Origin of the sequence: Streptomyces sp. P9-2 (assembly GCF_051903975.1) — a bacterium.
Classification (GTDB): domain Bacteria; phylum Actinomycetota; class Actinomycetes; order Streptomycetales; family Streptomycetaceae; genus Streptomyces; species Streptomyces cellulosae.
Genome location: NZ_CP192633.1, coordinates 3,229,374 through 3,457,499, shown reverse-complemented (window position 1 = coordinate 3,457,499; position 228,126 = coordinate 3,229,374). Strand labels below are relative to the sequence as shown.

General features: G+C 72.3%; 201 protein-coding genes, 1 tRNA gene and 1 riboswitch (2 of these 203 running past the window's edge). Of the genes, 78 read left to right on the top strand and 124 right to left on the bottom strand.

Features of this window, described 5'->3' with window-relative positions:
* The 10 genes from ACQY0Z_RS15800 to ACQY0Z_RS15755 form a co-directional block, all read right to left on the bottom strand.
* A protein-coding gene (locus ACQY0Z_RS15800) for a TetR/AcrR family transcriptional regulator (protein WP_439812429.1) crosses the window boundary here: on the bottom strand, window positions 1-314 show its 5' portion. 301 nt of this gene lie to the left of the window's left edge; 314 of the gene's 615 nt are visible here — the first part of the coding sequence; its start codon is at window positions 312-314; its stop codon lies beyond the left edge, outside the window.
* Window positions 314-634: a DMT family transporter gene (locus ACQY0Z_RS15795; RefSeq protein WP_189899494.1), complete on the bottom strand. Its 321-nt coding sequence runs from the start codon at window positions 632-634 to the stop codon at window positions 314-316. Before ACQY0Z_RS15795 ends, ACQY0Z_RS15800 begins: the two co-directional genes overlap by 1 nt.
* Window positions 635-748: 114 nt before the next feature.
* Window positions 749-1,081 carry a metal-sulfur cluster assembly factor gene (locus tag ACQY0Z_RS15790; RefSeq protein ID WP_006131178.1) on the bottom strand — a complete coding sequence of 111 codons (333 nt, stop codon included), beginning with the start codon at window positions 1,079-1,081 and terminating at the stop codon, window positions 749-751.
* Window positions 1,078-1,542 carry a Fe-S cluster assembly sulfur transfer protein SufU gene (sufU, locus tag ACQY0Z_RS15785; protein WP_189899492.1) on the bottom strand — a complete coding sequence of 155 codons (465 nt, stop codon included), beginning with the start codon at window positions 1,540-1,542 and terminating at the stop codon, window positions 1,078-1,080. Before sufU ends, ACQY0Z_RS15790 begins: the two co-directional genes overlap by 4 nt.
* 11 nt (window positions 1,543-1,553) lie before the next feature.
* Window positions 1,554-2,810 (bottom strand): cysteine desulfurase, encoded by a 1,257-nt coding sequence (locus ACQY0Z_RS15780; RefSeq protein WP_254586244.1) that lies wholly within the window; start codon window positions 2,808-2,810, stop codon window positions 1,554-1,556.
* Window positions 2,807-3,571: a Fe-S cluster assembly ATPase SufC gene (gene sufC / locus ACQY0Z_RS15775; RefSeq protein WP_019522227.1), complete on the bottom strand. Its 765-nt coding sequence runs from the start codon at window positions 3,569-3,571 to the stop codon at window positions 2,807-2,809. The genes ACQY0Z_RS15780 and sufC overlap by 4 nt, the downstream gene beginning before the upstream one ends.
* A 7-nt stretch (window positions 3,572-3,578) precedes the next feature.
* Window positions 3,579-3,896, bottom strand: a complete 318-nt coding sequence (locus ACQY0Z_RS15770) for a non-heme iron oxygenase ferredoxin subunit (RefSeq protein ID WP_006131182.1) — start codon at window positions 3,894-3,896, stop codon at window positions 3,579-3,581.
* Window positions 3,893-5,077 (bottom strand): Fe-S cluster assembly protein SufD, encoded by a 1,185-nt coding sequence (gene sufD, locus ACQY0Z_RS15765; protein WP_189899491.1) that lies wholly within the window; start codon window positions 5,075-5,077, stop codon window positions 3,893-3,895. The genes ACQY0Z_RS15770 and sufD overlap by 4 nt, the downstream gene beginning before the upstream one ends.
* A gap of 60 nt (window positions 5,078-5,137) precedes the next feature.
* Window positions 5,138-6,559, bottom strand: a complete 1,422-nt coding sequence (gene sufB / locus ACQY0Z_RS15760; RefSeq protein WP_006131184.1) for a Fe-S cluster assembly protein SufB — start codon at window positions 6,557-6,559, stop codon at window positions 5,138-5,140.
* A complete protein-coding gene (locus tag ACQY0Z_RS15755) occupies window positions 6,556-7,269 on the bottom strand; it encodes an ArsR family transcriptional regulator (RefSeq protein ID WP_189899489.1) in 714 nt (237 codons plus the stop codon). Before ACQY0Z_RS15755 ends, sufB begins: the two co-directional genes overlap by 4 nt.
* Window positions 7,270-7,559: 290 nt before the next feature.
* Here ACQY0Z_RS15755 and ACQY0Z_RS15750 point away from each other — a divergent pair, with 290 nt between their 5' ends.
* Genes ACQY0Z_RS15750 through ACQY0Z_RS15740 form a run of 3 tightly spaced genes read left to right on the top strand, consistent with a single transcriptional unit; the run spans window position 7,560 to window position 10,331 of the window.
* Complete coding sequence (locus ACQY0Z_RS15750) at window positions 7,560-8,483, top strand: ABC transporter ATP-binding protein (RefSeq protein ID WP_254586246.1); 924 nt, start codon at window positions 7,560-7,562, stop codon at window positions 8,481-8,483.
* Entirely contained in the window at window positions 8,480-9,250 is a 771-nt protein-coding gene (locus tag ACQY0Z_RS15745; protein WP_189899487.1) for an ABC transporter permease, read from the top strand. Before ACQY0Z_RS15750 ends, ACQY0Z_RS15745 begins: the two co-directional genes overlap by 4 nt.
* A gap of 55 nt (window positions 9,251-9,305) precedes the next feature.
* Window positions 9,306-10,331: a COX15/CtaA family protein gene (locus tag ACQY0Z_RS15740; RefSeq protein ID WP_381726012.1), complete on the top strand. Its 1,026-nt coding sequence runs from the start codon at window positions 9,306-9,308 to the stop codon at window positions 10,329-10,331.
* Here the strand turns inward: ACQY0Z_RS15740 and ACQY0Z_RS15735 are convergent.
* The 4 genes from ACQY0Z_RS15735 to ACQY0Z_RS15720 all read right to left on the bottom strand — a co-directional run bounded on the left by ACQY0Z_RS15735 (window position 10,289) and on the right by ACQY0Z_RS15720 (window position 13,628).
* The gene (locus ACQY0Z_RS15735; RefSeq protein ID WP_189899485.1) at window positions 10,289-11,017 is read right to left on the bottom strand and encodes a nucleotidyltransferase domain-containing protein; all 729 of its coding nucleotides are present in this window, start codon (window positions 11,015-11,017) and stop codon (window positions 10,289-10,291) included. The genes ACQY0Z_RS15740 and ACQY0Z_RS15735 overlap by 43 nt on opposite strands.
* Before the next feature lie 45 nt (window positions 11,018-11,062).
* Complete coding sequence (locus tag ACQY0Z_RS15730) at window positions 11,063-12,169, bottom strand: amidohydrolase family protein (RefSeq protein ID WP_189899484.1); 1,107 nt, start codon at window positions 12,167-12,169, stop codon at window positions 11,063-11,065.
* A gap of 78 nt (window positions 12,170-12,247) precedes the next feature.
* A complete protein-coding gene (locus tag ACQY0Z_RS15725) occupies window positions 12,248-12,580 on the bottom strand; it encodes a hypothetical protein (RefSeq protein WP_439812428.1) in 333 nt (110 codons plus the stop codon).
* 94 nt (window positions 12,581-12,674) lie between these two features.
* Window positions 12,675-13,628 carry a heme o synthase gene (locus tag ACQY0Z_RS15720; protein WP_254586248.1) on the bottom strand — a complete coding sequence of 318 codons (954 nt, stop codon included), beginning with the start codon at window positions 13,626-13,628 and terminating at the stop codon, window positions 12,675-12,677.
* 341 nt (window positions 13,629-13,969) lie between these two features.
* Here ACQY0Z_RS15720 and tkt point away from each other — a divergent pair, with 341 nt between their 5' ends.
* Genes tkt through pgl form a run of 5 tightly spaced genes read left to right on the top strand, consistent with a single transcriptional unit; the run spans window position 13,970 to window position 20,584 of the window.
* Window positions 13,970-16,057, top strand: a complete 2,088-nt coding sequence (gene tkt / locus ACQY0Z_RS15715; protein ID WP_254586249.1) for a transketolase — start codon at window positions 13,970-13,972, stop codon at window positions 16,055-16,057.
* Window positions 16,058-16,091: 34 nt separating this feature from the next.
* Window positions 16,092-17,210, top strand: a complete 1,119-nt coding sequence (gene tal, locus ACQY0Z_RS15710) for a transaldolase (protein ID WP_189899478.1) — start codon at window positions 16,092-16,094, stop codon at window positions 17,208-17,210.
* A gap of 4 nt (window positions 17,211-17,214) precedes the next feature.
* A complete protein-coding gene (gene zwf / locus ACQY0Z_RS15705) occupies window positions 17,215-18,738 on the top strand; it encodes a glucose-6-phosphate dehydrogenase (RefSeq protein WP_439812427.1) in 1,524 nt (507 codons plus the stop codon).
* The gene (opcA, locus tag ACQY0Z_RS15700) at window positions 18,735-19,802 is read left to right on the top strand and encodes a glucose-6-phosphate dehydrogenase assembly protein OpcA (protein ID WP_189899474.1); all 1,068 of its coding nucleotides are present in this window, start codon (window positions 18,735-18,737) and stop codon (window positions 19,800-19,802) included. The genes zwf and opcA overlap by 4 nt, the downstream gene beginning before the upstream one ends.
* Window positions 19,799-20,584: a 6-phosphogluconolactonase gene (gene pgl, locus ACQY0Z_RS15695; RefSeq protein ID WP_439812426.1), complete on the top strand. Its 786-nt coding sequence runs from the start codon at window positions 19,799-19,801 to the stop codon at window positions 20,582-20,584. Before opcA ends, pgl begins: the two co-directional genes overlap by 4 nt.
* Before the next feature lie 141 nt (window positions 20,585-20,725).
* Here the strand turns inward: pgl and ACQY0Z_RS15690 are convergent, their stop codons facing one another.
* The 5 genes from ACQY0Z_RS15690 to ACQY0Z_RS15670 form a co-directional block, all read right to left on the bottom strand.
* The gene (locus ACQY0Z_RS15690) at window positions 20,726-21,565 is read right to left on the bottom strand and encodes a carbohydrate ABC transporter permease (RefSeq protein WP_189899471.1); all 840 of its coding nucleotides are present in this window, start codon (window positions 21,563-21,565) and stop codon (window positions 20,726-20,728) included.
* Window positions 21,562-22,926, bottom strand: a complete 1,365-nt coding sequence (locus ACQY0Z_RS15685; protein WP_189899469.1) for an ABC transporter permease — start codon at window positions 22,924-22,926, stop codon at window positions 21,562-21,564. The genes ACQY0Z_RS15690 and ACQY0Z_RS15685 overlap by 4 nt, the downstream gene beginning before the upstream one ends.
* A 5-nt stretch (window positions 22,927-22,931) precedes the next feature.
* A complete protein-coding gene (locus tag ACQY0Z_RS15680; RefSeq protein ID WP_189899467.1) occupies window positions 22,932-24,260 on the bottom strand; it encodes an extracellular solute-binding protein in 1,329 nt (442 codons plus the stop codon).
* Window positions 24,261-24,366: 106 nt separating this feature from the next.
* A complete protein-coding gene (locus ACQY0Z_RS15675; RefSeq protein WP_189899465.1) occupies window positions 24,367-25,986 on the bottom strand; it encodes a glycoside hydrolase family 13 protein in 1,620 nt (539 codons plus the stop codon).
* A gap of 184 nt (window positions 25,987-26,170) precedes the next feature.
* On the bottom strand, window positions 26,171-27,442 hold the full coding sequence (locus ACQY0Z_RS15670) for an ABC transporter substrate-binding protein (protein WP_439812425.1): 1,272 nt from the start codon (window positions 27,440-27,442) through the stop codon (window positions 26,171-26,173).
* 126 nt (window positions 27,443-27,568) lie between these two features.
* On the opposite strand from ACQY0Z_RS15670, the gene ACQY0Z_RS15665 reads away from it, so the two are divergent.
* The 3 genes from ACQY0Z_RS15665 (at window position 27,569) to ACQY0Z_RS15655 (ending at window position 31,225) form a co-directional block, all read left to right on the top strand.
* Window positions 27,569-28,084 carry a PadR family transcriptional regulator gene (locus ACQY0Z_RS15665; RefSeq protein ID WP_028960684.1) on the top strand — a complete coding sequence of 172 codons (516 nt, stop codon included), beginning with the start codon at window positions 27,569-27,571 and terminating at the stop codon, window positions 28,082-28,084.
* On the top strand, window positions 28,081-28,833 hold the full coding sequence (locus ACQY0Z_RS15660; RefSeq protein WP_254588416.1) for an ABC transporter ATP-binding protein: 753 nt from the start codon (window positions 28,081-28,083) through the stop codon (window positions 28,831-28,833). The genes ACQY0Z_RS15665 and ACQY0Z_RS15660 overlap by 4 nt, the downstream gene beginning before the upstream one ends.
* Before the next feature lie 109 nt (window positions 28,834-28,942).
* A complete protein-coding gene (locus tag ACQY0Z_RS15655; protein ID WP_381730484.1) occupies window positions 28,943-31,225 on the top strand; it encodes an ABC transporter permease in 2,283 nt (760 codons plus the stop codon).
* Between the two features lie 13 nt (window positions 31,226-31,238).
* Here ACQY0Z_RS15655 and ACQY0Z_RS15650 read toward each other — a convergent pair whose 3' ends face one another.
* The 12 genes from ACQY0Z_RS15650 to uvrC all read right to left on the bottom strand — a co-directional run bounded on the left by ACQY0Z_RS15650 (window position 31,239) and on the right by uvrC (window position 46,704).
* On the bottom strand, window positions 31,239-32,252 hold the full coding sequence (locus tag ACQY0Z_RS15650; protein ID WP_254588414.1) for a hypothetical protein: 1,014 nt from the start codon (window positions 32,250-32,252) through the stop codon (window positions 31,239-31,241).
* A 92-nt stretch (window positions 32,253-32,344) separates the two neighbouring features.
* The gene (gene pgi, locus ACQY0Z_RS15645) at window positions 32,345-33,997 is read right to left on the bottom strand and encodes a glucose-6-phosphate isomerase (protein ID WP_439812424.1); all 1,653 of its coding nucleotides are present in this window, start codon (window positions 33,995-33,997) and stop codon (window positions 32,345-32,347) included.
* A gap of 139 nt (window positions 33,998-34,136) precedes the next feature.
* Window positions 34,137-34,472, bottom strand: a complete 336-nt coding sequence (locus ACQY0Z_RS15640; RefSeq protein ID WP_078066843.1) for an RNA polymerase-binding protein RbpA — start codon at window positions 34,470-34,472, stop codon at window positions 34,137-34,139.
* Window positions 34,473-34,684: 212 nt separating this feature from the next.
* A complete protein-coding gene (gene secG / locus ACQY0Z_RS15635; protein WP_019525267.1) occupies window positions 34,685-34,921 on the bottom strand; it encodes a preprotein translocase subunit SecG in 237 nt (78 codons plus the stop codon).
* Window positions 34,922-35,060: 139 nt separating this feature from the next.
* Window positions 35,061-35,837 (bottom strand): triose-phosphate isomerase, encoded by a 777-nt coding sequence (gene tpiA / locus ACQY0Z_RS15630; protein WP_189899454.1) that lies wholly within the window; start codon window positions 35,835-35,837, stop codon window positions 35,061-35,063.
* 6 nt (window positions 35,838-35,843) lie between these two features.
* Window positions 35,844-37,055 (bottom strand): phosphoglycerate kinase, encoded by a 1,212-nt coding sequence (locus ACQY0Z_RS15625; RefSeq protein WP_189899452.1) that lies wholly within the window; start codon window positions 37,053-37,055, stop codon window positions 35,844-35,846.
* A 159-nt stretch (window positions 37,056-37,214) separates the two neighbouring features.
* Window positions 37,215-38,222: a type I glyceraldehyde-3-phosphate dehydrogenase gene (gap, locus tag ACQY0Z_RS15620; RefSeq protein WP_019525270.1), complete on the bottom strand. Its 1,008-nt coding sequence runs from the start codon at window positions 38,220-38,222 to the stop codon at window positions 37,215-37,217.
* A 225-nt stretch (window positions 38,223-38,447) separates the two neighbouring features.
* A complete protein-coding gene (locus ACQY0Z_RS15615) occupies window positions 38,448-41,402 on the bottom strand; it encodes a M14 family zinc carboxypeptidase (protein WP_439812423.1) in 2,955 nt (984 codons plus the stop codon).
* 166 nt (window positions 41,403-41,568) lie between these two features.
* The gene (whiA, locus tag ACQY0Z_RS15610; RefSeq protein ID WP_006135276.1) at window positions 41,569-42,558 is read right to left on the bottom strand and encodes a DNA-binding protein WhiA; all 990 of its coding nucleotides are present in this window, start codon (window positions 42,556-42,558) and stop codon (window positions 41,569-41,571) included.
* Window positions 42,549-43,616 carry a gluconeogenesis factor YvcK family protein gene (locus ACQY0Z_RS15605; protein WP_189899450.1) on the bottom strand — a complete coding sequence of 356 codons (1,068 nt, stop codon included), beginning with the start codon at window positions 43,614-43,616 and terminating at the stop codon, window positions 42,549-42,551. The genes whiA and ACQY0Z_RS15605 overlap by 10 nt, the downstream gene beginning before the upstream one ends.
* Window positions 43,613-44,608, bottom strand: coding sequence for an RNase adapter RapZ (gene rapZ, locus ACQY0Z_RS15600; RefSeq protein ID WP_254587971.1), 996 nt, complete (start codon window positions 44,606-44,608; stop codon window positions 43,613-43,615). The genes ACQY0Z_RS15605 and rapZ overlap by 4 nt, the downstream gene beginning before the upstream one ends.
* The gene (gene uvrC / locus ACQY0Z_RS15595) at window positions 44,605-46,704 is read right to left on the bottom strand and encodes an excinuclease ABC subunit UvrC (RefSeq protein ID WP_189899448.1); all 2,100 of its coding nucleotides are present in this window, start codon (window positions 46,702-46,704) and stop codon (window positions 44,605-44,607) included. The genes rapZ and uvrC overlap by 4 nt, the downstream gene beginning before the upstream one ends.
* A 364-nt stretch (window positions 46,705-47,068) precedes the next feature.
* On the opposite strand from uvrC, the gene ACQY0Z_RS15590 reads away from it, so the two are divergent.
* Both ACQY0Z_RS15590 and ACQY0Z_RS15585 read left to right on the top strand, forming a co-directional pair.
* Window positions 47,069-47,245, top strand: a complete 177-nt coding sequence (locus ACQY0Z_RS15590) for a hypothetical protein (protein ID WP_439812422.1) — start codon at window positions 47,069-47,071, stop codon at window positions 47,243-47,245.
* Window positions 47,246-47,500: 255 nt separating this feature from the next.
* Entirely contained in the window at window positions 47,501-48,448 is a 948-nt protein-coding gene (locus tag ACQY0Z_RS15585; protein WP_439812421.1) for a hypothetical protein, read from the top strand.
* A gap of 21 nt (window positions 48,449-48,469) precedes the next feature.
* Here the strand turns inward: ACQY0Z_RS15585 and ACQY0Z_RS15580 are convergent, their stop codons facing one another.
* Entirely contained in the window at window positions 48,470-48,892 is a 423-nt protein-coding gene (locus ACQY0Z_RS15580; protein ID WP_189899443.1) for a Rieske (2Fe-2S) protein, read from the bottom strand.
* Window positions 48,893-49,318: 426 nt separating this feature from the next.
* Between ACQY0Z_RS15580 and ACQY0Z_RS15575 the strand changes: the two genes are divergently transcribed.
* The gene (locus ACQY0Z_RS15575) at window positions 49,319-50,353 is read left to right on the top strand and encodes a LacI family DNA-binding transcriptional regulator (RefSeq protein ID WP_439812420.1); all 1,035 of its coding nucleotides are present in this window, start codon (window positions 49,319-49,321) and stop codon (window positions 50,351-50,353) included.
* Window positions 50,350-51,270 carry a carbohydrate kinase family protein gene (locus tag ACQY0Z_RS15570; RefSeq protein WP_439812419.1) on the top strand — a complete coding sequence of 307 codons (921 nt, stop codon included), beginning with the start codon at window positions 50,350-50,352 and terminating at the stop codon, window positions 51,268-51,270. The genes ACQY0Z_RS15575 and ACQY0Z_RS15570 overlap by 4 nt, the downstream gene beginning before the upstream one ends.
* 66 nt (window positions 51,271-51,336) lie before the next feature.
* On the opposite strand, the gene uvrA is transcribed toward ACQY0Z_RS15570, so the two are convergent.
* Complete coding sequence (uvrA, locus tag ACQY0Z_RS15565) at window positions 51,337-54,345, bottom strand: excinuclease ABC subunit UvrA (protein WP_189899438.1); 3,009 nt, start codon at window positions 54,343-54,345, stop codon at window positions 51,337-51,339.
* Window positions 54,346-54,568: 223 nt separating this feature from the next.
* On the opposite strand from uvrA, the gene ACQY0Z_RS15560 reads away from it, so the two are divergent.
* Window positions 54,569-55,258 (top strand): maleylpyruvate isomerase family mycothiol-dependent enzyme, encoded by a 690-nt coding sequence (locus tag ACQY0Z_RS15560; protein WP_189899436.1) that lies wholly within the window; start codon window positions 54,569-54,571, stop codon window positions 55,256-55,258.
* A 39-nt stretch (window positions 55,259-55,297) separates the two neighbouring features.
* Window positions 55,298-55,954: an MBL fold metallo-hydrolase gene (locus tag ACQY0Z_RS15555; RefSeq protein WP_189899434.1), complete on the top strand. Its 657-nt coding sequence runs from the start codon at window positions 55,298-55,300 to the stop codon at window positions 55,952-55,954.
* 18 nt (window positions 55,955-55,972) lie between these two features.
* Here the strand turns inward: ACQY0Z_RS15555 and aroQ are convergent, their stop codons facing one another.
* The 7 genes from aroQ to ACQY0Z_RS15520 all read right to left on the bottom strand — a co-directional run bounded on the left by aroQ (window position 55,973) and on the right by ACQY0Z_RS15520 (window position 65,148).
* A complete protein-coding gene (aroQ, locus tag ACQY0Z_RS15550; RefSeq protein WP_254588212.1) occupies window positions 55,973-56,446 on the bottom strand; it encodes a type II 3-dehydroquinate dehydratase in 474 nt (157 codons plus the stop codon).
* 179 nt (window positions 56,447-56,625) lie between these two features.
* Window positions 56,626-57,729: a calcium:proton antiporter gene (locus tag ACQY0Z_RS15545; RefSeq protein WP_254588211.1), complete on the bottom strand. Its 1,104-nt coding sequence runs from the start codon at window positions 57,727-57,729 to the stop codon at window positions 56,626-56,628.
* Between the two features lie 284 nt (window positions 57,730-58,013).
* The gene (locus ACQY0Z_RS15540; protein ID WP_347226077.1) at window positions 58,014-59,015 is read right to left on the bottom strand and encodes a TerC family protein; all 1,002 of its coding nucleotides are present in this window, start codon (window positions 59,013-59,015) and stop codon (window positions 58,014-58,016) included.
* A 285-nt stretch (window positions 59,016-59,300) separates the two neighbouring features.
* Window positions 59,301-61,298: a TerD family protein gene (locus tag ACQY0Z_RS15535; protein WP_439812418.1), complete on the bottom strand. Its 1,998-nt coding sequence runs from the start codon at window positions 61,296-61,298 to the stop codon at window positions 59,301-59,303.
* 80 nt (window positions 61,299-61,378) lie between these two features.
* Window positions 61,379-61,957, bottom strand: a complete 579-nt coding sequence (locus ACQY0Z_RS15530; protein WP_189899424.1) for a TerD family protein — start codon at window positions 61,955-61,957, stop codon at window positions 61,379-61,381.
* A 136-nt stretch (window positions 61,958-62,093) separates the two neighbouring features.
* On the bottom strand, window positions 62,094-64,244 hold the full coding sequence (gene uvrB / locus ACQY0Z_RS15525; protein WP_189899422.1) for an excinuclease ABC subunit UvrB: 2,151 nt from the start codon (window positions 64,242-64,244) through the stop codon (window positions 62,094-62,096).
* A 40-nt stretch (window positions 64,245-64,284) separates the two neighbouring features.
* Window positions 64,285-65,148: an MHYT domain-containing protein gene (locus ACQY0Z_RS15520; protein ID WP_189899420.1), complete on the bottom strand. Its 864-nt coding sequence runs from the start codon at window positions 65,146-65,148 to the stop codon at window positions 64,285-64,287.
* A 279-nt stretch (window positions 65,149-65,427) separates the two neighbouring features.
* On the opposite strand from ACQY0Z_RS15520, the gene ACQY0Z_RS15515 reads away from it, so the two are divergent.
* Window positions 65,428-66,303, top strand: a complete 876-nt coding sequence (locus tag ACQY0Z_RS15515) for a glycerophosphodiester phosphodiesterase (RefSeq protein WP_189899418.1) — start codon at window positions 65,428-65,430, stop codon at window positions 66,301-66,303.
* A gap of 86 nt (window positions 66,304-66,389) precedes the next feature.
* A complete protein-coding gene (locus tag ACQY0Z_RS15510) occupies window positions 66,390-66,944 on the top strand; it encodes a methylated-DNA--[protein]-cysteine S-methyltransferase (RefSeq protein ID WP_189899416.1) in 555 nt (184 codons plus the stop codon).
* A gap of 28 nt (window positions 66,945-66,972) precedes the next feature.
* Here ACQY0Z_RS15510 and ACQY0Z_RS15505 read toward each other — a convergent pair whose 3' ends face one another.
* Entirely contained in the window at window positions 66,973-67,401 is a 429-nt protein-coding gene (locus ACQY0Z_RS15505; protein WP_189899414.1) for a VOC family protein, read from the bottom strand.
* 99 nt (window positions 67,402-67,500) lie between these two features.
* On the opposite strand from ACQY0Z_RS15505, the gene ACQY0Z_RS15500 reads away from it, so the two are divergent.
* The 3 genes from ACQY0Z_RS15500 to ACQY0Z_RS15490 all read left to right on the top strand — a co-directional run bounded on the left by ACQY0Z_RS15500 (window position 67,501) and on the right by ACQY0Z_RS15490 (window position 70,619).
* Entirely contained in the window at window positions 67,501-68,412 is a 912-nt protein-coding gene (locus ACQY0Z_RS15500; RefSeq protein ID WP_439812417.1) for a pseudouridine-5'-phosphate glycosidase, read from the top strand.
* Window positions 68,409-69,320, top strand: coding sequence for a carbohydrate kinase family protein (locus ACQY0Z_RS15495; protein ID WP_381727503.1), 912 nt, complete (start codon window positions 68,409-68,411; stop codon window positions 69,318-69,320). The genes ACQY0Z_RS15500 and ACQY0Z_RS15495 overlap by 4 nt, the downstream gene beginning before the upstream one ends.
* 180 nt (window positions 69,321-69,500) lie before the next feature.
* Complete coding sequence (locus tag ACQY0Z_RS15490; protein WP_189899408.1) at window positions 69,501-70,619, top strand: magnesium and cobalt transport protein CorA; 1,119 nt, start codon at window positions 69,501-69,503, stop codon at window positions 70,617-70,619.
* 34 nt (window positions 70,620-70,653) lie between these two features.
* Here the strand turns inward: ACQY0Z_RS15490 and ACQY0Z_RS15485 are convergent, their stop codons facing one another.
* Together ACQY0Z_RS15485 and ACQY0Z_RS15480 are read right to left on the bottom strand one after the other, a co-directional pair.
* Window positions 70,654-71,082, bottom strand: a complete 429-nt coding sequence (locus ACQY0Z_RS15485) for a CBS domain-containing protein (RefSeq protein WP_254588135.1) — start codon at window positions 71,080-71,082, stop codon at window positions 70,654-70,656.
* Between the two features lie 180 nt (window positions 71,083-71,262).
* Complete coding sequence (locus tag ACQY0Z_RS15480; protein ID WP_254588134.1) at window positions 71,263-71,895, bottom strand: uridine kinase; 633 nt, start codon at window positions 71,893-71,895, stop codon at window positions 71,263-71,265.
* Between the two features lie 210 nt (window positions 71,896-72,105).
* Between ACQY0Z_RS15480 and ACQY0Z_RS15475 the strand changes: the two genes are divergently transcribed.
* Entirely contained in the window at window positions 72,106-72,588 is a 483-nt protein-coding gene (locus tag ACQY0Z_RS15475) for an anthrone oxygenase family protein (protein ID WP_189899402.1), read from the top strand.
* A gap of 155 nt (window positions 72,589-72,743) precedes the next feature.
* The gene (locus tag ACQY0Z_RS15470) at window positions 72,744-74,234 is read left to right on the top strand and encodes a glutamate synthase subunit beta (protein ID WP_381731251.1); all 1,491 of its coding nucleotides are present in this window, start codon (window positions 72,744-72,746) and stop codon (window positions 74,232-74,234) included.
* 126 nt (window positions 74,235-74,360) lie between these two features.
* Here ACQY0Z_RS15470 and ACQY0Z_RS15465 read toward each other — a convergent pair whose 3' ends face one another.
* From ACQY0Z_RS15465 to ACQY0Z_RS15455, 3 genes are all read right to left on the bottom strand, one after another.
* A complete protein-coding gene (locus ACQY0Z_RS15465) occupies window positions 74,361-75,164 on the bottom strand; it encodes an SAM-dependent methyltransferase (RefSeq protein WP_254588132.1) in 804 nt (267 codons plus the stop codon).
* A 103-nt stretch (window positions 75,165-75,267) separates the two neighbouring features.
* Window positions 75,268-75,552 carry a DUF397 domain-containing protein gene (locus ACQY0Z_RS15460; RefSeq protein WP_189899397.1) on the bottom strand — a complete coding sequence of 95 codons (285 nt, stop codon included), beginning with the start codon at window positions 75,550-75,552 and terminating at the stop codon, window positions 75,268-75,270.
* Window positions 75,553-76,413: a helix-turn-helix domain-containing protein gene (locus ACQY0Z_RS15455; RefSeq protein WP_189899395.1), complete on the bottom strand. Its 861-nt coding sequence runs from the start codon at window positions 76,411-76,413 to the stop codon at window positions 75,553-75,555.
* 229 nt (window positions 76,414-76,642) lie between these two features.
* On the opposite strand from ACQY0Z_RS15455, the gene ACQY0Z_RS15450 reads away from it, so the two are divergent.
* Both ACQY0Z_RS15450 and ACQY0Z_RS15445 read left to right on the top strand, forming a co-directional pair.
* Window positions 76,643-77,335 carry an ATP-binding protein gene (locus ACQY0Z_RS15450; RefSeq protein ID WP_275981571.1) on the top strand — a complete coding sequence of 231 codons (693 nt, stop codon included), beginning with the start codon at window positions 76,643-76,645 and terminating at the stop codon, window positions 77,333-77,335.
* Entirely contained in the window at window positions 77,332-77,784 is a 453-nt protein-coding gene (locus ACQY0Z_RS15445) for a hypothetical protein (protein ID WP_189899392.1), read from the top strand. Before ACQY0Z_RS15450 ends, ACQY0Z_RS15445 begins: the two co-directional genes overlap by 4 nt.
* A 29-nt stretch (window positions 77,785-77,813) precedes the next feature.
* On the opposite strand, the gene ACQY0Z_RS15440 is transcribed toward ACQY0Z_RS15445, so the two are convergent.
* The 3 genes from ACQY0Z_RS15440 to ACQY0Z_RS15430 all read right to left on the bottom strand — a co-directional run bounded on the left by ACQY0Z_RS15440 (window position 77,814) and on the right by ACQY0Z_RS15430 (window position 80,316).
* Window positions 77,814-77,999 (bottom strand): hypothetical protein, encoded by a 186-nt coding sequence (locus tag ACQY0Z_RS15440; RefSeq protein WP_189899390.1) that lies wholly within the window; start codon window positions 77,997-77,999, stop codon window positions 77,814-77,816.
* Between the two features lie 156 nt (window positions 78,000-78,155).
* The gene (locus tag ACQY0Z_RS15435) at window positions 78,156-78,848 is read right to left on the bottom strand and encodes a DUF899 domain-containing protein (RefSeq protein ID WP_189899388.1); all 693 of its coding nucleotides are present in this window, start codon (window positions 78,846-78,848) and stop codon (window positions 78,156-78,158) included.
* 103 nt (window positions 78,849-78,951) lie between these two features.
* The gene (locus ACQY0Z_RS15430) at window positions 78,952-80,316 is read right to left on the bottom strand and encodes an amidohydrolase (protein WP_347226081.1); all 1,365 of its coding nucleotides are present in this window, start codon (window positions 80,314-80,316) and stop codon (window positions 78,952-78,954) included.
* 134 nt (window positions 80,317-80,450) lie between these two features.
* Between ACQY0Z_RS15430 and ACQY0Z_RS15425 the strand changes: the two genes are divergently transcribed.
* The gene (locus tag ACQY0Z_RS15425; protein ID WP_381727499.1) at window positions 80,451-81,401 is read left to right on the top strand and encodes an endonuclease/exonuclease/phosphatase family protein; all 951 of its coding nucleotides are present in this window, start codon (window positions 80,451-80,453) and stop codon (window positions 81,399-81,401) included.
* A 260-nt stretch (window positions 81,402-81,661) separates the two neighbouring features.
* On the opposite strand, the gene ACQY0Z_RS15420 is transcribed toward ACQY0Z_RS15425, so the two are convergent.
* The gene (locus ACQY0Z_RS15420; protein WP_439812416.1) at window positions 81,662-83,521 is read right to left on the bottom strand and encodes an FUSC family protein; all 1,860 of its coding nucleotides are present in this window, start codon (window positions 83,519-83,521) and stop codon (window positions 81,662-81,664) included.
* A 345-nt stretch (window positions 83,522-83,866) separates the two neighbouring features.
* Here ACQY0Z_RS15420 and ACQY0Z_RS15415 point away from each other — a divergent pair, with 345 nt between their 5' ends.
* Together ACQY0Z_RS15415 and glpK are read left to right on the top strand one after the other, a co-directional pair.
* Complete coding sequence (locus ACQY0Z_RS15415) at window positions 83,867-84,769, top strand: MIP family channel protein (RefSeq protein WP_189899380.1); 903 nt, start codon at window positions 83,867-83,869, stop codon at window positions 84,767-84,769.
* A 42-nt stretch (window positions 84,770-84,811) separates the two neighbouring features.
* Window positions 84,812-86,329 (top strand): glycerol kinase GlpK, encoded by a 1,518-nt coding sequence (gene glpK / locus ACQY0Z_RS15410; protein ID WP_189899378.1) that lies wholly within the window; start codon window positions 84,812-84,814, stop codon window positions 86,327-86,329.
* 18 nt (window positions 86,330-86,347) lie between these two features.
* Here the strand turns inward: glpK and ACQY0Z_RS15405 are convergent, their stop codons facing one another.
* Window positions 86,348-86,539, bottom strand: a complete 192-nt coding sequence (locus ACQY0Z_RS15405) for a hypothetical protein (protein WP_031018510.1) — start codon at window positions 86,537-86,539, stop codon at window positions 86,348-86,350.
* A gap of 221 nt (window positions 86,540-86,760) precedes the next feature.
* Here ACQY0Z_RS15405 and ACQY0Z_RS15400 point away from each other — a divergent pair, with 221 nt between their 5' ends.
* On the top strand, window positions 86,761-87,897 hold the full coding sequence (locus ACQY0Z_RS15400) for a glutathione-independent formaldehyde dehydrogenase (RefSeq protein WP_189899376.1): 1,137 nt from the start codon (window positions 86,761-86,763) through the stop codon (window positions 87,895-87,897).
* A gap of 23 nt (window positions 87,898-87,920) precedes the next feature.
* Here ACQY0Z_RS15400 and pip read toward each other — a convergent pair whose 3' ends face one another.
* A complete protein-coding gene (gene pip, locus ACQY0Z_RS15395; protein WP_439812415.1) occupies window positions 87,921-88,898 on the bottom strand; it encodes a prolyl aminopeptidase in 978 nt (325 codons plus the stop codon).
* A 41-nt stretch (window positions 88,899-88,939) separates the two neighbouring features.
* Window positions 88,940-89,653: a uracil-DNA glycosylase gene (locus tag ACQY0Z_RS15390; protein WP_439812414.1), complete on the bottom strand. Its 714-nt coding sequence runs from the start codon at window positions 89,651-89,653 to the stop codon at window positions 88,940-88,942.
* A 98-nt stretch (window positions 89,654-89,751) separates the two neighbouring features.
* Here ACQY0Z_RS15390 and ACQY0Z_RS15385 point away from each other — a divergent pair, with 98 nt between their 5' ends.
* Window positions 89,752-90,438 carry an RNA-binding S4 domain-containing protein gene (locus ACQY0Z_RS15385; RefSeq protein WP_347226084.1) on the top strand — a complete coding sequence of 229 codons (687 nt, stop codon included), beginning with the start codon at window positions 89,752-89,754 and terminating at the stop codon, window positions 90,436-90,438.
* Between the two features lie 243 nt (window positions 90,439-90,681).
* Here the strand turns inward: ACQY0Z_RS15385 and ACQY0Z_RS15380 are convergent, their stop codons facing one another.
* Window positions 90,682-91,362 (bottom strand): class I SAM-dependent methyltransferase, encoded by a 681-nt coding sequence (locus tag ACQY0Z_RS15380; RefSeq protein WP_347226085.1) that lies wholly within the window; start codon window positions 91,360-91,362, stop codon window positions 90,682-90,684.
* A gap of 139 nt (window positions 91,363-91,501) precedes the next feature.
* On the opposite strand from ACQY0Z_RS15380, the gene ACQY0Z_RS15375 reads away from it, so the two are divergent.
* On the top strand, window positions 91,502-91,774 hold the full coding sequence (locus ACQY0Z_RS15375; RefSeq protein WP_439812413.1) for a DUF6343 family protein: 273 nt from the start codon (window positions 91,502-91,504) through the stop codon (window positions 91,772-91,774).
* Between the two features lie 19 nt (window positions 91,775-91,793).
* On the opposite strand, the gene ACQY0Z_RS15370 is transcribed toward ACQY0Z_RS15375, so the two are convergent.
* From ACQY0Z_RS15370 to rpsA, 4 genes are all read right to left on the bottom strand, one after another.
* Window positions 91,794-92,174 carry a tetratricopeptide repeat protein gene (locus ACQY0Z_RS15370; RefSeq protein WP_019525320.1) on the bottom strand — a complete coding sequence of 127 codons (381 nt, stop codon included), beginning with the start codon at window positions 92,172-92,174 and terminating at the stop codon, window positions 91,794-91,796.
* A 50-nt stretch (window positions 92,175-92,224) separates the two neighbouring features.
* Complete coding sequence (gene coaE / locus ACQY0Z_RS15365; protein ID WP_189899365.1) at window positions 92,225-92,836, bottom strand: dephospho-CoA kinase; 612 nt, start codon at window positions 92,834-92,836, stop codon at window positions 92,225-92,227.
* 45 nt (window positions 92,837-92,881) lie between these two features.
* Window positions 92,882-93,820 carry a PAC2 family protein gene (locus tag ACQY0Z_RS15360; protein ID WP_189899364.1) on the bottom strand — a complete coding sequence of 313 codons (939 nt, stop codon included), beginning with the start codon at window positions 93,818-93,820 and terminating at the stop codon, window positions 92,882-92,884.
* 235 nt (window positions 93,821-94,055) lie between these two features.
* On the bottom strand, window positions 94,056-95,549 hold the full coding sequence (rpsA, locus tag ACQY0Z_RS15355) for a 30S ribosomal protein S1 (protein WP_086700269.1): 1,494 nt from the start codon (window positions 95,547-95,549) through the stop codon (window positions 94,056-94,058).
* Between the two features lie 365 nt (window positions 95,550-95,914).
* On the opposite strand from rpsA, the gene ACQY0Z_RS15350 reads away from it, so the two are divergent.
* Both ACQY0Z_RS15350 and ACQY0Z_RS15345 read left to right on the top strand, forming a co-directional pair.
* Complete coding sequence (locus ACQY0Z_RS15350) at window positions 95,915-96,733, top strand: methyltransferase domain-containing protein (RefSeq protein ID WP_189899721.1); 819 nt, start codon at window positions 95,915-95,917, stop codon at window positions 96,731-96,733.
* Window positions 96,734-96,737: 4 nt separating this feature from the next.
* Window positions 96,738-99,521 carry an ATP-dependent helicase C-terminal domain-containing protein gene (locus ACQY0Z_RS15345; protein WP_439812412.1) on the top strand — a complete coding sequence of 928 codons (2,784 nt, stop codon included), beginning with the start codon at window positions 96,738-96,740 and terminating at the stop codon, window positions 99,519-99,521.
* Between the two features lie 16 nt (window positions 99,522-99,537).
* Here ACQY0Z_RS15345 and ACQY0Z_RS15340 read toward each other — a convergent pair whose 3' ends face one another.
* On the bottom strand, window positions 99,538-101,328 hold the full coding sequence (locus ACQY0Z_RS15340) for a lytic transglycosylase domain-containing protein (RefSeq protein ID WP_189899359.1): 1,791 nt from the start codon (window positions 101,326-101,328) through the stop codon (window positions 99,538-99,540).
* A gap of 302 nt (window positions 101,329-101,630) precedes the next feature.
* Here ACQY0Z_RS15340 and ACQY0Z_RS15335 point away from each other — a divergent pair, with 302 nt between their 5' ends.
* Window positions 101,631-102,491: a DUF4184 family protein gene (locus ACQY0Z_RS15335; protein WP_439812411.1), complete on the top strand. Its 861-nt coding sequence runs from the start codon at window positions 101,631-101,633 to the stop codon at window positions 102,489-102,491.
* On the opposite strand, the gene ACQY0Z_RS15330 is transcribed toward ACQY0Z_RS15335, so the two are convergent.
* Together ACQY0Z_RS15330 and polA are read right to left on the bottom strand one after the other, a co-directional pair.
* Complete coding sequence (locus ACQY0Z_RS15330; protein ID WP_439812410.1) at window positions 102,409-102,834, bottom strand: hypothetical protein; 426 nt, start codon at window positions 102,832-102,834, stop codon at window positions 102,409-102,411. The two genes, ACQY0Z_RS15335 and ACQY0Z_RS15330, sit on opposite strands and share 83 nt — an antisense overlap.
* A gap of 743 nt (window positions 102,835-103,577) precedes the next feature.
* Window positions 103,578-106,304, bottom strand: a complete 2,727-nt coding sequence (polA, locus tag ACQY0Z_RS15325) for a DNA polymerase I (RefSeq protein ID WP_254588470.1) — start codon at window positions 106,302-106,304, stop codon at window positions 103,578-103,580.
* Between the two features lie 850 nt (window positions 106,305-107,154).
* On the opposite strand from polA, the gene ACQY0Z_RS15320 reads away from it, so the two are divergent.
* The 8 genes from ACQY0Z_RS15320 to ACQY0Z_RS15285 all read left to right on the top strand — a co-directional run bounded on the left by ACQY0Z_RS15320 (window position 107,155) and on the right by ACQY0Z_RS15285 (window position 117,381).
* Window positions 107,155-109,434 (top strand): FdhF/YdeP family oxidoreductase, encoded by a 2,280-nt coding sequence (locus ACQY0Z_RS15320; RefSeq protein WP_189899352.1) that lies wholly within the window; start codon window positions 107,155-107,157, stop codon window positions 109,432-109,434.
* 57 nt (window positions 109,435-109,491) lie between these two features.
* Window positions 109,492-109,974: a PaaI family thioesterase gene (locus ACQY0Z_RS15315; protein WP_189899350.1), complete on the top strand. Its 483-nt coding sequence runs from the start codon at window positions 109,492-109,494 to the stop codon at window positions 109,972-109,974.
* Between the two features lie 178 nt (window positions 109,975-110,152).
* Entirely contained in the window at window positions 110,153-110,551 is a 399-nt protein-coding gene (locus ACQY0Z_RS15310; protein ID WP_347226090.1) for a hypothetical protein, read from the top strand.
* Between the two features lie 889 nt (window positions 110,552-111,440).
* Window positions 111,441-112,673: a branched-chain amino acid ABC transporter substrate-binding protein gene (locus ACQY0Z_RS15305; RefSeq protein ID WP_189899347.1), complete on the top strand. Its 1,233-nt coding sequence runs from the start codon at window positions 111,441-111,443 to the stop codon at window positions 112,671-112,673.
* 112 nt (window positions 112,674-112,785) lie between these two features.
* Entirely contained in the window at window positions 112,786-113,718 is a 933-nt protein-coding gene (locus tag ACQY0Z_RS15300; protein ID WP_189899345.1) for a branched-chain amino acid ABC transporter permease, read from the top strand.
* A gap of 5 nt (window positions 113,719-113,723) precedes the next feature.
* The gene (locus ACQY0Z_RS15295; RefSeq protein WP_254587208.1) at window positions 113,724-115,550 is read left to right on the top strand and encodes a branched-chain amino acid ABC transporter permease; all 1,827 of its coding nucleotides are present in this window, start codon (window positions 113,724-113,726) and stop codon (window positions 115,548-115,550) included.
* A 5-nt stretch (window positions 115,551-115,555) separates the two neighbouring features.
* Complete coding sequence (locus ACQY0Z_RS15290; RefSeq protein ID WP_254587207.1) at window positions 115,556-116,668, top strand: ABC transporter ATP-binding protein; 1,113 nt, start codon at window positions 115,556-115,558, stop codon at window positions 116,666-116,668.
* Window positions 116,665-117,381: an ABC transporter ATP-binding protein gene (locus tag ACQY0Z_RS15285; RefSeq protein WP_137207050.1), complete on the top strand. Its 717-nt coding sequence runs from the start codon at window positions 116,665-116,667 to the stop codon at window positions 117,379-117,381. The genes ACQY0Z_RS15290 and ACQY0Z_RS15285 overlap by 4 nt, the downstream gene beginning before the upstream one ends.
* Before the next feature lie 104 nt (window positions 117,382-117,485).
* Here the strand turns inward: ACQY0Z_RS15285 and ACQY0Z_RS15280 are convergent, their stop codons facing one another.
* On the bottom strand, window positions 117,486-118,145 hold the full coding sequence (locus tag ACQY0Z_RS15280) for an ANTAR domain-containing response regulator (protein ID WP_033273066.1): 660 nt from the start codon (window positions 118,143-118,145) through the stop codon (window positions 117,486-117,488).
* 101 nt (window positions 118,146-118,246) lie between these two features.
* On the opposite strand from ACQY0Z_RS15280, the gene ACQY0Z_RS15275 reads away from it, so the two are divergent.
* Both ACQY0Z_RS15275 and ACQY0Z_RS15270 read left to right on the top strand, forming a co-directional pair.
* A tRNA-Leu gene (locus ACQY0Z_RS15275) sits at window positions 118,247-118,329 on the top strand.
* Between the two features lie 81 nt (window positions 118,330-118,410).
* Window positions 118,411-119,190: a helix-turn-helix domain-containing protein gene (locus ACQY0Z_RS15270; RefSeq protein WP_189896928.1), complete on the top strand. Its 780-nt coding sequence runs from the start codon at window positions 118,411-118,413 to the stop codon at window positions 119,188-119,190.
* A 16-nt stretch (window positions 119,191-119,206) separates the two neighbouring features.
* On the opposite strand, the gene pyk is transcribed toward ACQY0Z_RS15270, so the two are convergent.
* Window positions 119,207-120,643, bottom strand: a complete 1,437-nt coding sequence (pyk, locus tag ACQY0Z_RS15265; RefSeq protein ID WP_439812409.1) for a pyruvate kinase — start codon at window positions 120,641-120,643, stop codon at window positions 119,207-119,209.
* Window positions 120,644-120,882: 239 nt separating this feature from the next.
* Between pyk and ACQY0Z_RS15260 the strand changes: the two genes are divergently transcribed.
* The gene (locus tag ACQY0Z_RS15260) at window positions 120,883-122,691 is read left to right on the top strand and encodes a bifunctional metallophosphatase/5'-nucleotidase (protein WP_189896924.1); all 1,809 of its coding nucleotides are present in this window, start codon (window positions 120,883-120,885) and stop codon (window positions 122,689-122,691) included.
* Between the two features lie 95 nt (window positions 122,692-122,786).
* On the opposite strand, the gene pepN is transcribed toward ACQY0Z_RS15260, so the two are convergent.
* The 3 genes from pepN to ACQY0Z_RS15245 form a co-directional block, all read right to left on the bottom strand.
* On the bottom strand, window positions 122,787-125,315 hold the full coding sequence (gene pepN / locus ACQY0Z_RS15255; protein WP_381726468.1) for an aminopeptidase N: 2,529 nt from the start codon (window positions 125,313-125,315) through the stop codon (window positions 122,787-122,789).
* A 48-nt stretch (window positions 125,316-125,363) separates the two neighbouring features.
* Window positions 125,364-125,906 carry a response regulator gene (locus ACQY0Z_RS15250; RefSeq protein ID WP_254587203.1) on the bottom strand — a complete coding sequence of 181 codons (543 nt, stop codon included), beginning with the start codon at window positions 125,904-125,906 and terminating at the stop codon, window positions 125,364-125,366.
* 147 nt (window positions 125,907-126,053) lie between these two features.
* Window positions 126,054-126,392 carry a chorismate mutase gene (locus ACQY0Z_RS15245; RefSeq protein WP_189896918.1) on the bottom strand — a complete coding sequence of 113 codons (339 nt, stop codon included), beginning with the start codon at window positions 126,390-126,392 and terminating at the stop codon, window positions 126,054-126,056.
* Window positions 126,393-126,477: 85 nt separating this feature from the next.
* Between ACQY0Z_RS15245 and ACQY0Z_RS15240 the strand changes: the two genes are divergently transcribed.
* From ACQY0Z_RS15240 to ACQY0Z_RS15230, 3 genes are all read left to right on the top strand, one after another.
* Window positions 126,478-127,377: a hypothetical protein gene (locus ACQY0Z_RS15240; RefSeq protein WP_347226095.1), complete on the top strand. Its 900-nt coding sequence runs from the start codon at window positions 126,478-126,480 to the stop codon at window positions 127,375-127,377.
* 200 nt (window positions 127,378-127,577) lie between these two features.
* On the top strand, window positions 127,578-128,504 hold the full coding sequence (locus ACQY0Z_RS15235; protein WP_189896914.1) for a rhomboid family intramembrane serine protease: 927 nt from the start codon (window positions 127,578-127,580) through the stop codon (window positions 128,502-128,504).
* The gene (locus ACQY0Z_RS15230) at window positions 128,501-129,415 is read left to right on the top strand and encodes a chitosanase (protein WP_439812408.1); all 915 of its coding nucleotides are present in this window, start codon (window positions 128,501-128,503) and stop codon (window positions 129,413-129,415) included. Before ACQY0Z_RS15235 ends, ACQY0Z_RS15230 begins: the two co-directional genes overlap by 4 nt.
* Before the next feature lie 96 nt (window positions 129,416-129,511).
* On the opposite strand, the gene ACQY0Z_RS15225 is transcribed toward ACQY0Z_RS15230, so the two are convergent.
* The 3 genes from ACQY0Z_RS15225 to ACQY0Z_RS15215 form a co-directional block, all read right to left on the bottom strand.
* Window positions 129,512-130,975 carry a glutamate synthase subunit beta gene (locus ACQY0Z_RS15225; RefSeq protein WP_439812407.1) on the bottom strand — a complete coding sequence of 488 codons (1,464 nt, stop codon included), beginning with the start codon at window positions 130,973-130,975 and terminating at the stop codon, window positions 129,512-129,514.
* The gene (gene gltB, locus ACQY0Z_RS15220; protein ID WP_439812406.1) at window positions 130,968-135,566 is read right to left on the bottom strand and encodes a glutamate synthase large subunit; all 4,599 of its coding nucleotides are present in this window, start codon (window positions 135,564-135,566) and stop codon (window positions 130,968-130,970) included. The genes ACQY0Z_RS15225 and gltB overlap by 8 nt, the downstream gene beginning before the upstream one ends.
* A 369-nt stretch (window positions 135,567-135,935) precedes the next feature.
* On the bottom strand, window positions 135,936-136,667 hold the full coding sequence (locus ACQY0Z_RS15215) for a VIT1/CCC1 transporter family protein (protein ID WP_189896907.1): 732 nt from the start codon (window positions 136,665-136,667) through the stop codon (window positions 135,936-135,938).
* 294 nt (window positions 136,668-136,961) lie between these two features.
* Between ACQY0Z_RS15215 and ACQY0Z_RS15210 the strand changes: the two genes are divergently transcribed.
* From ACQY0Z_RS15210 to ACQY0Z_RS15185, 6 genes are read left to right on the top strand one after another with little or no spacing between them, the layout of a single operon-like run.
* Entirely contained in the window at window positions 136,962-137,966 is a 1,005-nt protein-coding gene (locus ACQY0Z_RS15210; RefSeq protein ID WP_189896905.1) for an ADP-ribosylglycohydrolase family protein, read from the top strand.
* The gene (locus ACQY0Z_RS15205; protein WP_439812405.1) at window positions 137,963-139,195 is read left to right on the top strand and encodes an ADP-ribosylglycohydrolase family protein; all 1,233 of its coding nucleotides are present in this window, start codon (window positions 137,963-137,965) and stop codon (window positions 139,193-139,195) included. The genes ACQY0Z_RS15210 and ACQY0Z_RS15205 overlap by 4 nt, the downstream gene beginning before the upstream one ends.
* Before the next feature lie 7 nt (window positions 139,196-139,202).
* Window positions 139,203-140,375, top strand: coding sequence for an ADP-ribosylglycohydrolase family protein (locus tag ACQY0Z_RS15200; RefSeq protein ID WP_254586619.1), 1,173 nt, complete (start codon window positions 139,203-139,205; stop codon window positions 140,373-140,375).
* Window positions 140,363-141,739 carry an ADP-ribosylglycohydrolase family protein gene (locus tag ACQY0Z_RS15195; RefSeq protein WP_189896900.1) on the top strand — a complete coding sequence of 459 codons (1,377 nt, stop codon included), beginning with the start codon at window positions 140,363-140,365 and terminating at the stop codon, window positions 141,737-141,739. Before ACQY0Z_RS15200 ends, ACQY0Z_RS15195 begins: the two co-directional genes overlap by 13 nt.
* Window positions 141,736-142,968, top strand: a complete 1,233-nt coding sequence (locus ACQY0Z_RS15190) for a CaiB/BaiF CoA transferase family protein (protein WP_189896898.1) — start codon at window positions 141,736-141,738, stop codon at window positions 142,966-142,968. Before ACQY0Z_RS15195 ends, ACQY0Z_RS15190 begins: the two co-directional genes overlap by 4 nt.
* Complete coding sequence (locus tag ACQY0Z_RS15185) at window positions 142,965-143,795, top strand: HpcH/HpaI aldolase/citrate lyase family protein (protein WP_254586620.1); 831 nt, start codon at window positions 142,965-142,967, stop codon at window positions 143,793-143,795. The genes ACQY0Z_RS15190 and ACQY0Z_RS15185 overlap by 4 nt, the downstream gene beginning before the upstream one ends.
* Before the next feature lie 67 nt (window positions 143,796-143,862).
* Here the strand turns inward: ACQY0Z_RS15185 and lgt are convergent, their stop codons facing one another.
* The 11 genes from lgt to hisI all read right to left on the bottom strand — a co-directional run bounded on the left by lgt (window position 143,863) and on the right by hisI (window position 152,807).
* Window positions 143,863-144,954, bottom strand: a complete 1,092-nt coding sequence (lgt, locus tag ACQY0Z_RS15180; RefSeq protein WP_347225666.1) for a prolipoprotein diacylglyceryl transferase — start codon at window positions 144,952-144,954, stop codon at window positions 143,863-143,865.
* Between the two features lie 86 nt (window positions 144,955-145,040).
* Window positions 145,041-145,817 (bottom strand): thioredoxin domain-containing protein, encoded by a 777-nt coding sequence (locus ACQY0Z_RS15175; RefSeq protein WP_189896893.1) that lies wholly within the window; start codon window positions 145,815-145,817, stop codon window positions 145,041-145,043.
* Window positions 145,818-145,919: 102 nt separating this feature from the next.
* Window positions 145,920-146,735: a tryptophan synthase subunit alpha gene (gene trpA / locus ACQY0Z_RS15170; protein ID WP_189896892.1), complete on the bottom strand. Its 816-nt coding sequence runs from the start codon at window positions 146,733-146,735 to the stop codon at window positions 145,920-145,922.
* Complete coding sequence (gene trpB, locus ACQY0Z_RS15165; RefSeq protein ID WP_439812404.1) at window positions 146,732-148,015, bottom strand: tryptophan synthase subunit beta; 1,284 nt, start codon at window positions 148,013-148,015, stop codon at window positions 146,732-146,734. The genes trpA and trpB overlap by 4 nt, the downstream gene beginning before the upstream one ends.
* Window positions 148,016-148,163: 148 nt before the next feature.
* The gene (trpM, locus tag ACQY0Z_RS15160) at window positions 148,164-148,355 is read right to left on the bottom strand and encodes a tryptophan biosynthesis modulator TrpM (RefSeq protein ID WP_369281115.1); all 192 of its coding nucleotides are present in this window, start codon (window positions 148,353-148,355) and stop codon (window positions 148,164-148,166) included.
* A 22-nt stretch (window positions 148,356-148,377) separates the two neighbouring features.
* A complete protein-coding gene (trpC, locus tag ACQY0Z_RS15155; protein ID WP_254586623.1) occupies window positions 148,378-149,184 on the bottom strand; it encodes an indole-3-glycerol phosphate synthase TrpC in 807 nt (268 codons plus the stop codon).
* Between the two features lie 118 nt (window positions 149,185-149,302).
* A complete protein-coding gene (locus tag ACQY0Z_RS15150) occupies window positions 149,303-149,737 on the bottom strand; it encodes a DUF2752 domain-containing protein (RefSeq protein ID WP_254586624.1) in 435 nt (144 codons plus the stop codon).
* Between the two features lie 75 nt (window positions 149,738-149,812).
* Window positions 149,813-150,064 carry an HGxxPAAW family protein gene (locus tag ACQY0Z_RS15145; protein WP_189896885.1) on the bottom strand — a complete coding sequence of 84 codons (252 nt, stop codon included), beginning with the start codon at window positions 150,062-150,064 and terminating at the stop codon, window positions 149,813-149,815.
* A gap of 110 nt (window positions 150,065-150,174) precedes the next feature.
* Complete coding sequence (locus ACQY0Z_RS15140; RefSeq protein WP_189896884.1) at window positions 150,175-150,816, bottom strand: TIGR02234 family membrane protein; 642 nt, start codon at window positions 150,814-150,816, stop codon at window positions 150,175-150,177.
* 42 nt (window positions 150,817-150,858) lie between these two features.
* Entirely contained in the window at window positions 150,859-152,352 is a 1,494-nt protein-coding gene (locus ACQY0Z_RS15135; protein ID WP_439812403.1) for an anthranilate synthase component I, read from the bottom strand.
* Between the two features lie 11 nt (window positions 152,353-152,363).
* Entirely contained in the window at window positions 152,364-152,807 is a 444-nt protein-coding gene (gene hisI, locus ACQY0Z_RS15130; protein WP_189896881.1) for a phosphoribosyl-AMP cyclohydrolase, read from the bottom strand.
* Between the two features lie 84 nt (window positions 152,808-152,891).
* Here hisI and ACQY0Z_RS15125 point away from each other — a divergent pair, with 84 nt between their 5' ends.
* Window positions 152,892-153,527, top strand: a complete 636-nt coding sequence (locus ACQY0Z_RS15125; protein ID WP_189896879.1) for a TIGR03085 family metal-binding protein — start codon at window positions 152,892-152,894, stop codon at window positions 153,525-153,527.
* A gap of 21 nt (window positions 153,528-153,548) precedes the next feature.
* Window positions 153,549-153,947: a VOC family protein gene (locus ACQY0Z_RS15120; RefSeq protein WP_189896878.1), complete on the top strand. Its 399-nt coding sequence runs from the start codon at window positions 153,549-153,551 to the stop codon at window positions 153,945-153,947.
* 3 nt (window positions 153,948-153,950) lie between these two features.
* Here the strand turns inward: ACQY0Z_RS15120 and hisF are convergent, their stop codons facing one another.
* The 8 genes from hisF to hisD all read right to left on the bottom strand — a co-directional run bounded on the left by hisF (window position 153,951) and on the right by hisD (window position 159,751).
* The gene (hisF, locus tag ACQY0Z_RS15115; protein WP_048456856.1) at window positions 153,951-154,706 is read right to left on the bottom strand and encodes an imidazole glycerol phosphate synthase subunit HisF; all 756 of its coding nucleotides are present in this window, start codon (window positions 154,704-154,706) and stop codon (window positions 153,951-153,953) included.
* Complete coding sequence (locus ACQY0Z_RS15110; RefSeq protein WP_189896876.1) at window positions 154,703-155,107, bottom strand: RidA family protein; 405 nt, start codon at window positions 155,105-155,107, stop codon at window positions 154,703-154,705. Before ACQY0Z_RS15110 ends, hisF begins: the two co-directional genes overlap by 4 nt.
* Window positions 155,104-155,829 (bottom strand): bifunctional 1-(5-phosphoribosyl)-5-((5-phosphoribosylamino)methylideneamino)imidazole-4-carboxamide isomerase/phosphoribosylanthranilate isomerase PriA, encoded by a 726-nt coding sequence (priA, locus tag ACQY0Z_RS15105; protein ID WP_439812402.1) that lies wholly within the window; start codon window positions 155,827-155,829, stop codon window positions 155,104-155,106. Before priA ends, ACQY0Z_RS15110 begins: the two co-directional genes overlap by 4 nt.
* A gap of 4 nt (window positions 155,830-155,833) precedes the next feature.
* Window positions 155,834-156,475: an imidazole glycerol phosphate synthase subunit HisH gene (gene hisH, locus ACQY0Z_RS15100; RefSeq protein WP_439812401.1), complete on the bottom strand. Its 642-nt coding sequence runs from the start codon at window positions 156,473-156,475 to the stop codon at window positions 155,834-155,836.
* Window positions 156,476-156,479: 4 nt separating this feature from the next.
* On the bottom strand, window positions 156,480-156,638 hold the full coding sequence (locus ACQY0Z_RS15095) for a hypothetical protein (protein WP_033273033.1): 159 nt from the start codon (window positions 156,636-156,638) through the stop codon (window positions 156,480-156,482).
* 88 nt (window positions 156,639-156,726) lie between these two features.
* Complete coding sequence (gene hisB, locus ACQY0Z_RS15090; RefSeq protein WP_019525453.1) at window positions 156,727-157,320, bottom strand: imidazoleglycerol-phosphate dehydratase HisB; 594 nt, start codon at window positions 157,318-157,320, stop codon at window positions 156,727-156,729.
* Entirely contained in the window at window positions 157,317-158,429 is a 1,113-nt protein-coding gene (locus tag ACQY0Z_RS15085) for a histidinol-phosphate transaminase (protein ID WP_189896870.1), read from the bottom strand. Before ACQY0Z_RS15085 ends, hisB begins: the two co-directional genes overlap by 4 nt.
* Entirely contained in the window at window positions 158,426-159,751 is a 1,326-nt protein-coding gene (hisD, locus tag ACQY0Z_RS15080; protein WP_189896868.1) for a histidinol dehydrogenase, read from the bottom strand. The genes ACQY0Z_RS15085 and hisD overlap by 4 nt, the downstream gene beginning before the upstream one ends.
* 194 nt (window positions 159,752-159,945) lie before the next feature.
* Here hisD and ACQY0Z_RS15075 point away from each other — a divergent pair, with 194 nt between their 5' ends.
* From ACQY0Z_RS15075 to ybaK, 4 genes are all read left to right on the top strand, one after another.
* Window positions 159,946-161,523, top strand: a complete 1,578-nt coding sequence (locus tag ACQY0Z_RS15075) for an oxidoreductase (RefSeq protein WP_189896867.1) — start codon at window positions 159,946-159,948, stop codon at window positions 161,521-161,523.
* Between the two features lie 425 nt (window positions 161,524-161,948).
* Window positions 161,949-163,028 (top strand): hypothetical protein, encoded by a 1,080-nt coding sequence (locus ACQY0Z_RS15070; protein ID WP_439812400.1) that lies wholly within the window; start codon window positions 161,949-161,951, stop codon window positions 163,026-163,028.
* An 11-nt stretch (window positions 163,029-163,039) separates the two neighbouring features.
* Window positions 163,040-163,780, top strand: a complete 741-nt coding sequence (locus tag ACQY0Z_RS15065) for an LON peptidase substrate-binding domain-containing protein (protein ID WP_189896865.1) — start codon at window positions 163,040-163,042, stop codon at window positions 163,778-163,780.
* 42 nt (window positions 163,781-163,822) lie between these two features.
* Window positions 163,823-164,323, top strand: a complete 501-nt coding sequence (gene ybaK, locus ACQY0Z_RS15060; protein ID WP_189896863.1) for a Cys-tRNA(Pro) deacylase — start codon at window positions 163,823-163,825, stop codon at window positions 164,321-164,323.
* Window positions 164,324-164,762: 439 nt separating this feature from the next.
* On the opposite strand, the gene ACQY0Z_RS15055 is transcribed toward ybaK, so the two are convergent.
* The 3 genes from ACQY0Z_RS15055 to ACQY0Z_RS15045 all read right to left on the bottom strand — a co-directional run bounded on the left by ACQY0Z_RS15055 (window position 164,763) and on the right by ACQY0Z_RS15045 (window position 167,384).
* A complete protein-coding gene (locus tag ACQY0Z_RS15055; RefSeq protein ID WP_189896861.1) occupies window positions 164,763-165,464 on the bottom strand; it encodes an AAA family ATPase in 702 nt (233 codons plus the stop codon).
* A 34-nt stretch (window positions 165,465-165,498) separates the two neighbouring features.
* Complete coding sequence (locus ACQY0Z_RS15050) at window positions 165,499-166,323, bottom strand: ABC transporter permease (RefSeq protein ID WP_439812399.1); 825 nt, start codon at window positions 166,321-166,323, stop codon at window positions 165,499-165,501.
* Between the two features lie 86 nt (window positions 166,324-166,409).
* Complete coding sequence (locus tag ACQY0Z_RS15045) at window positions 166,410-167,384, bottom strand: ABC transporter ATP-binding protein (RefSeq protein ID WP_189896964.1); 975 nt, start codon at window positions 167,382-167,384, stop codon at window positions 166,410-166,412.
* A gap of 223 nt (window positions 167,385-167,607) precedes the next feature.
* Between ACQY0Z_RS15045 and ACQY0Z_RS15040 the strand changes: the two genes are divergently transcribed.
* Window positions 167,608-168,294, top strand: a complete 687-nt coding sequence (locus ACQY0Z_RS15040; protein WP_189896858.1) for a TetR/AcrR family transcriptional regulator — start codon at window positions 167,608-167,610, stop codon at window positions 168,292-168,294.
* 225 nt (window positions 168,295-168,519) lie between these two features.
* Here ACQY0Z_RS15040 and ACQY0Z_RS15035 read toward each other — a convergent pair whose 3' ends face one another.
* On the bottom strand, window positions 168,520-169,725 hold the full coding sequence (locus tag ACQY0Z_RS15035) for an NYN domain-containing protein (RefSeq protein WP_347225659.1): 1,206 nt from the start codon (window positions 169,723-169,725) through the stop codon (window positions 168,520-168,522).
* A gap of 220 nt (window positions 169,726-169,945) precedes the next feature.
* Between ACQY0Z_RS15035 and ACQY0Z_RS15030 the strand changes: the two genes are divergently transcribed.
* A complete protein-coding gene (locus tag ACQY0Z_RS15030; protein WP_189896854.1) occupies window positions 169,946-170,113 on the top strand; it encodes a hypothetical protein in 168 nt (55 codons plus the stop codon).
* A 91-nt stretch (window positions 170,114-170,204) separates the two neighbouring features.
* Here ACQY0Z_RS15030 and dnaE read toward each other — a convergent pair whose 3' ends face one another.
* Complete coding sequence (dnaE, locus tag ACQY0Z_RS15025; protein ID WP_189896853.1) at window positions 170,205-173,744, bottom strand: DNA polymerase III subunit alpha; 3,540 nt, start codon at window positions 173,742-173,744, stop codon at window positions 170,205-170,207.
* Window positions 173,745-173,948: 204 nt separating this feature from the next.
* Here dnaE and ACQY0Z_RS15020 point away from each other — a divergent pair, with 204 nt between their 5' ends.
* From ACQY0Z_RS15020 to ACQY0Z_RS15005, 4 genes are all read left to right on the top strand, one after another.
* Entirely contained in the window at window positions 173,949-175,295 is a 1,347-nt protein-coding gene (locus tag ACQY0Z_RS15020) for a DUF2252 domain-containing protein (protein WP_189896851.1), read from the top strand.
* A 68-nt stretch (window positions 175,296-175,363) separates the two neighbouring features.
* Window positions 175,364-176,071: a hypothetical protein gene (locus ACQY0Z_RS15015; protein ID WP_254586630.1), complete on the top strand. Its 708-nt coding sequence runs from the start codon at window positions 175,364-175,366 to the stop codon at window positions 176,069-176,071.
* A 96-nt stretch (window positions 176,072-176,167) separates the two neighbouring features.
* Window positions 176,168-176,980 (top strand): thioredoxin domain-containing protein, encoded by an 813-nt coding sequence (locus tag ACQY0Z_RS15010; protein ID WP_189896848.1) that lies wholly within the window; start codon window positions 176,168-176,170, stop codon window positions 176,978-176,980.
* A 111-nt stretch (window positions 176,981-177,091) separates the two neighbouring features.
* Complete coding sequence (locus ACQY0Z_RS15005) at window positions 177,092-178,774, top strand: alkaline phosphatase D family protein (RefSeq protein WP_189896847.1); 1,683 nt, start codon at window positions 177,092-177,094, stop codon at window positions 178,772-178,774.
* Here the strand turns inward: ACQY0Z_RS15005 and ACQY0Z_RS15000 are convergent, their stop codons facing one another.
* Window positions 178,775-179,374: a dienelactone hydrolase family protein gene (locus tag ACQY0Z_RS15000; protein ID WP_439812398.1), complete on the bottom strand. Its 600-nt coding sequence runs from the start codon at window positions 179,372-179,374 to the stop codon at window positions 178,775-178,777.
* Between the two features lie 107 nt (window positions 179,375-179,481).
* On the opposite strand from ACQY0Z_RS15000, the gene ACQY0Z_RS14995 reads away from it, so the two are divergent.
* Window positions 179,482-180,606 carry a mechanosensitive ion channel family protein gene (locus ACQY0Z_RS14995; protein ID WP_266472713.1) on the top strand — a complete coding sequence of 375 codons (1,125 nt, stop codon included), beginning with the start codon at window positions 179,482-179,484 and terminating at the stop codon, window positions 180,604-180,606.
* A gap of 7 nt (window positions 180,607-180,613) precedes the next feature.
* Here the strand turns inward: ACQY0Z_RS14995 and ACQY0Z_RS14990 are convergent, their stop codons facing one another.
* The 6 genes from ACQY0Z_RS14990 to ACQY0Z_RS14965 all read right to left on the bottom strand — a co-directional run bounded on the left by ACQY0Z_RS14990 (window position 180,614) and on the right by ACQY0Z_RS14965 (window position 186,081).
* On the bottom strand, window positions 180,614-181,357 hold the full coding sequence (locus ACQY0Z_RS14990; RefSeq protein WP_189896841.1) for an SDR family NAD(P)-dependent oxidoreductase: 744 nt from the start codon (window positions 181,355-181,357) through the stop codon (window positions 180,614-180,616).
* A gap of 51 nt (window positions 181,358-181,408) precedes the next feature.
* Window positions 181,409-183,001, bottom strand: coding sequence for a Na+/H+ antiporter (locus ACQY0Z_RS14985; protein ID WP_189896840.1), 1,593 nt, complete (start codon window positions 182,999-183,001; stop codon window positions 181,409-181,411).
* A gap of 79 nt (window positions 183,002-183,080) precedes the next feature.
* On the bottom strand, window positions 183,081-183,548 hold the full coding sequence (locus ACQY0Z_RS14980; protein WP_439812397.1) for a GNAT family N-acetyltransferase: 468 nt from the start codon (window positions 183,546-183,548) through the stop codon (window positions 183,081-183,083).
* Window positions 183,545-184,489, bottom strand: coding sequence for an RluA family pseudouridine synthase (locus tag ACQY0Z_RS14975; RefSeq protein ID WP_189896836.1), 945 nt, complete (start codon window positions 184,487-184,489; stop codon window positions 183,545-183,547). Before ACQY0Z_RS14975 ends, ACQY0Z_RS14980 begins: the two co-directional genes overlap by 4 nt.
* Window positions 184,490-184,564: 75 nt before the next feature.
* Window positions 184,565-185,206: a signal peptidase II gene (lspA, locus tag ACQY0Z_RS14970; RefSeq protein WP_189896834.1), complete on the bottom strand. Its 642-nt coding sequence runs from the start codon at window positions 185,204-185,206 to the stop codon at window positions 184,565-184,567.
* Window positions 185,207-185,271: 65 nt separating this feature from the next.
* On the bottom strand, window positions 185,272-186,081 hold the full coding sequence (locus ACQY0Z_RS14965) for a TraR/DksA family transcriptional regulator (RefSeq protein ID WP_189896833.1): 810 nt from the start codon (window positions 186,079-186,081) through the stop codon (window positions 185,272-185,274).
* 587 nt (window positions 186,082-186,668) lie between these two features.
* On the opposite strand from ACQY0Z_RS14965, the gene ileS reads away from it, so the two are divergent.
* Window positions 186,669-189,812 (top strand): isoleucine--tRNA ligase, encoded by a 3,144-nt coding sequence (gene ileS, locus ACQY0Z_RS14960; protein WP_439812396.1) that lies wholly within the window; start codon window positions 186,669-186,671, stop codon window positions 189,810-189,812.
* A 226-nt stretch (window positions 189,813-190,038) separates the two neighbouring features.
* On the opposite strand, the gene ACQY0Z_RS14955 is transcribed toward ileS, so the two are convergent.
* From ACQY0Z_RS14955 to rsmH, 16 genes are all read right to left on the bottom strand, one after another.
* Window positions 190,039-191,184: a DivIVA domain-containing protein gene (locus ACQY0Z_RS14955; RefSeq protein WP_019521940.1), complete on the bottom strand. Its 1,146-nt coding sequence runs from the start codon at window positions 191,182-191,184 to the stop codon at window positions 190,039-190,041.
* A gap of 55 nt (window positions 191,185-191,239) precedes the next feature.
* Complete coding sequence (locus ACQY0Z_RS14950) at window positions 191,240-191,527, bottom strand: YggT family protein (protein ID WP_019521941.1); 288 nt, start codon at window positions 191,525-191,527, stop codon at window positions 191,240-191,242.
* A 48-nt stretch (window positions 191,528-191,575) separates the two neighbouring features.
* Window positions 191,576-192,217, bottom strand: a complete 642-nt coding sequence (locus tag ACQY0Z_RS14945) for a cell division protein SepF (protein ID WP_028960771.1) — start codon at window positions 192,215-192,217, stop codon at window positions 191,576-191,578.
* Window positions 192,218-192,345: 128 nt separating this feature from the next.
* Window positions 192,346-193,065 (bottom strand): YggS family pyridoxal phosphate-dependent enzyme, encoded by a 720-nt coding sequence (locus ACQY0Z_RS14940; protein ID WP_189896829.1) that lies wholly within the window; start codon window positions 193,063-193,065, stop codon window positions 192,346-192,348.
* Window positions 193,062-193,799, bottom strand: a complete 738-nt coding sequence (gene pgeF, locus ACQY0Z_RS14935) for a peptidoglycan editing factor PgeF (protein ID WP_439812395.1) — start codon at window positions 193,797-193,799, stop codon at window positions 193,062-193,064. Before pgeF ends, ACQY0Z_RS14940 begins: the two co-directional genes overlap by 4 nt.
* On the bottom strand, window positions 193,796-194,992 hold the full coding sequence (gene ftsZ / locus ACQY0Z_RS14930) for a cell division protein FtsZ (protein WP_189896826.1): 1,197 nt from the start codon (window positions 194,990-194,992) through the stop codon (window positions 193,796-193,798). The genes pgeF and ftsZ overlap by 4 nt, the downstream gene beginning before the upstream one ends.
* Before the next feature lie 289 nt (window positions 194,993-195,281).
* Window positions 195,282-196,076 (bottom strand): cell division protein FtsQ/DivIB, encoded by a 795-nt coding sequence (locus tag ACQY0Z_RS14925; protein WP_347225655.1) that lies wholly within the window; start codon window positions 196,074-196,076, stop codon window positions 195,282-195,284.
* Between the two features lie 25 nt (window positions 196,077-196,101).
* Entirely contained in the window at window positions 196,102-197,196 is a 1,095-nt protein-coding gene (gene murG, locus ACQY0Z_RS14920; RefSeq protein WP_189896823.1) for an undecaprenyldiphospho-muramoylpentapeptide beta-N-acetylglucosaminyltransferase, read from the bottom strand.
* Between the two features lie 6 nt (window positions 197,197-197,202).
* Window positions 197,203-198,555 carry a putative lipid II flippase FtsW gene (gene ftsW / locus ACQY0Z_RS14915; protein WP_189896821.1) on the bottom strand — a complete coding sequence of 451 codons (1,353 nt, stop codon included), beginning with the start codon at window positions 198,553-198,555 and terminating at the stop codon, window positions 197,203-197,205.
* 86 nt (window positions 198,556-198,641) lie between these two features.
* Window positions 198,642-200,084 (bottom strand): UDP-N-acetylmuramoyl-L-alanine--D-glutamate ligase, encoded by a 1,443-nt coding sequence (gene murD / locus ACQY0Z_RS14910; protein ID WP_189896820.1) that lies wholly within the window; start codon window positions 200,082-200,084, stop codon window positions 198,642-198,644.
* Window positions 200,066-201,136: a phospho-N-acetylmuramoyl-pentapeptide-transferase gene (gene mraY, locus ACQY0Z_RS14905; RefSeq protein ID WP_006131287.1), complete on the bottom strand. Its 1,071-nt coding sequence runs from the start codon at window positions 201,134-201,136 to the stop codon at window positions 200,066-200,068. The genes murD and mraY overlap by 19 nt, the downstream gene beginning before the upstream one ends.
* The gene (locus tag ACQY0Z_RS14900; RefSeq protein WP_189896818.1) at window positions 201,136-202,551 is read right to left on the bottom strand and encodes a UDP-N-acetylmuramoyl-tripeptide--D-alanyl-D-alanine ligase; all 1,416 of its coding nucleotides are present in this window, start codon (window positions 202,549-202,551) and stop codon (window positions 201,136-201,138) included. Before ACQY0Z_RS14900 ends, mraY begins: the two co-directional genes overlap by 1 nt.
* Before the next feature lie 4 nt (window positions 202,552-202,555).
* Complete coding sequence (locus tag ACQY0Z_RS14895) at window positions 202,556-204,076, bottom strand: UDP-N-acetylmuramoyl-L-alanyl-D-glutamate--2,6-diaminopimelate ligase (protein WP_189896816.1); 1,521 nt, start codon at window positions 204,074-204,076, stop codon at window positions 202,556-202,558.
* 171 nt (window positions 204,077-204,247) lie between these two features.
* The gene (locus tag ACQY0Z_RS14890; RefSeq protein ID WP_381728081.1) at window positions 204,248-206,206 is read right to left on the bottom strand and encodes a peptidoglycan D,D-transpeptidase FtsI family protein; all 1,959 of its coding nucleotides are present in this window, start codon (window positions 206,204-206,206) and stop codon (window positions 204,248-204,250) included.
* A 5-nt stretch (window positions 206,207-206,211) separates the two neighbouring features.
* Window positions 206,212-206,706 carry a septum formation initiator family protein gene (locus ACQY0Z_RS14885; RefSeq protein WP_347225651.1) on the bottom strand — a complete coding sequence of 165 codons (495 nt, stop codon included), beginning with the start codon at window positions 206,704-206,706 and terminating at the stop codon, window positions 206,212-206,214.
* 84 nt (window positions 206,707-206,790) lie between these two features.
* Window positions 206,791-207,747, bottom strand: coding sequence for a 16S rRNA (cytosine(1402)-N(4))-methyltransferase RsmH (gene rsmH / locus ACQY0Z_RS14880; RefSeq protein WP_189896812.1), 957 nt, complete (start codon window positions 207,745-207,747; stop codon window positions 206,791-206,793).
* A gap of 412 nt (window positions 207,748-208,159) precedes the next feature.
* Between rsmH and ACQY0Z_RS14875 the strand changes: the two genes are divergently transcribed.
* From ACQY0Z_RS14875 to ACQY0Z_RS14860, 4 genes are all read left to right on the top strand, one after another.
* Window positions 208,160-208,708: a beta-class carbonic anhydrase gene (locus ACQY0Z_RS14875; RefSeq protein WP_189896810.1), complete on the top strand. Its 549-nt coding sequence runs from the start codon at window positions 208,160-208,162 to the stop codon at window positions 208,706-208,708.
* 260 nt (window positions 208,709-208,968) lie between these two features.
* Window positions 208,969-210,036: an AAA family ATPase gene (locus tag ACQY0Z_RS14870; RefSeq protein WP_254588303.1), complete on the top strand. Its 1,068-nt coding sequence runs from the start codon at window positions 208,969-208,971 to the stop codon at window positions 210,034-210,036.
* Window positions 210,036-211,400, top strand: coding sequence for a DUF58 domain-containing protein (locus ACQY0Z_RS14865; RefSeq protein WP_439812394.1), 1,365 nt, complete (start codon window positions 210,036-210,038; stop codon window positions 211,398-211,400). The genes ACQY0Z_RS14870 and ACQY0Z_RS14865 overlap by 1 nt, the downstream gene beginning before the upstream one ends.
* Entirely contained in the window at window positions 211,397-213,790 is a 2,394-nt protein-coding gene (locus tag ACQY0Z_RS14860; RefSeq protein ID WP_381730488.1) for a transglutaminase TgpA family protein, read from the top strand. The genes ACQY0Z_RS14865 and ACQY0Z_RS14860 overlap by 4 nt, the downstream gene beginning before the upstream one ends.
* A 371-nt stretch (window positions 213,791-214,161) precedes the next feature.
* Here ACQY0Z_RS14860 and ACQY0Z_RS14855 read toward each other — a convergent pair whose 3' ends face one another.
* The 3 genes from ACQY0Z_RS14855 to ACQY0Z_RS14845 form a co-directional block, all read right to left on the bottom strand.
* Entirely contained in the window at window positions 214,162-214,569 is a 408-nt protein-coding gene (locus ACQY0Z_RS14855; RefSeq protein ID WP_189896805.1) for a DUF3040 domain-containing protein, read from the bottom strand.
* Window positions 214,570-214,856: 287 nt separating this feature from the next.
* Entirely contained in the window at window positions 214,857-215,627 is a 771-nt protein-coding gene (locus tag ACQY0Z_RS14850) for a methyltransferase (RefSeq protein WP_189896803.1), read from the bottom strand.
* A 113-nt stretch (window positions 215,628-215,740) separates the two neighbouring features.
* On the bottom strand, window positions 215,741-216,307 hold the full coding sequence (locus ACQY0Z_RS14845; RefSeq protein ID WP_189896801.1) for an SAV_6107 family HEPN domain-containing protein: 567 nt from the start codon (window positions 216,305-216,307) through the stop codon (window positions 215,741-215,743).
* 181 nt (window positions 216,308-216,488) lie between these two features.
* Between ACQY0Z_RS14845 and ACQY0Z_RS14840 the strand changes: the two genes are divergently transcribed.
* The 4 genes from ACQY0Z_RS14840 (at window position 216,489) to ACQY0Z_RS14825 (ending at window position 222,143) form a co-directional block, all read left to right on the top strand.
* Window positions 216,489-217,484, top strand: coding sequence for an ATP-binding cassette domain-containing protein (locus tag ACQY0Z_RS14840; protein ID WP_439812393.1), 996 nt, complete (start codon window positions 216,489-216,491; stop codon window positions 217,482-217,484).
* Window positions 217,456-219,540, top strand: a complete 2,085-nt coding sequence (locus tag ACQY0Z_RS14835) for a YhgE/Pip family protein (protein ID WP_439812392.1) — start codon at window positions 217,456-217,458, stop codon at window positions 219,538-219,540. Before ACQY0Z_RS14840 ends, ACQY0Z_RS14835 begins: the two co-directional genes overlap by 29 nt.
* 35 nt (window positions 219,541-219,575) lie before the next feature.
* Window positions 219,576-220,205, top strand: a complete 630-nt coding sequence (locus ACQY0Z_RS14830; RefSeq protein WP_019521965.1) for a TetR/AcrR family transcriptional regulator — start codon at window positions 219,576-219,578, stop codon at window positions 220,203-220,205.
* Between the two features lie 453 nt (window positions 220,206-220,658).
* Entirely contained in the window at window positions 220,659-222,143 is a 1,485-nt protein-coding gene (locus tag ACQY0Z_RS14825; RefSeq protein ID WP_347225645.1) for a phytoene desaturase family protein, read from the top strand.
* 60 nt (window positions 222,144-222,203) lie between these two features.
* On the opposite strand, the gene ACQY0Z_RS14820 is transcribed toward ACQY0Z_RS14825, so the two are convergent.
* The 5 genes from ACQY0Z_RS14820 to ACQY0Z_RS14800 all read right to left on the bottom strand — a co-directional run bounded on the left by ACQY0Z_RS14820 (window position 222,204) and on the right by ACQY0Z_RS14800 (window position 226,931).
* Window positions 222,204-223,145, bottom strand: coding sequence for an SCO2102 family sporulation regulator (locus tag ACQY0Z_RS14820; RefSeq protein WP_254588520.1), 942 nt, complete (start codon window positions 223,143-223,145; stop codon window positions 222,204-222,206).
* Window positions 223,146-223,201: 56 nt separating this feature from the next.
* Window positions 223,202-224,125, bottom strand: coding sequence for a methylenetetrahydrofolate reductase [NAD(P)H] (gene metF, locus ACQY0Z_RS14815; RefSeq protein WP_189896792.1), 924 nt, complete (start codon window positions 224,123-224,125; stop codon window positions 223,202-223,204).
* Between the two features lie 126 nt (window positions 224,126-224,251).
* Window positions 224,252-224,911 (bottom strand): thiamine phosphate synthase, encoded by a 660-nt coding sequence (gene thiE / locus ACQY0Z_RS14810; protein ID WP_439812391.1) that lies wholly within the window; start codon window positions 224,909-224,911, stop codon window positions 224,252-224,254.
* Between the two features lie 351 nt (window positions 224,912-225,262).
* Window positions 225,263-225,628 carry an Rv2175c family DNA-binding protein gene (locus ACQY0Z_RS14805; protein ID WP_189896789.1) on the bottom strand — a complete coding sequence of 122 codons (366 nt, stop codon included), beginning with the start codon at window positions 225,626-225,628 and terminating at the stop codon, window positions 225,263-225,265.
* 67 nt (window positions 225,629-225,695) lie between these two features.
* Entirely contained in the window at window positions 225,696-226,931 is a 1,236-nt protein-coding gene (locus ACQY0Z_RS14800) for an FAD-dependent oxidoreductase (protein WP_189896787.1), read from the bottom strand.
* A 95-nt stretch (window positions 226,932-227,026) separates the two neighbouring features.
* A riboswitch (TPP riboswitch) is annotated at window positions 227,027-227,138 on the top strand.
* On the opposite strand from ACQY0Z_RS14800, the gene thiO reads away from it, so the two are divergent.
* Window positions 227,136-228,126, top strand: partial view of a glycine oxidase ThiO gene (thiO, locus tag ACQY0Z_RS14795; RefSeq protein WP_439812390.1) — the 5' portion only. 176 nt of this gene lie beyond the right edge of the window; 991 of the gene's 1,167 nt are visible here — the first part of the coding sequence; it begins with the start codon at window positions 227,136-227,138; the stop codon falls past the right edge of the window. Its footprint overlaps the riboswitch before it by 3 nt.

Genomic DNA, 228,126 nt, shown 5'->3' with positions numbered 1-228,126 from the left:
TCCACGCCCGTCCGCTCGCCGCCCAGCCACTCCCCCATCAGCGCCGACAGCTCGGCTGCCAGGTCGGTCCGCGGGTCCTCCAGGCCGCCGCGTGAGGCGATCACCTTGGCGAAGCCCTCGTTGGCCTGGCGCAGGGCGGCCACCATCAGCTCGTCGAGGGTCTTGAAGTGGTACGTGGTGGAGCCGAGCGGCACGTCCGCCTCCTGGGCGACGGTGCGGTGGGTGAGCCCCGCGATGCCGCTGCGGCCGACCACCCGGATCGCCGCGTCGATGATCCGCTGTCGCCGCTCGGGGTCGTACCGGCGCGCCGCCATCAGTGCGCACCGCCCAGGTTCAGCACGACCACGCCGACGATGATCAGCCCGATGCCGACGGCCTTGGCGACCGTCATCCCCTCACCGAGGAACACGATCCCGATGGTCGCGATGGCGGCCGTGCCCACGCCGGCCCAGATGGCGTAGGCGGTGCCGACGGCCACGGTGCGCAGGGTCTGCGCGAGGAGCGCGAAGGAGACGACGTAGCCCAGCACGGTCAGCAGGGAGGGCCAGAGCCTGCTGAAGCCGTCGCTGTACTTCATGGCGGTGGTGGCGCACACCTCGGCCGCGATGGCCCCGGCCAGCAGGAGGTATCCCATATGTACGAGCGTACACAACGGCGTCTGAGGAGAAGCACGGAAACGGCCGACAAGCACGAGAACGGCGACGCCCCCCGAAGGGGACGTCGCCGTCACGCCGTGTACGGCGAGGGCTCAGACGTTGAACCCCAGCGCCCGCAGCTGCTCACGGCCGTCGTCCGTGATCTTGTCCGGGCCCCACGGCGGCATCCAGACCCAGTTGATCCGCAGCTCGTTGACCAGGCCGTCCGTGGCGGACTTCGCCTGGTCCTCGATGACGTCGGTCAGCGGGCAGGCCGCCGAGGTCAGGGTCATGTCGACGGTCGCCACGTTGGAGTCGTCGATGTGGATGCCGTAGATGAGGCCGAGGTTGACGACGTCGATGCCCAGCTCGGGGTCGACGACGTCCATCAGGGCCTCGCGGAGCTCCTCCTCCGAGGCCGGCTTCATCTCCACGGTCTCGCTCATGCCGTAGTCCTTTCGGCGTCGGCGCCCAGCGCCTGGGCCGTCGCGTCCTTCCACGCCATCCAGCTCAGGAGGGCGCACTTGACCCGCGCGGGGTACTTGGAGACGCCGGCGAACGCGACCGCGTCCTCCAGCACCTCCTCCATCGCGTCGTCGGGCTCGATCTTCCCCTTGGACTGCATCAGCTCCAGGAACGTGCCCTGGATCTTCCGCGCCTCGGCGAGATCCTTGCCCACCAGCAGGTCGTTCAGCACGGACGCGGACGCCTGGCTGATGGAACAGCCCTGTCCCTCGTAGCTGACGTCGCTGATGGTCGTGCCGTCGTACTTCACGCGCAGCGTGATCTCGTCGCCGCACGTCGGGTTGACGTGGTGCACCTCGGCGTCGCCATCCCGAAGACCCCGGCCGTGCGGGTTCTTGTAGTGGTCCAGGATGACGTCCTGGTACATGGAGTCCAGCTTCACGCCTCAGCCCCTCATCCGAAGAAGTTCCGTACGTGCTCCAGACCGTCGACCAGCGCGTCGATGTCCGCCGGCGTGGAGTACAGATAGAACGACGCACGGGTGGTCGCAGGAATTCCGTACCGCAGGCAGACGGGGCGGGCGCAGTGGTGTCCGACCCGGACCGCGATGCCCTGCTCGTCGAGGACCTGGCCCACGTCGTGCGGGTGGATGTCCCCGAGGGTGAAGGAGATCGCGGCGCCGCGGTCCTCCGCGGTGGCCGGACCGATGATGCGCAGGTCCGGCACCTCGAGGAGCCGCTTGACGGCGTACTCGGTGATGGCGTGCTCGTGGGCGAGTACCTTGTCCATGCCGATGCCCGACAGGTAGTCGATCGCCGCGCCGAGCCCGACCGCCTGGGCGATCGGCGGGGTGCCCGCCTCGAACTTGTGCGGGGCGGGGGCGTACGTCGACGAGCTCATCGACACGGTCTCGATCATCTCGCCGCCGCCGAGGAACGGAGGCAGGTCCTCCAGCAGCTCCTGGCGGCCCCACAGGACGCCGATGCCGGTCGGGCCGCACATCTTGTGGCCGGTGAAGGCCACGAAGTCGGCCTGGAGGGCCTGCACGTCCAGCGGCATGTGCGGCGCGGCCTGGGAGGCGTCGATGCACACGAGGGCGCCGACCTCCTGGGCGCGGCGCACGATGGCCTCGACCGGGTTGACCGTGCCCAGGATGTTGGAGACCAGCACGAAGGAGACGATCTTCGTCTTCTCGGTGATGATCTCGTCGATGTTGGACAGGTCGAGCCGGCCGTCGTCGGTGAGGCCGAACCACTTCAGCTTCGCGCCCGTGCGCTGCGCGAGCAGCTGCCACGGCACGATGTTGGAGTGGTGCTCCATCTCCGTGATGACGATCTCGGTCTCGTGGTCCACCCGGTAGGGCTCGTCGGCCCAGCCGAGCATGTTGGCCACGAGGTTGAGCGACTCGGAGGCGTTCTTGGTGAAGATCACCTCGTCGCGCGAGGGCGCGTTGACGAATTCCGCGACCTTGTCGCGCGCACCCTCGTACAGCGCCGTGGCCTCCTCGGCGAGCACATGCACACCGCGGTGGACGTTGGCGTTGTAGCGCTCGTAGTACTCGCCGAGGGCGTCCAGCACCTGCCGCGGCTTCTGGCTGGTCGCCGCGTTGTCCAGGTACACGAGCTTGCGCCCGTCGTGGACCTGACGGTCCAGGATGGGGAAGTCCTTGCGGATCGCCTCGGTGTCGAGGAGGCCCGGCAGCTGTGTCACTCGGATGCGCCACCCTTCGTGTATGCCTCGTAGCCCTCGGCCTCCAGCTTGTCGGCGAGCTCGGGGCCGCCGGACTCGGCGATCCGTCCGGCCGCGAAGACGTGGACGTGGTCGGGCTTGATGTAGCGCAGGATGCGCGTGTAGTGCGTGATCAGCAGGGTGCCGACCTGGCCGGACTCGCGGACGCGGTTGACGCCCTCGGAGACGACGCGCAGGGCGTCGACGTCCAGGCCGGAGTCGGTCTCGTCGAGGATGGCGATCTTCGGCTTGAGCAGCTCCAGCTGAAGGATCTCGTGGCGCTTCTTCTCACCGCCGGAGAAGCCCTCGTTCACGTTCCGCTCGGCGAAGGCGGGGTCCATGTTGAGGCGCTCCATGGCCTCCTTGACCTCCTTCACCCAGGTGCGCAGCTTGGGGGCCTCGCCGCGGACGGCGGTGGCGGAGGTGCGCAGGAAGTTGGAGACGGAGACGCCGGGGACCTCGACCGGGTACTGCATGGCGAGGAACAGGCCGGCGCGGGCGCGCTCGTCGACGGACATCTCCAGGACGTCCTCGCCGTCGAGGGTGACGGTGCCCTGCGTGATCGTGTACTTGGGGTGACCCGCGAGCGAGTAGGCGAGGGTCGACTTGCCCGAGCCGTTGGGGCCCATGATGGCGTGCGTCTCGCCCTGCTTCACGGTGAGGTCGACGCCCTTGAGGATCTCCTTCGTGGCGTTGTCGGCCTCGACGGTGACGTGCAGGTCTCGGATTTCAAGCGTTGCCATGGGTGCCTCAGGACTCCTGGGTGAGGGAGACGAGCACGTCGTCCCCTTCGATCTTTACGGGGTATACGGGGACGGGGCGCGTCGCCGGGAGGGCGTCGGGCTTGCCGGAACGGAGGTCGAAACGCGAGCCGTGCAGCCAGCACTCGATGTGGCAGTCGTCCACCTCGCCCTCCGCGAGGGAGACGTTCGCGTGGGAGCAGATGTCGTGGATCGCGAACACCTCTCCCTCGGTGCGCACCACGGAGACCGGCGTGCCGTCGAGTTCCACCCGCTTCGGGGTGTCCTCCTCCAGCTCGCCCAGTCCACAGACGCGTACGAAGGTCATGCGACCGCGGCCTCCAGCTCCTCCTCGATCTTGGCGATCAGGCGCTCCTCGATGTCGGGGACGCCGATCTGCTGGACGAGCTCGGCGAAGAAGCCGCGGACCACCAGACGGCGGGCGTCCTTCTCGGCGATGCCGCGGGCCATCAGGTAGAAGAGCTGCTCGTCGTCGAAGCGGCCGGTCGCGGAGGCGTGGCCGGCGCCGACGATCTCGCCGGTCTCGATCTCCAGGTTCGGCACGGAGTCGACCCGCGCGCCGTCGGTGAGGACGAGGTTGCGGTTCATCTCGTAGGTGTCGGTGCCCTCGGCCTTGGCCTCGATGAGCACGTCGCCGATCCACACGGCGTGCGCGTCGTCGCCCTGCAGCGCGCCCTTGTAGACGACGTTGGACTTGCAGTGCGGGACGTTGTGGTCGACCAGGAGGCGGTGCTCCTGGTGCTGGCCTGCGTCCGTGAAGTACAGGCCGAACAGCTCGGCCTCGCCGCCGGTGCCCGCGTAGGTGACGCGCGGGTGGAGGCGGACGACGTCGCCGCCGAAGGTCACGACGACCGACTTGAAGGAGGCGTCGCGGCCGACGAGGGCGTTGTGCTGGGCGACGTGCACGGCCTTGTCGTCCCAGTCCTGGACGGACACGACGGTGAGCTTGGCGCCGTCGCCGAGGACGTACTCGACGTTGGCGGCGAGCACCGCGTCGCCGGTGTGGTCGATGACCACGAGGGCCTCGGCGAAGGCGCCGAGCTCGATCACCTGATGGCCGTAGGCGGTGCCGCCCTCGCCGTGCACCGCGATGCGGATCGGCTCGGTGAGGACGGTCTCCTTCGGCACGGTCACGACCGACGCCTGGGTGAAGGCCGAGTACGCCTGGGCGGCGACGCGGTCCACCGGGGCTCCGGTGCGGCCGAGCCGGGCGTCGTCACGGCCGACGGTCTCGACGGTGACGCCCTCGGGCGCCTCGACGGCGACCTTGACGCCCGCGTCGGTGGCGGCGGCGGTGCCGTCGTGCAGCCCGCGCAGCCGCTCCAGCGGGGTGAACCGCCACTCCTCCTCACGGCCATGGGGGACGGGGAAGTCCGCCACGTCGAAGGACGGGGGCGCGCTCATGCGCGTGGCGACGGTCGACTCGGCGGCGACCGCGATCGAACCGGCGGTCGTGGAACCGACCGGGATGTTCTGAGCCTCAGCCATGGCTGTCGTAGTGCTCGCTTTCCGTTGCGTAAGGGGCCTGACGGGAGACGGGGGCGGCGGTCAGCCGACCGCGCCTTCCATCTGGAGCTCGATCAGCCGGTTGAGCTCGAGCGCGTACTCCATCGGCAGTTCCTTGGCGATCGGCTCGACGAAGCCGCGCACGATCATCGCCATCGCCTCGTCCTCGGACAGGCCGCGGCTCATCAGGTAGAAGAGCTGGTCCTCGGAGACCTTGGAGACGGTCGCCTCGTGGCCCATGGACACGTCGTCCTCGCGGACGTCCACGTAGGGGTAGGTGTCCGAGCGGGAGATGGTGTCCACCAGCAGCGCGTCGCACAGCACGTTGGACTTGGAGCCCGGGGCGCCCTCGCCGATCTCGATGAGACCGCGGTAGGAGGTCCGGCCGCCGCCGCGCGCCACCGACTTGGAGACGATGTTCGACGACGTGTTCGGGGCCATGTGGACCATCTTGGCGCCGGCGTCCTGGTGCTGGCCCTCGCCCGCGAAGGCGATGGACAGGGTCTCGCCCTTGGCGTGCTCGCCCATCAGGTAGACGGCCGGGTACTTCATCGTCACCTTGGAGCCGATGTTGCCGTCGATCCACTCCATGGTGGCGCCCTCGTAGGCGACGGCGCGCTTGGTCACCAGGTTGTAGACGTTGTTCGACCAGTTCTGGATGGTCGTGTAGCGGCAGCGTGCGTTCTTCTTGACGATGATCTCGACGACCGCGGAGTGCAGCGAGTCCGACTTGTAGATCGGCGCGGTGCAGCCCTCGACGTAGTGCACGTAGGCGCCCTCGTCGACGATGATCAGGGTCCGCTCGAACTGGCCCATGTTCTCGGTGTTGATCCGGAAGTAGGCCTGGAGCGGGATCTCGACGTGCACGCCCGGGGGCACGTAGATGAAGGAGCCGCCGGACCACACGGCCGTGTTGAGCGCGGCGAACTTGTTGTCACCGGCGGGGATGACCGTGCCGAAGTACTCCTTGAAGAGCTCCGGGTGCTCCTTCAGGGCGGTGTCGGTGTCGAGGAAGATGACGCCCTGCTCCTCCAGGTCCTCGCGGATCTGGTGGTAGACGACCTCCGACTCGTACTGGGCGGCGACACCGGCGACGAGGCGCTTCTTCTCGGCCTCGGGGATGCCCAGCTTGTCGTAGGTGTTCTTGATGTCCTCGGGGAGGTCCTCCCAGGACTCCGCCTGCTTCTCCGTCGACCGCACGAAGTACTTGATGTTGTCGAAGTCGATGCCGGAGAGGTCCGAGCCCCAGTTCGGCATGGGCTTCTTCTCGAACAGGCGCAGACCCTTGAGGCGGAGCTTCGTCATCCACTCCGGCTCGTCCTTCTTCGAGGAGATGTCCCGGACGACGTCCTCGTTCAGGCCGCGTCGCGCCGACGCACCGGCCTCGTCACGGTCGGCCCAGCCGTATTCGTAGGTGCCCAGACCCTCCAGCTCGGGGTGGGCAGTCTCCGTGGGGAGAGTCATGCGGGGTTCCTCCCGGACGTGCTTGCAGATGCGTTGTGGGAAATCTTGGGGATGAACGTCGTGCAGACGCCGTCGCCGTGCGCGATCGTCGCCAGCCGCTGTACGTGAGTACCGAGGAGCTCGGCGAAAAATTCCGTCTCGGCCTCGCAGAGCTGCGGGAACTGTTCGGCGGCGTGGGCGACCGGGCAGTGGTGCTGGCAGAGCTGCTCGCCGACCGGTGCGCTGCGCGCGGTCGCAGCGTACCCGTCCGCGCTGAGCGCCTTGGCCAGGGCCTCGGTGCGCTGCTCGGGGGGTACGGACTCGACGGCCTTGCGGTAGGCGCCCGCCTGGGCGGCGATACGGGCCCGGGCGAACGCGGCGACGGCCTCGCTGCCGCCCTCCCGCTCGCCGATCCAGCGCAGCGCGTCCACCGCGAGCTTGTCGTAGGACTGGTCGAAGGCGTCCCGGCCGCAGTCGGTCAGGGCGAACACCTTGGCCGGACGTCCGCGCGAGCGCGTGCCGTAGACGCGCCGCTCACGGGCCTCCACGACGTTGTCCGCGGCCAGGGCGTCGAGGTGGCGGCGCACGGCCGCCTGGGTGAGCTTCAGCCGCCCGGCCAGTTCGGCGACGGTCGACGGGCCGTGGTCCAGGATGGAGCGGGCGACGCGGTTGCGGGTGGACCGCTCACCGGTTGCCAGCTCCTCGTGGGACGCCTCGCCAACGTTTTTCACAACGCCATTGTTGCGTAATTCCTCGGAGCCGGGCAAGCCGCGTCCCGTCGGCCCACAGTGCCTTGCATCACTTAGGTATACCTAATCTGACCTGCGGAAACGATCTTTGATCGATCGGACGGGGGCTGATCGCGCACACCGTGCCGACACCGCCCGCACCCCCTCCGACCGGCGCATTTACCGATCCGGAGCACATTCCGGGCAGCCCGCGCAGGACCGCCTCTCCCGTCCGGGCGGCCTCCCCCACCCGCGGGTCCGGACCCCCCGCGGGCTCCCTAGACTCATGACCCATGCGAAGTGAGCCCGTGGTCCAGGTGCAGGCCCTGGTGAAGCGGTACGGCACGAAGACCGCGGTGGACGGCCTCGACCTGGCGGCCCGGCAGGGCGTGACCGCCGTGCTCGGCCCCAACGGAGCGGGCAAGACGACCACGGTCGAGATCTGCGAGGGGTACCGGCGGCCGGATTCCGGCACGGTGCGCGTCCTGGGCCTCGACCCGGTCCGCGAGTCGGCGGCGCTGCGGCCCCGCATCGGCGTGATGCTCCAGTCCGGCGGCGTGTACGCGGGGGCGCGGGCGGACGAGATGCTGCGCCACGTGGCGAAGCTGCACGCGCGCCCGCTGGACGTGGACGCGCTGATCGAGCGCCTGGGCCTCGGCTCCTGCGGCCGTACGTCGTACCGGCGGCTGTCGGGCGGGCAGCAGCAGCGGCTCGCGCTGGCGATGGCCGTGGTCGGCCGCCCTGAACTGGTGTTCCTGGACGAGCCGACCGCGGGCCTCGACCCGCAGGCCCGCCACGCCACCTGGGGCCTGGTCCGGGACCTGCGCGACGACGGTGTCTCCGTCGTCCTCACCACGCACTACATGGACGAGGCCGAGCAGCTCGCCGACGACGTGGCGATCATCGACGCCGGCCGGGTCGTCGCCCAGGGCTCCCCCGAGGAGCTGTGCCGGGGCGGCGCCGAGAACACCCTGCGCTTCTCCGGGCGGCCCGGACTTGACGTGGCGTCCCTGCTGAAGGCGCTGCCCTCCGACGCGTCGGCCGCCGAGGTGACGCCGGGCTCGTACCGGGTCACCGGCAAGGTCGACCCGCAGCTGCTCGCCACGGTGACGTCCTGGTGCGCGCAGCACGGTGTCCTGCCGGACCGGATCTCGGTCGAACGGCACACCCTCGAAGACGTCTTTCTCGAGCTGACCGGCAAGGAGCTGCGTTCGTGACGGCCACCGGGACCTACTCGCCGCAGCCGGGCGCGGCGCCGCTCGCGCGCATGATCGCCGCCCAGGCGGTGCTCGAGACGAAGATGCTGCTGCGCAACGGCGAGCAGCTGCTGCTCACCGTGATCATCCCCACGCTCCTCCTCGTGCTGTTCAGCACCGTGGACGTGGTGGACACCGGCGACGGCGCGGCGGTGGACTTCCTCGCGCCCGGCATCCTGGCGCTCGCCGTGATGTCGACCGCGTTCACCGGGCAGGCCATCGCCACCGGCTTCGAGCGCCGCTACGGCGTGCTGAAGCGGCTCGCCGCCTCTCCCCTGCCGCGCTGGGGTCTGATGACCGCCAAGACGCTGTCGGTGCTGGTCACCGAGGTGCTTCAGGTGGTCCTGCTGACGGTGATCGCGCTGACGCTCGGCTGGGACCCGCAGGGCAGCGCGCTCGCGGTGATCGCCCTGCTGGCGCTGGGCACGGCCGCCTTCTCCGGGCTGGGGCTCCTCATGGCCGGCACGCTCAAGGCGGAGGCGACGCTCGCCGCCGCCAACCTGGTCTTCCTGCTGCTGCTCGTCGGCGGCGGTGTCGTCGTGCCGCTGGACAAGTTCCCGGAGGCCGCGCAGGACGTGCTCGGACTGCTGCCGATCGCCGCGCTGTCGGAGGGGCTGCGGGACGTGCTCCAGCACGGCGCCGGGATGCCCTGGGCCGGCCTGGGGATCCTCACCGCCTGGGCGGTCGCGGGGCTCGCCGCGGCCGGTGCGTTCTTCCGCTGGGAGTAGGTGCGGGATGACCGGGACCGACCCTCGTGAAAGCGTGCACAAGCGGACGCCTACGATGGGACGCGTGCCAAACGTGACCCGCGCCGACGCCCCGACGTCGCCGCGCAACCCGCTCGCCTTCATCGCCGCCCGCTGGACCCCGGACCCCCGGACCGTCCGGCGCGCGGCCCTCGCCGCACTCGTGATGTCGGTGGTCATCGTGGTCACCGGCGGCGCGGTCCGGCTGACCGGCTCGGGCCTCGGCTGCCCCACCTGGCCCAAGTGCACCGAGGACTCGCTCCACAACACCGCCGAGATGGGCATCCACGGCTACATCGAGTTCGGCAACCGCCTGCTGACGTACGTGCTGTGCGCGGCCGTCGGCTGGGCGATCGTCGCCGCGCGCTCCCAGAAGCCGTACCGGCGCAGCCTCACCCGGCTGGGCTGGGCGCAGTTCTGGGTGGTCATGGGCAACGCGGTGCTCGGCGGCATCGTGGTGCTGGTCGGTCTCAACCCGTACACGGTCGCGGCGCACTTCCTGCTGTCCTCGGCACTGATCGCGGTCGCCACGGTGATGTGGCAGCGCACCCGTGAGGGCGACGCCGGGCCGCGGCCGCTGGTCGGCAAGGCCGTCCAGCAACTGGTGTGGGTCCTGGTGGCCGCGTCCGTGCTGCTGATCGCGGCCGGCACGGTGGTCACCGGCGCGGGTCCGCACGCGGGCGACTCCAGCGAGGTCCCGCGGATGCCGCTGGACTGGGAGACGGTCACCAAGCTGCACGCCGTGCTCGCGTGGATCGTGGTGACGCTGACCTTCGCCCTGTGGTTCGTGCTGAAGGCCGTCGACGCCCCCGAGGGCCCGCTGGCCCGCACCCGTGAGCTGTTCCTGATCCTGCTGGCGCAGGGCGTGATCGGCTACGTCCAGTACTTCACCGACCTGCCCGAGGTCCTGGTCGGCGCGCACATGTTCGGTTCGTGCGTGATGTGGATCTGGGTGCTGCGCGTCCTGCTGTCGCTGCGCGAGCGCCCGGAGTCGGGCCCACAGCCGTCGGCCGTCCCGGCTCAGGAGCCGGCCACCAGCGCGTCGATCGCCGGCCCCAGGTAACCCCGCACCAGCGCGGCACGCCGGCTCACGTCGGCCGTGACCGCCCCGCCGTAACGGCGCGCGCGGATGTCCTCGACGACCTCCTCGGGCGCTCCGAGGCCGGGCAGCACGTCCAGCGCCTCCCGCTTGCTGATCAGCCGGCCCTCCCGGAGGGTGACGGTGGCCCGCGCGTGGGTCAGCAGACCGAGGTCGACCCAGACGTCCCGCGTCCACAGGTCCGCCCGGTCCACGTACGGCCGCCAGTAGTCACGCTGGTCGCGCAGCACGAACGCGGCGAGCTCGCCGTCCGGCACCGGAGGCAGCAGGTCCGCGGGCGGCGCGCCGTGCAGCACCCGGCCCGACGTGTGCAGTTCGGTGCGGGTGACCGGGGTGACGGGCCGCCGCAGCAGCCGCTCGTGCGCCCAGGTGAGGTGCCGCCGCTCGGCGTCGGCGGCCGTCTTCGGAGCCAGGTACGTGCAGTGGAGCCCGCCCGCGAGCGGTGCGGTGCGCAGCCGGTTGTGCAGGACGGCCACCCGCCACACGGCGCCCGCGCCCGGCGGGTTCGGCAGGACGGCGATCAGGTCGAGGTCGCTGCGGCCCTCCACGTAGTCCCCGGCGGCCAGGGAGCCGTGTGCCCACACGGCGAGCGGGGACAGGGGCGCGAGCCCGGCGAGGAAGCGGCCGAGCAGGGCGTCGGTCTGCTGCATCCGCCCAGTCTCCCCCGACCCGCTCCCCCGCACGGCGGCTTCCGGTCAGCTCAGCCCGTACACCCGGGCCGCGTTGCCGGAGGCGATCATCGTGGCGACGCGCCGGGCGTCGTCCAGGGACCAGGCGCCCTCGGAGACCCAGCCGCCGAGGACCCGGGCGAGGGCCTCCCGGAAGAGGTGGGCGCCGACGACGTGCAGCTCGGGCAGGCCGCGGGCGCCGCTGGAGAAGAGGATCTTGCCGAAGGGGGCCAGCTCCAGGACCTCCGCGAGGACGGTCGCCGCGCGGGCGCCGGTGCGGACCAGGGCGGCGCCGCAGTCGGCGTAGACGTGCGGGAAGACGCCCGCGAGGTGGGCGGCGTGCCGGTGGTACGGATAGCCGTGCAGCAGAACGAGGTCGGTGCCGAGTCCGGCGGTGGCCCGGACGAAGTCGGTGAGCAGCACCGGGTCGGTGCGGTCGACGCGCGCGCCGGGGGCGCCCAGCCCTGCGTGCAGCTGGAGCGGCAGTCCCGAGGCCACGGCGATCCACAGCAGATGGCGCAGCAGTACGGGGTCGGTCAGCCGGTCCCCCGCGACGCGCGCGGCCAGCCAGCGTCCGGCCGCGCCGCGCACCTCCCCCGCCTCCGGCGGCTCGGGGGCGAGGGCGAGCCCGTGGCGCAGTCCCGCGACAGAGGTGAAGGCGACGGCGTGCGCGGCGGCGCCGTGCACCGACTCGGCGAGGTTGGCGAGGAAGGACTCGACGGTGCCGGAGGTGTCGGCGACCTGTTCGGCGAGCTGCTCCAGGCGGACGATCTCGTGCGCCTCGGCCTGGCCTGCGCGGGCCAGCTCGTCGGGGTCGGTGAGGTCGTCGGGCAGGCCGGTGTCGACGAGGTAGGCGGTGATGCCGCTGCCGCGCAGCAGCCGGCGGCCCGCCTCGACCGTGCCGAGTTCCCGGCGGCGGGCGAGGTAGCGGGCGGGAGGGCAGTGCGGTTCCAGGCCCAGCAGGGGCGGGCACCAGCGGCGCACCGCGAACCCGGTCTGGGTGTCGAAGAGGGTGGTGCCGGGCGCCGGCGGTCCCTCGGTGCGGGCCAGCTGGGCCTCGAACGTGCCGAGGCCCAGCTCCGTGCGCAGTACGCCGTGGCAGTACTGGTCCACAAGGGACGGCGGGTCGATCATCTCCGGACTCTCCCCGTGTGGACGCTGTCTACAGGTCCTAACGGGTGAACCGGGGAAGAGGTGTTGCCCGTGGGGCGGTCAGTCGTTGGAGGGGCCGCCGACCTGGATGCCGGCCATGCGGCTCCACTCGTACGGGCCGGTCTTCACCTTCGCGGCGAAGTCGCCGTCGAACTGCTCGTGCACGGTGATGCCCGCCTTCTCGACGGCCAGCCGGGCGATCTCCATGGAGGGCGCGTGGACGTCCCCCCAGGCGCCGTCCTCGCCGACGAGGACGATCCGGGCGCCGCGCTCGCCGAGGTACTGCACATGTCCCTCGGCGCCGCCGTGCTCCTTGGCGTAGCCGCCGATCCGCTTGGCGAGCCGGGCCGCCTTCTGCCCGTCCTTCGGGTCCACCTGCTGCGTGTCTGCCATGAGCAGGATGCTACCGACGGGTAGATCGAACGGCGACGGGCGGGGTCCGTGGCCTTGGCCACGTGCCCCGCCCGTCGGCGCGCAGGCGTGCGTCTCAGCGCAGGAAGGGGTCCACCGCGATGGCGACGAAGAGCAGCGAGACATAGGTGATGGACCAGTGGAAGAGGCGCATCTCCCTGAGCTTGGCCCCCGTCACCTCGGCCTTGGCGCGGTTCAGCAGCGCGTGCGCCTCCCACAGCCACCAGCCGCCGGCCGCCAGGGCGACCGCGGTGTAGAACCAGCCGGTGTAGCCCATCGGGGTGAGGAGCAGCGACACGCCGACCATCACCCAGCTGTAGAGGACGATCTGCTTGGCGACCGCCTTGTTGCCGGCGACGACCGGCAGCATCGGCACGCCCACGCGCGCGTAGTCCTCCTTCACCTTCATGGACAGCGGCCAGTAGTGCGGCGGCGTCCAGAAGAAGATCACGAGGAAGAGGACGACCGGGGCCCAGGACATCGAGTTCGTGACGGCGGACCAGCCGATCAGCACCGGCATGCAGCCGGCGATGCCGCCCCACACGATGTTCTGCGCCGTGCGGCGCTTGAGGATCATCGTGTAGACGACGACGTAGAAGAGGAGCGCGCCGAGGGACAGCCAGGCGGACAGCCAGTTGACGGTCAGGCCGAACAGCAGCGTGGAGACGACCGCCAGGGTGATGCCGAAGACCAGGGCCTCGCGCGGGCTGACCATGCCGGTCACCAGCGGGCGCTGCGAGGTGCGGTCCATCAGCGCGTCGATGTCGCGGTCGATGTACATGTTGAGCGCGTTGGCGCCGCCGGCCGACAGATAGCCGCCGAGGCAGGTCAGCAGCACGAGCGTCAGGTCGGGCACGCCCTGCTGCGCCAGGAACATCACCGGGACGGTGGTGATGAGCAGCAGTTCGATGATCCGCGGCTTGGTGAGAGCCACGAATGCCGTCACACGGGCCCGGAACGGCCGATGCGCAGGGCTCTGACTCGTCCCCAAAACCCCCGCCGGGCGGGATTCAACGGCCGTCACGCACACCCCTACAGAGACATCCCAGCGAGCCTTTCCCTGTGAAGTGCCGGTAAAGGCTCGCGCGTACCACGCCACTCTAGACGTTGCCCAGACCCCGGCATTCGCGGGGGTCCGGTCGTGTTGGCGGACCCCTCTCCGAGGTGCGTCCCGAAGCTCGATTGAGCACGCGGATGAGCGGCTCCGTATTCATCTGCCGAATGCGGAAACTCACCGGTCAGGAGGCGCGTCCCGGGGAGTGCCCGCACTCTGGAACGACCCGGAAAAAGGCACGTCCTACGGGGGTAGGCTCGACCACGCCGGTGGGCAGTCACCGGCATCCGACATGTGGAGAGGAGCCCTGACTCAGGGTGAGCACCAAGCCGACCACCACAGACCTCGAGTGGACCGAACTGGACCAGCGGGCCGTCGACACCGCCCGCGTCCTGGCCGCCGATGCCGTACAGAAGGTCGGCAACGGCCATCCGGGTACGGCGATGAGCCTGGCGCCTGCCGCCTACACCCTCTTCCAGAAGGTGATGCGGCACGACCCGGCGGACGCCGACTGGGTCGGGCGAGACCGCTTCGTGCTGTCCGCCGGACATTCGTCCCTGACCCTCTACACCCAGCTCTACCTGGCCGGCTTCGGCCTGGAGCTGGACGACCTTAAGTCCTTCCGCACCTGGGGCTCGAAGACCCCGGGTCACCCGGAGTACGGGCACACCACCGGCGTGGAGACCACGACCGGCCCGCTCGGCCAGGGTGTCGCCAACGCGGTGGGCATGGCGATGGCCGCCCGCTACGAGCGCGGGCTGTTCGACCCGGAGGCCCCCGCCGGGGAGTCCCCGTTCGACCACTACATCTACTGCATCGCCGGTGACGGCTGCCTCCAGGAGGGCATCTCCGCCGAGGCGTCCTCGCTGGCCGGGCACCAGAAGCTCGGCAACCTGGTCCTGCTGTGGGACGACAACCACATCTCGATCGAGGGCGACACCGAGACGGCCGTCTCCGAGGACACGGTCAAGCGGTACGAGGCGTACGGCTGGCACGTGCAGCGCGTGGCGCCGAAGCCCGACGGTGACCTGGACCCGAACGCGATCTACGACGCGATCCAGGAGGCGAAGAAGGTCACCGACCGGCCGTCCTTCATCGCGATGCGCTCGATCATCGCCTGGCCCGCGCCGAACGCGCAGAACACCGAGGCCGCCCACGGCTCGGCGCTCGGCGACGACGAGGTCGCAGCCACCAAGCGCGTCCTCGGCTTCGACCCGGAGAAGACCTTCGAGGTCGCCGACGAGGTCATCGCGCACACCCGCAAGGCGCTGGAGCGCGGCCAGGCCGCGCGCGCCGTGTGGGAGAAGTCCTTCCAGCAGTGGCGGGACAACAACCCGGAGCGCGCCGCCGAGTACGACCGCATCGCCGCGGGCGAGCTGCCCAAGGGCTGGCAGGACGCCCTGCCGGTGTTCGAGCCGGGCAAGGGCGTCGCCACCCGCGCCGCCTCCGGCAAGGTGCTGCAGGCGCTCGGCGCGGTGATCCCGGAGCTGTGGGGCGGCTCGGCCGACCTCGCCGGCTCCAACAACACCACGATCGACAAGACGTCGTCGTTCCTCCCGGCGGACAACCCGCTGCCGGAGGCGAACCCGTACGGCCGCACGATCCACTTCGGCATCCGCGAGCACTCCATGGCCGCGGAGATGAACGGCATCGCGCTGCACGGCAACACCCGCATCTACGGCGGCACCTTCCTGGTGTTCTCCGACTACATGCGCAACGCCGTGCGTCTGTCGGCGCTGATGCACCTGCCGGTGACGTACGTGTGGACGCACGACTCCATCGGTCTCGGCGAGGACGGCCCGACCCACCAGCCGGTCGAGCACCTCGCGTCGCTGCGTGCCATCCCGGGCCTGAACGTGGTCCGCCCGGCCGACGCGAACGAGACCGCGATCGCCTGGCGCGAGATCCTCAAGCGCTGGACCAAGGAGTTCGGCAAGGGCGCCCCGCACGGTCTGGCGCTCACCCGCCAGGGCGTGCCGACGTACGAGCCCAACGAGGACGCGGCCCGCGGCGGTTACGTGCTGTTCGAGGCCGAGGGCGGCGAGCCCGAGGTCGTCCTGATCGCCACCGGTTCCGAGGTGCACGTCGCCGTCGAGGCGCGCGAGCGGCTCCAGGCCGACGGGGTGCCGACGCGCGTGGTGTCCATGCCGTCCGTGGAGTGGTTCGAGGAGCAGGACCAGGGGTACCGGGACAGCGTCCTGCCGCCGTCCGTGAAGGCGCGTGTGGCCGTCGAGGCGGGGATCGGCCTCACCTGGCACAAGTACGTGGGCGACGCCGGCCGCATCGTCTCGCTGGAACACTTCGGCGCCTCGGCCGACGGCAAGGTGCTGTTCGAGAAGTACGGCTTCACCGCCGACAACGTGGCCGCCGTCGCGCGGGAATCGATCGCCGCCGCCCGGCGCTGACGCTCACATACGACACGTAGGAGATGGAATTTCCATGACAGACGCACTGAAGCGCCTTTCCGACGAGGGCGTCGCGATCTGGCTGGACGACCTGTCGCGCAAGCGGATCACGTCCGGCAACCTGGCGGAGCTGATCGACCAGCAGCACGTCGTGGGCGTCACCACCAACCCGACGATCTTCCAGAAGGCGATCTCCGAGGGCGACGGCTACGACACGCAGCTCGCCGACCTCGCGGCCCGGAAGGTGACCGTCGAGGAGGCCATCCGGATGATCACGACGGCGGACGTCCGTGACGCCGCCGACATCCTGCGCCCGGTCTTCGACGCCACCGACGGCCGTGACGGCCGGGTGTCCATCGAGGTGGACCCGCGGCTGGCGCACGACACCCGCGCGACGGTCGCCGAGGCCAAGCAGCTCGCCTGGCTGGTGGACCGGCCGAACACCCTGATCAAGATCCCGGCGACCGAGGCGGGCATCCCGGCCATCGCCGAGGTCATCGGCCTGGGCATCAGCGTCAACGTCACGCTGATCTTCTCCCTGGAGCGCTACCGCAAGGTGATGGACGCCTTCCTCACCGGCCTGGAGAAGGCCAAGGCCCGCGGCCTGGACCTGTCGAAGATCCACTCCGTGGCGTCCTTCTTCGTGTCCCGCGTGGACACCGAGATCGACAAGCGGATCGACGCGCTCGGCACCGACGAGGCCAAGGCGCTGCGCGGCAAGGCCGCCATCGCCAACGCGCGACTGGCGTACCAGGCGTACGAGGAGGTCTTCTCCACGGACCGCTGGGCCGCGCTGGAGCGCGAGGGCGCCAACAAGCAGCGTCCGCTGTGGGCGTCGACCGGCGTGAAGGACAAGGCGTACAAGGCGACGATGTACGTCGACGAGCTGGTGGCGCCGAACACGGTGAACACCATGCCGGAGGCGACGCTGTTCGCCACCGAGGAGCAGGGCGACATCCGGGGCAACACCATCGCGGGCACGTACGAGCAGGCGCGCGCCGATCTCGACGCGATCGAGCGGCTCGGCATCTCGTACGACGAGGTGGTGCGGCTTCTGGAGGACGAGGGCGTCGACAAGTTCGAGGCGTCCTGGAACGACCTGCTGAAGTCGACCGAGGCGGAGCTCCAGCGCCTCGCCCCCTCGGAGGGCTGAGATCTTGTCGAGCAGCAATCCGCTGCGTGACCCCGCCGACCGACGGCTCCCGCGTATCGCGGGGCCGTCGGGCCTGGTCATCTTCGGCGTCACGGGTGACCTGTCGCGCAAGAAGCTGATGCCGGCCGTGTACGACCTCGCCAACCGGGGGCTGCTGCCGCCGGGCTTCTCGCTGGTGGGCTTCGCCCGCCGGGAGTGGGCGAACGAGGACTTCGCGCAGGAGGTCCACGACGCGGTCAAGGAACACGCGCGGACCCCCTTCCGTGAGGAGGTCTGGCAGCAGCTCATCCAGGGCATGCGCTTCGTGCAGGGCACCTTCGACGACGACGAGTCCTTCGAGCGGCTGCGCGGCACGATCGAGGAGCTGGACAAGGCGCAGGGCACGGGCGGCAACTTCGCCTTCTACCTGTCGGTGCCGCCGCGCTCCTTCCCGGTGGTCATCCAGCAGCTGAAGAAGCACGGGCTCGCGGACCAGACGGGCGGCTCCTGGCGGCGCGCGGTCATCGAGAAGCCCTTCGGGCACGACCTGAAGTCGGCCGAGGAACTGAACGCCCTCGTCCACGAGGTGTTCGCGCCGGAGCAGGTCTTCCGGATCGACCACTACCTGGGCAAGGAGACCGTCCAGAACATCCTGGCGCTGCGCTTCGCCAACACGATGTTCGAACCGATCTGGAACCGGTCCTTCGTGGACCATGTGCAGATCACCATGGCCGAGGACATCGGCATCGGCGGCCGGGCCGGCTACTACGACGGCATCGGCGCCGCCCGCGACGTCATCCAGAACCACCTGCTGCAGCTGCTCGCGCTGACCGCGATGGAGGAGCCCGCCTCCTTCGACGCGGACGCGCTCGCCGCGGAGAAGACCAAGGTGCTCGGCGCCGTGCGGCTGCCGAAGGACCTGGGCCGGGACACCGTGCGCGCGCAGTACGCGGCCGGCTGGCAGGGCGGCGCGAAGGTCATCGGCTATCTGGAGGAGGAGGGCATCGACCCGGCCTCCAAGACCGACACCTACGCGGCGATCAAGGTGGGCATCGACAACCGCCGCTGGGCGGGCGTCCCCTTCTACCTGCGCACCGGCAAGCGGCTGGGCCGCCGGGTGACGGAGATCGCGGTGGTCTTCCAGCGGGCGCCGCACTCCCCCTTCGACACCACGGCCACCGAGGAGCTCGGCCAGAACGCCATCGTGATCCGCGTCCAGCCGGACGAGGGCGTCACGGTGCGCTTCGGCTCGAAGGTGCCGGGCACGTCCATGGAGATCCGGGACGTGTCGATGGACTTCGCGTACGGCGAGTCGTTCACCGAGTCCAGCCCGGAGGCGTACGAGCGGCTGATCCTCGACGTCCTGCTCGGCGACTCCAACCTCTTCCCGCGCACGGAGGAGGTCGAGCTGTCCTGGAAGATCCTCGACCCGATCGAGGAGTACTGGGACGCGCAAGGCAAGCCGGCCCAGTACCAGGCCGGCACCTGGGGACCCGTCGAGGCGGACGAAATGCTCGAGCGAGACGGACGGAGCTGGCGCCGGCCATGAAGACAGACCTCACGGACACCACGGCCAGCAAGATCAACAAGGCGCTGGTGAAGGCGCGGCGGGCCATAGGCACGCCGGCCGTCGGCATGGTGCTGACCCTGGTCATCGTGACGGACGAGGAGAACGCCTACGACGCCCTGAAGGCGGCCGGCGACGCCTCGCGCGAGCACCCCTCGCGCACCCTGGTCGTCATCAAGCGCGTCTCCCGCTCCCCGCGCGACCGGACGCAGTCGCGGCTGGACGCCGAGGTGCGGGTCGGCGCGGACGCGGGCACCGGTGAGACGGTGGTGCTGCGGCTGTACGGCGAGGTCGTCGACCACGCCCAGTCGGTGGTGCTGCCGCTGCTGCTCCCGGACGCCCCGGTCGTGGTGTGGTGGCCGGTGAACGCGCCGCTGGACCCGGCGAACGACCCGCTGGGCGCGCTGGCCCAGCGCCGGGTGACCGACACCTACGCCTGCGAGCAGCCGGTGAAGGAGCTGGCCGCCCGCGCCGACGCCTACACCCCGGGCGACACGGACCTGTCGTGGACCCGCATCACGCCGTGGCGTTCGATGCTGGCCGCCGCGCTGGACCAGGTCGCCTGCCAGGTGCAGGGCGTCGAGGTGGAGGGCGAGGAGTTCAACCCGAGCTGCGAGCTGCTGGCGATGTGGCTCGCGGACCGGCTGGACGTGCCCGTGCGGCGCACCCGTTCCGCGGGTCCCGGTCTCACGGCGGTCCGGATGGACACCGACTGCGGCCCGATCGTGCTGGACCGCGCCGACGGCTCGCTGGCGACGCTGGCCATCCAGGGCCAGCCGAAGCGGGCGGTGGCGCTCAAGCGCCGGGACACCGCGGAGCTGATCGCGGAGGAGCTGCGCCGTCTGGACCCGGACGACACCTACGCGTCGGCCCTGCGCTACGGCGTGGAGCGGCTGAAGCAGGGGGACGGCGGTGACGCGCCGGCCAAAGGAGAAGGACGGGGCGGTGAACGCGAGGCCGTCCCCGCTCCCGTCGAGTCGGCTGCGAAAGGTCCTGCGGCCGAGGCGACGGAGGAGGCACCGGTGAAGAAGGCGGCGGCGAAGTGACGACGGCACCCCAGCTGGTCGTGCACCGGGACAAGGAGCTGATGGCACAGGCCGCGGCGGCTCGGCTGATCACCAGGATCGTGGACGCGCAGTCCTCGCGGGGCGAGGCGTCGGTCGTGCTGACCGGCGGCCGCAACGGCAACGGCCTGCTGGCCGCGCTGGCCGCCGCCCCGGCCCGGGACGCGATCGACTGGTCGCGCCTGGACCTGTGGTGGGGCGACGAACGGTTCCTGCCCGAGGGCGACCCGGACCGCAATGTCACCCAGGCCCGCGAGGCGCTGCTGGACGCGGTGCCGCTGGACCCGGAGCGCGTGCACGCCATGCCCGCGTCGGACGGCCCGCACGGCTCGGACGTGGAGGCGGCGGCCGCCGCCTACGCGGCGGAGCTGGCCGCGGCGGCGGGCCCGGAGGACCACGGCCCGGTGCCGTCCTTCGACGTCCTGATGCTGGGCCTGGGCCCGGACACCCATGTGGCGTCCCTGTTCCCCGAACTGCCCGCGGTCCGCGAGACGGAACGCACGGTGGTGGGCGTCCACGGCGCCCCCAAGCCCCCGCCCACCCGCATCACCCTCACTCTCCCCGCGATCCGCGCGGCCCGGGAGGTGTGGCTGCTCGCGGCGGGCGAGGACAAGGCCGAGGCAGCGGCGATCGCGCTCTCGGGCGCGGGCGAGATCCAGGGCCCGGCAGCGGGAGCGTACGGCCGCAGCCGCACGCTGTGGCTTCTGGACGCGGCGGCGGCGTCACAGCTCCCGAGGTCGCTGTACCCGCCGGCGACCCCGTGATCCTTCAAGTCCGCACGGCGCGATCCAGCCCGTCCGGCGCTTGAGGACGAGGCCCGAAGGGCCGATAGGGGGCTGGGGCGCAGCCCCAGGGACGGGAAGGGAAGGGGCGGAGGGGGCGACCAACCCTCCCCGCCCCACCCCCTACTTCACGGACCCCGCCATGACCCCCTGCACGAAGTGCCGCTGGAACGCGAAGAAGACCACCACCGGCACCACCAGCGACAGAAACGCCCCCGGCGCCAGCACGTCCACGTTGCTGCCGAACTGCCGGATCTGCGACTGCAGCTCCACCGTCAGCGGCTGCGACGAACTGTCCGCGAACAGCAGCGCCACCAGCATGTCGTTCCACACCCACAGGAACTGGAAGATGGCGAGGCTGGCGATGGCCGGCCGCCCCACCGGCAGCACGAGCCGGGTGAAGATCCGCCACTCGTTGCCGCCGTCCATCCGCGCGGCCTCCAGCATCTCCTTCGGCATCTCCGCGAAGTAGTTCCGCAGCAGGAACACCGCGAACGGCAGCCCGTAGGCGACGTGGAACAGCACGACCCCGGGGATGGTCCCGAACAGGCCGAGCTGGCCGAAGAGTTTGGCGACCGGCAGCAGACCGATCTGCACGGGCACCACCAGCAGCGCCACGACGACCAGGAACACCGTGTCCCGCCCGGGGAACTCCAGCCAGGCGAAGGCGTATCCGGCGAGCGCGGCGACGACCACGACGAGCACGGTGGTCGGCACCGAGATGAGCACGGTGTTCCAGAACGCCTGCGTGATGCCGGAGTTCTCCAGCAGCGCCGAGTAGTTGTCGAAGGACAGCTGCCCGGGGCTGGTGAACACGGTCCACCAGCCGCCCTTCGCGGTGTCCTCCGCGGACCGCAGCGAGGACAGGAACAGGCCGGCCAGCGGGGTCATCCAGATCAGCCCGATGACGACCAGGAAGGCCTGCACCACCGCGTTGCCCAGGCCGCGACGGATCACGTTCATCGCTGACTCCTCTTGAAGCGGCGGACGTTGAACACCATGGCCGGGATGACCAGGAGCAGCAGCAGGACGCCGAGCGCGCTGCCCAGCCCCTGGTTGTTGCCGCCGCCGAAGGACACCAGCCACATCTGGGTGGCGAGGACGGTCGCGTCCTCCTGCACGGGCCCGGGCGCGATGATGTAGACGAGGTCGAAGACCTTCATCACGTTGATCACCAGCGTCACGAACACCACGGTGAGGACGGGCGCGAGCAGCGGGACGGTGATCCGCCGGAAGATCTGCCACTCGTTCGCGCCGTCCATCCGGGCCGCCTCGAGCGCGTCCCGGGGCAGCGTGGACAGGCCGGCCCCGATCAGCACCATCGCGAACCCGGTCCAGATCCACAGGTACGCCCCGATGATCGCCGGGGTGACCAGCGCCGGACCGAGCCAGGAGACGCCCTCGTAGGGCGGGGCGAAGTTGTCCGAGGGCAGCTTCAGGGCGTACGCGCCGTCGTCGAGGCCGGTGAAGCGGAAGGAGCCGTCGGACGCGGTGGTGGCGCTCGCTACCGTCTTCCCGTCGCGCACCGCCTCGACGGTCACGCCGGGCAGGCCGCTCTCCTCGCGGTCGACCACGCCCTGCTTCCCTCCCCCGCCGGGCGTGAAGTCCAGGTACACCACGCCGCGTACCTCGTCCGCGGCGGCCGTGTCCGACGCCGCCTGTGACGCGGGTCGGGCCTCGCCGGGCAGGTCCTTGGGGGCGACGCCGACCAGGCCGAGCGCCTGCGTGTCGCCGGGTGAGACGTCCGCGGCGGTGACGTAGGAGCCGTCACGCTCCTTGGTCAGGCCCTCGCCGTCGCGGGCGCGGGCGGTCGGGTAGGAGGAGCTGCCGGCGAAGGCGTCGTGGACGGAGACGACGGCCGCGTTGAGGACGCCCTTGTCGGGGTCCTCGTCGTAGGCGAGCCGGAAGATGATGCCGGCGGCGAGGAAGGAGACCGCCATCGGCATGAACAGCAGCAGTTTGAAGGCGGTGGCCCAGCGGACCTTCTCCACCAGCACGGCGAGGATCAGGCCGAGGCCGGTGAGCAGGGTCGGGGCGACCACGACCCAGACGGCCGTGTTGCGGACGGCCGTGAGGGTCGCCGGGTCGCGGAACATCTCGGCGTAGTTCTCACCGCCGACGAACTCGGTGCCGGAGGCGTCGAAGAAGCTCCGGCCGACGGAGAACAGCACCGGGTAGACGACGAGCGCGCCGAGCAGCAGCAGCGCGGGGAGCGCGAACAGCAAGGCGACGATCCGGCCGCGCCGGCGCAGGCGCCGCCCGCGCGCGCCGTCGGGGCGCGCGGGGGCGGGCGGGGTCGCCTCTTTCACGACTGTGGCGGTCATGGCCGTCAGTTCCCGTAGGCCTTGGCGGCGGCCTTCTCGAGCTCGGCCGCGGTCTTCGCCGGGTCGGACGGGTCACGCAGGAAGTCCTGGAGGATCTTCCACTCGCCCGCGCCCTTGGTGCCGCCGAAGGCCGCGGGGGCCTGGTCGGACATGTCGAAGCGGACCGAATCGCCGGCCTTGACCAGGGACTCGGCGGTGGCGCGGGTGACGTCGTCGCCGTAGGAGGACAGGTCGAGCTTCTTGTTCGGGGAGAGGAAGCCGCCCGCCTCGGCCCAGACGGCCGCGGCCTCGGGGCTGGCCAGGTACTCGACGAGCGCCATGCCGGCCTCGCTGTTCTTGCCGTCCTTGAGGACGACGGCCGCGTCGCCGCCGCTGACCACGGGCGCCTCACCGCCGCCGACCGGCGGGAACGGGAAGAAGTCGGCGTCGGTGCCGATGGTCCGGCCGAACTGGTCCTTGGCGACGCCGGCCACGAAGTCGCCCTCGTACACCAGGGCGGCCTCGGCCTCGGGTCCGAAGACCTTCTCCACCGAGCCGGGGAAGTCGGTGTTCAGGGCGCCCTTCTGGCCGCCCGCGATGAGCTGCTTGTCCTTGAACAGCTTGCCGAGGGTGGTGAGCGCGTCCACCACGGTCGGGTCGGTCCACTTGATCTCGTGCGCGGCGAGGGCGTCGTACTTCTCGGGTCCGGCCTGGGAGAGATAGACGTTCTCGAACCAGTCGGTGAGGGTCCAGCCGTCCTGGCCGGCGACGGAGAAGGCGGCGAGCCCGGAGTCGGATATGGTCCGGCCGTTCTTCAGCATCTCGTCGTACGTCTTCGGCTCGGCGACGCCGGCCTGCTCGAGCGCCTCGGGGCTGTACCAGACGGTCGACTTGTGGGCGGCCTTGAAGTAGAGGCCGTACAGGGTGCCGTCGACGCTGCCGTAGTTCTGCCACACCTCGGCGAAGTTGGCGCCGACCGCGGACTGCACCTTCTTGTCCAGCGGCTTCAGCCAGCCCTGCCCGGCGAACTGCTTGAGCACGCCGACCTGCGGCACCATCACGACGTCGGGGGCGTTGCCGCCCTCGATCTTGCTGCCGACGACGGTGGAGACGTTGTCGCCGGTGGAGACGAACTGGGTCTTGGCGCCGGTCTTCTCGGTGAAGGCGTCGAGCACCTTCTGGAAGTTCTTCTGCTCGCTGCCGGACCAGACGCCCGCCACGGTGACGGTCTGCCCGTCGAGTGACTTGTCGCCGCCGCCGGCCGCGACGGGTTCGCCGCCTCCGCAGGCGGTCGCGCCGAGCGCGAGGACGAGGGCGGTGCATCCGGCGAGCAGGGTGGTACGTCGTCGCATCATCATCGATGTCCCTTCGGGAAAACGGGTGTTGACCGGGGCGTGCTTCTCGGACGGGTGGTGACCCGGGGCGTGCTTCTCGGACGGGTGGTGACCCGGGGCGTGCTTCTCAGGAGCCGTCGATCCACCAGGCGGCGGTGGAGCCGGGGAGCTCCCCGGACCGGCAGGGGCCGCTGGAGAGCAACGGGGTGCCGGGGACCGGGGCGGGTACGGGGGCGGTGCCGAAGTTGACGGCGCAGACCAGGTCGTCGCGGGCGAAGGCGAGGACGCCGGGCTGGGTGTCCAGCCAGCGCAGTGTGCCCTCGCCCAGCTGGTGCAGGGCGGACCGCAGTTGGAGACCGTCGCGGTACAGGTGCCAGGAGGAGCGGGTGTCGGCGAGGGCGCGGTGGGTGGCGTACTCGGCGAAGTAGTCGGGCTGCGGCAGCCAGGGCTTGGCGCCCTCGGCGCCGGAGGTGAAGCCGAACGGCGAGGCCTGTCCCGACCAGGGCAGCGGCACCCGGCAGCCGTCGCGGATACGGGCGCGGCTGCCGGTACGGCGGAAGATCGGGTCGGTGAGCACGTCGTCGGGCAGGTCGACGACCTCCGGCAGGCCCAGCTCCTCGCCCTGGTAGATGTACGCGGCGCCGGGCAGCGCCAGCATCAGCAGCGCGGCGGCGCGGGCGCGGGCGGCGCCGAGTCCGCTGCCCTCGGGGGCGGGTTCGCCGTAGCGGGTGACGGTGCGCACCTGGTCGTGGTTGTTGAGCACCCAGGTGACGGTGGAGCCGGTGCCTGCGATGTCCTGCATGGCCTCGGAGATGACCTTGCGGAAGGCGTCGGCGTCCCAGGGCGCGCCGAGCAGGTCGAAGAAGAACGCCTGGTGGAGCTCGTCCGGGCGGACGTACTTGGCGTGCTCGCGGGCGGAGGGCACGGAGACCTCGCCGACCAGGAGGCGTTCGCGGCCGTCGCGGGCGGTGTACTCCTCGCACACCGCGCGCCAGTGCCGCCACACGTCGTGCACCTCGGGCTGGTTCCAGGCAAGGGGGTTGACCGAGTCGCGGGTGCGGGCGTCGGCCTCGGGGTCGGGGGAGTCGGGCAGCTCAGGGTGCTTGAACAGGCCCGCGGCGACGTCGATGCGGAAGCCGTCGACGCCCCGGTCCAGCCAGAACCGCAGGACCTGGTCGAACTCGTCGGCGACCTCGGGGTTGCGCCAGTTCCAGTCGGGCTGCTCGGGCGTGAACATGTGCAGGTACCACTGGCCGGGGCGGCCGTCCGCCTCGGTGACGCGGGTCCAGGCGGGGCCGCCGAACATGGCGTGCCAGTTGTTGGGCGGCTCACCGCCGTCGGGGCCGCGGCCGTCGGCGAAGTGGAAGCGGGCCCGCTCGGGGCTGCCGGGGGCCGCGGCCAGGGCCGCGCGGAACCACGGGTGGGCGCTGGAGCAGTGGTTGGGCACGACGTCGAGCAGCACCCGGATGCCCAGGCGGTGGGCGGAGGCCACCAGCCGGTCGAACTCGTCGAGGTCGCCGTAGACCGGGTCGACGTCACGGTAGTCGGCCACGTCGTAGCCGTGGTCGTGCTGGGGCGACGGGTAGAACGGGCTGAGCCATATCCCGTCCACGCCGAGCTTCCTCAGGTACGGCAGTCCCGCCCTGACGCCGGCGAGATCGCCGATGCCGTCCCCGGTGCTGTCCAGAAAGCTGCGGACATACACCTGGTAGATCACCGCGTCACGCCACCAATGGTGCCTGTTCACCCCGATTGACCTGTCTGTGAGGAGCGCTGCTTGTTATGCATGCATGTTAGGTAGCGGTGAACGGCGGGTGTCAATGAACGTGCGCAAGCTACCGGGGGATTACGGGGCGCAGACCAGGGCGGATAAGGGCGATTCCGGCGCGAACGAGATACGCGCGTTACCTAACATGTAACTGGGGAGAGAGTCAGCGGGAGGAGACTGCGGCGAGTCCCGCCGCCAGCCGGCGCACCGCCGCCTCGGGCGTCTGCCGCCCGCTCATCGCGTCGTGCACCACCGCCTGCACCACCAGGCTCACCTGGTCGTAGCGCGGGCTCTTGGGACGCGGCGCGGCGGCCAGCACGCTCTCGCGCAGGGTCGGCAGGTAGGGGAAGCGGCGCACCAGCTCCGGGTCGTCGTACAGATCGGCCCGTACGGGCGGCAGCGCGCCGCGGGTGAGGACCTCGCGCTGCACCCGCTCGCTCGTGAGGTACGCGAGCAGCCGGGCGGCGGAGTCGGGGTGTTCGGCGTGGCTGCTGACGGCCAGGTTGGACCCGCCGAGCACGCTGGTCCCGGGACCGTCCGGTCCGGGCAGGGGCACGGCGCCGACCTTCCCGGCGACCTTCGAGTCCGGGGCGGAGGCGGCGACGTACGCGTAGGGCCAGTTGCGCAGGAAGAGCAGCCTGCCCTCCTGGAAGGCCCGCTTGGACTCCTCCTCCTTGTACGCCAGCGCCTCCTTCGGGATCCAGCCCTCGCGGACGCCGCGGGCCAGGAAGCCGATGCCCTTGCGGGCCGCCCGGGAGTCCACGGTGACGCGTTCGCCCTCGTCGCCGAGAATGGTGCCGCCCGCCGAGTAGACCGCCTCGGCCGCGTTCACGGTGAGCCCCTCGTAGGGCAGGAACTGGCCCGCATAGCCGTCGAGTCCGTGCGCGGGGCCGATCGTCTCCGCGGCCCGCTCCAGTTCGGCCCAGGTGCGCGGCGGCGGGACGCCGGCCTCGTCGAGGACGTCCTTGCGGTACAGCAGCAGCCCGGCGTTGGTCACGTACGGGACGGCGTACAGCCGGTCGTCGTAGGTGGCCGTGCCGACGACCGGGGGCAGGAAGGCGTCCAGCGGGAACCGGTCGCGGGGCAGCGGGCGGATCCAGCCCGCGGCGGCGAACTCCGAGGTCCAGCTGACGTCGATGTTCAGCACGTCGAAGCGGCCGCCCTCACCGGCCCGCAGATCGGTGATCATCTGCGCGCGGGTCTCGTCGGCGGAGTCGGGCAGTTCGACGAGGGTGACCTCCTCGCCGGGGTGCGTGCGGTTCCAGCCGTCGAGGACGGAGCCGAGGTACCCGGTGAGGTCCCCGGCCGTGGCGAGGGTGAGGGGTCCGCGCCCGTCCCCCGGACCTTCGTCGGCGCTCGCGCCGGAGGCGACATAACCGGTCATGACGACGATCAGGACGAGAAGGCCCCTACCCGCGGCATGGATCCACCGCATAGGTTCCTCCCTGTACACCGGCACCCGGGCACCCTTGCCGGGGTCAGAGGCCATGTATACCCGTTAGGTATGGGCGATACTAGGTCCTGCGGCACATTACCCAGGAGCGCGAGGAGGAGAGCACGAGTGCGGCTGCCCCTCCTGGCGCTGCTCGCCCGCGGCCCGGCGCACGGTTACGAGCTCAAGCAGGACCTTGAGCAACTGCTGGGCGCCGCGTACCCTCAGCCGAACGTCGGCCAGATCTACGTCACCCTCGGCCGCCTCGAGAAGACGGGGCTGATCGAGGGCGAGGCCATCGAGCAGTCGAGCCGGCCGAACAAGAAGGTCTACCACCTCACCGAGGCCGGGCACGAGGCGCTGCGCGCCTGGTTCGAGGAGACGGCGGACGAGCCGCGGGTGCGGGACGAGTTCTTCATGAAGCTGGCCCTGGCCCCGCAGACCGGTCTCGCCGACCAGATCTCGCTGATCAACCGGCAGCGCCGCCAGTATCTGAACACCATGCGGCAGCTGTCGAAGCTGGCCGCCGCCGAGGACCGGGACAACCGCATCTCCCATCTGCTGATCGAGGGCGCGATGCTGCACCTGCAGGCCGATCTCGACTGGCTGGAGCGGTGTCAGGAAGAGCTGGAGGAGCTTCAGTGAGCGAGAGCGACGCTCCCCTGCTGCGCGCCGAAGGCCTGGTCAAGACCCACCACGGCGAGGGCGCCCCGGCACGCGCCGTGCGCGGCGTGGACCTGCGGGTGACCCGCGGCGAGTTCGTGGCGGTCACCGGCCCCTCGGGCGCGGGCAAGTCGACGCTGCTGCATCTGCTCGGCGGGCTCCAGCGGCCGGACGAGGGCTCCATCTGGCTGGACGGCGAGCGCGCCGACGGCTGGAGCGAGGCGCGCTGGGCGGTGGAGCGGCGGCGGCGCATCGGGATCGTGTTCCAGTTCTTCAACCTGGTCTCCGACCTGTCGGTCGCGGACAACGTGGAGCTGCCCGCGCTGCTCGCCGGGGTCCCGCCGAAGAAGGCCCGCGCCGGACGGCGGGAGCTGCTGGCCGAGCTGGGCCTGGAGGGCAAGGAGCGGAGCATGCCGGGCGAGCTGTCCGGCGGTGAGCAGCAGCGGGTCGCCCTGGCCCGGGCGCTGGTCAACCACCCTCCGCTGCTGCTGGCCGACGAGCCCGCGGGCAGCCTGGACAGCAAGGGCACGCGTGAGGTGATGCGGCTGCTGTCCCGCTTCCACCAGCGCGGGCAGACGATCCTGCTGGTCACGCACGACGCGCGGCTGGCGAGCGCCGCGGACCGGGTGATCTCCTTCTTCGACGGCCGGATAGCCGACGACGCCACCCTCGACGCGGGCCCGCCCCCGCGCCGGGCCGGCGCCTCCGGCGTGCTGGAGCTCAGGGACTGACATGCGCGTCCACGACCGACCCGCGAGGCACTGACATGCGCGTCACCCACCGACCCGCCGCGAGCACGCGCATACGCGTCGCCGGCCGACCCGCGAAGGGCTGAGGCCGGTGCGAGCCACTCTGCGCTGGGCGCACTCCGATCTGCGCACGCACCGCGGCGAGGCCCTGTTCCTGGTGCTCGCCACCGCCGGCATCGTGGTGTCCCTGCTGCTGGCCACAGCCCTGTTCGGCTACGCCACCAATCCCTGGCAGCGCGTCTTCACCCAGGCGCACGGCGCCCACGTCACCCTGCACACCACCGCCTCCGCCGACGCGGACAGACTGACCGGCCTGGAGGGGGTGCGGTCGGTCGCCGGCCCCTACCCCACCTCCGCGCTGACCCTCGCCTCGCAGGGCGGCCGCGCCTCCGTCGAGGTGCGCGGGACGCCGGACCGGCCCGAGGTGGGCCGCCCGATCGTCACCTCCGGGCACTGGCTGGACCCGGCGACGCCCGACGGCGTGGTGCTGGAGAGCAACCTGGCCCGCGCCCTGCTCACCGCCCCCGGCGACACCCTCACCGTGCCCGGCACCGCGCGGCGGTTCACCGTGGTCGGCGTCGCGGACAGCGCCGAGCCGCGGTTCCGGCCCGGCGAGCGGGCGGGGCTGGTGTGGGCGCTGCCGTCGGCGGTGCCGGACCCGGACGGGCAGGTGATCGGGCTGCGGCTGGCCGACCCGGGCGACACCGGGTACGCCGTGCAGCGGGCGGTGACCGAACTGGGCGCCGGGGCGATCGGCGAGGTGGCGACCTGGCAGCAGGCGCGTGCGGAGGCGCAGGGCGACAACCGGCTGCTGGGGCAGGTGCTGGGCCTGTTCGGGCTGGGCGCGCTGGCCGCCGCCGGGTTCGCCGTGCACGGCGCGATCACCACCCGGATCCGGGGGCATCTGCGGGACATCTCCGTCCTCAAGGCGATCGGCTTCACCCCCGGCCAGGTGGTGCGCGTCTTCCTCATCCAGCACCTCGGCTACGCCCTGCTCGGGGCGGTGGCCGCCGCCGCGCTCACCGAGGCGCTGGGCGGCGCGGTCCCGGGGCGGCTCGGGGACGCGGTGGACGTGTGGCAGGGGCTGCCCGGGCATACGGCCGCGCTGGTCGTGGTGCCGGTCGGCGCGGTGCTGTTCATCGGCGCGACCACCGGGCTGGCCGCCTGGCGTGCGGGCCGGGTGCCGCCGGTGCCGGTGCCGCGTCCGGCGGCGGCTCCGGCGGGGCGGCTGAGCGGTGCGGCGCGCCGGGCGCTGGGCGCGCGGGTGCCTCCGGCGCTGGTGCTGGGCTGGCACAAGGCGTTCACCCGACGGCCGCGGTCGCTGGGCGCGGTGGCCAGACTGGCGCTGCCGCTGCTGCTGATCGTGGTGGCGCTGAGCGCGTGGACGACGATCGACCGCTTCCACGGCGCGCCCGAGCGGATCGGCCTGCCGGCGGCGCTCAGCGTGCGCGCCGACGCCTCGCTGGACGACGCCGAGGCGCGGGAGCTGCTGGAGAGCGATCCGCAGGTCGCCGCCGCCCACCCGGGCGTGGAGGTGGCCGCGCTGGTCCCCGGCCAGACCGCGACGATCGCCCTGCGCGGCTACGGCACGCACGAGGACCCGTACCCGTTCGCGCTGGCGGAGGGCAGGCCGGCGCACGGCCCGGACGAGGCGGTGGCCGGGCAGGGACTGCTCGACCTGCTGCACGTCCGGGTGGGCGACTGGGTGCGGATGACCGTCGGCGACCGCCCGCAGATCCTGCACATCGTGGGCCGCAGCATCGAGCCGGAGAACGCGGGACGGGTCATCTCCACCTCCCTCGACACCCTCCGCGCCAACCACCCGGAGATGCGCCCCGGCCTCTACCAGGTGCGTCTCGAACCGGGCGCGGACCCGGCGGAGGTGGCGGCCCGGCTCGCGGCGGAGGGCCGCGGCCATCTGGACGTGCACACCGTGGCGAACCCGGCGGACGGGCTGTCGCCGCTGCGCGCGGTGGTCCTGGGGCTGGTCGCGGTGCTGGCACTGATCGGCCTGGTGGAGCTGCTGACGGCGATCGGCGGCACCGTCCGCGAGGGCGAGCGGGACCTGCTGGCGCTGAAGGCCGTCGGCCTGTCGCCCCGGCAGATCACCGCGGTCACGGTCACCGCCACCGCCGGCACGGCCCTGGCGGCGGTGCTGCTCGCCACCGCGCTGGGGCTGCCGCTGGCGCACTGGCTGATCGACGCCCAGGGCAGGTCGAGCGGCATCGGCGCGGGCATCGCCCGGCTGCCCTCCCCCGCGCTGCTGGTGCTGCTCGGCACGGCCGCCGTGCTGGGCGCCGCCGCCCTGGCCGCCGTCCCGGCCGCCCGCGCGGCCCGCCGCCGCCTCGCGGACACCCTGAGCGCGGTGGCCTGAGCGACGAAGGTCCTTACGGACCGTAAGGGGGCTGCGGGGTGTACGGATTCCCGCCGGCGCCGGGCGCGTAGGGGCTGCCGCCACCCTGACCGGGGACGAATCCGCTCCCGGGGTGCGGCTGCGGCGGGACGTAGGGCGCGCCGGGCGGAGGGCCGTACGGATGCCCCTGAGGCGGGCCGTACGGATGCCCCTGGGACGGGACGTGCGGATGGCCCTGGGACGGGACGTGCGGATGGCCGGACGGCGGGACCGGGGGCATCGGCGGTACGGGCCCCGGGGCCGGCGTGTGCGCGGCCGGGTGCGCGCCGAGCCGGATGCCGTAGCGCCGCCTGAGCCGGCCCGTCTCCAGCAGGGCGATCCCCGTGACGGTCACCGGGGCGCCCAGGATGAAGACGACGCCGAAGGTGAGACCGAGTCCGTGCAGATCGCCGGTGACCAGGTCGGGGACCGCCACCAGCCAGCTGGTGACCGTGGCGAGCAGCGCGGGCAGACAGCGGTGCACGGCGCCGGTGCCGAAGAAGTTGCCGGTCACCCGGAAGGCTCCCCGGGCGACGAAGCCGAGCATCCACATCATCGTGATGCCCACCCCGATGATGACGAGGGGGTTGTGCGTGGCGTTGACGGTCTGCACGAAAAGCGCCAGCGCGACGACGGAGCCGACGAACAGCAGGAGCAGCGCGAGGGAGTTGAGGAGCGGTGTCCTCAACTGCCGCAGCGGACCGGTGCGCCGCCAGACGAGGAGCATCACGCCGACCGTGACCGGGGTGAGGAGCAGCAGCACCGCGGAGGCGGTGAGGGCGTTCTCCAGCAGTTCCGTGACGTCGAAACCGCCCGCCAGCACGGTGTAGACGCCGATGGAGGCCACGGCTCCGGCGATGACGCGGATGCGCTTGAGCCGGTCGATGGCCGGGTCCAGCGACGGCGGGATCCACGCCGGGTGGAACACCGCGTCCGCCACCTTGTGCGGTTTCAGGACGTCGCGTGCCGTGAGTGTGCCGCCGGTCCACCGGCCGGGCGTCCGTGCCACGTCGTGTTCCCCCGAGTGCTCGCCGTGCTCGTCGACCCGGGGATTGTACGGGAGCGGACGGCGGGCAGCCGTCCGCTCCCCGTGACGGTGGATCAGCCGCGTCCGCGCAGCTCGCGGTAGGCGGTGACCAGGGCCTTCGTCGACGGGTCGAGGCCGGGCACGTCGGCGCCCTCGGTGAGGGCGGGCTCCACACGCTTGGCGAGGACCTTGCCGAGTTCGACGCCCCACTGGTCGAAGGAGTCGATGTTCCAGATCGCGCCCTGCGTGAACACCTTGTGCTCGTAGAGGGCGACCAGCTGGCCCAGCACCGACGGGGTCAGCTCGGTGGCCAGGATCGTCGTGGTGGGGTGGTTGCCCTGGAAGGTCTTGTGCGGGACCAGCTCCTCGGGCACGCCCTCGGCGCGCACCTCGTCCGGCGTCTTGCCGAAGGCCAGCGCCTGCGTCTGGGCGAAGAAGTTGGCCATCAGCAGGTCGTGCTGGGCGGCGAGCCCGTCGCTCAGCTCCTCCACGGGCCGGGCGAAGCCGATGAAGTCGGCGGGGATGAGTTTGGTGCCCTGGTGGATCAACTGGTAGTAGGCGTGCTGGCCGTTGGTGCCGGGCGTGCCCCACACCACGGGACCGGTCTGCCAGTCGACCTCGCGCCCGTCCCGGCCGACGTACTTGCCGTTGGACTCCATGTCGAGCTGCTGGAGGTAGGCGGTGAACTTCGACAGGTAGTGCGAGTACGGCAGCACCGCGTGCGACTGCGCGTCGTGGAAGTTGTTGTACCAGACCCCCAACAGGCCCATGATCAGCGGCGCGTTGGCCTCCGGCGGGGCCGTGCGGAAATGGTCGTCGACGATACGGAAACCGTCCAGCATCTCCCGGAACCGGTCCGGACCGATCGCGATCATCAGCGACAGCCCGATCGCCGAGTCGTAGGAGTACCGCCCGCCGACCCAGTCCCAGAACTCGAACATGTTCGCCGTGTCGATCCCGAACGCCGACACCTTCTCCGCGTTCGTCGACAGCGCCACGAAGTGCCGCGCCACCGCCTTCTCGTCCCCGAGCTCTTCCAGCAGCCAGGCGCGGGCGGACGTGGCGTTGGTGACCGTCTCGATCGTGGTGAACGTCTTCGACGCCACGATGAACAGCGTCTCCGCCGGATCCAGGTCCCGGATCGCCTCGTGCAGATCCGCGCCGTCCACGTTGGACACGAACCGGAACGTCAAGTCCCGCGCGGTGTAGGCGCGCAGCGCCTCGTACGCCATCGCCGGGCCCAGGTCGGAGCCGCCGATGCCGATGTTGACGACGTTGCGGATCCGCCGGCCCGTGTGACCGGTCCACTCGCCGGAGCGGACGCGGTGGGCGAAATCGGCCATCCGGTCCAGGACCGCGTGCACGGCCGGGACGACGTTCTCCCCGTCGACCTCGACCACCGCGTCCCTCGGCGCGCGCAGCGCGGTGTGCAGCACCGCGCGGTCCTCGGTGGTGTTGATCCGCTCCCCGCGGAACATCGCGTCCCGCAGCCCGAACACGTCCGTGGCCGCGGCCAGTTCCCGCAGCAGCCGCAGCGTCTCGTCGGTCACCAGATGCTTGGAGTAGTCGACGTACAGGTCACCGACCCGGAGGGTGTAGCCGGTGCCGCGGTCCGGGGCGGCCTCGAACAGCTCGCGCAGCCGCACCTCTCCGAGCTCCTCACGGTGCTTGGCCAGTGCGGTCCACTCGGGCGTCTGATGGAGCCTGCTACGGCCGTCTGCGTTCATCTCGGACTTCAGCCTTCTTCCTTGGATGTCCCCGCTGTGCCGACTGGTCCCAACCTAATTGATCAGTCGTGAGGAGAACGGAAGAGTCCGGAGAGCGAACCGGCCGTGCGGCAGACGACTGCGCCCGGTGTGCCGGTGCTCAGATCTCGCCCCGCAGCTTGGCGAGCGCCTCGGCGAGGATCGCCTCGCCGTCCGCGTCGCTGCGCCGCTCGCGCACATAGGCGAGGTGCGTCTTGTAGGGCTCGGTGCGCGGCGGGTCCGGCGGGTTGTCGCGGTCCTGCCCGGCCGGGAAGCCGCAGCGTGGGCAGTCCCAGGTGTCGGGCACCTGCGCGTCGCTCGCGAAGCTCGGCTGTGTCTCGTGCCCGTTGGAGCACCAGAAGGAGACGCGCAGCCGCGGCGCGGACTCGCCGCGCTCGGCCTCGCCCATCGGCCCCGCCCCGACCCGGCTTCCCCGGATCGCGTTGCCACTTGCCACGGTCGTAACTCCCTGCGTAATGGTGCCGCGAAGCGAGTCGGCGTACCGCTTCGCTGCGAGCGCCTCAGTCTACGTAAGGCCCAACGCGCGTCCAGTGATAGGAGTTACCTGTCTCCGCATCCAGACGCAAGCCCCATGATAGGCCGCGCTCAGCTGCGCGTACCGAACATGGGGCGTTACGTGGGGAATGCGGGCGGATCGCGCCGCGTGGGTCAGTTGTTCATCTTCATCGTGATGCCGAGCACCACGATGCACGCGAACCAGAGCAGACCGATCACGACCGTGATCCGGTCGAGGTTGCGCTCGGCGACCGAGGAGCCGCCGACGGACGACTGCATGCCACCACCGAACATGTCGGAGAGGCCGCCGCCCTTCCCCTTGTGCATCAGCACCAGCAGCATCAGCAGCAGGCTGAAGACGATCAGGGCGATGGAGAACCCCAGAACCACGGCTGGACCAACTTCCTCGGAAACGGATGGACGACACGGGGTCCAGCACCGGACTGGACCCCGCAAGAGTACGACGGATCGGCCCTGCGGCCTACTCCCGATCCCGGGGTGCGCCCGCGGGCGGGCGCACCCCGGCCGCTCACTGGTCGCGGAAGCGGATGATCTTCACGAACTCGTCGGCGTCCAGCGAGGCGCCGCCGACCAGGGCGCCGTCGATGTCGGCCTGCGCCATGATCTCGGCGACGTTGCCGGACTTCACGGAGCCGCCGTACTGGATGCGGACCTTGTCGGCCAGCTCCTGGGAGTACAGCTCGGCGAGCTTGCCGCGGATCGCCGCGCAGACCTCCTGCGCGTCCTCGGCGCCGCAGACCTTGCCGGTGCCGATGGCCCACACGGGCTCGTAGGCGATCACGACGGACTCGGCCTGCTCGGCCGGGACGTCCTTCAGACCGCCCTCGACCTGGGCGAGGGTGTGGGAGACGTGGTTGCCCGCCTCGCGGACCTCCAACTCCTCGCCGACGCACAGGATGGGGGTGAGGCCGTGCTTGAAGGCGGCCTTCGTCTTGGCGTTGACGATCTCGTCGGTCTCGTGGTGGTACTGCCGGCGCTCGGAGTGGCCGACCGCGACATAGGTGCACTTCAGCTTGGCCAGCATGGGGCCGGAGATCTCGCCGGTGTAGGCGCCGCCGTCATGGGCCGAGACGTCCTGGGCGCCGTACTTGATCTTCAGCTTGTCGCCGTCGACCAGGGTCTGCACGGATCGCAGGTCGGTGAACGGCGGCAGGACGGCGACCTCGACGGCCTCGTAGTCCTTGTCGGCCAGGGCGAAGGCGAGCTTCTGGACGTGGGCGATGGCCTCGAGGTGGTTGAGGTTCATCTTCCAGTTGCCCGCCATCAGCGGCGTACGGGTGGTCATTGAGGGTCAGTCCTCCAGTGCTGCGAGGCCGGGGAGCGTCTTGCCCTCGAGGTATTCGAGGGAGGCGCCGCCGCCGGTCGAGATGTGGCCGAATGCCTGCTCGTCGAAGCCCAGGGTACGGACCGCGGCGGCGGAGTCCCCGCCGCCGACCACGGTGAAGCCCGGGGAGTCGAGGAGGGCCTGGGCGACCGCCTTGGTGCCCTCGGCGTAGTCGGGGTGCTCGAAGACGCCCATGGGGCCGTTCCAGAAGACGGTGGCGGCGTCGGCGAGCTTCGAGGCGTAGAGCTTGCGGGTCTCCGGGCCGATGTCCAGGCCCATCTTCCCGGCCGGGATGGCGTCCGCGGCGACGTTCTCGGGGTTGCCCGGCGCCTTGGCCTTCATGTCGGGGAACTCGTCGGCGACCAGGGTGTCGACCGGCAGCACCAGCTCGACGCCGCTCTTCTCGGCGCGCTCCAGGTACTCCTGGACGACCGGGACCTGGTCCTCCTGGACCAGGGACGAGCCGATCTCGTACCCCTTGGCCTTGAGGAAGGTGTACGCCATGCCGCCGCCGATGAGGATGCGGTCGGCCTTGCCGAGCAGCTGGTCGATGACGGCCAGCTTGTCCGAGACCTTGGCGCCGCCGAGGGCGACCACGTAGGGCCGCTTGACGTCGTCGGTGAGCTTCCTCAGCACGCCGACCTCGGTGGCGATGAGGTACCCGGCGTAGTGCGGCAGGCGGGCCGGGAGGTCGAAGACCGAGGCGTGCTTGCGGTGCACCGCGCCGAAGCCGTCGCCGACGTAGACGTCGGCGAGGGCGGCGAGCTGGTCGGCGAAGGCGCCGCGCTCGGCGTCGTCCTTGCTGGTCTCGCCCGCGTTGAAGCGCAGGTTCTCGACGACGGCGACCTGGCCGTCGGCGAGTCCGGCGACGGTCGAGGCGGCGGACTCGCCGACCGTGTCGGTGGCGAACGCGACGTCGGCGCCGAGGAGTTCACCGAGGCGCGCGGCGGCGGGGGCGAGGGAGAAGGCGGGGTCCGGGGCGCCCTTGGGGCGGCCCAGGTGCGAGGCGACGACCACGCGGGCGCCCGCGTCGGCGAGCGCCTTGACGGTGGGCAGCACGGCGCGGATGCGGCCGTCGTCGGTGATGGTGGTGCCGTCCAGCGGCACGTTGAGGTCGGCGCGGACGAAGACCCGCTTGCCCGCGACGCCTTCGGAGAGGAGTTCGTCGATCGTCTTCATAGGGGGCTCCCTGTCAGAGCAACGTGTTCAGCGACCTGTTCGCTCGTGATCGCTTGTGATCGAAAGAGGGCGACCGTTCCGATACGTGCGTCAGGGCTCGGACGGCGCGTCGCCGCACCGTCCGAGCCCTGCACTCATATCAGGCCGTCCGCTCCGTGATCAGAGCTGGTTGCCGATGAAGACCGTCAGGTCGACCAGGCGGTTGCTGTAGCCCCACTCGTTGTCGTACCAGCCGATGACCTTCACGTTCTTGCCCTCCTGGACCATGGTCAGGGAGGAGTCGAAGGTGCAGGACGCCGGGGCGTTGACGATGTCGGAGGAGACGATCGCGTCCTCCGTGTACTCCAGGTAGCCCTTCAGCTCGCCCTCGGCGGCCTTCTGGAAGGCGGCGTTGACCTCTTCCTTGGTGACCTCGCGGGAGAGCTCGACCACCAGGTCCGTGACGGAGCCGGTGGGGACCGGGACACGCATGGCCATGCCGTCCAGCTTGCCCTTGAGCTGCGGCAGCACCAGGGCGGTGGCCTTCGCGGCGCCCGTGGTGGTCGGGATGATGTTCTCGGCGGCGGCACGGGCGCGGCGCAGATCCTTGTGCGGGAAGTCGAGGATGCGCTGGTCGTTCGTGTACGCGTGGACCGTCGTCATCAGACCCTTGACGATGCCGAAGTTCTCGTCGAGGACCTTCGCCATCGGCGCCACACAGTTGGTGGTGCAGGAGGCGTTGGAGATGACGTGGTGGTTCGCCGCGTCGTACTGATCGTGGTTCACGCCCATGACGAGAGTGATGTCCTCGCCCTTCGCCGGGGCGGAGATGATGACCTTCTTGGCGCCGCCGGCGATGTGCTTCTCGGCGTCTTCCTTCTTGGTGAAGATGCCGGTCGACTCGATGACGATGTCGGCACCCAGCTCGCCCCACGGGATGTCGGCGGGGTTGCGCTCGGAGAGGACCTTGATCGTCTTGTCACCGACGGTGATGGTGTCCTCGGTGTGCGAGACCTCCTGCTTCAGACGGCCCAGGATGGTGTCGTACTTCAGCAGGTGCGCGGTGGTCGCCGTGTCGCCCAGGTCGTTGACGGCCACGATCTCGATGTCGGCGCCCTGCTCCAGGAGCGCGCGGAAGTAGTTCCGACCGATGCGGCCAAACCCGTTGATGCCTACGCGGATCGTCACGAACCGATCTCCTCGTTGGTACGCCGGCTCTGACGCCGGCGAGCTGTATTTGGGATGTCCCCGACCACTGTCGACCCTACCTCTCCGGGGCCCCGGCCGTGACATCGAGTTGTCCCATACCCGGCAGTGCGGTCCGTACCCGCCAGTAGGGTACGGACCGCCCCAGGGCGACGGTGTTCGGTCACCCTTTTTCGCCGTGCGTGTCCGCTTTTGCCGACGCCGGTGTCACCCCCGGACGGCGGCCAGCGCCTTCCTCATCAGGGCGGCCCGGCCGTCCGCCGAGGTGAGGTGCTCCAGGCCGAAGCCCAGCAGCACGGTGTCCTCGGTGGTGACCGCCGCGAACGTCCGGAACAGCTCCCCGGTGCGGGTCCAGTCCTTCAGCACGGCCGGGCTGCCCGGAGGCGGCCCGGAGGCCCGCCAGGCGCCCAGGGACTCCTCGAAGCCCTCGGTCTCGGTGACCGTTCCGCCCACGACCAGGGAGGCCTCGTCGGCGAGGACGCCCCGGCCGCCGCTGCCCGGGTCGGTCACATAGGCGACCGACACCTCGGCCGTCCGGCCCGCGTAGGCGCTCAGGTCGAACTCCACCTGCTGCCAGCCGCCGGAGGACCCGGTGAGGGCGTTCCACGCGCCGGTGGTGCCGGTGGCGGCGCAGCCGTCCTCGCCGAGCGTCAGATAGTGCTCCAGCCAGGGGTGCCCGGCGATGTAGAACCCGGCCGCGCACTCGGCGGGCACGGTGGCGCGGGTGGCGCCGCCCGCCTCGGGCAGGGTCGTCCAGTCGTCGCCGCCGGCCGTGCGCGCCTCGACGATCACGTTGTCGTACCCCGGCTCGGTGTCCCACAGCAGGCGGGTGCGCAGCGTGGGCCGCTCGGCGGCGGTGACACCGGTGAGGTCGACGGTGCGGGTGAGGCGCTTGTAGCCGTCGTCGGTGTGCACGGCGGCCGCCATGGAGGAGCCCGCGTAGGGCCCGTACGGGTTGACCGTGCCGGTGAAGGACCCGGCGCCGGCGCTCGTGAACCGCGGGTACGTCGTGGGCGGCAGCTCGTCGGAGGTGACGGCGAAGCTGCCGGGCCCGTCGAGCGGATTCCCGGGCGCGTCGCCGAGCGGCCCGCCCGTGCCGGTGAGGCGTCCGGCGCCCGTGAACGCGGTGGCGCCGGGGGTGGCGGTGCGGGAGTAGGCGCCCAGGTAGTACTGGCTGAAGTCGTCGGACAGGACGCCGTCGCCGAGGTCGACGCTGCCGCCGGCCCGTTCGCCCGCCTCGATCAGCCGGCCGCCCTCGTTGAGGTAGGCCCGCAGCTGGAGCTGGGTGGCGACGCCCGGGACGGCCGCCCCGGTGTGGTGGACGACGGTGCGGAAGTGGCTCAGCACGCCGAGCGCGTCGGGCGCGCCCTTCTCGGCGACGTCCCAGACGGCGGCGCTCCGGCCGTTCGCCCTCAGCGCGTCGAGGTACGTCTTGGTGCCCGTGGCCTTCGCGCCCTCCTCGGACACCACGAGGACGTCCGCGCGGGGCCGCTCCGCCACGGTGTAGGTGAAGGGCTTGCTCGACACCTTCGTGCCGCCGCGCGCCTTGCCGGTGAACCACACCTCGACCCGGTCACCGGGCCCTGCGTGCCGGACCTTCGCGCGGTACTCGTCGAAGTAGAGGTCGTCCTCGCCTCCGTAGCGCTCGCCGCCCCGCCAGGCCCTGAGGTCCGCGTCGTGGGTGCGGCCTCCGTTGACCCGGTACCGCAGTTCCTTGTCGCGCACCGACTTGCGGACGACGACGGAGACCTCCTGGTCCGCACCGCGCGCGTAGGACGTCGTGAACACCGCCGGGGTGAAGTCCGCGGCCTCCAGGCCGACCGCGGAGGACGGCCGGTCGGGGTGCGCGGCGGACTCGGCGACGGACAGCGCGAACGGGACGTTCTTGGCGAACTCCTGCTGGATCAGCGTCTCGTCGTCCGGGAACGTGAAGATCGAACGGCAGTCGCCGGGCTCCCAGGCGTCGTCCGGGTCGTACGCGGAGGCCGTCTGGCAGGTCGACATCTCCGGGGTGAACATCGCCATGCCGTTGACGTTGGCCGCGTGCCCGTCGGCCTCGCCGTTGGTGGTGTACAGCTCGGAGGAGAGCTGCGGGTGGTAGCCGGGGATCGCCGAGTTGTCCGGCGTGCCCGCGAGCGCCTTGTAGAGCACGTCGTCGGGGGTCGGCGTGGCCACCTGCCAGCCGACCCCGTAGAGGAGTAACTCGGCGGCGGAGTGGTAGTTGATGCCGTAGGTGAAGCCGATGCGCTTCTGGAAGGCGTCGATCGCCTGGGTCTCGGGCTCGGAGCCCGGGGAGGCGCCCCGGTAGGTCTGGCTGGAGGGGCTGGGCGAGGAGCCCTCGTCGTCGTAGCCCCACTTGTAGGGGAAGTTCCGGTTGAGGTCGACGCCGTCGCCGGAGCCGATCTGCCCGTCGCCGTTGACGTCCCGCAGGTTCTTGCGCCACAGGCGGTTGGCGTCGTCGGCGAAGGTGTGGTCGTAGCCGTCGGGGTTGGCGGAGAGGACGAACCACAGCTCGGTGGTGTCGACGATCCTCTTGATCCGCTTGTCGGTGCGGTAGCGGTCCAGGTAGTGGTGCATCAGCCGGCGCGTCATCTCCGGCGTGATCCACTCACGGGCGTGCTGGTTGGCCATGTAGAGGACGGCCGGCTTGGAGCCGTCCTTCTTCGCGCGGGCCTGCTTGGTGAGCTTCAGGGCGAGGATGTCCTTGCCCTGGATCGTCTTTCCGATGGAGACGACCTTGGTGAGGGAGGGGTTCTGCTGCGCGGTGCGCAGGATCTCCTCCCTGAGGCCGCCCTTGCCGCTGTACGGCCGGAACACGCCCTCGGCGGCGTCCGCCACGCGCTTCTCCGCCCGGGCGGGAAGCGTGTGCTCGGTGAGGTCGACGCCCTGTTTCTCCAGCTTCCGGGCCTGTCCCTCGGTGAGGTACACCTCGACGGCGGCCGTGCCCCGTTCGGGCACCCGTTCGCCGAGTTCGTGACCGTCCTGCCCCGCCGCCAGCAGCAGGGGTACCTGCTGCCGGGTGACGTCGGCGCGGTAGACCTTGACCTCGCCGGGGTCACCGGGCGAGGGCGGTGCGGGTTGTGCCTGGGCGACAGGTGCGAAGCCGGCTCCGCCCAGCAGGAGCGTGCCGACAGCGAGGATCGATCTCGCTCTTCGTCTCATGAGCCCCCCTGAAAGAGGTCCGCCACGGCAGCGAACAGATGCCAGGCTCATGACACAACATGATCGAGTCAAGGGTGCCGCCGACACACGGAACCGGCGCCGGTCACCCAACTGGGCGGCGGCGCCGGTGCTCTGATCAGGCGTCAGAAGTCGGTCACGCGTCGGGTCAGACGCCGATCTTGTCGTCCAGCTCCTCGCTGAGGTTGGCCTCCGTGCCCGGGATGCCGAGGTCCTGGGCGCGCTTGTCGGCCATGGCCAGCAGCCGGCGGATGCGTCCGGCCACCGCGTCCTTGGTGAGCGGCGGGTCGGCGAGCGCGCCCAGCTCCTCCAGGGATGCCTGCTTGTGCTCCATGCGCAGCCGGCCGGCCGCGGCGAGGTGCTCGGGCACGTCGTCGCCGAGGATCTCCAGCGCGCGCTGCACCCGGGCGCCGGCCGCGACGGCGGCGCGGGCGGAGCGGCGCAGGTTGGCGTCGTCGAAGTTGGCCAGCCGGTTGGCCGTGGCGCGCACCTCGCGGCGCATCCGGCGCTCCTCCCAGGCCAGCACCGACTCGTGCGCGCCGAGCCGGGTGAGCAGCGCGCCGATCGCGTCGCCGTCCCTGACGACCACGCGGTCCACGCCGCGCACCTCGCGCGCCTTGGCGGCGATGTGCAGCCGGCGGGCGGCGCCGACCAGGGCGAGCGCGGCCTCGGGACCGGGGCAGGTCACCTCGAGGGAGGAGGAGCGGCCGGGCTCGGTGAGGGAGCCGTGTGCGAGGAAGGCGCCCCGCCAGGCGGCCTCGGCGTCGCAGGTGGCCCCCGAGACCACCTGCGGGGGCAGGCCGCGGATCGGTCGGCCCCGGCCGTCCACCAGGCCCGTCTGGCGGGCGAGCTGGTCACCGCCCGCGACGACGCGCACCACGTAGCGCGACCCGCGGCGCAGTCCGCCCGGCGCCATCACGATCAGCTCGGAGCTGTGGCCGAAGATCTCCAGGATGTCCCGCTTGAGCCGCCGGGCGGCCATGGCGGTGTCCAGCTCCGCCTCGATCACGATGCGCCCGCTGACCAGGTGGAGGCCGCCGGCGAACCGCAGAATGGCGGAGACCTCCGCCTTCCTGCAGCAGGTACGGGTGACGGGGAGCCGGCTGATCTCGTCCTTCACCGCTGCCGTCATCGCCATGGGCCGATCCTTCCATGCATCCGAAAAATACGGTCGTACGCGGCGGCCAACAGCTCCGGGTCGTGCCGGGGGCTTCCGTCGGGCCGGGCCACGGGGGCCAGCTCGACCGCGGCGCCGAGCCGCTTGGCGGCATCGGTCAGCAAGTCGCGGTCGGGCACGGCGGCCTCGTCGGCCAGCACCACGTCCAGGGCGAGTTTAGGGGCGTGTCGCCCCAAAACCTCCAAATGACGCTGCGGGGAGAAGCCCTCGGTTTCTCCGGGCTGCGGGGCGAGGTTCAGCGAGAGCACCCGCCGGGCCTTCGTCTCGACGAGGGCGTCCAGCAGCTCCGGGACCAGCAGGTGCGGGATCACCGAGGAGAACCAGGAGCCGGGTCCCAGCACCACCCAGTCGGCGTCCAGCACCGCCGCGACCGCCTCGGGCACGGCCGGCGGGTCGTTCGGCACCAGGTGCACCGACTGCACCTCGCCCGGGGTGAGGGCCACGGTGGCCTGGCCGCGCACGGTGTCGATGTCGTCGGGGCGCTCCGGGTCGTGGCCCTTGACCAGCGCCTGGAGCTCCAGCGGCACGGCGGACATGGGCAGCACCCGGCCGTGCGCGCCGAGCAGCCGCCCCACCAGGTCCAGCGCCTTGACGTGGTCGCCGAGCTGCTCCCACAGGGCGACGATGAGCAGATTGCCGACCGCGTGCTCGTGCAGGTCGCCCTTGGACTGGAAGCGGTGCTGGATGACGCGCGCCCAGGTCTGCCCCCAGTCGTCGTCCCCGCACAGCGCCGCCAGTGCTTTGCGCAGGTCACCCGGGGGCAGCACACCCAGTTCGTCGCGCAGCCGGCCGCTGGAGCCGCCGTCGTCGGCGACGGTGACCACGGCCGTGAGGTCGCCGGTGATCCGGCGCAGGGCGGCGAGCGACGCGGACAGGCCCATGCCACCGCCGAGGGCGACGACCTTGGGCTGGGCGCCCCTGCGGCGCGGGCGCGCGCCACGCGTCTCGGCCGACCGGCCGGCGCGGCCCTCGGGGACCGCCCTGCGCAGCCGGCTCAGCCGCGGAGTACGTCGTGTCATTCCCGTCCCATGTCCCGGTGGACGACCACCGTCTCCACGCCCTCCGCGGCGAGCCGGGCGGCGAGCTTCTCCGACATGGCGACCGAGCGGTGCTTGCCGCCCGTACAGCCGACCGCGATGGTCACGTAGCGCTTGCCCTCACGACGGTAGCCCGCGGCGACCAGGCGCAGCAGCTCGGCGTACCGGTCGAGGAACTCCTTGGCGCCGGGCTGGTTGAAGACGTACGACGCCACCTCCTCGTTGAGGCCGGTGAAGGGGCGCAGCTCCGGGATCCAGTGCGGGTTGGGCAGGAACCGCATGTCCACGACCAGGTCGGCGTCGACCGGGAGGCCGTACTTGAAGCCGAAGGACATCACGGTGGCCCGCAGCTCGGGCTCCTCCTCGCCCGCGAACTGCGCGTGCATCTTCGCGCGCAGCTCGTGCACGTTGAGCCCGGAGGTGTCGATCACCAGGTCGGCGTCGCCGCGCAGCTCGCGCAGCAGCTCCCGCTCGGCGGCGATGCCGTCGACGATCCGGCCGTCGCCCTGGAGCGGGTGCGGACGGCGCACCGACTCGAAGCGGCGCACGAGGGCGTCGTCGGAGGACTCCAGGAAGACCGTGCGACGGGTGACCCCGCGCGCGTCGAGGTCGGCGAGGGACTCGCGCAGGTTGTCGAAGAAGCGCCGGCCGCGGACGTCGACGACGACCGCGATCCGCGCCACGTTCCCCTGGGAGCGCGCGCCCAGCTCCACCATGGTGGGGATCAGCGCGGGCGGCAGGTTGTCGACGACGAACCAGCCGAGGTCCTCCAGACACTTCGCGGCCGTCGACCTGCCCGCCCCGGACATCCCGGAGATGATCACCAGCTCGGGGATGCCCGCCTCGGGCACCCCGCCGTTGTCCTTGCCCGTCTTCACCTGTGCTCCGTTGTCCTGCCGGACGCCGGCGCGGGCCGTGGCCCCGCCCGCCTGCTGTTCCGCCCGGTCCCCGGGCCCTGTCTCGTGCTCGGTCATCGCTCCTGCCCCCGTCGTTCGTCCGGGGCGCCCGTGGACACGGGCTCCCCCGGAGAACCCGTCTGCTGCCCGGGTTCTTCCGTGTCATCCATGATCTCGCCCGTCGCCGTGTTCACGGCGGGACCGCCGGGTGTCGCCTGGGCGAGAGCCGCGACGATCGTCTCGGCCGTCTTACGGCCTATGCCCGGAACCTCACAGATCTGATCGATTGTCGCCGACCGCAGCCGCTTCAACGAACCGAAGTGCTTGATCAGCGCCTGCTTCCGGGTCTCGCCGAGGCCGGGGACGTCGTCCAGGGGGCTGGAGCGGAAGCGCTTGGCGCGCTTGGCGCGCTGATAGGTGATCGCGAAACGGTGCGCCTCGTCGCGGATGCGCTGCAGCAGGTACAGACCCTCACTCGTACGGGGCAGCACCACCGGGTCGTCCTCGCCGGGCAGCCACACCTCCTCCAGCCGCTTGGCGAGACCGCACACCGCGATGTCGTCGATGCCCAGCTCGTCCAGCGCCCGCTGGGCCGCCGCGACCTGCGGCGCGCCGCCGTCCACCACGACGAGCTGCGGCGGATACGCGAATCGCTTGGGACGCCCGTCGTCCTCGGTGAGGGTGTTCGCGGGCGGCTCGGCGAGACCCGCGGCGGCCGTTTCGGGGTCGGCGGCGGCACCCGGCTCGTCGCCGTCGGTCCACTCCCCCGTGCGCTCCTTCTCCGCCAGGTAGCGGCGGAAGCGGCGGGTGATCACCTCGTGCATGGACCGCACGTCGTCCTGGCCGGCGAAACCCTTGATCTGGAAGCGGCGGTACTCGCTCTTGCGGGCCAGCCCGTCCTCGAAGACGACCATGGACGCCACCACGTCGTCGCCCTGGAGGTGCGAGATGTCGTAGCACTCGATCCGCAGCGGGGCGCTGTCCAGGCCCAGGGCGTCGCTGATCTCCTCCAGCGCGCGCGAGCGCGTGGTGAGGTCGGAGGCGCGCTTGGTCTTGTGCAGCACGAGCGCCTGCTGCGCGTTGCGCTGCACCGTCTCCATCAGCGCCTTCTTGTCGCCACGCTGCGGGACGCGCAGCGAGACGTTCGACCCGCGCCGGCCGGTCAGCCACTCCTGCACCGGCTCCACCGGGTCCGGCAGGGCGGGGACGAGCACCTCGCGCGGGACGGCGTCGCCGGTCTCCTCGCCGTAGAGCTGCTGCAGGGCGTGCTCGACCAGGGCGCCGGTGGTGATCTCCTCGACCTTGTCCGTGACCCAGCCGCGCTGGCCGCGCACGCGCCCGCCGCGCACGTGGAAGATCTGGACGGCCGCCTCCAGCTCGTCCTCGGCGACCGCGATCAGGTCGGCGTCGGTGGCGTCCGCCAGCACCACCGCGTTCTTCTCCATGGCCTTCTTCAGCGCGCCGATGTCGTCCCGCAGGCGCGCGGCCCGCTCGTACTCCATCGCCTCGGCCGCCTCCGCCATCTGCTTCTCCAGACGGCGCAGATAGGTGCCGGTGCGGCCGGCCATGAAGTCGCAGAACTCCTCGGCTAGCTCCCGGTGGTCCTCGGCGGAGATCCGCTCCACGCAGGGCGCCGAGCACTTGCCGATGTACCCGAGCAGGCAGGGGCGGCCGGTCCGGGCGGCGTTCTTGAACACGCCCGCCGAGCACGTGCGCACCGGGAAGACGCGCAGCATCAGGTCCACGGTGTCGCGGATCGCCCACGCGTGCGCGTACGGGCCGAAGTAGCGCACGCCCTTCTTCTTGTGACCGCGCATCACCTGCACGCGCGGGTACTCCTCGTTCATCGTCACCGCGAGGTACGGGTAGCTCTTGTCGTCGCGGTACTTGACGTTGAACCGGGGGTCGAACTCCTTGATCCAGGAGTACTCCAGCTGCAGCGCCTCGACCTCGGTCGAGACCACCGTCCACTCCACGGACGCGGCCGTGGTGACCATGGACCGGGTACGGGGGTGCAGGTTCGCCAGGTCCTGGAAGTAGTTCGCCAGGCGCTGGCGCAGGCTCTTCGCCTTCCCGACGTAGATCACCCGGCGGTGCTCGTCACGGAACCGGTAGACCCCCGGCGAGTCGGGGATCTCACCCGGTCTGGGGCGGTAGCTGGAGGGGTCGGCCATGCAACACACCCTACTGGCGGACACCGACAGCACGGCGAGGGTGTGGACGGCGAAGGCGGGGGTCGGGGGTGGCTGTGGAGACCGTGGGAGAGGGTGGCTGCGGGGAGTGTGGGAGGGGCCGCTCACAGGGTCCGGGATGCGGTCGCGCGGGGTCCACGACGCGGTCCCGTCGGGCCGATGCGGGCCGGATGGGTTACGGCGGCCGGTAAGCGGGAATGTGGGGGGTCCGTGCCTCGGGCGATCACCGGGGCCGCCGGGCGGACCGCAGCGGCGGTCCGCCCGGCGGTCCGCACCGGCTCTCCTGCCGGTGGTCCGAGGCGGTCGTGACAGCGGTCACCCACGTGGCCGCGAGTCGGGAGGTCGTATGCGCCAGACGCGGATCGAGAAAACACGGCGGCCGGCCCGGCACCGCCGGTACACGGACGAGACCGCCGCCTTCCCCGAGTCCCTCGACCCGCGCGACCCCGACATCGTGCGCGCGAAGCGCCTCGCCGCCGCGGACGCGCGGCTTCGCGGCGGGGGCCGTACCGAGAGGGCCTGATCCCGGACGAAGACGTACACACCTGAAGGGGGCCGTACCGGCCGCACGGCCGGTACGGCCCCCTCGCCGTGCCGCTCTTGCCGCCAGACGGTTGTCGGGACTTGGTCAACACGCTTCAATGCGGGGGAACTCGGGGCGCTGAACGACGGCGTACGCATGTGAAGGCCGCGCCGTGCCGACGGGGGCGGGGCCCCCGGGGATGCTCCGTGCGAACGGTCTGACCAGCCGTTGTGACATTCACAGAAAGGCCCCTGCATGCCGCACGCCACACAGCACGCGGACGTCGTGACCGCAGAACTGGACTCGGCCCTGCGCGGCGGCCCGTTCCACGTCGCCCTGCGCGCCGCGATCGCCGCGCGGGGACTGCCGTTGCAGCGGGTGCAGCACCACCTGTCGCGCCACGGCGTGAAGGTGGGCGTCACCAGCCTGAGCTACTGGCAGCAGGGCGCCCGCCGCCCGCAGCGCCCGGAGTCGCTGCGCGCCGTACGGGCGCTGGAGGAGATACTGCAGCTGCCGGAGGAGTCACTGATCCGTCTGCTCGCCGAGACGGACGACCGCGCCGGCGACCGCCGCTCCGCCGGCCGCACCTACCGCTCCCTCGTCGAGGTCTCGGGCGTCCTGGACAAGCTCCTCGCCGAGTTCGGCGCCCCGCGCGACGGCGGGCTGCACACCCTCGGCCACCACGAGCGCGTCCGCATCGGCGCCCGCCGCGAGCTGGCGGAACGCGAGTCCCACCACATCGTGCGCGCCCACCGCGACGGCGTCGACCGCTACGTCGCCGTCCACCACGGCGACCCGGGCGCCGACCCCGGGCGCATGCATGTCCGCGCCCTGGAGAACTGCCGCATCGGCCGCTTACGCCGCCACCACGACACCGGCGTCCTCGCCGCCGAGCTGCTCTTCGACATCCGGCTGCGCGCCGGCGACACCTTCCTCTTCCGGTACACCGTGGAGGACGGCACGGCCGGCGTCTGCCGCGAGTACGTACGGGGCGCCGACTCCCCCGGCGGCCAGTACGCGCTCCAGGTCTGCTTCGACTCCTCCGCGCTCCCGGTGCGCTGCCACCGCTTCACCCAGCACTCGGCCGCCGCCCCGCGCGGGGGACGCCAGGAACTGCCCCTCAGCGCGCTGCACCGTTCGGTGCACCTGGTGGAACCGCGCCTGCGGGCGGGGTACGTGGGGATCGCCTGGGACTGGGAGTGAGCCGGGCGGTCACGTGTGCGGTCAGTCCTGGGGCCTGGCGACCAGAGTGCCGTTCTTCACCTCGACGGCCAGCGGCTTCAGGGGCGCCACGGCCGGCTCCCGCAGCACCTTGCCGGTGCCGGCGTCGAACTCGCTGCCGTGACACGGGCAGACCAGCCTGTTCCCGTCCAGCTTGTTGATGGGGCACCCCGCATGCGTGCACACCGTGTTGTACGCGGTGAGGGAGCCGTCCTCACCCCGGCTGACGACCACGTTGTGGTCCCGGTACAGCTTCGCGCCGCCCTCGGCCACCTCGCTCTCCGGGCCCAGCTCGACGGGCTCGGTCAGCGGCGCGCCCCTGTCGTCGCCACCCGCTCGGCAAGCCGTGAGGCCCAGTCCCGCCACGGGCGTGAGGGCCGCGCCTCGCAGGACGGTACGGCGGGTCGCGGCGGGTCGGGCGGACATAGGGGGCTCCTGCGGGTGGTGCGGGTGGACGGGTGTTCACCGGGACGATATCGGGGGCGGTGGGGACGGGGTGCGGGTGGGTGGGGTGGGGCCGGGGCTGTGGAGGGGCGGGCGCAAACGCTTTGGTCCGGGGTGTCCTGGACGACCCGGTGGCGCTGGCGGTGGCGGTGGCGGTGGCGGTGGCGGTGGCGGTGGCGGTGGCGGTGGCGGTGGCGGAACACGCAAGCGTGCGCGTAAGCGCTCGCGCAAGCGGTGACGTAAACGCTGACGTAAGCGATTGCGCGTGGGGGTGCGCAAACGCTCGCGTAAACGCTGACGTAAGCGTTCGCGTAAACGCTTACGCAAGCGTTTACGCCCCCCGCTCCCATGCGATACGGTCCATACGGTCCCCACCCGGACCCACTCGGCTAAGGAGAACGGACGACGATGGCCACCATGGCTGATGTGGCGCGCAGCGCCGGAGTCTCCATCGCGACCGTCTCGCACGTGCTGAACGGCACCCGCCCCGTCCTCCCCCACACCCGCCAGGCCGTCCTGGACGCCGTGGAAGAGCTCGGCTACACCCCCAACACCCTGGCCCGCTCCCTGGTCACGGCCCGGACCCGGTCGATCGGGCTGGCGGTGTCGGCGATCAGCAACCCGTACTTCACGGAGATCCTCCAGGGCGTGGAGGCGGAGGCCCTGGAGCAGGGGTACAGCCTCCTCATCGCAGATCCGCACGACGACCCGGCGCACGAGCGCAAGGTCGTCCAGCTGCTGCACGAGCGCCGGGTGGAGGGCATGATCGTGGCGCCCTCCGCCGAGCCCGGCGAGCTCCTCGCCTACCTGAGGCGGCACGAGGTGCCGGCCGTGTTCCTGGACCGGCTGGTCGGCCCTCCCGCCGACGACGCACCACCCCTCTTCGACCAGGTCTGCGCCGAGAGCACCGAGCCGACCGCCGGCCTGGTCACCCATCTCGCCGGTCTGGGCCACCGTCGTATCGGCCTGGTGGCGGGGCTGCCCGGGCTCAGTACGACCACGGAGCGGATCACCGGGTACCGGCACGGGCTGGCGGCCGCGGGGCTGCCGTTCGACGAGCGGATCCTGGTGCACGGCGACTCGGAGGCCGCGGGGGCCGAGCGTGCCACGGCCGAGCTGCTGAACCTCGGTTCGCGTCCCACCGCGCTCATCACCGCCAACAACGCCATGACCATCGGCGCCCTGCGCGCCCTTCAGGCCCACGGTCTCTCCGTGCCCGGGGACATCGCCCTGTGCTGCTTCGACGACTTCGCCTGGGCCGACCTGTTCTCCCCGCGTCTCACGGCCGTGTCCCAGCCGAGCCGGGACATCGGCGCGCGGGCCGTGCGGATGCTGCTGGACCGTCTCGCCGACCCGGGCCGGCCGACCCGCACCGAACGCCTCCCGTGCACCTTCGTGCACCGCACCTCCTGCGGCTGCCCGGAAGAAAGGAACCCCTCGTGATCGTCGTAGCCGGTGAGGCACTGATCGACCTGGTACCGCAGGGGGCGGGTGCCCTCGCCGCGCTGACGCCCGCGCTCGGCGGCGGTCCCTTCAACACCGCGGTGGCGCTGGGCCGCCTGGGCTCCCCCACGGCGTTCTGCTCGCGGGTGTCGCGGGACGCGTTCGGGGAGGCGCTGCTGGACCGGCTGCGGGACACGGGTGTGGACGTGGCGTCGGTGCAGCGCGGTGACGAGCCGACGACGCTCGCCGTCGCCACGGTCGGCGCCGACGGTTCGGCGGCCTACTCGTTCTACGTGGAGGGCACGGCGGACCGGCTGTTCGGCACGCCCGAGGCGCTGCCCGCCGGTACCCGGGCTGTGTCGTTCGGAACCTGCTCCCTGGTGCTGGAGCCGGGTGCGAGCGCGTACGAGGCGCTGATGCGTGAGGCATCGGCGCGAGGTGTGTTCACGGCGCTCGACCCGAACATCCGGGCGGGGCTGATCGCGGACACCGACGCCTACCGGGCCCGGTTCCGGAGCTGGCTGCCGTCGGTGTCGCTGCTGAAGCTGTCCGAGGAGGACGCCGAGTGGCTCGGCGGGTCGCCGCGGGAGTGGCTGGCGGCGGGTCCCGCGGCGGTCGTGGTGACCCAGGGCGGCGACGGTCTGACGGCGTACACCCGCGACGGCGGCGAGTACGCGGTCACGGGTGAGCGGGTCGAGGTGGTGGACACCATCGGCGCGGGCGACACGGTGAACGCGGCCCTGCTGCACGGGCTGTCCGAGCGGGACGCGCTGAGCGACGAGGGCGTGGCCGTGCTCGGCGCCGAGGGCTGGGAGAGCCTGCTGAGGTTCGCGGCGCGCGCGGCGGCGGTCACCTGTTCCCGCGCCGGTGCGGAGCCTCCGTACGCCCATGAGCTGGAGGCGCCGGAGACCGTCTGACGCACCTGCGCCGTGCCGCGGAAGCTGTCCTCCGGGGCACGGCACAGGTGTGAACGGGCGGGCCGGTCAGGCCTTGGTGCCGCGCGTCGTCTTCTTCGCGGCGGTCTTCCCGGCCGTCTTCTTGGCGGTGGCCCCGACCGTCTTGGTCGTGGTCTTCTTCGCCGTCGACCGGGCGGCGACCGTCTTCTTCGCCGCCTTGCGCGGGGCGCGGACCTGCTGGGCGTCGCTGATCCGCTCCGCGCCCAGGATCTCCCGCAGGAACTTGCCGGTGTGGCTGGCCGGCACTCCGGCGACCTGCTCGGGCGTGCCCTCCGCGACGACGAGGCCTCCGCCGGCGCCGCCCTCGGGGCCCATGTCGACGACCCAGTCGGCCGTCTTGATGACATCGAGGTTGTGCTCGATGACGATCACGGTGTTGCCCTTGTCGACCAGGCCGGACAGCACCGTCAGCAGCTTGCTGATGTCCTCGAAGTGCAGACCGGTCGTCGGCTCGTCGAGGACGTAGACCGTGCGGCCGGTGGAGCGCTTCTGCAGCTCGCTGGCGAGCTTGACGCGCTGCGCCTCGCCGCCGGACAGGGTGGTCGCGGACTGGCCGAGCCGGACGTAGCCGAGGCCGACGTCGTTGAGCGTCCGCAGGTGGCGGGAGATCGCCGGGACGGCCTCGAAGAAGTGCATGGCCTCTTCGATCGGCATGTTCAGCACGTCGGCGATGGACTTGCCCTTGTAGTGGACCTCCAGCGTCTCCCGGTTGTAGCGGGCGCCGTGGCAGACCTCGCAGGGGACGTAGACGTCCGGCAGGAAGTTCATCTCGATCTTGATCGTGCCGTCGCCGGAGCAGTTCTCGCAGCGGCCGCCCTTGACGTTGAAGGAGAAACGGCCCGGCATGTAGCCGCGGACCTTCGCCTCCGTCGTCTCCGCGAACAGCTTGCGAATGTGGTCGAACACGCCCGTGTACGTCGCCGGGTTGGACCGCGGGGTGCGGCCGATGGGCGACTGGTCGACGTGCACGACCTTGTCGACGAGGTCGTCGCCCTCGACGCGCGTGTGTCGGCCGGGGACGCTGCGCGCGCCGTTCAGCTCGCGGGCGAGGTGCGTGTACAGGATGTCGTTGACCAGCGTGGACTTGCCGGAGCCGGACACGCCGGTGACCGCGGTGAACACGCCCAGCGGGAAGGACACGTCGATGTCCCGCAGGTTGTTCTCCCGGGCGCCGCGCACCGTGATGCGGCGCGACGGGTCGTGCGGGCGCCGGATGTCGGGCAGCGGGATGGCCTTCTTGCCCGACAGGTACTGGCCGGTCTGCGACTCGGCGTTGGCGAGCAGTTCCTTGAGGGAGCCGCTGTGCACGACCTTGCCGCCGTGCTCTCCGGCGCCGGGGCCGATGTCGACGATCCAGTCGGCGACCTTGATGGTGTCCTCGTCGTGCTCCACGACGATGAGCGTGTTGCCCATGTCGCGCAGCCGGACCAGGGTCTCGATCAGCCGGTGGTTGTCGCGCTGGTGCAGGCCGATGGACGGCTCGTCGAGCACGTAGAGCACGCCGACGAGGCCGGAGCCGATCTGGGTGGCCAGGCGGATGCGCTGGGCCTCGCCGCCGGAAAGGGTGCCCGCCGCGCGGTTCAGCGAGAGGTAGTCCAGGCCGACGTCGACCAGGAAGCGCAGCCGCTCGTTGACCTCCTTGAGGACGCGCTCGGCGATCTTCTTGTCGCGCGCGGTCAGCTTCAGCTCGCCCAGGAAGTCCGCGCAGTCGCTGATGGACATCGCGGAGACCTCGGCGATGGACTTGCCCATGACCGTGACGGCGAGGACGACCGGCTTGAGGCGCGTGCCCTCGCAGGAGGGGCAGGGCACCTCGCGCATGTAGCCCTCGAAGCGCTCGCGGCTGGCGTCGCTCTCGGCCTCGCTGTGCCGCCGCTTGACGAACGGCACCGCGCCCTCGAAAGCCGTGGTGTAGCGCCGCTCGCGCCCGTAGCGGTTGCGGTAGCGGACCTCGACCTGGGTCTTGTGGCCGTACAGCAGGGCCTTCTTGGCGCGCTGCGGCAGGCCGGCCCACGGGATGTCCGTGCGGAAACCCAGCGCGTCCGCGAGGGCGCCGACGAGGCGGTCGAAGTAGTCCTTGGTGTGGCCGTGGGACCACGGGTGGATGGCGCCCTCGTCGAGGCTCTTGTCCGGGTCGGGGACGATCAGCTCGGGGTCGACCTCCATGCGCGTGCCGATGCCGGTGCACTCGGGGCAGGCGCCGAAGGGCGAGTTGAAGGAGAACGAGCGGGGCTCCAGCTCCTCGAACGACAGGTCGTCGTACGGGCAGTAGAGGTGCTCGGAGTACATGCGCTCGCGCTCGGGGTCGTCCTCGGGGAGGTCGACGAAGTCGAGCACGACCATGCCGCCGGACAGTCCGAGGGCGGTCTCCACGGAGTCGGTGAGACGGCGCTTGGCGGAGTCCTTCACGGTGAGGCGGTCGACGACCACCTCGATGGTGTGCTTCTCCTGCTTCTTCAGCGTCGGCGGGTTCGACAGCTGGACGGTCTCGCCGTCCACCCGCGCGCGGGAGTAGCCCTTGGTCTGGAGGTCGGAGAAGAGGTCGACGAACTCGCCCTTGCGCTCGCGCACCAGCGGGGAGAGCACCTGGAAGCGGCTGCCCTCGGGCAGCTCCAGGACCTTGTCGACGATGGCCTGCGGCGACTGGCGGGAGATGGGCCGGCCGCACTCGGGACAGTGGGGCTTGCCGATGCGCGCGAAGAGCAGGCGCAGGTAGTCGTAGACCTCGGTGATGGTGCCGACCGTGGAGCGCGGGTTGCGCGAGGTGGACTTCTGGTCGATGGAGACCGCCGGGGAGAGGCCTTCGATGAAGTCGACGTCCGGCTTGTCCATCTGGCCGAGGAACTGCCGGGCGTAGGAGGAGAGCGACTCGACGTAGCGTCGCTGCCCCTCGGCGAAGATGGTGTCGAAGGCCAGCGAGGACTTGCCCGACCCCGACAGGCCCGTGAACACGATGAGCGAGTCGCGCGGGAGGTCGAGCGAGACGTTCTTGAGGTTGTGCTCGCGCGCTCCACGGACGATGAGACGGTCGGCCACGCCGGTCCGCACCTTTCTTGAGGGTAGTGACAGGGGCGGGGCCCCCGTCTTTCTCAGACTAGGGGGAGCCACTGACAACGCCGGTTCGGATTCACGGTTAGTCAACAAACCCCGGCTCTCCAGCATGCCCGACGCCGCACCCGACCCTATAGCACGTGCATTCGATTTTGCTGTCCGGTTCACCTCCTTCACCCGAAGGTGTGACGCGGTTAGGGTCGGCGGCATGATTGATCACGCTGATGACCTGGCGTCTGTACAGGCCGCTACCGAGCGGCTGCTCCACGCGGTCGGCACCCTGGACAACGCGGCTGTGACCCAGTCGTCACGCCTGCCCGGCTGGACCCTCGGTCATGTGCTGACCCACCTGGCCCGCAACGCGGACGCCCTGGTGAACGTCCTCGAGGGCCGCCCCATGTACGCCTCCGCCGAGGCGCGGGACGCCGACATCGAGGCGGGTGCCGCGCGCCCCCTGGAGGAGCAGCTCGCCGACGTGCGGGAGAGCGCCGAGCGCTTCCGTGCGGCGTGTGCGGCTCCGGCGGACCCGTCCCGCACGGTCGCCCTGCGCAACGGCGTCACCGACCGCGCCGAGCGGGTGCCGTTCCGGCGCTGGATCGAGGTGGAGCTGCACCACGTCGACCTGGGGACCGGCTACGAGCTGGAGGACCTGCCGGCCGACTTCACCGAGCGCGAGACCGAGTTCCTCGCGGCCCGGTTCAGCGGCCACCCGGACGTGCCCGCCACCACCCTGTCGGACACCGGCGGCCGCACCTGGACGACCGGCGGCGGGGCGGACGGCGTCCCGGTCACGGTCGTGGGGACACCCGCCGATCTGCTCGGCTGGCTCGCCGGACGCCGGGACGGCGGCGCTTTGTCGGTGAAGGGCGGGGACCTCCCGAAGCTGCCGCCCCTGTGAGCGCTGTCCGGCGCCGGTTCCGGCGCTAGGCTGACGCCCATGACGTACAGCGGGCGGGTGACGGTCGGCGGACCGGCCGACGTGCACGAACTCAAGGACCTGATGATCACCAAGGTCGCGGTCGGCCCCATGGAGAACAACGCGTATCTGCTGCGCTGCCGGGCCACCGACGAGCAGTTGCTGATCGACGCGGCCGCCGAGGCGGAGACGCTGCTGGGCATGATCGGTGACGACGGCATCGCGTCCGTCGTCACCACCCACCGGCACCCCGACCACTGGCAGGCGCTCCCGGAGGTCGTGGCCGCCACCGGCGCCCGCACCTACGCGGGCCGCTACGACGCCGAGGGCATCCCGGTGCCGACCGACGTGCTCGTGGACGACGGCGACGTGATCCGCGTCGGCCAGGTCGAGCTCACCGCCCGCCACCTCGTCGGCCACACCCCCGGCTCGATCGCCCTCGTCTACGACGACCCGCACGGCCATCCCCATGTGTTCACCGGAGACTGTCTCTTCCCGGGCGGTGTGGGCAACACCCACAAGGACCCGAAGGCGTTCGCCAGCCTGCTGCACGACGTCGAGACCAAGATCTTCGACGTCCTCCCGGACGAGACCTGGGTCTACCCGGGCCACGGCGACGACACCACGCTCGGCGCCGAACGCCCTCACCTGCCGGAGTGGCGCGCCCGCGGCTGGTGAGCGGGCGGCGCGCCTGCGTCATGCCTCGGCCGCGCCCGGTCCCGCCAGCGCCGCGATCCGCTCCACCGCGAACACGTACCCCTGGACGCCGCACCCGGCGATGACGCCGTCGGCGCGCAGGGAGACGTAGGAGTGGTGCCGGAAGCTCTCCCGCCGGTGGATGTTGGAGATGTGGACCTCCATCACGGGCAGGCCGTCGCAGGCGTTGAGGGCGTCCAGGATGGCGACGGAGGTGTGTGAATAGGCGCCCGGGTTGATGACGATCCCGCAGTGGTTCAGCCTCGCCTCGTGGATCCAGTCGACCAGTTCGCCCTCGTGGTTGGACTGGCGGAGGTCCACCCTGCCGTTGTGCGCCGCGGCCGCGCGGGCGCACATCGCCTCGACGTCGGCGAGCGTGTCGCGTCCGTATATCTCCGGCTGCCGCTGCCCGAGCAGGTTCAGGTTGGGGCCGTTGAGGATCATGATCGGGGCGTCGGCCAGGTTGCGGGGCACGTTTCCTCCGGTCCGTCGGGAGTGCGGTCCCTCACCGGAACCGCTGGTCGCACCCGGTCTATCACGCCATGGCGACGGGCTCGTACGGCACTTCCGCGCCGCCCGCTCGCGGGGGCGAGCGCCCGGGGCCGCCTTGCGGTGCGGGCGGCCCCGGAGTCAGGCGGTCGGAGGATCGGCGGTCAGGGGTTGATCGCCAGTTCCAGGTAGGCGGCGAGCAGTACCAGGTGCACGCCTCCCTGGAGCGGTGTGGCGCGGCCCGGGACCACCGTCAGGGCGCTGACCACCACGGTCAGGGCGAGCAGCACCATGTGGGTGTTGCCGAGGCCGAGGACGAGCGCGCCGGGCAGCCAGAGCGACGCCAGCGCGACGGCGGGGATGGTCAGGCCGATGCTGGCCATCGCCGAGCCGAGGGCGAGGTTCATGCTGGTCTGCACGTGGTTGCGGCGCGCGGCGCGTACGGCGGCGATGGTCTCCGGGAGCAGCACCAGCAGGGCGATGATCACACCGACCACGCCGTGGCCGAGGCCGGCCGCCTCCACTCCCGACTCGATCGTCGGCGAGACGCCTTTGGCGAGGCCGACGACCCCGATCAGGGCGAGGAGCAGCAGTCCGGCGCTGATCAGCGCGGTGCGCGTGGACGGCGCCTCGGCGTGCTCCTCCTCCGGTTTCGACTGCTCGCCCTGCTTGGCGACGGGCAGGAAGTAGTCGCGGTGCCGCACGGTCTGGGTCGCGACGAACAGGCCGTAGAGGCTCAGCGAGGCGACCGCCGCGAAGGTGAGCTGGACGGTGGAGAATTCCGGGCCCGGCTTGCTGGTGGTGAACGTCGGCAGCACAAGGCTGAGGGTCGCCAGCGTGGTCACGGTGGCGAGGGCGGCCCCGGTGCCCTCCGAGTTGAAGACCGCCGTCTTGTGGCGCAGCGAGCCGACGAGCAGGCTGATGCCGACGATGCCGTTGCAGGTGATCATGACGGCGGCGAAGACGGTGTCGCGGGCGAGAGTCGCGCTCTTGTCCCCGCCGTCGAGCATCAGGGTCACGATCAGCGCGACCTCGATGACCGTGACGGCGACCGCCAGCACCAGGGAGCCGAACGGCTCACCGACCCGGTGGGCGACCACCTCGGCATGGTGCACGGCCGCGAGCACCGCTCCCGCCAGGACCAGGGTCACCACGACGACGATGCCGCCGGGCAACTCCCTCCCCCAGGTCAGGGCGAGCAGCACGACCGCGAGCACGGGAACGGCGACGGTCCATCGGGACGCCATGGACTGGATGCGCTCCGTCATGCGGCGATCGTCCCCGGCATGAGGGGGTGCCGCACCTCAGGGGCTGCCGGCCACCGGCTGACCGCCGAGGGCGCCGTAACTGCTGTCACCGCCGCGCGGCGACCCCTTCCGCTCCGCGATCCTGATCGTCTCGGGGTCGTCATGGTCACGCATGCCCTCCTCGTACTGGTCGGTTGCGGTGGGCGCCGCCCGGGGGTCGGCGCGACGGAACGCGCGGGATGGGAGCGGGGCCGGCGATGCGCCGCCCCCGCTCCCGGTGCCCGTGTTCCTGGTGTCGACGCGGGTCAGACGTCGATGTCGCTCTTCGCGGGGGTCTCGGCCGGCCCGGTGACCTCCTCGGCCTGCGCCTGCTTACGGGACGCGCGGAGGCTGGTGATCGTGGTGACGATCAGCACCGAGCAGATCACGCCCAGGGAGACCGGAATGCTGATCTCGGGGACATGCACCCCGGACTCGTGCAGGGCGTGCAGCACCAGCTTCACGCCGATGAAGCCCAGGATGATCGACAGGCCGTAGGACAGGTGGACCAGCTTCCTCAGCAGTCCGCCGATGAGGAAGTACAGCTGCCGCAGACCCATCAGCGCGAACGCGTTCGCCGTGAACACGATGTACGGGTCCTGGGTCAGGCCGAAGATCGCGGGGATCGAGTCCAGCGCGAACAGGATGTCGGTGGTGCCGATCGCGAGCATCACGACGAGCATCGGGGTCATGACCCGCTTGCCGTTCTGCTGGATCCACAGCTTGGTGCCGTGGTAGCGGTCGGCCACGCCGAAGCGGCGCTCGGCCGCCTTGAGCAGCTTGTTCTCCTCGTACTCCTCGTCCTCCTGGTCGGCCCGGGCCTCCTGGATGAGCTTCCAGGCGGTCCAGATCAGGAAGGCTCCGAAGATGTAGAACACCCAGGAGAAGCTGGCGATGATGGCCGCGCCCGCGGCGATGAATATCGCGCGCAGCACCAGGGCGATGAGCACTCCGACGAGGAGCACCCGCTGCTGGTACTTGGAGGGCACCGCGAACTTCGCCATGATCAGGACGAAGACGAAGAGGTTGTCGACGCTCAGCGACTTCTCGGTGATGTAGCCGGCGAAGAACTCGCCGGCCGGGCGGCCGCCTCCGAAGATCAGCAGGCCGAGCCCGAAGAGCGCGGCCAGGACGATCCAGACGACCGTCCAGATGCCCGCCTCCTTGACGGACACGTCATGCGGTTTGCGGCCGATGAAGAAATCGGCGGCGATCAGGGCACACAGGCCCACGATCGTCAGGACCCACAGGGTCAGGGAAACATCCACTGCGCCTCCGGCAGATACGTCACACGGCAAATGTCAGCGTCGTCGCTGCCGGAGGTCTCTTCCACCCGGACCTGGGGCGCGCGGTGCGCCCCGATGGTCCTCGGGCCGACGCCCCGGGATCTGGCCTGATCCGTATTGACGGGGTCGCCGCACAGACAGGGAGTACTCCCCTCCGTGCGGCCAAGACTACCCAACCACCAAGGATTGGTAAAGAGATCAGTAAAGAAAAGTGCAAAGCCCCAGGTGAAAGGTCTTTACGAGTCCTTGGTCAAAGGGCTCGGGCGGTCACCTGTTCCACCCGCGGCGGGCCTCGGCGACCTTGGTGAGGACCTGGCGGAGCACCTCGCTGCCGGGCGGCACCGCCGGCGGCTCGTACGTCCAGGCGTGCCCCACCCACGGGTCGGCGAGGTGGTCGTCGGGCACCGGGGTCAGGCGCAGCAGCGCGCGCCACAACGGGTCGAGCAGCGGGCCGTAGCCCGCGGACTCCTCGCGGTCCGCGACCATCATCAGGTGGACGCCGACGGAGGGACCCTCGTCGACGAGGTAGCGCAGCTGGTTCACGGCCCGGTCGTCGAAGCCGTGCGGGAAGTCGTTGACGATCAGCAGCTGCTGCGAGGTGTCGAAGCCGGGCGGCAGCGCGTCCGGGGCTCCGCCGCGCAGCGCCATCTGCACCAGGTCGACCCGCTGGGTGAGCCGGGCCAGCACCTCCGTCACACCCGCGGCGCCCTGCGCGGGCGGTCCTGAGAGGACGCCGGTCTGGGTGAGCGGGGCCAGGGCCTGCGCGCCGGAGCCGGCCGGGTCGACGACGTGCACCGTGAACTCGCCGGCCGGGTAGACGGCGAGCAGCCGCGCGGCGTGCGCCACCGCGGTGTCCATGGCCAGGCGCCGCATGTCGTGGGAGTCGGTGAACGACCCGTCCAGCGAGTCGGTGCGCCCGCTGTCGATCCACAGTCCGCGCTCCAGCGGCAGCCTGAGCAGCATCGGGATGCGGACCGCCTCGGCCTCGGGCAGCCGGAGGTCGCCCAGGCGCAGCGCCATGGGTATCTCCATCGGCACCCGGTAGGCGTGCCAGCAGGGGTTGTCCCAGCGGGCGAACGCCGGGGGCAGCGCGGGCTCGACGACCTCGGACTCGGCGACGAGCTGGGCGACGTCCCGGTCGAGGGACGCCCGCGCCTGGTCGACGAGCTGCGCGTACCGCGCGCGGGCGGCCTCGCGGGCGGCGTCGCCCTGGCCGCCGATGCGGCTGCGCGGATCGGACAGGGACTGCTCCAACTCCTTGTCCATCCGCGACTCGGCGAAGTCCACGGCGCTGCGGTACGCGGCGGTGGTGCGGGCCAGGTCCTCGAACATGCCCCAGACCTGGTTGTAGAGCCGCTCCTCCATGGACCAGCCGGTCGCGTCGCCGGCCACGGGCTGCGCGGGCTGTCCGGGCTGGGCCGGGGGCGCCGCGGGCGGGGGCGGCGGCGGGGCGGAGGTCTGGCGCCGGGGGTGGCTGTAGTTGACCGGGCCGCCCGAGGAGGCGTGCGGGTCCGTCGCGCCGCCGTAGGCGGGCTGCGGTCCGCCCTGCCCCTGACCGCCCGCCGGCTGTCCGCCGTACGCCGGCGGCACGGGGCCGGGGACGCCCTGCGGCGCGGCGCCCTGGTCGGGGCCGACCGCGGGGGCCGCGGCCTGGCGGGAGCGGTCGCCCTCGGACGTGCGGGGCGGGGGCGCCTGGACGGAGCGGGCGAGGCCGCGGGCGACGGCCTCGTCGATGCCTGAGGCGAGCTGCGCGGCCTCGGACAGGCCCTGGTCGGCGAAGAGTTCGGCCAGTCCGCCCGCGTAGCCCTGGCCGACGGCTCGCACCTTCCAGGCGCCCTGCCGCCGGTACAGCTCCAGCGCGATGACGGCCGACTCCAGGTCCAGGCCGGTGATGGTGTAGCTGGCGACCTCGGTGCCGTCGAGGCCGGTGACGGCGACGAAGGGGGCCGCCACGGAGCCGAAGCGGGACGGTCCCGCGCCGCCGTCCGGGGCGGGCAGGGCGAGCAGCACGCTGACCCGGTGGACGGCGTCGGTCATGGCGTCCAGGTCCACCGCGAGACGGTGGTCGGCGGCCGCCTGGCGCGACACCTCCAGACCGGGCTGCACGGGGGCGCCCGGGTGGGCCACCCACTCCGTGCCGTGGATGCGTCCGTTCTCGTCGCTGAGTGCGGCGGCGGCCGCGACCGGCGTGCCGGCCGAGATCCGGATCTCCAGACGGGACTGGGACAGCGGGTGGTTCTGCCCCCGCACCAGCTCGGCCGTCATCGCGTGGTCCCCCTGTGTCGCGTCGATGTCTTCGGGTGCGCCGAACCGGCCCCGCTCGGGGCCGGTTCGTCCGCGGCTGCCTAGAGGACCGGCAGGATGGCCGGCATCAGGTCCTGGAAAGTGCGGCCGTTGGCCGGGTTGCCCAGGGCCGTCAGCGTCCAGCCCGAGCCGGTGCGGTGCACCTTGGCCATGATCTGGGCGGTGTAGGGGCCGCCGCCGGCCAGCGTGTAGCGGGCGAGCTCCTGGCCGTTGGTCTCGTCGACCAGGCGGCAGAAGGCGTTCTGCACCTCCTGGAAGGTCTGGCCCGTGAAGGAGTTCACGGTGAAGACGATCTGGTCGATGTGGACCGGGACGCGCGAGAGGTCGACGAGGATGGCCTCGTCGTCGCCGCCCTGGCCGACGCCGCCGACGAGGTTGTCACCGGTGTGACGCACGGAGCCGTCGTCGCTCACCAGGTGACGGAAGAAGACGACGTCGACCGGCTGCTTGTCGGCGAAGAGGACGGCGGAGGCGTCCAGGTCGATCTCCCGCGTGCGGGTGCCGAACAGGCCACGCCGGGGGGCCGCCTGCCAGCCGAGACCCATGCGCACCGCGGTCAGGCTGCCGCCGTCGTTCTTCTGCAGACTGATGGCCTGACCCTTGGTCATGTTGACGGTCACGCGCTGATTCCCCTCTCGGACGTCCCCTGTTGCCGCGAAGACCGCGGTTGACCAGAACCCTACGCAGGTGCGCTGACAGCGACGTAGCCCGGTCCACACTTTGTGTCGGTCTTGCAACACATTCCGTGTGCGGAGGTCAGGACAGGCCCGCCTCCTGCATCTGCCTCAGTTCCTTCTTCATCTCGGACACCTCGTCGCGCAGCCGTGCCGCGATCTCGAACTGCAGGTCGGCGGCGGCGGCGCGCATGCGCGCGGTCAGCTCCTCGATCTGCTCGGCGAGTTCGGCCGCGGGGCGGTCGGTGGGCACGGTCTCGGCGGCCTTGCCCTTGGGCCCCTTGGCGTTCTTCGCGGCCTTCGCCGCCTTGCCGCCGAGGGCGGGCACGGGCGCCTTGGTGCCTCCGCCGTCCTTCTTGGCCTGGCGGTAGCCCGAGCCGAGCAGCTGCTCGGTGTCGATGTCCTCGCGGGCGATCTGCGCGACGATGTCGTTGATCTTCTTGCGCAGCGGCTGCGGGTCGATGCCGTTGGCCTGGTTGTACGCGATCTGCTTCTCGCGGCGGCGGTTGGTCTCCTCGATGGCCTTCTCCATCGCCGGCGTGATCTTGTCGGCGTACATGTGGACCTGACCGGAGACGTTGCGCGCCGCGCGGCCGATGGTCTGGATCAGGGAGGTGCCCGACCGCAGGAAGCCCTCCTTGTCGGCGTCGAGGATCGCCACCAGGGACACCTCGGGCAGGTCGAGACCCTCACGCAGCAGGTTGATGCCGACCAGGACGTCGTACTCGCCGCTGCGCAGCTCCCGCAGCAGCTCCACCCGGCGCAGGGTGTCGACGTCGCTGTGCAGATAGCGCACCTGGATGCCGAGCTCGAGGAAGTAGTCCGTGAGGTCCTCGGCCATCTTCTTGGTGAGCGTGGTGACCAGGACGCGCTCGTCCTTCTCCACACGTGTGCGGATCTCGTGCACCAGGTCGTCGATCTGGCCCTCGGTGGGCTTGACGACGACCTCGGGGTCGACGAGTCCGGTCGGGCGGATGATCTGCTCGACGAAGCCGTCCGAGCGGGAGAGCTCGTACTGCCCCGGGGTGGCCGACAGGTACACCGTCTGGCCGACGCGCTCCTGGAACTCCTCCCACTTCAGCGGCCGGTTGTCCAGGGCGGAGGGCAGCCGGAAGCCGTGGTCGACGAGCGTGCGCTTGCGGGAGGCGTCGCCCTCGTACATGGCGCCGATCTGCGGCACGGTGACGTGCGACTCGTCGATGACGAGGAGGAAGTCGTCCGGGAAGTAGTCCAGGAGCGTGTTGGGCGGCGAGCCCGGCGTGCGGCCGTCGAAGTGCATCGAGTAGTTCTCCACGCCGGAGCAGGTGCCGATCTGGCGGAGCATCTCGATGTCGTACGTGGTCCGCATGCGCAGCCGCTGGGCCTCCAGGAGCTTGCCCTGCTTCTCCAGCTCGGAGAGGCGCTCGCCGAGCTCCTTCTCGATGTCGTTGACCGCGCGCTCCAGCCGCTCGGGGCCGGCGACGTAGTGGGAGGCGGGGAAGACGTAGAGCTGCTGGTCGTCGCTGATGATCTCGCCGGTCAGCGGGTGCAGCGTGGACAGGGCCTCGATCTCGTCGCCGAACATCTCGATGCGGACGGCGAGCTCCTCGTAGACCGGGAAGATCTCGATGGTGTCGCCGCGCACGCGGAAGGTGCCGCGGGTGAAGGCCATGTCGTTGCGCGTGTACTGGATGTCGACGAAGCGGCGCAGCAGTTCGTCACGGTCGATCTCGTCGCCGACGCGCAGGGGCACCATGCGGTCCACGTACTCCTGCGGGGTGCCCAGGCCGTAGATGCAGGAGACGGAGGCGACCACGACGACGTCGCGGCGGGTGAGCAGCGAGTTGGTCGCGGAGTGGCGCAGCCGCTCGACCTCCTCGTTGATCGAGGAGTCCTTCTCGATGTAGGTGTCCGACTGCGGGACGTACGCCTCGGGCTGGTAGTAGTCGTAGTACGAGACGAAGTACTCGACCGCGTTGTTCGGCAGGAGCTCGCGGAACTCGTTGGCCAGCTGGGCGGCCAGGGTCTTGTTCGGCGCCATGACCAGGGTGGGGCGCTGGAGCTTTTCGATCATCCACGCGGTGGTGGCGGACTTGCCGGTGCCGGTGGCGCCGAGCAGCACGACGTCCCGCTCACCGGCCTCGATGCGCCGGGCGAGCTCGGCGATGGCCGCCGGCTGGTCGCCGCTGGGCTGGTAGGGGCTGACGACCTCGAAGGGCGCCACCGTGCGTTCGATCTGGGAAACGGGCCGCATGTCATCCACGGTACGACTCCCCACTGACAACGGGTCCGGGTCAGCGGCGCTGGGGGGTGCGGGAGCGGTGCTCGACGGGGCCGCGGGCGCGCAGCCGGGAGCGGACCGAGGGGTGGTGCGACGGGGAATGGGCGGGTATCCCCGGCAGACGGTCGGCGGAGGGCGCCGGGGAGCGGCCCATGACGACCAGCGGGTCGAAGATCACCACGATGCCGGCGAGGACGAGGACGGCGAGCGGTCCGACCATCATCGGGCCGAGCAGGGCCGCGGCGGACTCCCCCGTGGCGGGTTCGGCGGTGCCGTGCACATGCACCTCGACGGCGGCCATGCCGATGTAGTGCATGCCGGTGACCGCGAGACCCATGATCAGACTCGCGCCGACGCTCCACAGGAACCCTTTGCCCTGTCCCGCCGCCCACAGGGCCGCGCTGGCGGCGGCCATGGCGACGACGACCGAGGCGGCGACGGCGAGGACGTCGTACTCGATCAGCCCGTCCAGACTCATTCCGGCCATGCCGAGGTAGTGCATGGACGCCATGCCGAGACCGGTGACGGTTCCGCCGGTGAAGAGGGCCGTCCCGGTGGCGCCCCTGTAGCCGACGATGAAGATGCCTATGCCCACCATGACGACGGCGACGGCGAGGCTCGCGAGGGTCAAGGCGCGGTCGTAGCGGATCGGCGTCCCCTCGACGGTGAAACCCATCATCGCGATGAAGTGCATCGTCCAGACGCCGGCGCCTATGGAGGCCGCCCCGAGGGCGAGCCAGGCGGGTCGCCAGGAGCGCGGACCGTGGCCTGCCCGGGTGGTGCAGCGCAGCCCGAGCGCACCTCCGAGACAGGCCATGAGATAGGCCACCAGAGGTGTTACCAGCCCGTAACTGAATCCGTCGACCGTGCCGTGCATGCGCGGCTGCCCTTCCGCCCTCAACGTCCCGCGTTGCCCTGTTCTACGCCCCCTCCCAGGACCGCTGCGGCGGCCAGGGTTTCGCAGAGAGTATGACCCCCACCGGAATGGTCGAACGACTATCCGGCAAAGAAACACGTCCTTGCCGCAGGTGTGTGGCACCGGTGTGCGGCGTTCGGGGTCCGGCGTTCAATCCGTGGCCATCCTGCACCCGTCTTGCGTTGACCCTCTGCTGTCACAGTGGTTCCTGACCGTGACCGTTCGACGCGAGGAGTACACATGCACGTACGCGCTGTTGCCGCCTCGACCACCGCGCTTGCGGGAGCCGCCGTTCTCCTGCTGCCGCTCTCCCCGGCCCGGGCCGCCGAGGGCACCGCGCCGGCACCCGTGGTCGTCGCGCACCGGGGCGCCTCCGGGTACGCGCCGGAGAACACGCTGGCAGCCGTCGACAAGGCGGCCGCCCTGGGCACCGAGTGGGTGGAGAACGACGTCCAGCGCACCAAGGACGGCGAGCTCGTCGTCGTCCACGACGACAGTCTGCAGCGCACCACCGACGTCGAGGAGGTCTTCCCCGACCGTGCGCCGTGGAAGGTGAAGGACTTCACCGCCGCCGAGATAGCCCGCCTGGACGCGGGCAGCTGGTTCGACCCCGCGTACGCGGGCGCGCGCGTGCCGACGCTGGAGCAGTTCGTGCACCGGATCGACCAGCACCGGCAGAAGCTGCTGCTGGAGATCAAGAACCCGCAGCTGTATCCCGGCATAGAACGGGACATCCTCAAGGTCCTCGCCAACGAGGGCTGGCTCGACCGGGCGCATGTGCGGCAGCGGCTGGTCGTGCAGAGTTTCAGCGCGGACAGCGTGCGCACGGTCCACCAGCTGGCCCCCGCGGTGAAGACCGGGTTCCTCGGTACGCCGCCGGTCGCGGACCTGCCGGCGTACGCGGTCTTCACCGACCAGATCAATCCCTCGCACGCGTCGCTGACCGCCGACTACGTGACCGCGGTGCACGCCTTCAAGGGGGCGCACGGCAAGCGGCTGGAGACGTTCACCTGGACGGTGAACGACGCGGCCGCCGCCCGCCGGGTGGCCGGCTACGGGGTGGACGGGATCATCTCCAACAACCCCGACGTGGTGCGTGACGCGGTGGGCGGCTGATCCCTCGGCCGCGGCTGGCCTGCCCTTGGCCCCCTTTGCCGCCGTTCCGGCGGGCGTTGTCGGTGGCGGGTCGTACGGTGGGGCGCATGGACAGCGACGGGCGGTTCGGGCAGCGGGTCGTGTGGGCGGTCGTGGACACCGCCATCGGCCCGCTGCTGCTGGCCGCGACCCGGGAGGGCCTGGTCAACGTGGTGTTCCACGCCACCGACGAGGTGCGTGACAAGGCGCTGGAGCGGCTGGCGTCCCGGCTCGGCGGCGAGCCCGTGGAGGAGCCCGGCTCGCCTCTGCTGGCCGAGGCGATACGCCAGTTCGACGCCTACTTCGCGGGCGAGAGGCACTCCTTCGAGCTGCCGCTGGACTGGTCGCTGATCTCGGGCTTCAACCGCGAGGTGCTGCGCGAACTGGCCACCACCGTGCCGTTCGGCACGGTGGTGGGGTACGGCGATCTGGCGGGCCGGGTCGGTCAGCCGGGCGCCGCGCAGGCCGTGGGCATGGCCATGGGCGCCAACCCGCTGCCGGTGGTCGTGCCCTGCCACCGGGTCGTGGAGAGCGGCGGCGGCATCGGCGGCTTCGGGGGCGGGCTGGAGACGAAGCGGCGGCTGCTCGCCCTGGAGGGTGTGCTGCCGGAGCCGCTGTTCTGACAGCCCTGGCGGCTTGTGGAGCCGCCGTTCAGTCGTAGTGGCGCGCCTCGAAGATGTTGCCGTCGGGGTCGCGGAAGTAGAAGCTGCGCTTGGCCGGGCCGCGTGCCCCGAAGGAGTCGTGGGCGATGTCCGACACCGGGACCGACTGCTGCTGAAGGCGGTCGAGGAGGGCGTCGAAGGCGTCCGCGGACAGCGACAGGCAGACGTGATTGACGGGGTGGCCCGAGCTGTCGGCGGCCCCGGGCAGCATCGTCATGCGGTCCGCCTTGGAGCGCGGCATGAGGTCGAGGATGGTCTCGTCACTGACGCGCACCGAGGGGAAGGGCGCCTCGCCGACCGAGAAGTCGGCGAGCCTCACCGGCTCCAGGCCGACGGCCTTCTCGTAGAAGTGCGCGGCGGCGATCGGGTCGCTCACCCAGAGGACGATGTGGTCGAGCCGGGTCGCGTGGTCTGTCATGGCCCCAGCCTCCGTGAGCCGTGTGACGCACCGCAAGGGTTTGGCCCGGCGTGCCGCCCGCCAGAGATGGAGGGAGAGGCGGCAGACGGGAGGCAACGCGTGGTGCTGATGGTGTCGGAAGAGGTACGGGACGCGATCGCGACGGGCCGGCCGGTGGTGGCCCTGGAGTCCACGATCATCGCCCACGGCCTGCCCCGGCCGCGCAATCTCCAGGTGGCGCGCGAACTGGAGGCCGCGGTACGGCGGGAGGGCGCGGTCCCGGCGACGATCGCCGTGCTGGACGGCACGCCGCGGGTCGGCCTGGACAAGGAGCAGCTGGAGCGGGTCGCGAACGAGGACGGCATCCGCAAGCTGGGCCACCGTGACCTGCCGCTCGCGGTGGCCACGGGGGCGAGCGGCGCGACGACGGTCTCCGCGACCGCGCTGCTCGCGGCGCTCGCGGGCATCCGGGTGTTCGCCACCGGCGGGCTCGGCGGGGTGCACCGCGAGTGGACGGTCACCCAGGACGAGTCGGCCGACCTGGGGCTGCTGGCGCGCACCCGGATCACCGTGGTGTGCGCGGGCGTGAAGTCGATCCTGGACGTGCCGGCGACCCTGCAGCGGCTGGAGACGCTGGGCGTGGCGGTCGCCGGGTACGGCACCGACCGCTTCCCCGGCTTCTACCTGTCCGACTCGGGGCATCCCGTGGACTGGCGGCTGGACACCCCGGAGGAGGTGGCCGCGGTGATGCGGGCGCAGGACGCGCTCGGCTGCCCGGAGTCGGCGCTCGTCGTCGCCAACCCGGTATCTGAGGGGCAGCAGCTGGATCCCGGGCTGCACGCGCGGGTGCTCGACGAGGCGCTGCGGGCGTGCGAGGCGGCCGGGGTCACCGGTCAGGGGGTCACGCCGTTCCTGCTGGACCACCTGGTGAGGCATACCGACGGCGCCTCCCTCGAGGCCAATCTGGCGGCGGTGCGGGGCAACGTGGCGCTCGCGGCCCGGGTGGCGGCGGCCTGGGCCGCCGGGGCGTGACCGGGTCGGACGGGGCGCTGCTGGTCGTCGGCGACGTGATCACGGACGTGGTCGCGCGCCACGCGGGACCGCTCGCCCCGGGCACGGACACGGCGGCCGTGATCCGCACGGTGCCGGGCGGGGCGGGCGCGAACGTCGCCTGCTGGGCGGCGCGCCGGGGCGGGTGCGAGGTGCGGCTGCTGGGGCGGGTGGGCGCGGACGCGGCGGTCTGGCACGAACGGGAGCTGAACGCCTGCGGTGTGCGTCCGCGGCTGGTCGTGGACGCCGAGGTGCCGACGGGGACGGTCGTGTGCCTGGTCGACGAGGGCGCGGCGGCCGAGCGGACCTTCCTCACCGACAGCGGCGCGTCGCTGCGGCTCGGCCCCGAGGACTGGTCGGACGCCCTGCTGGACGGGGTGGGGCGGCTGCATCTGTCGGGCTATCTGCTGTTCGGCGGGAGCAGCCGGGCCCTGGTGGCGGTGGCGTTGAAGGCGTCGGAGGCGCGGGGGGTGCCGGTGAGCATGGATCCGGCGTCGGCCGGGTTCCTGGCCGAGCTGGGTCCGGACCGCTTCCTGTCGTTGGCCGAGGGCGTGGACGTGCTGCTGCCGAGCCGCGACGAGGCGTGTCTGCTGACGGGGTGTCCGGATGTGGCGGAGGCGGCGGAGACGCTGAGCCGGCGGGTGCCGCTGGTGGTGGTCAAGCTCGGCGCGGAGGGTGCGCTGCTGGCGCGGTCCGGCGAGGTGTGCGCCCGTGTTCCCGCTCTGCCGGTGACGCCTCGGGACACGACCGGGGCGGGCGACGCCTTCACCGGGGCCTTTCTCGCGGCGCTGCTGGCCGGTGCGGATGCCGGGCGGGCGGCGGAGGAGGGGTGCCGGGCGGGTGCCGCGGCGGTGGAGCGGGTGGGGGCACGGCCGCCGGCGCGGGGCTGACCGGGCCAACTTGCGCGGAAGGGCGTTCTCTTGCGTGGGCGCGCCCTTTTTCCACAGGCGGGAACCAAACGGAACTTCCCCTTTCCACAGGCCCGCACGCGGTCGGCCGGGTGCTGGCAGACTGGCGCGGCAGGCCGACGAGGAAGCGCGGCACGGGGGATCCACGCGAGGGGGAGCCGAATGTCCAGGGCAGTGAATCTGAGGAGGGTCACCGGTCTCGGCCGGGTGGGCAGGCTGCGCGGTCTGGCGCGCAGGCGTCCCCGGGTGGATCTGAGCCACCCCGCCCGGTCCCCGCTGGGGTCGTCGGTGGTCAACTGCGTGACGTACAGGGACGGTCACCGCCTCTCCGTGCCCGGGGACGCGGCCGAGGCCGTCAAGCGGGTCCGCGCGAGCGGGGAGGGGTTCGTGTGGCTGGGGCTGCACGAGCCGACGAGCCGGGAGTTCGCCGGCATCGCCGAGCTGTTCGACCTGCATCCGCTGGCGGTGGAGGACACCGTCGAGGCGCATCAGCGGCCGAAGCTGGAGCGGTACGGGGAGACGCTGTTCGCGGTGTTCAAGACCGTCTGCTACGTCGAGCACGAGGAACTCACCGCGACCAGCGAGGTGGTGGACACCGGCGAGATCATGGTGTTCGTCGGCGAGGACTTCGTGGTGACCGTGCGGCACGGCCGGCACGGGTCGCTCGGCCCGCTGCGCGAAGGTCTTGAGGCCGATCCGGCTCGGTTGGCGCAGGGTCCGTCCACGGTGCTGCACGCCGTCGCGGACCAGGTCGTCGACGACTATCTGCGCGTGGTCGACTCGGTCCAGGGGGACATGGACCAGGTCGAGACGGAGGTGTTCGCGGAGCACGGCGCCCGCGTCGACCCGGGCCGTATCTACCAGCTCAAGCGTGAACTGCTGGAGCTGAAGCGGGCGGTGGTGCCGCTGGGCCGGCCGCTGGAGGAGCTCGCCACCCGGCCGAACCGGGTGGTCGCCCCCGACATCCAGGCGTACTTCCGTGACGTCGCCGACCATCTGCAGCGGGCGACGGATCAGATAGCGGCGTTCGACGAGCTGATCAACTCGATCCTCCAGGCCCACCTGGCACGGGTCACCGTCGCCCAGAACGAGGACATGCGGAAGATCACCGCATGGGCGGCGATCGTCGCGGTGCCGACCATGGTGTGCGGGGTGTACGGCATGAACTTCGACCACATGCCGGAGCTGCACTGGCGGTACGGCTACGGCATGGTCGTCGGGGTGATATCCGTGGCGTGTCTGGTGCTGTACCGGGCGTTCCGGCGCAGCGGCTGGCTGTGACGCGCGCCCGTCCCGCCGGTCGCGGGCGGCGGGCTCAGCCGGAGGCGGACCGGGCGTAGACGCTCTCGGCGAAGGCGGCGATCTGTTCGTCCGTCAGATGCCGGGCCAGGTCGGCCTCGCTGATCATGCCGACGAGACGCTTGTCGTCGATGACGGGCAGCCGGCGGATCTGGTGGGTGCGCATCTCGGTGAGGACGTCGTCGACGTCGGCGTCGGACTCGATCCAGCGCGGTGTGCCCTGGGCCATGTCGCCCGCGGTGACCTTGGCGGGGTCGTGGCCCATGGCGACGCAGCCGACGACGATGTCGCGGTCGGTGAGGATGCCGCAGAGCCGTTCGTTCTCGTCGCTGATGGGCAGCGCGCCGACGTTCAGTTCGCGCATCAACTGCGCCGCCCGGTCGAGGGTTTCGTGCGCGGGGATCCACTGGGCGCCGCGGTGCATGATGTCTCCGGCGGTGGTCATGAGGTACCTCCCGGTGCCGGACGGCCGGCGCGGCGCGGGGCGCGCCGCGAGTCCCGACGCCCTTCATTGTCGCCGTGCCGCTCGCGGACGGCACCCGCAGGGGGCGGCGCCGCACCCTCGGCCGCGCCAGTCTCCCGACGGGGCCTCGACAGAGCCCTGACCACGCTCTTCGCCGTGTTCTCAGCCGCGCCAGGCCGGGTGGCGGGGGTCGTCGGCCCGTACGAGGACGTCGGCGGTGCCGGCCGGGTCGGTCTCCCGCTCGTAGCGCTCGAAGGCGGGGAGGGTCCAGTGCTCGGATTCGGGGGTGCGGCGGCGCAGCGCTCCGGGTGAGAGGAGGAGGTGGACGGTCAGGTCGAAGGGGAACCAGTGGTGCAGGAGGAGGGGTCCGTGCAGCAACAGCACGCCGCCGGGCGGCAATTCGGCGTACGGGCTGCGGGTGGCACGGTCGGTGACCGGGTCCCAGAGGTCGGGCAGGACCCGGCCGCTGCCGCCGGGGCCGAGCGGGTCGAACACCTCGCGCCACAGGGCGCCGGTGTCGTACCAGCCGCTGTAGTAGGACTCCAGGTCCTGGTGGCCGTACTCGAGCCGGACCGAGGCGGGGCGCAGGAAGCCCTCCGTGCCGACGACCAGGCTGGGGCGGCCGCGGACGCGCAGCGCCTCGGCGACCCGTTCGGCGAGGTCTCCCGGGCGGGCGGCCGGGGCGCCGTCGAGGGCGACGCGGGGCCAGGGGGAGCCGTCGGCCGTGTCGAGGTCCAGCAGGCGTTCGGCGAGCAGGTCGACGAGCCGGTCCCAGGTGATCGCTTCGAGTCGCACACGGCCATGATGCGGCACGTCCCGGGCGGCACGGGAAGCGCCGGGGAGGACAGGCGCCGTGGGCGGGAGCGGGCGGTGGACGCCCGCGTATGGGTGCGCGCCGTTCGGCCATGGTCCGGCGCGGCGGGGGCGCGTTCACTGGTGGTACGGGCGGCCGGGGAAGGGCCCGGCCGGAAGGACGAGGGTGAGAAGGATGACAGGGGTGAGGACATGGGTGAGGGGGCGAACGCCGTGCTGACGGCGCTGGGTGTGCTGGGGACCGGGCTGGTGGCCGGGGTGTTCTGCGCGTTCTCGACGTTCGTGATGCGAGGGCTGGCGGCGCTGCCGCCGGCGCGGGGCGTGGCGGCGATGCAGGCGGTCAACGTGGCGGCGCTGCGGCCACCGTTCATGACGGTGTTCCTCGGCACGACGGTGCTGAGCGCGGTGCTCACGGTGGTGACGCTCGTGACGTGGCCGGACGAGGGGGCGGTCGCGTCGGTGGTGGGCGGCGCGCTGTTCCTGTGCGGGTCGTTCGGACCGACCGTGGCGGCGAACATACCCCGCAACGAGCGGCTGGCCCGGCTCGACGCGGGCGGCGCGGAGGCTGCCGCGTACTGGCCGGAGTACGTGCGCGGGTGGACGCGGTGGAACCACGTCCGCGCCGTCGCCTCGGCCGGGGCGGCGCCGGCGTACCTCCTCGCCCTCACCGCCTGAGGGTGGCGGACGCCGCGCCCGGGCGCGCCCCGGCCGAGGCCCCGTACGCACGGTGTCCGGCACGCTGCGGGCCGGGATGAGCGGACGTATCGTGTGCGCAGGAGTGCCGCCCGACGACGCACGGCCTGTCACCCGCGCACGCAAGGAAGACGGCCATGGCAGATCCCAAGGGTTTCCTCACCACGCCCCGCGAGGAGTGGCCGCGCCGGCCCGTGGAGGAGCGGGCCCGCGACTGGGACGAGGTGTACGTCCCCGGGGGACTGCTGCCGATCATCAGTGAGCAGGCCGACCGGTGCATGGACTGCGGTGTGCCGTTCTGCCACGAGGCCTGTCCGCTGGGCAACCTCATCCCGGAGTGGAACGACCTGGTGTCCCGGGAGGACTGGCGGGCGGCGGCGGAGCGGCTGCACGCCACGAACAACTTCCCCGAGTTCACGGGGAGGCTGTGCCCGGCGCCGTGCGAGGCGGGCTGTGTGCTGGCCATCAACCAGCCGGCGGTGACCATCAAGAACGTCGAGTGCGCCATCGCCGACAAGGCGTGGGAGGAGGGGTTCGCCCAGCCGGCGCCGCCGGACCGGCTGTCCGGGCGGACGGTCGCGGTCATCGGCTCGGGTCCCACCGGGCTGGCGGCCGCGCAGCAGCTCACCCGGGCCGGGCACACGGTCGCGGTGTACGAGCGGGACGACCGGATCGGCGGGCTCATGCGGTACGGGATCCCGGAGTTCAAGATGGAGAAGCACCATCTGGAACGGCGCGTGGAGCAGATGCGGGCCGAGGGGACGCGGTTCCGCACGTCGACCACGGTCGGGCAGGACGTGGACGCGGCGGAGCTGCGGAGCCGTTACGACGCGGTGGTGATCGCGACGGGGGCGACGGCGTGGCGGGAGCTGCCGGTGCCGGGGCGTGAACTCGCGGGCATCCACCAGGCGATGGAGTACCTGCCGCTGGCCAACCGGGTGTGCGAGGGCGACCTGGGGAGGTCGCCGCTGTCGGCGGAGGGGCGGCACGTCGTCATCGTCGGGGGCGGTGACACGGGCGCCGACTGTCTGGGGACGGCGGTGCGGGAGCGGGCCGCGTCGGTCACCCAGTTGGACATCTACCGGAAGCCGGGCGCCGAGCGCGACGAGGAGAACGAGCCCTGGCCGACGTACCCGAAGCTGTACCGGCTGTCGGCGGCGCACGAGGAGGCGGGCGCGCTGCGGACGGCGCCGCAGGCGGACGCCGACGCGAGGCTGTTCGCCGCGTCGACGCTGCGTTTCGAGGGGGACGAGCACGGGCGGGTGCGCGGACTGCACCTGGTCGAGGTGGACGCGGGGCGCAGGCCCGTGCCGGGGACGGAGCGGACGCTGCCCGCCGACATGGTGCTGCTGGCGCTCGGCTTCTCGGGCCCTGACCAGGGCGACGGGATGATCGCGCAGCTCGGTCTCGAGCTGGAGCCGCGCGGGACGATCACGCGGGGGCCGGACTTCGCCACGCACATGCCGGACGTCTTCGCGGCGGGCGACGCAGCCCGGGGGCAGTCGCTGATCGTGTGGGCCATCGCGGAGGGGCGGGCGGTGGCGGCGGCCGTCGACCAGTACCTGACGGGCGGCACGAGCCGTCTGCCGGCGCCGATCGGCCCGTACGACCGGCCCATGACCGTCTGAGACGCACCCGGCCCGCGCACGCCTGCCGGCCGCCCTCATGGCCTGAATGTGCCCCCAGCACGCCGACGCCCTCGGGCCCCCGGCCGGAGCCGGGCGCCCGAGGGCGTCGGACAGGAGCGGACGGCCCTACGGCTTGCGCGCCACCGCGCCGTAGCCGGGGATGACCCCGTCGTCCTGGCCGGGGACCGGGTCGCCCAGTTCGGGGTGCCAGAGGTGCGGCACCTGGACGCCCGGTTCGACGAGGTCGAGGCCGTCGAAGAAGCGGGTGAACTCCTCGCGGCTGCGCAGCGCCAGGGTGACGCCCGCGCCCTTGAGCTTCGCCGTGGCCTCCTCCGACTCCTCGGGGGTGAAGTCGGCCGTGGCGTGGCTGATCACCAGGTGGCTGCCCGACGGCAGGGCGTCCACCAGCCGCGCCACCAGCTCGTGCGCGCCGTCCTCGTCGGGGACGAAGTGCAGCAGCGCGATGAGCGACAGGCCGATCGGCTCGTCGAAGTCGAGGACCTTGCGCGCTCCCTCCAGGATGGTGTCCGGGTCCCGGACGTCGGCCTGGAGGTAGTCGGTGACGCCCTCGTCCGTGCCGCGCAGCAGGGCCGCCGCGTGGGCCAGCACGATGGGATCGTTGTCGCAGTAGACGACGCGGGCGTCCGGCGTGATCTTCTGGGCGATCTGGTGCAGGTTGGGCTCGGTGGGGATGCCCGTGCCGACGTCGAGGAACTGGCGCACGCCCTGCCCGGCGAGCCAGCGCGTGGCGCGCTGCATGAACGCGCGGTTGACGCGCGCCATGACCGGCACCCTCGGCTCCAGGGTGAGCATCTGCCGGCCCATGGCCTCGTCGACCGGGTAGTTGTCCTTGCCTCCGAGGTACCAGTCGTACATCCGCGCCGGATGCGGTCTGGTGGTGTCGATCTCCACGGGGTTCTGCCCGGTCATGACGGACTCCGTAACTGTCTGCAAGTGTTAGTGATCAATTCAGTGCCAAATTCGGTGCCAAGGCGGTGCCAAGGGAAAGCAAAGGTAGTGCGGCAATCGGAGATCAGGACAGCAGGAAATCCGCCTCTCCGGCCTTGGCCCCCTCGATGAAGGCCGTCATCTCGGCGGAGGTGTAGATGAGCGCCGGACCGTCCGGGTCGGTGGACTGGCGCACGGCGATCCGGCCGTCGTCCAGCTTCATCGCCTCCAGGCAGTTGCCGCCGTTGCCGCCGCTCCAGGGCTTGTGCCAGCCCTCGCTGCCCAATTCCCGCGCGGGCATGCCGTTGTAGATCCTCCTGGCGTGCGCCCGTGCACGCGGCTGGGTCTTCGGGGGCTTGATGAGTTCCATTCACAGCTCCTTGCGGAGATCCCGGAGGATCTCCTTCGTGCGATGTGCCGTGGCGGCCTGCGCCGCCATGCGGTCCATGACCTCGAGGTGGGTCGCCACCTCGGTGCGCGCGTCCAGGTAGACGGCGCCGGTCAGGTACTCGCTGTAGACCATGTCCGGCAGTTCGGGCATGGCAAATCGGAACAGCACGAACGGCCCGTACGTGCCGGGGTGGGGCCCGCTGTCGAACATGGCGATCTGGAGCGTCACGTTGGGCAGCGCCGCCGCCTCGAGCAGCTTGTCGATCTGCGCGCGCATCACCTCCGGACCGCCGACCTGGCGGCGCAGCACCGTCTCGTCCATGACGGCCCACAGCCGGGGCGCGTCCTCGCGGGTGAGCAGCTTCTGCCGCCGCATGCGCAGGTCGACGTGGCGCTCGATGTCCTCGGGGCGGGTCTGCCCGATGGCGCCGGAGCGCAGCACGCCACGCGCGTAGTCCTCCGTCTGGAGCAGTCCGGGGACGAAGTGGGGTTCGTAGCTGCGGATGAGGGAGGCCGCGCCCTCCAGGCTGACGTACATGGAGAACCAGCCGGGCAGGATGTCGTGGAAGCGCTGCCACCAGCCGGGCCGGTTGGCGTCCTCCGCGAGCTGGACGAAGGCCTCGGCCTCCTCGTCGGAGACGCCGTAGGCCTTCAGCAGCAGCTGGAGGTAGGGGATCTTGAGCCCCACCTCGGCCATCTCCATGCGGCGCACGGTGGCAGGGGCGACACGCAGGATCCGGGCGGCCTCCTCCCGTTTGAGACCCGCGCGCTCGCGCAGGTCCAGCAGGCGGCGTCCGAGGACGACCTGCCCGACCGTCGGCGCGGACCGGGGTTCGCTCACGCTTCACCTCCCTCGAACAAATCCTGACAGCCCGGCGGCGCCGTCCGGAGATCCGGCACAGGGATCGGGTGATCCCCCGGGACGGGAACCAGCGATCCGAAGTGACGCGAACACACATTCGAATCAATGTCCGGCGATCCCAACTGGCGCCGCGCGAGGTGCTGTTGCGAGCAGTGTGCCACGCCCGTCCAGACCGTCACACAGCACTCTGCAATTTTCAGAGTGACACTTGCCAAGTGTTCACGGCGGGGCGATAGTGGCAAGCGTGATTCCGTCCGCGCCCTTAGGAACAGACGCCGCCGCGGCTTCCGTCGGCCTCGGCGCCACCCCGGCCACCGCTCCTTCGAGGGCCGGGGCCGGGCGCCGGTTCCGTTTCGAACTGGCCGCTCACCCTGGTTCCCCCGCGCAGGCGAGACGGCTGACACGGGCCCGGCTGACCGGCTGGTCGGTGTGCGAGGACACCTGTGACACGGCGGCCCTGGTCGTCTCCGAACTGGTCACCAACGCCATCGTGCACACCGCGAGCAGCCATGTCGTCTGCGAACTGCACGACGGCGACGACCTGCTGCGCATCGCCGTGCGGGACGAGGGCTGCGCGCCGGGCCGGCCGCGGGCGAACACCCGGCAGCAGCCGGAGGAGGAGCACGGGCGGGGACTGCTCCTCGTCGACTCCCTGTGCCACGCGTGGGGCGCCCTCGAACACGGCCCCGGCCTGCTGGTCTGGGCGGAACTCCCCCGCACCTCCGACGCCCCCGGCGACCCCGCCGACGCCCGGAACGACCTCGGCTGGGGCGCCCGCCCCAAGCCCGGTCCGGCCGGCGGCTCCGGGGACGGCGAGGACGACACCGGCGACAGCGGCGCGGCCCACCCCGCGGAGCAGCGCCTCGGCATCCCCGCCGACCGGGACGGAGGACTGGCGTGACGGGCCCCGGCGCCACACGCGTACTGAGCCTGGACTCCCTGGTCCGGATCCAGCGCGGACGGCTCACGCCGGACGCGCCCCGACGGCTCCCCGTGCCCGAGGGGATGACCGCCCCGATGGGCTGCGACGCGGTGGCCGTGCCGGCCCGCTTCGGCCCGCAGGTCCTGCCCCGGCTGCCCCGCGTGGGGTGCGTGTACGCCGACGACGCGCACTGGTGGTGGCTGGTCCCGTCCGACTCGGACTACGCCCTGGAGTGGCCCGCCCCCGCGCACTACGCCGCCGGCGCGGTCCTCCCCGACTCCCCCGCCGACACGGGTGCCGCCGGCCTCCCGGGGCTGATCCACCGCCCCGACGGCACGCTCCCCTACACGCCGCCGATACCGCTCTACCTGGCCCTGTGCCGGCTCACCGGGACGACCCCGGTCTGGTCACGCCCCGTCACCGCCTGACGGCCGCGCACCGCCCCGCGCGGCCGGGGTCACGCCACCGCCTCGCCGCCGGCGCTCTCGCCGCGCACGATCACCAGGAACATGTCGGTGGCGAGGTCCATGACGACCTCGGCGGGCAGGCCCTCCAGGCGCCGCGCGTGCGCGAACTCCTCCGCGGGCCAGGAGCCACGCGGTCCACCTGCGGGAAAGCGTTCGAGCACGGTTCGCCCGTTCACCCTGCCACCTCCATGTAGCGCTGTACTCGTAGAGTTAAACGCCAACCATGGGGCGAACGCCTCGTCCGGTGACGGTACTGAGACGTAGTTGACACCCGTTCACTGCCAAGTGTGAGCGCGCTCTCAGCTTTTCGGAGTAATCCGTCACCGTCCGTGTCAGTCGTCGTACTCGTCGTGGTACCGGAGACGCTCCCGCGCCACGGGCGCCCCGACGGCGTGCGCGCGTCCCCGGGGCTCCTCCCAGGGCTCCTGCCTGCCGAGCGCGGTCAGGTCCAGCAGGCTGGTGGTGGAGCCCAGCCCCTCCAGACCGCGGCCGTACGCCGAGTAGGTGTGGAAGACTCGGTCGCCCTCGCGCAGGAAGCAGCTCACGCCGGGGCGCTGCGCCGTCCCGCCGTCGCCCCCCGCCGTGAGCACCCCGAAGTCCGCGTCGAAGTCGCCGGGGTGCGAGGAGTACCAGGGCACCGTCCAGCCCATCCGGGCCTTGAACGGCAGGATGCGGGTGAACGGCGCGCGGGAGACGGCGGCGAACGTGGTGCGCCGCGCGTGCAGGTGGGCCAGGTGTCCGAGCTGGTCGAGGAAGGCGGAGCAGCAGCGGCACCCGGTCTCCCACTCCGGGTCGAACACGAAGTGGTGCACGACGAGCTGCTGCCGCCCCTGGAAGAGGTCGGACAGGGTGGCCTTGCCGTCGCCGCCCTCGAAGAGGTACTCGCGGTCGACGGGGACCATGGGCAGCCGGCGCCGTTCGGCACGGAGGGCGTCGAGCGCGCGGGTGACGGCCTTCTCCTTCTCGAGCAGTTCCTCGCGCGCCGCGCGCCACTCGGCGCGCGTGACGATCTCCGGAAGCGACATGGTTCCTCCTGTACGACGGTCCCGTTGCGAGGGGTGACCGGGGTGCCGCGCGGAACTCATCGGCCGCGTGCGAAGTTTTTTCCGCCACCGCGGCACGGGCCGCTCAGGTGTCGTACTCCTGGATGCGCCGGCCGTGGGAGCGGTCGACGAGGGCGGGCAGGCGCTCGTCCAGTTCGCGTACGACCTCGGGGACGTCGATGGTGAGCAGGCGCCGGTCGCGCATGAGGATCCGGCCGTCGACGACGGTCGTGCGGACGTCGGCGGCGCGGGCGCTGTGCACCAGGGTCGCGGCGAGGTCGTGCACGGGCCGGGTGTGCGGCCCGGTGAGGTCGACCAGGACGAGGTCGGCGCGATGCCCGGGCACGACACGGCCGACGCTGCCCTCCAGGCCGACCGCGCGGGCGCTCTGCAGCGTGGCGTGGTGCAGGGCCTGACGTGAGGTCAGCCAACGGGGTTCGCCCTCCGTTGACTTCTGGATCAGCGAGGTGAGCGCCATCGACTCCCACACGTCGAGGGAGTTGTTCGACGCGGCGCCGTCCGTGGCGAGCCCGACCGGGACGCCGATGTCGCGCAGCGCCCGTACGGGAGTCGTGGTGGGCCAGGCGAACTTGAGGTAGCCGCGGGGCGCGGTCGCCACCGCCGTGCGCCCCCGCGCGTGCTCCAGGAGCGGCAGGTCGCTCTCGACGATGCCGGTGCCGTGGGCGATGAGGACATCGGTGTCCAGGATGCCGGTGCGGTGCAGCACCTCCACGGGGGTGACGCCGCGCCGGGCGAGGGACGCCTCGGTCTGGTCGCGGTTCTCGGCGGCGTGCAGATGGACGGGGAGGCCGTGCGCGTGGGCCAGTTCGGCGGTGGCGGTGAGGTCGGCGTCGTTCACCGTGTAGGGGGCGTGCGGGGCGAGCGCGGTGGTGATGCGCCCGCCGGCCGCGCCCCGGTGGCGCAGCGCGAACTCCAGGGACTTCTCCCGCGCCTGAGGGCCCTGGGAGGAGAAGTACGCCTCCCCCAGCAGGGCGCGCATCCCGGAAGCGGCGACCACCTCGGCGACCGCGTCCATGGCGAAGTAGTGGTCGGCGAAGCAGGTGACGCCGGCCCGGATCATCTCCGCGCAGGCGAGCAGCGCGCCAAGGGTGACGTCCCGCTCGGTGAGGCTGGACTCCACCGGCCAGACGACGTCGTTGAACCACTCCTCGGTCGGCAGGTCCTCGGCGAGTCCGCGCAGGACGACCATGGGGGCGTGGGTGTGACAGTTGATCAGGCCGGGCAGGGCGACCTGCCCGCGGGCGTCGATCCACTCGTCGGCCGCGCGCCCGGCGACGGCCTCGGCGACGGTCACCTCCTCGATGATCCCGTCGCGGACGACGACCGCCGCGTTCTCCAGGAAGACGGCCTCTTCTTGATCGTCGTGCGTGAGGACGGTGCATCCGGTGATGATGAGGCCGGCGGGACTCTCCACGGCAGAAGGCGTCATCACGTCAACGTACGACGGGACTCCGACCCCGGGGGAGCCGAACCGCGACATCCCGTCGCGGCTCTGTCGCACGGCGGGCCGGGCGCGCACCCTGGCCTCACCACGAGCCCGCCCACGGCTGAAAGGGGCCCGCCTTGCTCCTCGGCACCTGGAACCTGGAGAACCTGTACCGGCCCGGCGGCCCCTACGGGCCCCACGACGAGGCCGCCTACGCGTCGAAACTGGCCGCGCTCGCCGCGGTGATCACCGAACTGGATCCGGGGCTGCTCGGCGTGCAGGAGGTGGGCGACCCCGGCGCGCTGGACGACCTGGTGGGGATGCTGGACGACGACTGGCACGTCGCGCTGTCCTCCCACACCGACAGCCGGGGCACGCGGGTGGGCTTCCTCAGCCGAACGGAGCTGACGGTGGTCGCCGACACGGCGGCGTTCCCGCCGCGGATGCTGCCCGTGCAGGCGGACGACACCGGCCTGACCGTCTCTCAGGCCGGGCGCGGCTTCCTCGCGGTGGAGGTCGCGGGCGAGCGGGGGCCGCTGCGGGTGGCGGTGTGCCATCTGAAGTCGAAGCTGCTGTCGTACCCGGACGGCCGCTTCCAGCCGCGCGACGAGGGCGAACGGGCCCGGTACGGGGCCTACGCGCTGTACCGGCGGGCGGCCGAGGCGGCGGCGCTGCGCGCGCTGGCCGACCGGCTGCTGGAGGGCGACGGACGGGAGCGGGACGTGGCGGTGCTGGGTGATCTCAACGACGAGGTGCAGGCGGCGACCACGCAGATGCTGCTGGGACCGCCCGGGTCGGAGATCGGCACGCCGGGGTACGAGCGGCCGGACCGGGGGGACGCGGTACGGCTGTGGGACGTGGCGCCGCTGATTCCGGCGTCGGAACGGTATTCGCGGGTGAACTCGGGGCGGCGGGAACTGATCGACCATGTGCTGCTGAGTCACCGGCTGGTGCGGAGGGTTTCGGCGGCGGGGACGGGGTTGCCGGACGAGGGGCCGCCTCGGTTGCCGTCCGTCGGAACGGATCCTGGGGAGCGGAGGGGGGTGGCGGGGTCGGATCATGCGCCGGTGTGGGTGCGGGTGGTTTGAACGCGGGGCGTTCTTCTTTGGGAGGCCCGTGGGAGGTGGTTGGCGCCGGGGCGGCGGGTGCGGGCGCGTGGGGGCTGGGCGCGCAGTTCCCCGCGCCCCTTGGGGGGGTCGGCGGCTGACGTCCGTCGAGCGCGTGCCGGTGCGTGGGGGCTGGGCGCGCAGTTCCCCGCGCCTCTTGGGGGGCGGCGGCTGACGTCCGTCGGGCGAGTACCGGTGCGTGAGGGTTGCGCGCGCAGTTCCCCGCGCCCCTTTCTGGGCGGTCAGGTGACGGTGCTGGCTGTGGGGCGGCGGTGTTGCGGTACCGGGATGTGCAGCTCTGTGGCCAGGGTGGTGAGGCGGTGGAGGTGGGTGGGGGCGAGGGTGCCTGTGTCGTCCAGGTGGACCGCGCAGGCGGTGGTGGTGTCGACGAGGCGTTCGAGGGTCTTGGCGATCTCGTCGGCGCCGTCCGCGTGCCGGGCCAGGGGCGGGAGTTCGGCGGAGGCGAGGGCGATGGCGGCGCGGGCCTCGGCGAGGGTGCGGTAGGCCTCGCGGCGCAGTGCCCAGCGGGCCTCACGGTCCTCCGACTCCCCCAGCACATGGGCGAGGTACTCGCGGGCGGCGCCACTCGCCTCGGTGAGCCGGGCGCGGATGGCGTCGCCGCGCCGGCCGAGGGTGGGCAGGTGTCCGACGACCAGCACGATCGCGCAGGCCAGGAGGGTCTCGCCGATGCGGGCGAGGGACGCCTGGGGTTCGCCGCCGGCCATCACCAGGGCCAGCACGAGCACGGTGACGACGGCGGTCTGCGCGGCGAAGTGCCGGGTGGCGAGCGGGATCAGCGCCCCGCAGACGGTGACGAGGACGACGAGTCCTTCGGGGCGGGGCAGCACCGCGGCGAGTCCGGCGAACAGCAGGGCGCCCAGGACGGTTCCGGCGGCGCGGGACAGCACACGGGAGGCGAGCGGCCCGAGGTCGGGCTTGACGAGGAAGACGGCGGTGGCGGGCAGCCAGTACCAGTGCTCGTGCTGCCCGTACCAGTGGGCGTGGTAGAGCGCCTGGGCGACGGCGGCGCTCGCGCCGAAGCAGAGGGCGACGCGCATCCCGTACTCGCGGCCGCGGGCGCCGAGGACGGTCCGCAGGACGGCGGCGCGGGAGCGCCTGCGGCCGTGCAGCCGCCTGCTGTCGGCCCGGTCGAACGCCTCGGCCGCGTAGAGCAGGGCGTCGTCCAGGGCGCGCAGGCCGGGCGCGGAACGGATGGGGGCGGGCAGCGGGCCGGTGGGGGCGCCGTTGCGCACGGCGGCGGCGAGGCGGCGGGGCGCCTCGGACGTACGGTCGGGCACCGGGTCCCCCGCCCAGGCCAGCGCGGTGGCGGCCTCGGCGAGCGGGAGGGCGGCGGCGTACTGGGCGTGCAGCCGGCGTTCGGCCGCGGAGGAGGGATGGCGGCGCAGCCGGGGTCCGGCGAGCGCGTCCTGCGCCTGGTCGAGGGCGGCGGTGAGAGCGGCCCGCCGTGCGGTGGCACTGTCCGAGCCGGCGGCGTCGAGCAGGGCGGCGATGGCGTCGTACACCCCGGCGACGGCGGCGCGCTCCCCGTCGAAGCGCAGCTCGAAGCGGCGGTCGCCGGCGAGGGTGTGGGAGGTGGGCAGCGCGAGCCGCAGCAGGAGCAGCCATCCGGCGCCCGCGACGAAGGCGACCGCCCGCAGCCAGCCCGGCTCGGGCAGCGGCATGCCCGCCCCGACGGCGGCGCCGACGAGCAGCTGCGTCCCGGCGGAGGACCCCACAGGGCCCAGCGCGCTGATCCCTCCGGCGGCCAGGCCGAGCACGGTCAGCAGCAGGGTGAGCAGCACGGCCGGGACGTGGTCCCCTGCGAGGGTGCCCGTCAGCAGTCCGGCCGCGCCGGCGAGGGCGGGCGTCCCGATCCGGGCCACGGAGGCGCGCCGGCTGCCGGGGCGGTCGTTGATCCCGGCGAACATGGCGCCGATCGCGGCGACCACCCCGAGGGTGGGCTGCCCGGCGAGCACGGCCACGAGCAGCAGCGGCCCGCCGCCCAGCGCACCGCGCAGCATCGCGCTCCGGGGGACCGGCCCCCGCTGGGACCGCAGGGCATGGGCGAGCCACGGGGGTACGGCGGGGGCGGTGCGGGTCACAGGGCTCCTGTCGTCCGGTCACTGCGGCTGCTCCTTCGGGCGACGCTGACCGGGGCGGAACTCTTACCCCCACGGTAGGCGGACTTCACTGACGGAAGGGAACGGGCGTGTTTCGACGGCGTGACAGCCGGGCGGACGCGCTCGTCCGTCCTCCGCGGACGACACGGTCACCCCGCCACTCGATCCCCCGAAAACCCCGCAGTATTGACCGCCTTCTCCCCCACCGCTCATCGAATTGCGCCGTTGGTGGGAAAGACCGCTCTCCGCGCGCCCGGGGTGGGCGGTGGACCTACGCTGCCGACATGGGGAGGCACAGTCCGCGCCATTTCCGTTCGAGGAGAGCTGATGGCTGATCGCGTTACAGCTCCGCGCCGACGCGGCTATCGCGAAGGCATAGGCGGCGAAATGCTCGCCGAATTCCTGGGGACGTTCGTCCTCATTCTGCTGGGCGTCGGATCCGTCGCCGTCGCCGTGGTGGGCCTGCCCGGTTCCGGGCGCCAGTTCGTCGATTTCGGGCCGGCCAACTGGCTCATCATCGCCTGGGGATGGGGCCTCGCCGTGGTCTTCGCGGTCTATGTGGCCGGCGGCATCAGCGGCGCCCACATCAACCCGGCGGTGACCCTGGCCTTCGCGGTGCGCAGGGACTTCCCGCTGAAGAAGGTGCCCGCCTACTGGCTGGCCCAGCTGCTCGGTGCCTTCGTCGGCGCCGCGCTCGTCTATGCCTGTTACCACTGGGCGATCGACGCCGCCGACGCGAAGGCGGGGCTGGCCCGTGACGAGTCACTGGCCACCTATTCCATCTTCGCGACCTTCCCCGCAGAATACTTCGGGGATTCCTGGTGGGGTCCGCTGCTCGACCAGATCGTGGGCACCGGAATTCTGCTTCTTCTGGTCTGCGCGCTCATCGACCTGAAGAATGTCGCGCCCCTGTCGAATCTCCACCCGTTCCTCATCGGCCTGGTGGTCGTCGCCATCGGCCTGACCTTCGGAACGAACGCCGGATACGCGATCAATCCCGCGCGAGATTTCGGTCCGCGGCTGTTCACGTACTTCGAGGGCTGGGGCGACATCGCCCTTCCGGGCACGTTCGGGTGGTTCAGCGGCTACTGGTGGATCCCCATCGTCGGCCCCCTGATCGGCGGCGTCGCCGGCGTGCTGGTCTACGACCTGATCATCAAGCCGGTGGTCACCGCCAGGACGGCGGCGATGGAGGCCCAGGAGGAAGGCCCGGCCACCGAGGAGGTGTAAGGCCGCCCCGGGACCCGTCGTCACTCAGGAAAGGTTTCAGCGATGCCCGAATTCGTCGGCGCGGTGGACCAGGGGACCACCAGCACCCGATTCATGATCTTCGATCATGCCGGTAACGAGGTGGCGAAGCACCAGCTGGAGCACCAGCAGATCCTGCCCCGTTCCGGCTGGGTCGAGCACGACCCGGTGGAGATCTGGGAGCGTACCAACACGGTGATCCAGAACGCCCTCCGCGACGGCGGCCTCACGGCCTCCGACCTGCGGGCCATCGGCATCACCAACCAGCGCGAGACGACCGTCGTGTGGGATCCGCGCAACGGCCGCCCGTACTACAACGCGATCGTCTGGCAGGACACGCGCACCGACAGCATCGCCGCGGCCCTCGAACGCGAGGGCCACGGCGACACGATCCGCCACAAGGCGGGACTGCCGCCGGCCACCTACTTCTCCGGCGGCAAGATCAAGTGGCTGCTGGACAACGTGGACGGCCTGCGTGAGGAGGCCGAGGCGGGCAACGCCCTGTTCGGCAACACGGACGCCTGGGTGCTGTGGAACCTCACCGGAGGTCCGAACGGCGGCATCCACGCCACGGACGTGACCAACGCCAGCCGCACCATGCTGATGAACCTGGAGACCCTCGACTGGGACGACGAGCTGCTCGGCATCTTCGGCATCCCGCGCTCGATGCTCCCGGCGATCAACCCCTCCTCCCACCCGGAGGCGTTCGGCCAGGCCCGTACGTCCCGTCCGCTGGGCGCCGCCGTGCCGATCACCGGCGTTCTCGGTGACCAGCACGCGGCCACCGTGGGGCAGGTCTGCTTCTCCCCCGGCGAGGCCAAGAACACGTACGGCACCGGCAACTTCCTGGTGCTGAACACCGGCACCGAGCTGGTGCGTTCGCAGAACGGCCTGCTGACGACGGTGGCGTACCAGTTCGCCGGGAGCCCGGCGGTGTACGCGCTGGAGGGTTCCATCGCCGTGACCGGCGCGGCCGTGCAGTGGCTGCGCGACCAGCTGAAGATCATCGGCACGGCCCCGGACAGCGAGGCGCTGGCGCGGTCGGTGGAGGACAACGGCGGCATCTACTTCGTGCCGGCCTTCTCCGGACTGTTCGCCCCGTACTGGCGTTCCGACGCCCGCGGTGCCATCGTCGGCCTGTCCCGGTACAACACGGGCGGCCACATCGCGCGGGCCACGCTGGAGGCGATCTGCTACCAGAGCCGTGACGTGGTCGAGGCGATGGAGCAGGACTCCGGGGTTCACCTGGACGTGCTCAAGGTCGACGGCGGTGTCACCGCGAACGACCTGTGCATGCAGATCCAGGCCGATGTGCTCGGGGTGCCGGTCAGCCGGCCCGTGGTCGCGGAGACCACCGCGCTGGGCGCCGCGTACGCCGCGGGTCTCGCCACGGGTTTCTGGAACGACGAGGCCGAGCTCCGCACGCACTGGCAGGAGTCCAGGCGCTGGGAACCGTCGTGGGACGAGGACCGGCGCCGCCAGGGCTACGAGGACTGGAAGCGGGCCGTCGAGCGCACCCTGGACTGGGTGAAGGTCGACTGAGCCCGTCGAGGTGGATCGTCAGCGGTCGGCGATGTCCTCACGCAGACCGTCGGAGAACTCCCACCAGGACAGCGGGAGCCAGTCGCCGTTGACGAACGCGTCCACGGTCGCGCCGCGGCCGCGGACCGTCACGGTCGTGCCCGGGGGGTATGTGGTGCCGGACAGCCCGGGCACGGCCACCAGCAGTGTTCCCAGCCTTTGAGCTGCCATTTTCCGCCCTTCCCCTCTCGTCGGGTGTCGTGTCGGGTGGCGTCCTGACCGCCGGCGTGCGGCGCCTCCGGGAGCGGGGCGGACGTCGCACGATATTCGTCGGATGTTACCGGCTTGCTCCGTCCACAAGACCGGAGAATCATGAGATATCGGTCACGCGGGCCATCGGGAGGGGCGTCACTGCGCACCACGCAGAACACCAACCGAACGGAGATCGCACCATGAAGGCCGTCGTGTACAAGGGACCGTTCGAGGTCGCCGTCGAGGACGTCGAGAACCCGACGATCCAGCATCCGAACGACGTGATCGTACGCATCACCTCGACCGCGATCTGCGGTTCCGACCTGCACATGTACGAGGGCCGCACGGCCGCCGAGCCGGGTATCACCTTCGGCCACGAGAACATGGGCATCGTCGCCGAGGTGGGCCCGGGCGTCACCTCGATCAAGGAGGGCGACCGCGTGGTCATGCCCTTCAACGTCGCCTGCGGCTTCTGCACCAACTGCGTCGAGGGCTTCACCGGCTACTGTCTCACCGTCAACCCCGGCTTCCCGGGCGGCGCGTACGGCTATGTGGCCATGGGCCCTTGGAAGGGCGGGCAGGCGGAGTATCTGCGCGTCCCCTACGCCGACTTCAACTGCCTGAAGCTGCCGGCGGGCACCGAGCACGAGAAGGACTTCGTGCTCCTCGCGGACATCTTCCCCACCGGGTATCACGGCTGCGAACTCGCCCAGGTGCGCCCGGGCGACAGCGTCACCGTGTACGGCGCCGGACCGGTCGGCCTGATGGCCGCCTACTCGGCGCTGCTGCGCGGCGCGCGGAAGGTGTTCGTGGTCGACCGCGTCGCCGAGCGGCTGCAGAAGGCCCAGGAGATCGGCGCAGTTCCGGTCAACTTCGCGGAGGGCGACCCGGTCGAGCAGATCCACGACCAGACCGAGGGCATGGGCACCGACAAGGGCATCGACGCCGTCGGCTACCAGGCCTCGGCGGGCGGCGGCACCGACCGCGAGGAGCCGGCGACCGTGCTGAACGCCCTGATCCGCACGGTCCGGGCCACCGGCATGCTCGGCATCCCCGGGCTGTACGTGCCGTCCGACCCGGGCGCCCCGGACGAGGCCGCCAAGCAGGGCATGCTGATGGTCGCCGTCGGCAAGCTCTTCGAGAAGGGCCTGAAGCTCGGCACCGGCCAGTGCAACGTCAAGCGGTACAACCGGCAGCTCCGCGACATGATCATCGAGGGGCGGGCCAAGCCCAGCTTCGTGGTCTCGCACGAACTGCCGCTGGACCAGGCGCCGTCGGCGTACGACAAGTTCGACAAGCGGATCGAGGGTTACACCAAGGTGGTGCTGCACCCGTAGGACCGCCGCAGGAACCGCTGTCCTCAGGGGCGGCGGCGGGCGTACCGGTCCGTCGCCGCCACCAGGGCGTCGTCCCCGACGGCGCCCGCGTCGTGTCCGGCGTCGTCGACGACCACCAGCTCGCTGCCCGGCCAGGCGTGGTGCAGCCGCCAGACGATGCCGAGGAGGTTGCCGAGGTCGAGGCTGCCCTGGACCAGGGTGCCGGGCACGTCCTTCAGGAGGTGTGCGTCGCGCAGGACGACGCCCTCCTCTCCCCCGTCGCCGGGGAAGTCGCCGAAGAAGTGGTCGTTGCCCCAGTAATGGGTGACGGTACGGGCGAAGCCGTAGCGGAACTCCGGGTCGCGGAACCGTTCGACGGAACCGGGCGGGGCGGGGATGATCGCCGTCTCCCAGTCCGTCCACGCCTGCGCCGCGCGGGCCCTGACCTCGGGGTCGGGTGATTCCAGCAGGCGGTTGTACGCGGCGGCCAGGTTGCCGTCGCGCTCGTCCTCGGCCAGTTCGGCGAGGAACCGCTCGTGGGCATCCGGGAAGATCCGGCCGAGGCCCCGCGTCAGCAGGTCGACCTCCCCGGGCGAGCCGGTGGCCACGCCCGTCAGCACCAGCTCGGCAACCACGCCGGGGTGCGTCTGGGCGTACCGCAGGCCCAGGGCCGAGCCGAAGGACACGCCCCACACGAGCCAGCGCTCGATGCCCAGGTGCGCGCGGAGCCGTTCCAGGTCGGCCATGAGGTGGGGCGCCGTGTTGACGCTCATGTCGGTGGCGGGGTCGGCGGCCGACGGCCGTGACCGTCCCGCGCCCCGCTGGTCGAACAGGACGATCCGGTACGCGTCCGGGTCGAAGTAGCGCCGCAGTCCGGCGCCCGCGCCGGAGCCGGGTCCGCCGTGCAGCACCACCGCGGGCTTGCCGTGCGGGTTGCCGCAGGTTTCCCAGTAGAGGTGATTGCCGTCCCCGACGTCGAGCATGCCGTGGTCGTACGGTTCGATCTCCGGATACCTGCCCATCGGGGCACCGTATCCCCGCCGGGCGGGCCCGCTCATCCCTATTACGGCGGCTGCAGTCCGGCTGCCGTGGCCGCCGTGCGCAGGACGTCCCGGAGCATCTCGGGGGTGAGCTTGCCGGTGAAGGTGTTGCGCTGGCTGACGTGGAAGCAGCCGTAGAGGCCGAGCGGCGGACCGTCGGCGGCGTCCATCTCGACATGGGCGCCGTGCCCGAAGACGGGCCGCGGGCGGGGCACGGTCCAGCCGGCCTCGGCGAACGCGGGCAGCGCCGCCTGCCAGCCGAACGCGCCGAGGACGACGGCCGCGCGGACCGTGGGCCGCAGCAGCCGCAGCTCCTGCACCAGCCAGGGCCGGCAGGCGTCCCGTTCGGCCGGGGTGGGCTTGTTGGCGGGCGGGGCGCAGTGCACGGGCGCGGTGACACGGACCCCGTACAGCTCCAGGCCGTCGTCGGCGTGCGTGGAGGTCGCCTGGGAGGCCAGGCCCACGTCGTACAGCGCCTGGTACAGCACGTCGCCGGAGCGGTCGCCGGTGAACATCCGGCCGGTGCGGTTGCCGCCGTGCGCGGCGGGCGCGAGACCGATGACCAGCAGCCGCGCGTCGGGCGGCCCGAACCCGGGCACCGGCCTCCCCCAGTACGTCCAGTCCGCGAACGCGGCCCGCTTGGTACGGGCGACCTCCTCGCGCCAGGCGACCAGGCGCGGGCAGGCACGGCAGCCGGCGATACGCCGGTCGAGCCGGGCGAGGCCTTGGGGATCCATGACTCCCACGGTAGGCGTCCGGTACGGCACCCGGGCGCGGATCGCGCCCGCCTGTATCCGCGTCCGGTCGGCGGGCCGGGCGGGCTAAGGTCGGGAGCATGGTTGCCGAGGGTGCGCAGAACGACAGGACGGCCGGGGCGGACGAAGGCGCCGAGGGCGCGGCGACCGCTCCCGCGGGGGCCACACCCGAGGCCGTGGACCCGAAGGTCGCCGCCGCGGTGGCCGCCGCCGAGGCGGCGGGCCCGCAGAACGGCGAGACCGTACGGATCGACAGCTGGATCTGGTCGGTACGGCTGGTCAAGACGCGGTCCATGGGCGCCGCCGCCTGCCGGGGCGGGCACGTCCGCGTGAACGGCGAGCGGGTGAAGCCGTCGCACTCCGTGCGGGTAGGCGACGAGGTACGGGTGCGTGTGGAGACGCGGGAGCGGGTCGTCGTCGTGAAGCGGCTGATCCGCAAGCGGGTGGGGGCGCCCGTAGCCGTCCAGTGCTACATCGACAACTCGCCGCCGCCCCCGCCGCGCGAGGCCGTCGCCCCCGCCGGCATCCGCGACCGCGGGGCGGGCCGCCCGACCAAGCGGGACCGCCGCGAACTGGAACGGCTGCGCGGACTGGGCGGCCTGGGCGGGCCGGGCCCGCTCGGCGGCTACGCGGGCCCGCCCGTCGCCGGCGACCCGAGTGCGACGCCGGGCGGACGCAGGGACACGGGTGGCGCGGGCGGCCGCGGGACCGGTGGGGGCGGACGCCGGGGCAGGAACAAGGGGGCGGGGGGCGCGCCTCGGCCGTGAGCAGCCGAGGCGGGACGCACCTCCCGACCGTTGACACCTGAGGCGGGAGGCACCCCTCGGCCGCGAGCATCCGGGGCGGGACGCTGCCCTCGGCCGCGAGCACCGAGGCCGGAGGTGCCCCTGAGCCATGAGCACCCGAGCCCCCGGGGCCCACCCCGACCCGTCAGCACCCGAGCGGGATACACGCCCCAGCCGCAAGCAGACGAGGCGTGAACACCGACGCCTTAGAGACCGCGACCAAGGTCACGCCATACGCACCGCCCTCGCCCACATCCCGTCCTCCGTCAGATACCGGTCCACCCTCAGCCCCGTCTCCGCCAGTACTCCCTCGAACTGCTCCGGGGTCAGCGGGCGGGAGCGGAACGTCTGGGTCCAGGTCGCGTCCGGGAAGACGTACTCCACGTGCACCGAGTCCACGCCGTCGCCCACCGGCTCCACGGAGGCGATCCGCACCGTGAAGCCCGACGGGTCGGTCCGCTCGCGCGGCACGTTCGTGTGGTAGTCGGCTCCCTCCCGCTGGATCAGCACGCACCCGCCCTCCGCGAGGTGCCGCACGCAGGTGCGCAGCATGCCCCGGCGTATCTCTTCGTCCCCCGCGTGCACCAGGAACGAGGCCAGCAGCACCACGTCGAACGTCTCACCGAGGTCCAGCCGCTCGATCGGGCCGCGTATCGTCCGCGCCCCGCGCACCCGCTCCAGCATCTCGGCGGACTCGTCCACCGCCGTCACCTCGAAGCCGCGCTCCAGCAGCGCGTGGGTCATCCGCCCCACCCCGCAGCCCAGCTCCAGGATCCGCGCCCCCGCCGGCACCGCAGCCGCGATCACGTCCGGCTCGTCCCCCACGGGAAGCCGCGCGTACAACTCCACCGCGCAGCCGTCCGGGGTGATCGCCCCGGGTCCCGTCCCCTCGTACCCTGCCCGCATCGTCTGCTCCATGCCCGTCGAACGGACCGCTCCCGCACGTCCGTTCCCCTCCCCGCCGATGCCACCCGAACGAGTGACAGGGGGTCGAGGCGGGCACCCGGACCGCGAGAGAGCTCGGCCGCCCCGGGGTGTGATCGCGATGCGTACCGGCAGTGAACCGACGACCGCGCGGAGTCCCCTGCGCGTGCGGTTCTGGCTGAGCATCTGGGGTGTGATCTGGACGGTCGCCGGAACGGTGGGGTTCGCGCTCGCCGGGTATCCGGGCTGGGCGCTGGCCTGCGGGATGCTGCTCCTGGTCGTCGTGGCGGACCTGGCGTTCGTGGTCCGGCACATCCGCCAGGGCCCGCACTACCAGCCGGGCCGCGACATCCCGCCGTACGAGCCCCCGCACGAGCCGTCGGACAGGCGTTGAGGACGTCCGCGCCCGCGGCTCAGCCGTCGAAGCGCGCGGCCTTCAGGTACTCCGGGTTCGGGTCCAGCGCCGCCGCGAGGCGGAAGTGGCGCTTGGCCGGGTGGGTGCGGCCCTGCCGCTCGTAGGTGCGGGCGAGGGCGTAGTGGGCGAAGGCGTTGTCCGGCTCCCGTTCCAGGACGAGCGAGAACTCCAGCTCGGCGGGGCGCAGCTGGGCCGCCGCGAAGAAGGCGCGCGCCCGGAGCAGCCGCGCGGCCGTGTTCTCGGGATGGACGTCGATCACGCCGTCGAGCAGCTTCACCGCACCCCGCGGGTCGCGGGAGGCGAGCAGATGCTCGGCGGCGCGGAAGTCGATGACGTGCGTCTCCGGCGTACGTCCGGACGGACCACTGGTCTGGGGCACGGCGGAATCCTTCCCTCACTCCGAGGCGTCAACGCCTCGCCCGGCGCCCCCTATTCCGGCCGGCGCTCCCGCGCGCGGCGGACCAGGTCGGCCCACACCTCCTTGACGCGGCGTTCCAGCTCGTCGAGGGGCACGTCGTTGTCGATGACGATGTCGGCGATCGCGCGGCGCTGCTCGCGGGTGGCCTGGGCGGCCATGCGGGCCCGGGCGTCCTCCTCGCTCATGCCGCGCAGCCGTACCAGCCGGTCGAGCTGGGTCTCGGGGCTGGCGTCGACGACGATCACGACGTCGTAGAGGGGGGCGAGGCCGTTCTCGGTGAGGAGCGGGACGTCGTGGACGACGACGGCGTCCTCGGGCGCGGCCTCCTCCAGCTCGCGCGACCGGGCGCCCACCAGGGGGTGCACGATCGAGTTGAGCGTGGCGAGCTTCTCCGGGTCGTTGAAGACGAGGGCGCCCAGGCGGGGCCGGTCCAGGCTGCCGTCCTCGGCGAGGATGTCCTCGCCGAAGGCCTCCACGACGGCGGCGAGCCCGGGCGTGCCCGGTGCCACGACCTCGCGTGCGATGCGGTCGGCGTCGATCAGCACGGCTCCGCGCTCCACGAGCAGCCGCGACACCTCGCTCTTGCCGGCTCCGATACCGCCGGTCAGGCCCACTGTCAGCATGGGCAGCAGCCTAGGCGTCCACGGTGACCGGCGGTCCGGCGGGCGTCAGTTGTCGCCCTCCCGCTCGGCCAGGAACTTCTCGAACTCGCGGCCGATCTCGTCCGCCGACGGGATGTCCACCGGCTCGGCCAGCATGTTGCCCCGGGTCGCGGCGCCCGCCGCGGCGTCGTACTGGTGCTCGAGGCCCTGGACGAGGGCGGTGAGCTCGTCGTCGCCCTCGCGGATCTGCCGGTCGATCTCGGTCTGGGTGCGCTGGGCGTCGGTGCGCAGGGAGTGCGCCACGCTCGGCAGGACGAGACCGGTGGCGGCCGTGATGGCCTCCAGCGCGGTCAGCGCCGCGTCCGGGTACGGCGAGCGGGCGATGTAGTGCGGCACGTGCGCCGCGACGCCCAGGACGTCGTGCCCGGCCTGCATCAGCCGGTGCTCGACCAGGGCCTCGGCGCTGCCCGGGACCTGCGCCTCGTCGAAGACGCTGGTGCTGACCGGGACGAGGTCGGTGCGGTTGCCGTGCGGGGTGAGGCCGACCGGGCGGGTGTGCGGGACGCCCATGGGGATGCCGTGGAAGTTCACCGACAGGCGCACCTGAAGGCGCTCCACGATCTGCTTCACGGCGGCGGCGAAGCGCTCCCACTCCACGTCCGGCTCCGGCCCCGACAGCAGCAGGAAGGGCGCTCCGGTGGCGTCCTGGACGAGCCGCACGGTGATGGCCGGGACCTCGTAGTCGGTCCACCGGTCGCGCGTGAAGGTGAGCAGGGGCCGGCGGGCGCGGTAGTCGACGAGCCGGTCGTGGTCGAACCGGGCGACGACCTGGTGGGGCAGCGAGTCGAGCAGCCGGTCGACGATCTGGTCGCCGGTCTCGCCCGCGTCGATGTATCCGTCGAAGTGGTAGAGCATGACAAGTCCGGCCGACTCCTGGGCCAGCGCCGTGTCGACGACGTTCAGACCCTTCGGCTCCCAGGCGTACAAATCCTGCGGATCAAGCACAGTGACCGCTCCTCCTCGTGTTTCACCCACCACAACGTGGCACGAAGCACAGGCATTCCCACCGCAGACGACACCCTCGGGACAACCCCCTCCGGGGCGCGGGGAACTGCGCGACAAGCCCTCCGGGCCCGCGGCCGACGACGCACCCGCCCAGGCGCCCAGGGGCACGCCTGAGGGGCCGCACCTCGCAAGGTGCGACCCCTCAGATCAACCACTAACCCTCAGTGGAGAGCGTTCAGCTCTGGCCACCCGCCAGCTTCTCGCGAAGCGCGGCCAGCGCCTCGTCCGAAGCCAGGGCGCCGGACTGGTCGCCACCCTCGGAGGAGTACGAACCGCCGCCGGACGCGGCCGGAGCGGCGGGCTCGCCACCCTCGGCAGCGGCCTGGGCGTCCGCCTCGCGGGACTTGATGACCTGCGCCTGGTGCTGCTCGAAGCGGGCCTGCGCCTCGGCGTACTGGCGCTCCCACTCCTCGCGCTGCTTCTCGTAGCCCTCGAGCCAGTCGTTGGTCTCGGGGTCGAAGCCCTCGGGGTAGATGTAGTTGCCCTGGTCGTCGTAGGACGCGGCCATGCCGTACAGGGTCGGGTCGAACTCGACCGCCGTCGGGTCGGCGCCGAAGGCCTCGTTGGCCTGCTTCAGCGAGAGGCTGATGCGACGGCGCTCGAGGTCGATGTCGATGACCTTGACGAAGATCTCGTCGTTGACCTGGACGACCTGCTCCGGGATCTCCACGTGGCGCTCGGCCAGCTCGGAGATGTGGACCAGACCCTCGATGCCCTCGTCCACGCGGACGAACGCACCGAACGGAACCAGCTTCGTGACCTTGCCGGGCACGACCTGGCCGATCTGGTGGGTGCGGGCGAACTGCTGCCACGGGTCTTCCTGGGTCGCCTTCAGCGACAGGGAGACGCGCTCGCGGTCCATGTCGACGTCGAGGACCTCGACCGTGACCTCCTGGCCGACCTCGACGACCTCGGAGGGGTGGTCGATGTGCTTCCAGGAGAGCTCGGAGACGTGGACGAGACCGTCCACGCCGCCCAGGTCCACGAAGGCGCCGAAGTTGACGATCGAGGAGACGACGCCGGAACGGACCTGACCCTTCTGGAGGGTCGTGAGGAACGTCTGGCGGACCTCGGACTGGGTCTGCTCCAGCCAGGCACGGCGGGACAGGACCACGTTGTTGCGGTTCTTGTCCAGCTCGATGATCTTCGCCTCGAGCTCCTTGCCCACGTAGGGCTGGAGGTCGCGGACGCGGCGCATCTCGACCAGGGAGGCCGGAAGGAAGCCGCGGAGGCCGATGTCGAGGATGAGACCACCCTTGACGACCTCGATGACGGTACCGGTGACGATGCCGTCCTCTTCCTTGATCTTCTCGATGGTGCCCCAGGCACGCTCGTACTGGGCGCGCTTCTTCGAGAGGATCAGGCGGCCTTCCTTGTCCTCCTTCTGGAGGACCAGGGCCTCGATCTCGTCGCCGACGGCGACGACCTCGTTCGGGTCGACGTCGTGCTTGATCGAGAGCTCTCGGCTCGGGATGACACCTTCGGTCTTGTAACCGATGTCGAGCAGGACCTCGTCCCGGTCGACCTTCACGATGACGCCGTCGACGATGTCGCCGTCGTTGAAGTACTTGATCGTCTCGTCGATCGCGGCGAGGAAAGCTTCCTCGTTACCGATGTCGTTGACCGCTACCTGCGGGGTGGTGGCGGTGGTCTCGGTGCTGCTCGTCATGTGGGAAAGGGCTCCGGTACGGACATTGAAGTCGTAGGTACTGCTACGCCGGAGCCCGTTTCGCTCTGCAGAAGCCGGACAGCCAAGGAAGCGCCACAAAAATCCGGTGGCGCCTCGACAACCGAGGGGACATACAACAGATGCGAGCGCAGCCTGCTACGTCTGAGGTGCGCAGGCCCGCAGCGCAACTTGTAGCATACGGGGGCTGCCGGGCAGGGTCAATGCGCGAAGCCGCCCACCCGGGGCGGATCGCCGCATAACCGGCACAACTGCCGTCTCCCGAGGCCATGCAGGGGTGAAGAAGGCCCCCTCGGCGACACACCGGGGACCCGGCTGGACGGAAGAGTACGACGAGGGAGCCGATCATCCAAGAGTCCGAAGTCCCCGAAGCCCCCGAACCCGAGGCCACCCGGCGGGAGGCCGGCGTCACGGAGAGCTCCCGGGCCAACCGGGGCTGGTGGGACCGCAACGCCGACGAGTACCAGAACGAGCACGGGACGTTTCTCGGCGACGACCGCTTCGTGTGGGGCCCGGAGGGCCTGGACGAGGTGGAGGCGGAGTTGCTCGGCCCGCCGGAGGAGCTGAAGGGGCGCGACGTCCTGGAGCTGGGCGCCGGCGCGGCGCAGTGCTCGCGCTGGCTGGCCGCGCAGGGCGCGCGTCCGGTGGCGCTGGACATCTCGCACCGCCAGCTCCAGCACGCGCTGCGCATCGGCGGGGCGTTCCCCCTCGTGTGCGCGGACGCGGGCGCGCTTCCTTTCGCCGACGCCTCCTTCGACCTGGCTTGCTCGGCGTACGGGGCGCTGCCCTTCGTCGCCGATCCGCGGCTGGTGCTGCGGGAGGTGCGCCGGGTGCTGCGTCCGGGAGGGCGGCTGGTGTTCTCCGTGACGCACCCGATCCGCTGGGCGTTCCCGGACGAACCCGGTCCGGAGGGGCTGAGCGTGTCCGGGTCGTACTTCGACCGCACGCCGTACGTGGAGCAGGACGAGACCGGTCACGCGGTGTACGTCGAGCACCACAGGACGCTCGGGGACCGGGTGCGCGACGTGGTCGCCTCCGGTTTCCGGCTGGTGGACCTGGTGGAGCCGGAGTGGCCGGCCTGGAACACCGCCGAGTGGGGCGGCTGGTCGCCGCTGCGCGGCAGTCTGATCCCCGGCACGGCGATCTTCGTGTGCGTACGGGACTGAGCGCGTGATCCGTCACCAGGCGCTGGAGTCGCTTCCGGTGCGCGAGGCGCTGCCCTCGCTCGCCGGGGCGCTGGAGGAGCACGGCACGTCGGTGCTGGTGGCGCCGCCCGGCACCGGCAAGACGACGCTGGTGCCGTTGGCGCTCGCCGGGCTGTGGGGGGCGGGTCCCGCGCGGCGGGTGCTGGTCGCCGAGCCCCGGCGGATCGCGGCCCGCGCGGCGGCGCGCCGGATGGCGTGGCTGCTGGGCGAGCGGGTGGGCGCCTCGGTCGGCTTCACCGTGCGCGGGGAGCGGGCCGTGGGGCGGGACACGCGCGTGGAGGTCGTCACGACGGGTGTGCTGCTGCAGCGGCTCCAGCGCGACCAGGAGCTGGCCGGGGTGGACGCGGTGGTGCTCGACGAGTGCCACGAGCGGCATCTGGACGCGGACACGGCGGCGGCGTTCCTGTGGGACGTGCGCGAGACGCTGCGGCCGGACCTGCGGCTGGTGGCCGCGTCGGCGACCACGGACGCGGAAGGCTGGGCTCGGCTGCTGGGCGGCGCGCCGATCGTCGAGGCGCGGGGCGCCGCTCACCCGGTCGACGTGGTGTGGGCGCCGCCCCCGCGCGCGGTGCGCCCGCCGCACGGCATGTGGGTGGACCCGGCGCTGCTCACGCATGTCGCGGCGGTGGTACGGCGGGCCCTGGCCGAGCGGGACGGCGACGTGCTGGTGTTCCTGCCGGGGGTCGGGGAGATCTCCCGGGTGGCCGGAATGCTGGGCGGCCTGTCCGGTGTGGACGTTCTCCAGGTGCACGGGCGTGCGCCGGCCGCCGTGCAGGACGCGGTGCTGTCGCCCGGGGAGCGGCGGCGCGTGGTGCTGGCGACCTCGGTCGCGGAGTCCTCGCTGACGGTGCCGGGTGTACGGGTGGTGGTGGACTCGGGCCTCGCCCGCGAGCCGCGCGTCGACCACGCGCGGGGCCTGAGCGCGCTCGCGACGGTACGGGCCTCACGTGCGGCGGGGCGGCAGCGGGCGGGGCGCGCCGGGCGTGAGGCGCCGGGCGCGGTGTACCGCTGCTGGGCGGAGGCGGAGGACGCGCGGCTGCCGTCGTACCCCTCCCCCGAGATCAAGGTGGCCGACCTGACGGCGTTCGCGCTCCAGGCGGCCTGCTGGGGCGACCCGGACGCCTCCGGCCTGGCGCTCCTCGACCCGCCACCGGGCGGCGCGATGGCGGCGGCCCGGGAGGTGCTCACGGCGATCGACGCGGTACGCCCGGACGGCCGCCCCACCGGGCGGGGCACCCGCCTGACCCGCCTCGGCCTCCACCCTCGCCTGGGCCGCGCCCTCCTGGACGCGTCCCCGCAGGTGGGCGCCGACCTTGCCGCCGAGGTGGTCGCCCTCCTCTCCGAGGAGCCACCGCGCGACTACGGCGACGACCTGCCCACGGCGCTCCGCACGGCCCGCAAGGGCGGCGACGGGTACGCGGCGCGCTGGCGCACGGAGGTACGACGGCTGCGGGGCGCCTTGTCCCAGGCAGAGGGGGCCGAGGGGCCGGGCGGAAACGCCGAGGGCGGGACCTCGGCTGCGGGCGGCCCGGGCGCCTCGGCACCGTCGGACGGCGGCACGGCGCCGACGCCCCGCAGCGGGAACCGGCCGGGCGGGCGAGAACCCGCACCCGGCGCACGCGCAGCCGGGGCCGAGGAGCACACAGCCGGTGGGCGCCACGCACCCGGCTCGGGCCGAGCCTCGGCACCGTCGGACGGCGGCACGGCGCCGACGCCCCGCAGCGGGAACCGGCCGGGCGGGCGAGAACCCGCACCCGGCGCACGCGCAGCCGGAGTGGACGAGCGGGCCGTCGGGCTTGTCGTGGCGCTCGCTTTTCCCGAGCGGGTGGCTCGGGTGGACGGGGGCTCGTATCTGATGGTGGGCGGGACGCGGGCCGAGGTGGGCGGCGGGTCCGCATTGCGGGGGGCCGAGTGGGTCGCCGTCGCTGTCGCCGACCGGCCCGTGGGGCGGGGGCACGCGCGCGTGCTGCTCGGGGCCGCCGTGGACGAGGACGTGGCGAGCCTGGCGGCGGGGACGCTGCTCGAGCGGTGTGAGGAGGTGCGCTGGGGCGACGGAGACGTCGTGGCGCGCCGGGTGGAACGGCTCGGGGCGGTCGAGCTGACCACGCGGCCGCTCACGGACGCCGACCCCGCCCTGGTGCGCGCCGCGCTGCTCGACGGTCTGCGCCGGGAGGGGTTCGGGCTGCTGCGGTGGACGGCCGGGGCGGAGGTTCTGCGGCAGCGGCTGGCGTTCCTGTACGCGCGGCTGGGGGAGCCGTGGCCGGACGTGTCCGACGAGGCCCTCCACGCGCGCGTGGGCGAGTGGCTGGAGCCTGAGCTGAGCCGGGCACGGCGCCGGGCCGACCTCGCGCGGATCGACGCCGGGCAGGCGCTCGCGCGGCTGCTGCCGTGGGCGTCCGGCGAGGCGGCGCGCCTCGACGAGCTGGCGCCCGAGCGGATCACCGTGCCCAGCGGTTCGGCCGTACGCGTCGACTGGTCCGACCCGGAGCGGCCGGTGCTCGCCGTGAAGCTGCAGGAGATGTTCGGGCTGCAGGAGTCGCCCACGGTGGCCGGGGTGCCGCTGCTGGTGCACCTGCTGTCCCCGGCCGGGCGGCCCGCCGCCGTCACCGCCGACCTCGCCTCGTTCTGGCGCGAGGGCTACCAGCAGGTGCGGGCGGAGCTGCGCGGCCGGTACCCGAAGCACCCCTGGCCGGAGGACCCGGCCGCCGCGCAGCCCACCCGCCACACCAACGCGCGACTGCACCGGTAGCGGGCAGGGCCTCGACTCAGGCGGCCGGGGTCTCCGACGGCTCGGTGGACGGGTCCGTGGACGGGTCCGTCGAGGGCTCCGGGTCCGGCGATGGGTCGGGACTCGGCGTGGCGGCCGGTTCCACCGTCAGCTTCACGTCGAGCGTGGCGCCCCCGGCCGTGGTGAGGCGGAGCAGGAACGTGCCGGCGGTGTCGTCCGCGTACAGCTTCGGCAGGGTCAGCTGTCCGTCCGCGCCGGTCTTCAGACCGGTCAGGGTGCGGACCGCCTTGCCGTCGGCGTCCTTGAAGTAGGGGCCGTTGTCGTTCTCGGCGGGGTCGTCGGCGGACGTCACGAGCTTCGCGGTGACGGCGACCTTCCCGGCGGCCTCACCGCCGTAGGTGGCCTTGATCTCGACCGGCTCGGCGAACTCGCCGCCCGCGACGCAGGCCAGTTCCTTGTCGCCGACGCGGGCGAGCGCGTCGGCGACGCGCTGGGTGACCGTCACCTTGTAGGGGACGCCCTTGACCGAGCGGCCGACGACGGCCGCCTGGACGGCGAACGCGCCGGTCCGCTCCCCCGCCTGCAGCGCGGGCGCGACCGCGACGCCGGACGCGTCGGTCGTCACGGTCGCCACGCTCTCGCCGCCGGCGAAGGCGGTGTCCGTGTCGCCGACGACCGTGAAGCGGATCCGCACCTTGGCGACCGCCTTGCCCGCCTCCGTCTCCGCGCGCGTGGAGATGCGCTCGGCGAAGGTGTGGCCCGCCATGGCGGTGAGGGTGCCGGTGCCGGCGTCCTCCAGGTGGTGCACCGTGTCGGTGGGCGTCGGCGGGGTGGACGGCGAGGGTGTGGTGGGGGGCGTGCTCGGGCTGCCGGTGCCGGGCGTGGTCGGGCTGGGCGACGGCCGGGAGCCAGCGGGCTTGCCCGGCCGGGTGCCGGGCCGCGCGGGCGGGGTGGTGCCGGGCGCGGACGGGGTGACGCCGGGGCGCACCGTCTCGTCGCTGCGGTCCTCGGGCAGGGCGCCGGTGCCGTCGGGGATCTCGTGCGTGCCCTTGCGGTAGAACTCCAGCCACGACAGGACGGTGTTCAGGTAGTCCGTCGAGTTGTTGTAGCTGAGGATCGCCTTGCGCAGGTCGCTCTGCTGGGACAGGTCCCAGTCGAAGCGGCACAGGTAGTGGCCGGCGGCGAGGGCGGCGTCGTAGATGTTGTTGGGGTCCTTGCGGCCGTCGCCGTTGCCGTCGCGGCCCGCCCACTCCCAGGTGGAGGGGATGAACTGCATCGGCCCGACGGCCTGGTCGTACATCCGGTTGCCGTCGTACGCGCCGTTGTCGGTGTCGCGGATGAGGGCGAAGCCGTTGCCGTCGAGCTGGGGGCCGAGGATGGGCGTGACCGTGGTGCCGTCGGCCTTCACCCGGCCGCCGCGCGCCTGACCCGACTCCACCTTGCCGATGGCTGCGAGGAGTTGCCAGGGCAGGTTGCAGCCGGGCTTCTTGGTGCGCAGCGTGGCCTCGGCCTGCTTGTAGGCGTCGAGGACGGTCGCGGGTATGCCGGCCTCGGCGGCGCTCTGGTCACCGGTGGCGCCGGAGCCCGCGGAGGGCGAGGGGTTGGGGCTGTTGAGGGGCGGCAGGTCCGTGTAGTACGGCGAGTTGCCGGTCGCGCTGTCGTCGGCGGCCGTGTCGGGCGCGGAGGTGGCGTCGCCGGTGCTCTGTCTGCCCTGGTCGTCGACCGTGACGCCGGGGGCCTGGGACGCGGACAGGGCCGCCACCGCTGCCGCGGCCACGGCGGTGGTTGCCGCTCCCTTGCGCAGCCTCCTGCCGATGTGCGCCGCCATAGAGTGAACCCCTCCCCGCGGGCGCTGTGGGCGCCCTTCACCGTGTACCGCGTTCGCCCTGTCGTGACGATCTGCGCGCCCCGCCGGTTGCCCTGGGATACGGGACCGGGTCGGCGACCCTCGCGACCCTACGACAACTTCCCTTGCACGGACACCCGTTGCTGCCCGATATTCACCGGTTGGCCATCTTCTCGGCCGACGGGTTCGTGGGGCGACGGACCGCCGCGCCCCTCGGCTGTCGAATACTGGGTGCGCCCGACGCCGGGCGCCTGTCCGGTCAATCCCCGCTGCGAGGAGTCTCGTTGCCGTTCACACTCAGCCACGCGGCGGCGGTGCTGCCGGCCGTCCGCACCGACGGGACGGGGCGCGGCCCGCTGGTCCCGGCGGTGCTGGTCGCGGGCACCTTCGCGCCCGACATGACCTATTACGCGGCCAGTGTCGTGTCCGGGGCGATGGAGTTCGGCGACGTGACGCACGCGGGGTGGGGCGTGTTCACCGTGGACGTGCTCATCGCCTGGGCGCTGGTGGGGCTGTGGCTGTCGGTGCGGGAGCCGTTGGTGGCGCTGCTGCCGCGGGCCCGTCAGGGGCGGGTGGCGGCGCTGACGCGCTGTGGTGCGCCCCGCGCGCGGGTGGGGGCGTCGCTGGCGCGGTGGTACGTGTCCGCCGTGCTGGGCGGTCTGACGCATGTGGTGTGGGACGCGTTCACCCATCACGACCGGTGGGGGACGCGGCTGATCCCGGTGCTGGGCGAGGAGATCGGCGGCTCGCCGGTGTTCTGGTACGCGCAGTACGGGAGTTCGCTGCTGGCCGCGGTCGTGCTCGTGATGTTCGTCGCGCGGGCGCTGCGGCGCGCGGTCCCCGGGGGCGCGGTGCCCCCGGGGGTGCCGGTGCTGTCGGCGCGCGACCGGTGGGGCGCCGTGCTGCTGCTCGGAGGGTGTGCGGTGGTGGCGGCGGCGCTGAGGGCCGTCCGCTGGTGGGACTACTGGAGTCACATCGCGAAGCCCTACGAGCTGATCCCGACCGTCTGTTTCGGCGCGGGCGCGGGTCTGGTGGCCGCGCTGCCGGTGTACGCCGTCGCCGTCAGGGCCTGGCGTCCGGCCCCGGCCACGGAGGGCCCTGCGGACGCCGGTACGCGGGAGCCGGACCGTACGGCCGCACACTGAGCGTCTCGCTCGCCGCGACGAACACGGTGACGGTGCGGACCGGGCGGGGCCGGGGCACCACGGTGAGCACGAGGGTGAGGTAGGCGCGGGCCAGCTCGGCCCACAGCCGCCACGGGGGCTGCTCGGTCCCGGCGCCCCGGGCGGCGGGGGTGCGGCCGGTTCTCCACCGGCCGTCGGTGACGCGCCGGCCGAGCCGGACGGCGGAGTCGCGGAACGCGGCCGTGAGGCCACCGGGGACGCGGGCGGTGCTTGCGGCGGCCGCGAAGACCGGGACCGGCGGAAACGCCTGGCTGGTGGGTCCGTCGGCGTCGGCCCGCGGGGGTGCCGCTCTGCGGTGAAGCATGCGTATACCCATGCCTGGCATGCTCGCCGCCCCCGCCGACTCGGGCCCCCCTGCGGGGGCCACGCGAGTGAAGAACAGAAGCCCGACGAACGCCGGGGCGCCTTCCCGGGTGTGCTTTGACCTGGGGTTACGCCCACAGCGGTGCGCCGCGCGGGCACGGGGCCCGGGGGGCGCCGACGGCCGCCGCCTCGGCGAGGGTGCGGCACGCCTGCCGGCAGCTGCCGGAGGGGTGTCGGTCGCTGCGGCGACTACAGGACGCCGGTGGCTGGGACGGCGACGGCTCGGCGAGGGCTCCGCACGCGTGCCGGCGAGCAGGAGGCGTGTCGCGCGCACGGCGGCGACCACGAAACGCCGGTGGACGGGACAGCGACAGTCGGCAACGGAGCCGCACGCCTGCCGGCGACCGCGGGACGCGTGCCGCGCGTACGACGGCGACCACGGGACGCGTCTGAGTGGAACGGCGGCGACCACGGGACGCGTCTGAGTGGGACGGCGGCGACCGCGGGACGCGTCTGGGTGGGACGGCGTCGGGCGGGGCAGACATCTGCCCGGACTCCGCGGCGGCAAGGGCGCCGCTCCTCGGCGATCACTGCCGAGGGGGCACTGGACGGCGACGGCAGAGGCTGGGCGGTCTCGGGCGGCGGCCGCGCAGGCGGGGTGCCACCACAGGCTCGTGGATGGCACACCCGTGGCGCGGATGCCGGGCGCGGCCGTAAGACCGCACCCGGCAGTCCCGGACCGGCTCAGTGTGCCGCCGACTCCCAGTCCGGGCCCACGCCCACCGAGACGCCTAGGGGGACCCGCAGCTCGACCGCGGAGGCCATCTCCCGCCGCACCAGGTCCTCGACCTGCTCCCGCTCCCCGGGAGCCAGTTCCAGGACGATTTCGTCGTGGACCTGGAGCAGCATCCGGGAGCGCAGATCCGCCTCGCGCAGGGCGCGGTCGACGTTCAGCATGGCGATCTTGACGATGTCGGCCGCCGTGCCCTGGATCGGCGCGTTCAGCGCCATCCGCTCCGCCGCCTCGCGCCGCTGGCGGTTGTCGCTGTTGAGGTCGGGCAGGTAGCGGCGGCGGCCGAAGAGGGTCGCCGTGTACCCCGTCGCCCGCGCCTCGTCCACGACGCGGCGCAGATAGTCCCGTACGCCGCCGAAGCGCTCGAAGTAGGCGTCCATCAGCTGGCGCGCCTCCGCCGCCTCGATGTTCAACTGCTGGGAGAGGCCGAAGGCGGACAGTCCGTAGGCGAGGCCGTAGGACATGGCCTTGATCTTGCGGCGCATCTCCGCGTCCACCGCGGACTGCTCGACGGAGAACACCTGGGCCGCGGCCGTGGTGTGCAGGTCCTCGCCGGAGGTGAACGCCTCGATGAGGCCGGCGTCCTCGGAGAGGTGCGCCATCACGCGCAGCTCGATCTGGCTGTAGTCGGCGGTGAGCAGCGACTCGAAACCCTCACCCACCACGAAGCCGCGGCGGATGGCGCGGCCCTCGTCCGTGCGGACCGGGATGTTCTGCAGGTTGGGGTCCGTGGAGGACAGCCGGCCGGTCGCGGCGACGGTCTGGTTGAACGTGGTGTGGATGCGGCCGTCCGCGGCGATCGTCTTGATCAGGCCCTCGACGGTGACGCGGAGCTTCGCCTGCTCGCGGTGGCGCAGCATGATGACCGGCAGTTCGTTGTCCGTCTGGTTGGCGAGCCAGGCCAGAGCGTCCGCGTCCGTGGTGTAACCGGTCTTGGTCTTCTTCGTCCTGGGCAGGGCCAGCTCGCCGAAGAGGACCTCCTGGAGCTGCTTGGGCGAGCCCAGGTTGAACTCGTGCCCGGCCGCCGCGTGCGCCTCCTTCACCGCCTGCTGGACCGCGCCGGCGAACATCTGTTCCATGGTCTCCAGGTGCGCCCGGTCGGCGGCGATGCCGTGCCGCTCCATGCGGGCGAGGAGGGCGGAGGTGGGCAGCTCCATGTCGCGCAGCAGGTCCGAGGCGCCGACGTCCGCGAGGCGGCTTTCGAAGGCCTCGCCCAGGTCGAGGACGGCACGCGCCTGCACCATGAGCGCGTCCGCCTGGGCGCTGTCGTCCGCGCCGAAAGCGAGCTGCCCGTCGGGTGCGGCGGCGGGCGCCAGTTCCCGGTGCAGGTACTCCAGGGACAGTGCGTCCAGGTCGAAGGAGCGGCGGCCGGGCTTGACCAGGTACGCGGCGAGCGCCGTGTCCATGGTGACGCCCTCGACCGTCCAGCCGTGCTCGGGGAAGACCCGCATCGCGCGCTTGGCGTTGTGGAACACCTTGGGGCGGGCCGGGTCGGCGAGCCAGGCGCGGAAGGCCTGCTCGTCGGCCTCGTCGAGCTCGGCCGGGTCGAACCAGGCGGCCGGTCCCTCCGCCGTGGCGAGCGCGATCTCGGCGACGGAGCCGGTGCCGAGCGCCCAGGTGTCGACGGCGGCGACGCCGACCGGGCCCGTGGCGTGCTCGGCGAGCCAGCCGGCCAGCTCGCCGGTGCCCAGCACCGTGCCGTCGATCTCCACGCCGTCGGCGACGACCGGGGTGGTCTCGGCCTCCTCGGCGCCCGGGTCGACGGCGAACAGCCGCTCCCGCAGCGACGGGTTCCTGATCTCCAGGGTGTCGAGGATCACCGCCACGGCCTTGCGGTCGTAGGCGGAGCGCTCCAGGTCGTGCACGCCCTTCGGCAGCTCGACCCCGCGCTCCAGCTCGGTGAGCCGGCGGTTGAGCTTGACGGACTCCAGGTGGTCGCGGAGGTTCTGCCCGGCCTTGCCCTTGACCTCGTCGACCCGCTCGACCAGCTCGGCGAAGGAGCCGAACTGGTTGATCCACTTCGCGGCGGTCTTCTCGCCGACGCCGGGGATGCCGGGCAGGTTGTCCGACGGGTCGCCGCGCAGGGCGGCGAAGTCCGGGTACTGCGCGGGCGTGAGGCCGTACTTCTCGAAGACCTTCTCCGGGGTGAAGCGGGTCAGCTCGGAGACGCCCTTGGTCGGGTAGAGCACCGTGGTGCGGTCGGAGACCAGCTGGAACGAGTCGCGGTCGCCGGTGACGATCAGCACGTCGAAGCCGGCGGCCTCGGCCTGGGTGGCGAGCGTGGCGATGACGTCGTCCGCCTCGTACCCCTCGACGGCGAAGCGGGGCACGCTCATCGCGTCGAGCAGCTCGCCGATCAGCTCGACCTGGCCCTTGAACTCGTCGGGGGTCTTGGAGCGGTTCGCCTTGTACTCGGTGAACTCCTCCGAGCGCCATGTCTTGCGGGACACGTCGAAGGCGACCGCGAAGTGCGTGGGCGCCTCGTCACGGAGGGTGTTGGCGAGCATCGACGCGAAGCCGTAGATCGCGTTCGTCGGCTGGCCCGTCGCGGTGGTGAAGTTCTCCGCGGGCAGCGCGAAGAACGCGCGGTAGGCCAGTGAGTGCCCGTCCATGAGCATGAGGCGCGGGCGGGTTTCGCCGGGGGTCTGGTCGGTCTTCTTCGATGCTGTGTCTGCCACGTGTCCGATCCTGCCACGCCTCACTGACACCGGGCTCCGCGCCCGGTGCGGGCCGCGTTTCCGCCCACGGGGCGAGAGGCACCGGTGCCGGTGCGGGCCGGGGGGTGTTCGGGCACCTGGCGCCAGCAGGGGGCCGCCGCGCCCGCCCTCCCCCGGTGGGGCCGGCCACCAGGCACCGGCGTCGGTGCGAGCCGGGGGGTGTAGGCGCACCTCGGCGCCAACGAGGCGCCGCCGCGCCCGCCCTCCCCCACTCTCGGCTTCGCTCGAGCGGGAGGTACCCCCATCGCCCTGGGGGCACCTCCCAGGCCCTTAAGGCACTGAGGGAGGCACGAATGCCCGCAGTGGGCGGCAGCTTGCGGCCGTCGGCTGGCCGCGCGCCCGCGGTTGGCGGTGGGCTGCGGCCGCCCGCGCAACCGGGTGTCCGTCTGGTCGCCCGCGGCGGGGAGGGGACGGGGTGGGGGTGGGCGCCCGCAGCGGCTGGCGCGTCCGCCCCGTTCACGTACAAACACGCACTCTCGCGCCAGACCGAGGACGACCACCCCACCGCGGCCCCGCACCACCCACCGCCCGCAGGCGCTACACCCGCCCCCACCGGACAGGACGATGCGCCGCAGGCGTCACACCGCAACCCCCACCAGGCATCGGGGGGCACCGGCCTCAACCCCACCGGGCAGAACCCCACGCCCCAGGCATCGCACCCCAACCCCCACCGAGCGTCACAGGCCCCCGGCCACACCCCCACCGGCAGGACCCCGCGCCCCAGGCATCCGACCTCCCCGTAGGCCCGCACCCTCCCCCATGCGAGGATCGAGAGATCCACCTCACATGTATGCGTGAACAGGAGTGCGCGATGGCAACGAAGCCGCCCCAAGGTGATCCCGTCCAGGACGCGCCGAAGGTGGCCGAGCGGAAGCGGGCCGCGGCCGGGCTGCCCGCGATCGGTCACACCCTGCGCATGGCCCACCAGCAGATGGGCGTGAAGCGCACGGCGCTCACGCTGCTCAGCGTCAACCAGAAGGACGGCTTCGACTGCCCGGGCTGCGCCTGGCCGGACCCGGAGCACCGGCACACCGCGGAGTTCTGCGAGAACGGGGCGAAGGCGGTGGCCGAGGAGGCCACACTCCGCCGCGTCACTCCGGAGTTCTTCGCCGCGCACCCCGTCTCCGACCTGGCCCGCCGCAGCGGCTACTGGCTGGGCCAGCAGGGCCGGCTGACCCACCCCATGTACCTCCCGGAGGGCGCCGACCACTACGAGCCGGTGAGCTGGGAGCGCGCCTTCGACATCGTCGCCGAGGAACTGACCGCGCTGTCGTCCCCCGACGAGGCCGTCTTCTACACCTCGGGCCGCACCAGCAACGAGGCCGCGTTCCTCTACCAGCTCTTCGCCCGCAAGCTCGGCACGAACAACCTGCCCGACTGCTCCAACATGTGCCACGAGTCGTCCGGCTCGGCCCTGTCGGAGACGATCGGCGTGGGCAAGGGCAGCGTGCTGCTGGAGGACCTCTACAAGGCGGACCTCATCGTGGTCGCCGGCCAGAACCCCGGCACGAACCACCCCCGCATGCTGTCGGCCCTGGAGAAGGCCAAGGGCAACGGCGCGCGCGTGGTGAGCGTCAACCCGCTCCCGGAGGCGGGCCTGGAGCGCTTCAAGAACCCGCAGACGCCCAAGGGTCTCACCACCGGCACCGCCCTGACCGACCTGTTCCTGCAGATCCGCCTCGGCGGCGACCAGGCCCTGTTCCGGCTCCTCAACAAGCTGATTCTGGACACCCCGGGCGCGGTCGACGAGGAGTTCGTCCGGGAACACACCCACGGCTACGAGGAGTTCGCCGAGGCCGCCCGCGCCGCCGACTGGGAGGAGACCCTCGCCGCGACCGGCCTGGCGCGTGAGGACGTCGAACGCTTCCTCCGCATGGTGCTGGAGTCCGACCGGATCGTCGTCTGCTGGGCGATGGGCCTCACCCAGCACAAGCACTCCGTGCCGATGATCCGGGAGGTCGTCAACTTCCTGCTGCTCCGCGGCAACATCGGCCGCCCGGGCGCGGGCGTGTGCCCGGTGCGCGGTCACTCCAACGTGCAGGGCGACCGCACGATGGGCATCTTCGAACGGCCCGCGCCGGCGTTCCTCGACGCGCTGCAGAAGGAGTTCGGCTTCGAGCCGCCCCGCGAGCACGGATACGACGTCGTCCGGGCGATCCGCGCGCTGCGCGACGGCGAGGCGAAGGTCTTCTTCGCGATGGGCGGCAACTTCGTCTCCGCCTCCCCCGACACCGAGGTCACCGAGGCGGCGATGCGCCGGGCGCGGCTGACCGTGCACGTGTCGACGAAGCTGAACCGCTCGCACGCGGTCACGGGCGCGCGCGCCCTGATCCTGCCGACGCTGGGCCGCACCGAGCGCGACCTCCAGGCGAGCGGCGAGCAGTTCGTGACGGTGGAGGACTCCATGGGCATGGTGCACGCCTCGCGCGGGCGCCTGGAGCCGGCGAGTCCGCACCTGCTCTCCGAGCCGGCCATCGTGTGCCGGCTGGCCCGCCGTGTCCTCGGCGCGGAGGACGACGTGCCGTGGGAGGAGTTCGAGAAGGACTACGCGACGGTCCGCGACCGCATCGCGCGCGTGGTGCCCGGCTTCGAGGAGTTCAACGCGCGCGTGGCGCACCCCGGCGGCTTCGCACTTCCCCACGCCCCGCGTGACGAGCGGCGCTTCCCCACCGCCACCGGCAAGGCCAATTTCACGGCGGCGCCCGTCGAGTACCCGGAACTGCCCGAGGGCCGGCTGCTGCTGCAGACGCTGCGCTCGCACGACCAGTACAACACCACGATCTACGGTCTGGACGACCGCTACCGGGGCATCAAGAACGGGCGCCGCGTGGTGCTCGTGAACCCGGACGACGCGCAAGAGCTGAAGCTCGCGGACGGCTCGTACGTCGACCTGGTCAGCGAGTGGAAGGACGGAGTGGAGCGAAGGGCGCCGGGCTTCCGCGTCGTGCACTACCCGACGGCACGGGGCTGTGCGGCCGCGTACTACCCGGAGACCAACGTGCTGGTGCCCCTGGACGCCACCGCGGACGTCTCCAACACCCCGGCCAGCAAGTCGGTCGTGGTGCGTCTGGAACAATCGGCGACCGACTGAGCGTTCGCTCAGGACATAGACGTACCGACGTACCGACGCACGATTGGAGCCGGGCCCATGGGAGAGCCGCAGCAGGTGAAGTTCCCGCAGGAGGTCATCGACGAGTACGCGGCGCTCGGTGTGGACCTCCGGGCGCTGTTCTCGGCGGGTCATCTCGGCACGCGGATGGGCGTGCAGATCACGGAGGCCTCGGCGGAGCGTGTCGTCGGGACGATGCCGGTGGAGGGCAACACCCAGCCCTACGGCCTGCTGCACGGCGGCGCGTCCGCGGTGCTGGCGGAGACGCTGGGCTCGGTCGGCTCGATGCTGCACGGCGGCGTGCACAAGATCGCGGTCGGGGTGGACCTCAACTGCACGCACCACCGCGGGGTCCGCTCCGGCCTGGTGACCGGTGTGGCCACTCCGGTGCACCGGGGCCGGTCCACGGCGACGTACGAGATCGTGATCACGGACGAGGCGGACAAGCGGGTGTGCACCGCCCGGCTGACCTGTCTGCTGCGGGACGTCCGCCCCGGCGACGCGGAGAAGGCGGCCGGCTGACGCCGGCGAGGGGGTGAGGGCCCCCAGGACGCCCGGGCCCGGATCCCAGATCCCCAGGCCAAGACTTCCCAGGAGCCCCTCACCCCCCGCCCCCACCGCACCGCGCCCGTCGCCCCCACCGCACCGCGCCCGTCGCCGCCATTGCCCGCGGCCGACGGGCGCTCTAGCGTTCGGTGCCATGGGACGGGGCGGCACCTCTCACAGCGCCGGGGCGTTCGGCGCGCCCCTTCTGGCCGCACTCGCGGCGGCATTGACCCTGACCGGGTGCACGGCGGACGACTCCCCCGCGGCCCGCACCCCCTCCCTCTCCCCCAGGCCCACGTCCGACGTCGACCTGTGCGTCGGCATCGTCCGCCACTGGTCGCGCGAGCTGCTCGACGGCCGCGGGTACGGCGACTACCAGTCGATGGGGATGTCCGGCGGGCAGTACGACATCCTGCGCGAAGTCGTGGACGCAGCGCGCGCCGCCCGCGCCCAAGGGGGCAGGGACGTCGACACACTGATAAAGCGTCAGGCGCGCGAAGGCTGCGCCGCCTGGTACCGCTCCGGCGGCCCCGGAGAGGGACCGTGGCGATGAGCGGGATCGGTCCGGTCGAACCGGACGGCGACACGCGCCCGTTGGACCCGCCTCCCGTCGCCCCGCGCCCCCGAGGCGGCCCCCGGGCCCGTATGACGAGACGTCACCGGGGGGCCGCGGCCGCCGCGTTCCTCACCGTCGCAGCGCTGACAGCCGGCACGCTCCTGTACGTCACCCGCCCCCGTCCCGGCCCCCCGCCCGAGCCCCGCTTCCCGAGCCAGACGACGTCCTTCCGCTACCTGTACATGCAGGTCAGAGACACAGACGCGAGGCCACGCGAATTTGAGTTCACGATACAAACATTTACGGAATCCGACGCTCCGGTGACCGTTCTGGGCATTTCCCAGCCCTACGCCGGCCTCTCCCTGATCTCCCGACCCGAAACTCCTTTACGGGTGAAAGGTGGCGGTTCCCGCAAGATCGCCGTGACCGTCCGGGTGGCGGATTGCGGAAAAGTGCCACGGAACGCCGGGCTCCCTTTCCTGGACGTAACACTGCGTAACACGCGCGCAAAGGAAGCCCACAGCTACATCCTCGGCGCCCGCTACGCAAGGGACCTGTCCAGGGCGCTGGAGGAGGCCTGCGGCAACGAAATTCGGTAATCAGCAAAACGCCTGATACACCTGAACCGCCCCTCCCGGTTCCTGCGGTTTCTCACCATGCGGACAGGGCAAAACGGCGGGAATTCTGCTCTTCCCCCCACTCAGTACCGCTCTGCAATACGTCGTGTCATAACAAGAGCGTCACAGCCTTGGCCAGAGTCTCCTCCGCATTCCCCACACACGCTTAGAGTCACGGCCAGTCACCGCGGAGCCTGATTCTCACTCGGCCCAGCGCTCGACTCGGCCGTTTCCACGGGGAAGCGGCTGTCAGGGGAAAGGACTGGATCGTGCGTCAACGTTCGCTCATCGCCATCACCGCCGCCCTGGCGGCGGGTGCACTCACCCTCACCGCCTGCGGCTCCCGCGACGACAACGGCGGCGGCTCGGACTCGGGCAACGGTGACACCACCGTCGTCATCGGCGTCGACGCGCCGCTGACCGGCGACCTCTCCGCGCTCGGCCTGGGCATCAAGAACTCCGTGGACCTCGCCACGAAGATCGCCAACAAGGAGAAGTACGTCGAGGGCGTCACCTTCAAGATCGAGGCGCTCGACGACCAGGGCCAGGCCTCCGTGGGCCAGCAGAACGCCACGAAGCTCGTCGCCAACAAGGACGTGCTCGGCGTCGTCGGCCCGCTGAACTCCTCCGTCGGCGAGTCGATGCAGAAGGTCTTCGACTCGGCCAAGCTGGTCGAGGTCTCCCCGGCGAACACCAACCCCGCCCTGACCCAGGGCGTGAACTGGCAGACCAAGAAGGAGCGGCCGTACAAGTCGTACTTCCGCACCGCGACCACGGACGCCATCCAGGGCCCGTTCGCCGCGCAGTACGTCTTCAACGAGGCCAAGAAGAAGAAGGTCTTCGTCATCGACGACAAGAAGACCTACGGCGCCGGTCTGGCCGCCACCTTCACCGCGGAGTTCAAGGAGCTCGGCGGCCAGGTCGTCGGCACCGAGCACATCAACCCGGAGAGCAAGGACTTCAGCGCGGTCGCCACCAAGGTGAAGAACTCCGGCGCCGACGTCGTCTACTACGGCGGTGAGTACCCGCAGGCCGGTCCGCTGAGCAAGCAGATCAAGGAAGCGGGCGCGAAGATCCCGCTGGTCGGCGGTGACGGCATCTACAGCGCCGACTTCATCAAGCTGTCCGGCGCGGCCGGCACCGGCGACCTCGCCACCTCCGTCGGCGCGCCCGTCGAGTCGCTGCCGTCGGCCAAGGAGTTCGTCGCGAACTACAAGGCCGAGGGCTACAAGGAGGCCTACGAGGCCTACGGCGGCTACTCCTACGACTCCGCCTGGGCGATCATCGAGGCCGTCAAGAAGGTCGTCGAGGACAACGACGGCAAGCTGCCGGACGACGCCCGCGCCAAGGTCGTCGACGCCATGCAGAACGTCTCCTTCGACGGTGTGACCGGCAAGGTCTCCTTCGACGAGTTCGGTGACGCCACCAACAAGCAGCTCACCGTCTACACCGTCAAGGGCGGCGACTGGGCCACCGTGAAGTCGGGCACCTTCACCGGCTGATCTCCGCCGCACCACTCACACGAGCCGCGCGGGGCGCTGTTCCACTGGCGCCCCGCGCGGACTCGGTTCCGGCCCATCCGTCGAACATTCCGAAAGTCTCGGAGGACATGCGGTGAACGAACTGCCGCAGCAGCTGGTCAACGGCCTGCTACTGGGATCCATGTACGGCCTGGTCGCCATCGGCTACACAATGGTCTACGGCATTGTCCAGCTCATCAACTTCGCCCACGGCGAGATCTTCATGGTCGGCGCCTTCGGCGCCATCACCGTGCATCTGTACGTCTTGCCGGACGGCACCTCCATGTGGATCGCGCTGCCGCTCATGCTGATCGGCGCCATGATCGCCTCGGTGCTGGTCGCCATCGGGGCGGAACGGTTCGCCTACCGCCCGCTGCGCGGCGCGCCCCGTCTGGCCCCGCTCATCACCGCCATCGGACTCTCCCTCGCGCTCCAGCAGGCCGTCTGGGCCTTCTACCCCGAGGCGAAGTCCAAGCTGGCCTTCCCGCAGATCGAGGGCGGCCCCTTCACCATCGGCGGCGCCACCGTCCAGACCGGCGACATCTTCCTGATCGTCGCCGCCCCCATCAGCATGGCGTTCCTCGCCTACTTCGTGATGCGGACCCGCACCGGCCGCGGCATGCAGGCCACCGCGCAGGACCCGGACACCGCGAAGCTGATGGGCGTCAACACCGACCGCATCATCGTGATCGCGTTCGCCCTCGGCGCCGTGTTCGCCGCCGTCGGCGGTGTCGCCAGCGGTCTGAAGTACGGCCAGATCGACTTCAAGATGGGCTTCATCCTCGGCCTCAAGGCCTTCACCGCGGCAGTGCTCGGTGGCATCGGCAACATCTACGGAGCCATGATCGGCGGTGTGGTCCTCGGCGTCGTCGAGACCCTGGCCACCGCCTACATCGCGGACATCCCCGGCCTGGACCAGTTCGGCAGCCAGTCCTGGGCCGAGGTCTGGGCCTTCATCCTCCTCATCCTCGTGCTCCTGTTCCGGCCCCAGGGCCTGCTCGGCGAGCGCGTCGCGGACAGGGCGTGACACCGATGACCACACAGACCGCAGCAGACAAGACCGTGGCCCGACCCGCCCCGAACACCCCCTCCGGGTTCATCGGCATCCCCGCGAACCTCGCGCGGGCCCTCGCCACCGGCGGCAGCGTCCTCGCCGTCGTCTCCACCTTCCTCGCCTGGACCTGGACGGCCGCCTTCCCCGGCGACCTGACGTTCTACGGCTACCCCGGCGGCCTCCAGGTGCTCGTCCTGGTCGGCGGCGCCCTCGCCACCCTGTTCTGCCTCGCCTCCTACGGCGTCAGGGGACTGGGCTGGCTCACTCCGGCCGGCGCCGACGCGGCCGTGAAGTACGCGGTGCTCGGCACCTTCGCCACCGCCTGGTACACCGTCGTCTCGATCAGCGCCGAACTCGGCGGGGTCGTCAATCTGGAGCCCGGCGGCTTCCTCGTCGCCGCCGCCACGCTGATCGCCCTCATAGGCGCCCTGGCCCTCCCCTTCGAGCGGCCCGAGCCCGACCCGATCGACCCCGAGGCGAGCGGCTGGGAGCAGTTCCGGCACGACGCCGCGCACTCCATGGCGGTGCTGCGGGCGGCGTTCGCCTCCGGCTCCCCGCGCCCCGTGCGCACCCTGCCGTCCTACGCCGAGATCCTGATCATCGTGGCCGTCCTGGCGGTCGCCCTGATCGTCTTCACCTACGGCATCGGCACCGAGTACGACGAGCTGTTCGTCGGCTTCCTGATCACCGCCGGCTTCGGCTTCGGCGCGCTGAACCGCTCCGGCCTGATCGCGCACGCCTCCCAGATCAGCGCCCGGCACCAGAACATCACCGTGTGCGGCGCGTTCGTCGCGGCGGCGCTGTTCCCCTTCACCCAGACCGACGACCAGTACGCGACCCTCGGCGTCTACATCCTGATCTTCGCCACCGTCGCGCTGGGCCTGAACATCGTCGTCGGCCTCGCCGGCCTGCTCGACCTCGGCTACGTCGCCTTCCTCGGCGTCGGCGCCTACGCGGCCGCGCTGGTCTCCGGCTCTCCCAGCTCGCCGTTCGGCGTGCACTTCCCCTTCTGGGCCGCCGTCCTGGTCGGCGCGCTCGCCTCGCTGGTCTTCGGTGTGCTGATCGGCGCGCCGACCCTGCGGCTGCGCGGCGACTACCTGGCCATCGTGACCCTCGGCTTCGGTGAGATCTTCCGTATCGCCGTGAACAACACCGACGGCACCTCGGGCCCGGACCTCACCAACGGCTCCAACGGCATCGCGTCCATCCCGGACCTGAACATCCTGGGCTTCGACCTGGGCGTCGCGCACGACATCGGCGGCTTCACCATCGGCCGGTTCGCGAACTACTTCTTCCTGATGCTGCTCATCACGGCCGTCGTCGTCCTCGTCTTCCGGCGCAGCGGCGACTCCCGCATCGGCCGTGCCTGGGTCGCCATCCGCGAGGACGAGACCGCCGCGCTCGCCATGGGCATCAACGGATTCCGGGTGAAGCTCATCGCGTTCGCCGTGGGCGCCACCCTGGCCGGTCTGGCCGGCACGGTGCAGGCGCACGTCACCTACACCGTGACCCCCGAGCAGTACCTGTTCGCCGGCACCACCCCGCCCAACTCCGCCTTCCTGCTGGCCGCGGTCGTGCTCGGCGGCATGGGCACCATCGCCGGACCCCTCCTCGGTGCGGCGCTGCTCTTCCTGATCCCCAACAAGCTCCAGTTCCTGGGCGACTACCAGCTCCTCGCGTTCGGCATCGCGCTCGTGCTGCTGATGCGCTTCCGTCCCGAGGGCCTCATCCCCAACCGGCGCCGCCAGCTGGAGTTCCACGAAGAGGCCGACGCGCCCACAGTCCTGAGCAAGACGGGGGCCTGACCACCATGACCACCGACACCACCACCAAGGACACCGCCGCGGGCGCGCCCGCCCCCGGCTCCGTCGTCCTCGACGCGCGCGGCGTCACCATGCGGTTCGGCGGCCTCACCGCCGTCCGGGACGTCGACCTCACCGTGCGCAGCGGCGAGATCGTCGGTCTGATCGGCCCCAACGGCGCCGGCAAGACCACGTTCTTCAACTGCCTCACCGGGCTGTACATCCCGACCGAGGGCGAGGTCCGTTACAAGGACAAGGTGCTGCCGCCCAAGTCGTTCAAGGTGACCGCGGCCGGCATCGCCCGTACGTTCCAGAACATCCGTCTGTTCGCCAACATGACGGTCCTGGAGAACGTGCTCGTGGGCCGCCACACCCGCACCAAGGAGGGCTTCTGGTCGGCCGTCCTGCGCGGGCCCGGCTTCCACAAGGCGGAGGCCGCCTCGCGGGCCCGCGCCATGGAGCTGCTGGAGTTCGTCGGCCTCGCCGAGAAGGCCGAGCAGCTCGCGCGCAACCTCCCCTACGGCGAGCAGCGCAAGCTGGAGATCGCCCGCGCGCTCGCCAGCGAGCCGGGGCTGCTGCTCCTCGACGAGCCCACCGCGGGCATGAACCCGCAGGAGACCCGGGCGGCGGAGGAACTCATCTTCGCCATCCGCGACAAGGGCACCGCGGTCCTCGTCATCGAGCACGACATGCGGTTCATCTTCAACCTCTGCGACCGGGTCGCCGTGCTCGTCCAGGGCCAGAAGCTGATCGAGGGCGACCCGGCCACCGTCCAGGGCGACGAGCGGGTCATCGCCGCGTACATCGGCGAGCCGCTGGCGGACGACCCCGGGGCCGCGGAGGTCGCCGAGGTCGAGGCCGCGGAGGCCGCGGCCGAGGCGGCGGGCCGCCCGCAGTCGCCCGCCAAGAAGGCCGGCGTCCCGGCGCCCGCGGCCGGGACCGAGCCCGCGGCCTCAGAGACCGCCGACGAGCGGCCGGAGACCGAGGCGGAGGCCGGCACCGAGGCGGAGGCGGCGGCCGACGCACCCGCCGAGGCCACGGACGCCGACACAGAAGCACAGGCGGAGGCGGAGGCCGAGGCCACCACGGACGCCGCGCCCGGCAAGGAGAACGACCGATGACCGCACTCCTCGAGGTCGAGGACCTGAAAGTCGCCTACGGCAAGATCCAGGCCGTGAAGGGCATCTCGTTCAGCGTCGACGCCGGCGAAGTGGTCACCCTGATCGGCACCAACGGCGCCGGCAAGACCACCACCCTGCGCACGCTGTCCGGGCTGCTGAAGCCGGTCGGCGGACAGATCAAGTTCAACGGCAGGTCGCTGAAGAGGGTCCCCGCGCACAAGATCGTCTCGCTGGGTCTCGCCCACTCCCCCGAGGGACGGCACATCTTCCCGCGCATGACGATCGAGGACAACCTGCGCCTCGGCGCCTTCCTGCGCAGCGACAAGCAGGGCATCGAGCAGGACATCCGGCGCGCCTACGACCTCTTCCCCATCCTCGGGGAACGCCGTAAGCAGGCCGCGGGAACGCTGTCCGGCGGTGAGCAGCAGATGCTCGCCATGGGCAGGGCCCTGATGTCCCGTCCGCAGCTGCTCATGCTCGACGAGCCCTCCATGGGTCTGTCGCCGATCATGATGCAGAAGATCATGGCGACCATCGCCGAGCTGAAGTCCCAGGGCACCACCATCCTGCTCGTCGAGCAGAACGCCCAGGCGGCCCTGTCGCTGGCCGACCACGGCCATGTGATGGAGGTCGGCAACATCGTCCTCTCCGGCACCGGCCGCGACCTGCTCCACGACGAGTCGGTCCGCAAGGCCTACCTCGGCGAGGACTGAGGCTGACAGGCTGACAGGCTGACAGGCGGACGGAAGCGAAAGGCCCGCACCCCGGGAGACGGGGTGCGGGCCTTCGTCGTGCGCGCGGCCACGGCGCCGGGCCGTCAGCCGCCCTTCGCGGCCTTCTTCTCCTCGGCGTCGTCGATGACCGCCTGTGCGACCTGCTGCATCGACATGCGCCGGTCCATCGAGGTCTTCTGGATCCAGCGGAACGCGGCCGGCTCGCTCAGCCCGTACTGCGTCTGCAGCACCGACTTGGCGCGGTCCACCAGCTTGCGCGTCTCCAGGCGCTGGCTGAGGTCGGCGACCTCGCGCTCCAGTTCCTTCAGCTCGGTGAACCGGGAGACCGCCATCTCGATCGCCGGCACCACGTCGCTCTTGCTGAACGGCTTGACCAGGTACGCCATCGCGCCCGCGTCCCTCGCCCGTTCGACCAGGTCGCGCTGCGAGAAGGCGGTCAGCATCAGCACGGGGGCGATGGACTCCTCGGCGATCTTCTCGGCCGCGGAGATGCCGTCCAGCTTGGGCATCTTCACATCGAGGATCACCAGGTCGGGGCGGTGCTCGCGCGCCAGCTCGACGGCCTGCTCACCGTCGCCGGCCTCGCCGACGACCGTGTACCCCTCCTCCTCGAGCATCTCTTTGAGATCGAGCCGGATCAGTGCCTCGTCCTCGGCGATGACGACGCGGGTCGTCATCGGCGGCACGTGCGACTTGTCGTCGTCGGGCACGTCTGCGGGCTGGGGCGACTCGGGGGCGCTCAACGTGGGCTCCTTGGTGCGGGGCAGGCCGGTACTGCTGCTTGTGCAGCCTACCTAGAGGCGGTGACCGAGGGGGACCCGGTATGATTCCGTGAGCCGGTCCTGCCGGGTTGGTGGAATGGCATACACGGATGTCTCAAACACATCTGCCCGAGAGGGCTTGCGGGTTCGAGTCCCGCACCCGGCACTCCCAGAGCGGAGGATCACGTTCGCGTGGTCCTCCGCCTTTTGCTGCGTGTCGTCACGGTTGCTCACGCACTGTGGCCGCATGGAACAGCACAGCCCTTCGATCCGCGCACACGCTGTCGCACTCATGCGACAGGGCGTCCCCAACCATGTGGTGGCGGAGCAACTGAACATCCCGCGAGGCACCGTCGGCTGGTGGCGTTGCGAGGACCGCAAACTACGCGGCGAGGTGTACCGGCAGCCAACGGATTGCCCGAAGTGCACAGGCCGCGGTTTCGACGAAGTGGCGTACTCGTATCTGCTGGGTCTCTACCTCGGCGATGGCCACATCGTCTCGAAGCCGAAACAGCGCCACCTGTCGATTTTCTGCGACGCCAGGCAGACGGGCTTGATCGCGGCCGCCGAAGACGCGATGCGCAAGGTGATGCCCTCCCCCAGCGTCGGACGGCACCGAAAGCCCGGCTGCGTCGAAGTGAAGTCGTACACCAAGCACTGGACGTGCATGTTTCCCCAGCACGGCCCCGGCAAGAAGCACGACCGCCTCATCGTCCTCGAACCGTGGCAGCAGGCCATCGTCGACGAGCATCCCTGGGAGTTCATCCGCGGGCTCATCCATTCGGACGGCTGCCGGATCACCAACTGGACGACCCGCACGGTCGCCGGCGAGCGCAAGCGCTACGAGTACCCCCGGTACTTCTTCAGCAACAAGTCGGACGACATCAGGAAGCTCTTCACGGACACCCTGGACAAAGTCGGCGTCGGGTGGACCACGCTGGCTCGTGGCAGCGATCCCTTCAACATCTCCGTCGCCCGCAAGGCGTCCGTCGCCCTGATGGATCTCCATGTGGGCCCCAAGTACTGACCGGGGCCCGGTTCCGTCACTTCGGGCTGTCGTCCTCACCGATGTGATGGACGCGGACCATGTTGGTCGAACCGGAGACCCCGGGTGGGGAACCGGCGGTGACGACGACCGTGTCGCCCTCGGCGCAGCGCGCGTACCGCAGCAGCAGCTCGTCCACCTGGTCGACCATGGCGTCGGTGGAGCCGACGTGCGGGCCCAGGAAGGTCTCCACGCCCCAGGACAGGCTGAGCTGGGAGCGGGTGGCCGGGTCCGGTGTGAAGGCGAGCAGCGGGATCGGCGAGCGGTAGCGGGACAGACGCCGGGCGGTGTCGCCCGACTGGGTGAAGGCGACCAGGAAGCGGGCGCCGAGGAAGTCGCCCATCTCCGCGGCCGCGCGGGCCACGGCGCCGCCCTGGGTGCGGGGCTTGTTGTGCTCGGTCAGCGGCGGCAGGCCGCGGGCGAGGATGTCCTCCTCGGCGGCCTCCACGATGCGGGCCATGGTGCGCACGGTCTCCACGGCGTGCTTGCCGACGCTGGTCTCGCCGGAGAGCATCACCGCGTCGGTGCCGTCGATGACGGCGTTGGCGACGTCGGACGCCTCCGCGCGGGTGGGCCGGGCGTTGTCGATCATCGAGTCGAGCATCTGGGTGGCCACGATGACCGGCTTGGCGTTGCGCCGGGCCAGCTTCACGGCGCGCTTCTGGACGACGGGCACCTGCTCCAGCGGCATCTCGACGCCCAGGTCGCCGCGGGCCACCATGATCCCGTCGAAGGCCGCGACGATCTCGTCGAGGGCCTCGACGGCCTGCGGCTTCTCGACCTTGGCGATGACGGGGAGCCGGCGGCCCTCCTCGTCCATGATCCGGTGGACGTCCTTGATGTCCCGTCCGCTGCGGACGAAGGAGAGGGCGACGACGTCGAAGCCGGTGCGCAGCGCCCAGCGCAGGTCGTCCTCGTCCTTCTTGGAGAGGGCGGGCACGGAGACGGCGACGCCGGGGAGGTTGAGGCCCTTGTGGTCGGAGATCACCCCGCCCTCGACGACGGTGGTGCGCACGCGGGGGCCGTCCACGGCGGTGACCTCCAGGGTGACCCGGCCGTCGTCGACGAGGATCCTCTCCCCCGGGGCGACGTCCTCGGTGAGGCCGGCGTGGGTGGTGCCGCACATGTGGCGGTCGCCCTCGACGCCGTCCTCGACGCTGATCGTGAAGGGGTCCCCGCGTTCGAGGAGTACGGGTCCTTCGGCGAAGCGGCCCAGGCGGATCTTCGGGCCCTGAAGGTCGGCGAGGATTCCCACGCTGCGGCCGGTCTCGTCGGCGGCCTTGCGCACCCTTCGGTACCGCTCCTCGTGCTCGGCGTGCTCGCCGTGGCTGAGGTTGAAGCGGGCCACGTCCATTCCGGCGTCGACCAGGGCCTTGATCTGGTCGTACGAGTCCGTCGCGGGACCCAGGGTGCAGACGATTTTCGCTCGGCGCATGGTTCGACCCTAGGGCTTACCGACGGGTAGTGATTTGGCGGCGCGTGACGACTCAACGGCGCGCGGGTGAAGGGGTATTGACAAGCGCTGAATCCTGCGCGGCGCCGCTCACCCGTGCGCGCGGCGGCGGTCACCGGATCGAAACCTGGAAGGACTGTTCCGGATCGACGTGCTCAGGTCAGAATCGTCGGGCGAATCTACGCGCGTTGTGCGCCGTCGTCGTACGAGGAGAGCCTGATATGCCGTTGGACCGCCGGAAGTTCCTGAAGAAGTCCGCCGTCACGGGGGCGGGGGTGGCGCTGGCGGGTACGGTGGCCACCCCTGCGGCCGAGGCCGCTCCTGAGGCGGGACGGGGGAAGAAGCCGGTGAAGCGGTACGCACTGACCGTGATGGGCACCACGGACCTGCACGGTCACGTGTTCAACTGGGACTACTACAAGGACGCCGAGTACCAGGACCCGGCCGGCAACGCGCAGGGCCTGGCCCGCGTGTCCACGCTGGTGAACCGGATCCGCGAGGAGCGCGGCCGGGAGAACACCCTGCTGCTGGACGCGGGCGACACCATCCAGGGCACCCCGCTGACGTACTACTACGCCAAGGTGGACCCGATCACCGCCAAGGGCGGTCCGGTGCACCCGATGGCGCAGGCGATGAACGCCATCGGGTACGACGCGGTGGCGCTCGGCAACCACGAGTTCAACTACGGCATCGAGACGCTGCGGAAGTTCGAGGAGCAGTGCGACTTCCCGCTGCTCGGCGCCAACGCGGTCGACGCCAAGACCCTCAAGCCCGCCTTCCCGCCCTACTTCGTCAAGAAGTTCCACGTGAAGGGCGCGCCGCCGGTGAAGGTGGCGGTGCTGGGCCTGACCAACCCGGGCATCGCGATCTGGGACAAGGCCTACGTGCAGGGCAAGCTGGCCTTCCCGGGCCTGGAGGAGCAGGCGGCCAAGTGGGTGCCGAAGCTGCGCTCCATGGGCGCCGACGTCGTGATCGTCTCCGCCCACTCGGGCACCTCCGGCACCTCCTCCTACGGCGATCAGCTCCCGCACGTGGAGAACGCGGCGGCGAACGTGGCGCGGCAGGTGCCGGGCATCGACGCCATCCTGGTCGGCCACGCGCACGCGGAGATCGCGGAGCTGCGGGTCACCAACGAGAAGACCGGCAAGGAGGTCGTGCTGTCGGAGCCGCTGTGCTACGCCGAGCGGCTGACTCTCTTCGACGTCGAGCTGACCTTCGAGCGGGGCCGCTGGCAGGTGGAGTCCGTGAAGGCGTCGCTGCGGGACGCGGCGACGGTGGAGGACGACCCGAGGATCACCCGGCTGCTGGGCGACGAGCACGCGCAGGTCGTGGCGTACGTCAACCAGGTGGTGGGGACGGCGACCGAGACGCTGACGACGGTGGAGGCGCGCTACAAGGACGCGCCGATCATCGACCTGATCAGCAAGGTGCAGGAGGACGTGGTCCGGGATGCGCTGGCGGGCACGGAGTACGCCTCGCTGCCGGTGCTGTCGCAGGCCTCGCCGTTCTCCCGGACCAGCGAGATCCCGGCGGGCGACGTGACCATCCGGGACCTGTCGAGCCTCTACGTGTACGACAACACGCTGGTGGCGAAGCTGCTGACGGGTGCTCAGGTGCGGGCGTACCTGGAGTACTCGGCGGAGTACTTCGTGCAGACCGCGGCCGGCGCGCCGGTGGACGTCGACAAGCTGACGAACGCGAACGGCCGCCCGGACTACAACTACGACTACGTGTCGGGCGTGCGGTACGACATCGACATCGCCCGGCCGGCCGGGTCGCGCATCAAGAACCTGACGTTCGACGGCGCCCCGGTGGACGACGCACAGCGGTTCGTGTTCGCGGTCAACAACTACCGGGCCAACGGCGGCGGGGCGTTCCCGCACGTGGCGTCGGCGCCGGAGCTGTGGGCGGAGTCGACGGAGATCCGTACCCGGATCGCCGAGTGGGCGACCGCCAAGGGCGTGCTGGACCCGAAGGACTTCGCGTCGGAGGACTGGCGCCTCACCCGGGACGGCACGCCGGTGTTCTGACCGTCCCTCGCAGCGGTGCCCGCGGGGGCGCCGCCGGTCCGTCCGGCGGCGCCCCCGCGCCGTTGTGTCCCGTTGTCCGGCTGCCCCGCCCGGTCTCAGGCCTCCTGGACGCGCAGCGCGCGGGCCAGGTCGTCGAGCCGGTCGGTGAACTGGCGGCGCAGCGCCGGCACGGGGTCGGCCTTGCGCAGCGTCTTCTCGCCGAGCTTCAGCGTCTCGGGCTCCACGGCGTGGGCGGGGAACGCCCAGCGTCCCGCGGCCGTGGCGATGGCGGGGCCGCGGCGCGCGGCGACGGCCACGGCGTCCTTGAAGTAGCGCGCCACGTACGGGCGGACCAGCTCGGCCTGCTCGGGCTGCCAGAAGCCGCGGGCGGTGGCGGTGAACAGGTAGTTGGACAGGTCGTCGGAGCCGAACATGGCGTCCCAGGCGCGGGCCTTGGCGTCCGGGTCGGGCAGGGCGGCCCGGCAGCGGGCGGCGCCCTCCTGGCCGGTGGCGCTGGGGTCGCGGCGCAGTTCCTCGGCGACGTCGGTCTCGTCGACGGCGCCGAGCACGGCGAGCCGGCCCAGGATCCGCCAGCGCAGCTCCGGGTCCAGCTCGGGGCCGCCGGGGACGGTGCCCTCGGCGAGCCAGGCGGCGATGGTCTCGGGGCGGGAGGCCGCGTCGATGCAGTGGCGCACCGCGACCAGGCGCAGGCCCGGGTGGTCGCCGTCCTCGGTGCGGCGGATGAGGTCGCGGCACAGGTCGGTGAGGGTGGCGAGCGCGGCGGGCCGCCGGTCCGGGGCGAGGTAGTGGTCGGCGACCTCCCCGGAGGCGAACGCGAGGACGCCCTGGACGAGGGCGACGTCGGTCTCCTCGGGCAGATGGGCGGCGGCGGTGGCCAGGTAGGCGGAGGGGGCCAGGTCTCCGTCGCGGACCATGTCTCGCAAGCTGTTCCAGACGACGGCCCGGGTGAGCGCGTCGGGGATGCCCGACAGGCCGCGCAGTGCGGTCTCCAGCGAGGTCTCGTCGAGACGGATCTTGGCGTACGTCAGGTCCAGGTCGTTGGGGACGACCAGGGCGGGGCGGGTGCCGGGGCGCGGCTCGGGGGCGGCGGTCCGCGGCACGTCGGTCTCGTAGCGTTCGCGCAGGGTGAGGGTGCGTCCGTCGCTGAGGTCGCGGTCGTAGACCCCGACGGTCACCCGGTGCGGGCGGCCGCCCTCGCGGTCCAGGGTGAGGGTCCACCGGCCGGGCACCGCGTCGACGGAGGCGGTGAGCGTGTCGACGCCGCTGGTGCGCAGCCAGGCGTCGGCCCAGGCGTGCACGTCCCGCTCGGTGGCGGAGGCGAGGGAGTCGATGAACTGGGCGAGGCCCGCGTTGCCGAAGCGGTACCGCTCGAAGTGGGTGTTGATGCCGGCGAGGAAGTCCTTCTCGCCTAGCCAGGCGACGAGCTGGCGCAGGGCGGAGGCGCCCTTGGCGTAGGAGATGCCGTCGAAGTTGAGCAGGGCGGAGGCGGTGTCCTCGACGTGCTCCGGGGCGACGGGGTGGGTGGAGGGCCGCTGGTCGGCGTCGTAGCCCCAGGTCTTGCGGGAGACGCCGAAGTCGGTCCAGGTGCCCTCGCCGCGCCAGCGGGGCGGCTGCCCGCCGGGGCTGGCGGGGGTGACCTCGTTGAGGGTCTGGTAGCCCATGTACTCGGCGAAGGACTCGTTCAGCCAGATGTCGTCCCACCAGCGCAGGGTGACGAGGTCGCCGAACCACATGTGGGCCATCTCGTGGGCGATCACCATGGCGCGCCGCTGCCGCTCGGTGTCGGTGACGGCGGAGCGGTAGACGAACTCGTCGCGGAAGGTGACAAGGCCGGGGTTCTCCATGGCGCCCGCGTTGAACTCGGGCACGAAGGCCTGGTCGTAGGAGTCGAAGGGGTACGGCTCCTCGAACTTCTCGTGGTAGCGGTCGAAGCAGGCGCGGGTGATCTCGAGCAGCTCCTCGGCGTCCGCCTCCAGGTGGGGCGCGAGGGAGCGGCGGCAGTGCAGGCCGAACGGCAGGCCGCGGTGCTCGGTGCGCACAGAGTGCCAGGGCCCGGCGGCGACGGCGACGAGGTAGGTGGAGACGGGCGGAGTGGGCGCGGCCTTCCACACGCCGCCGCCGGTGTGCTCGGTGACACCGTTGGCGAGGACCGTCCAGTCCTCGGGGGCGGTGACGGTGAGTTCGAAGACGGCCTTGAGGTCGGGCTGGTCGAAGGCGGCGAAGACGCGCCGCACGTCGTCCAGGAAGAGCTGGGTGTAGACGTAGGTCTCGCCGTCGCTGGGGTCGGTGAAGCGGTGCATGCCCTCGCCGGTGCGGGAGTAGCGCATGCGCGCGTCGACCAGCAGCTCGTGCTCGCCGGCGGCGAGGTTCTTCAGCGGGAACCGGCCGCCGCCGAGGAGGGCTGGGTCGAGGGTCCGGCCGTCGAGCGTGACGGAGCGCAGTTCGGCGGGGTCGATCTCGACGAAGGTGTCCGCGTCCGCGCGGGCGCCGAACCTGATGAGGGTGCGGGAGTCGAACGTCTCGTCCCCGGCGGTCAGATCGAGGGCGATCGTGTAGCGGTGGACGTCGATGAGCTGTGCTCGGTTCTGCGCTTCGTCGCGCGTCAGTACGGACATGAACGCCATGCTGCCTGATGGCGTCGGCGCGGCACAGAGGAGGATGGGGTACGCGGCCTATGTCCGGTCCCCGCCGAGTTCCGCGGTGTGCGCCCCCGGGGGCTGCGCGGGGGGCACGTGCGCGTGCGGCGGGGGCGGCGCGGGGCGTGCGACGGGGGCGCCGGCCGCGTCGAGCCGGGCGCGCAGGGAACGCAGCTCGGCCTCCAGGGCGAGCCGGCGCTGGTGGGTGTCGTAGAGGTGGCGCACCTTGGTGCGCAGCGCCCAGGGGTCGACGGGGGTGGTGACGAGGTCGGCCACGCCGAGGCGGTAGGCGGCGGCGCCGAGCCGGTGGTCGCGGGCGAAGCCGGTGAGCAGGACGACGGGTATGTGCCGGGTCTGCTCCAGGCGGCGCATCCAGCGCACGACGTCGAGGCCGCCGGTGCCGGGCATGTGGGCGTCGAGCAGGAGCACGCCGACGTTGCCGCGCAGCAGCTGCTTGAGCGCCTCGTCGCCGCTGGTGGCCCGGCCCAGCGGCTGTCCGAGCGGGGCCAGGGCGCTCTCCAGGGCGTACAGCGTGTCCTCGTGGTCGTCGACGAGGAGGATGCGGGCGGTGGGCGGCATGGGGCACGTCCTTCCCCGCCAGGGCCGGACGCGGGTCCGGGTGCTGACGGACGGTGTGCGTGAGCCGACTAGGCGTGCACAGCGAGCATGCACCGTGCGGGCCGCCCTGTCACTCCCCGCCGCGTCCCGGACGCCTCACCGGCCCGCTCAAGCCGTGCCGTTCGCCGCGTCGTCCGCGATGCTCTCGTGGTGGCGGATCACCTCGGCGATGATGAACGTCAGGAACTTCTCCGCGAAGGCCGGGTCGAGCTTGGCGTCCTCGGCGAGGGCGCGCAGCCGGGCGATCTGACGGGCCTCGCGCCCCGGGTCGGCGGGCGGCAGCCGGTGCTCGGCCTTGAGCCGGCCGACCTGCTGGGTGCACTTGAAGCGCTCGGCGAGCATGTGGACGACGGCCGCGTCGATGTTGTCGATGCTGTCGCGCAGACGGGTCAGTTCCTCGAGGACCGCGGGGTCGGCGTCGGGGGTGGCGGCGTTGCTGGTGGTCATGGCGGCTCAGCCTACGGCGGGGCGGGCCCGCGGCGGCGGCTCGGCTCGTACAGTGGACGGTGTCCAGGCGCGGCGGGGGTGCGACGTGGCGAACGGCGGACCGGTGGAGCACGGTTACCCGCATCTGCGGACGGTGCGGGAGTCGCTCACGGCGCTGTACCGGCGCCTGTCGTACGACACGGTGCGCACCTTCTCGGCGAGCGTCGCGCCGGCCGACGTGGCGTTCGCGGACGCGGACGACCTGCATCTGGGGGCGCAGCGGGTGGCCCGCGAGATGGTGGCGCACTACCGGCTGCCGGACGCGCGGCTGATCGTCGGGTTCCGGGAGATGACCCATGCGGCGAACGTCGAACTGACCGCGGGGCCCGAGTACTTCGTCGAGCTGAACGACCGGTTCCGGGACCACCGCCGGGACATCGGGGCGGCGCTGGCGCACGAGGTGGCGCACGTGTACCTGCACCGGCTGGGGCTGTCGTTCCCGTCGACGCGGGAGAACGAGATCCTCACGGACACCGCGGCGGCCTATCTCGGGGCGGGGTGGCTGCTGCTGGACGCGTTCCGGGAGGACAGGGCGTCGTCGCAGAAGCTCGGGTACCTCACGCCGGAGGAGTTCGGGTACGTGCTGGCGAAGCGGGCGCTGCTGTTCGGCGAGGACCCGTCGGTGTGGTTCACCAGTCCGCAGGCGTACACGGCGTACCGGGAGGGGCTGGCGCTGGCGCGGCGGGACGCGGAGCAGCCGCCGCTGCGCGCGGCGGGCTGGACCGGGCGGCTCCGGTACGCGCGGGACCGCAGGCACGCGCAGGGGCACGCTGAGGCGCCGGAGGCGGGGCGGGAGACGGCGTACCGGTTCTCGGCGGACGGGCACGGCCCGCTGCGGGTGTCGTTCCCCTGTCCCACCTGCCATCAGCGCATCCGGGTGCCGGTGGCGGGGAGGGTGCGGGCGCGGTGCGGTCTGTGCCGGTCCGTGCTGGAGTGCGACACGTAGGGCCCCCGGCGGTTCGACCCGGTGCCGGCCCTCGGGTGCCCGGCACCCGTGCCCCACGCTCAACCACCGCCACAAGAGCGGCATTTCACCCCGCCGTTCGCTCACTTCTCAGGTGTTCGCTATTTTGTTCGCCGCTGTCGTAGTGTGCGCCGCCGTCCCCCGCCGGCCGTTTTCGTCCCGACTCGCCGAGGAGCCGGCCTGTGGAACCCGAGTCCGCCGTCACCACCTGCTACCGCCATCCGCGGGTGGAGTGCCATGTGCGCTGCGTCCGCTGCGAGCGGTACATCTGCCCCGACTGCATGCGCGAGGCCGCCGTGGGCCACCAGTGCCCCGACTGTGTGCGGGAGGGCGCCCGGTCGGTGCGGCAGGCGCGCACCCTGGTGGGCGGCCGGGTCTCCGTCGTCCCCGTGGTCACGTACGCGCTGATCGCGCTCAACGTGCTGGCGTACCTGGCGGAGGTGGTCCGGCCGGAGGTCGTGGACCGGTTCGCGATGGTGGGCGCGGGGCTGCTCGGCCCGGACGGCGGCCACTACGTGTGGACGCAGCCGTACCCGGCGGACTTCACCCCCGAGGGGGTCGTGGGCGGCGAGTGGTACCGGCTGCTGACCGGCGCGTTCCTGCATCTGCCGCCGACGGAGGGGACGTTCGGCCTCCTCCACGTGGTGATGAACATGGCGGTGCTGTGGAACCTGGGCCGGGCGGTCGAGCCGATGCTCGGCCGGGTCCACTACCTCGCCCTGTACCTCCTGTCGGCGCTGGGCGGTTCGGTGCTGGTGCTGCTGATCGCGCCCTCGGACCCCACGGTCGGCGCCTCCGGCGCGCTGTTCGGGGTCGGGGCCGCCTACTACGTCGTGGCCCGGCGGGTCGGCGCCGACATGCGCGGGGTGAACCGCTTCATGACCGGGCTGCTGCTGTGGCTGGTGGTCTCCGCGGTGTTCACCTCGTGGCAGGGCCACCTGGGCGGGCTGCTGACCGGCGGGCTGGTGGCGCTCGCGTTCGCCTGGGCGCCGCGCGACGGACGCCGCGTGCTGGTGCAGGCCGGCGCGTGCGCCGTGCTGGTGGTGCTGCTCGCCGTCCTGGCGGCGGTCAAGGTGTCGGACCTGACAGGTGGAGGGATCCCCCAGTGAAACGTGCCGGTGTGCTCTTCCTCGCGGGCCTTCCCGTGGTCGCCACGGCGGTGTACTTCGTCCTGCCGTCGACAGCCGCCGACGCCCCCGCCGGCCCCACCTCGGTCGGCGCGCAGTCCTCCCGCGACGACGCCAAGGACCGGGCCGAGCAGGACCACGAACAGCAGCGGGACGAGGACGACAAGACCGTCGCCTCCCTGCCGCCCGGTCTCGCCGCCCCCGCCAAGAGGGAGCTGGCGCACCGGCTGGTGGCGAGCGCCGAGCACTCCACCACCGACTGGCGCTCCACCTACGGGAGCATCGAGGACCGCGACGACGACTGCGGCTACACCGCGGGCATCATCGGCTTCTGCACCGGCACCCACGATCTGCTCACCCTCGTCGAGCACTACACGAGGAGCAGCCCCGGCAACGGCCTCGCGCGCTACCTGCCCGCCCTGCGGAAGGTCGACGGCACCGGCTCGCACGAGGGACTCGACCCGGGCTTCACCGAGGCGTGGAAGGCGGAGTCGGAGCTGCCGGAGTTCCGCGCCGCGCAGGAGAAGGAACGCGACCGCGTCTACTTCGAGCCCGCGGTCCGCCTCGCCAAGCTGGACGGCCTGGGCACCCTGGGCCAGTTCGTGTACTACGACGCGATGGTCTTCCACGGCACCGGCACCGACGAGAACGGCTTCTACGCCCTGCGCGAGCGCGCCCTGGAGAAGGCGAAGACGCCCGCCGCGGGCGGCTCGGAGACGGCGTACCTGGACGCCTTCCTCGACGCCCGCCGCGAGACCATGCTCACCCGCTACCCGGACCGCGACACCTCCCGCGTCGACACCGCGCAGCGCCGGTTCCTCCAGGCCGGGAACCTGGACCTGGACACCCCGCTCACCTGGGAGATGTACGGGGACTCCTACACCCTGTCCTGAACATGTTGCGGCGCCTGCCCAGTCGGTCCGGTCGGGGACTGGCGGGCAGGCGCCGCGGTGTTCCGCACGCCTTTGTGCGGGACGTTCTCAGGGGTGTCAGACCGCCAGGGCGCGGTCCGTCGGGCGGATCGGGGCGGGCAGGGCGCTCGCCCCGGTCAGGTACCGGTCGCAGCCGCGGGCGGCCGAGCGGCCCTCGGCGATCGCCCACACGATGAGCGACTGGCCGCGGCCGGCGTCACCGGCGACGAACACGCCGGGCACGTTGGTCTGGAAGTCGGCGTCGCGGGCGATGTTGCCGCGCGCGTCCAGCTCCAGGCCGAACTGCTCGACCAGGCCGTTCTCCCGGTCGGTGCCGGTGAAGCCCATGGCGAGGGTGACCAGCTGCGCGGGGATCTTGCGCTCGGTGCCCGGCTTCTGCGTCAGCTTGCCGTCGACGAACTCCACCTCGGTCATGTGCAGCCACTGGACGTTGCCGTCCTCGTCGCCCTCGAAGTGGGTGGTGGAGACGGAGTAGATCCGCTCGCCGCCCTCCTCGTGCGCGCTGGTGACCTTGTACAGCATGGGGAACGTCGGCCACGGCTGGGCGACCGGGTCCCGCTCCTCGTTCGGGCGGGGCATGATCTCCAGCTGCGTCACCGAGGCCGCGCCCTGGCGGTGGGCGGTGCCCACGCAGTCCGCGCCGGTGTCGCCGCCGCCGATCACGACGACGTGCTTGCCCTCGGCGGTGATCGGCGGGGAGACGAAGTCGCCCTCCTGCACCTTGTTCGCCAGCGGCAGGTACTCCATGGCCTGGTGGATGCCCTTGAGCTCGCGGCCGGGCACCGGCAGGTCGCGCGGGGTGGTGGCGCCGACGGCGAGGACCACGGCGTCGTACCGCTTGCGCAGCGCGGTGGCGGGCATGTCGCGGCCGATCTCGATGCCGGTGCGGAACTTGGTGCCCTCCGCGCGCATCTGCTCGATCCGGCGGTTGATGTGCCGCTTCTCCATCTTGAACTCGGGGATGCCGTACCGGAGGAGCCCTCCGATGCGGTCCGCGCGCTCGTAGACGGCGACGGTGTGGCCGGCCCGGGTCAGCTGCTGGGCCGCGGCCAGACCCGCGGGGCCGGAGCCGACCACCGCGACGGTCTTGCCGGACAGGCGCTCGGGGATCTGCGGCGCGACGTCACCGGTCTCCCACGCCTTGTCGATGATCGAGACCTCGACGTTCTTGATGGTGACCGGCGGCTGGTTGATGCCGAGCACGCACGCCGACTCGCACGGGGCGGGGCACAGCCGCCCGGTGAACTCGGGGAAGTTGTTCGTGGCGTGCAGCCGGTCGCTCGCCGCGCCCCAGTCCTCGCGGTAGGCGTAGTCGTTCCACTCCGGGATGAGGTTCCCGAGCGGACAGCCGTTGTGACAGAACGGGATGCCGCAGTCCATGCAGCGGCTGGCCTGCTTGCTGATGATCGGCAGCAGGGAGCCGGGGACGTAGACCTCGTTCCAGTCCTTCTTGCGCTCCTCGACCGGACGGGACGTGGCGACCTCGCGGCCGTGGTTCAGAAAGCCCTTCGGGTCAGCCATTGATCGCCGCCTCCATCATCTTCTCGGTGATCTCGGTCTCGGACAGACCGGCTCGCTCGGCGGCGTCCTTGGCGGCGAGCACTGCCTTGTACGTGCTGGGGATGATCTTGCTGAAGCGCTGCACGCTGGTGTCCCAGTCGGCGAGCAGCTTCTCGGCGACGGTGGAGCCCGTCTCCTCCTGGTGCCGGCGGACCACGTCGTGCAGCCACTGCTTGTCGGCGTCGTCCAGCGTCTCGACGGCGGAGAGGTTGCCGGCGTTGACGTTGTCCCGGTCCAGGTCGATGACGTACGCGATGCCGCCGGACATGCCGGCCGCGAAGTTGCGCCCGGTCTCGCCGAGGACGACCGCGTGACCGCCGGTCATGTACTCGCAGCCGTGGTCGCCCACGCCCTCGGAGACGACCAGCGCGCCGGAGTTGCGGACGCAGAACCGCTCGCCGACCTTGCCGCGCAGGAACATCTCGCCGCCGGTGGCGCCGTAGGCGAGGGTGTTGCCCGCGATGACGCTGTACTCGGCGAGGTGGTCGGCGCCGCGGTCCGGGCGGACGACGATGCGGCCGCCGGACAGGCCCTTGCCGACGTAGTCGTTGGCGTCGCCCTCCAGGCGCAGCGTGACGCCGCGCGGGACGAAGGCGCCGAACGACTGGCCGGCGGAGCCGGTGAAGGTGATGTCGATGGTGTCGTCGGGCAGGCCCGCGCCGCCGAACTTCTTCGTCACCTCGTGGCCGAGCATGGTGCCGACCGTGCGGTTGATGTTGCGGATGGCGACCTGGGCGCGCACCGGCTGGGCGTCCTCGGCGCCGGAGGCGGACAGCGCGTCGGCGGCGAGCTTGATCAGCTCGTTGTCGAGCGCCTTCTCCAGGCCGTGGTCCTGGCCGACCACCTGGTGGCGGGCGGCGCCCTCGGGCAGCTCGGGCACGTGGAACAGCGGCTCGAGCTCCAGGCCCTGCGCCTTCCAGTGGTTGACCGCGCGGGTCACGTCCAGCACCTCGGCGTGGCCGACGGCCTCGTCGATGGAGCGGAAGCCCAGCTCGGCGAGGAGCTCGCGGACCTCCTCGGCGATGAACCGGAAGAAGTTCACGACGTACTCGGCCTTGCCGGAGAACCGGTCGCGCAGCACCGGGTTCTGGGTGGCGATGCCGACCGGGCAGGTGTCCAGGTGGCAGACGCGCATCATGACGCAGCCGGAGACGACGAGCGGCGCGGTGGCGAAGCCGAACTCCTCGGCGCCGAGCAGCGCGGCGATCACCACGTCACGGCCGGTCTTCAGCTGGCCGTCGGTCTGCACGACGATGCGGTCGCGCAGGCCGTTGAGCAGCAGGGTCTGCTGGGTCTCGGCGAGGCCGAGCTCCCAGGGGCCGCCGGCGTGCTTCAGCGACGTCAGCGGGGAGGCGCCGGTGCCGCCGTCGTGGCCGGAGATCAGCACGACGTCCGCGTGGGCCTTGGAGACGCCCGCGGCGACGGTGCCGACGCCGACCTCGGAGACCAGCTTGACGTGAATGCGCGCCTGGGGGTTGGCGTTCTTCAGGTCGTGGATCAGCTGGGCGAGGTCCTCGATGGAGTAGATGTCGTGGTGCGGCGGCGGGGAGATGAGCCCCACGCCCGGCGTCGAGTGCCGGGTCTTCGCGACCCACGGGTAGACCTTGTGGCCAGGCAGCTGGCCGCCCTCGCCGGGCTTGGCGCCCTGGGCCATCTTGATCTGGATGTCGTCGGAGTTGACCAGGTACTCGGAGGTCACACCGAAGCGGCCGGAGGCGACCTGCTTGATGGACGACCGGCGGGCCGGGTCGTACAGGCGCTCCGGGTCCTCGCCGCCCTCACCGGTGTTGGACTTGCCGCCCAGCTGGTTCATGGCGATGGCGAGGGTCTCGTGCGCCTCCTGCGAGATGGAGCCGTACGACATGGCGCCGGTGGAGAACCGCTTGACGATCTCGGAGACCGGCTCGACCTCCTCGACCGGGATGGGCTTCCGGTCCGACTTGAAGCCGAACAGGCCGCGCAGCGTCATCAGCCGCTCGGACTGCTCGTTCACCCGCTCCGTGTACTTCTTGAAGATGTCGTAGCGGCCCGAGCGCGTGGAGTGCTGCAGGCGGAAGACCGTCTCCGGGTCGAACAGGTGCGGCTCGCCCTCGCGGCGCCACTGGTACTCGCCGCCGATGTCCAGCGCACGGTGCGCCGGGGCGATGCCGGAGGCGGGGTACGCCTTGGCGTGGCGGGCGGCGACCTCCTTGGCGATCACGTCGATGCCGACGCCGCCGATCTTGCTGGTGGTGCCGTTGAAGTACTTCTCGACGAAGGACTCCTCGAGACCGACGGCCTCGAAGACCTGGGCGCCGCGGTAGGAGGCGACGGTGGAGATGCCCATCTTGGACATCACCTTCAGCACGCCCTTGCCGAGGGCGTAGATCAGGTTGCGGATGGCCTTCTCGGGCTCGACGCCCGGCAGGAAGGTGCCGGCGCGGACCAGGTCCTCGACGGACTCCATGGCCAGGTAAGGGTTGACCGCGGCGGCGCCGTAGCCGATGAGCAGGGCGACGTGGTGGACCTCGCGGACGTCGCCGGCCTCGACCAGCAGGCCCACCTGGGTGCGCTGCTTGGTGCGGATGAGGTGGTGGTGGACGGCCGCGGTGAGCAGCAGCGACGGGATCGGCGCGTGCTCGGCGTCGGAGTGCCGGTCGGACAGGACGATGAGCCGGGCGCCGTTCTCGATGGCGGCGTCGGCCTCGGCGCAGATGTCCTCGATGCGGGCGGCGAGGGCCTCGCCGCCGCCGGCCACGCGGTACAGGCCGGAGAGGGTCGCGGCCTTGAAGCCGGGCATGTCGCCGTCGGCGTTGATGTGGATGAGCTTGGCCAGCTCGTCGTTGTCGATCACCGGGAAGGGCAGGGTGACGCTGCGACACGCGGCGGCCGTCGGCTCCAGCAGGTTGCCCTGCGGGCCGAGCGAGGAGCGCAGGGAGGTGACCAGCTCCTCGCGGATCGCGTCCAGCGGCGGGTTGGTGACCTGCGCGAAGAGCTGGGTGAAGTAGTCGAAGAGCAGCCGGGGGCGCTCGCTGAGCGCGGCGATCGGCGAGTCGGTGCCCATCGAGCCGATGGGCTCGGCACCGGTCTTGGCCATCGGCGCGAGGAGGACGCGCAGCTCCTCCTCGGTGTAGCCGAAGGTCTGCTGACGGCGGGTGACCGAGGCGTGCGTGTGCACGATGTGCTCGCGCTCGGGCAGGTCGGACAGCTCGATCACGCCGGCCTCGAGCCACTCCTCGTAGGGGTGCTCGGCGGCGAGCTGCGACTTGATCTCGTCGTCCTCGATGATGCGGTGCTCGGCGGTGTCCACGAGGAACATGCGGCCGGGCTGCAGACGGCCCTTGCGGACCACCTTCGCCGGGTCGATGTCGAGGACGCCGACCTCGGAGCCGAGGACGACCAGGCCGTCGTCGGTCACCCAGTAGCGGCCGGGGCGCAGGCCGTTGCGGTCCAGCACGGCGCCGACCTGGGTGCCGTCGGTGAAGGTGACGCAGGCCGGGCCGTCCCAGGGCTCCATCATCGTGGAGTGGTACTGGTAGAAGGCGCGGCGGGCCGGGTCCATGGACTCGTGGTTCTCCCACGCCTCCGGGATCATCATCAGCACCGAGTGCGGCAGGCTGCGGCCGCCGAGGTGCAGCAGCTCCAGCACCTCGTCGAAGGACGCGGAGTCGGAGGCGTCGGGCGTGCAGACCGGGAAGATCCGCTCGAGGTCCTTCTCCGTGCCGAACAGGTCGGACATCAGCTGGGACTCGCGGGCGCGCATCCAGTTGCGGTTGCCCTTGACGGTGTTGATCTCACCGTTGTGCGCGACGAAGCGGTACGGGTGCGCGAGCGGCCACGACGGGAAGGTGTTCGTGGAGAACCGGGAGTGGACCAGCGCGATCGCGGAGCCGAAGCGGCGGTCGGAGAGGTCCGGGAAGAAGGGCTCGAGCTGGCCGGTGGTCAGCATGCCCTTGTAGACGATGGTCCGCGCGGACAGCGACGGGAAGTAGACGCCCACCTCGCGCTCGGCGCGCTTGCGCACCACGAAGGCCTTGCGGTCCAGTTCGATGCCCGTGCTGACCCCGTCGGTGACGAAGAGCTGACGGAAGACCGGCATGGTCGAGCGGGCGGTGGCGCCCAGCAGCTGGGGCGCGACCGGCACCTCGCGCCAGCCGAGGACGGTGAGCTCCTCGGCGGCGGCGATCTCCTCGATCCGGGCGACGGCCTCGTCGGCGCCCTCCTCCGGGAGGAAGGCGATACCGACGGCGTAGCCGCCGGCCGCGGGCAGCTCGAATCCGGCCACCTCGCGGAAGAAGGCGTCCGGGATCTGGGAGAGGATGCCCGCGCCGTCGCCGGAGTCCGGCTCGGAGCCGGTGGCGCCGCGGTGCTCGAGGTTCCGCAGGACGGTGAGGGCCTGCTCGACCAGGGTGTGGGACGCCTCGCCGGTGAGGGTGGCGACGAAGCCGACGCCGCAGGCGTCGTGCTCGTTGCGGGGGTCGTACATACCCTGCGCAGCAGGGCGAGCATCCATGAACGACCAGCTCGGGCGCTCGTTCGAGGAATGCTGGGACGGCTGGCGCGGCGTACGCATCGGCTCTCCCGTCGTCGTCAATTGGCATTGGTGCAAGTGCCGAGGGACGACGTTGGCCCTCTGCGTGGCTAAATTTCGTGCAGGTTACATGATGGAACGGCTCTCGGGTACCGGGATAATGCGTTCCAGCATGCGGACATCGTCCGGGTCGCGGCGGGGTTCCGCGCCCGTCGACGGAAGCTGTGGGGAGCCGGTCCGGACAGATCGGTGTCCGTCGGCCCGATGGCGGGAAGAGGCCTCTTCGCCTCTTCCGCTGGGCACGCCGTCGGCCTCATTGCCTGCAGCGCGTACGGCTCATGCCCACTGGTCACACATTCGAAACCAGCAAGTAATGATTGTTTATGCGACGCACCGCATAGACGCAAGAGGTCATCCTACGGCGGTACCGAAGAGCGATCCCAGGGCGTACGTCACACCGGCCGCCGCGCCGCCGAGGGCGAGCTGCCGCAGGCCGCTGAACCACCAGGAGCGCGCGGTGACCTTCGCGACCACGGCTCCGCACAGGAAGAGCCCGAGCAGCGCGACCAGCACGGCCGGCCACAGGCTGCTCGCGCCGAGCAGGTACGGCAGAACCGGCAGCAGCGCGCCCAGCGCGAAGGACCCGAAGCTGGAGACCGCGGCGACGGTCGGCGAGGGCAGGTCTCCGGGGTCGATGCCCAGTTCCTCGCGGGCGTGTATCTCCAGGGCCTGCTCGGGGTCGCGGGAGAGCTGCCGGGCGACCTCGCGGGCCAGGCCGGGCTCGACGCCGCGCGACTCGTAGAGCGCGGCCAGCTCGGCCTCCTCGTCCTTGGGGTGCTTGCGCAGCTCCCGGCGCTCGACGTCCAGTTCGGCCTCGACCAGCTCGCGCTGGGAGGCCACGGACGTGTACTCGCCGGCCGCCATGGAGAAGGCGCCGGCGGCCAGTCCCGCGAGACCGCTGAGGACGATCGTCTGCTGGCCGACGGCCCCGCCGGCGACGCCGGTCATCAGGGCGAGGTTGGAGACCAGTCCGTCCATGGCGCCGAACACCGCGGGGCGCAGCCAGCCGCCGTTGACGTCGCGGTGGGTGTGGTTGTCGCGGTGCGCCTCGTGGAGCGTCGCCTCGGTCTCGATGATGGCCATGCCGGGTCCCCCTGGACTCTGCCGGGCGCCCTCTCTTCCGGACGCCCACACGTATGCACTTTGGACTCATTCCAATTTTCGACGCAACCCAGTCTACGCCTCGGCGGAACCCCCCGCCAGCAAGGAAAGGCTGCGCTAACCAGCGCTTTTGCCGTCCGCCCCGGTCCGCTCGGACGCTCCGCGCATCTCGTCCGGGTGACGCTCCGGCACGGGAGGCTGCGGCGGACACGGCACCGGGGACAGTTCCGCAAAGGGCCGGCGCCCCACGGGGCGCGCCTGAGAGGAGAGCCGCGTATGGCATCGACCGCCCGCATCCCCTCGGCGCCCGCGCCCGGGGACGCCCTCGGGCTCCGGGAACGGGCCCGCGGCGCGCTGCTCGGCCTGGCCGTCGGCGACGCGCTGGGCGCCCCCGCCGAGAACATGAAGCCTTCCGAGATCCGCGCGAAGTGGGGCCGCATCACCGGCTATGTGAGCGACCCCCCGGCCGGCACGGACGACACCGAGTACGCGATCTTCTCGGGCCTGCTGGCCGCCCGGCACGGCTCCGGACTCACCCCCGCGCACGTCGAGGCGGCCTGGCACGAGTGGATCGCGGACCGGGCCGAGGGTCCCTTCCGCGGCGCCGGCTTCAGCGAGCGGGGCACGCTGGAGAACCTGCGCCGGGGCCTGGCCGCGCCCATCTCCGCCCAGCACCGGCACGCCTGGAGCGACGGCCTCGCGATGCGGGCGGCGCCGTACGGCGTGTACGCGGCCGGGCTGCCCGACGAGGCGGCCCGGCTCGCGGCGGTCGACGGCTCGGTCAGCCACGACGGGGAGGGCATCTACGGCGGGCGGGCGGTCGCGGCGGGCGTCGCGGCGGCCATGGCCGGGGCGCCGGTGGTCACGGTCGTGGCCTCGGCGCTGGCGGTGGTGCCGGAGGACTCCTGGACCGCCCGCTCGCTGCGCCGCGCGGTGACCGCCGCCCACCGCGGCGAACGGGCCGTCCGCGCCGCGGTGGTGATCGGCGGCTACCCCTGGACCGACCTCGCCCCGGAAGCGGTGGCCCTTGCCTTCGGCGCCTACGCGGCGGCCGACGGCGACTTCGAACAGGCGGTGCTGACCGCCGTGAACATGGGCCGCGACGCCGACACCACGGCGGCCGTGGCCGGTGCGCTGGCCGGAGCGACCCAGGGCGTCGCCGCGGTCCCCGGGCACTGGGCCGCGGCCATCACCCCGGCCCGCGGCAGCTGTCTGCCCGCCATGGCCGGCCACCACGTCCTCGACATCGCGGACCTGCTGACCCCGGAGACCCCCACATGACCTCCACCACCCCCGCCCCGACCACCGACGACACCCTCGCCCCCACGGCCGGGCAGGACGACACGGCCCCCGCGCCGCGCCCGCCCGCCGCGCCCGCGCCCGCCCCCCGACCGCCCCGCGCGGCCGTCGAGGGGCTGCTCCTCGGACTCGCCGCCGGGGACGCCGCCGGCTGGCCCGCCGCCCGGCACCGCGCCGCCCGTATGCCCGAGTGGACCCGCCGCCTCACCCGCGAGCTGGACACCTTCGCCGAGCAGAACGCCACCACCACGCTGCCCGTCCCCATCGCCCTGAACCAGCCGCCCGAGCCGCTCCGTCTCGGCCCCTCCGACGACGCCGAGTGGGCCGCGTTCGCCGCCGAGGCGGTACTGCGCGCGGGCGACGACACCGTGCTCGGCGACCTCAGCCGGGAGCGCCGCACCCGCGCCGCCATCGACCTCACCTGGAACGCGGTCGCGGCCGAGGTCGCCGCCGCCACCGAACGGGCCCCCGAGACCGAGTCCGCCGTGCTGCCGCTGCGCGCCCGCATCTCCGTGCGCGCCGGACTCGGCAACCTCGCCACCGGGCTGCGCCCGCCCGCCTCCGGCCACGACAACCCGCACTACTTCGACGACGCGGCCTGCGTCCGGGCCTGCGTGCTGGCCGTGGCCCACCCGGGCGACCCGCGGGCCGCCGCCGACCTCGCCGAGTTCGACGCCCGCTACACCCAGGACGGCGACGGCGTGCACGGGGCCCGCGCCATGGCCGCCGCCGTGTCCCTCGCGCTCTCCGGGGCCGGCCCGGACGCCTGCGCGGCCGCCGCCTGCGCCGAACTCCCCGAGGACACCGAGATCGGCCGCAACGCCCGGCACGCCCTGGCGCTCGCGGCGGACGCCGACAGCGCCTTCGCCCTGGTGCCGCCGCTGGAGCACCAGATCGTCGACCACGTCTACAGCTACGGCGTGGCCGCCGCCGAGACCGTCCCCGTCGCCCTCGCCCTGACCACCGCCGCCCGCGGCCGGATCGCGGAAGCGGTCCCGGCGGCGGCCTGTCTGTCCCGGGTCGCGGACTCCGCCCCGGCGCTGGCCGGCGCCCTCACCGGGGCGCTGGGCGGGAGCGCCGCGATCCCCGCGTCCTGGCGGGAGAGCTGCCGCACCCTGTCCGGCTGCGTGCTCCCCCGGCTCACCGGGACGGACCTGGTGGAACTCGCCGGGCTGCTGGAAGCCGCCCAACCGACCGCACCCGGAGGATGATCCCGGCATGACGTACGAAGACACCCAGAACACCCCTTCCCTGGACGAGCGGATCACCGGCGCGCTCGTCGGGGCGGCCGTCGGCGACGCCCTCGGCGGCCCGGTGGAGGGCTACTCCCCCGAGCAGATCGCCGAGCGCCACGGCGGCCGCGTCCACGGCGTCGTCGGCCCGTGGCACGGCGACGACTGGCGCACCGCCCGGCCGATCGCGCCGTACCACAAGGGCGACGGGCACGTCACCGACGACACCCTCATGACCCACGCGCTGGTCCGGGTGTACGCGAAGGTCCGCGACCACCTGGACGCCTACGCGGTCGCCGACCACCTGGTCCCGGACCTGATGACCGGCCCGCGCTGGATCCCGGAGCTGGAGGCGGAGACGATCCCGCTGCACCGGATCTTCCTCGCCGAGAAGTGGCTGGTGGCGCGGCTGCACTACGGGCACGTCGACCCGCGCGAGGCGGGCGTGGGCAACATCGTCAACTGCGGCGCCGCGATGTACATGGCCCCGGTCGGCCTGGTCAACGCCGCCCACCCGGCCGCCGCGTACGCCGAGGCCCTGGACGTGGCGGGCGCCCACCAGTCGTCGTACGGCAGGGAGGCGGCCGGGGTGTTCGCGGCGGCCGTGGCGGCGGCCTGCGCGCCGGACGCGACCCCGGACTCGGTCGTCGCCGCGTGTCTGTCGCTGGCCAAGGACGGCACGCGGGAGGCGGTCGAGAAGGTCTGCGAGGAGGCGTCGAACCACACCGACGTCGAGTCGGCGCTGCGTCCGCTGCGCGAGGCGGTCGCCCCGTACGACACCGTCGGCCCCGACTACCGCTCCCCCTCGCTGGGCGCCCGGCGTCCGTCCCGGCTGCACGCGATCGAGGAACTGCCGGTCGCGCTGGGCATGGTGGTGGCGGCCCGCGGCGACTTCCGGCATGCCGTGCTGGGCGCGGTGAACTACGGCCGCGACTGCGACTCCATCGCCACGATGGCCGGGGCGGTGACCGGCGCGCTCGGCTCCCCCGTGCCCGAGGAGTGGGCCAAGACGGTGGCGGAGGCCAGCCGTCTCGACCTGTGGGAGCCGGCCGCCGCGCTCACCGCGGTGGCCCGTGAGGTCTTCGCCCGGGACGTGGAGCGCCGCCGCGCCCACGAGCGGGCGTTCGCACGGCTCGGAGGCGCCGGATGCTCCGACTGACCTGGGTCCAGCCCGAGGACCTCGTCGGCCATGAGCTGCGCCAGGCCGCGCTGGACGGCCGGGAGGCGTCCGCGGTCGCCGCCCGCTGGCACGCGGCGGGCGGACCCCCGTCCCCGCTCACCGCCGGCGCCTCCCCGCGCCCGGTCTCCCGCTACCTGCGGCTGCTGGCCTGCGACCTGCTGGACGAGCTGGCCGAACTGCCCGGCACGCTCGCCGACGACGAGCCCTCCGACCTCGCCGCCATCCAGGCGCTGTGCCCCGAGTGGCCCCTCTCCCCCGGCGCCCCGGCCGCCTGGGACGGGCCCGTGTTCGAGGCGCGGCTGGAGGCGGCCTGGCTGGGCCGGGCGGCCGGCTGTCTGCTGGGCAAGCCGGTCGAGAAGCTGCCCCTCCACGCCATCCGCGCCCTGGCCCGCGCCGCCGGAAACTGGCCGCTGAGCGGCTTCTTCACGGCCCGGGGCGTCCCCGCGGAACTGCTGGCCGAGCACCCCTGGAACCGGCGCTCCGCCGCCACCTCCCTCGCCGAGAACATCGACGGCATGCCCGAGGACGACGACCTCAACTACCCGCTGCTCGCCCTGCTGGTGCTGCGCCGCCACGGCCGCCGCTTCACCACCGCCGACGTGGCCCGGGTCTGGCTCGACGAACTGCCCGCGGGCCGCACCTTCACCGCCGAGCGCATCGCCTACCGCAATCTCCTCTGCGGGCTCGAACCGCCGCTGACCGCCCGCCACCGCAACCCGTTCCGCGAGTGGATCGGCGCCCTGATCCGCGCCGACGTCCACGGCTGGACCAACCCCGGCGACCCGGGCGCCGCGGCCGAGCAGGCGTACCGGGACGCCGCCCTCACCCACACCGCGAACGGCGTCTACGCGGCCATGTTCACCGCCGCCGTCATCGCCGTCGCGGCGGGCGGCGAGCGGGACGTGCACACCTGTCTGCGCACCGGGCTCACCGTCGTCCCGCCCCGCTCCCGGCTCGCCCGGGCCGTGCGGGACGCCGTGGGGCTGGCCCGCGAGCACCGCGACTTCGACACCGTCGTCGACCTGCTGCACGAGCGGCACGGCGCGACCCACCACTGGGTGCACGCCGTCCCCAACACCGCCCTGCTCGCCGCCGCCCTCACCCACGCCGACGGGGACTTCACCGCCTCGGTCTGCCGCGCGGTGTCCGGCGGCTGGGACACCGACTCGACCGGCGCCACCGCCGGCAGCGTCGCCGGGCTGCTCGCCGGCTCGCCCCGCGCGCTCCCCGAACGCTGGACGGCCCCGCTGAAGAACCGTTTGGCCACCTCCGTCGGCGACTTCGACGGCACCGGCTTCGACTCCCTGGCCCGTCTCACCCATCTGGAGGCGTCCCGCCCATGACTCCCCCCGAACCGGCCCCCGCGGCTCCTGCCGCGCCGCCGGCCGCTCCCCCGCTGGCCGGCCTGCGCGTGCTGGACCTCGCCACCCTCTTCGCCGGCCCCCTCGCGGCCACCCTGCTCGGCGACTTCGGCGCCGACGTCGTCAAGGTCGAACACCCGAGGAGGCCCGACCCCTCGCGCGGCCACGGACCGTCCAAGGACGGCGTCGGCCTGTGGTGGAAGGTGCTCGGCCGCAACAAGCGCACCGTCACCCTGGACCTGTCCACGCCGGGCGGCCGGGACATCCTGCTGCGCCTGGTGCGCACCGCCGACGTGGTCGTGGAGAACTTCCGCCCCGGCACCCTGGAGAAGTGGGACCTGGGCTGGCCCGAGCTGTCCGCGGCCAACCCCCGGCTGGTGCTGGCGCGGGTCACCGGTTTCGGCCAGTTCGGCCCGTACGCGCACCGGCCGGGCTTCGGCACCCTCGCCGAGGCGATGAGCGGCTTCGCCGCGCTCACCGGCGAACCGGACGCGGCGCCGACCCTGCCGCCCTTCGGCCTCGCCGACTCCGTCGCGGGCCTCACCACCGCGTACGCGATCATGACGGCGCTCGCGGCCCGCGACCGCACGGGCGAGGGGCAGGTGGTCGACACGGCGCTGATCGAGCCGATCCTCGCCGCCCTCGGACCCCACCCCACCTGGTACGACCAGCTCGGCCACGTCCAGCCGCGCACCGGCAACCGGTCGCAGAACAACGCCCCGCGCGGCACCTACCTCACCGCCGACGGCACCTGGGTCGCCGTCTCCACCTCCGCCCAGTCGATCGCCGAGCGGGTGATGGTCCTGGTGGGCCGCCCGGACCTGATCGACGCGCCCTGGTTCGCGACCGGCGAGGGCCGGGCCCGGCACGCGGACGTGCTGGACGAGGCCGTCGGCGGCTGGATCGCCCGGCACAGCCGCGCCGACGTGCTGGCCGCGTTCGAGAAGGCGGAGGCCGCCGTCGCCCCGGTGCAGGACGTCCGGGACGTCATGGCGGACCCCCAGTACCAGGCCCTGGACACCATCACCACCGTGGACGACCCGGAGCTGGGCCCGCTGCGCATGCAGAACGTGCTGTTCCGGCTCTCCGCCACCCCGGGCTCGGTCCGCTGGGCGGGCCGACCGCACGGCGCGGACACCGAGGAGGTGCTGACCGAGCTGGGCCTCACCCCGGCCGACCTGGCGGAGCTGCGGGCGGAGGGCGCCGTATGAAGAGTGTCCCGCTGACCTGGCTGTACGCCCCCGGCGACCGCCCGGACGTGGTGGCGAAGGCCCTCACGGCCGGGGCGGACGTGGTGGTGGTCGACCTGGAGGACGCGGTCGCGCCGGACCGCAAGGCGTACGCCCGCGCGGCCACCGCCGAGCTGCTGCGCGACCCGCAGCCGGTGCCGGTGCACGTCCGCGTCAACGCCCTCACCGGGCCCTGGGGACCGGCCGACGTGGCGGCGCTGGCCCCCGCGCCGGGCCTGTCGGGGCTGCGCCTGCCGAAGGTGTCCTCCCCGTCCGACGTGGTGCGGGTCGCCCGCCGGGCCGTCTCCGCGCGCGGCGGTTCCCCGCCCCTGTACGCACTGCTGGAGACCGCGCTGGGCGTCGAGCACGCCCACGCCGTGGCCACCGCGCACCCGGCGCTGCGCGGGATCGCGCTCGGCGAGGCGGACCTGCGGGCCGATCTGGGGGTGCGTGAGGACGCCGGCCTCGACTGGTGCCGGGCACGGGTGGTGGTCGCGGCGCGCGCGGCGGGGCTGGCGCCGCCCACCCAGTCGGTGCACCCGGACATCCGCGACCTGGAGGGCCTGGAGGCGTCCTGCGTGCACGGGCGCGCGCTGGGTTTCCTGGGCAGGGCGGCGATCCATCCGCGTCAGCTGCCGGTCATCGAGCGGGCGTATCTGCCCACGGAGCGGGAGATCGAGCAGGCGGAGACGGTCCTCAAGGCGGCGGCCGCCACACAGGGCGCGCAGGCGCTGCCGGACGGCACGTTCGTGGACGCGGCGGTGGTGACGGCGGCGCACCGGACGCTGGCGCTGGCGCACAAGCGGTGAGCGGGCCGGACGCGCGGAGGGCGCCCGGGGTGTCCCCGGGCGCCCTCGGCATGCGTACGGCGGGCGGTCAGGCCTTCTTGGCCGACCCGGCCCCGTCCCTGGACTCCTCCGGCTCCTCGGCGGCCTCCGGCTCGGCGGACGCCTCGGGCTTCCCGGACTTGTCGAGCTTCCCGGGCTTGTCGAGCTTCCCCGGGTTCCCGGAGTCGTCGGTGTCCGTGGCGTCGTCCGTCGCCGCGTCCTCGGCGGAGGCCTCCTCGGCAGAGGCGTCCTTCTCGGTCGCGTCGCCGTCGGTCGTCTTTCCGTCGGCCGTCTTCGCGTCGGCCGCCGGGCCCTCGCCGTCGCCGGCGCCCGGCTCGACCACGGCCTCCCTGCCCGGACGCTTCCGCGCGGACAGCACGATGTAGAGCACCGCCAGCAGGAAGACCAGGACCGCCGTCCAGTTGTTCAGCCGCAGGCCGAGGATGTGGTGGGCCTCGTCGACCCGCATGTACTCGATCCAGAAGCGGCCCGCGCAGTACCCGGCGACGTACAGCGCGAAGGCGCGGCCGTGGCCCAGGTTGAAGCGCCGGTCGGCCCAGATCACCAGCAGCGCCACGCCGATGCACCACAGCGACTCGTACAGGAAGGTCGGGTGGTAGGTGCCCGGCATCCGGCCGTCGGCGGAGGAGGTGATCTCCACGGCCCACGGCAGGTCGGTCTCCCGTCCGTAGAGCTCCTGGTTGAACCAGTTGCCCCAGCGGCCGATGGCCTGGGCGATCGCGATGCCGGGGGCGATGGCGTCGGCGTACGCGGGCAGCGGGATACCGCGGCGGCGGCAGCCGATCCACGCACCGAGCGCGCCCAGGGCGATGGCGCCCCAGATGCCGAGGCCGCCCTCCCAGATCTTGAAGGCGTCCACCCAGTCACGGCCCTCGCTGAAGTACAGCTGGTAGTCCGTGATCACGTGGTAGAGCCGGCCGCCGACCAGGCCGAACGGCACGGCCCAGACAGCGATGTCCGCCACCGTGCCGGCCCGCCCGCCCCGGGCGATCCAGCGCTTGTTGCCGAGCCAGACGGCAACGAAGACGCCGATGATGATGCAGAACGCGTAGCCGCGCAGCGGAACGGGGCCGAGGTACAGCACCCCGCTCGACGGGCTGGGAATGTAGGCAAGTTCCATGGCAGGACCGACGCTACCGTGCCGGACCGCCCGCGCGGCAGGCAGCCCGGCTACGGCTCCATAACAGGCCCCGGGGAGGCGACCCCCTAGGACTTGTCGGCCTTCTCGACCATCTCCTTGAACTTCTCGGGGGTCATGGAGCGGTCCTGGTAGATGTTCTGCCCCTCGAACAGCACCGTCGGGGTGCCGCTGAAGCCGCCCTTCTGGAAGGCCTCGTTGGACTTGACCACCCAGCTGTCGTGCGTGCCGTCCTCGACACACGTGCGGAACTCGGGGGTGTCGAGGCCGTCGACCTTGCTGGCCAGGTCGAACAGCTTGTCGTCGCTCGAGAAGGCGTCGTCGCTCTCCATCGGCTGGTTCTCGAACAGCACGTCGTGGTACGCGGTGAACTTCCCCGCGTCCTGGGCGCACGCGGCGGCGTTGGCCGCGCTCAGCGAGCCGCTGCCGCCGAGGCCGCCGTCGATCAGCGTGACCAGGTGGTACTCGACCTTGAGCTTGCCGGCCTCGGTCAGCTCGTTCAGCGTCGAGCGGTAGGTCTCCTCGAAGGACTTGCAGGCGGGGCAGCGGAAGTCCTCCCACACCGTGAGGGTGGCCTTGGCGTCCTCCTTGCCGACCGGGATGGCCAGGCCGTCCTTGCCCTGGGCCCCCGAGGGCGCCACGACCGGGCCGGACGCCTTGCTCTCGTCGTCACCGCCGGAGTTGGCCGCGACGACGCCGATCACCGCCGCGAGTCCCAGGACACAGACCACGCTCGCGCCCACGATCAGGGTGCGGCGCCGCCTCTCCGCCGTCTTCTGCTTCTCGCGCTCTGCCGCCAGCCGCTCGCGGGCGGTGCGCTTTCCCTCACGGTTCTTGTCGCTCACACCCCGCAGAACGAACCGGGGAGGCGCCCAGCGCCTCCCCGGTCCCAGGTCCACCCGTACGAGGGACCCCGACGGCCCGCCGCGGGCGGCGGGCCGGTGCCGTCACACCTGTCCGCGCACGCCCTTGGCCAGCTCACCGGCGAGGTCGCGGACCGCCTCGACGCCCGCGGCGTCGTCGGGCGCGTCCAGCATCCGCTTCACGAAGGCGGAGCCGACGATCACCCCGTCGGCGAACCGGGCGACCTCCGCGGCCTGCGCCGGGTTGGAGACGCCGAGGCCGACGCAGACGGGGACGTCGGTGGTGGCGCGGGTGCGCCGCACCAGGTCCTCGGCCTGCGAGCTGACCGACTCACGGGTGCCGGTGACGCCCATGAGGGAGGCGGCGTAGACGAAGCCGCTGCCGGCCGCGGTGATCTCGGCGAGCCGCTCGTCCTTGCTGCTGGGCGCGACCACGAAGACCGTGGCGAGCCCGTGCTTCTCGGCGTGCTCGCGCCACAGCGCGGACTCCTGGACCGGCAGGTCGGGCAGGATGCACCCGGCGCCCCCGGCCTCCGCCAGCTCGGCGGTGAACCGCTCCACGCCGTAGCGGTCGATCGGGTTCCAGTAGGTCATCACGAGGATCGGCGCGCCCGTGGCCGCGTGGGCCTCGCGCACCGTGCGCATCACGTCGGCGATGCGCACCCCGCCGCGCAGGGCGATGTCGTCGGCGGTCTGGATGACCGGGCCGTCCAGGACGGGGTCGCTGTGCGGCAGCCCCACCTCGACGACGTCGGCGCCGCCCTCGATCGCCGCCTTGACCGCCTCGATGCCGCCGTCCACGGTCGGGAACCCGGCCGGGAGGTAGGCGATGAGGGCGGAGCGGCCCTCCTCCTTCGCCGCGGCGAGGGTGTCGCTCAGCAGCCGCACGTTCCCGCTCACTTGGCGTCCCCCTCGATCTCGGCGGTGCCGGAGGCGTTCTCCTCGACCTCGGCGTCCGTGTCGTACAGCCCGAAGTAGCGGGCCGCGGTGTCCATGTCCTTGTCGCCGCGCCCGGACAGGTTGACGACGATCAGCCCGTCCTTGCCCAGCTCCTTGCCGACCTCCAGGGCGCCTGCGAGGGCGTGCGCGGACTCGATGGCCGGGATGATGCCCTCGGTGCGCGACAGCAGGCGCAGGGCCTGCATGGCGGCGTCGTCGGTGACCGCGCGGTACTCGCCGCGGCCGCTGTCCTTGAGGTACGCGTGCTCGGGGCCGATGCCCGGGTAGTCCAGGCCCGCGGAGATCGAGTACGGCTCGGTGATCTGGCCCTCGTCGTCCTGCAGGACGTAGGAGCGGGAGCCGTGCAGGATGCCGGGCTCGCCGGCGGTGAGGGTGGCGGCGTGCTCGCCGGTCTCGATGCCGTGTCCGGCCGGCTCGCAGCCGATCAGGCGGACGGTCTCGTCGGGGATGAACGCGTGGAACAGGCCGATGGCGTTGGAGCCGCCGCCGACGCAGGCGACCGCGGCGTCGGGCAGGCGTCCGGCGCGCTCCAGGAGCTGGCGGCGGGCCTCGACGCCGATGACGCGGTGGAAGTCGCGGACCATCGCCGGGAAGGGGTGCGGTCCCGCGACGGTGCCGAACAGGTAGTGGGTGCGGTCGACGTTGGCGACCCAGTCGCGGAACGCCTCGTTGATGGCGTCCTTGAGGGTGCGGCTGCCGGACTTCACGGCCACGACCTCGGCGCCGAGCATGCGCATGCGGGCCACGTTGAGGGCCTGGCGGCGGGTGTCGATCTCGCCCATGTAGATCGTGCATTCCAGGCCGAACAGGGCGCAGGCGGTGGCGGTGGCCACGCCGTGCTGTCCCGCGCCGGTCTCGGCGATGACGCGGGTCTTGCCCATGCGCTTGGTCAGCAGGGCCTGGCCGAGCACGTTGTTGATCTTGTGGGAGCCGGTGTGGTTGAGGTCCTCGCGCTTGAGGAAGATCCGGGCGCCGCCGGCGTGCTCGGCGAAGCGGGGGACCTCCGTGAGGGCGCTGGGGCGGCCGGTGTAGTGGGCCAGGAGGTCGTCGAGCTCGCGGGCGAACTCGGGGTCGTGCTTGGCCTTGTCGTACTCGACGGCGACCTCGTCGACGGCGGCGACGAGGGCCTCCGGGATGAACTTGCCGCCGAAGGCGCCGAAGTAGCCCTCCGTGGAGGGGGTTCGGCCCTCCGGGTCGGGGATGAAGAAGGTGCTGGGCATGAAGGTGTACCTCACGGTGAGTGTGTGGACGACACGAGCGCCGTGGGGGCGGGGTTTCTGTGCGCGTGCGGGCCCTTTGCGGCTTGTCGCGCCCACGCGGCGGAGCCGCAGATCGGCAGAGCCCCGCGCCCTGGAAGGGCGGAGGTCGTCAGGCCGCTTCGGGTCCGTTGTGGCCGGTCGCGCAGTTCCCCGCGCCCCTGTCGGGGCGCTGCCATCGTCTGCCGTTCACCTGGCCCGGTTCGTCGCCGATGACGTAGCGGACCCTGCGGCCGTGGACCCGGCGGGCCGGGGCTCGGCAGCCGCGGGGCCTGCAGCCTCGGGCGAGTCGGGAGAGCGTCATCGGGGGTCAGCCTAGCGAGGTCTCAGCGGCCGTGCCGGAGGGCCGGGTGCTCGCCGGCCGCCACCAGGTCGGCGACCGCCGTCTTCGGGTCCTTGCCGGTCACCAGGGACTCGCCGACCAGGACGGCGTCCGCGCCCTCGTTGGCGTAGGCGATCAGGTCGTGCGGGCCGCGCACGCCGGACTCGGCGACCTTGACGAGGTGCGCCGGGATCTCGGGAGCGACCCGCTCGAAGGTGCCGCGGTCGACCTCGAGGGTCTTGAGGTTGCGCGCGTTGACGCCGATGACCTTGGCGCCGGCGTCGACCGCCCGCTCCACCTCGTCCTCGTCGTGCACCTCGACCAGCGGGGTGAGACCGATGGACTCGGCGCGCTCGATGAGCGACTCCAGGGCCGACTGCTCCAGGGCGGCCACGATCAGCAGCGCCAGGTCGGCGCCGTACGCGCGGGCCTCCCAGAGCTGGTACGACGTGACGATGAAGTCCTTGCGCAGCACGGGGATGTCCACCCGGGCGCGGACGGCCTCCAGGTCGGCCAGCGAACCGCCGAAGCGGCGCTGCTCCGTGAGGACCGAGATGACGGCGGCGCCGCCCGCCTCGTAGTCGGCGGCGAGGCCTGCCGGGTCGGCGATCGCGGCGAGCGCGCCCTTGGACGGGCTGGAGCGCTTGACCTCGCAGATCACCTTGACGCCGTCACCGCGCAGGGCGGCGACGCCGTCCTTGGCGGCGGGGGCCTTGGCCGCGCGCTCCTTGAGCTCGTCGAGGCTGACGCGCGCCTGCCGCTCCGCGAGGTCGGCACGGACTCCGTCGATGATCTCGTCGAGCACACTCACGCGAGCGGCCCCCTTCCTGACGGTCGGGCTTGGCTGGTCCCTGCGATGGTATCCGGAGCAGGGCGAATGCCCCGCATCCGGCTGTCGCGGCGTCCAGCACCTGGACGATCAGCGGTGTTCACGGGTGCAGCCAGCCGCCGAACGGCGTGTTCCGCAGCACCGTGAAGACCAGCAGCAGCCCGCCCGCCGTCCACAGCACCGCGGGCGGCGGGTCGAGACGCATCGGCCGGCCGCGCGCCGCGCGGATCACCCAGACGGTCCACAGCACGGCGAAGACGCCATAGCCGAGGACGGCGGGTGCGTTGGCCTGGAGGGCGGTGGCGAGGTCGCCGTGGGCGACGGCGTGGGCGCTGCGCAGTCCGCCGCAGCCGGGGCAGTACAGGCCGGTGAGGCCGAGCAGCGGGCAGACCGGGTAGTGGCCGGGTTCGTTGGGGTCGACGGCGGCGACGTAGGCGAAGGCCGCGGCCACGGCGGCGAGCAGGCCGGCGGGGGCGGCCAGCCGGGCCGCCCGGCCGGGGACCGCGTGGGGGCTCGGGGCGTTCACGGGAGGCATTGTCCCCCGGACACACCGCGGGGGCGGCCCCGGCTCACGCCGGACACCGCCCCCGTACGGAGTGGTCCGCGGGGCTCAGCCCTGGGCGCGGGCCGGCTCGCGGTCGCCGGTGGTCGCGTGCACCGGGTGGTCGCTCTTCGGCTGGCCGAGGCCCATCGAGCGCATGACGGCGCCGACCACGCCGCCGAGGAGGACGACGCCCATGCCGGCCCAGAAGCCCACGGGCCGGTCCATCACCATGAACGCGCCCGCGGCGCAGAAACCGATGAAGGCGATGATGACACCGGTCCAGGCGGCCGGGGTGTGACCGTGGCTGCTGCCCGCCATTGCTTGCTCCTCGTTGCCGTGTGCGTGGGTGAGCGGGACGCTCGTCCCCATTGTCCCGCACACGCCGGGCCGCCGTGCGCCGGGGGTCGGCCGTGGGCGGGTTGCGCGGTTCAGGCGCCGGTGGGGTCCTCACCTCGGTCGAGGGCCTTCCACAGCTCCTCGGGGCGGTCCGGGTCGGCGGGAGCGGCCGGCCGGCGCGCACGCGGGGCGCCGCCCCGCTCGTATCGGCCGGACATGGCGGGCCACAGGCGTCCGTAGCGCAGCGCGAGCAGTCCGGCGGCCAGCAGCAGCAGTCCGCCGACGGCTGCGACGTACGGCCAGGCGGTGTGGGAGAGGGCGCCGACGGTCGCGGAGGCGTCCCCGGAGGCCTGGGCGGCCTTCTCGTCGAGGGCGGTGGAGTCGGACGCGCCGAGCAGCGCGGCGGCGACCGTGCCGGCCCCGGAGAGGGCCAGTACGGCGGAGACGGCGAGCCGTCCGGCGCGGCGCACGGCGAAGACGGCGACCAGGGCGGCGAGCCCGACGACGGCCAGGGCGGCGGGCACGCCGGTGACGTCACTGCCCTTGGCGGTCAGCGGGAACGCGCCGCCGGCCACCGTCGCGGTGCCCTCCGACCACTCCTGCCGGGTGGCGAGCAGGGTCACGGCCGCGCCGAGGGCGCCGCTCAGCAGGGCGGCGGCGAGGCTCGTACGGCCGGTCCGGGAGGGGCCGGCGGGCTCGGGACGGGGGCTGGGTACGGCAGTCACGCCCTCCACTATGGCCCGGACCCCGGCCCGCGCGGCATCCGGGGGGCTGTGTCAGCCGTCACCCAGGCGGTTCGCGGTGTGCACGGCGCGCAGCACCGCGGCCGCCTTGTTGCGGCACTCGGTGTCCTCGGCGACCGGGTCGGAGTCGGCCACGATCCCCGCTCCTGCCTGCACGTACGCGGTGCCGTCGCGCAGCAGGGCGGTGCGGATGGCGATGGCCGTGTCGGAGTCCCCGGCGAAGTCGAGGTAGCCGACGCAGCCGCCGTACAGGCCGCGCCGGGACGGCTCGAGCTCGTCGATGATCTGCATCGCGCGGGGCTTGGGCGCGCCGGAGAGGGTGCCGGCCGGGAAGCAGGCGGTGAGCACGTCGAAGGCGGTGCGGTCGGCGGCGACCCGTCCGGTGACGGTGGAGACGATGTGCATGACGTGCGAGTAGCGCTCGATCGACATGAAGTCGACGACCTCGACGGAGCCCGGCTCGCAGACCCGGCCGAGGTCGTTGCGGCCGAGGTCGACGAGCATCAGGTGCTCGGCGCGCTCCTTGGGGTCGGCGAGGAGCTCGTCGGCGAGCGCCTGGTCCTCCTGCGGGGTGGCGCCGCGGTGCCGGGTGCCGGCGATGGGGTGCACCATCGCCCGCCCGTCCTCGACCTTCACCAGCGCCTCGGGGGACGAGCCGGCCACGTCGAAGCCGTCGAACCGGAACAGGTACATGTACGGCGACGGGTTGGTGGCGCGCAGCACCCGGTAGACGTCCAGGGCGCTCGCCGTGCAGGGCGTCTCGAACCGCTGCGAGGGCACGACCTGGAAGGCCTCGCCGGCGCGGATGCGCTCCTTGACGTCCTCCACGGCCGCCTGGAAGTCGGGGCCGCCCCACAGCGCGGTGTACTCGGGCAGCTCGGACGGGGGCAGCACGGCCGGGGGCTGGGCGACCGGGCGGGCGAGGTCGGCCTCCATGGCGTCGAGGCGGGCCACGGCGTCCGCGTAGGCCTCGTCGACGCCGGTCTCCAGGTCGTTGTGGTTGATCGCGTTGGCGATCAGCCAGACGGAGCCCTTCCAGTGGTCCATGACGGCGAGGTCGCTGGTGAGCAGCATGGTCAGCTCGGGGAGCTTCAGGTCGTCCCGCTCGCCGGGGCCGATCTTCTCCAGGCGGCGCACGATGTCGTAGCCGAGGTAGCCGACCATGCCGCCGGTGAAGGGCGGCAGGCCGAGGTCCTGGGCGAGGTCGCGCGGGGTGTGCAAGGTCTGCAGGGTGGCGCGCAGCGCGGTGAGCGGGTCGCCGTCGACGGGCACGCCGACCGGCGGGGTGCCCTCCCAGTGGGCCTGTCCGTCGCGCTCGGTGAGGGTGGCGGCGGAGCGGACGCCGACGAAGGAGTAGCGGGACCACGAGCGCCCGTTCTCCGCCGACTCCAGCAGGAAGGTGCCGGGGCGCTCGGCGGCGAGCTTGCGGTAGAGCGCGACCGGGGTGTCGCCGTCGGCGAGGAGCTTGCGGGTGACCGGGATGACCCGGCGGTCGGTGGCGAGCTTGCGGAACGTCTCGAGGTCCATGGCGGCTGACCCTACTGATCCGTGGCGGGCGCGCCGGTACCGGCGTCCTTGAGCAGCACGTCGGCGTCGAAGCAGGTGCGGTCGCCGGTGTGACAGGCGGCGCCCACCTGGTCGACCTTGACCAGCACGGTGTCGGCGTCGCAGTCCAGCGCGACCGACTTCACCCACTGGAAGTGGCCCGATGTGTCGCCCTTGACCCAGTACTCCTGGCGGCTGCGCGACCAGTAGGTGCAGCGGCCGGTGGTGAGGGTGCGGTGCAGCGCCTCGTCGTCCATCCAGCCCAGCATCAGCACCTCTCCGGTGTCGTACTGCTGGGCGATCGCGGGGAGGAGGCCGTCGGGGCTGCGCTTGAGCCGCGCGGCGATCTCCGGGTCGAGGCGGCTGGGCGGAGCGCTGTGGCGCGAAGCGCCTTCCTGGGGGGTGGTGGCCGGGCGACGGGCGGGCGTGCTGGTCATGGGGACCATTGTGCCGCGCGGGGCACGTCCCCCCGTGCCGTCGTCCACTGTCCGGACGTGACGGCCCGCCGTAGGCTGGCTCGCATGTCGACCCATGCCAAGCGTGAACGACTCCTCCTGGCCGACCTGCTGGAGACCGCGGGCCCGGAGGCGCCCACCCTCTGCGAGGGCTGGAAGACCCGGGACCTGGCCGCGCACGTGGTGGTGCGCGAGCGCCGTCCGGACGCGGCGGGCGGCATCCTGGTGAAGCAGCTGGCGCCGCGCCTGGAGCGGGTCACGGCGGAGTTCCTGGCGAAGCCGTACGACGAGCTGATCCGGCTGATCCGCACGGGCCCGCCGCGGTTCTCCCCCTTCTCGCTCAAGCAGGTCGACGAGATGTCGAACGTGATCGAGTTCTACGTCCACGCCGAGGACGTCCGCCGGGCGCAGCCGGACTGGTCGCCGCGCGAGCTGGACCCGGTGTTCCAGGACGCCCTGTGGTCGCGCCTGGAGCGTTCCGCGCGGCTGATGGGCCGCGGGGTGCCGACCGGTCTGGTGCTGCGCCGTCCGGACGGGCAGACGACGGTGGCGCGCCGCGGTGCGCCGGTGGTGACGGTGACCGGGGAGCCGTCCGAGCTGGTGCTGTTCGCGTACGGCCGGCAGGGCGCCGCGAAGGTGGAGCTGGACGGCGACGAGAACGCGATCGCCCAGCTGCGCGCCACCAAGCAGCTCGGCATCTGAGGCTCCGGAAAGGCACGGCTCGTGATCAAGGTCGCCATGACGAGTGTGTACGTGGAGGACGTGGCCAGGGCGCACGCGTTCTACACCGGGGTGCTCGGCTTCGAGACCCGCACCCATGTGGACCCGGGCGGCGGCACGCCGTTCGTCACCGTGGGGGCGCGCGACGGCGCCCAGCCCGACCTGGAGCTGCTGCTGGAGCCGGGCGACGGGCCGATCGCGGAGCCCTACCGGCGCGCGGTGCGGGAGGCGGGGCTGCCGGCGATCGTGTTCTCCGTGGACGACCTGCGGGCGGAGTTCGAGCGGCTGCGCGGGGAGGGCGTCCACTTCGTCCGGGAGCCGGAGAAGCAGGGACCGGTGCTGACCGCGCTGCTGGACGACACGGTCGGCAATCTGATCCAGCTCACACAGCCGCTCGGCTGAGGTTCACCGCACGGGGTGGCCGGCGTCCCTGAGGGTCTGCTTGACCTCGCCGATACGCAGGTCGCCGAAGTGGAACACCGAGGCGGCCAGCACCGCGTCCGCGCCGGCGGCGACCGCGGGCGGGAAGTCGGCGAGCTTGCCGGCGCCGCCGGAGGCGATCACCGGGACCGTGACGTGCTTGCGCACGGCGGCGATCATCTCCAGGTCGTAGCCGTCCTTGGTGCCGTCGGCGTCCATGGAGTTCAGCAGGATCTCGCCGGCGCCCAGCTCGGCGGCCCGGTGCGCCCACTCGACGGCGTCGATGCCGGTGCCGCGGCGGCCGCCGTGGGTGGTGACCTCGAAGGTCCCGCCCTCCGTGCGCCGGGCGTCGACGGAGAGGACGAGCACCTGGCGGCCGAACCGCTCGGCGATCTCCCGGATGAGGTCGGGCCGGGCGATGGCGGCGGTGTTCACGCCGACCTTGTCGGCGCCGGCCCGCAGCAGCTTGTCGACGTCCTCGGCGGTGCGCACGCCGCCGCCCACGGTGAGCGGGATGAACACCTGCTCGGCGGTGCGGCGGACCACGTCGTAGGTGGTCTCGCGGTTGCCGGAGGACGCGGTGATGTCCAGGAACGTCAGCTCGTCGGCGCCCTCGGCGTCGTACACCTTCGCCATCTCGACGGGGTCGCCCGCGTCGCGCAGGTTCTGGAAGTTGACGCCCTTGACGACCCGGCCGCCGTCCACGTCCAGGCAGGGGATGACTCGGACCGCCAGGGTCATGAATCCACGGCTCCTCTGAATGCTTCGAGTTCCACTGAGACCAGTACGCGCGGGTCGACGAAGCCCTCGACCACCAGCAGCGTGGTGACCGGTCGGACCGCGTCGAACAGCTCCTTGTGCGCGCGGCTGACCTCGTCCACGTCCCGCGCGTGGGCGAGATGGATGCGGGTGCGGATCACGGACCCGGCGTCGAGCCCGAACTCCGCGACCGCCTCCAGCGCGTTGGTGAAGGCCACCTTGGCCTGTTCGTACGGGTCGCCCTCCCCGTACAGCACGTCGCCCCGGAACGCGGTGGTGCCCGCGACCAGGACGAGGTCGCCGGCCGCGACGGCGCGCGCCGAGCCGAGGGTCTCCTCCCAGGGATTCCCGCTCTGCACGCGCCGCACGGCTTCCGACGTCATCGGGACACGGCCTCCAGGGCCTCTTCCAGGGTGAAGGCCTTGGCGTACAGGGCCTTGCCGACGATGGCGCCCTCGACGCCCAGCGGCACCAGTTCGGCGATCGCCCGCAGGTCGTCCAGGGAGGACACCCCGCCGGAGGCGACGACCGGGCGGTCGGTGGCGGCGCAGACGTTCTTCAGCAGCTCCAGGTTGGGGCCCTGGAGGGTGCCGTCCTTGGCGATGTCGGTGACGACGTAGCGGGCGCAGCCCTCCTTGTCGAGACGGTCCAGCGTCTCGTACAGGTCGCCGCCGTCGCGGGTCCAGCCGCGGCCGCGCAGGGTGGTGCCGCGCACGTCGAGGCCGACGGCGATCCTGTCGCCGTGCTCGGCGATGACCTTGGCGACCCACTCGGGAGTCTCCAGGGCGGCCGTGCCCAGGTTGACGCGGGTGCAGCCGGTGGCGAGGGCGGCGGCGAGGGTGTCGTCGTCGCGGATGCCGCCGGACAGCTCCACCTTGATGTCCATCGCCTTGGCGACCTCCGCGATCAGCTCGCGGTTGTCGCCGGTGCCGAACGCGGCGTCCAGGTCGACCAGGTGCAGCCACTCGGCGCCGGAGCGCTGCCAGGCGAGCGCGGCCTCCAGGGGCGAGCCGTAGGAGGTCTCGGTGCCGGACTCGCCGTGCACGAGGCGGACGGCCTGGCCGTCGCGGACGTCGACGGCGGGGAGGAGTTCGAGCGTGGCCATGTCTCTACAGGGTTCCGATCCAGTTGGTGAGGAGCTGGGCGCCGGCGTCGCCGGACTTCTCGGGGTGGAACTGGGTGGCCCACAAGGAGCCGTTCTCCACGGCGGCCACGAAGGGCTTGCCGTGGGTGGTCCAGGTGACGAGCGGGGGTTCCATCGCCGCGTTGGTGACCTCGAACGACCAGTCGTGGACGGCGTAGGAGTGCACGAAGTAGAAGCGCGCGTCCTGGTCCAGGCCGGCGAACAGCTTCGAGCCCTCGGGGGCGTCCACGGTGTTCCAGCCCATGTGGGGGACGACGTCGGCCTGGAGCGGCTCGACGGAGCCGGGCCACTCGTCGAGGCCCTCGGCCTCGACGCCGTGCTCGATGCCGCGGGCGAAGAGGATCTGCATGCCGACGCAGATGCCCATGACGGGGCGGCCGCCGGCCAGGCGGCGGTCGACGATCCAGTCGCCGCGGGCCTCCTTGAGGCCCTTCATGCAGGCGGCGAAGGCGCCGACGCCGGGCACCAGCAGCCCGTCGGCGTTCATCGCCTTGTCGAAGTCGCGGGTGATCTCGACGTCGGCCCCGGCGCGCGCGAGGGCGCGCTCGGCGGAGCGGACGTTGCCGAAGCCGTAGTCGAAGACCACGACCTTCCTGGCGGTGCTCAAGGTGTCACACCTCCATTTGCAGCAGGCCCGTGACGATGCACAGCGCGGCGCCGACGGACATCAGCGTGATGAGGCTCGTGGGCATCTTCTGCTTGACGAAGGAGATGATCCCGCCGACGAAGAACAGGCCGACGACGATCAGGACGGTGGACAGTCCGTTCACGGTGTCCCTCCGTTCGCTTCTCCGCCCGCGCGGCGCACAGGCGCGGCCATCGTCGTCGTCTGCGGCCCGGCGGCCGCGCGTGCGTCGCTCACAGCGCGCCCTTCGTGGAGGGCAGGATGCCGGCCGCGCGCGGGTCGCGCTCGGACGCGTAGCGCAGGGCCCGGGCGAGGGCCTTGAACTGGCACTCCACGATGTGGTGGGCGTTGCGCCCGTAGGGCACGTGCACGTGGAGGGCGATCTGCGCCTGGGCGACGAAGGACTCCAGGATGTGCCGGGTCATCGTCACGTCGTACTCGCCGATCATCGGCGCCATGTTCTCGGGCTCGGTGTGCACGAGGTAGGGGCGGCCGGAGAGGTCGACGGTGACCTGGGCGAGGGACTCGTCCAGCGGGACCGTGCAGTTGCCGAAGCGGTAGATGCCCACCTTGTCGCCGAGCGCCTGCTTGAAGGCGGCGCCGAGCGCGAGGGCGGTGTCCTCGATGGTGTGGTGGGAGTCGATGTGCAGGTCGCCCTCGGTCTTCACGGTGAGGTCGAACAGACCGTGCCGGCCGAGCTGGTCGAGCATGTGGTCGTAGAAGCCGACCCCGGTGGAGATCTCGGTCTTCCCGGTGCCGTCGAGGTCGATCTCGACGAGCACGGAGGTTTCCTTGGTGGTGCGTTCCACGCGTCCTACGCGGGTCATGCGCTGTGCTCCTTCTTGATCTCACGTACCGCGTCGAGGAACGCGTCGTTCTCGGCCGGGGTGCCCGCGGTGACCCGCAGCCATCCCGGTACGCCGTTGTCCCGGACCAGGACGCCCCGGTCGAGGATCTGCCGCCATACGGCGTGGGAGTCCTGGAAGCGGCCGAACTGGACGAAGTTGGCGTCGGAGTCGGTCACCTCGTAGCCCAGGGCGCGCAGTTCGGCGACGAGCCGGTCCCGCTCCGCCTTGAGCTGCTCGACGTAGCCGAGCAGGGTGTCGGTGTGCTCCAGGGCGGCCAGTGCGGTGGCCTGGGTGACCGCCGACAGGTGGTACGGCAGCCGCACCAGCTGGACGGCGTCGACGACCGCGGGGTGCGCGGCGAGGTAGCCGAGACGCAGTCCGGCGGCGCCGAACGCCTTGGACATGGTGCGGGAGATCACCAGGTGGGGGCGCCCGTCGAGCAGCGGCAGCAGCGAGTCGCCGTGGCTGAACTCCACGTACGCCTCGTCGACCACCACGATCGACGGCTTCGCGGCCTGCGCGGCGTCGTACAGGGCGCGCACGGCGTCGGCGGGGACCGCGTTGCCGGTGGGGTTGTTGGGGGTGGTGACGAAGACCACGTCGGGCCGGTGCTCGGCGATCGCCTTCTCGGCGGCGGCCAGATCGAGGGAGAAGTCCTCGTTCCGCGGGCCGGAGATCCAGCCGGTTCCGGTGCCGCGCGCGATGAGCGCGTGCATGGAGTACGACGGCTCGAAGCCGAGCGCGGTGCGGCCGGGGCCGCCGAAGGTCTGCAGCAGCTGCTGGATGACCTCGTTGGAGCCGTTGGCCGCCCAGACGTTCTCCAGGGCGACCGGGTGGCCGGTGGTCCTCGTCAGGTATCCGGCCAGCCTGGTGCGCAGCTCGACCGCGTCCCGGTCGGGGTAGCGGTTGAGGTTCCGGGCGGCCTCGCGGACGCGCTCGGCGATCCGCTCGACGAGCGGCTCGGGCAGCGGGTAGGGGTTCTCGTTGGTGTTGAGCCGTACGGGGACGTCCAGCTGGGGCGCGCCGTAGGGGGACTTGCCGCGCAGCTCGTCCCGTACGGGGAGATCGTCGATGCTCACGTCGCTCACTTGTTCTCGGGCACCTTCCAGCCGAACCTGGCCTTGATCGCCGCGCCGTGCGCGGGCAGGTCCTCCGCCTCCGCCAGCGTGACCACGTGGTGGGCGACCTCGGCGAGGGCCTCCTCCGTGTAGTCGACGATGTGGATGCCGCGCAGGAAGGACTGCACGGACAGACCCGAGGAGTGGCAGGCGCAGCCGCCGGTGGGCAGCACGTGGTTGGAGCCGGCCGCGTAGTCGCCGAGGGAGACCGGGGACCAGGGGCCGATGAAGATCGCGCCTGCGTTGCGCACGCGGTCGGCGACCGCGGCGGCGTCGGCGGTCTGGATCTCCAGGTGCTCGGCGCCGTAGGCGTCGACGACCCGCAGGCCCTCCTCGACGCCGTCGACCAGCACGATCGCGGACTGCCTGCCGCCCAGGGCGGGCGCGATCCGGTCCTCGACGTGCTTGCTGGCCCTGACCTGGGGCTCCAGTTCCTTGGCCACGGCCTCCGCGAGGTCGGTGGAGTCGGTGACCAGGACGGCGGCGGCCAGCGGGTCGTGCTCGGCCTGGCTGATCAGGTCGGAGGCGACGTGCACCGGGTCGGCCGTGGAGTCCGCGAGGATCGCGATCTCCGTCGGTCCTGCCTCGGCGTCGATGCCGATCCTGCCGGTGAAGTACCGCTTGGCGGCGGCGACCCAGATGTTGCCGGGGCCGGTCACCATGTTCGCGGGCGGGCACGACTCGGTGCCGTACGCGAACATCGCGACGGCGGTGGCGCCGCCGGCCGCGTACACCTCGTCGACGCCGAGCAGCGCGCACGCGGCGAGGATCGTCGGGTGCGGCAGGCCGCCGAACTCGGCCTGGGCAGGCGAGGCCAGCGCGACCGACGGGACGCCGGCCTCCTGCGCGGGCACCGCGTTCATGATCACGGAGGACGGGTAGACGGACCGGCCGCCCGGCGCGTACAGGCCGACGCGGTCGACCGGCACCCACTTCTCGGTGACCGTGCCGCCGGGCACGACCTGGGTGGTGCGGGTGGTGCGGCGCTGCGCGCGGTGGACGAGGCGGGCCCGGCGGATCGACTCCTCCAGGGCGGCGCGCACGGCCGGGTCGAGCTCCTCCAGCGCGCGCTCCAGCGCGGCGGCGGGCACCCGGACCTGGTCCAGCTTCACGCCGTCGAAGCGCTCGGCGAAGTCGATCAGCGCCGCGTCGCCGCGATGATGCACGTCCTCGCAGATGGGCCGCACCTTCTCCAGGGCGGCCGCGACGTCGAAGTCGGCACGGGGCAGCAGGTCACGCAGGGCGGGGCCCTCGGGGAGGGCGTCGCCGCGCAGGTCGATTCGCGAGATCACGTGCTCAATTCTCTCAGACCCGCCCCTATGGACGTCCGCCCGTTCCAGTGGCTGATACATCACGCCTGTCGTGACGTTCCGCACCCGTTTTCAAGATCTTCTTCACTTTCCGTGTTCAGCGGGTCACCGTACCGGGCATGAACGGCTGTACGACGCGATGAACCGGTGAGAGTGATGAGGAGGAGGGGAGTTCCGTGGCCGAGGGGGCGGGACCGCGCGACGGCGAGCCGCCGGAGGACCTGACCGCCGCGGAGGCGGGCATGTGGCAGGCCTTCCGCAACGGCAGCGTGTACGACCTGAGCAGCGGCGACGCGCTGGTCGACGATCCGCACGGAGGCCACCCCTGGGGACCCGAGCGCACGGTGCGGGCCCGGGTGGTCTGCTGGCTGCTGCTGGACGGCCCGCCCGCCCTGGCCGGCCGCGTCTCCTCGCTGAAGCTGGTCGGGGTGCGGATCAGCGGCACCCTGGACCTCGCCGGGGGCACGGTCGTGCCGTACGTGGAGATGCGCGGCTGCCGTTTCGAACGGGACGTGCTGCTGCCGGAGGCGCGGTTCACCACGATGCGGCTGGTGGACTGCTCCATACCCCGGCTGGAGGCGGCCCGGCTGCACACCGAGGGTGATCTGCATCTGCCGCGCTGCCGCTTCCTCGGCGGCATACGGCTCACCGACGCCCGCATCGGCACGGACCTGCTGCTCAACCAGGCGGTCGTGCACCGCGACCGCAGCGGCCGCTCCATCGCCGGGGACGGGATGAGCGTCGGCCAGGACGTCCAGGCGGAGATGCTGGAGTCGCACGGCGAGCTGAGCCTGCGCGGCGCGACCATCGGCGTCTCGCTGAGCCTGCGCGGCGCCCGGCTGGTCAACCCGCGCGCCCGCCTCACGCTGAACGCGCCGCAGCTGACCGTGGAGCGCTCGCTGTATCTGACCCCGGCCGGGGTGGGGGCGCACGCCCGCAGCGGCATGACGCCCGCGCGGGGCACGCGCATCCAGCGGTTCGAGTGCGAGGGCGGGATCCGGCTGGACGACGGGCGGTTCGGGGACGCGGTCGACTTCGAGGGGGCCGAGTTCACCTTCACCGACGAGCAGGAGCTGTCGCTGCGCCGGGTGCAGACGCCGGAGCTGCGCTTCCTCGGGCAGCGGCCGGCGCGCGGGCGGGTGGTGCTGTCGGGGGCGCGGGTGGTGAACCTGATGGACCGCGCGGACAGCTGGCCGGGCCCGGGACGGCTGCACATGGGCGGCTTCGCCTACGAGAACCTGGTGCCGCGCGGCCCGTTCCCGCTGGCCCTGCGGCTGCGCTGGGTGGACGCGGCGAGCGCCGAGTACACCCCGGAGCCGTACGAGCGGCTGGCGGCGGTGCTGCGGGAGAGCGGGGCGGACGAGGACGCCCGCGAGGTGCTGCTCGCCAAGCAGCGCCGTCGCCGCGAGAGCCTGCCGCTCGCCGCGAAGCTGTGGGGGTACGCGCAGGACTGGACGGTCGCCTACGGGTACCGCCCCGGCCGGGCCGCGGTGTGGATGGCGGTCCTGTGGGCGGCCGGCTCGGTGGCCTTCGCCCGGGCGGACCACCCGCCCCTGAAGGCGGGCGAACACCCCGACTGGAACCCGGCCCTGTTCGCCCTGGACCTGCTGCTCCCGGTCATCGACCTGGGCCAGGCGGGCTTCTGGCAGATGCGAGGCGGCTGGCAGTGGCTCTCGACGGCCTTCATCCTCCTGGGCTGGATCCTGGCGACAACGGTGGCAGCGGGAGCGACGCGCACGCTGCGCCGCACGTGAGTCCCCCCCAGGGCCACGGGGGACTGCGCGACGCGGGGTGCCTCCAGTGCCGCCCAAGGGACGCGGGGAACTGCGCGACGCGAGCGAACCACCGGGCTCTGGGGACGCGGGGAACTGCGCGACGTCACCTGCCCGCCGGACCCGGCGAACGCGCGGGACGCAGTCACCCTCAAGGGGCGCGGGGAACTGCGCGACCTGAGATGCACACCGGTGCGAAGGAACCCACGGAGCCTGCGTCACCCTCAAGGGGCGCGGGGAACTGCGCGGCCGCCCGCCCCCACACGGTGCACGTGTGACAGAGGAGGCTCACAAAAACCCGCGCGCCCCCGGAAGCCCCCCGTTTTTACCCTCCCTTGACCCACCCCCGTACAACTTTCCACGAGTTCCGCGTGGACCCTGGCGCCCCCGTGACCAGCGGTCTTTCAATGGTCGACACCATGGCTCTGCTGCACGCGTTCACCCGCACGTCCCGCGCGAGGGACAAGCGGACGGGCACCCCACCGCCCCCCGCTCACACCGCGCTGCCCGCCGACGACCAGGTCCTCCTCGACGTGCCGGACGACGCCCTGGGCCGGGCCCTGCTCGGAGCCGCCGCCGGCGACCCCGCCCCCGCGGCCGAGCTGCTCGAGGCCACCCGCCGCCAGGCCGCCTGGGAGCACCGCGACCGCTACGTACGCCGCCTCGCCGCGTTCGCGCGGTCGCGCCCCCAGTGGCTGGACACCTGGCGGACCCGCGCCCCGCGCGACCCGGACGCACTGCTGGTGGACGCCCAGCGCGCGGTGGACCGCGTCTGGGACTCCCCCGCCCGCGCCGAACTGCTGCGCGAGGTCAGCCCGCTGATCACCGCCGCCGCCCGCGCGGACCACCGCGACCCCGTGCCCTGGCGGCTGGCCCTGGACCACGCGCGCGGCGCGCGGGCCGGCCACACGTACTTCGAGGAACTGTGGGAGGCGGCGGTGCGCCGCGCCCCGCACCACCACGGCTGCCATGTGGCGGCCCTGCGCTACCTGGCGTCCTCGTGGCACGGCTCGCACCGTGAGTGCTTCGACTTCGCCGAGACGGCGGCGCAGGACGCGCCGGAGGGCTCGCTCACCCAGGCGCTGCCGCTGCGTGCGGCGTTCGGCTATCTCACCGACGGCTGCGGCCCCGCGGTCGAGCGGGCGCGGCTGGACGCGGCCGCCGACCGGGCGGTCGCCCTGTCCGCGCGGCTGCCGTCGGCCCAGCCGTGGCCGGCCGAGCCGCGCAACCTCCTCGTGTACGTCCTGGTGCGGCTCGGGCGGCGGCACGACGCGGTGGAGCAGTTCCGGCTGACCGGCCTGTACGCCACCTCGTTCCCCTGGGACCGGGACGCCGACGACCCGCTCGGGCGGTTCCTGGAGATCCGTCAGGAGGTGCTGAGAGAGGTCGCGTCGGGCGCCGGAACGACCGGAACGGACGCCTCCGACGCCGTGCCGGGGCGTCCGGGAGGCGAACGGCGCGGACGGCCGGACCCCGGCGGCCGTTAGGCTCTTGCGTCGTGACCACCGTCCGGCTTCCGCTCTTCCCCCTGAACACGGTGCTGTTCCCGGGGCTCGTGCTCCCGCTCAACGTCTTCGAGGAGCGTTATCGCGCCATGATGCGCGAGCTCCTCAAGACCCCGGAGGACGAGCCGCGGCAGTTCGCCGTGGTCGCGATCCGGGACGGCCTCGAGGTGGCGCCGAGCGCCCCCGGGCTGCCCGACCCCACGGCCGTGCCCGAGCGGGGCCCGGCGGCCGGCTTCGGCGCGGACCCGCTGCGCGCCTTCCACAAGGTGGGGTGCGTCGCCGACGCGGCGACGATCCGGGAGCGGCCCGACGGCACCTTCGAGGTGCTGGCGACCGGGACGACCCGGGTGCGGCTGCTGTCGGTGGACGCCTCGGGCCCCTTCCTCACGGCCGAGCTGGAGCCGCTGGAGGAGGAGCCGGGCGAGGAGGCGGGGCCTCTGGCGGAGGGTGTGCTGCGGGCGTTCCGGCAGTACCAGAAGCGTCTCGCGGGGGCGCGGGAGCGGTCGCTGACCTCGGACGCGGAGCTGCCGGACGAGCCCAGCGTGGTGTCGTACCTGGTCGCCGCCGCGATGATGCTGGACACGCCGACACGGCAACGGCTGCTCCAGGCGCCGGACACCGCGTCCCGGCTGCGGGACGAGCTGAAACTGCTGCGCACGGAGACGGCGATCATCCGTAGTCTTCCGTCGTTGCCCGCGTCGGAGCTGACGCGGGCGCCGACGAGTCTCAACTGACGCGTACTGACACGCACTCACGCTTGCGGAGCGGCGACCGGCATGGCCAAGAAGTCCAAGAAGCAGCAGTCCAACGGCACGCCCGCCACGGTGGCGCTCACCGCGGCCGGGGTGCCGTTCACGGTGCACTCCTACGACCACGACCCCTCCCACCCGAGCTACGGCGAGGAGGCGGCCGAGGCGATGGGGGTCTCCCCCGACCGGGTCTTCAAGACGCTGGTGGCGGACGTCGACGGGGCGCTGACCGTGGCGGTGGTTCCGGTCGCGGGCCAGCTCGACCTGAAGGCGCTGGCCTCGGCGGCCGGCGGCAAGCGGGCGTCGATGGCCGACCCGGCGCTGGCGGAGCGCACCACGGGGTACGTGCGGGGCGGCATCTCCCCGCTGGGCCAGCGCAAGAAGCTGCCGACGGTGCTGGACGAATCGGCCACCCGCCACGGGACGATCCGCGTCTCGGCGGGCCGCCGCGGCCTGGAGGTCGAACTCGCCCCCACGGACCTCGCGAACCTCACCTCCGCGGTCCTGGCCCCGATCGGCCGGGTGTAGTCCCGGGCCCGCCGGCGCGGGACCCGCGGACCACGCGCCCGGCCGGCCCCGGCGCCGCCTTCCGCGGGCCAGGCCGCACGACGCGCTCCGCCCCGCGGCATCCGCCACGGCCCGGTCCACGGTCCACCCGGTCCGGGCCGGAGGCCACCCGTCGGCCCGCGCACGGTGCCCGCCCGCCCTGACGGCAGCACCGGCATCCCTTCCCAGGGCCGAGCGCAGCCGAGGGCCGGGGGGACGCCTCCGCGCCCGGGACGGCCTGTTCCGTACCTCGACGGTTCTCGCGCCCTCGGCTATGTACGGAAGGTATGTCGAAACGGACGCGCAAGCGCAGGTGGCGGATCAGGAAGCGGCGGGCCAACCACGGGCGGCGGCCGGCCTAGGTGTGCTGTCCCGGGACGTCGGTGACACGCGGACCGGGTGCTTGAACAGGTGAGGGCCTTTACCGGGGTGGCTGCCGCTCGCCCGGCGGCGGCCACTCCTCCGGGTCGCGCGGTCCGAACAGCGCCGTCAGGCCCAGGTGGAACACCAGCGCGGAGAACGGCCACGCCAGCAGCGCGCCCTTCGCGTTCAGCTTCAGCGGGGCGTCGAAGGTGACGCCCTTCCCGACGCTCTTGGCCTGCGCGATCACGTCCTGGGAGGGGCCGAGCCACACCCCGAGCCGCCAGGCCAGCACCGAGCCGAGCAGCCCGCCGACCGCCAGCCCCACCACCAGCGGGACGCCGCCGCGCCGCCGGAAGAGGAAGACCGCCAGGGCACTCAGCGCGCCGCAGCCCAGGGCGATCAGGGTGAACGTGCCGTCCACGCCGATGCTGTGCTCGCCCTCGGAGTCCTTGAGGTAGACCACCCAGGCGTCCCCCGAGGCGTCACCGACCAGCGGCACGCGCGGGGCGAGCCACCACCACAGCACCCCGAGCAGCACCCCGCCGAGGGCCACCGCGACGACCACCACGGCCGCCTCACGGAGCTCCTTCGCCATCCCCGGGCCGTCCTCGTCGTGCCACCAGCCGTGCCGCGGACGGGTGGCGTGGCCGGGCTTCCCGTCGTAGCGGTGCGCGCCCGCGCCGGGGGCGCCGGAGGGCGGCTGCCACGGGTCGTGCGCGGAGGGGTCGTGCGGTGGCGGGGGTGTCAGAGGTGCGCTCACCCTGCCATCGTGCCAGGCGTCCCTGTGGGCCGCGTCACCGGACGGCGGCCCTGCGGTACGCCCAGGTCGCCACGGCCAGCGAGATCACCCCGACCACGCCGCACACGGCGAGGTCGCCGAGGACGTGGGCCCAGTCGGGATCCGCGGCGAAGGTCCGCGCGAAGGCCTCGACGCCGTAGGTCGAGGGCAGCAGGTCACGGGCGAGGCGGACCGCCTCCGGCATCCGCTCGGGCGGCAGCACGCCGAGCAGCAGCGCCGCCGACATGCCGAGCTGGCCGAGCAGGGTGGCCAGTTCGGGCCGGGGCGCGAGGAGTCCGAGGGCGGCGCCGAGCCCGGCGAGCGCGGCGCCCGCGAGGGGGATCACCGCGGCGAGGACCCACAGGTGGGCGAGCGGCAGCCCGAACAGGGCGCAGCCGACCACGGCGGTGACGACGGTGCCGGGGGCGGTGAACGACGCGTAGGCGCCGGCCGCGCCGAGCACCACGGCCGCGGGCGGCACAGGCAGGGTGGCGTAGTGGTCGAGTCCGCCGCTGGCTCGGAGCTGGCCGAAGTACTGGGCGAGCAGGTTCAGCGCGACGAAGGCGACGACCAGCACCGACGATCCGGCGACCACGGCGCGCGCCTCGCCGCCGCCGTCGACGACCCCGCGCATCAGGATCATGATCCCGACGGACTGGAAGGTCGCCACGAACAGCAGCGGGATCCTCGCCACCCGGGCCCGGGACAGCTGCGCCCGGTACACGGCCGCCAGGGACGGCCACAGCCGTGCGCGGGGGCCGAGCGCGGCGGGCCGCGGCGGGGCGGCCTCCTCCGCGGTCAGGACGCCGGCCGGCAGGGCGCCGGCGGGTACGACACTCACGTCGTGCTGCTCCCCTTCGCTCGGAGATCCGTCCGGAGCCGCTCCGGAGGTCGCCCCGTTCCGTACGGATGCCGCGGCCCGTGTGCTCACGCCTTCACCAGTCCCTGCCGCACGGCGCCGCCCAGCGCCAGGTAGACGTCCTCCAGGCTGGGCGTGGCCAGCGTGAAGTCGTCGAGGGCCGCGAACGCGGCGCCGCCGGTGACGGTGGCGACGACGGTGCGGGCCTCCTCGGGCGCGAGCCGCAGGGTCCAGCGGCGGCCGGACTCGACGGCCCGGTCGCGCAGCGCGGCCACCTCGGGCACGTGCAGCGGCGCGGCCTCGCGCCACACCAGCTCGACCCGGACCTCCCCGGCGACCTGTTCCTTCAGGCCGTTCGGGGTGTCGCAGGCGATGACCCGGCCGCGGTCGAGCACGGCGACCCGGTCGAGCACGGTCTCGGCCTCGATGACGTTGTGGGTGACCAGCAGCACCGTGGTGCCGTGCTCGGCGCGCCGCCGGTCGACGGCGGACCACACGGCGCGGCGCGCCACGGGGTCCATGCCGGTGGTGGGCTCGTCGAGCACCAGCAGCGGCCGCTCCCCCACCAGCGCGGCGGCGAAGCAGGCGAGGCGGCGCTGGCCGCCGGAGAGCTTGCGCAGCGGGCGGGAGGCGAGGGCGGCGAGGCCCAGCTCGTCGAGCACGTCGTCCCGTTCGGCGCGGGCCTGCCGGGCGTCGAGCCCGCGCAGCCGGCCGGTGGTCTCGGCGGCCAGGGACACGGTCAGGTCGTCCAGCGCGCTGGACTCCTGCCCGAGGTAGGCGAGGATGCGGGAGGCCCGCTCGGGGTGGCGGACGATGTCGTGGCCGAGGATCTCGACGCTGCCGCTGTCGGGCCGCATCAGACCGGTCATCTGCCGTACGAGGGTGGACTTGCCGGCGCCGTTCGGCCCGAGCAGGCCGAAGATCTCACCGCGCGCGATGTCCAGGGCCACGTCGTCGGTGGCCCGTACCTCGGGCGTCGCCGGCACCCCGCGCCGTCCGCGCACCGCCGGATAGGTCTTGGTCAGCCCGCGCACCGCGCACACGACGTCACCACCGTGCCGATGTGCCTGTGCCGCGCGCGTACTCACGAGGGACGAGCCTACGGGGTCGCCCCCGTCCCTCCGCTCCCGGGTCACCCTTGCGCCCGGCCTCGTCCGGGGGGACGCACCGGACACCGGGGGAGGGATCGGCACGCGTGACGGCGTGCGGGACTCCGAAATTGGACTGTACTGTAAAGTCCAGAGCCGCAGCGAGGAGGGAGCCCGCATGACCGCCCGTACGGAGGACGCCCCGGCCCGGGACACTGAGCGCCGCAGGTCGGCCTCGGACCTGAAGATCCTGCGTGCGGCGAAGGAGCTGTTCCTCGCCGACCGGTACGCCGGGGTCTCCCTGGAGCGGGTCGCCGAGCGCGCCGGGGTCTCCCGGCAGACCGTCTACAACCGCTTCGGGTCGAAGGAGGCGGTGTTCCGGGAGATGGTCCGCCACCACTGGGCGGCGTTCGCGGCGTTCGCCGAGCAGGACGGGCGGTCGGCCGCGGACGACGGGGGCGACGGGGACGCGAGCGCGGAGGAGGTGCTGCGGGCCTTCGCCCGGTCGCTGCGGCGCTTCGCCGAGGAGACGGACCAGATCCTCTTCGCGCGGCTCGTGGTCGCGGAGTCCGCCCGGCTGCCGTGGATCGCGGACGAGTTCCACCGGCTGGGCAAGGGGCCCGTCGTGGCGGCGTTCACCGGCCGCCTCGACGCCCTGGTCCGCGCCGGCCGGCTGCGCTGCCCGGACACACGCCTCGCCGCGCGGCAGTTCATGGGCCTGGTCCAGGAGTTCCTCGTCTGGCCGCGCGTCATGGGCTTCACCGAGGAGATCGCCGCCGGGCCCGGCCCGGACGTGGTGATCGACGAGGCCGTAGCCACGTTCCTGGCCCGGTACGCGGCCCCGGGCGAGGTCGGCTCAGCCTGACGCAAGTCCCGTTTCCCCGGAGGACCAGCCATGCCCGCACCCGCACCCGCACCCGCACCCGCACCGTGCTCGGCGATGTCGAGATCACCCGCGTGATCGAGTGGCCGGGCCTCGCACTGCGCGAGCGACCCACCACGACCTCCGCCGTACCCACAACCCGAGGGGCGCGGGGAACGGCGCGGAACGGGTGTCGGAACCGCCCCCGCCCACGAAGCCGCCGCGGCTCTACTCCCCCGCGGACGCGCGTTCCGTCCCCGTCCGCGTGTCCAGTTCCCGCCAGAACCCCGCCCGAATGGCGTACCGATCCCTCTCGTCGATCTGGTCGTCCTTGTGCGCCAGCAGCCCGAACCGCGCCGCGTACCGCAGCAGCTCCCCGTCGATCCGGTGCGGAATCCGCGGATACATCGCGGAGAGCCTCCGCACATGCCCCTGGTCCCCCAGCCGCTCCACCCACCGCCGGGCGAACACCTGCCCCACCTCGAAGGGGTCGCCGCCCACGGTGGTGATGTCCTCCTCGCGGTCCGCCCACCGCTGTTCCGCCGTGGTCAGCTGCGCCAGCGTCGGCATGGACGCGGCCTCCGGCGGCTCGGCGACGGGCCGGTCCACCCAGCCCTTGTCGGAGGACCACCGCAGGGTCGCGGAGGCGGGCTGCTGCGGCTGGTGCAGGCCGGGGTGGCGCAGCGCGGCCAGGTCCTTGGGGGTGGGGACGCCCTTGGCCGCGGGCGCCCGCTCCACCGTGCCGTTGTGCGCGGCGGCCGCATGGCGCGGCTCGGCGGGGGCGCGTTCGGCGGCCGGGGCGAGGGCGGAGTCGGGCAGCGGCGCGGAGAGGATCGCGGCGATCTCGGGCCGGGTGACGGGCGGCGGCGGGCACACCCCGCCGATCTCCTTGGCGCGCACGGCCTGGGTGATCCACGCCCGGTCCAGGACCCGGCGTTCGTCGGCCTCGGCGACGAGGTCCTCGGACTGGTTGTAGTCGCCGTCGGCGGCCTGCACGGCCCACAGGTGCACGGCGACCCCGTGCTCTTTCGCGGCCATCATGCCGGGCAGCAGGTCGCCGTCGCCGGTGACGAGGACGATGTCGGAGCAGGCTCGGTTGCGGGCGAGCTCGGTCAGCTCGGCGTGCATCGCCGCGTCCACGCCCTTCTGCGCCCAGCGCCCGTCGCTGCGGGTCAGCGCGCCCAGCCGGACGGTGACCCGGGGCATCACGCGCAGCCGGCGGTGCTCGGGCTGCGGCACGCGGTCGGGGGCGCCGTCGAACCAGTAGATGCGCAGCAGCGGCTGGCGCGTGTCGTTCTCGGCGCGGTCACGCAGTCCCTGGATCAGGGCGGCGTGGTCCACGGTGATGCGGGACCGTGAGGGCTCCCCGGCGAGGAGACTCGCGGCGGCCCCCAGCAGATACCCGGCGTCCACCAGGACGATGCAGCGGTCCACGCGATCCACCCTCTTTCCGGGAGGTTTGGCTTCGGGCTTCCTTCGAGTCTGCCCGACCCCGCCGGTGTTAACGGCCCGAACTCGATCTTCGGCGTGGCGTTTCCACACTTCCTCCCCCGACCCGCCCATTACAGACGGTAATTGTCTGACATGCGATGGTTATCGGCTTGTGTGAATCTGAATTCGGCCCTGGCCCCTAGTCCCCACAGGAGGCAACACCATGGCCAAGAACAAGAACCGTGACCGTAAGCAGCCCCAGGCCGAGCGCGCCCCGCGCGCCGCGCAGACGTCCACCCTGGAGACCCCGGACGAGCAGCGCACCACGCAGGTGGTGCCCGGCGAGGTCGGCCCCGGCAAGGGCCGGCAGAAGCGGTTCGGCCACAACTGACACCCGTGTGAGGGCCGTTGCGGCCCGGTAGCACAGGAAGAGGGGCGCACCCGTCACGGGTGCGCCCCTCCGGCGCGTCGGGGGCCGATGCCTAACCGGCCAGGCAGGACGGGCCGAGCAGCACCTTCAGGTCGCCGAACAGGGCCGGGTCGGGCTTGACCCGGTGCCGGTCGAGCCGCAGCACCGTCGTCTTCGTCGGACCCTGGAGCTTGATGCGGACCTCGCTGTCGCCCTTGTGGTGGGTGAGGATCTCGCCGAGCCGGCTGACCATCGGCGGGGTCACACGGGTGGCCGGGATGGTCAGCACCACGGGCGCGTTGGTGCCCGCGTTGGACAGGTCGGGGACCATCAGCTCCATGGCGACCAGCCGGGGCACGTCCTCCCGCTTGTCGAGCCGGCCCTTGACGAACACCACGGCGTCCTCGACCAGTTGCGTCGAGACGAGCTGGTAGGTCGCGGGGAAGAACATGCACTCGATGGAGCCCGCGAGGTCTTCCACGGTGGCGATCGCCCAGGCGTTGCCCTGCTTGGTCATCTTGCGCTGGAGGCCGGAGATGATGCCGCCGATGGTGACCACCGCGCCGTCGCCGAAGTCGCCGCCGGTGAGCTGGGAGATGCCCGCGTCGGCCTTGTCGGACAGCACGTGCTCCAGACCGAACAGCGGGTGGTCGGAGACGTAGAGGCCGAGCATCTCGCGCTCCTGCGCGAGCAGGTACGTCTTGTCCCACTCCTCGTCGGTGAACTGCACGTCCAGGCCGAAGCCCGGTTCGTCGCTCTGCTCCTCGCCCATGCCGCCGAAGAGGTCGAACTGTCCCTCGGCCTCCTTGCGCTTGACCGCGACCACGTTGTCGATCATCGGCTCGTACTGCGCGGTGAGGCCCTTACGGGTGTGGCCCAGGGTGTCGAAGGCGCCGGCCTTGATCAGGGACTCGGTGGTGCGCTTGTTGCAGACGACCGCGTCGACCTTGTCGAGGTAGTCCGGGAAGGACGTGTACTTCCCCTTGGCCTTGCGGCACTTGATGATCGACTCCACCACGTTGGTGCCGACGTTGCGCACGGCGGAGAGGCCGAAGAGGATCACATCGTCGCCCTGGGCGGCGAAGTTGGACTCGGACTCGTTCACGTTCGGCGGGAGCACCCGGATGCCCATGCGGCGGCACTCGTTGAGGTAGACCGCGGACTTGTCCTTGTCGTCCTTCACCGAGGTGAGCAGCGCCGCCATGTACTCGGCGGGGTGGTTCGCCTTGAGGTAGGCGGTCCAGTAGGAGACCAGTCCGTACGCGGCGGAGTGCGCCTTGTTGAAGGCGTAGCCGGCGAACGGCACCAGCACGTCCCAGAGCGCCTGGATGGCCTCGTCGCTGTAGCCGTTCTTGCGGGCGCCGGCCTGGAAGATGACGAAGTTCTTCTCCAGCTCCTCCGGCTTCTTCTTGCCCATCACGCGGCGGAGGATGTCGGCCTCGCCGAGCGAGTAGCCGGCGATGATCTGGGCGGCCTTCTGCACCTGCTCCTGATAGACGATCAGGCCGTAGGTGACGTCCAGGACCTCCCTGAGCGGCTCCTCCAGCTCGGGGTGGATCGGGGTGATCTCCTGCTGGCCGTTCTTGCGCAGGGCGTAGTTCGTGTGCGAGTTCATGCCCATCGGGCCCGGCCGGTACAGGGCCGAGACGGCGGAGATGTCCTCGAAGTTGTCCGGCTTCATCAGCCGGAGCAGGGAGCGCATGGGGCCGCCGTCGAACTGGAACACGCCGAGGGTGTCGCCGCGCTGGAGCAGTTCGAAGGTCGTGGGGTCGTCCAGGGGCAGCGACAGCAGGTCGATGTCGATGCCCTTGTTGGCCTTCACCATCTTGACGGCGTCGTCCATGATGGTCAGGTTGCGCAGGCCCAGGAAGTCCATCTTCAGCAGGCCGAGCGACTCGCAGCTCGGGTAGTCCCACTGCGTGATGGTCACGCCGTCGGTGTGCCGGACCCAGACCGGGACGTGGTCGGTGATGGTCTCGCTGGACATGATCACGCCGGCCGCGTGCACGCCCATCTGCCGCACCAGGCCCTCGACGCCCTTGGCGGTGTCGATGACCTTCTTCACGTCGGGCTCGTTCTCGTACATCCCGCGGACCTCGCCGGCCTCCGAGTAGCGGGGGTGCGAGGGGTCGGTGATGCCGGACAGCGGGATGCCCTTGCCGAGGACGTCGGCGGGCATGGCCTTGGTGATGCGGTCGCCCATCGCGTACGGGTAGCCGAGGACGCGCGCGGAGTCCTTGATGGCGTTCTTCGCCTTGATGGTGCCGTAGGTGCCGATCATGGCGACCTTGTCGGCGCCGTACTTCTCCGTGACGTACCGGATGACCTCGACGCGCCTGCGCTCGTCGAAGTCGATGTCGACGTCGGGCATGGAGATGCGCTCGGGGTTGAGGAACCGCTCGAAGATCAGGCCGTGCGGGATCGGGTCGAGGTCGGTGATGCCGAGGGCGTAGGCGACGATCGAACCGGCCGCGGAGCCTCGTCCGGGGCCGACCGCGATGCCCTGCTTCTTGGCCCACATGATGAAGTCGGCGACCACGAGGAAGTAGCCCGGGAAGCCCATCGAGATGATGGTGTCCATCTCGTACTCGACCTGCTTCATGCGGTCGTCCGGGATGCCGTCGGGGAAGCGGCGGTTCATGCCGCGCATGACTTCCTCACGGAACCAGCTGACCTCGGTGTACCCCTCGGGGATGTCGAACTTGGGCATCAGGTCGCGCTTGACGAACATGCCCGTGGTGTCGACCATCTCGGCGATCAGCCGGGTGTTGGCGCAGCCCTGCTGCCAGGCGTCCGAGGAGTCGATGGCGTACATCTCGTCCGTGGACTTCAGGTAGTAGCCGGTGCCGTCGAACTTGAAGCGGTCCGGGTCGGAGAGGTTCTTGCCGGTCTGGATGCACAGCAGCGCGTCGTGCGCCGCGGCCTCGTGCGCGTACGTGTAGTGCGAGTCGTTGGTGACCAGGGGCGGGATGCCGAGCTTCCTGCCGATCTCCAGCAGGCCGTCGCGGACCCGGTGCTCGATGTCGATGCCGTGGTCCATCAGCTCCAGGAAGTACCGGTCCTTGCCGAAGATGTCCTGGTAGTCGGCGGCGGCCTTGAGTGCCTCGTCGAAATGGCCGAGGCGGAGCCGGGTCTGGACCTCGCCGGAGGGGCAGCCGGTGGAGGCGACGATGCCCTCCGACCACTTGGCGATGGTCTCCTTGTCCATGCGGGGCCACTTCTGCAGCCAGCCCTCGGCGTAGGCGTCGGAGGAGAGCCGGAAGAGGTTGTGCAGTCCGGTGCTGTTCACCGCCCACATCGTCTTGTGGGTGTAACCGCCGGAGCCGGAGACGTCGTCCCGCTTCTGGTGCGGCTGGCCCCACTGGATCTTGCGCTTGTTGCGCCGGGACTCGGGGGCGACGTACGCCTCGATGCCGATGATCGGGGTGACGCCGGCCTTCTGCGCGGTGTGGAAGAAGTCGTACGCCCCGTGCAGGTTGCCGTGGTCGGACATGGCGATGTGCGTCATGCCCATCTCGTTGCAGGCGTTGAACATGTCCTTCAGCCGCGCGGCACCGTCCAGCAGCGAGTACTGGGTGTGGACGTGCAGGTGCGTGAACGGCGGCTTCGACACGGTGCGGCCTCCAGGGAGATCTCATCGGCAGCGGGTGGACGGGTCCCGGGGGACAGCGTCGAAGTCTATGCCCCGGCACTGACACCCGGGGCCCTTCCCCGCGTACCGTCGGGCGGGGGGCCGGGCACTCCCGCGCACCGTGGCACGTTAGGCAGGGCGACGGCACGGCCGTCCCCGAGATCCCGCACCAGGAGGCACCCAGCGATGCCGGACCCGCAGCTCAGCGACGAGCACCGCGGCGAGGAGATCCTCGCCGTCCTCGACACCGCCTTCGGCGAGCTCCTGGCCGCCGACCCGGCCGCGTTCCGGGTGAAGTTCCGGAAGATGGCGGCGTCGGCGTTCGCGTTCTACCGCGGAACGGCGAGCCTCTTCTACCACGACCTGTCCGCCGAGCACGGCGGGCACGGCGGCGCCGCGTACAGCGGGCCGTACCTGGACGAGCGCACGTCGCGCGTGTGGATCCACGGCGATCTGCACGCGGAGAACTTCGGCACGTACATGGACTCCAACGGCCGCCTCGTGTTCAACGTCAACGACTTCGACGAGGCGTACGTCGGCCCCTTCCTGTGGGACCTGAAGCGGTTCGCGGCGTCGATGGCGCTGATCGGCTACGCGAAGGCGCTCAGCGACGAGCAGATCACCGACCTGGTGTCGGTGTACGGGGCCGCCTACCGGGAGCGGATCCACGCCCTGGCGACGGGCGCGAAGGACGACGAGGTGCCGCCGTTCACGCTGGACACCGCGCAGGGTCCGCTGCTGGACGTGCTGCGGGACGCCCGGTCGCTGACCCGGTTCTCGCTGCTGGACTCGATGACGGAGATCCGCGACTTCGAGCGCCGCTTCACGGCCGGCGGCGGCGCGGTCGAGCTGGACGCGGCCACGCGTTACAAGGTGCTCGCCGCGTTCGACGGCTATCTGGAGACGCTGCCGGACTCCTCGCTGGCCCGCCCGGACTCCTACCGCGTGAAGGACGTGGTGGGCCGCCGCGGGATCGGCATCGGCTCGGCCGGGCTGCCGTCGTACAACATCCTGCTCGAGGGGCACAGCGACGCCCTGGAGAACGACGTCGTGATCTACGTCAAGCAGGCGCAGACCCCCGCCGTCTCCCGGCACATCGCGGACCCGGCGGTGCGGGAGTACTTCCTGCACGAGGGGCACCGCACGGTGATCTCCCAGCGCGCCCTCCAGGCGCACGCCGACCCGTGGCTGGGCTGGACCGAGCTGGACGGCGCCGGACAGCTGGTCGCGGAGGTCTCGCCGTACGCGGTGGACCTGGACTGGAGCGACCTGGACGACCCGGAGGAGATGGCGCTGGTGGTCGCCGACCTGGGCCGGGCGACGGCGGCGATGCACGCGGCGGCGGACGACACCTCCGGCGAGTCGCTGGTGCCGTTCTCCACGGAGCGGGCCATCGACGCGGCCATCGCGGCCGACGAGGACGCGCTGACGCCGCTGCTCGTGGACTTCGCCCACGACTACGGGGCGCGGGCCCGCCGGGACCACCAGATCTTCCTCGACCTGTTCCGCAACGGCCGGATTCCGGGGCTGTAACCTTCCGCACATTCACAGGGTCCCTTTAGGGATCCCTTAACGGAGCACGTGCCACACTCGTAGCCGCCATGGACATATCCGGACCCCAGCTCAGAGCCGTTCGCGCGGCGCTGTTCACGGCTGTCGTCGTGACGCTCAGCACCGCGTCGCACGTGCTGCTGTCCGGGGCCCCGCTGCCGCTGAACACGGTGGCCGCGATCGGCGCCGCCGTGTTCGGCCTGGCGTACGCGCTCGCGGGGCGGGAGCGTTCCTTCGGGCGGATCGCCGCCCTGCTGATCCCGCTGGAGCTGGCCGCCGACACGGTCTTCACCACCGGCCAGCACGTCTGCTACGGCCGCATGGGCGGCCCGGTCGCCGGTCCGCTGCGCTCCGTCGGGTTCGACGTGCTGTGCGGCGACGGCACCGGGGTGGGCGCGCCGCTGGCCCGGGTCACCGGGCACGCCGCCGAGGGCGGCGACCGGGTGGCGGCGGTGCTGGCCGAGGCGGGTCCGGCGACCGCCTGGCTGCTGCTGGGCGCGCACATCGGGGTGGGCCTGTTCGCCGCCGCCTGGCTGCGCCGCGGGGAGCGGGCGCTGGCCCAGCTGCTGGGCGCGGTCGCGGCGACGGCGTCGACGGCGGTCCGTCCGCTGCTGCTGGCCGTCTCCGTGGTGACCGTGCGCCGGGCGCCGAAGGCGGGCCGGCCGGTCCGCACGCCGCACCGCGCGACCGTGGCGCGCACCCTGCTCCTCGCGCACTCCCTGGGACGGCGCGGGCCGCCGTGCTCCCTCGCCGCCTGAGGCGGATCACGCCCCGGGCGGCCGTCCGAGCATCTGCAGTCCCCCCGTACGCACCTCCGCACACGACCCGTGTGCGTCCCCTGTGGAGACATCACCATGAGCAAGCGGAACAGCCAGACGGCCAAGACGGCGGCGCGCGAGCGTCTGCGTCAGGAGCGCGAGCGTCAGGCGAAGAAGGCGAAGGTCAGGCGGCAGCTGATCGTCGCCGCGTCCGTGGTCGGCGTGCTGGCCGCGGCCGGCGGCATCGGCTACGCGGTGGTCCAGGCGAACAAGCCGGACCACTGGGAGGCCGCGAAGAGCGCGAAGCTGGTCAAGCCGGCGAACACCAGCGGCAAGGACGGCACGACCGTCGTCATCGGCAAGGCCGACGCGAAGAAGACCCTCGAGGTCTACGAGGACCCGCGCTGCCCGATCTGCGCCTCCTTCGAGCAGGCGGTCGGCGGGACGATCGAGAAGGACGTCGCGGACGGCAAGTACAAGCTGCAGTTCATAGGCGCCTCGTTCCTGGACCGCAATCTCACCGGCGAGGGCTCGAAGAACGCGCTGAGCGCCCTGGGCGCCGCGCTGAACGTGAGCCCCGAGGCGTTCCTGGAGTACAAGTCGGCCCTCTACTCCTCGGAGTTCCACCCCGAGGAGACGGACGACACGTTCAAGGACGACGCCTACCTGATCAAGATCGCCGACACGGTGGACGCCCTGAAGAACAACAAGGAGTTCCAGGCGGCCGTGAAGGACGGCACCTACGACCGCTGGGCGCTGGAGATGTCGGACAAGTTCGACAGCAGCGACGTCCAGGGCACGCCGACCGTGAAGATGGACGGCGAGAAGCTGACCGGCTCCGACGGGCAGAACGCGCCCATGACGGCGGCCGAGTTCACCACGGCGGTCGACAAGGCGCTCAAGGGCTGACGCACCCGACGACGCCCCGCCGACGGGTGGTTGAAGAGCGGGCGAACTTTCCCGGGTTCGCCCGCTCCGGCGTCTACACGCGGCATGTACGCGTCAGTAACCTGATCGGCTGTGACCAGTCGACACGGAAGAACCGAGAGCGCCGTCTCCGCCACCGCGGACACCGCCTCCCTCACCCCGCGCCGCCGCACCGTCGTCAAGGCGGCCGCCGCCACCGCGGCGCTGGCCGGACCGCTCGCCGCGGCACTGCCCGCCCGCGCCGCCCAGTCGGCCCCCGCCTTCCTGCACGGCGTCGCCTCCGGCGACCCGCTGCCGGACGGCGTGCTGCTGTGGACCCGCGTGACACCCACCCCGGACGCCCTCCCCGGCTCCGGCGCGGGCCCCGACACCGAGGTGCGCTGGACCGTCGCCCGCGACCGGGCGTTCAGCGACGTCGTCGCCCAGGGCACGGTCGTCGCCACCGCCGCCTCCGACCACACCGTGAAGGCGGACGTCCGCGGCCTCAGGCCCGCCACCGACTACTGGTTCCGCTTCTCCGCCGGCGGTGCCGACTCCCCCGCGGCCCGCACCCGCACCGCGCCCGCCCCCGACGCCTCCGTGGCGGGGCTGCGCCTCGGGGTGGTCTCCTGCGCCAACTGGGAGGCCGGGCACTTCGCCGCGTACCGCCATCTCGCGGCCCGCGGCGACCTGGACGCCTGGCTGCACCTGGGCGACTACATCTACGAGTACGGCTCCGGCGACTACGGCACCCGCGGCACGGTCGTCCGCCCGCACTCCCCCGCCCACGAGATCGTCACCCTCGCCGACTACCGCGTCCGGCACGCCCGCTACAAGACCGACCCGGACCTCCAGGCGCTGCACGCCACCGCCCCGGTCGTCGCCATGTGGGACGACCACGAGTTCGCCAACGACACCTGGTCCGGGGGCGCGGAGAACCACACCGAGGGCACGGAGGGCGCCTGGGCCGCCCGGCAGGCCGCCGCCAAGCAGGCGTACTTCGAGTGGATGCCGGTCCGCCCGGCCGTCGAGGGCACCACCTACCGGCGGCTGCGCTTCGGCAAGCTGGCCGACCTGTCACTGCTGGACCTGCGGACCTTCCGCTCGCAGCAGGTCTCGCTCGGCGACGGCGACGTGGACGACCCCGGCCGCACCCTCACCGGCCGCGCCCAGCTCGACTGGCTGAAGGCGGGCCTGTCGGCGTCCGACACCACCTGGCGGCTGGTCGGCACCTCGGTGATGATCTCGCCGTTCGCGCTGGGCTCCCTGCCCGCGAGCCTGCTGAAGCCGCTCGCGAAGCTGCTCGGCCTGCCGCAGGAGGGGCTCGCCCTCAACACCGACCAGTGGGACGGCTACACCGCGGACCGCCGCGAGCTGCTCGCCCACCTGCGCGCCAACGCCATCCGCAACACGGTGTTCCTCACCGGCGACATCCACATGGCGTGGGCGAACGACGTGCCGGTGAACGCCGGCACCTACCCGCTGTCGGCGTCCGCCGCCACGGAGTTCGTGGTCACGTCGGTCACCTCCGACAACCTCGACGACATCCTCAAGGTCTCCGAGGGCTCGGTGTCCGCGGTCGCCGCCCCGCTGATCCGGGCCGCCAACCGGCACGTGCACTGGGTGGACACCGACCGGCACGGCTTCGGGGTGCTGGACCTCACGGCCGAGCGGGCGCAGATGGACTACTACGTGCTGTCCGACCGCACCGAGCCGGACGCCGGCGCGACCTGGGCCCGCTCCTACCGCACGCGCAGCGGCACGCAGAAGGTCGAGCGGGCCGACGCGCCCGTCTGATCACTCGGCGGGTACTCGGCCCGCGTCCTCCTCCAGCGAGTCGAGGAAGCCGAGCGCCGTCCGCCAGGTGGCCTCGGCGGCCTCCTCGTCGTGGTCGGGCAGGTCGGGGTCGGTGTAGAGGTGTCCGGCGCCCGCGTACCGGTAGACCTCCACGTCGGCCCCGGCCCGGCCCATGCCCAGGTACCAGGCGGTGAGCCAGTCGTCGGTCTCGAACGGGTCCGGCTCGGCGACGTGCAGCTGCACCGGCAGCCCGTCGGCCGCGGCGTTCTCCGCGATGTCGGAGGTGCCGTGCAGCAGCAGCAGCCCCTTGGCCTTCTCGTCGCCGAGGGCCAGCGTCTGCGCCACCGAGGCGCCGAAGGAGAAGCCCGCGTACACCAGGCCGCGCTCCGAGTAGGGCGCCGCCGCCAGGACGGCCCGCTTCAGCAGCTCGTCCTTGCCCGCCTCGTCCTTGTACTCCATGCCCTCCTCGACGGTGTCGAACGTGCGGCCCTCGAAGAGGTCCGGCGTCCACACCTCGTGTCCGGCCGCGCGCAGCCGGTCCGCGGCCCGGTGCACCGCGGGGCGCAGTCCGTAGGTCGAGTGAAAGAGCATGATGTTCATGAAACCCATGGTGCCAGCCGGGTGTGACGGACCTCGCGGGCGGCACTACCCGGAACCGGACGGAAGTCACATGTTCATGCCGGAGCGGGCCGGTTAGGTTCGGGAGCATGGATGACGTGCTGCGCCCGCTGATCGTGGTCGGCGGCTCGGTGGTGCTGACGCTGCTGCTGGGCTGGGCCACCGACCGTCTGCTGCGGAAGGCCGACGAACGCCACCACGAGACACCGCTGTGGGGCCTGCTGCGCCGGGCCCGGATCCCGTACCAGCTGTTGCTCTGCGCGGTCCTGCTCAGAGCCTCGTACGACGAGACCCGGCTGCTGACCTCGCACGACGTCGCGGTCGGCCGGGTGCTCACCCTGGTGCTGATCGGTTCGGCCGCCTGGCTGACCATCCGGATCGCCGCCGCCGTCGTGGAGACCTCCTACACCCGGTACGCCTCCAACCACCGGGAGCGCGACCCGGCCCGCGTGCGCCGGGTGCGCACCCAGGTGACGCTGATCCGCCGCGTGGTGTCGGCGGTGGTGGGGGTGGTCGCGGTGGCCGCGATGCTGCTGACGTTCCCCGCGATGCGGGCGGCCGGCGCCTCACTGCTGGCCTCGGCGGGCATCCTCGGCATCGTCGCCGGTGTCGCCGCCCAGTCGACGCTGAGCAACATGTTCGCGGGGCTGCAGATCGCGTTCGGCGACATGGTGCGCATCGGCGACACCGTGGTGGTCGACGGCGAGTGGGGCACGGTCGAGGAGATCACCCTCACCTTCCTGACCGTGCGCACCTGGGACGAGCGGCGGATCACCATGCCGGTGTCGTACTTCACCTCCAAGCCGTTCGAGAACTGGTCGCGCGGCACCCCGCAGATGACCGGCACCGTCTTCTGGCACGTGGACCACAGCGCCCCGCTGGACGCCATGCGCGAGAAGCTGCGCGACATCCTGCGGGAGTGCCCGGAGTGGGACGGCCGCGCCTGCAACCTGACCGTCACGGACAGCACGCCGAGCACGCTGGAGGTGCGGGCGCTGGTGACGGCCAAGGACGCGGACGACATCTGGACGGTCCGGGTCACGGTCCGCGAGCGGATGATGCGCTTCCTGGCCGACGAGCACCCCTACGCGCTGCCCCGGGTCAACACCGCCGACGCGGTGCCGCCGCCGCGGGACGGCCGGGAGGGCGCGCCCGCGGACGCCCTGCCGGCGGCGCGCCGGGCCCACACCCACCCGGCCCGGCACCCGCGCTGAGAAGGCCTCAGCAGCCGCGCTCGGCGCCGCCGTTCACCTGGATGATCTGCGAGGTGATGTGGCCGGCGCCGTGCGAGGCGAGCCAGTGCAGGGTCGCCGCGACGTCACCGGGGCGGCCCGCGCGCTTGTCCGAGGTCTCGGCGATCAGCCGGGCCCGCCGCTCCTCGTCCAGGCCGTCGCCGCCGAAGAACGCGGTGTCCTCGATGTAACCGGGCGCGACCACGTTCACGGTGATCCCGTGCGGCCCCAGCTCGCGGGCCAGGGCGTGGGCGTACGGGTGCAGTCCCGCCTTGGCCGCCGCGTACGACACCCGGCCGGAGCCGCGCCTGGCGGCGATGGAGCTGAGGAACAGCACCCGGCCGCCGGGCACGGCGAGCCGGTCCCGCAGCGCCTCGGTGAGCAGCACGGCGGTCAGCACGTTGAGCCGGAAGTTGACCGTCCAGTCGCGGGCGACGGCGTCGAGCGGGTCGTCGCCGCCCACCGGCGGCTCCAGCAGCCCGTTGCCGCCCGCGCAGTGGACGAGCACGTCCACTGCGCCGAACTCGCGCCCCACGAACCCGGACACGCCCCGCACGGCCTCGGGGTCGGCCAGGTCGGCGGCGTAGGTCAGCGCGCCGGGCACCTCGGCCCGCTCCAGGACGTCGCCGCGCCGCCCGATGAGCAGGACGCGGTCGCCGTCGGCGGCGAACGTCTGCGCGGTGGCCAGCCCGATCCCGGTGCCGCCGCCGCTGATCACAACATTGCGTGTCATGCCCCGACCCTACGGAGCGGGCGACGGCGGACGGCGGCAACGCGGCGGCGCTCAGCGCAGACTGCGCACGTCCAGATGACGCAGCACCCGGTCCACCACCTCGGGGTCGGCGCCCGGCTCGCTGCGCGCGGTGAGCACCTCGTGCCGGGCGGCGCTCAGCATCTCCTGCTCGATGCGCCGGATCCGCTTCAGCCGCTTGCTGCGCTGCCGGACCGCCTCGCGCCGTTCGTCGTCCGCGATGTCCGGGCTGATCCGCACGCCCATGTCGAAGGCCCGGCGCATCAGCTGCTCGGACAGGTCCTCCGGCAGCTCCTCCACGTCCTCGATCTCCCGCAGCCTGCGCTTGGCGGCCTTCGCGGCCCGGACGGCGAGCCGGCGCTCCAGCTCCTTCTCCCGTCCGGTGTCGCCGCGCACCCCGAGCTTCCCCACCAGCCACGGCAGGGTGAGCCCCTGCACGAGGAGCGTGCCCAGGACCACGCCGAACGCCATGAAGACGATCTCGCCGCGGGCGGGGAAGTCGGCCCCGGACTCGGTCTCCAGCGGGATGGCGAGGGCCAGCGCGACGGACGCCACCCCGCGCATCCCGGACCACCACATCACCACGGTCTCGCGCCAGCTCAGCGGGATCTCCTCGCCGACGTCCCGCTCGCTGTGCAGCCGCTTGGTCAGCCAGGTCGCCGGCAGCAGCCACGCCAGCCGCACGAACACGACCACCCCGACGACCGCCGCCGACCAGCTCAGCAGCTCGCCCCAGTGCCCGGCCGCCGTGTCGACCGCGTTGTGCAGCTCCAGGCCGACCAGGCCGAACGCCACCCCGGTGACCAGGGTGTCCACGATGTCCCAGAAGGTGTGCCCGGCCAGCCGCGCCATCACGTCGTCGGCGTCGGTGGCGTACTCCACCAGGAACAGCGCGGTGACCAGCACCCCGAGGACGCCGGAGCCGTGCAGTTCCTCGGCGAGGACGTACGCGGCGAACGGCACCAGCAGGGTCAGCGCGACCTGGAGGGTGGGGTCGCCGAGCAGGTCCATCGCCTTGTTGGTGGCCCAGCCGAGCACCAGCCCGACGGCGACCGCCACCACCGCCGACAGCACCAGGTCGAGCCCGGCCGACCAGGGCGAGAAGGTGCCGCTCACGGCGGCGGCCACGGCCACGTGGTACAGCACGATCGCCGTGACGTCGTTGAAGAGGCCCTCGCCCTCCAGGATCGACACCAGCCGGCGGGGCAGCCCCAGCTTGCCGGCGACCGCGGTCGCCGCGACCGGGTCGGGCGGGGCGACCAGCGCGCCGAGGGCGACGGCGGCGGCCAGCGGCAGCCCCGGCACGATCGCGTGGGCGACGGCGGCGACGCAGAAGGTGGTGACGAAGACCAGCGCCACCGCCAGCAGCAGGATCGGCCGGACGTTGGCCGCGAACTGCCGCCAGGAGGTGCGGCGCACGGCCGCGTAGAGCAGGGGCGGCAGCAGCAGCGGCAGGATCAGCTCGGGCGGCACCTCGACGTTGGGCACGAACTCCAGCAGCGCCAGGACGATCCCGAACACCGTCATCAGCACCGGCGCCGGCAGCCTCAGCCGCTCCCCCACGGGGACGCTCACGACCGCCCCGAGCAACAGGGCGAACAGCAGGGCCAGCTGATCCACGGTCACCGCTCCCGGTGGTCGGACGGGTCGGGCGCTGTCCAGCCTGCCATGCGCGCCGCTCCCGGCGCGGGCACGGGTGCCCCGGCTACAGTGCGCGCCGCATGGCCCGGTGCGGCATGCCCGCGTCGGGGAACTCCGGACCGTAGGCCTGGTAGCCGAGCCGCTCGTAGAAGCCGAGGGCGTGGGTCTGCGCGTGCAGGTCGACGCCGGTGAGCCCGCGCATCCGGGCGGCGTCCTCGACGGCCCGTACGAGCGCCGCGCCGACGCGGAGGCCGCGCGCACGCTTCAGCACGGCGAGCCGGCCGAGGGAGCCGACCGACGGGTCGCCGCCGTTCTTCGCCGCGGCGGCGGCGCCGTGCAGCAGCCGGGCCGTGCCGAGCGGGGTGCCGTCGGCGTCGGCCGCGAGCAGGTGCACGGCGTCCGCGTCATGGGCGTCGTACTCGATGTCCTCGGGGACGCCCTGCTCGGCGACGAAGACCTCCTTGCGGACCGCGAAGCACGCCTCGCGGTCGGCGGGGTCCTCCGCGACCCGCACCGTGACCGCCGGGCTCATGCCCAGGTCTCCTCGCGGACCTGGTCGAGCGCCTGCTGGAGGTCGTCCGGGTAGTCGCAGGAGAACTCCACCCACTGCCCGTCGCCGGGATGCTCGAAGCCGAGGCGCACGGCGTGCAGCCACTGCCGGGTCAGCTTCAGCCGCTTGGCGAGCGTGGGGTCGGCGCCGTAGGTGAGGTCGCCGACGCAGGGGTGGCGGTGGGCGGCCATGTGCACGCGGATCTGGTGCGTGCGGCCGGTCTCCAGCTTCACGTCGAGCAGGGAGGCCGCGCGGAACGCCTCGATCAGGTCGTAGTGCGTGACGGACGGCTTGCCCTCGGCGGTGACCGCCCACTTGTAGTCGTGCTGCGGGTGGCGGCCGATGGGGGCGTCGATGGTGCCGCTGGTCGGGTCCGGGTGGCCCTGGACGAGCGTGTGGTAGCGCTTGTCGACCGTGCGCTCCTTGAACTGGCGCTTCAGCGACGTGTACGCGTACTCCGACTTGGCGACCACCATCAGGCCGGAGGTGCCGACGTCGAGGCGGTGCACGATGCCCTGGCGCTCGGCGGCGCCGGAGGTCGAGATGCGGTAGCCGGCGGCGGCCAGACCGCCGATCACGGTCGGCCCGGTCCAGCCCGGGGAGGGGTGGGCGGCGACGCCGACGGGCTTCACGATCACGACCACGTCGTCGTCGTCGTGCACGATCTCCATGCCCTCGACCGGCTCGGCGACGACCTGCACCGGGGCGGGCGCCTGCGGCATCTCCACCTCGAGCCAGGCGCCCCCGCTGACCCGCTCGGACTTTCCGACCACCGACCCGTCGACCGTGACCTTCCCCGCGGCGGCGAGCTCGGCCGCCTTGGTACGGGAGAAGCCGAACATGCGGGAGATGGCGGCGTCGACGCGCTCGCCCTCCAGGCCGTCGGGCACGGGCAGGGTACGGATCTCGGGAATCGTGCTCACCCGTCGAGTATGCCGGACGGGTGAGTCGGTCCCGCACCGGAGTGACGGGACCCTCAGTCCTCGCGGGCCGCGCGGTCAGTCCTTGTGGACCGTGCCGTCCGGGTCGAGACCCCGGAAGGACAGCAGCACGATCAGGATGCCGCCGCACACGATGGCCGAGTCGGCCAGGTTGAACACGGCGAAGTGCTTGGGCGCGATGAAGTCGACGACCGCGCCCTCGAAGACGCCCGGCGAGCGGAAGATCCGGTCGGTGAGGTTGCCGAGGGCGCCGCCGAGGAGCAGGCCGAGCGCGATGGCCCAGGGCAGGCTGTAGAGCTTGCGGGCCAGGCGGAAGATCACCACGATGACGGCGGCCGCGATGACCGTGAAGATCACCGTGAAGGCCTCGCCGAAGCCGAAGGCGGCGCCCGCGTTGCGGATCGCCTCGAAGCGCAGCCAGTCGCCGACGACCTCGATCGGCTCGTGGTGCTCCAGCTTGGCGACCACGATCATCTTGCTGACCAGGTCGAGGAGGTAGGCGAAGGCGGCGACGGCGAACAGCACGGCGATCCGCCGCCTGCCGCGGGGCCGCTCCGCCTCCTCCGTCGTCCCGTCGGCGCCGGCCGGCTCCGAACCGTCCCGGTCCCGCAGGTCCCGGTCCTCCTGGTCCCGGTCCTGCCCGTCCCGGTCCGTGTCCGGGGTGTCCGGCGTACCGATGATGCGCTCCGCCTCTGCCACGTGAGTCCCTCAGCCTAGGTCCTTGACTGAGGACGAGGGTACGGCACGGCCTGCGGGGCCGCTCCTCAGTACCGGCGCTCCTGCTTCTGCTTGCACTCGACGCACAGGGTGGCCCTCGGGAAGGCCTGCATCCGGGCCTTGCCGATGGGATTGCCGCAGTTCTCGCACAGGCCGTAGGTGCCCGCGTCGAGCCGCTGGAGGGCCCGCTCGAACTGGTCGAGCATCTCGCGCGCGTTCGCCGCGAGGGCCAGTTCGTGCTCCCGGGTGATGTTCTTGGTGCCGGTGTCGGCGTCGTCGTCGCCCGCGCCGTCGCCGGAGTCCCGCATCAGGCCGGCCAGCGACCGCTCGGACGAGCTGATCTCCTCGCGCAGCCGCAGCACCTCCGACATCAGCTCGGCCCGCGCCTCCTCCACCTCTTCGTCGGTCCACGGCTCCTCGCCGGGACGCACCGCGAGCTCGCCCGGCTCCACCGCGCCGTGCCGGGCCTTGGGCACGGCGGTCGCCGCCGCCGTCGCCGCCGGACCAGGGGTCTTCTTCGCACCCACCGTCGTCACTCCCGTCTGCGCCGCGGCCTCGGCCGCGTCCGCGTCGTCGGCCGCGCTGTGCCCGGCCCCGTCCTGAGCGGACCCGCTGGTCCTGGCCGCACCGTTCTCCTCGGGGGCGCCCCGACGGCCGCCCTCACCCCGGCCCGCGGCGGCCGCCTTCCCGGCGGCCCCCCGTGCCGGCTTCTTCCCTGCGAGCTTCTTCGCGGTGGCCTTGCGGCCTTTCGCCTTCGCGGTGGCACCCTTCGACGCCGTCGCCCCGGACGCGGCCTCGGCCGCACCGGCCTCCGTCCCGGCGGCGGCCTCGGCCGCCGCACCCTTCTTCGCCACCATGGCCGCGGCCCCTTCACACATTGTGATCTTGCGCGCGCATCGTGCTGGGACGATAAATCGACTCGGACCCCGCGGCAACGGGGCGCACCGCCAGGTCGCCTCGCCCCGCGCACGCCGCGCGGCGACCTGCATGCGTTGTGCCCAGCTACCCGCCGGGTATGCCGCCCGCACGGACGTCCCGGCGTTCCGAACAGGCGTACCGCTCCATTCGGGGCATTCCCGGGCGTACCGTCGTGGGAAAAGCGGTCGGCCGCCCGTGCCGCCGCGCCGTACACTGGGCGGAGCGAAAAGCGTGGATGGGGACGAGTAGCGGCGTACGCAGCCCAGAGCGACCCGGGGACGGTGTGAGCCCGGGGGCGAGCGCGACGTGAAGATCACCCCGGAGCCGCCGGAAGAAAGCCGCAGCGGGCCGCAGCGGCGAGTAGAACCGGCATCGCGACCCGAATGAGGGGGCTCACCGTTGCGTACGGCGCACCGGAGGGCCAAGGAGGGTGGTACCGCGGGAGCGCGCCGCACACGGCGTCCACAGCAAGTGGCTCTCGTCCCTCCGGTCGGAAGGCAGCAAGTCCGCCGGAGGAAGCCCGCTGATGACAACGCCGACGTACCGCCCGGTACCCGCCCAGGTCGACCTGCCCGCGCTCGAGCACACGGTGCTCAAGTTCTGGGACGAGCGGAAGATCTTCGCCAAGAGCCTGGAGCAGTCCGAGGGCCGCCCCGAATGGGTGTTCTACGAGGGCCCGCCCACCGCCAACGGCATGCCCGGCGCCCACCACATCGAGGCCCGCGTCTTCAAGGACGTCTTCCCCCGCTTCCGCACCATGCGGGGCTACCACGTGGCCCGCAAGGCCGGCTGGGACTGCCACGGCCTGCCGGTGGAACTGGCCGTGGAGAAGGAGCTGGGCTTCTCCGGCAAGCAGGACATCGAGGCGTACGGCATCGCCGAGTTCAACGCCAAGTGCCGTGAGTCCGTGACCCGGCACACGGACGCCTTCGCCGAGCTGACGACCCGCATGGGCTACTGGGTCGACCTCGACGAGGCGTACCGGACCATGGACCCGGAGTACGTCGAGTCGGTCTGGTGGTCGCTGAAGGAGATCTTCAACAAGGGCCTCCTGGTCCAGGACCACCGTGTCGCCCCCTGGTGCCCCCGCTGCGGCACCGGCCTGTCGGACCACGAGCTGGCCCAGGGCTACGAGACGGTCGTCGACCCGTCGGTCTACGTCCGCTTCCCGCTGACCTCCGGCCCGCTGGCCGGCGAGGCGGCCCTGCTGGTGTGGACGACCACCCCGTGGACCCTGGTGTCCAACACCGCGGTCGCCGCCCACCCCGAGGTCACGTACGTGGTGGCGACGAACGGCGAGGAGAAGCTGGTCGTCGCCGAGCCGCTGGTCGAGAAGGCGCTCGGCGAGGGCTGGGAGACCACCGGGCAGACCTTCGCCGGCGCCGAGATGGAGCGCTGGACCTACCGGCGCCCGTTCGAGCTGGTGGAGTTCCCCGAGCCCGCCCACTACGTGGTCAACGCCGAGTACGTCACCACCGAGGACGGCACGGGTCTGGTCCACCAGTCCCCCGCCTTCGGTGAGGACGACCTCAAGGTCTGCCGCTCCTACGGCCTGCCCGTGGTCAACCCGGTCCGCCCCGACGGCACCTTCGAGGAGGACCTGCCGCTGGTCGGCGGGGTCTTCTTCAAGAAGGCCGACGAACAGCTCACCGAGGACCTTCAGCAGCGCGGCCTGCTCTTCCGGCACCTGCCGTACGAGCACAGCTACCCGCACTGCTGGCGCTGCCACACCGCGCTGCTCTACTACGCGCAGCCGTCCTGGTACATCCGCACCACGGCCGTCAAGGACCGGCTGCTCGAGGAGAACGAGAAGACCAACTGGTTCCCGGACACGGTCAAGCACGGCCGGTACGGCGACTGGCTGAACAACAACATCGACTGGGCGCTGTCCCGCAACCGCTACTGGGGCACCCCGCTGCCGGTCTGGCGCTGCGAGGAGAACCACCTCACCTGCGTCGGCTCCCTCGCCGAGCTGACCGAGCTGACGGGCACGGACCAGTCGGGGCTCGACCCGCACCGCCCGTTCATCGACGAGGTCACCTTCGCGTGCCCGCAGGACGGCTGCGCCGCCACGGCCACGCGCGTGCCCGAGGTCATCGACGCCTGGTACGACTCGGGCTCGATGCCGTTCGCGCAGTGGGGCTACCCGTACAAGAACAAGGAGCTGTTCGAGGCCCGCTACCCGGCGCAGTTCATCTGCGAGGCCATCGACCAGACCCGCGGCTGGTTCTACACGCTGATGGCGGTCGGCACGCTCGTCTTCGACAAGTCGTCGTACGAGAACGTGGTCTGCCTGGGCCACATCCTCGCCGAGGACGGCCGGAAGATGTCCAAGCACCTGGGCAACATCCTGCAGCCGATCCCGCTGATGGACCAGCACGGCGCGGACGCGGTGCGCTGGTTCATGGCGGCCGGCGGCTCGCCCTGGGCGGCCCGCCGCGTGGGCCACGGCACCATCCAGGAGGTCGTCCGCAAGACGCTCCTCACGTACTGGAACACGGTCGCCTTCCAGGCCCTGTACGCCCGTACGTCGAGCTGGGCGCCGAGCGAGGCCGACCCGGCCCCGGCCGACCGCCCGGTGCTGGACCGCTGGCTGCTGTCCGAGCTGCACGCCCTCACCGACCAGGTGACCCAGGCGCTGGAGAACTACGACACCCAGCGGGCCGGCAAGCTGCTGTCCGCGTTCGTCGACGACCTCTCCAACTGGTACGTCCGCCGCTCCCGCCGCCGCTTCTGGCAGGGCGACAAGGCCGCGCTGCGCACCCTGCACGAGGTCGTGGAGACGGTGACCAAGCTCATGGCCCCGCTCACCCCGTTCATCACCGAGCGGGTGTGGCAGGACCTGGTCGTCCCGGTCACGCCGGGCGCGCCGGAGTCGGTGCACCTGGCGTCGTGGCCGGAGGCGGACCTGTCCGCCGTCGACCCGGAGCTGTCCCGCCAGATGGCGCTGGTGCGCCGCCTGGTGGAGCTGGGCCGCGCCACGCGCGCCGAGTCGGGCGTCAAGACGCGCCAGCCGCTGCGGCGGGCGCTGATCGCGGCGGCCGGCTTCGACGCCCTCGGCCCGGAGCTCCACGCGCAGATCACGGAGGAGCTGAACGTCGAGTCGCTGGCGCTGCTGTCCGAGGTGGGCGGCTCGCTGGTGGACACCACGGCCAAGGCCAACTTCCGCGCGCTGGGCAAGCGGTTCGGCAAGCGGGTCCAGGACGTGGCCAGGGCGGTCGCGAACGCGGACGCCGCCGCGCTGTCCCAGGCCCTGCGTGAGGGCACGGCCTCGGTGGAGGTCGACGGCGAGACGATCACCCTCTCCCCGGACGAGGTGATCATCACGGAAACCCCGCGCGAGGGCTGGTCGGTGGCGTCCGACGCGGGCGCCACGGTCGCCCTGGACCTGGAGATCACCGAGGAGCTGCGCCGCGCCGGTCTGGCCCGTGACGCGATCCGGCTGATCCAGGAGGCCCGCAAGAACAGCGGCCTGGACGTGGCCGACCGGATCGCCCTGCGCTGGACGTCGGACGACGCCGCCACGTCGGCCGCGCTGACCGAGCACGCGGAGCTGATCGCCGACGAGGTGCTCGCCACGGACTTCGCCCGGGGCGAGGCGGACGACACCTACGGCGCCCCGTTCACGGACGAGGGCCTGTCCCTGACGTTCCGTCTGCGCAAGGCGTAGCCGGCGTCACACGCCGACGGCCCGGTCCCCCGGAGGAAATTCCCGGGGGCCGGGCCTTCGGCGTTGCGTGCGTCGGACATGTCCGCCGCATCCGAACAAATGGAGCGAACCATCGGGAACCGGCGGGAACACGCGTAGCACAAGGGCGGGGCCCCGGGTTGGTGTACCCGGGGCCCCGCCCTGAACGCTGCCGACTGCTACGCCGTACTCATGACCGCGAGGGCCGTCAGTTGTCGTCCTCGTCGATCAGGAAGCCACGCATCGGCGAGGGCGCCTGACCCATCGGCGACGGGCCCTGCGGACGGACCGGAGCCATGGGCTGGGTCATCGCCGGCTGCATCTGCTGCTGACCGCCGTACGACGGGCCGGACTGGCCGGGGCCGCCGCCCATCGTCTGGTTGCCGCCGTAGGACGGGGCACCCGCGCCGGCCGGGGCCATCGAGGGCGCCGGGGACGGCGGCAGGGACGGAGCGGCGCTCGCGGGCTGACGCGGCGGGGCGAGCGAGTCGTCCGCCTGCGTCTCCAGCTGGCGCAGCTGCGACTCCAGGTAGGACTTCAGCCGCGTGCGGTACTCGCGCTCGAAGCCGCGCAGGTCCTCGACCTTGCGCTCCAGCGTGGCGCGGGCGGACTCCAGGGAGCCCATCGCGACGCGGTGCTTCTCCTGCGCGTCCCGCTCCAGGGCGTCGGCCTTGGCACGGGCGTCACGCTCGAGGCCCTCGGCACGCGAACGCGCCTCGCCCACGATCTTGTTGGCCTCGGAACGGGCCTCCGCGATCGCCTGGTCGGCGGTCTGCTGGGCCAGCGACAGGACGCGCGCGGCGCTGTCGCCACCGGGACCCCCCTGACCGGGGAGACCGGGACCGCCCATGGGACCGCCCATCGGGCCGCCAGGGCCCATCTGCCCCTGCATCGGGCCGCCCTGGCCCATCGGCCCGGGACCCTGGCCCATGGGGCCGGGACCCTGCGGGCCGCCCTGTCCGCCGGGGCCGGCGGGCAGTTGGGGAGCACCGCTCGGCAGCTGGGGCGGGCCACCCATGGGGCCGCCCATCTGCTGCTGCGGCGGGCCCGATATGCCGGCGGGCACCGGAGCGCCGGGACCTCGCATGCCCTGCTGGGGCATGCCGGGAGGCGGACCCTGCTGTTGCTGCTGGTCCTGCTGCTCCGGAGGCTTGCGCATGTTCTGCTGGTTCTGCGCCGCGGCACGCGTGGCGGCGGCCAGCTTGGCGCGCAGGTCCTCGTTCTCGCGCAGCAGGCGCGTCAGTTCGGCTTCGACCTCGTCGAGGAAGGCATCGACCTCGTCCTCGTCATAGCCTTCTCGGAGGCGGACGGTCGTGAACTGCTTGTTCCGCACGTCCTCGGGGGTCAACGGCATCTCTTCACCTCAACGTAGTCATCGGCAGTCGGCAAGACCGTATCGTCCAGCCTCATCACACAAACCTCTGTGCGACGGAGATGAGGATCCAGACGATGATCATCAGGACGAAGAAGGACAGGTCGAGCGCCACGCCCCCGAGACGCAGCGGCGGGATGAACCGCCGCAGAAGCTTCAGCGGTGGATCGGTGACAGTGTAGGTGGCCTCCAGAACGACCACCATCGCCTTGCCGGGTTGCCATGAGCGGGCGAACTGGAACACGTAATCCATGACCAAACGGAAGATCAGCACGATGAGGAACACCATCAGCGCGATGTAGATCACCTGCGCGAACACGCTCATGGCCTGCTTTTCCCTCTCCCCTGTACCGCTCTTGTCCGGTCCTGCGTCTCAGCTCTGGTTGAAGAACCCGCCCTCTGCGATGCGGGCCTTGTCCTCCGCCGTGACATCGACGTTAGCAGGCGACAACAGGAACACCTTCTGCGTCACCCGCTCGATGCTGCCGTGAAGACCAAACACCAAACCCGCCGCAAAGTCGACAAGTCGCTTGGCGTCTGTGTCATCCATCTCAGTCAGATTCATGATCACCGGAGTGCCCTCACGGAAGTGTTCCCCGATGGTACGGGCCTCGTTGTAGGTCCGGGGATGAAGCGTGGTGATCCGGTAAGGCTCTCGTTCCGACACGACCTTGGGCATGATCACCGGTGCGTTCTTCTCCAGGCTGGCGCGTTCTTGTGTGATGGATGCCACGGGCGCGATCCGCGCCGGGCGTGGCGATTCCGCGGGCAGCGAAGCGGACCGGGACACCGGTTCGCGGGGCGCGGGCGGGTGGACGACTCGTACCTCTTCGTCCCTTTGTGGCTGATGTGTTCCGTGGGACTGGTGTGACGGCTCGCGCCGCCGGTGGTCCCGCTCCGGCTCCGGGTCGAGCTCCGGTTCGAAATCGTCGTCTGGGTCGAATCCGCGGCCGTCGTACCCATCGTCCTCCACGAGGCCGAGGTAGACCGCCATCTTGCGCATCGCGCCGGCCATGCTCCGAGTCCTCCGCTCTGTGGTGGATCCGCTGACGACCGCCAAGTGCCCGCGATCCACTGGGTCCTTGCTCCGCTGTTGGGCGGAAATGACCATATTTTCTGCTGTGGTCCGACTTCTTGGCGACGTTACCCGAGCCTGGGGCGGACTCCGAGTACCGCACTGCCGACGCGCACATGTGTCGCTCCGGCGGCCACGGCCTGTTCGAGGTCCGCACTCATCCCTGCCGACACCATGTTCGCAGCCGGATGGGTCCGGCGCAGGTCGGTCGACAAATCCATCAACCGCTCGAACGCCGCCTGTTGGCGGCCGGCGTACTCCCCGGTGAGCGGCGCGACGGTCATCAGGCCGTCCAGCCGCAGCCCTTCGGCGCCGGCCACCAGGTCGGCCAGTTCCGCGACGCCGGAGGGCGCCACGCCGCCGCGCTCGCCCCGGCCGTCGACGCCGGCGTCGAACGCCACCTGGATGAGGCAGCCGACCTCGCGCCCGGCGCGGACGGCCTCCTTGGAGAGCGCCGACACAAGACGGGCACGGTCGACGGACTGCACGACATCGGCATAACCGACCACCGAACGCACCTTGTTGGTCTGAAGCTGACCGACGAAATGCCACACAAGGGGCAGATCCGCGCAGGCCGCCGCCTTCGGGGCGGCGTCCTGGTCACGGTTCTCGGCGACGTGCCGCACGCCGAGTCCGGAGAGGATGCGCACGTCGCTCGCGGGCCAGGTCTTGGTGACGACGATCAGCGTCACCTCGTCGCGGTCGCGACCGGCCGCGGCGCACGCGGCGGCGATCCGCTCCTCCACTCTCGCCAGGTTCGCGGCGAGTTCGTCCTTACGGTCCGTCATGTCCTCGGGTCCAGCCACACATAACTCGCGAGCCGCCCGGTGGTGCGGTCGCGACGGTACGAGAAGTGATCGTCCGACTCCCGTGTGCACACGGGCGAGCGCCCGGCGCCCAGGACGCCCAGCCGCTCGAGTTGCGCGTGCACACCCGCGACGACGTCGACCGCGGGGGTTCCCCAGCCGGTCTCCGCGTACGCGGCCGGTTCGACGGCGGCCACGTCGGAGCGCATCCGCTCCGGCACCTCGTAGCACCGGCCGCACACCGCGGGTCCGGTGCGGGCGACGATCCGGGCGGGGTCGGCGCCGAGTTCGGTCATGGCCCGCACGGCGGCCGGGACGACCCCGGCGACCAGTCCGGGCCGGCCCGCGTGCGCCGCGGCGGCGACACCCGCGACGGGGTCGGCCAGCAGCACGGGCACGCAGTCTGCGGTGAGCACGGCGAGGGCGAGTCCGCGCCGCGCGGTGACGACCGCGTCCACCTCGGGCACCGGACGGGCGCCCCACGGCTCGTCCACGACGACCGCGTCGGCCCCGTGCACCTGGTTCATCCAGACCACGCGGGCCGGGTCCACGCCGAGCGCCTCGGCGGCGAGTTCGCGGTTGGTGCGCACGTTCCCGGGGTCGTCGCCGACGGCGCCCCCGAGGTTGAGCTCCTCATACGGAGCGGCGCTCACCCCGCCCCACCGGTCGGTGAAGCCGAAGTGCGCGCCGCTCACGCTCTCGCGCTGTCCTATCACTTCAGGAAGTCCGGGACGTCCAGTTCCTCGGCCGCGCTGTCGTAGCTCCGGGACGGCGGGACGGGGGGCTGGACGACGGGGATGTCGGCCACGGGCTCGGGGACCGGGGCCGGCTCCGCCTCCTCCTTCGGCGTGACGCTGCCGAGCGACCCGAAGGACGGGCGGCTCTCCGGGCGTCCCGCCGGGGCGGGCTCCTCGCGCTTGACCGAGGAGGAGCCGAGGACGTTGTCCCGCTTGGCGGGCGGCTGGCCGCCGTCGAAGCCGGCGGCGATGACGGTGACCCGCACCTCGTCGCCGAGGGCGTCGTCGATGACCGCGCCGAAGATGATGTTGGCCTCGGGGTGGGCGGCCTCGCTGACGAGCTGGGCGGCCTCGTTGATCTCGAACAGGCCGAGGTCGGAGCCGCCGGAGATGGAGAGCAGCACACCGCGGGCGCCGTCGATGGACGCTTCGAGCAGCGGCGAGGAGATGGCCATCTCGGCCGCGGCCACCGCGCGGTCGTCGCCGCGGGCCGAGCCGATGCCCATGAGGGCCGACCCGGCCTCGGACATGACCGACTTGACGTCGGCGAAGTCGAGGTTGATGAGGCCGGGGGTGGTGATGAGGTCGGTGATGCCCTGCACACCGGAGAGCAGGACCTGGTCGGCCGACTTGAAGGCGTCGAGAACCGACACCTGGCGGTCCGAGATGGACAGCAGCCGGTCGTTGGGAATCACGATGAGGGTGTCGACCTCTTCGCGGAGCTCCGCGATGCCGTCCTCGGCCTGGTTCGCGCGGCGCCGTCCCTCGAAGGTGAACGGGCGCGTGACCACGCCGATGGTGAGGGCACCGAGGGAGCGGGCGATGTTGGCCACGACGGGCGCGCCGCCGGTGCCGGTGCCGCCGCCTTCACCGGCCGTCACGAAGACCATGTCGGCCCCCTTGAGGACCTCCTCGATCTCCTCGCGGTGGTCCTCGGCGGCCTTGCGGCCGACGGCCGGGTTCGCTCCGGCGCCGAGTCCGCGGGTGAGTTCACGGCCGACGTCGAGCTTGACGTCGGCGTCGCTCATCAACAGCGCCTGCGCGTCGGTGTTGATGGCGATGAACTCGACGCCCTTGAGACCGACCTCGATCATCCGGTTGATGGCATTGACACCACCGCCGCCGACACCGATGACTTTGATGACTGCGAGGTAGTTCTGCGGTGCTGCCACGTCGAAGGCCTCTCGCCTCGAGTTACGTGTCGCCGGGGCGCCGGAGCAACTGCTGCCCCCGCGATCCGACGACTGATGCCGAATGGGACGGTCCGTATCGCCGACCCGAACCCTAACGTTGAAGTTTAGGGTTACCAGTGTGTCTGTTCCCTGGAGTCTTCTGAACAGGACACTAAGTCGACACGTGGCGCACGTTCAACGAACACGCCGAACCTCCCGTTTTTCTTTTCACCCTATGTGATCAGCCGTGTCGCTGCCCAACCAGGGTGCTGGCCTGCGCGGATGTGCGTCAACTCCCTGATGACGCCGGGGCGCTGGGAACGCTGACGTCGAAGTGCCGTGCGTCCGGCTCCGCTTTCATCAGCGCGACCAGGGCGCGGGCCTTCCGCGTCCCCTTCTCGCTGCTTCCCCAGTCGACCGTACGGCCGTCCGTGAGTTCCAGCGAGATGGCGTCGTAGGAACGGACCTTGACGCTGCGCGTTTCCGGCGCGAGGGACTCGGGGACGGCGCCGGCCACGCGTACCGCCTCGCGCACCAGACGGTCCTCGTCGAATCGCCGGAGACTGGCCGCGGCGGAACCGGAACGGGAGAGATCCATTTCCAGCGCGGGTACCCCCTTGGGGGCTTTCTCCACCGTGGCGAACCGCACGCCCTCGTCGTCGACTTCGACGAACTCGCCGCCCTTGTGGACCAGGAGGACGGGGATGCGTTCGGTGACCCGGAGCTTGATCTCGTCGGGCCAGGAGCGGACCACGTCGACGGTGTCGATGCGGGGCAGCTTCTCGGCGGCCCGCCGCTCGATGGCATCGGTGTCGACCGAGACGAGCTGTTCCCCGAGCGGCACCTCGGCCGCCTTCCGGACCTGGTCCGGCGTCAGGACGCCGGTGCCGGACACCGAGACGCGCTCCACGCGGACCAGATCGGAGCCGTACAGCAGCCAGAAGGCGCCGCTGCCGAGGAACAGGAGGACGACCGCCGATGCGATCATCAGACGAAGACGCCGTCGCCGTACGGCTCGTACGGGCGGCGGGCCGGACGACTCCCGCTTGCGTTCACCGCGCTCGGCGGTCGTCGATCCGGCCACGCTCCCTGCCTTCCGTCACATGCCTCTACCTGTGGGCACGGGCGGCGACCGCCTCGTACACCATGCCGACGAGCAGTTCGTCGGCGTCCCGGCGGCCGAACTCGCTTGCGGCGCGGGACATCTCGTACAGCCGGTGCGGGTCGGCGAGCACGGGCAGGACGTTCTGCTGCACCCACTCCGGGGTGAGGTCCGCGTCGTCGACCAGCAGTCCGCCGCCCGCCTTCACCACCGGCTGGGCGTTGAGCCGCTGTTCGCCGTTGCCGATGGGCAGCGGGACGTAGGCGGCCGGGAGTCCGACGGCGGAGAGCTCGGCGACGGTCATCGCGCCCGCGCGGCAGAGCATCATGTCCGCCGCCGCGTACGCGAGGTCCATCCGGTCCAGGTAACTTACCGGGATGTACGGGGGCATGCCCGGCATCTGCTGCACGTGCGGCAGTTCGTTCTTCGGGCCGACCGCGTGCAGGATCTGGATGCCGGCCTGCTGCAGCCACGGGGCGACCTGCTGGACGACCTCGTTGAGCCGGCGGGCGCCCTGCGAGCCGCCGGACACCAGCAGCGTCGGCAGGTTGGGGTCGAGCCCGAACGCGGCGCGCGCCTGCGGGCGCATGGCGGCCCGGTCCAGGGTGGCGATGGTGTGCCGCAGCGGGATGCCGATGTAACGCGAGTTGCGCAGCTTGCTGTCCGGGGTGGCGACGGCGACCTGGGCCGCGTACCGCGAGCCGATCTTGTTGGCCAGGCCGGGGCGGGCGTTGGCCTCGTGGATGACGATCGGCACGCCGAGCCGCTTGGCCGCGAGGTAGCCGGGCAGGGCGACGTAGCCGCCGAAGCCGACCACGACGTCGGCGCGGGTGCGCTCCAGGATCTGCTCGGTCGCCTTGATGGTGCCGCGCAGCCGGCCCGGGACGGTGATCAGCTCGGGGGTCGGCTTGCGTGGCAGCGGGACGGCGGGGATCAGCGCCAGTTCGTACCCGCGCTCGGGTACGAGACGGGTCTCCAGGCCGCGCTCCGTGCCCAGGGCCGTGATGCCCACGGACGGATCCTGCCTGCGCAGCGCGTCCGCGAGGGCGAGCGCGGGCTCGATGTGGCCCGCGGTTCCTCCGCCGGCGAGTACGACATGCACCGAAATTCACCGCTCTCCGGACGAACGCGCCCCCGGGGCACGCCGTCGCATCGTGTTCCATCTCCGGGGCCGCCGAGGACCCCCGATCCGCTTTCTACCAAAGCGGGGTTGCCGCATCGCAAGCGCCATCCGCGCAGCGGGGTCCTCACGCGCGAAGGCGATGAGCAGCCCGATGGCGAACATGGTCGGCAGCAGGGCGGACCCGCCGTAGGAGAACAGCGGGAGCGGGACTCCGGCGATCGGCAGCAGACCGAGCACCGCACCGATGTTGATCACGGCCTGCGCCGTGATCCAGGTGGTCACGCCTCCCGCGGCATACCTGACGAAGGAGTCCTCCGTGCGTCCGGCCACGCGGATACCCGCATAGCCTAGAGCGGCGAACAGGGCGAGCACCGACAGCGTCCCCGCCAGGCCCAGTTCCTCACCGGTGACGGCGAAGATGAAGTCCGTGTGCGCTTCGGGTAGTTCACCCCATTTCTCCAGACTCGCCCCGAGCCCGGAGCCGAAGATCCCGCCGGAGGCCAGGGCGTAGATGCCGTGCACGGCCTGCCAGCAGTCGACCGGTCCGGTCTGCGGCTCGGTGGCGCCGAGGCAGGCGAGCCGGGCCATGCGGTTCTCGCTGGTGCGGATGAGGATGGCGCCGAGCAGCGCGGCGACGCCCAGCACCCCGGCGAACAGCCGGGTGGGGGCGCCCGCCAGCCACAGCAGGCCGAAGAGGATCGCGGTGAGGATGATGGCGGTGCCCATGTCGCCGCCGAGCATGATCAGCCCGAGCAGCATGAACGCGGCCGGCACCAGCGGCACCAGCATGTGCTTCCACTGGGCCAGCAGCCGCTTGTCCTGTTTCCGGGCGAGCAGGTCCGCGCCCCACAGCACCAGCGCCAGCTTGCCGAACTCGCTGGGCTGGAGCTGGAAACTGCCGCCGAGCGCGATCCAGTTCTGGTTGCCGTTGACCGCGACTCCTATCCCCGGCACCTGCACCAGGGCCATCAGGAAGACGGCCCCCGCGAGGATGGGGTAGGCGAGCGCCCGGTGCAGCTTCACCGGCATCCGGGACGCCACCAGCAGCAGCACCGCCCCGATCACGGCCGCCAGCAGCTGCTTGCGGAAGAAGTACGAACCCGGCAGCGACATCTGCAGCGCCGTGATCTGGGAGGCCGAGTAGACCATCACCAGGCCCAGCACGGTGATCAGCAGACTGCCGCCGAGGATGACGTAGTACGCGGTCAGCGGCCGGTCCCAGGCCCTGCGCGCCCGCATCACCAGGGTGCTCACGGGGTTCTCGCGCGGAGGACGGGGCACCACGGGGCGCCGGGCGGCCCGCTGGACGGGCGGCCTGCCGGTACGGCTACTGGACATCACGACCTCCGCGGTACGCCGGCCAACAGGTCTCGGACGGTCCCACGCGTCCCTCCCAAGGTCGCCCGGCGCCGGGGCGGCCGGGGTCAGGCGCCGAGCTCGCGCACCGCCTGGGCGAACGCGTCACCGCGCTTGTTGTAGTTGGCGAACATGTCCATGGAGGCGCAGGCCGGGGCGAGCAGCACCGTGTCACCGGGGCGTGCCAGCCGCCGCGCCTCCTGGACGGCCTGGAGCATCGCCCCAGTGTCGGTCCGCCCGAGGTCCACGACGGGTACTTCCGGGGCGTGTCGCGCGAGGGCTTCGCGGATCAGGGCGCGGTCCCGGCCGATCAGCACGGCGCCGCGCAGCCGCCCGGCGGCCTCGGCGACGAGTTCGTCGAAGGTGGCGCCCTTGGCGAGTCCGCCGGCGATCCACACGACGGAGTCGTACGCGGCCAACGAGGCCTGCGCGGCATGCGTGTTGGTGGCCTTGGAGTCGTCCACGTAGGCCACGCCGTCCACGTCCGCCACGTGCGCGATGCGGTGGGCGTCCGGGGTGAAGTTCCGCAGGCCCTCCCGCACGGCGGCCGCGGGCACCCCGTAGGCGCGCGCGAGGGCCGCCGCGGCAAGGGCGTTGGCGATGTTGTGCGGGGCGGCCGGCTTCACGTCGGCGACCTCGGCCAGCTCCTGGGCGTTCTTCTGCCGGTTCTCCACGAAGGCGCGGTCCACCAGGAGGCCCTCGACGACGCCGAGTTGGGAGGGCCCGGGGGTGCCGAGGGTGAAGCCGACGGCGCGGCAGCCCTCCTCGACGTCGGCCTCGCGGACGAGGTCCTCGGTGGCCTTGTCGGCCACGTTGTAGACGCAGGCGACCCGGTTGCCCTCGTAGATGCGGCCCTTGTCCTTGGCGTACGCCTCCATGGAGCCGTGCCAGTCGAGGTGGTCGGGCGCCAGGTTGAGGACGGCGGCGGAGTGGGCGCGCAGCGAGGGCGCCCAGTGGAGCTGGTAGCTGGACAGCTCCACGGCGAGCACGTCGTACTCCTCGTCGCCGAGGACCGCGTCCAGGAGGGAGACGCCGATGTTGCCGACGGCGGCGGTGCGCAGGCCTGCCGCCTCCAGGATGGAGGCGAGCATCTGCACGGTGGTGGTCTTGCCGTTGGTGCCGGTGACCGCGAGCCAGTCCGCCGCGCCGGGCTTCCTGAGCCGCCAGGCGAGTTCGACGTCGCCCCACACCGGCACCCCGGCCGCGTCCGCCGCCGCGAAGAGCGGGTGGTCCGGCCTCCAGCCGGGGGCGGTGACGATCAGCTCGGTGCCTTCGGGCAGGCCCGCGGCGGAGCCGCTGTCAGGTGCCGTGCCGTCCCCGAGGCGGACGGTGACGCCGAGCGCCTCCAGTTCCGCGGCCTGCTCGCGGGCCCGGGCGTCGTCGCCGTCGTTGACGACGGTGACCTTCGCGCCGAGTCCGTGGAGCGCCTTGGCCGCCGGGACGCCGGAGACGCCCAGTCCCGCGACGGTGACGTGCTTGCCCTGCCAGTCGGTCACTTGTCCGCTGCCCATCCCGCGTAGAAGAGGCCGAGTCCGACGATCACACAGATGCCCTGGATGATCCAGAAGCGGACCACCACAAGGACTTCGGACCAGCCTTTGAGTTCGAAGTGGTGCTGGAGCGGCGCCATCCGGAAGACCCGCTTACCGGTGAGCCGGAACGAGCCGACCTGGATGACCACCGACATCGTGATGAGGACGAACAGGCCGCCGAGGATGGCGAGCAGCAGCTCGGTGCGGGAGCAGATCGCGAGACCCGCGAGCACGCCGCCGAGCGCCAGCGAACCGGTGTCGCCCATGAAGATCTTGGCCGGGGAGGTGTTCCACCACAGGAAGCCCAGGCAGGAGCCCATCAGCGCGGACGCCACGACGGCGAGGTCCAGCGGGTCGCGCACCTCGTAGCAGGCGCCCGGGTTGGTCAGCGTCTCGCCGTTGGCGCAGGATTCCTGGAACTGCCAGACGCCGATGAAGGTGTAGGCGCCGAAGACGAGCACCGAGGCGCCGGTCGCGAGACCGTCCAGACCGTCGGTGAGGTTCACGCCGTTCGACATCGCGAGGATCATGAACAGCGCCCAGATCACGAACAGCACCGGGCCGATGGTCCAGCCGAAGTCCGTGATGAACGACAGCTTCGTGGAGGCGGGGGTCTGCCCGCGGGAGTCCGCGAACTGCAGCGACAGCACCGCGAAGGCGACGCCGACGATCAGCTGGCCGGCCATCTTCGCCTTGGCCCGCAGACCCAGCGAACGCCGCTTGACGATCTTGATGTAGTCGTCGAGGAAGCCGACGAGGCCCATGCCGACCATCAGGCCCAGCACCAGCACGCCGGAGTACCGCGGCGACTCGCCGCTGATCACCTTGGAGAGGAAGTAGGCGGCGACCGTCGACAGGATGAAGGCGATGCCGCCCATCGTCGGCGTACCGCGCTTGCTGGCGTGCTCGCGCGGGCCGTCGTCGCGGATGTACTGCCCGTACCCCTTGCGGGCGAGCAGCTTGATCAGCAGCGGCGTGCCGATCAGCGTCAGGAAGAGGCCAATGACTCCTGCGAACAGGACCTGATTCATCATCGGGCGGCGACCTCACCCTCGGCACCGGTCTCGAGCAGCGCCTGCGCCACGCTCTCGAGCCCGACCGAACGGGACGCCTTCACGAGTACGACATCCCCCGGGCGCAATTCGCTGCGCAACAGGTCGACCGCCGCCTGTGCGTCGGACACGTGCACCGACTCCTCACCCCACGAACCCTCGTTATATGCGCCCAGTTGCAGCCAGGCGGCTTCCCTGCCCCCGACCGCGACGAGCTTGCTGACGTTGAGCCGGACGGCGAGCCGTCCGACCGCGTCGTGCTCGGCGAGCGCCTCGTCCCCGAGCTCGGCCATCTTGCCGAGCACCGCCCACGTACGGCGCCCCTTGCCCATCGCCACCAGCGCACGCAGCGCGGCCTTCATGGACTCGGGGTTCGCGTTGTAGGCGTCGTTGACGACCGTCACGCCGTCCGGTCGCTCGGTGACCTCCATGCGCCAGCGGGAGAGGGAGCCCGCCTCGGAGAGCGCGCGGGCGATCTCGTCTGCGGACATGCCCAACTCGTGGGCGACGGCGGCCGCGGCGAGCGCGTTCGACACGTGATGCTCACCGTACAGGCGCATGGTCACATCACTTGCACCGGAGGGTGTGTGAAGCCTGAAGGAGGGCTGTCCGCTGTCCGTGAGTCGCACGTTCTCGGCGGAGACGTCCGCTTCGCCGGACTCTCCGAAAAAGATCACCTTCGCCTTCGTACGGGAGGCCATGGCGCGGACGTAGGGGTCGTCCGCGTTGAGGATCGCGACGCCCCCCTCCTCGGCCGGCGGCAGCGACTCGACGAGCTCGCCCTTGGCCTCGGCGATCTGCTCGCGGCCGCCGAACTCGCCGATGTGCGCGGAGCCGACGTTCAGCACCAGGCCGATCCTCGGCGGGGTCAGTCCGGTGAGGTAGCGGATGTGGCCGATGCCCCGCGCCCCCATCTCCAGCACGAGGAACCGCGTCTCCTCGGTGGCGGTGAGCGCGGTCAGCGGCAGCCCGATCTCGTTGTTGAGGGAGCCGGGCGTGAAGACGGTGGGGGCCTTGCTTCCCAGCACCTGGGCGACGAGGTCCTTGGTGCTGGTCTTGCCGGCCGACCCGGTGAGGGCGACGAGGGTGGCGCCGAGCCGGGCGACGACGTGCCGGGCGAGAGCCCCGAGGGCGGCCTGGACGTCCTCCACGACGATCGCGGGCACCCCGACCGGCCGGGAGGCCAGCACGGCCGCCGCGCCCGCCTCGACGACCTGGGCCGCGAAGTCGTGGCCGTCCACGCGCTCGCCGACGAAGGCGACGAAGAGGCTGCCCGGACCCGCCTCCCGCGAGTCCCGGACCACCTCGCCGGTGACCAGGACGGAGGGGTCCGGTATGTCGTACGTCTGCCCGCCGACGACTTCTGCGATCTCGGCGAGGGAGAGGGCGATCACAAGTTCATCCCTGGGTCTTCTTGATGGCTTCGCGAAGCACCTGGCGGTCGTCGAACGGACGCACCACCCCGGCGATGTCCTGTCCCAGCTCGTGGCCCTTGCCGGCGACCAGCACGGTGTCGCCGGGCTCGGCCCGGGCGACGGCGGCGGCGATCGCGGCGGCCCGGTCCTCGAAGACCTGGACCTCGCCGCGCTCGTGGGCGGGCACGGAGGCCGCGCCCTGGAGCATCGCGGCGAGGATCGCCAGCGGGTCCTCGGAGCGGGGGTTGTCGGAGGTCAGTACGGCGGTGTCGGCGAGCCGCGCGGCGGCCGCGCCCATCGGCTCCCGCTTGGTGACGTCCCGGTCGCCGCCGCAGCCGAGCACGACGTGCACCCGGCCCTCGGTGACCTTGCGCAGGGCGCGCAGCACCGACTCCACGGCGTCCGTCTTGTGGGCGTAGTCCACGACCGCCAGGTACGGCTGGCCCACGTCGACGCGCTCCAGGCGGCCGGGCACGCCCGGCACGGCGGCGACGCCGTCGGCGGCGGCCTGCGGGTCGAGTCCGGCGGCGGCCAGCGCGACGATCGCGGCCAGGGAGTTGGCCACGTTGAACGGGCCGGGCAGCGGGGCGCGGGCGGTGATCCGCTCGTCCTTCGGGCCCACCACGGTGAACGTCGAGTCCAGCGGGCCGACGTGGACGTCCTCGGCGCGCCAGTCGGCGTCCGGGTGCCCCTCGGCGGAGTAGGTGACGACCGGGACGCCTGCCTCCTTGACCAGGCGGCGGCCGTACTCGTCGTCCACGTTGACCACGCCGAGCCGGCTGCGGGCGGGGGTGAACAGCTGCGCCTTGGCCTGGAAGTAGTCCTCCATCCCGGAGTGGAACTCCATGTGCTCCGGGCTGAGGTTGGTGAAGACGGCGATGTCGAAGACGCAGCCGTCGACCCGGCCGAGGACCAGGGCGTGGCTGGAGACCTCCATGGCCACGGCCTCGGTGCCGCGCTCGCGCATGACCGCGAACAGCGCCTGGAGGTCGGTGGCCTCGGGTGTGGTGCGCTCGGACTTGATGCGCTCGTCGCCGATGCGCATCTCGACCGTGCCGATCAGTCCCGTGGAGCGGACGGTCCGCAGACCGCCCTCGACGAGGTAGGCGGTGGTGGTCTTGCCGGAGGTGCCGGTGATGCCGATCTGGAGCAGATCGCGACCGGGGTGGCCGTAGATGGTGGCGGCCAGTTCGCCCATCCGCGCCCGCGGGTCGTCCACCACCAGCACGGGCAGCCCGGTCACGGCGACGCGTTCGGCGCCGGCCGGGTCGGTGAGCACCGCGGCGGCGCCGAGACCGGCGGCCTGGGTGACGAAGTCCGCGCCGTGGACGCGGGCGCCGGGGAGCGCGGCGTACAGGTCCCCGGGCCGGACGGCGCGCGAGTCGTGGGTGATGCCCGTGACCTCGGCGGCCTGCGCGGGTGCGGGGACACCCAGCTGACCGGCGAGTTCCGCGAGGGATGCGGCGGAGACCTGGTCCGGACGGGGCGGTCCCGGATATGTCACGGGTTGGCCCTTCTGGGTGGTTTGGGACTGATCAGCGTGTGGCACGGCGGTGAGCGTACCGGGCGTACCGCTCGGCGGGCCAAGCGAGGGGCCGCGGGGGCTCTGGTTCCCGGGGTCGGGGGTGATCGTTGTCACGAGGTGGTTCCTGGTGGCTCGGTGCTCGGTACGGGGTCAGGGCTTGAAGGTGACCGGCAGGGCGGCGGGGGCGGCTCCGGTGGGCGGGACCTGGAGGGTCTTCAGGGAGAACTCCATGACCTGCTTGAAGACGGGGCCGCAGATCTGGCCGCCGAAGTAGCTGCCCCGGGTGGCGTTCTGGATGACGCAGTAGACGGTGATCCGGGGCTTGTCGGCGGGCGCGAACCCGGCGAAGGACGAGGTGTAGCCGTGGTACTTGCCGGTGGCCGGATCCACGCGGTTCGCCGTACCGGTCTTGCCCGCGACCCGGTACCCCGGGATGCGCGCCTTGGTGCCGGTGCCTTCCTCGTCGTCGACGACCGACTCCAGCATCTGCGCGAGGGTCTTCGCCGTCTTCTCGCTGACGACCCGTGTCTTCTCGGCCTTCGGGGCCGGTGTGAAGCTCCCGTCGGGTCCCTTGGAGCCGCGGACGAGGGTGGGCTCGACGCGGACGCCGCCGTTGGCGATGGTCGAGTAGACGGAGGCGGCCTGCATCGCGTTGATGGACACGCCCTGGCCGAAAGGAATCGTGTACTGCTGCGAGGTGGACCACTGGTCCGGCGGGGCCAGGATGCCCTTGGTCTCGCCCGGGAAGCCCAGCCCGGTGTGGCTGCCGAGGCCGAACTTCCGCAGGTAGTCGTAGAGCACCTTGTTGGCCTGGGCCTGGGTCTTGCCGAGCTGGCCGGTGGCGAGGATGGTGCCGATGTTGCTGGACTTGGCGAGGACGCCGTTGAGCGTCAGGTACCAGGTCGGGTGGTCGATGTCGTCCTTGAACAGCCGGTCGCCGCGGTGCAGCCGGTTGGGCACCACGACATGGGTGCCGGGGGTGGCGGCGTTCTCCTCCAGCACGGCCGCCATGGACAGCACCTTGGCCGTGGAGCCCGGCTCGAAGGCGTCCTGGAGGGCCGCGTTGCCGAGGGTCCTGGGGTCGGCGGCGGACAGGTCGTTGGGGTCGAACCCGGGGGCGTTGGCCATGGCCAGGACCTCGCCGGTGCGGGTGTCCTGCACGATGACGTAGCCGCGGTCGGCCGCGGACTCCTCCACCTGCTTGCTGATGGCGTTCTGCGCCGCCCACTGGATGTCGCGGTCGATGGTGAGCTCGATGTCGTCGCCGGGCACGGCCGGGGTCTCCGTGGAGCCCGCGGTGGGCACCAGACGGCCGCCGGACTGGGCGTAGCGGATCTTGCCCTCCTCGCCGGCCAGCCGGTCCTCCAGCTGGAGCTCGACGCCGCCGCTGCCCTTGCCCTCGGCGTTGACCCAGCCCAGTATCCCGGCGGCGAGCTCGTTGTTCGGGTACACCCGCTTGGTGGTGGGCACGGAGAAGACGCCGGCCAGCACGTTGACCGTCGACCTGTCGGTCTCGGACTTGGTGGCCAGGGCGGCCTTGAGGTCCTTGATCTGCCTCCAGACCTGCGGGGTCTGCCGTCCGGCCAGCTTCACGTAGCGCAGCGACGGGTTGTCAGGACGCAGCTTGCGGACCAGGTCCTCCTGGTCGGCGCCGAGAATCGGGGCGAGCAGCGCGGCGGCCTGCTCGGGCCCGTCGTCGATCTTCAACTCGTCGGGGGCGAACATCGTGGGGTCGGCGGTGATGTCGTAGGCGTCCTCGCTGGTGGCGAGGGCCACGCCGTTGCGGTCGGTGATCTCGCCGCGCTCGGCGGCCAGCACCTGGCCCACGTAGCGGTTGCGCTCGGCCTTGCCGGCGTAGGTGCTCGCGTCGACGGCCTGGACCTGCACCAGGCGGACGACGAAGGCCAGCATGACGAGGGTCAGGCCCACGCCGACCAGGCGCAGCCGGGGGCGCGGGCTGCCCAGCCGGATGGTCTTCGGGGCGCCGGGGCGCGGTCCGCCGGGCCCGCGGACCGGGCGGGCGCCGGGGCCGGTGCGGCCGCGGGCGGCCGGACGGACGGGCCGGGCGGGTCCGGGCACCCGGCGGCGGGGCGGTTGCCTGTCGGACACTTCCGTCACCTGCCGGGGGTCGAGGCGTGCGGGGAACGGGGGGCGGACTGCGGCGTCGGCGGCGGGGCCGTCGCCGTGGCCAGCGCCTCGGGCGCGAGGACCAGGGGCGCGGGGGCGGCGGAGGCCGGGCTGGGGACGCCCTTGACCTCCCCGTCGGGGCCGAGGAAGGCGGGGTCGCCGCCGGGCACCATGCCGAGCTCGCGGGCGCGGCGCTGGAGGGCGTCGGGGGCGGAGTAGCCGTCGATGTCGCGCTGCAGGGCCTGCTCCTCGTCCGTGAGCTCCTTGGTCTCCCGCTGAAGGTCGTCGAGGCGGAAGGCGCCCTCGCTGAGCGCGGAGTTCAGCACCAGCAGGCCGATGAGACCGCCGCCGAGGAGCAGGACCACGAGGAGCACGAAGGGGGTACGGGCCGCCTGGGCGCGGCCGGTGGGCAGCAGGTGCGCGAGCCGGGCCGCCCTCCCCCGCAGCTCGGGCCGCCCCTTCAGTTCGGGTTTCCTGGTCACTCACGCTCCCCTGGGTCCGCTCGTCCCGCCCGTACGCCCGGCCGGCACCCGTCCCGGGCCGGCCCGTGCCTCACCGGAGCCGCCTCACCCGACGTCCTCCCGGATGCGCTCCGCGCCGCGCAGCCGCGCGGGGGCCGCGCGGCGGTTCTCGGCGATCTCCTCCTCGGTGGGAAGTTCGGCACCGCGCGTGAGCAGCTTGAGCCGCGGCTGGTACTGCTCGGGGACGACCGGCAGGCCGGGCGGGGCGGTGGTGGCGGCGCCCGCCGCGAACACCTGCTTGACCAGCCGGTCCTCCAGCGAGTGGTACGACAGCACGGCGATGCGGCCGCCGACGTCCAGGGACTTCACGGCCGAGGGGACGGCGCGCTCCAGCACCGACAGCTCGCCGTTGACCTCGATGCGCAGGGCCTGGAAGGTGCGCTTGGCCGGGTTGCCGCCGGTGCGCTTGGCGGCCTGGGGCAGGGCGTCGCGGATCAGCTCGACCAGGCGGGCGCTGGTGGTGAAGGGCTCCTTCTCCCGCTCCCGGACGATGGCGGACACGATGCGCTTGGCCTGCTTCTCCTCGCCGTACGCGCGCAGGATGCGGACCAGCTCGCCGGGCGGGTAGGTGTTGAGGACCTCGGCGGCGCTCATGCCGGCCGTCTGGTCCATGCGCATGTCGAGGGGGGCGTCCTGGGCGTAGGCGAAGCCGCGGTCGGCCTCGTCGAGCTGCATCGAGGACACCCCGAGGTCGAACAGGATCCCCTGCACGCGCGGGACGCCGAGGCGGCCGAGGACGTCGGGGAGCTCGTCGTAGACGGCGTGCACCAGGGTGGCGCGGTCGCCGTAGGGGGCCAGCCGCTCGCCGGAGAGGCGCAGGGCCTCCTTGTCGCGGTCCAGGGCGACGAGCCGGGCCTCGGGGAAGCGGGCGAGCAGCGCCTCGCTGTGGCCGCCGAGGCCGAGCGTGCAGTCGACGACCACGGCGCCGGGCCGCTCCAGGGCGGGCGCCAGCAGGTCCAGGCACCGCTGGAGCATCACCGGGACGTGTCGACTCTGGCTCAAGGGGCCCTCTCAGTTCCGGCGTGACGCTCACGCACCGCCGGTTCCCCGCCCTCCCCGGTGAGGGGGCGGCCGGCGCCGGAGGCGTCGGCCGGGCGGCGGCGGGAGAAGGCCGAGCCGTACGTACGCGCCGCGCACGCGGGAGATCCCCTGGTCGGAACCGGGGGATCCGGGGAAGTCACTGCAGCGGGCGGTCTCACGTCCCGCTTCGCGTCACTTTAGTCCACGGTCCGGCCCGGTCAATCAACCGGACTGCGCGTCGTGGCCCGCGCGGGTCAAGAGGCGGATCGCGCACATCACCCGTAGGAAGGGGGTCACACCACTCCCGTGGGTTACCTCACACCAAGCACCGCTGACGTTCTTTGTCGCCTCTCACAACGGGCTCGACGCCCTCGTGACCAGTACCGTCAGGAGTATGACGACTTCTGCATCCGTACCCGCAGGTTCCGGAAACGCCGTCCCCGCCTCCGGCACCGTGACCGACCGTCTGATCGAGGCCAACGAGCGCTATGCCGCCGCTTTCACCGACCCGGGCATGGATGCACGCCCGGTGCTCCACGTCGCCGTGGTGGCGTGCATGGACGCCCGCCTCGACCTGCACGACGCGCTCGGTCTGTCGCTGGGCGACTGTCACACCATCCGCAACGCGGGCGGCGTGGTCACCGACGACGTGATCCGCTCGCTGACCATCAGCCAGCGGGCGCTGGGCACCCGCAGCGTCGTCCTCATCCACCACACCAACTGCGGTCTCGAGTCCCTCACCGAGGAATTCCGGCACGAGCTCGAGATGGAGGTGGGACAGCGTCCGGCGTGGGCCGTCGAGGCCTTCCGGGACGTGGACCAGGACGTCCGCCAGTCGATGCAGCGGGTGCGGACCTCGCCGTTCCTCCTGCACACCGACGACGTGCGCGGATTCGTCTTCGACGTGAAGTCGGGTCTGCTGCGCGAGGTCGACCCCGCCTGACCCGGCCGCCCGCCTGAGGCCGGCCGAACCCCGGAGAGCCGTCGAACGTCGTAAGAGCTGACATATCGCTGTCAGTTGTCCACAGGCGAGTGACACGAAACGGTAACGGCAGCAAGAATGCGGAGGTGGTGTCACGCGGAACTCTTCCCGCGTGGTGCCCGTGATTCGGGGTGGGCCGGTCCGCTGGGCACGGGATCGGCCGGCACATTTGGGGAACCCCCCGCTCATCGCTGAGCGTGGGAAAGGCCGAGGAGGGCCGGGTGACGACCTATGACGATCGTGCAAGCCATGGGGGCGCCCCCGACCGGGCATACGGGGCGGTCGGGGAGGACCTGACCGCCGTCGTGGAGCGCGTGCGCGGTTCGGTGGAAGGCGTGATCGAGGGGAAGCCCGAGGTCGTACGGCTCTCGCTGACCGTGCTGCTCGCCGAGGGACATCTGCTCATCGAGGACGTCCCTGGAGTCGGCAAGACGATGCTGGCGAAGGCACTGGCGCGGTCGATCGACTGCTCGGTGCGCCGCATCCAGTTCACACCGGACCTGCTGCCCTCGGACATCACCGGTGTGTCCATCTGGGACCAGCAGCGCCGTGACTTCGAGTTCAAGCCGGGAGCGATCTTCGCGCAGATCGTCATCGGCGACGAGATCAACCGCGCCTCGCCGAAGACGCAGTCCGCGCTGCTGGAGTCGATGGAGGAGCGCCAGGTCACCATCGACGGCAAGACCTACGAGCTGCCCAGCCCCTTCATGGTGGTGGCGACGCAGAACCCGGTCGAGATGGAGGGCACCTACCCGCTGCCGGAGGCCCAGCGCGACCGCTTCATGGCCCGTGTGTCGGTCGGCTACCCGAGCGCGGAGGCCGAGCTGCAGATGCTCGACGTGCACGGCGGCGTCTCCCCGCTGGAGGACCTCCAGCCGGTGGCGCACGCGCACGAGATCGTGAAGCTCGTCGAGGCGGTGCGCGGCGTGTACGTGGCCGAGCCGATCCGGCGGTACGCGGTCGACCTGGTCGCCGCCACCCGTACGCACCCCGACCTGAGACTCGGCGCGTCGCCGCGCGCGACGCTGCATCTGCTGCGGGCGACGAAGGCGGCGGCGGCCCTGGCGGGCCGTGACTACGCCCTGCCGGACGACGTGCAGGCGCTCGCCGTGGCCGTGCTCGCCCACCGTCTGCTGCCCACCGCGCAGGCCCAGCTCAACCGCCGCACCGCCGAGCAGGTGGTGCAGGAGATCCTGCAGCGCACCACGGTGCCCGCGGCGGCCGGCCAGCCCGCCGGGTTCGGCCTGGGCCGCGGAGGCTACGGCCAGCAGCCGCCCCGGAGGCTGTGATGAGCACCGCCGGCGCGGTCCACGCCGACGACGACCGGGGCGACCGGGGCGGGCTGAGGACCGCCCTGGCGGGGCTGACCACCCGGGGACGCTCCTTCCTGGCGGCCGGCATCGCGGCCGCGATCTGCGCGTACGTGCTCGGACAGAGCGACCTGCTGCGGGTCGGCCTGCTGCTGGCGGTGCTGCCGCTGGTGTGCGCGGCCGTGCTCTACCGCACCCGCTACCGGGTCGCGGGCAGCCGCCGCCTCTCCCCCGGCCGGGTGCCGGCGGGCACCGAGGCGCGCGTGCACCTGCGCATGGACAACGTCTCCCGGATGCCCACAGGCCTGCTGATGCTCCAGGACCGGGTGCCCTACGTGCTCGGCCCGCGGCCGCGGTTCGTGCTGGACCGGATGGAGGCGGGCGGACGCCGTGAGGTGTCCTACCGGGTCCGCTCCGACCTGCGCGGCCGCTACCCGCTGGGCCCGCTCCAGCTGCGGCTGTCCGACCCGTTCGGGATGTGCGAGCTGAACCGCTCCTTCTCCTCGTACGACACGCTGACGGTGACGCCCCGGGTCGAGCCGCTGCCGCCGGTGCGGCTGAGCGGCGAGTCCAAGGGGTACGGCGACGGGCTGCAGCGCTCGCTGGCGCTGGCCGGCGAGGACGACGTGATCCCCCGCGGCTACCGCTACGGCGACGACCTGCGCCGCGTCCACTGGCGCTCCACCGCCCGCTACGGCGAGCTGATGGTGCGCCGCGAGGAGCAGCCGCAGCGCGCCCGCTGCACGGTGCTGCTCGACACCCGCGCCATCGCCTACGAGGGCGCCGGGCCGGACTCGGCGTTCGAGTGGGCGGTGTCGGGCGCGGCCTCGGTGCTGGTGCACATGCTGGAGCGGGGTTTCTCGGTGCGGCTGCTGACGGACACCGGCGACTCGGTGCCCCGGGAGGGCGCCGACGGCTTCTCCGGGGTGCACCAGGAGTCGGCGGACGCGGCCGGGCTGATGATGGACACGCTGGCCGTGGTGGACCACTCCGACGAGGAGGGCCTGTCCCGCGCCTACGACGTGATGCGGTCCGGCAGCGAGGGGCTGCTGGTGGCGTTCCTCGGCGACCTGGACGACGAGCAGGCCGCTGTGCTGGCCCGGATGCGGCAGCGCAGCGGCGGCGCCGTGGCGTTCCTGCTGGACAGCGACGACTGGCTGCGGGAGCCGACCGACGTGCCCGGCCCCGAGGGGCGGCCGGGCGAGGAGCATCTGCGGATGCTGCGCGAGTCGGGCTGGACGGCCGTGACGGTGGAGCGGGGCGCCTCGCTGGAGCAGCTGTGGCGGCAGGCGGACCGTGAGCGCGCGGGCCTGGTGGCGGCGAGCGGTGGGGAGGGACCGTGATCAGCTCACTGGCCAGGCTCACCGTGCGCGCGTGGGCGGCCACCCTGCTGGCGGCCTGCGCCCTGCTGCCGCTGGTGGAGTCGACGATCTGGATCCTCCAGGCGGCGCTGTTGCTGGGCGTGCAGGCGGGCGTGGGCGCGGCGGCGCGGCGGGTGCCGCTGGCACGGCCGCTGACGGTGGCGGCGCAGGTCGTCGTCACGCTGATGCTGCTCACGCTGATGTTCGCGCGGGAGCAGGCCGTCGCGGGGCTGATCCCCGGCCCGGACGCGCTGCGCTTCTTCGGGCAGCTCCTCGAGCAGGGCGGACAGGACGTCAACCGGTACGCGATACCGGCGCCGCTGAGCGACGGCATCCGGCTGATGCTGGTCGGCGGGGTGCTGGTCATCGGCCTGCTGGTGGACACGCTCGCGGTGACCTTCCGCAGCGCGGCCCCGGCCGGGCTGCCGCTGCTCGCCCTGTACTCGGTGGCCGCGGGCCTGACGGACAACGGCATCGAGTGGCTGTGGTTCCTGCTGGCCGCGGTCGGCTATCTGATGCTGCTGCTCGCCGAGGGCCGGGACCGGCTCTCGCAGTGGGGCCGGGTGTTCGCCGGGCCGCCCCGCGGCCGGAGCCGGGAGACGCCCGGCGCGCCGGCGCCGGCGCGGTTCGGGCACCGGATCGGGGCGGTGGCGCTGGGCATCGCCCTGGTGGTGCCGCTGGCGCTGCCCGCGATGGACGGCGGCCTGCTCGACCCGGACGGCCGGGGCGTGGGCGCGGGCGTCGGCGGGGGCGGCACGATCTCCGCGGTGAACCCGCTGGTGTCGCTGCGCGACTCGCTGAACAACGACGACGACCGCGCGGTGTTCTCGGTGCGCACCGAGATGGAGAACACCTCGGACCTGTATCTGCGCATCGTGTCCCTGGACGACTTCGACGGCACCACGTGGAAGCCGTCGAAGCGGGCGATCACCCAGGTGCCCGAGGGCTTCCCGGCCCCGCCGGGACTCGGTCCCGACGTGGAGTTCACCGAGGTCGGCACGTCGATCTCGGTCGCGAAGTGGTACGGCCAGACGTGGTTGCCGATGCCGTACCCGCCGAGCCGGGTGAGCGTGCGGGGCGACTGGCGGTACGAGCCGGTCGGCATGACGCTGGTCGGCGACCACGGGCAGAACACGCGCGGTCTGACGTACGAGGTGCGCAGCCTGGACGTGCGGCCCACGGCGGAGCAGCTGGCCAAGGCCCCGGAGCCGCCGGCCGACGTGCTGCGCGAGTACACCGAGCTGCCCGACTCGCTGCCCGCCGTGGTGGCCGAGACCGCCCGTGACGTGACGGACGGCGCGAAGAGCGACTACGACCGCGCGGTGATGATGCAGGACTGGTTCGCGCTGAGCGGGAACTTCCAGTACGACACCCAGGTCGACGTGGGCAGCGGCTCGCAGGCGATCGCCCGCTTCCTGAAGGACAAGCGGGGCTTCTGCGTGCACTACTCGTTCGCCATGGCGTCCATGGCACGGTCGCTGGGCATCCCGGCGCGGATCGCGGTGGGCTTCGCGCCCGGCACCCCGCAGGCCGACGGCACGGTCTCGGTCGCGATGCGGGACGCGCACGCCTGGCCCGAGCTGTACTTCGAGGGCGTGGGGTGGACGCGGTTCGAGCCGACCCCGACCCGGGGCTCGACGCCGGACTACACCGTGCAGGACGTCCAGGACAACGGTCCCGTGGATCCGGCCCGGCCGTCGCAGGCCGCGCCCGCCGACCCGTCGGCGGCGCCGTCGCAGAGCACGGACTGCCGGGCGGACGGCAGTGACCCGGGGGCCTGCGAGAGCGAGTCGCCCGAGGCGGCCCTGGCGTCGGACGGCGGCGGCCCGAAGTGGCACGTGGTGCTGCTGTGGGCGCTGGCCGGGCTGCTGGTGCTGGCACTGCCGCTGTCGCCGATGCTGTGGCGGACGCGGATGCGGGCGGTCCGGCTGGGCGGTCTCGGTCATGGCCGCGGGGAGGAGGACGTCGCTCCGCGGGTGCTGGCCGCCTGGGAGGAGCTGACGGACACCGCCTGGGACCACGGGATCGCTCCCGACGAGTCGCTGACCCCGCGCGGGGCGGCCGACCGCATCGTGCGGACGGGCGGACTGGAGGGGGACGCTGCGGCGTCGGTACGGAGGCTGGCGGGGGCGGTGGAGCAGGTGCTGTACGCGCCTCGGCCGCGGCCGGTCGCTGGGCTGGCGGAGGATGTGCGGCGGGCCGCGGGGGCGTTGCGCGACTCGGCGTCCCGGGCGGGGCGGCTGCGGGCGTTGCTGTTGCCTCGGTCGGCCGTGCGGGTGGTCTGGACCGCGTCCGACCGCTGGGCGTCCCTCCGGGACCGTGTGATCGCGCTCCGCCCCGACTGGCACCTGCCTACGCGCCAGCGCGGCTGAGGTCTCATCGACGGCTGCGGGCCGCCCGGGGCGTCTCGCGCAGTTCCCCGCGCCCCTGAGGGGGCGCGGGGAACTGCGCGAGAAACCACGACGCACCCGCAGGTGCAAACAGGAACGCGAGGCACCCACCCCAGGGGCGCGGGGAACTGCGCGACAAACCGCAACGGACCCGCAGGTGCGATCAGGCGCGCGCGGAACACCCCTAGGGGCGGGGGGAACTGCGCGAGGACCACGACGGACCCGCAGGCTCACACAGGGGCGCGGGGAACTGCGCGAACGACCCGCCACGCACCCGCAGGGGCCCGCAGGGACGACTCAGGGGTGCCCACCCGCGTCGGTGGACACCCCTGAACCGAAAACCTACGGAGGCCTCAGTGGCCGCCGCCCTGCTCGTCACGCCTCCGCTGCCACCGCTCCTCGATGCGGTCCATCATCGAGCGCCGAGCTCTGCCCTGACGCCCAGCCCGCGGAGCGGCACCAGCCGTCCCCGCGGCCTGCTCACCCGGCTTGGGCGCCTTGCGCCACCCGGTCACCGCCAGCACGGCGCACCCCAGCATCACCAGGAAGCCCACGACGCTGAGCCACACCTGCTGGGCGACCATACCGGCCATGAGGAGCGCAATACCTACGAGGAAGCCCGCGACCGCCTGGTAGACCCGTCGCCGGGTGTACGTACGCAGCCCGCTTCCCTCGAGCGCCGTCGCGAACTTGGGATCTTCGGCGTACAGCGCTCGCTCCATTTGCTCGAGCATGCGCTGCTCGTGCTCCGAGAGCGGCACGGAGTCCTCCTCATCGTGCAGTCGCCGGGGCGACCCGGGGGGTCCCTTCAGGATAGGCAGGGAATCGCCCCCGTGAAACCCGCCCCTCTGCGCCAATTGCCGACCGGTGTCCGCCATCACGCACCGGTCCGCTGAGGCTGTCATTCCCCGGCGGCCGACCCGTCATGCCGGGCGGTCTCCCTCGATCATACGGCTCCGAGCCGCCATTCGGGGGGCCTGTGGCACAGTCCATGCGCCCCGGGGCCGCCGGACGCGCCGCTGATCAGCGCCGTGTCACGGACGGCCGCTCACGCCCCGTCGGTCTCTCCCGCCTCACCGAGCACATGAAGCTGCGTGGCCACGGAGTGGAACGCGGCGAGCTCGGCCGCGGCGGCCTCCAGCTTCAGCAGCGCCTCCAGCGCCCCGGGCTCGGTGTCGACCAGGACGCCGGGGACGAGGTCGGAGAAGACGCGGACGCCGTGCACCGCGCCGACCTCCAGGCCCGCGCCGCGCACCAGTTCCGTGAGCTGCTCGGCGGTGAAGCGGCGCGGCACGGGGTCTCCCTCGCCCCATCGGCCGTTCGGGTCACCGAGGGCCTGCCGGGCCTCCGTGAAGTGGCCGGCGAGGGCGCGGGCGAGGACCGCGCCGCCCAGGCCGGCGGCGAGCAGGCTGAGGACGCCGCCGGGGCGCAGGGCGGCCACCGTGTTGCGCACGCCCTCGGCCGGGTCGTCGACGTACTCCAGGACGCCGTGGCAGAGCACGACGTCGTAGCCGCCGCGCTCGGCGACGTCGAAGAGGCCGCGGGCGTCGCCCTGCACGCCCCGCACCCGGTCGGCGACGCCCTCCTCGGCGGCGCGGCGTTCGAGGGCGAACAGGGCGTTGGGGCTGGGGTCGACGACGGTCACCCGGTGTCCGAGCCGGGCCAGGGGCACGGCGAAGTTGCCGCTGCCGCCGCCGGTGTCGAGGACGTCCAGGGCCTGCCGTCCGGTGGCCTTGACCCTGCGTTCCAGGGCGTCCTGGAGGACGTCCCAGACAACGGCGGTACGGAGAGCGGCGCGGGGGCGCATCGGGTCCGACACGGTGGTGACTCCTCGGCGGGGCACCGCCTGGGGTGGGGCGGGGCGATCGGTTTCAGGCGCTGTCCACCCTATGGCCTGATCGGCGGCCCGCCGTCACCCGGTGGCCCGGCGTCTCAGCCCGCGTCGGGCAGGTCGCCGCGCGGGGCGGTGTCAGGGCCGCCGTCCTGGTCGGGGCGGGGATGGGGCAGCACCGGCTGGAGCACCAGCATCCGCTCGACCAGGCGGAGGAACATCGCCACGTCCCGGATCAGGTCGTCGGCGTCCCGCACGGTCGCCGCGCCCTGGATGCCCGCCTCGGCCCGGGCACGGCGCCGGGCCCCGGAGGCGAACAGGGCGCTCCACTCGGTGAGTTCGGGCGCGATCTCCGGGAGCACCTCCCACGCGCTTCGTATCTTCGCCCGGGCCCTGGGCGAGGTCTCGGGCCTGCCGCGGGCGGCGAGGACGGCGGCGGCGGTGCGCAGGGCGGCCAGATGGGCCGTCGCGTAGCGCTCGTTGGGGGTGTCGAGGACGGCGGCCTCGTCGAGTCCGGCGCGGGCCTGGGCGAGCAGGTCGAGGGCGGCGGGCGGGGCTGCGGCGCGGCGCAGCACCGGGTGGATGTCGCTCGCCGGGCCGTTGTTCAGTGAGGGGGCAGGGCCGGCTGCGCGGCGCCGGCGGGCGGCGGCTGCGGACGAGTGGGCCATGACGAACCTCCTGTCGTCTTCGTGACGGCACGCCATGAGGCGAGTGCCGTATGTGCACATCGTGCGGTATGGCACTGACAATCCGTTCTGACCTGCGACGTTGCTTCGTTCTCCCGTTCGAGCTAACTTTTGCACTGACCAGTCAGTTCAAAAGCTGTTCCCGCACGCTCCAGGGGGATTCGTGGACGATCCGAGCGGACTCGCCGTCGTGGCCGACGGCCTCGGCCTGAAGGGCCCGCGGGGGTGGGCCTTCCGCGACGTGTCGGCCGACGCGGCGCCCGGTGCGCTGATCGCGGTGACCGGGCCGTCCGGCAGCGGCCGCACCTGTCTGCTGCTCACGCTCACCGGACGCATGAAGCCGACGGAGGGGCGGGCCGTCGTCGGCGGTCTCGAACTCCCCCGGCGCATGGCCGCCGTACGCCGCCGCAGCGCCCTGGCGCACGTGGCCGGGGTGACCGACCTCGAACCGGCCCTCACCGTGGCCGAGCATCTGCGCGAACAGGAGCTGCTGCGGCGGCGGTTCGGGGACGCGCTCCCCCGGCCCCGGCAGCTGCTGCGCCCCCGCGCCGAGCGGCGGCGGGAGCGGCGCCGGCACATCGACGAGGCGCTGGCCGCCGCCGGGCTCGACCTGGCCGCCCTGCCCAAGGGCGAACGGACCGCGGTGCGGGACCTGGAGCGGGTGGAGGCGCTCCGGCTGTCGCTGGCCCTGGCGTTGCTGGGGCGCCCCCGGCTGCTCGGCGTCGACGACGCCGACCTGAAGCTGTCCGCTGCCGAGCGGGAGGAGGTGTGGGAGCTGCTGCGCTCCGTCGCCGGCACGGGGGTCACGGTGCTGGCCGTGTGCAGCGAGCCGCCGTCCGACGCGGCGGTCGTCCGCACGGACGGGGACCGGGCCGGCGACGCGGAGACCGGCGCGACCCCGGAGGCCGAGACCGGCGCGACCCCGGAGGCGGAGACCGGCGCGACCCCGGAGGCGGAGGCCGCCGGCACCGCCGCCGAAACCGAGCCCGCGGACGACGCCGACAAGGCCGAACCTTCGGAAGACGCCCAGCCCACCGACGAGTCCGAGGCCACCGGCGAAGCCGCCGACCAGGCCGGCCGGCCCAGCGACACGGACGCCCCCACCCACCCCGAGAAGGAGACCCCCGCCGATGCGATCGCCGCGACTGGCCGCTCTTGAGCTGCGGCGTTTCGGCCGCGGCACCCTCCCGCGCGCGGCGCTCGTCGCCCTGCTGGTGCTGCCCCTGCTCTACGGCGCCCTGTACCTGTGGTCGTTCTGGGACCCGTACGACCGGCTCGACCGGATTCCCGTGGCCCTCGTGAACGAGGACGAGGGCGCGACCGCGAACGGCAAACGGATCACGGCCGGTGACGACATCGCCGGGGGCCTGCACGACAGTTCCGCCTTCGACTGGCGGGAGGTGAGCGAGGAGGAGGCGCGGCGCGGGGTCGAGGACGGCACGTACTACCTGTCGCTCACCGTGCCGGCGGACTTCAGCCGCCGTGTCGCCTCCAGTTCGGGCGACTCCCCCGAGGCGGGCGCCCTCCGGGTACGCACCAACGACGCGAACAACTACATCGTCGGGCAGATCTCCCGGACGGTCTTCGGCGAGGTGCGGCGGGCCGCGTCGACCAAGACCTCCCGGTCCTTCCTGGACCAGATCTTCGTCTCCTTCTCCGACCTGCACGGCGAGACGGTGAAGGCGGCGCAGGGCGCCGACAAGCTGAACGGGGGCATCGGCAAGGCGGAGAAGGGTTCCAAGGACCTCGTCGCCGGGCTGAAGGACGCCCGCGCGGGCAGCGGCAAGCTGTCCAAGGGCCTCAAGGACCTGCACAAGGGCGCGGGCACCCTGGAGGACGGCTCCGGGAAGGTCGCGGACGGCACCCGGAAGCTCGCCGACAAGGTGAACGCGCTCAACGCGGAGGCGGGCCCGTTCCTGAAGAGGAACGAGAAGGCCATCGGGGAGACGGCGCGCTTCGTCGCCGACACCGCCGGGCAGCTGCGGGACGACCTGGACGCGCTGACCGAGAAGGCGCCCGCCGCCGCGAAGGACGCACGTGAGGCGTCCGGCACCCTGGACCCGCTGTTCCGCGAGCGCTGCGAGGACGCCGTTCTGCCCGACCCGGCCTGTCCGGAGCTGAAGAAGGCCAAGGAGGCGGCGGCGACCGCCTCGTCCGTCGCGGACGACGTCAGCGGCCTGGTCACGGGGCACCGAGCGGACCTGAAGAAGCTCGACGGGCACCTCGCCACCCTGGAGAAGCAGGCGCGTGCGCTCGCCGACCGGGCCCCGCACCTCTCCGAGGACCTCGAGGACGCCGTCAGCAAGATCAACGCACTGAACACCGGGGCCGGCAAGGTCGCGGCGGGCGCGAAGAAGCTCAACAAGGGCCTCGCCACCGCCGAGACGGGCGCCCGGGACCTGGACAAGGGCGTCGGCAGACTGAAGACGGGCGCGGACGACCTGAGCGGCGGCCTCTTCAAGCTGGTCGACGGCTCCGACCAGCTGGCCGGCGGTCTGCACGAGGGCGCCGAGCAGATCCCCGACTACGACAAGACCGAGCGCGACGAGCGCACCGCGGTGATGGCCGACCCGGTCCGTCTGGTCTCCCAGGACCTCCACAAGGCGCCCAACTACGGCACCGGTTTCGCCCCGTACTTCATCCCGCTGTCGCTGTGGGTGGGCGCGATGGTGGCGTACATGCTGATCGCGCCGATGAACCGGCGGGCGCTCGCGGCGGGCGCCTCCGCCTGGCGGATCGCGCTGGCGGGCTGGCTGCCGGTGGTGGCGATCGGGGTGCTGCAGACGGTGGCGCTGATGTCGGTGCTGCACTGGGGGCTGGGGCTTCGGATGGCGCGGGCGGCCGGGACGGTGGGCTTCCTGTTCCTGGTGGCGGCGTGCTTCGCGGCGCTCGTGCAGTGGCTGAACGCCCGCTTCGGCGCGGCCGGCCGGATCCTGGTGCTGGCACTGCTGATGCTCCAGCTCACCTCGGCGGGCGGCACGTACCCCGTGCAGACCAGTCCGGACTTCTTCAACGCGCTGCACCCGTTCCTGCCGATGACCCATGTCGTGGAGGCGCTGCGGCGGCTGATCTCGGGCGGCGGTCTCGGGCCCGTGTGGACGGCCTGCGCGGTGCTGGCGGCCTTCACGGCCGGCGCGCTCGCGCTGACCGCGCTGTCGGCCCGCCGCCGGCAGGTGTGGACGCTCGACCGGCTGCACCCGGAGCTGAGCCTGTGAACCGGCCGGCCGGAGCTCCTGTGAGAATCAGGGCCATGGAACGCAGCAGCACCACGCCGGGCGGCAGCGCCCGCCGCGAGGCCACCCGGCAGAAGCTCTACGAGGCGGCCGTCACGCTCATCGCCGAGCAGGGGTTCTCCGCCACCACGGTGGACGAGATCGCCGAGCGGGCGGGCGTCGCGAAGGGCACCGTCTACTACAACTTCGCGAGCAAGTCGGTCCTCTTCGAGGAGCTGCTGCGGCACGGGGTCGGTCTGCTGACCGACTCGCTGCGGGAGGCGGCCGAGCGGACGGAACGGGAGGGCGGGAGCAAGGTCGACGCCCTGGACGCCATGATCCGGGCGGGGCTGGTCTTCATCGACCGCTACCCCGCCTTCACGCAGCTGTACGTGGCGGAGCTGTGGCGCACCAACCGGGCCTGGCAGTCCACGCTGATGGTGGTGCGGCAGCAGGCCGTCGCGGTCGTCGAGGGGGTGCTGCGCGAGGGCGTGGCGGCCGGGGAGTTCAGCGAGGAGATCGACGTGCCGCTGACGGCGGCGGCGCTGGTGGGCATGGTGCTGGTGGCGGCGCTGGACTGGAAGTCGTTCCAGCCGGAGCGGTCCCTGGACGACGTGCACGCGGCGCTGTCGCGGCTGCTGCAAGGACGGGTCAGCGGCCGCGGCTGACCCTCACGTCGACCGGACACGCGAAGGCGCCGGTCCGTCGGTGGCCGCGTCCCCCGCGGCCACCGGCCGGGCCGGCGCCTCCTGTTTCCCCCGTTGTTCCCCCGTGATCCCCCGTACGTCCCCCCCGTGGAACCCCCGTTGCGGTCGTTCCCCCGGGTTCCCCCGTGCCTCGCTCCCGCCGACGGCGCCGGCGGAAGGAGCGGATCGCGGGCCGGTCCCCGTTCCGGCGCCCCGTGTCGCCGGTGCCGTGGGCCCGGGCCCCCTCTCCGTGGTCTCCACTCTTCCGTTCCCGCTGGTCCGGGCCCATCCGCCGCCGTACTCATCTCGCCGGTTAGGTACGGGTACTCACTCCTGCGCACCCGGGCCCACCACGGGGCGCGCCCGCACGGTCACGCTGCGGGGGCGCGGATACTCGGGGACGGGCCCTGACCGGCGGCGGATAAAGTCCCTGACATGGCACGGATTGCGGTGATCGGCGCCGGCGCGGGCGCGCTGGCGGCCGCCGCCCGGCTGGCCGTCGCGGGCCACCGGGTGGCGGTGTACGAGCGGACGGAGACGTACGGCGGTGCGCTGCGCCGCCGGGAGCGGGACGGGTTCGCCTTCGACGCGGGCCCCGGGCTGCTGCCGCTGCCGGCCGTCTACCGGGACCTGTTCGTGAAGACGGGCCGGGAGCCGCTGGAGGAGTGCGTCGGGCTGGTGCAGGCCGACCCGTCGTCGCACCACGTCTTCGCGGACGGCACCCGGGTGTCCCTGCCGAACGCCTCCCGCGCGGGCGTGGTCTCGGCGGTGGAGGAGGCGCTGGGCGCGGACGCGGCGCGGCGCTGGGGCGACTTCCTGGTGCGGGCCCGCGAGGCCTGGGACCGGGCGCGCCGCCCGCTGCTCGAGGAGCCGCTGTGGCCCAACTGGGAGGTGCTGGCCGGGCGCGAGCCCTATCCGGCGGTCCCGCACCGGCGGCTGCTGCGGCTGCGCAAGGCGGCCACGCTGGCGGAGGTCGGCGAGTGGGAGCTGCGCGACCCGCGGCTCCAGGCCGTGCTGGAGAGCCACGCCCTGGCGTTCGGACTGGACCCGCGGACCACGCCGGCGAGCGCGGCGGTGCTGCCGTACATGGAGCACGCCTTCGGCACCTGGTACGTGCGGGGCGGGCTGCGGGAGCTGGCGCGGGCGATGTACGAGCGGTGTCTGGCCCGCCGGGTGGAGTTCCACTTCGGCGCGGAGGTCACCGCGGTGCGCGAGAAGGACGGCCGGGCGGCGGGCGTCGAACTCGCCGACGGCACGGCCGTGGAGGCGGACCTGGTGGTCGCGGGGGTCGGCCCCGGCGTGCTGGAGCGGATGTGCGCCACGCGGCTGCGCGGGGAGGGCGAGGTGCCCGCCCGGCGGGAGGGCGCGAGCCGGACGACCGTGCTGCTGGCGCTGCGCGGCGCCCGCCCCGAGGGCACCCCGCACCGGACGGTGGTGCACACCCGGGACCGTGACGCGGAGCTGGACGCGCTGGCCGGCGGCGGACTGCCGGCCGAGCCGACGGTGACGGTGCTGCGGCCCGACGACCCGGAGCTGGTCCCGGACGCCGGGCACGAGGCGGTGACCGTGACGGCCGTGACGCCCGCCGGGGCGGAGGGCGTCCAGGAATTCGCGGAGCGGATGGTGACCGCCGCCGGGCGGACGGTGCCGGATCTGCGGGACCGGCTGCTGTGGCACGAGGTGCGCACGCCTCAGGACGTCGAGCGGGAGACGGGCGCGGAGGGCGGCGCGGTGCCGGCGCCTGCGCTCGCGGCGGCGGACGGCCGCTTCCTGCACGCGTCCAACACCACGCGTCTGCCGGGGCTGTTCACCGTCGGCGGCTGGTCGCACCCCGGCGGCGGGCTGCCGCACTCCGGGATGTCGGGGGCGCTGGTCGCCGGACTGATCGTGGAGGGGCCGGACTTCCGCGGCTCGCAGTGAACGCGGGCCGGGGCACGGGCGGTTGAGGAGACCCTCGGCCGCCCGTCGCCGTCCGCGCGCTCAGTAGCGGTACTGCTCGTCGTACCCGTTGCCCTGCGTGCCCTGCTGCTGGCCGCCGTCCTGGTACGGGTACTGCTGCTCCGGCGGGAGCTCGCCGCCGTACGGGTCGTCGGCGCTGCGCTGCTGCGGCACCCACAGGCCGCCGGCCGGGGTCTCGCCGCCGTAGCCGCCCGTCGCGTACGGGTCCTGGGCCGCGTAGCCCTGCTGGGCGTACTGCTGGTCCGTGTAGCCCGTGTCGTACGTGCCGCCGCCGTAGGTGGCGTTCCCGATGTACGGGTCGGAGTACGCGGCGTACTGCTGGCCCGTGTCGTAGCCCTGCTGCTGCCCGTAAGCGGAGTAGTCGTAGGCGTAGTTGGGGTCGGCGGTCTGCGCGGTCGCGGCGTACTGGTCCGCGTACTGGTCCTGGCCGGCGTACTGGTCCTGGCCCGCGTAGCCCTGGTCGCCGTAGACGCCGTAGGAGCCGGTGTCGTCGGGCAGCGGCTGCGGCTCGTAGACGGCCGTGGACTCCGCGGCCGTCTGGCGGTCGGCGGCGGGGGTGAAGACGTCGTCGCGGTCGTAGTCGTCGTCGGCGCCGTAACCGGCCGTCACCGGGCCGGTGTCGAACGCGTCGGCGCGGTCGCCGGACGCCTCGAGGTCGGTGACCTCCAGCGTCGGTTCGTCGCGGCGCCCCTTCACGGCGGACAGCATCGGCGCGTTGACCGCCCAGCCGGCCTGGAAGCCGCGCCGGAACGACAGCGTGACGTAGGTCTGCCCGACGGCGAAGGCCGCGGCGCCCAGCCCGATCACCACCACGGACGGGATCAGCACACCGAACACGACGCCGAGGAACCCGACGAAGGCGAGCAGCCGCCAGCGCAGGCGCGCCTTGTACTGCAGCAGCACCTCACCCAGCAACCACAGCGCGACGATGCCGAACGCGATGTAGAGGACCGTCCAGCCCATGTACGCCCCTCTCCCAGTGGTCGCTACGCAGTGTGTCGTATGCGCGTGCGACCGGTCTAGGCCTGCGGCGGGTGGTGCAGACCCAGGTTCTCGTAGATTTCCAGCGTCGCCGTGGAGTTGTTGAGCGTGATGAAGTGCAGACCGGGCACTCCTTCGGCCAGCAGCCGCGCGCAGAACTCCGTGGCGAAGTCGATACCGATGGAGCGTACCGCCGCCGGATCGTCCTTCGCTGTGAGGATCCGCTCTTTGAGGGCGTCGGGGAACACCGCATTACTGAGCTTTGGCAACCGTTCCAGCATCTTCACGCTGGTCACAGGCATGACCTCGGGAATGACGGGCGTCTCGCAGCCCGCCGCGTCGACTCGGTCACGCAGCCTCAGGTACGACTCGGGCTGGAAGAACATCTGGGTGATCGCGTAGTCCGCGCCGGCCCGGCACTTGTCCACGAAGTGGGCCACGTCGGTGTCCCAGTCCGCGGACCGCGGGTGCATCTCGGGGAAGGCGGCGACGCCCACGCAGAAGTCGCCCGACTCCTTGATGAGCCGCACCAGTTCGGCCGCGTAGGTGAGGCCCTGGGGGTGCGGCACCCAGTCGCCCATCGGGTCGCCGGGCGGGTCGCCGCGGACGGCCAGCATGTTGCGGATCCCGGCGTCGGCGTACTGGCCGATGATGTTGCGCAGTTCGGCGACGGAGTGCTCCACCGCCGTGAGGTGCGCGACCGGGGTGAGGGTGGTGTCGGCGGCGATCTGCTCGGTCGCCTTCACCGTGCCGGCCCGGGTGGAGCCGCCCGCGCCGTAGGTCACGGAGACGAAGCTGGGGGCGACGGCCTCGATCCTGCGGAGCGCGTTCCAGAGGTTGCGCTCGCCCTTCTCCGTCTTGGGGGCCCAGAACTCGAACGAGTACGTCCGCTTCTCCGTCGCGAGCATGTCGCGCACGGTGCGTGCGCGGTCCGTCCTGGTGGATGCGGTTCCGAGGGCCATACGGGCAGCGTAGCCACGGGTGGGCGGGGCCCCAACCAGAAGCGGGATATTTGTCTGATTTGCCGCCTTGCTGTCCACAGTGTGGACAGAGTTGAGACGCCTCGGCGGTTTTCGGGGCGGTGCTGGTCAGCCTGCGTCCGCGGCCTCGCGTACCCGCCCGGCCAGCTCGGCGGCCGCGGCGCCCGGGTCGTCCGCCTCGGTGACGGCACGGACCACGACCACTCTGCGGGCGCCGGCGTCCAGCACCTGGTCGAGGTTGGCGAGATCGATGCCGCCGATCGCGAACCAGGGGCGGTCGGTGCCCAGCCCGGCCGTGTACCGGACGAGGTCCAGGCCGGGCGCGAGGCGGCCGGGCTTGGTGGGGGTGGGCCAGCAGGGGCCGGTGCAGAAGTAGTCCACGCCGGGCTGGACGGCGGCCGCGGCGGCCTCGTCCTCGGCGTGGGTGGAGCGGCCGATGAGTACACCGTCGCCGAGGATCGCGCGGGCGGCGGGGACGGGGAGGTCGCCCTGGCCGAGGTGGAGGACGTGGGCGCGGGCCGCGTGGGCGACGTCGGCGCGGTCGTTGACCGCGAGCAGTTTGCCGTGGCGAGCGCAGGCGTCGGCGAAGACCTCGAGGTGCTCGAGCTCCTCGGCGGCCTCCATGCCCTTGTCACGGAGCTGGACGATGTCCACGCCGGCGGCGAGGACGGCGTCCAGGAAGTCGGGGAGGTCGCCCTGGCGCTTGCGGGCGTCCGTGCAGAGGTAGACGCGGGCGTCGGCGAGGTGGGTGCGTGGGTTGTCGGGCATGGGTTCCCCCCAGGGTGGGTCGCGCTGTGGGCGGGCCGGGCGGGCCCGTCGGCGGAACCCTATGTCGTGCCTGGCGGCAGGTGAGGTCCGGGAGCGGCGGCCGACGCCGCTCCCGGTCGGGGGTCCCTGCGGGTGCGTGGGGGCTTGGCACGCGGTTCCCCGCGCCCCTTGGGGCGTTCGCTCCCTGCGGGTGCGTGGGGGCTTGGCACGCGGTTCCCGGCGCCCCTCAGGGGGTCACCGGAACGTCGGTCGGACCGTGCGGGCCCGGCGTCGCGCGGTTCTGCCCCTGCGGGTGCGTGGGGGCTGAGCGCGCGGTTCCCCGCCCCTTGGGGGCGTCGTGGGCAACGTGCGTCAGACGGCCAGGGCCTGGGCCCTGCGCTTCACCTCCGTGCCGCGGTTCTCCGCGAGGGCCTGCGCGGGGGTGCCCGGCAGGCTGGGGTCGGGGGTGAAAAGCCACTCCAGCATCTCTTCGACCGTGAAGCCGTCGTCCCGCAGGAGCGTCAGGGTCCCGGTCAGGCCCTTGACGATCTTGTCCCCGTCGATGAAGGTCGCGGGGACGTGCAGCGCGCGGTTCTCACCCCGGCGCACGGCGATGAGCTGGCCCTCCTTGACCAGCTGCCGGACGCGCGTCACCTCGACGCCGAGCTTCTCGGCGATGTCGGGGAGGGTGAGCCAGGCGGGGACGAGAGCATCGATCTTTGCGTCAATCTCGGTCACAGGACAAGCCTGCCACCTGCCACCGACAGTCGGAAGCCAGCCCCGTCCCACCGCGCGGGCGAGTCGGTCAGACGGTCGCCGACTTCAGCGGCCGCGCCGGGTCCGCGACCCGCTCCGGGTCCAGCGCGGCGCCCGACTCGATCAGCCGCCGCCCCTGCGCCAGGTCCCGGGGCCGCCCCACCGCGAGCAGCGCCACCAGCCGGTCCCCGCGCAGCCAGCACACGCTCCACGCCGGGCCGGCCGGGTCGCCGCGCCACACCGTGCGGTCGGCGGCCGCGTGGTGCCCGGCGTACTGCACGAACCGCCCGAACTGCTCCGACCAGAAGTACGGCACCGGGTCGTACACCTCGCGCTCCCCGGGCCCGCCGACGATGTTCGCGGCGACCGTGCGCGGCCCCTGGAGGGCGTTGTCCCAGTGGTGGACGAGGAGGCGCTCGCCGTAGCGGGCGGAGGGGAAGGAGGCGCAGTCTCCGACCGCGTACACGTCGGGCAGGGAGGTCGCCAGGTGCTCGTCGGCGAGGACCTCGCCGTGCGGGCCGAGGGCGATGCCGGACCCGGCCAGCCAGGCGGTGGCGGGGCGGGCGCCGATGCCGACGACGACCGCGCCGGCGGGCAGCCGGGTGCCGTCGTCGAGGAGCACGGCGCCGGGCTCGACGCGCGCCACGCGCGCGTGGGTGCGCAGTGTGACGCCGGCCTCCTCGTACCAGGCGGTCATCGGCGCGGTCACCTCCGCGGGCAGCACGCCCGCCAGCGGCCTCTCCTCGGCCTCGACGACGGTGACCGCGCAGCCCGCCTCCCGGGCGGCCGTGGCGAACTCCGCGCCGATCCAGCCCGCGCCGACGACCACGATGTCGTGCCGCTCGGCGAGCACCGGCCGCAGGCGTACGGCGTCGTCCAGGGTGCGCAGCAGGTGCACGCCGGGCACGCCCTCGGCGCCGGGCAGCCGCAGCGGTTCCGCGCCGGTGGCGATCACCAGCACGTCGTACGGGACGGGCCCTGCCTCGGTGTCCAGTTCGTGGTCGCCGGGGCGCAGCCCGGTCACCTCGCAGCCCAGCCGCAGTTCGATGCCGAGCTCGTCGAAGTCCACGTCGAAGGCGGAGCTCTCGGCGGTGCCCAGCAGCACCGCCTTGGACAACGGCGGCCGGTCGTACGGCTGGTGGGGCTCCGCGCCGATCAGCGTCACCTCGCCGGTGAAGCCCCGCTCCCGCAGCGCCGCCGCGGTCTGCACGCCCGCCATGCCCGCGCCCGCCACGACGACCCGGCGCGGCACGGCCCCTCCCGGTTCCTGCGTCTGCTCGCTCACCCGCTCACCATAGACACCCGTGCCCGCCGCGCCGGACCGCTGCCGCGCGGGGTCCCTTACGGGTGCGGCGCGGCGCGGGCTAGGGTGGCTCGCGTACACGCACTCGCGGGAGCCCGGACGCACCGGGCTGAGAGGGAGGCTCGCGGCCTCCGACCGTACGAACCTGATCCGGGTCATGCCGGCGAAGGGAGGGGCTGGACGCCCATGTCGCGCACGCGTACCTCAGACGTCCTCGTCGTCGGGGGCGGGATCATCGGTCTGGTGACGGCCTGGCGGGCCGCGCAGGCCGGTCTCGCCACGACGGTCGTGGACCCCGGTCCGGGCGGCGGCGCCGCCCGGGTGGCGGCCGGGATGCTGGCCGCCGTCACCGAACTGCACCACGGCGAGCAGACGCTGCTCGGCCTCAACCTGGCCTCCGCCCGCCGCTACCCCGACTTCGCGGCCGAGCTGTCCGACCGCACCGGCCAGGACCTCGGCTACCGCCGCTGCGGCACCCTCGCCGTGGCGCTGGACGCCGACGACCGCGCCCATCTGCGCGAGCTGCACGCCCTGCACGGGCGCTCCGGCCTCGACTCGCAGTGGCTGACCGGGCGGGAGTGCCGGCGCCTGGAGCCGATGCTCGCGCCGGGTGTGCGCGGCGGGCTGCGGGTGGACGGCGACCACCAGATCGACCCGCGCCGGCTGGCGTCCGCGCTGCTGACCGCCTGCGAGCGGGCCGGCGTCACGCTGCACCGCGCCTGGGCCGAGCGGCTCACCGTCCGCCGTGACCGCGCCACCGGCGTGGTCACGGCGGACGGCGACGAGCTGGGCGCGGGCCAGGTGGTGCTGGCCGGCGGCAGCTGGAGCGGGCGGCTGGCGGGCATCCCCGCGGAGGTGCTGCCCCCGGTGCGTCCGGTGAAGGGGCAGGTGCTGCGGCTGACCATGCCGGACCGCCCCGAGCCGTTCCTGAGCCGCACGGTGCGGGCGGTGGTGCGCGGCAGCCACGTCTACCTGGTGCCGCGTGAGAGCGGCGAGCTGGTGATCGGCGCGACCAGCGAGGAGATGGGCTGGGACACCACGGTCACCGCGGGCGGCGTCTACGAGCTGCTGCGCGACGCCCACGAACTGGTGCCCGGCCTCACCGAGCTGCCGCTGACCGAGACGCTCGCGGGACTGCGCCCCGGCTCCCCCGACAACGCGCCGCTGCTCGGCCCGA

Bases quoted from the DNA above. Each gene is read 5' to 3' on its own strand.
- ACQY0Z_RS15125 (WP_189896879.1), top strand. From the start codon at position 152,892: ATGTCGACCCATGCCAAGCGTGAACGACTCCTCCTGGCCGACCTGCTG.
- ACQY0Z_RS15750 (WP_254586246.1), top strand. From the start codon at position 7,560: ATGCGAAGTGAGCCCGTGGTCCAGGTGCAGGCCCTGGTGAAGCGGTAC.
- ACQY0Z_RS15460 (WP_189899397.1), bottom strand. From the start codon at position 75,552: ATGGAACTCATCAAGCCCCCGAAGACCCAGCCGCGTGCACGGGCGCAC.
- ACQY0Z_RS15735 (WP_189899485.1), bottom strand. From the start codon at position 11,017: ATGCAGCAGACCGACGCCCTGCTCGGCCGCTTCCTCGCCGGGCTCGCG.
- ACQY0Z_RS15740 (WP_381726012.1), top strand. From the start codon at position 9,306: ATGGGACGCGTGCCAAACGTGACCCGCGCCGACGCCCCGACGTCGCCG.
- ACQY0Z_RS15290 (WP_254587207.1), top strand. From the start codon at position 115,556: ATGACCACCGACACCACCACCAAGGACACCGCCGCGGGCGCGCCCGCC.
- ACQY0Z_RS15245 (WP_189896918.1), bottom strand. From the start codon at position 126,392: ATGACCACCAGCAACGCCGCCACCCCCGACGCCGACCCCGCGGTCCTC.
- gltB (WP_439812406.1), bottom strand. From the start codon at position 135,566: ATGCGTACGCCGCGCCAGCCGTCCCAGCATTCCTCGAACGAGCGCCCG.
- ACQY0Z_RS15250 (WP_254587203.1), bottom strand. From the start codon at position 125,906: ATGCCGCCCACCGCCCGCATCCTCCTCGTCGACGACCACGAGGACACG.
- ACQY0Z_RS14955 (WP_019521940.1), bottom strand. From the start codon at position 191,184: ATGCCGTTGACCCCCGAGGACGTGCGGAACAAGCAGTTCACGACCGTC.
- ACQY0Z_RS15145 (WP_189896885.1), bottom strand. From the start codon at position 150,064: ATGGCGGGCAGCAGCCACGGTCACACCCCGGCCGCCTGGACCGGTGTC.
- ACQY0Z_RS15390 (WP_439812414.1), bottom strand. From the start codon at position 89,653: ATGGATCCCCAAGGCCTCGCCCGGCTCGACCGGCGTATCGCCGGCTGC.
- ACQY0Z_RS15225 (WP_439812407.1), bottom strand. From the start codon at position 130,975: ATGGCTGACCCGAAGGGCTTTCTGAACCACGGCCGCGAGGTCGCCACG.
- ACQY0Z_RS15725 (WP_439812428.1), bottom strand. From the start codon at position 12,580: ATGGCAGACACGCAGCAGGTGGACCCGAAGGACGGGCAGAAGGCGGCC.
- ACQY0Z_RS15070 (WP_439812400.1), top strand. From the start codon at position 161,949: ATGGTCGACACCATGGCTCTGCTGCACGCGTTCACCCGCACGTCCCGC.
- ACQY0Z_RS15260 (WP_189896924.1), top strand. From the start codon at position 120,883: ATGCCGTTGGACCGCCGGAAGTTCCTGAAGAAGTCCGCCGTCACGGGG.
- ACQY0Z_RS15285 (WP_137207050.1), top strand. From the start codon at position 116,665: ATGACCGCACTCCTCGAGGTCGAGGACCTGAAAGTCGCCTACGGCAAG.
- ACQY0Z_RS15605 (WP_189899450.1), bottom strand. From the start codon at position 43,616: ATGACACGACGTACTCCGCGGCTGAGCCGGCTGCGCAGGGCGGTCCCC.
- ACQY0Z_RS15770 (WP_006131182.1), bottom strand. From the start codon at position 3,896: ATGACCTTCGTACGCGTCTGTGGACTGGGCGAGCTGGAGGAGGACACC.
- ACQY0Z_RS14820 (WP_254588520.1), bottom strand. From the start codon at position 223,145: ATGGGCTGGACGGTCCTCTACATCGCGTTCGGCATCGTCGCGCTGTGG.
- ACQY0Z_RS15585 (WP_439812421.1), top strand. From the start codon at position 47,501: ATGCCGCACGCCACACAGCACGCGGACGTCGTGACCGCAGAACTGGAC.
- ACQY0Z_RS15215 (WP_189896907.1), bottom strand. From the start codon at position 136,667: ATGGCCATCATCGAGACCGAGGCGACGCTCCACGAGGCGCACCGCGAC.
- ACQY0Z_RS14965 (WP_189896833.1), bottom strand. From the start codon at position 186,081: ATGGTGGCGAAGAAGGGTGCGGCGGCCGAGGCCGCCGCCGGGACGGAG.
- ACQY0Z_RS15030 (WP_189896854.1), top strand. From the start codon at position 169,946: ATGGCCAAGAACAAGAACCGTGACCGTAAGCAGCCCCAGGCCGAGCGC.
- ACQY0Z_RS15580 (WP_189899443.1), bottom strand. From the start codon at position 48,892: ATGTCCGCCCGACCCGCCGCGACCCGCCGTACCGTCCTGCGAGGCGCG.
- hisI (WP_189896881.1), bottom strand. From the start codon at position 152,807: ATGACCAGCACGCCCGCCCGTCGCCCGGCCACCACCCCCCAGGAAGGC.
- pyk (WP_439812409.1), bottom strand. From the start codon at position 120,643: ATGCGCCGAGCGAAAATCGTCTGCACCCTGGGTCCCGCGACGGACTCG.
- ACQY0Z_RS15000 (WP_439812398.1), bottom strand. From the start codon at position 179,374: ATGAACATCATGCTCTTTCACTCGACCTACGGACTGCGCCCCGCGGTG.
- ACQY0Z_RS15385 (WP_347226084.1), top strand. From the start codon at position 89,752: ATGGTTGCCGAGGGTGCGCAGAACGACAGGACGGCCGGGGCGGACGAA.
- ACQY0Z_RS14845 (WP_189896801.1), bottom strand. From the start codon at position 216,307: ATGGCCCACTCGTCCGCAGCCGCCGCCCGCCGGCGCCGCGCAGCCGGC.
- rapZ (WP_254587971.1), bottom strand. From the start codon at position 44,608: ATGACCGAGCACGAGACAGGGCCCGGGGACCGGGCGGAACAGCAGGCG.
- ACQY0Z_RS15555 (WP_189899434.1), top strand. From the start codon at position 55,298: ATGACGTACAGCGGGCGGGTGACGGTCGGCGGACCGGCCGACGTGCAC.
- coaE (WP_189899365.1), bottom strand. From the start codon at position 92,836: ATGCTGACAGTGGGCCTGACCGGCGGTATCGGAGCCGGCAAGAGCGAG.
- ACQY0Z_RS15485 (WP_254588135.1), bottom strand. From the start codon at position 71,082: ATGACCACCGCCGGAGACATCATGCACCGCGGCGCCCAGTGGATCCCC.
- ACQY0Z_RS14835 (WP_439812392.1), top strand. From the start codon at position 217,456: ATGCGATCGCCGCGACTGGCCGCTCTTGAGCTGCGGCGTTTCGGCCGC.
- ACQY0Z_RS14990 (WP_189896841.1), bottom strand. From the start codon at position 181,357: ATGACACGCAATGTTGTGATCAGCGGCGGCGGCACCGGGATCGGGCTG.
- ACQY0Z_RS15205 (WP_439812405.1), top strand. From the start codon at position 137,963: ATGACCTCCACCACCCCCGCCCCGACCACCGACGACACCCTCGCCCCC.
- ACQY0Z_RS15730 (WP_189899484.1), bottom strand. From the start codon at position 12,169: ATGATCGACCCGCCGTCCCTTGTGGACCAGTACTGCCACGGCGTACTG.
- uvrC (WP_189899448.1), bottom strand. From the start codon at position 46,704: ATGGCCGACCCCTCCAGCTACCGCCCCAGACCGGGTGAGATCCCCGAC.
- ACQY0Z_RS15295 (WP_254587208.1), top strand. From the start codon at position 113,724: ATGACCACACAGACCGCAGCAGACAAGACCGTGGCCCGACCCGCCCCG.
- ACQY0Z_RS15470 (WP_381731251.1), top strand. From the start codon at position 72,744: ATGGCAGATCCCAAGGGTTTCCTCACCACGCCCCGCGAGGAGTGGCCG.
- ACQY0Z_RS14865 (WP_439812394.1), top strand. From the start codon at position 210,036: ATGAGCACCGCCGGCGCGGTCCACGCCGACGACGACCGGGGCGACCGG.
- ACQY0Z_RS15200 (WP_254586619.1), top strand. From the start codon at position 139,203: ATGACGTACGAAGACACCCAGAACACCCCTTCCCTGGACGAGCGGATC.
- ACQY0Z_RS15270 (WP_189896928.1), top strand. From the start codon at position 118,411: ATGGAACAGCACAGCCCTTCGATCCGCGCACACGCTGTCGCACTCATG.
- sufB (WP_006131184.1), bottom strand. From the start codon at position 6,559: ATGACTCTCCCCACGGAGACTGCCCACCCCGAGCTGGAGGGTCTGGGC.
- ftsW (WP_189896821.1), bottom strand. From the start codon at position 198,555: ATGTCCAGTAGCCGTACCGGCAGGCCGCCCGTCCAGCGGGCCGCCCGG.
- ACQY0Z_RS15405 (WP_031018510.1), bottom strand. From the start codon at position 86,539: ATGGCAGCTCAAAGGCTGGGAACACTGCTGGTGGCCGTGCCCGGGCTG.
- ACQY0Z_RS15625 (WP_189899452.1), bottom strand. From the start codon at position 37,055: ATGAAGACGATCGACGAACTCCTCTCCGAAGGCGTCGCGGGCAAGCGG.
- ACQY0Z_RS14940 (WP_189896829.1), bottom strand. From the start codon at position 193,065: ATGACGGACCGTAAGGACGAACTCGCCGCGAACCTGGCGAGAGTGGAG.
- whiA (WP_006135276.1), bottom strand. From the start codon at position 42,558: ATGGCGATGACGGCAGCGGTGAAGGACGAGATCAGCCGGCTCCCCGTC.
- ACQY0Z_RS15490 (WP_189899408.1), top strand. From the start codon at position 69,501: ATGTCCAGGGCAGTGAATCTGAGGAGGGTCACCGGTCTCGGCCGGGTG.
- ACQY0Z_RS15190 (WP_189896898.1), top strand. From the start codon at position 141,736: ATGACTCCCCCCGAACCGGCCCCCGCGGCTCCTGCCGCGCCGCCGGCC.
- sufD (WP_189899491.1), bottom strand. From the start codon at position 5,077: ATGGCTGAGGCTCAGAACATCCCGGTCGGTTCCACGACCGCCGGTTCG.
- ACQY0Z_RS14950 (WP_019521941.1), bottom strand. From the start codon at position 191,527: ATGAGCGTGTTCGCGCAGGTGATCTACATCGCGCTGATGGTGTTCCTC.
- ACQY0Z_RS15340 (WP_189899359.1), bottom strand. From the start codon at position 101,328: ATGGCGGCGCACATCGGCAGGAGGCTGCGCAAGGGAGCGGCAACCACC.
- tpiA (WP_189899454.1), bottom strand. From the start codon at position 35,837: ATGACCACCCGTACGCCGCTGATGGCGGGCAACTGGAAGATGAACCTC.
- ACQY0Z_RS15685 (WP_189899469.1), bottom strand. From the start codon at position 22,926: ATGACCGCCACAGTCGTGAAAGAGGCGACCCCGCCCGCCCCCGCGCGC.
- ACQY0Z_RS14945 (WP_028960771.1), bottom strand. From the start codon at position 192,217: ATGGCCGGCGCGATGCGCAAGATGGCGGTCTACCTCGGCCTCGTGGAG.
- ACQY0Z_RS14980 (WP_439812397.1), bottom strand. From the start codon at position 183,548: ATGAGCCCGGCGGTCACGGTGCGGGTCGCGGAGGACCCCGCCGACCGC.
- murD (WP_189896820.1), bottom strand. From the start codon at position 200,084: ATGGGCAGCGGACAAGTGACCGACTGGCAGGGCAAGCACGTCACCGTC.
- ACQY0Z_RS15315 (WP_189899350.1), top strand. From the start codon at position 109,492: ATGGGAGAGCCGCAGCAGGTGAAGTTCCCGCAGGAGGTCATCGACGAG.
- pepN (WP_381726468.1), bottom strand. From the start codon at position 125,315: ATGGCGTTCATGTCCGTACTGACGCGCGACGAAGCGCAGAACCGAGCA.
- ACQY0Z_RS15505 (WP_189899414.1), bottom strand. From the start codon at position 67,401: ATGACAGACCACGCGACCCGGCTCGACCACATCGTCCTCTGGGTGAGC.
- mraY (WP_006131287.1), bottom strand. From the start codon at position 201,136: ATGAATCAGGTCCTGTTCGCAGGAGTCATTGGCCTCTTCCTGACGCTG.
- priA (WP_439812402.1), bottom strand. From the start codon at position 155,829: ATGGCCACGCTCGAACTCCTCCCCGCCGTCGACGTCCGCGACGGCCAG.
- ACQY0Z_RS15510 (WP_189899416.1), top strand. From the start codon at position 66,390: ATGGACAGCGACGGGCGGTTCGGGCAGCGGGTCGTGTGGGCGGTCGTG.
- ACQY0Z_RS15515 (WP_189899418.1), top strand. From the start codon at position 65,428: ATGCACGTACGCGCTGTTGCCGCCTCGACCACCGCGCTTGCGGGAGCC.
- ACQY0Z_RS15400 (WP_189899376.1), top strand. From the start codon at position 86,761: ATGAAGGCCGTCGTGTACAAGGGACCGTTCGAGGTCGCCGTCGAGGAC.
- ACQY0Z_RS15330 (WP_439812410.1), bottom strand. From the start codon at position 102,834: ATGCTTCACCGCAGAGCGGCACCCCCGCGGGCCGACGCCGACGGACCC.
- ACQY0Z_RS15430 (WP_347226081.1), bottom strand. From the start codon at position 80,316: ATGACGCCTTCTGCCGTGGAGAGTCCCGCCGGCCTCATCATCACCGGA.
- ACQY0Z_RS15795 (WP_189899494.1), bottom strand. From the start codon at position 634: ATGGGATACCTCCTGCTGGCCGGGGCCATCGCGGCCGAGGTGTGCGCC.
- opcA (WP_189899474.1), top strand. From the start codon at position 18,735: ATGAAGACAGACCTCACGGACACCACGGCCAGCAAGATCAACAAGGCG.
- ACQY0Z_RS15135 (WP_439812403.1), bottom strand. From the start codon at position 152,352: ATGGACCTCGAGACGTTCCGCAAGCTCGCCACCGACCGCCGGGTCATC.
- ACQY0Z_RS15320 (WP_189899352.1), top strand. From the start codon at position 107,155: ATGGCAACGAAGCCGCCCCAAGGTGATCCCGTCCAGGACGCGCCGAAG.
- hisF (WP_048456856.1), bottom strand. From the start codon at position 154,706: ATGACCCTGGCGGTCCGAGTCATCCCCTGCCTGGACGTGGACGGCGGC.
- pip (WP_439812415.1), bottom strand. From the start codon at position 88,898: ATGGGCAGGTATCCGGAGATCGAACCGTACGACCACGGCATGCTCGAC.
- trpB (WP_439812404.1), bottom strand. From the start codon at position 148,015: ATGCCCAGCACCTTCTTCATCCCCGACCCGGAGGGCCGAACCCCCTCC.
- ACQY0Z_RS14825 (WP_347225645.1), top strand. From the start codon at position 220,659: ATGGCACGGATTGCGGTGATCGGCGCCGGCGCGGGCGCGCTGGCGGCC.
- ACQY0Z_RS15375 (WP_439812413.1), top strand. From the start codon at position 91,502: ATGCGTACCGGCAGTGAACCGACGACCGCGCGGAGTCCCCTGCGCGTG.
- ACQY0Z_RS15110 (WP_189896876.1), bottom strand. From the start codon at position 155,107: ATGACGTCGGAAGCCGTGCGGCGCGTGCAGAGCGGGAATCCCTGGGAG.
- uvrB (WP_189899422.1), bottom strand. From the start codon at position 64,244: ATGCGGCCCGTTTCCCAGATCGAACGCACGGTGGCGCCCTTCGAGGTC.
- ACQY0Z_RS15435 (WP_189899388.1), bottom strand. From the start codon at position 78,848: ATGTCGCTTCCGGAGATCGTCACGCGCGCCGAGTGGCGCGCGGCGCGC.
- ACQY0Z_RS15040 (WP_189896858.1), top strand. From the start codon at position 167,608: ATGACCGCCCGTACGGAGGACGCCCCGGCCCGGGACACTGAGCGCCGC.
- ACQY0Z_RS15590 (WP_439812422.1), top strand. From the start codon at position 47,069: ATGCGCCAGACGCGGATCGAGAAAACACGGCGGCCGGCCCGGCACCGC.
- ACQY0Z_RS14830 (WP_019521965.1), top strand. From the start codon at position 219,576: ATGGAACGCAGCAGCACCACGCCGGGCGGCAGCGCCCGCCGCGAGGCC.
- ACQY0Z_RS15310 (WP_347226090.1), top strand. From the start codon at position 110,153: ATGGGACGGGGCGGCACCTCTCACAGCGCCGGGGCGTTCGGCGCGCCC.
- ACQY0Z_RS15195 (WP_189896900.1), top strand. From the start codon at position 140,363: ATGCTCCGACTGACCTGGGTCCAGCCCGAGGACCTCGTCGGCCATGAG.
- ACQY0Z_RS15535 (WP_439812418.1), bottom strand. From the start codon at position 61,298: ATGACGGCCGAGCTGGTGCGGGGGCAGAACCACCCGCTGTCCCAGTCC.
- ACQY0Z_RS14995 (WP_266472713.1), top strand. From the start codon at position 179,482: ATGGATGACGTGCTGCGCCCGCTGATCGTGGTCGGCGGCTCGGTGGTG.
- metF (WP_189896792.1), bottom strand. From the start codon at position 224,125: ATGGCCCTCGGAACCGCATCCACCAGGACGGACCGCGCACGCACCGTG.
- ACQY0Z_RS15465 (WP_254588132.1), bottom strand. From the start codon at position 75,164: ATGACCGGGCAGAACCCCGTGGAGATCGACACCACCAGACCGCATCCG.
- ACQY0Z_RS15615 (WP_439812423.1), bottom strand. From the start codon at position 41,402: ATGAGACGAAGAGCGAGATCGATCCTCGCTGTCGGCACGCTCCTGCTG.
- ACQY0Z_RS15210 (WP_189896905.1), top strand. From the start codon at position 136,962: ATGGCATCGACCGCCCGCATCCCCTCGGCGCCCGCGCCCGGGGACGCC.
- ACQY0Z_RS15380 (WP_347226085.1), bottom strand. From the start codon at position 91,362: ATGCGGGCAGGGTACGAGGGGACGGGACCCGGGGCGATCACCCCGGAC.
- ACQY0Z_RS15520 (WP_189899420.1), bottom strand. From the start codon at position 65,148: ATGCACGGCACGGTCGACGGATTCAGTTACGGGCTGGTAACACCTCTG.
- hisB (WP_019525453.1), bottom strand. From the start codon at position 157,320: ATGACCCGCGTAGGACGCGTGGAACGCACCACCAAGGAAACCTCCGTG.
- rpsA (WP_086700269.1), bottom strand. From the start codon at position 95,549: ATGACGAGCAGCACCGAGACCACCGCCACCACCCCGCAGGTAGCGGTC.
- glpK (WP_189899378.1), top strand. From the start codon at position 84,812: ATGCCCGAATTCGTCGGCGCGGTGGACCAGGGGACCACCAGCACCCGA.
- ileS (WP_439812396.1), top strand. From the start codon at position 186,669: ATGACAACGCCGACGTACCGCCCGGTACCCGCCCAGGTCGACCTGCCC.
- ybaK (WP_189896863.1), top strand. From the start codon at position 163,823: ATGGCCAAGAAGTCCAAGAAGCAGCAGTCCAACGGCACGCCCGCCACG.
- lgt (WP_347225666.1), bottom strand. From the start codon at position 144,954: ATGGAACTTGCCTACATTCCCAGCCCGTCGAGCGGGGTGCTGTACCTC.
- ACQY0Z_RS15415 (WP_189899380.1), top strand. From the start codon at position 83,867: ATGGCTGATCGCGTTACAGCTCCGCGCCGACGCGGCTATCGCGAAGGC.
- ACQY0Z_RS15185 (WP_254586620.1), top strand. From the start codon at position 142,965: ATGAAGAGTGTCCCGCTGACCTGGCTGTACGCCCCCGGCGACCGCCCG.
- ACQY0Z_RS15545 (WP_254588211.1), bottom strand. From the start codon at position 57,729: ATGACGGAGCGCATCCAGTCCATGGCGTCCCGATGGACCGTCGCCGTT.
- ACQY0Z_RS15790 (WP_006131178.1), bottom strand. From the start codon at position 1,081: ATGAGCGAGACCGTGGAGATGAAGCCGGCCTCGGAGGAGGAGCTCCGC.
- trpM (WP_369281115.1), bottom strand. From the start codon at position 148,355: ATGACGCTCTCCCGACTCGCCCGAGGCTGCAGGCCCCGCGGCTGCCGA.
- ACQY0Z_RS15015 (WP_254586630.1), top strand. From the start codon at position 175,364: ATGGACATATCCGGACCCCAGCTCAGAGCCGTTCGCGCGGCGCTGTTC.
- thiE (WP_439812391.1), bottom strand. From the start codon at position 224,911: ATGCCCGACAACCCACGCACCCACCTCGCCGACGCCCGCGTCTACCTC.
- ACQY0Z_RS15690 (WP_189899471.1), bottom strand. From the start codon at position 21,565: ATGAACGTGATCCGTCGCGGCCTGGGCAACGCGGTGGTGCAGGCCTTC.
- sufC (WP_019522227.1), bottom strand. From the start codon at position 3,571: ATGGCAACGCTTGAAATCCGAGACCTGCACGTCACCGTCGAGGCCGAC.
- ACQY0Z_RS15475 (WP_189899402.1), top strand. From the start codon at position 72,106: ATGGGTGAGGGGGCGAACGCCGTGCTGACGGCGCTGGGTGTGCTGGGG.
- ACQY0Z_RS15680 (WP_189899467.1), bottom strand. From the start codon at position 24,260: ATGATGCGACGACGTACCACCCTGCTCGCCGGATGCACCGCCCTCGTC.
- ACQY0Z_RS15150 (WP_254586624.1), bottom strand. From the start codon at position 149,737: ATGCCTCCCGTGAACGCCCCGAGCCCCCACGCGGTCCCCGGCCGGGCG.
- ACQY0Z_RS15020 (WP_189896851.1), top strand. From the start codon at position 173,949: ATGCCGGACCCGCAGCTCAGCGACGAGCACCGCGGCGAGGAGATCCTC.
- ACQY0Z_RS15010 (WP_189896848.1), top strand. From the start codon at position 176,168: ATGAGCAAGCGGAACAGCCAGACGGCCAAGACGGCGGCGCGCGAGCGT.
- ACQY0Z_RS15560 (WP_189899436.1), top strand. From the start codon at position 54,569: ATGATTGATCACGCTGATGACCTGGCGTCTGTACAGGCCGCTACCGAG.
- ACQY0Z_RS15575 (WP_439812420.1), top strand. From the start codon at position 49,319: ATGGCCACCATGGCTGATGTGGCGCGCAGCGCCGGAGTCTCCATCGCG.
- tal (WP_189899478.1), top strand. From the start codon at position 16,092: ATGACAGACGCACTGAAGCGCCTTTCCGACGAGGGCGTCGCGATCTGG.
- ACQY0Z_RS14875 (WP_189896810.1), top strand. From the start codon at position 208,160: ATGACGACTTCTGCATCCGTACCCGCAGGTTCCGGAAACGCCGTCCCC.
- pgi (WP_439812424.1), bottom strand. From the start codon at position 33,997: ATGAACGCAGACGGCCGTAGCAGGCTCCATCAGACGCCCGAGTGGACC.
- ACQY0Z_RS15670 (WP_439812425.1), bottom strand. From the start codon at position 27,442: ATGCGGTGGATCCATGCCGCGGGTAGGGGCCTTCTCGTCCTGATCGTC.